Here is a 222,511-nt window from a genome sequence, read left to right on the forward strand (position 1 = left end):
CAGGTGGTGCGCCCAGCGCCCAATCCGTAGATCGGACGCTGGGCCTGGCAAACAGCTTAGACGTCCAGCGTGTTGTCGCGCTCCCACTGGGTGAAGTGCGAGGCGTAGGCGTTCCACTCCTGGGTCTTGAGCTTGATGTAGGCGGCGGAAAATTCCTCGCCCATAGCAGCCTTCAACTCGGCGTCATCGTCATAGGCGCGAAGCGCGTCGAGCAGATTGAGCGGCAGCTTGGCGCCGTGCGTGACGGTGTGTCCGTCCTTGTACATGTCGATGTCGCTGCGTTGGCCTGGATCAGCCTTGGTGCGGATGCCGCTGAGCCCGGCGGCGATGATAGCCGCCTGCATCAGGTAGGGATTGGCAGCACCGTCAGGAAGGCGCAGTTCGAAGCGGCCGGGTCCGGGCACGCGCACCATGTGGGTGCGGTTGTTGCCGGTCCACGTCACCGTGTTCGGCGCCCAGGTCGCGCCCGAAATGGTGCGCGGCGCGTTGATGCGCTTGTAGGAATTGACCGTCGGGTTGGTGATCGCGGCCAGCGCAGAGGCGTGCTTCATGATGCCGCCCAGGAAGTGTCTGCCCTTTTCCGACAGACCCAACTCCATGTCCTTGTCGGCGAAAGCATTGGTCTTGCCGCTGAGATCCCATACCGAGATATGGGCATGGCAACCACTACCCGTGAGGCCCTGGAAGGGCTTCGGCATGAAGGTCGCTCGCAAGCCGTGCTTTTCGGCAATCGACTTGACCATGAATTTGAAGAAGGAGTGCTTGTCGGCTGTGGCCAGCACATCGTCGAATTGCCAATTCATCTCGAACTGGCCGTTCGCATCCTCATGGTCGTTCTGATAAGGCTGCCAGCCAAGGTCGAGCATGGCGTCGCAGATTTCGGCGATAACGTCATAGCGACGCATCACCGCCTGCTGGTCGTAGCAGGATTTCGAGGCCGTATCGTACTCGTCGCTGATCTGCTTACCGTCGGGCGTGACAAGGAAGAATTCCGGCTCGACGCCAGTCTTCACGCGCATGCCTTCCTTGGCGGCCTCGGCAACGAGCCGCTTCAGGGTATTGCGCGGCGCCTGAGCGACGCCCTTGCCCTCCATCAGGCAGTCCGAAGCGAGCCAGGCGACTTCCGGCTTCCACGGCAACTGTATCACCGATGAGGCATCCGGCACCGCCAGCATGTCGGGGTGCGCTGGCGTCAGGTCAAGCCAGGTGGCGAAGCCGGCGAAGCCGGCGCCCTCCTTCTGCATGTCCCCGATGGCCTGCGCCGGCACCAGCTTCGCGCGCTGGCCGCCGAACAGATCCGTATACGAGACCATGAAATACTTGACGTTGCGAGCCCTTGCGAACTCTTGGAGATCAGCCCCCTCAGGCTGATCGATTTTGGCTTCAAAGGCCTTATTCATTGTCTACTGCTCCCATTCTTCTGGTTTTAGAAGCCACCCTGCCCTGGCACCCAATTCGTCCCCGCGAGCGGCACGCCGGCCATGGCCGCTGCTTCGATCGAAAGCGCGCAGAGATCCTCGGGCTCGAGATTGTGCAGGTGATTTTTGCCGCAGGCGCGGGCAATCGTCTGCGCCTCGAGCGTCATCACCTTCAGATAATTCGCCAGCCTCCGTCCGGCGACGATCGGGTCGACCCGCTTCATCAGCTCGGGGTCCTGCGTGGTGATGCCCGCCGGATCCTTGCCCTCATGCCAGTCGTCGTAGGCGCCGGCGGTCGTGCCAAGTTTTTGGTATTCGTCCTCCCAGTGTGGATCGTTGTCGCCGAGCGCGATCAACGCCGCGGTGCCAATCGAAACGGCATCGGCGCCAAGCGCGAGCGCCTTGGCGACATCGGCCCCGTTGCGGATGCCACCGGAGACGATGAGCTGGACCTTGCGATGCATGCCGAGGTCCTGCAGCGCCTTCACAGCGGGTCTGATGCAGGCGAGCGTCGGCTGGCCGACATGTTCGATGAACACTTCCTGGGTGGCGGCGGTGCCACCCTGCATGCCGTCGAGCACCACGACGTCGGCGCCGGCTTTTACGGCAAGTGCTGTGTCATAGTAAGGCCGGGCGCCGCCGACCTTGACGTAGATCGGCTTTTCCCAGTCGGTGATCTCGCGGATTTCGAGTATCTTGATCTCAAGGTCGTCAGGGCCGGTCCAGTCGGGATGACGGCAGGCTGAGCGCTGGTCAATGCCCTTGGGCAGGGTGCGCATTTCCGCGACGCGATCGGAGATCTTCTGGCCAAGCAGCATGCCGCCACCGCCGGGCTTGGCGCCCTGGCCAACGACGATCTCAATGGCGTCGGCGCGGCGCAGGTCACGCGGGTTCATACCGTAGCGCGACGGCAGGTATTGATAGACCAGTTGCCTGGAATGGCCGCGCTCTTCCTCGGTCATGCCGCCGTCGCCGGTGGTGGTCGAGGTGCCGGCGATGGTTGCGCCGCGGCCGAGCGCTTCCTTGGCCGGACCGGAAAGCGAGCCGAAGCTCATGCCGGCAATAGTGATCGGGATCTTCAGTTCGATCGGCTTCTTGGCGTGGCGCGAGCCCAGCACAACTGAGGTATCGCAGCGCTCGCGATAGCCTTCCAGCGGATAGCGCGAGATCGAGGCGCCGAGGAACAGCAGGTCGTCGAAATGCGGGACCTTGCGCTTGGCGCCGGAGCCACGGATGTCGTAGATGCCGGTTGCCGCGGCGCGGCGGATTTCCGACATCGCGTAATCGTCGAAGGTCGCTGACTTGCGCGGCGTCGTCGGAGGATTGTGGTAGGTCATGTTCGCCCTCAGTATGCGTCAGCGTTGTCGATATTGAAATTATAGAGCGTACGGGCCGAGCCGTAGCGAGTGAACTCTTCCGGCTTGGCGTCCTTGATGCCGGCACGGTCCAGCAAATCCTGAAGGAGCGCGATGTGCTCGGGACGCATCTCCTTTTTGATGCAATCCGCGCCCAGGCTCTTGACCTTGCCACGGACGAACAACCGTGCCTCATAGATCGAGTCGCCGAGCGCATCGCCGGCATCGCCGAGCACCACCAGGTTACCCGACTGGGCCATGAAGGCCGACATATGGCCGATGTTGCCGCGGACGACGATATCGATGCCCTTCATCGAGATGCCGCAGCGCGACGATGCGTTGCCTTCGATGACCAGCAGACCGCCGCGGCCGGTGGCGCCGGCATATTGGCTGGCATCGCCTTTGACCACGATCGAGCCCGACATCATGTTCTCGCCGACGCCCGGGCCGACGGACCCGTGCACGGTGATGGCGCCGCCGGCATTCATGCCGCCGCAATAGTAGCCGACGCTGCCGCGCACATCGATGGTGACAGGCTGGTCGACACCGACGGCGACGGAATGATTGCCTTTCGGATTGAGCACTTCCCAGGAGGTCTCGTTCGAGCCAGAGCCAAGATTGTGCAGCGCCTGATTGAGTTCGCGCAGTGAATTTTCGCCGAGGTCGAAGACACGCCGCGCGAAGTCCATTTCACGCGATGGCGCCGTGGCAACATTCGAAATATTCATGATCCTCAGTGCTCCCAGAAGTATACGGTGGACGGCTCCGGTTCCCAAACCCTCGCATTGTCAATGCCGGGCAAGTTGGCGAGCGCGCGGTATTCGGACCCGAAGGCGACATACTGGTCGGTCTCGGCCATCACGGCGGGCTTGCAGGAGATCGGATCGCGCACCACACCGAAGCCGTTCTTGGTGCCGACCACGAAGGTGAAGAAGCCGTCGAGGTCGTCGAGGCTGCTCTGCAGCGCCTCGCCGAGGTTCTGACCATGAGCGATTTTGGACGAGAGATAGGCGGCGGCGACTTCGGTGTCGTTCTCGGTCTCGAAGCGCATGCCGTCGCGGATCAGCTCACGGCGAAGATTGTTATGGTTCGAAAGCGAGCCGTTGTGCACCAGGCACTGGTCCGGGCCGGTCGAGAAGGGATGCGCGCCCAGTGTGGTCACGGCGGATTCGGTCGCCATGCGCGTGTGGCCGATGCCGTGGCTGCCGGCCATCTTCGTCAAGTCGAACCGCTTGACCACATCGGCCGGCAAGCCGACTTCCTTGTAGATTTCTATCGCCTCGCCGGCACCCATGACACGCACATTCGGGCGCAGTTCGGCGATCGCGGCGCGGGCTTCGTCGAGCTTGCCGGTGGGGATGTCGAGGACGGCGTGGGTCGACTTCACCGTCGACGAAACCGTGGTTCCGATCTTCTTGCCAAGCTCGGCTTCGAGACCCGGGAAATCCGCTGCGGGAGCCGCAGACTGGATGGTGATCTTGGCACGCCCCTTTCCTGCTGCGCCGTCATAAATGGCTATGCCGGCGCTGTCGGGACCGCGGTCGGTCAATGAGACCAGCATTTCCGACAAAAGGGCGCCCAGTCGCGGCTCAAGTGATTTGTCTTTCAGAAAGAGTCCAACAATCCCACACATTCCGGTCACCTCGATTGATTGCTACCTATCGCAATGCCTAGCAGGTTCCCTATTGCAATTCAACTGTCATGAATTTTTTTTTCCTCTAGAAAAACACAGCCTCGTTGAAGCCGGCCAAGATCCGAGACCCTCATGTTGAATGTCACCGGTCCGGCGGAGATGCGCGAAGTCTGCCGCAAGCGCGGTGAAGGCAGTGAGCGGTACCGAGGCGCGTAGTTTGACGCGGACACTGGACGCGCGACGGTGCCTGCGCGGCCCGCGCGTTCATAAATAGCCGGTATTGCAATCAATGGCCGATTGCGTCAGCCGTTTCCGCGCCCGTGGGGATAGGAGATGATTGACAAATATCGTATGGGCAAATGCGTCAATTCTTCAGGACCGTGCGGCGCGTCGGCATCGAAAAACAAACTGTCACCTGGCGTCATCCGGTAAAGATTGTTTCCATGGCGATACACGACCTCGCCTTCCAGCATGAAGAGGAACTCCATGCCGTCGTGCTGGAAGGTCGGGAAGACGTCGGAGTCTTCGGTCAGCGTTATGAGATAGGGTTCGACGACAACACCGCTCGAATCCGAACCGATATGACCTAGCAACGTATACTGGTGCCCGGCACGCGTGCCGCGCCGTTCGACGTCGACGCCCGATCCCGCCTTAACGAAGACGGCCTTCCGCTCTTCTTCAAAGCGGCGAAAAAATGCGGTCACCGGCACGCCTAGCGCGCGCGATAGCGCCTGCAGCGTGGTCAAGGATGGCGAGGTGATGCCATTCTCGATCTTGGACAGCATGCCGATCGAAAGGCCCGTGGTGCTTGCGATATCGGCAACGGTTATGCCTAGTTTCTTGCGAAAGGCGCGAACCTCGTGGCCAATCGCGACCTCGAGCACGTTCTCGCGGGTGTCGCGAACCGCATGGGGGTCCTGACTGAGAGGCTTGCCACGCGGCGGTGGCGGCGGGCTGACGATTGCCGGTCCCACCACTTTGACGGGGGTTAGCACGCTGCCGCCTTTTTTTTCCGCCTTTACCGCCTGCCTTTTACCCGCCCTAGCCGTTGCCATGTTCACTGCCGTTCGCTGATTCATTTTACCAACAGTAAATATTTTCTGCTGGAGATACAACGCAGGATAATTGGAGAGAAGCGACGCCTGAGCGCCTCGAGGCAGAGGCTACTGCATCAGCAGTATCTGCAGGTCAGCGACATTTGTTCCCGTAGCCCCCGTCAGGAGCAAATCGCCTGAAGTCGCCAATGCAGGGTAGGAATCGTTGTTGCCCAGATGGGCTTCCGGCTTGCAGCTACGCCTTGGGCGGAGCCTACACTTTCAGAAACGCCGACGCGCTATCGGATAGGTCAGGCCCTACCCGACCGCCCACGCTTCTCATCGAGCTGGAGGCGCGGCGCCGGCCCTGCGGGCGCGGCGCCAGTTCGCCGATCTTCGCCCGCGCAATCCAGCGGATCGCGCTCCTCGCCGCGGCTTGGTACGGGGCGGTGAGGGCCCTAAGGCAGGGGAGATCGGTTCCAGGCACCACGGTCATAGGCAAGGCATTGTGAAGTTCGCCCCGAGGCTCGATGTCGAAGGCGAACCACCCCTTGAGACTGCGGCAGGCTTGGCTATTCGCGAGACCCCAGCCAGGAAGGCATTCACGTCTGGTCGAGAGCAGCTTCCGGGATACAGATCCGAGGAGACTTCAATCAGCACGGGAGCGGGATTGAGCAGCAGGGACGTGGGGCCGTCGAACCCGTAGTTCCGAGATCGCTCGAGTTGGTCGGGCAAAAGGACAGAATTAGCGCTTGCAGCAATGTCCGCCTCGGTGAAAGCCGTGTCGTTGAGCAGAACGTAGTTACCAGCATCAACCCCACCCAGCGAGAGGCGGGAAATGGTCACGGTCTTGCTCCTACCAACTGTGGCGGTATCGAACGCGCCCTCGGCCGACGCGACCGTAAGCCGATCTCCAGCGATCATGCCAACAAAGCCCGCGCCGGACGTGTCGAGCACCGCGGCGGTCGATCCGTCGTAGATCTTGCTCTCGGCGGCGATCCCGATAACCCCGGTAATGACGGCCCGCCCGATGTCGGCGGTCGTTTTCGCCGTCGCGTCGGCCAGCGTGTAGTTTCGAGCGTCGGCGCTGCCGAGCGTCAGGCCGGTGACATTGACCGTTTTACCCGCCCCGGCGTTTTTGTCGGTGAAGGCGCCGATGGCGGTCGCGACCGTCAGGGTATCGCCGGAGACCATGCCGGTGAAGCCGGCGCCGGACGTGTCAAGCACGGCGGCAGTCGTGCTGTCATAGGTCTTGCTCGCGGCGGTGATACCGGTGACGGACGTGATGATCGCCCTGGCGATATCCACGCTGTACGTGCCGCCGGCAAGCGTATAGTTGGAAGCGAGGCCCGTGCCGTCCCCCAGCGTAAGCGTCCCCAGCGATACGATCTTGTCCGCCCCGGCATTCTTGTCCGACAGGCTGCCTGCGCCGTAAAGCGTCAGCACCTCGCCATTGGCGAGATTGTCGAGGGTGAATGTCGCTGCTGCGACATCCGTTGTTCCATCGTAGGTGCGTCCGCCGGAAAGCGAGATTACACGCTGCACGATCGTGAGCCCGCCGGTGCCGTAATCGACATAATAATCCCCCGCCGAACCCGTCGAATAGGCGAGCGAAATCATGTCGGTGCCCGACCAGCCGTAGGTTCCCACACCGGTCGCGGCGGTGATCGCGCCGCCCCAGTTCAGAGCAACGTTACCGACGCCGATGCCGTCCAGCGCAAGACCGCCAAGGTTTGGATCGGCATCGCCATAGGTGCGGGAAAGATCACCCGTCAGGCGGACATAGTAGTCGTAGAGCGACGTATCGGTGAGCCCGCGCAGGAGCGGAGCGCCGCCGCTGCGGGGGGTCCCCCAAATTTCCGAGAAATTCCAACCCGCGTCGATGAAGGTGAAGGGGTTGTTCATCCCGCCCGCGGTCAGGCCCACGCCCTTGCCTGCGTCGGATTGCCCAGTGCCCGACAGGCTATAGAAACTGGCGGTTACCGTGCCCGCGTTCCGGCCCACCAGACCGCCGGTGTTCGATGTTCCGTCGACGTTGCCTGCCGCATAGCTGGTCGCAATCGTGCCAGAGGACTGGTTGGTCCCCGCCAAGCCACCAATGTCATCGGCGCCGCTGACGCTGCCCGTGGCGAAGCTGTTGCGGACCGTGCCGGTGGTGATGGTCCCCACCAGACCACCTACGCTGGAGTCACCTTGAACACTGGTGCTGGCAAAGCTGTTTTCCAGGGTACCGGAGAGTGTGCCCACCAGCGCTCCCACATGGTGGTTGCCTTTGACGGAGCCGCCTTGAAGCCCCACGTTACGTACCACGCCGCCCTCACCGACCCAGCCGAACAGACCAATGTGATCGTCCGACGTCTGCGCACCCGGCCGGTCGATGACCAGACCGGCAATCGTGTGGCCATCCCCATCGAACGTTCCGACGAAGGTGGACAAGGCCCCGCCGATCGGCACGAAGCCTCTCACGGGAGTGCCGTTGGTCGCCCGCATGGTCGCCCACATGTCGGAGCGCGTGCCATCAGTGAACACCGTCCCGAAATCAATGTCGTTGGCCAGCACATAATCCGCGCCGAGATCCATGGCCATCAGCTGCAATTGATGGGTATTGGTGATGGTAGTGGAATATTCCCATCGCCCGAAGGGGCGAGTGTAGCCATCCACCATGAACCAGTCGGCTGAGAAATCGAAAGCGCCGTAACTGGCCTGTGTCAGCGCCTGCGTCGTGGTCAGGCCGGTGGCGCCGCACGTGTGGGTGCTGCCAGTGCCGCAAGCGCTGAATTGATACGTGGTATCGGTATCCCAGAAGCTGTTTTCGACTGTCGCGTAGTTGCGGCCTACCAATCCGCCCACAACATCCGCGACACTTGCAACAACATTGCCTGTGGCATAGCTGTTTCTGATCGTGCCGCCAAAAATGTTATCGCCCACAAGCCCGCCCACAACCGCGTGGCCTTGCACGTCACCTGTGGCATAGGAATTGGCAATAGTGCTGTTTTCATTCTGGCCAGCCAGTCCGCCGACCCAGTCGTTGCCCGATACTGTGCCTGTCGCGTATGCCTGCTCGATTGCTGCATAAGAATTGACACCTACCAGCCCGCCAACATAGGCACCCCCATTCCCTTCCACATTGCCTGTTGCATAGCTGTTGCGGATGGTGGTCTGAGCGCTGGATCCGACCAATCCGCCGGCAAAGCTGAAGTTGCCGTCCGTATCGGTCACGTTGCCGGAGGCATGGCTTGTCTCGATGGTGGCCTGACTGCTGCTTCCCACCAGGCCGCCCAGTCTTTGGACGCCCGTCACATCGCCCGCGGCATGACTGTTGCGAATGGTACCGCTGTGGCCGCCCACCAGTCCGCCGACATCGGATCTGCCGCTCACCTCGCTGTCGGCGTAGCTGTCCTCGATCAGGGCCGTATTGGAGCCCGCCAGTCCGCCGACACTGAAGGTTCCGCTTACATTGCCGTCAGCATGGCTGCCCTTGATCACGCCAATATTGCTGCCCACCAGTCCGCCGACACGGGGGCCGCCGTTCACATCGGCGGCGGCATAGCTGTTGCTGATCACGCCACCCCAGTTAAGGCCGACCAGGGCTCCGGTTCGCTCGCCCCCGGTGATGGAAGCGCCCGCAAGGCTCGCGTTGCGGATGGCAGCCGACTCTCCCATGACGCCGAACAGGCCGACATACTGAACACCCGGACGATTGATATAGAGGTTGGAGATGGTATGCCCCAGGCCATCGAAGGTACCGCTGAACAGATTGATGAGACCGGCGCCGATCGGCTCGAAGCCCGCGCCGCTGTGCCAGGTGCTGGTGCCGCTGGCGTCGATATCGGCGCCCAACACATAGTTGCCAGAGAGGTTGTTCTTGATGCCTTGCAGGCTGGTCGTGCCGGGTTCTCCTGCCGCGCCCAGGGAGGTGATGATCGTGTAATCGATTGTCGCCCCATCCGATCCCAGCTTGGTGGAGAAGCTGCCAGTGGAGGCGAGGTTGACGGGAGCTTTGACGCTGTAAGTAGCCGTGTTGCCGGAGGCCGCTGCGCCTTGGCCGTATTCGAGAGCGAGCCCGGCCATCCCGGAGGCACGCATGGCGGCGTTGATCTCGATTTTGCGGTCGGCGGAGAGCGTCAGCCTGTTGGCGGACCAGGTTACCGTGTCGTTGACAAAGATGTCGCCATTGGCCGACGTCGCGCCATTGGCGCTTTCTATGGTGATGTTGGTGCCGGCCAGCAGGCTGGAAAGCGCCGCGCCCGTGATGTCGCCGCCGGTCGCGGCAATGGTGTAGTCGTTGGGATCGATTAGCCAGGTGCCGGTGGCGCCGTCGACGGCGTTGGTGGTGATGACCGCCCCTTCCGTGACCGCAACCTTCTTCGCCGAAGTCTCGATGAATCCGCCATCACCGCCTTTCGGCGCCGACGCGTCGAGCTTGCCCGTGACCTTAACCTCGCCGTTCTTCATATCACCAAGCAGCAGGATGCGCCCGTTCTTCCTGGCAAGGGTCTTGGCTTGCACGGTACCGGAATTGTTGACGACGCCTTTCATGGCCTCGCTCGCCCCCTTTGCGGTGAGGAGCGCCGTTCCCCCGTCAGCCTTGATCAGCCCCTTGTTCTCGACCAGCGTCTTCACGGTCGAAGCCTTGACTTCGACGGAGAGAAGTCCGTCACCGTCGAAGTCAAGGAGCACGTCGGTGCCCGCCGCCAGGGCCGTGTCGCCGGTGATCGTGCCAGCATTGGTGACGGTGGGCGAAATCAGCGCGACGACATTGCCGGAGATGCTACCCTGATTGCTGATCGAGCCGCCGGAGCCCTTGAAATTGTAATTCCCCGCCAGAAAATCCGCATTGGAAATGCCTAGCGTCGAGGCGACGAATCCGCCTGTCCGCACCCGGCCCGTCGCACCGATGGCGATGCCATTCGGATTGACGAGGAAGACCTGCCCATTGGCGTTGAGGTTCCCGAGGATCCGGCTGGGGTTCTGGCCGACGACCCGGTTGAGCGCCACGGACGATGCGCCCGGCTGATTGAAGGTGACCGAATTGCCGGCTCCGATGGAGAAGCTCCCCCAATTGGCGATCATCCTCCCCGTGGACTGATTGACCGTCATGGTATTGCCGGACTGGCTGATGGTTCCCGAACCTGAAACGATCCGTCCGCCCGTCGGCAATTCCTGCGCCCAGGCCGACGTCGTCAGCATCGTGGTGGCCGCAAGTGCGGCGGCAAATCGGCGTTTACCGCTTTTCTTCCCCTGCGCACCGCGTGCGCATTCGGGCACGACGATGATGCAGCCAAGCGTCTTCGACCAGATATGCTTGTAGACCCTGTTCATTTCCGAATCCTCAGAAGCGAATTGCGCTGGTCAGCCAGAATTGATTGTTGTTGGAATGCCCGTCGGCATTGTCGCCGGTGGCAGCGTCGCGACCGGGATTGCTGCCGAGCGTGTGTGCCCAAGAGACGGCGAAGTTCAGGTTCTCGCGCGTCCAGCGGGCCGACAGTCCCGCGCCGGCAAGGCCATAGTCGTTGCAGCCGCAGGCGTTGAGCTGCGGGATGCCGTTCTGGTTCTTGTTGACCCAGACATGCCCCGCATCGAGGAAGCCGGCCAGTTGCAGGTTGCCGAATTCGGCGGGGACGGGTGCGTCATAACGCAGCTCAAACGTGCCTAGCAGGCCCAAATCGCCTTGCCCCTCGCTCACGGGATAACCACGCACGCCGTAGGGGCCCCCAAGCGCGAAGTCCTCGGACGAATCGAGGTTCCTGTCCGCCCACTGACCGTAAACCCGACCGAACAGCGAGAAATCACGCGGCAGGTCCTGAAGTCGTGCCAGGCTGACATTGAGACGATGGAAGTTGCCTTGCGTCTGGAGCCCCGCCTGATCGGCGGCCAAGGCCGACGGTTCACGCGACAGATCGAGGTCGCCATAGGTCCACCCCAGGGACCAACTTGTTAGACCTCCGCCGAAAACCACATCGCGCATATCACCGGAAAGCGTCAGGGTCCCCGAGAGCGACCGCTTGTCCTGCAGGTGCCCGGCCAGGCTGTCGTCGACGAGGGCCTTCCAGTTCAGGGCTACCCCGATGAGCACATTCGCGTCGCGCGAACGCATAAGACTATAGTCGAGCCCGCCACTGAGGAAATGAGCATAGCCATCCAGTTCCAGTGCCTTACCGACGTCGTCGATATTGCGATAGTGAAGGTAGCTGTAGGTGGCGTTGGCTGTCAGGCCGCACGCGCAAAGCGGCGCACTTGCAGAGAAGGAGCCGAATTGCTCCCCGTCGGAGAGGTTGCCGGAAAGGCTGGTGAGGTCGCCATAGCCGGTAACGTCTGTCATCGTGGCCTGGGCATTGGCTCGTGCCCGGCCTGTCGAAGAGCTGCCGAAATTGTCGCCCCAGACCGACGCCGAGAAAACCGGCTCCTGTTCAACTCCGACAATCAGGCTGGAGGTGTTCGGAGCTTGACCCGGCGCAAGCCGCGCCCTGGCCGAAACACCGGGAAGATCGTTCATGCGCAGCAGCGCTGCTTCCAGGTCCTGCTTGGTAACCGCATCGGCCCGGATGTGGCGCTGGCCTATGTCTCTCAAGAGTGTTTCCCGGACACGAACGCCATCGCGCCGCTCGAACTCCATCTTCTCGAGCGTTCCTTCCACGATCTTGATGGTGATGATGCCCTCAGTCACGTCCTGCGGTGGCAGGATCGCGCGGGCAAGCAAGCGGCCTTGCGCCTGCAACTGCGCCGTCACCTCATCCGCCAGCGCGTAGGGGCCCCTGATGCCTAGCCGCTTGCCTGTGGCCGATGCTGTCAGCCGTTCGCGTTCGCTTGCCGACAGCAGCTCCACCCTACCGACAAAGCGCAGGTCCTTGACGAGTATGACTTCCCCCCGTTCGGGGGGGTGTGTGGGGGGCTGACGTTGCTGATCCTCGCCCATATCCGGCGGGCGTTCAAGCCGCCGCAACTCCTGTTGCCGCTGCTGCTCGCGCAGCAATGAGCCCGCATCCTGCGCGAGTGCGGGCGGCATCAATACACCGCTCAACAAAACGCCCCAAAAGAGAGATTTGTCCCACGTCACCGTCTCACTCCGGGACCAAAGACCGGGCGACGTTCATGCATTGCCGTGCGATGCGGAACCGGCCGTCCTGCGTCGCATAATCCTCGCAGAAACTGAACGCTAGCCGCCTTACATAAACTCGCCGAATTGCATCCCTGTGGCGCAGATAGCCGGCGCAATTCTATTTTAGATTCTTGGAATATAGTAAAGTTAGAGCAAACCCCAGGCAGTGACTGCCAAATCGACATCACGTTTCTTCCCCGCATCAATACCGCAAATACAGCTACGCGGATTCGTGATGTCAAGAGGGGATTTTTTCGGAAATAGTAACGGCGTCCTTGGTCGAAAGGTTTTTATGTCGATATACGAGGTTATCGCTGAAATTATCCTTTCATCTTGAGTCTTTCGCCCTTAACCGCCTCCAAGCGATAACTTTAGACAATCGTTTTTTAGAAAGAATGCATATCTTGCAGGTGACTCGAATCAGGCAAGCTATCGCTCCGAAGGCACAGGAAACGCCCGCTTGGACTCCTGCCCTCCCAGGATAGGAAATTGGCTAGCGCTGACTAATATTTTCTTGGAGTGAAGATGTACGCATCGCGCTGTCCTAATATGCGAATTCCGTCCTGGGCCCGTCAGGCGGTCCGCCATTGCCAATCTGTGCGCATCGATAGTTGCCGATTGTCCATGAATGGATTTATTTTTGTTTTCAGTTGGTTGCGGCGTATGTTCGCGTAGTTTCGACGGCGTCCAGGTAGGACTGAATCACTCCCACTCAATTGTCTTTATCCCAGCTAGGTAATTGATCTAGCTTGGTTTTTCTTTCTTGCTGCGCCGAAAGCTGACCCCTGGCCCGTCAAAAACCTACGGTACTGATTTTAAAGGGAAATTTTTGGCGAAAAAATTTTTGAGATTTCGTGAACTATCGAGATCAATCGGCCTTTTGACCTTCCCACTGCACCGGAAAGTAGGCACACACTCCCCTCAAAAAGTACCGCCAGGGTGCCAAGCCGGCCACAACCTAACGCGATGCTTGAGCCCTCGCAAACTCGATCATTAGACGGCCGAAAAGGGGCCGGAAGCTGACGGGCTGCTTCGAGGCACGAATTAGCTACAGAGCAGACCTTCAGGCACCCTGCGTGCATCATCTTGAAGTAAGCCGTTGCTGTCGCTGGTTTTCCGGCGCGACGGCTTTTCGGAATAGCGGCAATGGACAGCGCACTGGCAAACGCCGGAATAGGACTCAGCCATCACGCCCCCTCATCGTCCATGAGGTGGTATCGTGATCGGGGTGCTGGTTGTTACTCTCCTTGATCGCCGCGGCCCAGTCGGCTCCGTTGTTTTCGGTCGCACCGGTATTTTCTATGCCCGTTATCGTATTGAACCATGCCACCATGTTCTCGGTGCAGGTATTGGCAAGCGGCGGGAAGGCGTTCGGATCGTCAAGCGAACCAATCATCAGGTTGGTGCGACCGTTTTCGAGGTGGTGGAAGAACAATGGCGTGCCGCAATTGGCGCAGAAGCCGCGCTCGACAAGCTCCGAGCTCTTCCAGACGCTCGGCTTGCCGCGTGTCCAGGTGAGCGCCTCATCGGGCGCGGCGACGAGCGCGGCAAAGATGTTGCCCGAGGCTTTCTGGCACATGCGGCAATGGCAGAGATGCGAGTTGGCGAGCATAGCGCTTGCGTGGTAGCGCACAGCACCGCACTGGCAGCCCCCGCTCATCTCCATCTCGATGCGTTTCATTTTTTCTTCTCCTTCAAGAGGCGGGTTTGGGCCCAATTTCTTTTAGGTATCCGTCTTTGATAGTCCAGCCTCCCAAGAGCGGATCTAATTCTGGTGTTAGTGGGTGTGGTTTGTCAGCCCAAAAGAATGGACCCGATCACGCCTTCCCGACCATCTGGCAATAACTTCCGCTTCAACCGCCGGTTAAGCGGTGGCCGAAGCTCGCAGAGACTGTTCAGTGGGTCCGCAGCCGCGAAGTTCCGGTGCGGGAGCTGGCGAAGTCGTAAACGCTGTGTCGGCACCACCTTCCGGGAATGCCGATGATCTGTGAGCCTGCCGATTCTGCGTCGGAATCGGAGATCGGCTTGTGTCTGGACTTGACCTTACGCTTGACCCTGAGCGGCAGCCTCGTCGCTTCGAGGTGATCAACGGCGCCGGTGGTCGGCGGCGTTGGTCAATTGACGAGAAAGCGCGGATCGTTGCAGAGACCCTGGAGCCGAACGTGGTCATCTCGGAGGTCGCCCGCCGCCACGGGCTGCGACCGCAGCAAGTCTTCACCTGGCGACGGGAGGCTCGCAAGTCCGACGTGCTCACCAGGATCGTCAACCCGCCACCCCAACAGCCAGATCGACGATCTCCTGCCCTGGGTCTACATTCCGCGGTAAGCGCTCACCTGATCGCCTTCTGCACGGCCTGAGCTGGGCGGTGGATCAACGGTCCGCCGATGGCTAGGCACATCGCCTTACTGTAAAGTGCACCCATACTCTGAAGTCTGACTCAAACTGGTCGTTAGCGGTCGAAACTTGACGCGTGCTTGCGAGCTGAAAGACGGCAAGCCGAGCTAACACCCATCCGAGCTTGCAGCGCCCGGCCGCATCAGATTTTGAGAAGAGGTTAGCATGAATCGCATTCTCATCACCGGCGCGGCCGGGAAAATCGGAAGCATCTTGCGTGAGGGCTTGCGCGGACGATACGCGGTGCTGCGCCTTTCCGACATCGCGCCACTCGATCCGGCAAGCGCCGGCGAAGAGATCGTGCGCGCCGATCTCGCCGATCTCGCCGAGGTAGAAGGCGCCATGCGCGACGTCGATTGTGTTGTCCACCTCGGCGCGATCGTGGGCGAGGAAACGTGGGATAAGGTCCTGCCCAACAACGTGGTCGGAACCTGGAATGTGTTCGAGGCGGCGCGGCGACAAGGCGTGCGTCGCGTCATCTATGCAAGCTCGCACCACGCGGTCGGGTTCTATCGACGCGCCCGCTTTATCGACCAGACGGTCGTTCCGCGGCCGGACGGCCTCTATGGGGTGAGCAAGGTGTTCGGCGAGGCCGTCGGACGCCTGTTTGCTGACAAACACGGCATCTCGGTCGCCTGCCTGCGCATCGGCGCCGTTCGCGACAAGCCCGCTGATCGGCGTCTGCTCCATGTCTGGCTTAGCCCGCGCGACGCAGTGCAGTTAGTCGGATGCTGCATCGATGCTCCCGACTATCACTTCATTGTCGTCTACGGCGTCTCCAACAACAGGCGCAACCGCTACCGCAATGCAGGCATCGAGTTCCTCAGCTATCGGCCGCAGGACGACTCGGAGGACCATGCGGCCGACATCTTGCGCACTCCGGACTCTGAGGATCCGATCTCGCGGCAATTCCACGGCGGCCCCTACACGCAGATGGGGTTCGACGGTGACCTTGCGCGGATTGAGTAGCGCGTTCTCGCGTCGCTCGAATTGATAAGAGCGACTGACCGCGCCACCGAGCTCAAGGCCGTGGCCTGAGAACACCGCTTACACGAAGTCCGCTTTTGGAAGTTGATCAACGTGGCTTTGACGTCCGATATTGGGCGCGTTGCTGACTGGCAGTTTCGGGGCCGAATGCTGGCGGTCGGCTTTCGGCATCCGAGCAGGGAAAGCGTCCCTTCCGGTTTACGACCAGTACAGCCAGCCTGCCCGCATCATCTAGTCAGGTTGGCGGCGCGCTGTGACGGCCACGCATCCTGACATGAATGTGCGAATCTTCGTGGTACGGTGCGGTGGTTTCTGCGACACCCGATTTGCCTGCCAGAAATTGAAGAGGAGAGTTCACACGTCCAGGATCAATCGCCGTGCGCTGCTCTTTCACTCCAGCAGCGGTGTTGTCGCCTCGACGGTTGCGGCAGCGGCTCTCGCCACAGAGCTGCCAAGCCGAGACCAAGAGCCATTCCGAACTGCGCGCACTGATTGAGGCGCACATGACAGCATACGCGGAGTTTGGCAAGGCCGTACACGAAAGGGGCGGAAGCATCCGCGACTACGACAGAGCCAGCCGAGCAGAGGAAAAGGCGCTGCTGGCCATCTGCGCGTACTCTGCCGTCAGGGAGGGCGATCGCTGGGCCAAGGCGCGATACCTATTGGAGATCGAGGCGCGCGGCGAACTCGACCTGGCAGAGCATATGCAGGCCCTTCTCCGCTCAACCATGTGGAAGGGATGAGACTGACCCCGGTGCAGCCGGTCAGCCTCATCAGATTACCCGAAGCTCGCCGGCTGCGTCCTTCCGGGAACGGGGTGGAAAGCTGACGTTTGTGAGCCCGACCGCCTTGCGCCAGCTGTCCTTGACCACATCAGGCGGAGCTCATTGAGACTCCGCAAGCTAATGTTTCGGTTTCTGCGGGTACTTGGTTAGCGCCAAGGGTAGCGCTGTAAACCTACTCTGCCGCTAGTTTGACACCTGACCGGTTAGCAAGCAGAACTGCAATTTCGTCAACAGCCTGCGTCGCCCGCATCAGGATCAGTTCGGACCGGAGAACGCCCTCGGTGAAGTCCTTGTCGGTCGCGTATACGGCAGTAGGCAGCGCGAAAGCCTCGAAGAAACCGAACAACGGCCTGAGCTGATGCTCGACATGGAGGACCTGCAGGATCAGCTCGGCAGTCTCAACGATCTCGTCACCGCCCCCGATATGTTGGCGGCGCGGAACTTTCGGACGTGGCTGGTGCGGGGGACCTCTACAGCGCCGAGGACAAGTCCAAACTTCTCAAGGACGCCGCGGAAGCACACGACGCCCTTGTCGACACGAGGCGCTTCTGGCGTTGAGGCATGCAGAAGGTGCGACGAAGCTCCAGCACCGCATGTCCTGCGATCAACGTCTCAGCCGCCATTCACCCTCGGCAAGCATCCTCACGAAAGCGCAGCCGCTCTTACCACCGGCTTTCGCTTCGGCGTCGGCAACGCAACAGGCGTCGACTTCTTTCGGCACCAGGCCGCCACAACAGCCTTTCGAGGCGGCCGAGATCGAAGAGATGGATCTCGTAGTTGTGCAGACCCGGTGGTCTCGGGCGGCGCCAGATGCACCGCATCGGCGGATGCCAGATCACCGGCAATTGCCGCAGCCACCGAGCGCACCTGTTCATAGCCGGTCAACAGCAGAAAGGTTGGCGCCCTGCCAAAGCTCTTGATACCGACGGTATAGAAGTCGGGCTCGGGGTGGCTGAGTTCACGGTGACCGTGCGGCGGAACATCGCCGCAAGAGTGCTCGTTTGGGTCGATAAGCGGCCCCAGCGCCTTGACGCCTTCGAGGCACGGATCAAGGTGAAGCCGAAGTTCTCTCGTAATCGACAGGTCCGGACGCTGACCGGTCGCGGCGACGATCCTGTCGACGGGACCAACCGTTCGCTTGCCATCCCCCGATAAGCCTTCCACCACCAGGCGACCGTCGACTTCGCGAATTGCCGTTGTTGCAAAGCCGGTGATTAGCTGGACGCGGCCGCCCTCAACGAGATCTCTGGCATCCGATCCGAGCTCGCCACGAGCCGGCAAGGCATCAAGGTCGCCGCCACCGTAGATGCGGACAAGGTCGGTGCCACGCGTCAGCCATATCGCCGAAGTCCATGGTTCTGTCTTGGCAAGCTCGGCCAACTCCAGAAGAGCGTTAGCGGCCGAGTGACCGGAACCCGCCACCAGCGTCATGCGGCCTGCATAGAGATGGCGGTCCTTACCCAGAACGTCCGGTATGCCATAGGCAATCCGGCTGCCGAGTTCCGCTTCGCCTTCGGCCGGTATGCCGCCCGCACCGAGGGGGTTTGGTGTTTGCCAGGTGCCTGACGCATCGATCACCGCACGGGCGCTGTTACGGCGTCTACCGTCAGCGGCGTCTACCAGAAGCATGAATGGCTTGTCTTCCCGGCCCTTGCTTAGGACCTTGTCGGCTCCCCATCGCGAGATCGCGACGACGCGCGTTGGTTTCGATAGACGGTGCCAGTTCGGGAAGACTGGCAAGCGGCGCTACATATCGGCCGACGATTTCAACGCCCGTTGGAAATGCCTCTGCTACTGGCATTCGCCATCCATGGCTCTCAAGAAGCTTTCGGGCGGCTGTGTCGACGCAATACCGCCAGGGGGTGAACACCCTGACGTGACCCCAATCGCGAAGGTTCGTCCCGACCTGGGCGCCAGCCTCGTAGAGCTTTACGGGGATTCCGCGGCTGACAAGGTGCGCCGCTGCGGCCAGGCCGACCGGCCCACCGCCTATTACGGCAACCGGAAGATTTCCAAGGTTCGTCATTTTCCACCTTCCATGCCTCCAGAATTATCGAAATAATGGACAGAAGGAGAAGCTAAGCTACACCCTCCGCCTCCGTCGAAGCGCAGACGGCATCCGCGCAGCACTCGTCCGCTAGGAAGCCGATCAGGCCATTGATCACGGGATAGTTGGCGCGACAGATAAGTGTCGTTGCCTGCCGTTCCTGGGTCACCAATCCGGTCAGCACCAGGCGATGCAAATGATGCGAGAGCGTCGAAGCGGCAATACCCAGCGTCTCTTGAAGACTTCCCACCGGCCTACCCGCCTCGCCGGTTCGGACGAGCAAGCGATAGAGCTTGAGCCTCGTCGGATTTCCAAGCGCTTCGAGTTGTTTTGCTGCTTGTTCGAGTTTCATGGAAATAGGCATAGGCATTTACCGGCCAAGCCGTCAAGGCAATTTCGAATATTGTGGAAATATGGGCAGCGAATTCGCCTACAGTCAACGTATGGCAGGTCGAACGTGATATAGATGCTCTGAAGATGGAGGCATGTCGCCGATCCCGGGCATGGGTTCTGGCGGCGAGTGAGCATGGCAAGCGAAGGCGAAACCATTGTCCTGGGCATTCCCATTCCGTCCAGCGATCCGGTGTTTCTCGCTGTCGTGGGCGTCCATGTCCTCTTCGGGCTTGCCGCCGTGATCACCGGGGCTGGCGCGATGCTCGCTCAAAAGGGACGCGGACGGCATTCCACGTTCGGAATCCTCTACTTCTGGTGCCTGTTGGGCGTGTTCGTCACCATGAGCGTCCTATCGCTCATGCGCTGGGCGGAAAGCTCCCACCTGTTCACGTTAGGGAGTATTTCCTTCGTATCCGCCTGTTTCGGACGCACCGCCGCCCGGCGACGCTGGCGTCAGTGGCCCAGGCTGCACCTCACCGGCATGGGTCTGTCCTACATCGTGATGCTCACCGCATTTTACGTCGACAAAGGCAAGAACCTGCCGCTTTGGAAGGAGCTTCCGGCCATTGCATTTTGGATTCTGCCCGCCGCGTTCGGAATGCCGATAATCCTCCGCGCCTTATTTCGACACCCGGTGGTCCTGGACCTCGATCGCTCGCGAGCGGCAACCGACAGATGGGCAAATCCAGATTGAGAGGCGAGCGCCTCCCGCAGGCTTCCAACTGCCTGCCCCCTCACCGGCCCTTACGAGCATACGCGAGAGGCCGAACGGCCGGAACAAGGGCAGCGCCCGCTGACTGCTGCAACAAATAGCCCCTCTGTCCAATCCTGCGTCAAGACCGCTTGCCAGTCCAGCACCGCCTGGGGGCTTGCGGTTGGCCAGCGCAAGGCTGAGGCCCCTGGGGCTGTTGCTGGCCACCGCGCGCTCGATGACGCACGCGACGAAGGCAGATATCACCTCATTCCCGGCTGGTTCCGTACTGTAGCACCTGGACCTTCTCCAGAGTCACCAGACCGCTCGGCATGATGCCCTCCAGTGCCGGCAGAAAGGCGTTGATCTTTTCCTCGCTGTCGACGATCTCGACGACGAGAGGCAAATCCAGCGACAGCCTGAGGATCTTGGCAGTGTGCAGCCGGCTGGAATGGCCGAACCCCAGTCCGCCGCGCAGCACCGTCGCGCCGGCAAGGTGCATCTCGCGAGCCTTGAGAACGATCGACTCATAGAGGGGATGGTCGGGACCTCGGTCGTCTTCACCGATGAAGATGCGGAGAAGCACGGCTTGTCGTGGTATATGCATGGTCATATTCCTCCCAAGCGGGTGTGGCACGCGGCGTCATCGCTTCGGCTTAGTCGTGGTTGACACCGCTGACTTCGTTGCGCGCCGTTCCTTCAAATATTCTATTGTACAGGTCCTGGCCGAAGCTCGTTTGCAGGGGTGCAGACTCTTTCAATTTGAAGGTTCTTTCCCCGTCCTCTCGCCTCTCGGCGCGCAGAAACATCGCGCTCCGCAGACTGCGTTCGTATAGGCCGTGGGCGAACTCGAAGAGATGGGTTACGAAGTATACCTTCATCCCGGTTTCGGTCATGGCCTCGACAATCTGTCTCGCGATCTCGGAGCCCTCGCGCTCGTTTGTTGCTGCAAATGACTCATTGAACAGCACCATGGAACCAGAGCCCAGGTGATCGACAATCTCGCTCATCCGGCCGAGTTCCTCGTCCAGCTTGCCGCTCTTCATCGTGGCGTCTTCCTCGCGCTTGAAGTGCGTGAATACGCCGTGAGCCACGTCCACAGGGAATCTGGCCGCCGCCACGAACATGCCGGCCTGCATCATCAACTGAGCCAGGCCGAGGGCGCGAAGGAAGATTGATTTGCCCCCCTTGTTGGCGCCGGTAATAACGACAAGGTTCTTGCCGTCGGCATGAAGATCGTTGCCGATCACCGGCTGCCCAACATTGAGGGCCAGGCAGACGTCATAGAGCTGCTCGGCAGACTGTCGCTCTCGGCCGATGCCGGACGGGATCGGAAAGCAGACGGGCTCGCTGATTCCGGCCAGGCGCTCATGGAGGTTGAGACATCCGATGTAGAATGCCAGCTCCGTGCGCATCTGGGTGAAGAAGCTCAAAATGTGGTCGTTCGACTGCGCGAGCGCATTGGCGACGAGATTCACACCCGGTCCTGCAGCTCCGACAGCGCCCTTGCGCCCTGCTCGTCACGCGGATGGAGATGATACGCGAGGACCGGCGGTCCCTTCACAAAAAGGCGCCTCCACCAACTCCGGTCGATGTCGAGAGGCTTGCGGAGCACGTAGTTGCCGCCCTTGTTCCCGGCCTGCAGCTCGGCGCTCATCAGCACGCCGTCGTTCAGCTTCAACTGCCGGAGATGATACTGGATTTCGACGAAGTGTCGGCGTCGAGTTCAGTGCAGATCATGGCAAAAAAGCCCTGGAACCCGGCGGATTTGAAGCCGGAAGCCTGCTTCTCGGCGATCGTCCTCAACTTGCGCAGGCGCGACACGAACATTGTCAGCACCTCGACCGAACGGCGCAGGACGGTATCGGGATATCCCATTAGGAGGCCCCAGTGGTTCTTCTTCTCGCTTTCGATCGTCTCCACGGCGAGAGCGTAGAGTTCGAGCGCCAGCTCCGAATGGCTCAGGCAATCCCGCAGGACTTCCTGCCGGAACAGGATCGCCTCCTCGTCCTCCAGGGAGGCTAGAATGACCTTTCGCGCGACATCGAGGAGGAATTCGTCCTGGCCTGCCATCGCCTTGAACAGAGTGTCGAGCTCGAGGTCCTGCACAAGCGGCCCTGCTTGCCAGGGCAGCGCCTCTTCCCGGGCGAAGTCTCTGTCCCTGAAAAGGAGAAAAGGCTTCATGACGCAAGCCTGTGTTTCAGTTCTTCATAGGTGAGGCGATGCTGGCGGGCGATCGCCATGGCGTGGGACAGCCCGTCGGCGGGTCGTCGCACGATCTTGAAGGTTCGCCGGGCTGGAACCTTCGGATCGACAGTGCTGACCATGCTCACCGTCTTCTCGTTGAGCTTGCTCAGTTCGTCGACGAACGTGACGCACACGGCCAGAAGGTCGAGCCCGGAAAGCTCTTCCATGACCTTCCGGCCGAGGAACAATGCATCATGCAGCGTCGTGGAGGTGAATATCTCGTTCATGATGACGATGCTGTCGGGCGTTGCCTGACCGAGTATGTCGTGGATGCGCAGAAGGTCGTCTTCGAGCTTGCCGTGCAGCGACCGGGTGTCCTCTTCCTTTTCGAAATGGCTGAACAGCCGATCGAACAACAAGAGACGGGCGCTTTTGCCAGGCACCGGGCATCCGAGGCTCGCCAGGTAGTGCATTTGGCCGAAGGCGCGAGCAAAGGTCGTCTTGCCACCCTGGTTCGGCCCTGTCACCACGATAATGCGCTCGGGGCCCTTCAGATGAAAATCGTTGGTGATCACGACCGCTTTCTCAGAATGCAGCTTCTGCGCAAGAGCGAGATCGAAGCCGCCGGCGCTGCTGATATCTTTGCCGCCGCTCAGCATCTCAGGATAACAAAAATCGAGCCCATCACGACGTAGCGGTGCGATGTATTCCAGAAAGGCGAGATAGAATTCCACCTGACGATCGAAGGCACTGATCTTCGGGTCGACAAAGGTCCCGCTTGCCTCGCAGAAGGCGTGAAGCGCCTGGAAGACTTCCGGAAAAAGCTGCGCCACCATGCCCAAGCACGGCCGCCTCGATATGGTTCATCTCGAAGAAATCGGAGAATTTGGCGAGATAGCTCTGTACGGCGCCGCGTTTGAATTTGTCGAAGGTCTTTTCGACCTCCGCGCTGTAATCCATTTCCATCTCCGGTTTGCGCACCCTGATGCGGCTGCCTTTGATGTGAAGGCAGTAGCGGATGTTGGAGAGCTCGTCCTTGATCCGCACCGCCTCCCGACGAAGCGACTGGAAATGGTTCGAGTTGGTGTGCTGGGCCACGAAATCCCGGAACGCGATCAACCCGCGTGACCGCAACCGCGTGCGGGAGAAATCGCCTCCGAGATCCGTCACGGCGTCGCAATAGGCCGTAACGGCATCGAGAACCACCCGCTCCTTTTGGTGGAGATAGTGGAGCTTGGCCGCCTTCGCGAGGGTCTCACGCATTTCGCGCATCCGCTGCGCAATCGCCTAACCGCCTGGTTCACGGCGTCGTCTTCAAGGTCGCGGAATACCTCATGCCGGTAGCAAACGGCGCCTACCATGCGCGCCGGAGCATGGAAGAACGGGATCAGATTGTATTCGCTCCGGCCGGCGGTAACGGCGGCGACGATCTGGTCGAGATTGAGATCGACGAAGCAGGCCGGTTCGGCGTCGATTTCCTCTGGCGTGCCGCCGAGGATGCTTTCCGTAAGCCCAGGTTCTGGATGCAGCGCCACCCTTTGCTCGTCCGGCTGCAAGGCGCTCTTCGGACTTGCGCCGTCGGCAGCCGCGTCTCGCTCATACGCTATCACGGAACCTTTGGGCATGGCTCCCTCATTTGACGACCAGCACATGGCAGGGTGCAAGCTCGACCAGGCGGTCCGTCGTGCTGCCGATCAGCCGATTGTAGAGGGCGGAATGGCCCATATAGCCGATCACGAGCAGGTCGAAGCCACCACGTTCGATGAAGTCGATGATGCAGGGAACGGCGTGACCGGCGACGACATGGGTCTCGAGCTTCACCTGCGCGGCCTTGGCCTGAAATTGCGCCTGTGCGATCACCTTCTGGTACCGCTGATCTTCATCGAGCCTGTCCTCGACGACTTCGTCGATCGTCGCCGGCATACGCGGCATCTCCTCTACCGAGATCATGGCAAGCTTGGCCTTGAGCCTGTGAGCCAGCTTCAGGGCGACGGCGAGTGCCTTGGCGGCTCCGTCGGAGCCGTCGTTGGCTATGAGGATGTTGCCGTACATGTCAGGCCTCCTCCTCTGCCGGCCTCGCCGAACGAGCGGCGTTTTCGACCGGCTTGAAGTCCGGCTGGAACCAGCGCTGGGCTATGATTGTCGGCACCAGCGCGCTGCCGATTACGGCCGTCACCAGGATCGTATATTGCTGCTGGTCGATGATGTGATTGGTGAGGCCAAAGAGCGCCGAGATCGTGCCGAAGGTCAGCCCGGTCGACATCAGCAGAGTGGTGTACATGCCTTCCCGCGCTTCGAAACGAAACGCCTTGGTAAGCGGCAGGATGCCGACGAATTTGGTGGCCATCTTGATCGCGAGGAAGACCGCGATCAGGCCGGCGGCCGAAAGAACGGCATGGAAATCGACCAGCGATCCGGCCTTCAGGAAATAGAAAGGCGTCAGGATCGTGAAGGCGATGATGCGCATCCGGTGGGGAAGCTCCGGGTCGGCGAGGAAGGCCGGTGCCAGCGCCATGCCGACGAGATAGGCCGGAAGCACGGCCTCGCTGCCGGCAACCGAAGCGAGGCCGCCGAGGCCGAGTAGGACCAGGGAAATGAACTTCGTTTCCGGTTCGCTGACGCGGTGACCCACCCTTGCAAAAAACCACGGCGCGAAGCGTGGCAGCATCCAGAGCGCCACCGCCGTCACGGCGCCGAACAGCGCCAGCCAATAGTCGAAATGCGCAAAGACGACGCCGAGGGCGAGCACGGTGCCGAGATCGTTTATGAAGCAGGCGGCAAGAATGATCTTGCCCATCTCCGTCTTGTTGAAGCCGGTCTCGACCATGACAGCGTAGACGACGGCAACAGAGGTTGTCGAAAGCGATATCCCGGCGATCTGGGCTTGCGGCCAGGGCCAGCCGATGGCGTAGTGGGCATAGAGCAAGACGCCGATATAGGGCGCCAGAAAACCGACGACGCCGATCGACATGCTCGATTTGAAGTGCTTGCGCACCACGGTGGGGTCGATTTCGGTGCCGGCCAGGAAAGTCAGCAGGATCGCCCCGAACCCGGCCAGAAAGTTCACCCATTCGGTGAGGTGCAGACCGATGGTGTTGCCGGCCACAGCCCCGACGATGATCTCCACAAGGGCGACCGACATCGCCACCCTGATCGAAATAACCGAAGCCAAAAGAGCAAGTCCTAACCAGACCGCAGAGACCAGCCAGACATTCTCCATCGCGCTCTCCTCTTCCAGCCCGGCGGGCCGGCAGCGTTGGTAGCATGGTGGTGACGGGCAACAAAAAAACCCGCCTCGCGGCGGGCCGATCTCCTGACTCGACTCCCACCGCGCGTTTCCACTCGGCAGGAGTCATTAGCCTTTCAAGGCGGTTTTGGGGGACTCCATCCCCTTCCAAACAACATAGGAAGTCGAGCCGGAACTCGGCAAGGGCGACTTCGCGGCTTTCGCATCGGGGCACCTTGCACAATTGAAATGTTACGGCCGTTACAATATGATGATTGACATGGTAACTCGCCCATGGCTACTGCTGACCTACAAGGTCCCGCCCGAGCCCGCCGCCAGGCGCATCGCGCTTTGGCGGCGCCTGAAGGGGATGGGGGCGGTCTATTTGCAGAATGGCGTTTGCCTGCTGCCCAAGAGCGATGACCATGTCCGTCGTCTGAAGATGCTGGAAAACGAGGTCGCCGGGATGGGCGGCGAATCCGTGATCCTGGAGACCGTCGCCCTCGATCGCGCGCAGGAGGAGAAGGTCATTGCCCGTTTCAAGGCCGACCGGGACGAGGCATACCGCGAGTTCATCGACAAATGCGCGGACTTCGAGGGCGAGATCGCAAAAGAGCGGGCGGCCAACCACTTCACCTACGCCGAGTTGGAAGAGAACGACGTCGACTTGAAGAAACTGCAGGGCTGGCTCGAGAAAATCCGCAAGCTGGACTTCTACAATGCGGCGCTGGCCGTGGAGGCCGAAGAGCGCCTTCACGCCTGTGAAGCGCTGCTGGACGCTTATGCCAAACAGGTGTTCGACGCTCATGACGAGAACCGCTGAAGATCAGGCGAAAGAGGCGGCAGCAGCCGGCAATGCCGAGGGGCTCCGTTCGCACTGGCGCGATGTGCCGACCGGCGTGTGGGCCTTGGGCTTTGTCTCGATGCTGATGGACATCTCGTCGGAAATGATTCACGCCCTGCTGCCGGTCTATATGGTGACGGTGCTTGGCACGTCCGCTCTGACCGTCGGCATGATCGAGGGCATCGCCGAGGCGACTGCGTCGGTGACGAAGGTTTTTTCGGGCGCATTGAGTGACTGGCTGGGCAAGCGGAAATGGCTGGCGGCGTTCGGCTATGGCCTTGCGGCATTCACCAAGCCGATCTTCCCGCTCGCGCCGACAGTCGGATGGCTGGTGGCGGCCCGTTTCATTGATCGGGTCGGCAAAGGCATTCGCGGAGCGCCCCGCGACGCCCTGGTTGCCGACATCAGTCCGCCCCACCTCCGTGGCGCCAGCTTTGGCCTGCGGCAGTCGCTAGACACGGTCGGCGCCTTCCTCGGCCCTCTCATCGCAATCGGCCTGATGTGGCTCACGGCCAATCATTTCCGGACGGTGTTCTGGATCGCAGTGCTTCCTGCCTTTCTGTCGTTCGCGCTCATCACCATAGCTGTGCACGAGCCGGAGCGGCCCTCGAATCTTCGGCGCGTGAAGCTGCCGCTGCACCGGAGCGAGCTTGGACGCCTCGGGGCGACATATTGGGGGATCGTGGTCGTCGCCACCGTGTTCACATTGGCCCGCTTCAGCGAAGCGTTCCTTGTGCTGAAAGCACAGGCAATCGGGCTGCCCCTCATGCTGGTGCCTGCCGTGATGGTCGTAATGAACGTCGCCTACGCGCTGTCGGCATACCCTGTCGGGGTACTTTCCGACAGGACTGATCGGGTAACAATCCTGATCGCGGGCTTGCTGCTGCTTGCTGCCGCCGACCTTGCCCTGGTCCTCGCGCCGGGTCTTTTGGGCCTCGGCATCGGGGTGGTGCTGTGGGGCTTACACATGGGTTTCACCCAGGGCTTGCTCGCTACCCTGATTGCTGATGCAGCGCCCGCGGAGCTACGCGGCACGGCCTTCGGAATGTTCAACCTGGCTACAGGTGTCGCACTGCTGGCAGCGAGCATGATCGCCGGAGGCCTGTGGGACGCGGTGGGTCCTGCCGGTACTTTCCTTGCCGGTGCCGGGTTCTCCGCGCTCACGCTGATTGGTCCGTTGGGATTGCGAACACGGCTGGCCTCTTCGGGGCGCTGAGCTGCGCGCAAAGGCGCGGAGCCGGCCGGCGTTAGATCCCTGTGATGTCGGCATCGGAGCAACAACGATCTCCCGTGCGTTCGCGTGCTGCCGACGGTGTCTGCTTTGGGCGACGGCAGAGTTGAACTCTGGGGACGGTACTGGCCCATTCTGGCCAATAGCGATCTGCTTAGTCGATGGCGGCTTTTGACCCTCTCGCGAAGTTTCCGCTGCGCAGCGGATGGCCGACTTGGGTCATCAGTTCCGGTTCCGGAAGGAAATTCTTGCGCCGCCACTTCCAGACATTTCTGGTCCTATTAAGTGGACCTTCAGGCTGAGGCCGAATCGACCCTCCTCGGACCCGTTTTCACGCGTCCATGATGGCTTTTGGTGTATTATTGTACTTTCATACAGGAGGGGGACGTGGACATCGCCACCTGGCTTCGCGGTATCGGCCTGGGACAATACGAGAAGGCCTTTCGCGACAACGATATTAGTGGAGAGGTTCTTGCCCACCTGAGGGCCGAGGATCTGACGGGACTCGGCGTGACCTCCGTCGGTCACCGGCGCAAGCTGCTCGATGCGATTGCCTCACTGGCCCTAGTTTCGAGGTCGGCGCCCATTGGCGCATCCGCATCGCTGAAGACGGCGCTGCCTTTATCTGCCCCTACAGAGGCGGAGCGGCGGCAGCTCACGGTGATGTTCGTCGACCTCGTCGGGTCGACCGAGCTAAGCCGACAGCTCGACCCCGAAGAACTGCGGGCGGTGATGCGGCGTTACCGAAGCGCGGTAACCGAAGAAGTGGACCGTTTCGGAGGGCACGTCGCCAAGTTCTTGGGCGATGGCATTCTTGCATATTTTGGCTGGCCGAAGGCACAGGAGGACGCGGCTGAACGGGCGGTCAAGGCTGCCCTTCGCATTGTGGCAGCAGCCGGTGGAATCAAGACGCAAGAGGTTCCTCACCTTCGTGCACGCATCGGTATTGCCACAGGGTTGGTGGTCATCGGAAGTCTAGGGGAAGGGGAGGCAGAGCGCCCGGACGAGATCGTCGGGGAGACGCCGAACCTCGCAGCACGGCTGCAGCAGGCGGCAGGACCGGACCAGGTTGTGATTTCCGAAACCACCCGGCACCTCGTCGGAGGGATTTTCGACCTGGAGGACCTGGGAAGGCTGCCGATCAAGGGGATAGGCCCCTCGGTAGCCCTCTGGCGGGTCCACGGCATCGGGCGCAGTGAAAGTCGGTTCGAGAGACTTCACGGCACGATGCTCACGCCGTTCGTCGGCCGAGGCCGCGAGATTGATCTGCTGCTCGAGCGCTGGGGGCGGGTCAGGCGAACGATGGGCCAGGTTGTCCTCGTAACCGGGGAACCCGGGATCGGAAAATCGAGACTGGTGCGCTTTTTCGGGGATCGACTGAGAGGGGACCGGCTCCAGGCAATCCATTTCGACGCCTCGCCGTACTACACGAACTCGGCGCTACGGCCCGTCATCTCGGAAATCCGGCGCTCTGCGGAGTTTGCAAACATTGACCCGGACAAAACACCGTTCAGGAAGCTCGAGCTTCTTCTGGGAAGGGCTTTGTCCGATACCACCGGCGCCATCCCTGTCATCGCCGATCTGCTCGGCGCTCGAACCGGCGAGCAGCATTCGTTACGTGATCTGACCCCTCAGCAGAGGAAGACCATAACGTTTGCAGCGCTGCTGAACTGGGTTGAGGAGCTCGCGACGCGGCATCCGCTGCTCATGGTCGTTGAGGACGCACAATGGCTCGACCCGACGACGCTGGAACTGGTCGATCGGATCAACGATCGGATCGCCCAATTGCCCGTGCTGCTGCTCGTCACTTTTCGGCCGGAGTTCAAGCCGACCTGGAGCGGCGCACACGTTGACTGGATCGTGCTCGAACGGCTCGATCCGATTGAGGCGGCCGCAGTAGCCGAGGCCGTTGCGGGCAAGCGTCTTCCGCAGGAAGTCTTGAACGAGATCGTCGCGCACACCGACGGCGTTCCGCTGTTCATCGAGGAATTGACCAAGGCGATGCGCGATCTCAACGTCCTTGTCGACGCAGGAGATCACTTCGACCTTTTGGGATCTCTGCCTGCAGTCACGGTTCCCGTGACACTTCAGGACGCGCTGATGGCTCGGCTCGACAGCCTGCCGCCCTCCGCAAGGCATGCCGCGCAAGTCGGTGCCGTGATTGGGCGGGAGTTCGATCGTGCGCTGCTGGCGAGCGTGAGCGACATGCCTGCCGGTGAATTGGAGACGGCGCTCTCGGAACTGATCGGAGCCGAGCTAATCTTGAGCGGCGGCACCACGGCCAGCCCGGCAAATATCTTCAAGCACGCTCTCATTCAGGACGCCGCCTACGAATCGCTCCTCAAAAGGCGCCGCCGGGAACTGCACGGCGCGATTGCCGACGCGCTGGTCAACAGATTCAAGGACACGGCCACAGCTCATCCCGAACTCGTCGCCGGCCACTACGGCAGGGCCGGGCTCGTCGAACAGGCAGTGCCATATTATCAGGCTGCGGCACGCACGGCGATCATGCGCTCGGCGACAAGAGAAGCGTTGGGCCAGCTCAATACCGGTCTCTCGCTTCTCGAAACGCTGCCGGAAGGCTTGGAGCGCAACCGACTTGAACTCGGGCTCCGCCTTGCGCTCGGCGATGCGCTCCGGGCGGCTAGAGGCACGGCGGCGGTCGAAACGGGCACCGCTTATGCTCGCGCCCGATTCTTGGCCGGGCAAACGGGAGCGGAGCACGAGAACCTCCGGGCCTGCTATGGCGAGTTTCTCTGTTACTACAATCGCGCGGAGCTCGATCGCGCGCGCGAAGTCGAAAACGAGCTGATGCGCGCGGCGGCGCGCGCATACGGCGAGGGTGGCCCAATCGGAGCGGACGCAGCCGGATTCGTTGCCCTTTGGATGGGCGATTTTGCCACCGCACGCTCTTTCCTGGAACAGCGGGTCTCGACGAAAGCACCTGTCCTGGACCCTCTGCTCGGTGCGGACATCGCCGACGCCGGACCGAACCTCTACCTTGCCCGGACGCTGCTCATTCTGGGCTACCCCGAGCAGGGGTACCGGCGGTGTCGGCAGGGTCTGGAAACTGCGGAGAAAACGCGCCAGCCCTTCGCGATCGCGTTGGCTCTCGCCAACACGTGCGTCTACTACCACTTGTGCAAAGACTGGCTCGCCCTTCGGCGCGACAGCGAGCGCCTGATTGCTCTCGCGTCCGAAAAGGCCATGCCTGCAATGTTGAACAAGGGACGGGGCTTTCGAGCTGCCGCACTCATCGCTGAAGGAAATGCAACCGACGGCCTCGAGACCCTCAAATCCTGCTACGAGCACGACGTGAACGCCGGTTACCTGGTGATGATGCCGTACTACGGGTCTATTCTGGCTGAGGCTTACCTTAGTAGTGGCAACGTTGAAGATGCGCGACGCGTGCTCGACGACGCGTTCGAGCGTGCGACTTCGACCGGCGAGCGTTGGTTTGATGCCGAGCTGTACCGACTGAAAGGGGAGTTTGCTTTGCGCGAGCCTGGTCGCGACGGCGACTTGGCTGTGGAATCTTTCGGCAAATCGGTAGAGACTGCCGGGGCGCAGGCCGCCAAATGGTGGGAGTTGCGAACTGCGACGCAACTCGCACGCCTGTGGGCAGAGCGAGGCGCCGGGGAGAAAGCCCACGATTTTCTGACAAACGTTCGCGACTGGTTCACCGAGGGTTTTGAAACTGCCGACGTCAGAGAGGCCGAGGCCCTGCTCAGCGAGCTGGAGCGTGCTACGCTATATGGCTCGCCCTCGGCTCGGCGTGAATAGCCTTGGCCGTTTGTTGGTGGAAGGGGCAGCGCGTTCAACGAACGCGGTGGCGCCAATTGCAGTCATTCCAGTCTTTCACGATCGAGAAAAAACGAATTGCCCAGATTCGCTTCTGCGTAAAGCGGTCGCTTGGTGCCGACCTTCTTTCCGACGTTCCAAGCTACGCGCTCGCGTCTAGCATCATCGAATTGAGAATGGCGCATGTGAGTTCTCCTCGGCCGGGATTAGCCGAAGTATAAAGGTGCAGGGCATTCGCCGCTTGGGGGCGGTAAGCGGACTGGCGGGTTTTGGCGTCGGAAGAACGATAGCGGACGCAACTGTCAGAAGGACTGATGCCTTGGCCTGACCCACCCCGGACGTTGAGTTGACCCAAGGCAACAGTTGGAAACTGGCGCCGGGAACGGTCCTTTGGTTGCCGCTATCTAATGAAGATTTCCGGAATGGGGACTTCAAATCAGCAGCGTCCGAGGATATCGACCTTGATGGGTTGGTCGAAGACGAACGAACCCTCACTATTACGGTGCGCCGCTGCAAGTACGTCTGCTATTAGGGCGGATTTGTCTTTCTCCACAATGTCGCGTCGCGATAGATCGACAGCTACGACGCGATCCAAAAAGTCTTCCACTGTTCGAAAGACTTCTCGACGAACATAGTTCAGCGTGGTCATCCGGATGAGCATTCCAGAGAGTATGGCTGTTTCGATTGCGCGTTGTGCCGCTTGCCGGACAACGGTCTCGTCTTCGATCAAGAGAAGGGCGGAGAAGAAGTTGCCGGTGGGCAACGGCTCGATGATGATCACAACGCCGTCTGGCCTAACAACACGGCCAGCTTCGCGAAGCGCTGCCTGCATCGCCATTTCGGGAACGTGGTGGAGCGCGTTGATCATCACGGCAATGTCGAATGTCGCCTCGTCAAAAGGAAGCGCCTCGGCAACACCTTTGAGGAAGCTGACCTGCGGAACAGCAGCGGTGGCAGCCCGTATAGCGTCCACTCCCGGATCGAGAGCGGTTACATATGCGCCCTCAGCAGCAAGTTGCCTCGCAAAACTGCCGGTGCCGCAGCCGATATCTAGAATCCTAAGCCCAACGATCGATGGCCGCACCGATCTGATCACTGCCAACGGACCGTCTATACGTTGCACTGCTCGTTCCCTTGACCGGCGACCGCGGCCAAGCTAGCGGCGCGTTCGTCTGCTTCCTCCTGAGGTCGACTCACCTTTGTTGCGATGTGGCTCACCAGATGGTCCGCCTCCTCTGCAACGGCCGGAATGGTGCCTGATTTCCGCGTCACCGCAAAATCGAGGCCGGCGAAATAGAGCCCGGGAATGGTGCCTATACCGTCCTCGTGCTTCGGCTGGCCGGCCTCATCGAGGGTCCCGGGAATCTTCACCCATGAAAAGTCGCCCGAGAATCCGGTGCACCAGATGATCGAGGAGATGCCGCTTGCGGCCAAGTCGATCGATCGGATTGGCGGGCTCGGCACGCTCGACGCAACCGTTTCGGCAGGATCATCCTCAGCCGGCGGCGCATCGATGCCGGCGCGCTCGATGTACTCGTCGATCAACCGCTTCGCGTAGGCCGAGGCTTCGTCTGCGAAGCGCATGTGGTCGTCGACGTCGTCACCGAAGGCCAGGCTGCCATTCACGATGCCATTGAAACGGCCGAGCAATACGACCCCTTGGGCGCTAAGCGACTGCAGGCTGATTGTGTGGGTCGCGCCGAGCAGCGGGCGCGGCGGCGGCCTGCCGCCGTTTTCCAGGATGAGCTGACGGAGCGGCACGTCGGCAAAGCCGGAGATGGTGAGCCAGTTGAACGAGTCGCCACCCCGGTAGCGGCGCATTAGGCGGCCAGTGCGGCTCGTCGCCAGAAATACCCGACGTCCGGCTTGCACCAGATCCTCGGCGATCTGGCCACCCGATTGACCACTCCCGACGACCAGCACGGCGCCCTCAACAAGCTCGGCCGGATTGCGGTAGGCTGAGGAATCGACCTGGCGAACAATGGTCGGCAGGTCTGACCACCAGGATGGCCGGACCTGGCGGCACTGGTTGCCCGTTGCAATCACGATCGAATGGGCCAGAAGCGTCTCGCAATCCGTCGTGACCCGGTAGGTGCCGTTCTCGGAATCCAGCCGCTCAACCGCCACCCTGGTGCGCACCGGCAAGTGGTACCGGTCAACATAGCCTTCCAGATAGGCGACGAATTCGTGGTGCGTTATCGCGCCCCAGGGGTCCGGCCCGTCGTAGGAGTCGCCGGGCAGCATGGTGCGTATGTTCGTCGAGTTCAGACGGAAGGAGTCCCAGCGCTGAGTTCGCCACGTCTCGCCTATGCAGCCTCGCTCGAGAACCTGGTGCGTGCAGCCACGTTGTTGCAGGAAATAGCTGACGCCAAGCCCGGCCGAGCCAGCGCCTATGACGACCGCATCAAGAATCCCTCTCATGTTCCCCCGCCAAAATCGTGCCGCCGACAACGACTGCATGTGAGGGCGAACGACACCAGGCTCACCCTGCAAATGCAGCAGCATACTGCAAAGTGCTGTTTCCGGAAATTCCAAAGGACGAAAGCCACCCCGAATCCAAGCGCCCCCTGCCAGTCTCTTCTAATTACGAATATCGTCTGCAAACGGGTGAAACCGGTCATTCACGGGTGCGGTGCCAATGACTGATCTTAAGGCGCAAAGCCGCCTTGTCGCTTTCGGGGCCGAGATCGGAACGTCCGCTTTCGGGATGATTGGGCTAGAAAGCCGACCTTTTCACCCAGCGTAGCGCCGACCGCTTTGCGGCCCAGCGGACGTTCGGATACTTGCAAGAACTACTCTCACTACGGAACTCGCCGTACATCGAATCGGGCGGTGCGAAGAAGCAGTTCATATACTCCTCACTTGGATGCAGGCAGATATGAAAATCGTGGTCACCGGACGGCAGCGCGTCTCTATATGGAATCTGAAACAAATGCTGTCGGGTCACCAGGTGGTGGTCGCCAGGAAGTAGTGTAACGGAAAAGCCGCTCGGTCCAGTCTTCACCGATGCGCCCGGGATGCGCTCGCAATCGCCTCCCAGGTCATCTCCCTTGCAGCAAGCTGGCGGATAAGGCCAGCCGCGCACCGCATCATGCGCGCCCGCGCTTCCGCCCGATATCAACTCGCAAGCTGCCGCCAGTACAGCCGTGGGTTTCGCCATCAAGGTTGGACCTGCTACCCCTCGTCGCCAGTCGGCATGATCGGCCAAGACAACCTTGGTGTAACGAAAGGAAACCGATCAAACGCCGATTTTCTCCCGATCTGGAGTTTGATATGCTCATGATCAAGGGGTTCGACGTTCTGCGCATGCAAAGAGATGCGGGATGAATCCGCGCTCATCCAAGACAATCGTGGTGAACGGCATCACTCTCGATTTTGCCGCCGGGATTTTGCGCGACAGCCAAGGCAAGGATGTGGTCTTGCGCTCGCAAGCCTTCGCGGTGCTTGAATACCTCAGCACGCACTGATCGCGTCGTCACAAAAGACGAGCTCATGCAAGCGATATGGCCTGGCATTGCAGTAACCGACGACAGCTTGGTGCAATGCATCGGTGATATCCGCCGGGCACTGCGCGATAAGAACCAGATGGCTCTCAAGGTAGTGCCAAAACGCGGGTACAGACTCGCAATTGACGCCGCGGAATGGCCGATCGAACCGACAGGCCGTAGCCGGTCGCCGGCCATCATAGCTCTTGCCATTGCCTTGTTTGCGGCAGGACTCCTCTGGGGCTTTAATCATCGCGCCGATGAGAGTGGCGCCGGGGCAGTTCTGCCCTCCGTTGCGGTGCTGCCATTTGGGATGATCGGTGGTGATGCGGACCAGCAGCGGCTGGCTGACGGCCTGACCGAGGACATCATCACTGACCTTGCCCGATTTCCAGAATTTCGGGTGATAGCTAGTAATACGACCGCAGCCTACAAGGAAAAGACGTCTAACACGAAAGAAGTGGGGGCGGCTCTCAACGCTGCCTTCATCGTCGAGGGCTCGATCCAGCGCCAGGCCGATCGCGTGCGCATCACGGCGCAACTTGTTGAATCTGCGACCGGCAAGCACATCTGGTCGGACCGGTGGGATCGGCCCGAAAACGACTTTTTCGCGATTCAGACCGATATCGCCGAGCAGGTCTCGAACCGGCTCGGCGGTGGCGCTGGCCTGATTCAAGAGGCGGGCCGCCGGGAGGCGCATCGCAAGCCGCCAGCGAACCTCAACGCCTACGAGCTCTACCTTCTCGGCACCGAGCGGCTCGAGCGGGTCAATCGCGACGATCTGGAAGAGGCGATCCGGCTTCTCACACGGTCGCTGGAGCTTGATCCCTCCCTCGCCCGGGCTTGGATCGAGCTTTCGCACGCCCACAAGGTCCTTGCCGGCTTCGGGGTGGAGCCCCTGCGGAACCAAAAGCTGGCTGCCGATGCTGCGATGCGCGCGGTCACGCTCGACCCGGGTGACGCAGAGGCCCATGTGGTCCGCGCGATTACCCTGGCCGAGAGCGCCGATCTGGCGAAGGCGAAGGCGGAGTTCGACACGGCCCTCAGCATGGCGCCGAACGAGTTCGAGATCCTGACCTTCTACGTTACTTGGTCGGCCATGTTCGGCGAGCCCGAACGCGGCGCCGAATTGGCCGACAGGGCGATCAGCCTGAACCCGAACTTCCCGATGTGGAGCACCCGTCCGCTCAACGTCGCCTACTTCTGGGCCGCCCGCTACGAGGACGCCCTGCGCATGACGGACCGGCTCGGCCCTGACAATTACGATCGCTGGGTGGGGACGTTTCGAGCTGCCGCGCTTGCAGCTCTGGGCCGGACGGATGAGGCGCGGACGCTTGTCGCGTTCACCCTCCAGAAGTATCCGGACTTGAGCATAGAGGGAATAATCGCCAACCTCCCCTTCACCGAGGTACAGCGGAACCGGCTGATCGAAACGATGAGCCTCGCCGGCTTTCCACGCTGTGCCAAGTCTGAGGACCTCGCCAAACTTGAGAAGCCGGTCCGGTTGCTCGGATGCAAGTCGCCGTAGACGGCAAGCGACAGTCTGCATGATCGAGGGGGCGCATTCTGTTCGCACGAAGGCACCGTAAGGAGGTATCGCCATGATTATCCGCATTTATCGCGGCACGGTCTTTGCTGGAAAGCAGCGTGTCTGGCAGGAGCGTGTTGAGTCGCTTTCTATTCCCTGGCTGAGGAAGCAGGCGGGCCTCATCGCCTTTTACCCCGGTAAGCCACCTGCGGAGAGTGCGGGCAGGACGTTCTGCATGGTGATGGTCTGGGATGGCCTGGAGTCGGTGAAGGCCGCTATCGGGCCAGACTGGAATAACGCGATTTATCATGGCGATGAAGCCGAGTTGATCGAGTCTGCTCAAGTCGAGCACTTCGAGCTCTTTCCGTAGGCTGCCGAGTGCAGGGCAACAATGGGGCCGAAAGCGGACAGGCAGGTTCCAGGCGTGAATTCCTTTTAACGCGGACGCTCAATGCGGCGCTTCAAGCACCCTAGAATCGAACCCAAAACTTGCTGCGCCTCCAGCGTCTCTTGCGCCACAATTCATGAATTATCCACACCAAATACAGGAGGCGACGCCTCAGATATTGCCCAGCGTAACCTGCATCGCGATAGTCCGTAGTGAAATTTTCGATACTTGCACGCGAGGGCGCCGCTTCAACCACGTGACCCTTACGCTGCAACTTCTTGACGGTGCTCACTCTTGAGTAATGCGAACCGCCGATGACCACAATTTTCATATCGGCTCTCCCCGTGAGCAATAAAGTCCTGAAGGCTAGCGGTCGGCTTCATTGTCCAGTCGGCACTTGTAAGAGCATGGCCTTTCCCGCGCTGGAAGCGAGTGCCTAGACGGAGGACGGCTACGACGCCGATGGGCAGGCATGCCTATGCCGAGGTATGAATAGAAGTGAACAACTGCTTGTTTGATTGTGGCGCGCATGACGCCCGCCATGAGGAAATGTCAGCTGGGACTATCCACCCCCTGTCACCATGCATGGCGTGCTCGCTATCCGGCCAGTCCTTCGCCCTGGAACATCAACTAGAGTATTGAACGCACATGCCCTTGGCGTGATGGCGCACATCCCGCCAAGGCCGGCATGGTTCGCTCCCTGGAAACTCGAATGTCGACGGTCGCAGCGTCACTTTGCTCGACTGCCGGCGCGATGGAACAGCCTTTCCAGCAACAGGAGTCCGCACCCATGACCGAACCTTCTGAAGTCAAACGCGATCCCGTCGAGCACGCATTGCTCGCCTCGGCCCCGATCGTCGTGCGCAACCGCACCGAAAAAGAGCGGAAGGACAGCGGGGCGCCCAATCTGGCCGACCTCAAGGACCCGATTGCCCGAAACGCCAATCTGCCGGCTGATGCGCTGGTGATCGATGCCAAAGGCACCACGCGGGAAGGAAGCACGGATTGTGGCTGGCTCTGTCCGTGCCACAGGTCGCAATACGACACCGTCAGCCGTGTCCGAAAAGGACCGTCACCTGAGAACATGCCGGTGCCGGTGTTCCAATTCATTTCCGGCACCAAGATCTGCATGGGCTAGGGCAGAGGGACATTAAGATGCGTGAGGGACCCTCAACCTACAAGCCAACGACCGGTATCGAACGCTGGTTCGACGCCCGCCTACCGCTGCCGCGGTTGGTGCATAGCTCCTTCATCGTCTATCCCGTCCCCCGCAACCTGAATTACGCTTATACGTTCGGCGGCATTCTCACGATCATGCTGGTATCGCAGATATTGACCGGCATCGTGCTGGCCATGCACTACGCGGCCGACACCACCCTCGCCTTCGATTCAGTCGAAAAGATCGTGCGCGATGTCAACTCGGGCTGGCTGCTGAGATCGCTGCATTCGAATGGCGCCTCGTTCTTCTTCATCGCAGTTTACATCCACATCTGCCGCGGGCTCTATTATGGTTCGTATAAATCACCGCGACAGCTTCTGTGGGTGCTCGGCTGTACCAACTTGCTGGTGATGATGGCGACGGCCTTCATTGGCTACGTGCTGCCCTGGGGCCAGATGAGTTACTGGGGCGCCACTGTCATCACTGGGTTCTTCAGCGCCATTCCCCTGGTCGGCGACTGGATCCAGCAATTGCTGCTCGGCGGCTATGCAGTCGGCAATCCAACGCTGAACCGCTTCTTTGCGCTGCATTACCTGCTACCGTTTTTGCTGGTCGGCGTGGTGACATTGCACATCTGGGCGCTTCACGTAGTCGGCCAGAACAATCCTACCGGCATTGAGGTGAAATCAAAGACAGACGTTGTGGACTTCACGCCGTACGCTACCGTAAAGGACGCGTTCGGTATTATCGTGTTCCTATTCTTTTTTGCCTATTTCGTCTTCTATCTTCCAAATTTTCTCGGCCATCCCGACAACTACGCGACCGCAAATCCGCTGAAGACACCTGCTCACATCGTGCCGGAATGGTACTTCCTGCCGTTCTACGCAATCCTGCGCGCCATAACCTTCAACGTCGGACCGATCAATTCCAAACTCGGCGGGGTGCTCGCGATGTTCAGCTCAATCGCTGTTCTATTCTTAGTGCCCTGGCTCGACACTTCAAAGGTGCGATCGGCGGTTTACAGGCCCTGGTACAGGTTCTTCTGCGCAAACTGCGCGGCGGCATTCTTGTCGACCAATCGGTGGCCGCCGGCGGACCGGGCGACCTGCGGCGGCAATGGGCAAACTGGACGCACGCCACGCAAGACGGCGGGACGCCGGCGCCCGTGAACCGCGACGGGAGCGCGATGGCCCTGATCGCCTATACGTCCGGCACGACCGGCGTGCCGAAGGGGTGTGTCCACACGCATGGCGGCATACAGTCGGCAATCTCCAGCGTGAGAGCGGCGGTCGGAATTGCGGCGGCCGATGTCGTGCTGGTGACGTTACCCCTCTATCACGTGACAGGCATGCAGACCTCGATGAACGTCCCGCTCGATGCCGGCGCGACATTGGTCCTAGCTGAGAAATGGAATGCGGCGGCCGCGGCGCAATTGATCGAAACACATCGAGTCACGCGATGGCGAAGCATCGCAACGATGATCAGGGACTTCGTCGAGCTTCCAAACATCGGGGCCTTCGATCTCTCGAGTCTGAACGCGATCGGCGGGGGCGGCGCCGCGGTACCGCTCGGATTACATGCGCGAATCCGCGAGATCACCAGCCTGGACTACCAAGAAGGATTTGGCATGACGGAAGCAATGGGCGCGACGCACATGAATCGCGCGGGGGCGCCACGGCCGGGCTCGATCGGCCGCCTGGTTGAGGGCGTCGATGCTTTTGTCATTTCGACAGAGACGGATTTGCCTTTGCCGGTTGGCGAAGAAGGCGAATTGGTCGTCGCCGGCGCGCAACTCTTTAGCGGCTATTTCGGCAGGGAGGATGAGACGAACCGGTCGCATCTTCAAATCGATGGGCGACGCTACTTCAGGACGGGCGACATCGGTCATGTCGACGAGGACGGATATTATTTCATCACCGACCGTCGCAAGCGGATGATCAATGTCTCCGGCCTCAAGGTGTGGCCGGCGGAAGTGGAGCAGGTGATCATGCTGCATCCGGATGTCGCGGAAGCTTGCGTAGTTGCCGCCGATGACTTGCGGCAAGGCGAGATGGTGCGTGCGATCATCGTCCTGAAGGCCGCCGTTAGTCGCGACGGGATGGCGGAAGAGCTGACCTGCTGGTGCCGCGAAAATCTTTCCGCCTACAAGATTCCCCGACTGATCGAATTCAGGGATGCGTTGCCGCGCACCGCTACGGGCAAGACTGACTGGAAGGCTCTTCAACAACAGGTTTCGGCAGAACCCCCGGCGTCGCGCTAGACGCGCATTTCGAGTGGCTACAGACGGCGATCCAGGTGGTGGGCACGCTCTATCTGATCTGGCTCGGCGTGAAGATGGTTTTGGGCGCCGGCGCACCAATCAAGGCGGCGCCACGGAAGTGAAGCGGCGGGACGCGATGCGCCGCGCCTTCATCGCCAGCTTCACCAAGCCGAAATCCTTCGCCTTCTCCGGCAGTATCCTACGATCGCTCCTTGCGATCAGCGCTCGGGCAATCCCGCCAGCTTCAAGCCTTCGGCCACCTGGTTTGCCCATGCCGGGGTGTTGTGGAAGACAGGCAGCGACCGGAATCGCTCTATCGTGAAGTCCGGCTGAACGGTGAGCAGCTTTTGCGCGGCCCAGCGGGCAGTCTCCAGATCGCCGTCCATCGCCGACCAGGCGGCCAGGTATCGATAGGGAATGACGATGTCAGGATGGGCCGCGATGATCTCGCGGGCGATCGTAACGGCCTGGGAAAGAGAGCCGGTCTTGGCCAAGGCGTAGCCCGTTCCCAATCTCACGGCGAATGCGAACGGATCCATCGGGCTCAGCGTCATCGCCCGATGGAACCGGTCCAGGGCCAAGGCGGCTTCGTTCTTGTAGATCGCGATCCAGCCACGGCGCGCCCATGCCCACGCATTGTTCGGATCGAGCGCGAGTGCCCTTTCGATGAAGGTGGCTGCGCGCTCCTGCTCGCCGCACATGCTCAATGCCCAACCGGCGGCGGCCAATGCGGTAGGATCGTCGCCGATCGAGCCGGCAGCCTCAACTGCGGCGAGCGCCTTTTCCAGCTCGCTTTCAGGGTGCTCGGCCCACAGAAACACGGCGTTCGAAGCGTAGCACCACGCCAGAAGCGCATGGGCGCGGCCATAGGCAGGATCGATGGCGATCGCTTTCCGGAGTAGCTCTATTGCCAGGTCGTTGGCGTCCTTGCGGCGCCCCCAAATGTTCGGGTAGGCGCGCATGACGAGGTCATAGGCCCTGAGGCTGGCCGGCGGCTTGCGTCTGGCCAGCTCGATCTCGGCACCGCGGATGGCTGGATGGATGGCGCCGGCCACCTGCGCTGCGATCCTGTCCTGGAACTCGAAAACGTCCTCGGTCGCGCCCTCGTAGCGCTCGGACCACAATTGTGTCCGCGTGTCGGCATCGACCAGCTGCACGGAAATGCGCAGACGGTCCCCGCCCCGCCGCACAGTGCCTTCGACGACGTAGTTGACGCCGAGCTCCCGCCCGACTTCGCGCACGTCGGCGAAGCGCCCCTTGTAGGTGAAGGCGGACTGGCGCGCGATGACGAAGAAGTTGCGGACGCGTGAAAGCGCGGCGGTGATCTCCTCGACGACGCCGTCGGCAAAATACTCGTCATCCGCTCCGCCGAGATTGTCGAAAGGCATCACCGCCACCGACGGCTGGTCATGCGGCCTCGCCGGCGTGGCGACAGGCTGGGCCGGCTGGGCGGTGTCGTGCGTCGACGCGATCGGGCGATTTCCGCTTCGCGTTTGCAGCGACGCCGCCAGTGCGTTGGTCTGCGCCTCCGGCTCCACGTCCAGATGCTTCCTCAGCAGTGCTCGGCAGGACTCGAACTGGCGCCGGGCCGCATTTCGTGACCCCGGGCGGCGTGGATTCGCATCAACGCCCGATGGGCCGCCTCCGCGGTCGGGTCCGAGGCGAGCAGTCTTTCCGCGAGCCGTTCGCAGGACGCTTCATCCATTGTTCCGGCATCGGGCAGCGCGAGGCTAAGGCGTTCCACCAGTTGCAGCGCCTTCTGCCGGTATCTGACCTGATGCGGGCTGAACCATTCATCCAGGCCATCGGGAATGACCTCGCCTGCAAGCACGTCGCCACGGTAGAGTTCGGCGGCGAGGGCGAGGTCCGCCGTTCCGCTTTCGGCGAGCTTGCGCTCGAAGAGCCAGATATCCGCTTCGTCCGGACCGGCCCTCAGCGCGACCGTTTCCTGATCCCCCTCGATGGAAATGGCCGCATCGCCGCCGGCGGGAAACCAGCGCCTGATGTCGGCAAGCGCCTGGCGGAGGCTGTTGCGTGACTGCGCATCGCCGCGTCCCGGCCAAAATCCTTCGGCAAGCCGTTCGCGATGGTGGCCCCGGCGGCCTGCCAGGACCAGGGCAGCAAAGAGAAGCGCGGATTTGCGCGTGGCGAAGCGGACGGGCTGGCCGTCTGCGGAAGTCACTTCGAGGCCGCCAAGCAACCGGATGCGCACGATGCCCTCCGAAGTTCGAACGCGCCGGCAGAATAGCATCTTCGCCAGTCGATTTAACACGGATTTAACGGCGGCCCTGCGGACTTGCCGCAATGGTTCACGCCCGGCTGAACAGCCGCAAATCGCGTGTGTGACAAGCTTCGACCGTAATCTGGAACGGGAGAGCAAAATGGCTCATACGGAAGCTCACGCGGAGACCCGCGCGTCGAAACACCAGCCGCTTGGGATGACATCAAGCAGCATGGCAGCGGCGGCCGCTGCCTTCATGGCATGGCGTCGCACTATTGCAGGACGCAGGGCATTAGCAGACCTGACGCCCGATCAGTTGAGGGATATTGGCTGTCCGGAGCCCTTTGCGCCGAAGTTCGTCGTCAGGGTCGGGGTCGGCCTCATGACAGACCTGATGTCCATGAGATGAGGTTCGCCACCTATCTCGCGTCGCTCGAAAACCCAATCATGGAAAGCAATCATGCATGTGAGGGCTGACACGCCGATTGCACCCACGACACTTTCGCGGGGGGAAGCGTTGAGCATCCTTTCGGCCGGCATTGCAGGGCCATCCTGCGGCGAGGCCAATGAGATGCTGGCCTGGCTCTATCTGCTGCCGCCCAGCGAGCCAGCACCCGGCGAGACAGGCGCCGAACCGCCGGTCAATCGCCCTCGGCTATGGCTTCGCCTGCGCAGTCTCTTTAGGACTTGACCTTGCCGACATTTGCCTTCCCATGGAGGGCGCGCGGTGAGATCCCTGACAAGCTCCGTCCGTAATCTGGAGCGCCGGTTTCGGCATCGGAGTCGGGATTGGGTTGCGAGGCTTGGGGGCCGCGGCATCGAACTCGAACGTGCCACGGCATCGACAAGCTGATACATTCCTCGATGCCATCTTATTCGGGCGGAGGATCACCATGTATGCGCGCTTGTATTCGCTCTTGCTGATATTCCTTTTGGCCGCACCCAGCGCCTTCTCGGAGACGCTGAAGCTTCCGGACAATCTGACGGGGTTCAGTTCCCCTGCCGGAGAGAGCTTTCTTGTCGAGAGCACGGCGAAGGAAGCCTATTTCCCTCTCGCGAGCAACTTTCTCACGCAAAAGACGCAGTCCTATTGCGGCGTGGCAAGCATCGTCATGGTGCTGAACGCGCTCAACGTTGCGGCGCCTGCTGTGCCCGAATACGAACCCTACAAAACGTTCACACAGGATAATGCCCTGAACGAGCGGACCGAGGCCATTCTTCCTCGCCAGGTCCTGGACAAGCAGGGAATGACGCTCGACCAGATCGGGGCCATTCTTTCCACGCAGCCGGTCAAGGCCGAGGTCCGCCATGCGTCGGACGCCAGTCCTGAGCAGTTTCGGACCCAGGCCAGTTCCTTCCTTTCCAAACCCGGACATTTTGTCATCGTCAACTATCTGCGCAAGGCAATGGGCCAGGAGAAGGGCGGGCATATATCCCCGCTGGCCGCTTATGACGAGAAGGCGGACAGGTTCCTGATCCTCGATGTCGCTCGTTACAAATACCCGCCGGTATGGGTGAAGACAGCCGACCTGTTCGCAGCGATGAACACGGTCGACAGCGACAATGAGAACAAAACCCGCGGATATGTGCTGATATCGTCGCCTTCGGGACAGTAGTTCAGCTGAACTGGCCGCTTCTGTTGAACAACTCTAGGCGATGAGAGGCGACGATCGGCGATCAATTGCTTGAGGTTCATTCCAGGCGCCTGTCTCGCCGGAGCAGGTCTTGGCCCGGTTTAGCTTGTTCATTGTCACCCTGATTGCCGGGCCAATCAGCGGCACCAGCGCGGAGGAAGTGGAGAGGGTGCGCGTCGCCACCTTCAACGCGTATCTGTTCTCGTTGATCTTCACTTCGCCTACTGCCCTGTGCGATTGCAGTTCCGGGGGAACGAGTCTCGCGTATCGACATCGCGATCGTAATCGGAGTGATCTTTGTCATAGATGCGGCGCTAGCCAAAGTGAACGTCCGCTTTTTCGGGGGCGGTGTTACTACTCCGAACGACCGTGATTGCCCGCAAAGCGGTTTGGTTTCCCGGGCTTCTAGCCGAAGGCGGCCCCTGAGCGCGGAGGCTGTCGCACTAGCACTTCATCTCGATCCGGATACCATGGACGAGTTTGCCGCTCTTGTTGAGCACTCGTCCGGCCGGCTGCGGGGCCATCGGATGGACAACCAGGCACCCCTTTCCATCCCATGCTTCGATCGCCCGGATCACGTCACGATTGTCTGGCAAGACGGCGCCGTCCGGCGAAATATCATGGATCGGCCCGCCAACGGAGTCGAAGACGAAGACAGAAGGCCAGCGGTGGTGGTGTACCGGTTCTTCCTCGTCAGCCTGCAGCGTAACCTCAAGCACGCGCAAATTGGCGTTCTCGAAGATGACCTTGTGATTTGCCGGCGCGGCCGCAACCGCATCGAGCGCTGGATCCCATTCAGCTGGATCGATCTGGTTGATGCTAGCGGTCGTGATTGCCATGTTTTCCTCCATCAGTGCCACCCATGTTTTGATGGGCCGATCCGTCTCGACCTTGTCGGTTTCGACCTGAACGGCGTGAGGTCACGCCGCCTTAACAGCGGTCAATCTCAAACCGCCGGCACAGGTTGAATCGCGCCCTGCGTGCAGAAAACCTGCCCGTTCGCCAGCCGAGCATAATTGTGAACGACCTGGTTCTCGTGATCCTGAACTTGCACGACGAAGTTACCGCTCTGCTCGGTCCAACTCATGATGAAGACACCCGGGCGGATATCCGTCAGATCGCTATGAACCACCTCGTCGATCTCAGTAGTGCCGATTGTTGGCCCGCACGCGCAATTCCGTCGGCGACAAAACCGCCAGCCGTGGCACGAAGGAACCAAATGCGCATTCGAAAGTCTCCCCGATGAGCGAGGTCGAAGCGCCTTTGGTCGCAGTCATACTCTCCTCCCAGGCAGCCGTCCCAATCATTGAAACCATTCCCGGCGACCCTTCCGCCGGGGCGGTCGTTTTCGATCGGGCTCCAGAGGCAACGGCAATCCTGACCATGTCCGACTGGCAGGCAATCACCGTTCTCGACGAAGCGGTTCGTCGCGGCATAAACATTCCCGAACACGTGTCGGTGGTGGGCTTCGATGGAACCGCAGAAGCGGCACGAACCACGCCGCCCCTCTCGACCGTAGCGCAGAATATTGTCCAGAAGGGACGGCTTGCTGCGGCCATGGTTTTCGCGAACGGCCCTCCCAAGCAAATCGTCATGCCTGTCGAGCTCGTGGTCCGCGCCTCGACCGCTCGACCCCGTGGCTAGGCGAACACTTACAACAATTTGTGGATCCACAACCTCCAGCGTGATCGCCGGCAAGGTCTGGTTTTAGGAAGCTGCGAAGCTGTCCTCTACGCCCGACATGCGGCGCAAACCTGCCGTCGCTTCGTAATCCAGCCGCTATGAGCCGTACGGCCGGCAGGACGTGTCATGGTGATAGCAATCCACTCATTTGGGGGCGTGAATCGACAAGCTGTGGAACTCTTCGAATTGGCCCGGGAAGTTGTAGGCCAGGTAGCGCACAACCTTGGAATTATCCATCAGCCGGTCAAAATAGCGGCCGGCTGCCAACAGTTCCAGGCTCACAGAGCCACGTCGCTCCACAGCGCTCAGAAACTCACTGCTTAGCCTGCCAAGTTCCGGCGTCATCGCGCCCAGTTGATCTTCAGACACGTTAGCAATCATCGCTGGATAGAAACCCTCGACCAGCAGCGCACGCGGCGTAAAAGCGACAAGGATCTTTGCGTATGTGAACGTGACCCGCTCCATCGCAACCATCAGTCGGGCAATTTCCAATTGCCTGGCGGGGAGCACATGCCGCAGCAAGCCGAAGATTTTCACCCTTACAGGGCAGTCTTGGAGGACGTCGAGGACGTCCGGGCAAATCCCGCTGACAGGTTGGCGGCCTGCGTTCCTACTAGGAAGGGGCTCGCTGGCTCGCGTTGCTGCTCCCGGTTCGAATGTCGTTTCTTGCAACCTCTGTGCAAAGGGTTTTGGCATCGTGGCAAGCCCCTCGGATGCCAGCAATGAGCGAAACCTTTTATCACTCATTACCAAGCGAAGCGCTTCGATCAGACGGCCCAAGCGCTGTTCTGCTTCCACTGTTTCATTTATAAAATCGCGCTTGCGTTTGCACTCCGCCTCATAGGCTGCCAAGAGCTTCGGCGCGAAGAGCTTCTCCTTTGACCCCGGTTGATCAGCAGCAATATTGCGGGCGTGTCTCTGGTCGCTGTCGTGCAAAACTTTGTAGGCGGCTTGGCGGGTCATCTGACGCTTCACGCCCACAATATGTTCTCCGCACTTGCTCGCTCTGCCAGCCTGGTAAGTGGCGTGAGCGTGGGAAAAAGATAGGTGTCCAATTGTGCTCCATTGTGAGCGCGCAATTCCGATTTTCCGATGATCTCAGACATAGGGGCAATCAGATAGTCTCGAATAACAAGGTCACCCGGGCTCATCCTGATCAATGTGAAAATGTCGGCCAGCGACTGGCGCTGGGTGTCAAGAGACCAGAAGGGATATCCGTAGTCGGAAGCGCAGCAACGCGCGATTTCGATCGCAACAGTGAACTCGTCGTTGATCCGGAACACGTCGCTTTCTCTGTCGTAAGCCGCCTTTCCGCCAGCCCTTCCGATCGCGGCCAGTAGGTCCTCTATCGCCTGTGTACGGACCGACGCCAGTCGCTTTTTCGAGGTAACAAACTGCCAGTTCCTGGGCGGCTGATATCCAATCAATTCATAGGACTTCAGGAGGCTTCCGAAGCGATGATGATACAGGCTGGCTGCGGGGCAATCTGGCGCAGCGTCAATGATGGAGGTAGACAAAGCGCCCCGGCGCGCCAGGACCTTTTTCAATGCAGCCAGCATCTCTTCGTTGGTCACGCTCATATGCGAATAGAGCGTTTTGTGGATGACTTGCGCCCGTTCAAACAGCTTGCGGTCAACAATGGGCTCAAATGCGCCTTCCGCTCGCACCCACTGTTCAGGAGGATTGTTCACTGCTTTTGCTTTGAGCTTGCGGGAGCGCTTGTTCCAAACATTGGTGCCAACGTATTTTTCATTGGTCAGAACTCCACGCACAGTTTCCCGCTTCCATGGTCGCCCAAGGTCCGTCAGCACGCCGCGCTTGTTCAGCAGCCTTGCCATCTCAAGCTCCCTCATGTGCGTTTTGACGAACTGACGGAAGATCCACCGAACCGTTGCAACCTCTTCGGGCGGCCCGGGCACCAAGATCGTTCTGTCGGTGTGCACGCTCTTTTGCTCGTGCTCGGAGAGAATAAGTTTGGGACGTCCCGAATGGTCCATAATCTGGCGTCTTAAGCCGAGCCCCGGCTTACCGCCCTGTCGGAACCCCAGCCGGATCAGCCTCGCCTGGCCTATGAACGTCTTTTGCGAGAGCATGCGGCTGTGCTCGGCCGCCATGCTGCGTTTGATGGCCTTGAGCACATCGGAGCCGACGCTGCCGTCGTTTGCGAATTGCTCGGCGCAAAATTCGATCCGCACGCCGGCCATCTGGCAACGGTATTCGTAGGCGGCGCTTTCATCGATGTTCTGGAAGCGTCCCCAGCGGCTGACATCATAAACCACGACCGTTTCGAACTCGGCTCGCCCACTCTCCACATCGGCCAGCATCTGCTGAAGGCCGGGGCGACCGCCCAGGTTTAGACCGCTGCGACCGGCATCCTCGTAGGTGGCGACGATGTCGTAGCCCATGATATCGGCATAGTTGCGGATGGCATCTTTTTGGTTGTCGATCGAGTAGGTCTGGTGCTCTTTCGACATACGCAGATACTGGGCCGCGCGCACAATGCGCCTGCCTGCGTTGCGGACGGTTGCAACCTTGTCCATCGCGTTGCGCCATCGTATCGATGCTTTAAGATTGCCATTGTCGACCTGCGAGTTGGTTAGCAATTCCAATCCAGTTTATGTCGAATCCCGTGCTTCAATACGTCGGGTTAATTCACAAAGAAACCGAAAGCGACTACGGCGTATCCTTTCCCGACTTTCCGGGCGTCATCACCGCCGGTGCAACCATAAGCGAAACGCGTGCGCTCGCTAAACAGGCACTTGCGTTACACGTCGCCGGTATCATGGAGGATGGCACACCATTCCGGGGGCCTTCCTCACTCGATCAGGTGCAGGCTAGCAGCGATCATAGCGCGCTCACGACTATCCTGGTTCCGCTGCAGCCCATTCGGTAACGCGGGAGCGGCGAGTTTGCGCTTTGGAAACCATGCCCTTCAACTGCCGGGAAACCGTGACTCAGTTCGTGAGAAGGCGCGCCGCCGTTCCGCCGCAATGCGGGCCCACTGCGGCCGGGTACGCCCCTGTTTCTTTTGGTCTTTGGGGCTTCGAAGGAGTTCTGGAGATGATGATCAAGAAGGTTTTCGTGGCGGTCCTGATGACAGCAGCACTTGCCGGATGCGAGACGCAGACCGAGGGCCAGCAGCGCGCCACCACAGGCGCGCTGATCGGCGGCGCCGGCGGCGCGCTGGTCGGCCAGGCGATCGGCGGCAACACCAAGAGCACGGTGATCGGCGCTGCGAGCGGCGCGCTGCTCGGCGCCGTCGTCGGCTCGGCCACCACGCCGCAGCGCCGCGGCGAGCAGCTCTGCCGCTACCAGGATCGATACGGCCGCATCTACACTGCGCCGTGCGACGATCGCTACTACAACGGCGATTATTGACCTCTGGGTCTTAAATGCGGGAGACGGCGTGTTCTGCGCCGTCTCCCACAGTCCGTCATCCTTTTGCACACTTCTCGATGTAGAACCATTTTTGCGGTGGGCTGCGGAGGAGGTCGATTTGACGACGACGAGCCTTGCCAGCACCCTAAAATCCCGAAGCAAGCAAGCGGTGAAGCGGTTGATCGGCTACGACAGCCGCAACTGGCTGCGCATCCGCCAGATCGAAGCCTTCACGACCTTCCTCGAAGTGGCCAACCGCAAGTCGCGCGACGTGATCGAGATCTCGCCGGGCTGGAACCGCTATTGGAAGGCTATGTGCCCCAACTACCGCTCACTCGACTTCCCCGACTTCGACATCTGCAAGGATCGCACCGAGGAGCAGTACTCGATCGTCATCGCCGACCAGGTGCTGGAGCATGTGCAGCGCCCGCTGGCGGCTGCCGCCAACATCCACGCGATGACCAGGCCCGGCGGCTGGGCAATGGTGGCGACGCCCTTTCTGTTTCGGGTGCATGCCCGCCCGCACGACTACAACCGCTGGACTCCCGCGGGCCTAAAGCAGGTGATGGTCGAGGGCGGCTTCGCCGAAGATGACGTGCAAGCCTACGGCTGGGGCAACAAGGCCTGCGCCAAGGCGCATATCGGCGGTCCGGTGCGGGCTTATGGGATTTGGCGGGACCTGAGCAACGACGAGGAATACCCGCTGATGGTGTGGGCGTTCGCTAAGAAGGCCTAAATTCGCGACCCCAAGTCATTGTTGACTTGGCCCTCCAGCCACGTCGCCACTTCCGCCGATAGCTTGAAAGGACCTGTCATCCTAGCGCCTCCGGTTCAGGTTCATGCGCCAGCGGATAGTTGGCAGCGCCACGGAGGAGCCGCGGCGAAAGAGCGCCGAGGCGAAGCCGCCGCATTCGAGCATGTCGAGGGAATGCTGTGGCCGTAGGGTCCGGTCGGCCCGAAGTGGGGTTCGATGGACAAGCACTATAAGGTGCTGGCGGCTTAGTGGGAGTGCATGATGGCCGCCTGTGCAGACAATTGCAGGGCGGCATTCGGTTCCGAACAATTTTATGAACAGGGTTTGTCAAATATATAATCGCCCTTGTTGGCGAGGCGAGGATTGTCATCTTCTGCCGCCCGATCCCAGAAAGGCTGCTGGTTTATAGCAATTGGAATAATAAGCCGCTGACTTGCGTTTACCAAAGAGCACGCAAATCCGAGCGGAGGACGTTCGATGCATGCCGGTTTCCCGCGAAACTTGATCATAGCCGTATTGGGAACCATCATAGTGAGCTGCGCTGGCGTTCCAGCTCAGAAAACGGTGGCAATAACCGGCTATGGCCCCAACCCCACCCTGCCGAAACCGACACCTACGCTGATCCCGACCGTCAACATCGCGGAGGCAACAGGCTGGCAGAAAGGCGGCATGCCCGTCCCTGCCAAGGGGTTGACGGTGAACGCCTTCGCCACCGGCCTCGACCATCCGCGCTGGCTGCATGTGCTGCCGAACGGCGACGTGCTTGTCGCCGAAACGAATGCCCCTGCCAAGCATGACGAAGGCTTTAGCCTCAGAAAGGTCTTCATGGGCCTCGCTATGAGGCGAGCGGGCGCCGCGACCAAAAGCGCCAATCGGATCACGCTCCTGCGCGACACCAATGGCGACGGCGTTGCGGATGTGCGCAGAATTTTCGTGGAAGGCCTCAATTCGCCCTTCGGCATGACGCTGTCCAAAGGCAAGCTCTATGTCGCCGACACCGACGCGCTCGTCGCTTTCCCCTACTCCAACGGCCAGACCCGAGTAACCGCGCCGCCGGAAAAGATCGTCGACTTGCCGGCCGGAGACATCAACCATCATTGGACCAAGGACGTGATCGCAAGTCCGGACGGACGCAAACTCTATGTCACGGTTGGCTCCAACAGCAACGCTGGAGAAAATGGCATCGCCGCGGAGAAAAACCGCGCCGCCGTCCTTGAGGTGGATCGGTCCAGCCGCAGCACCCGGGTTTTCGCGTCCGGGCTGCGCAACCCGAACGGGCTCTCCTGGAATCCTGAAACCGGCGAGCTTTGGGTCGCCGTAAACGAGCGTGACGAGATTGGCGACGATCTCGTACCTGATTACATCACCTCAGTTCGCAACGGCGCTTTCTATGGCTGGCCCTACAGCTATTATGGGCAGAACGTCGACGAACGCGTCAAGCCGCCGCGCCCTGATCTTGTGGCGGTGGCGGTCAAGCCCGACTATGCGCTGGGCTCCCATACCGCCTCACTGGGACTGGCTTTCTCCAGCCGCGCGTCGCTCGGCACGGCCTACGGCAACGGTGCCTTCGTTGGCCAACACGGCTCATGGAACAGAAGCGTGCACAGCGGTTATAAGGTGATCTTCGTGCCGTTCCGTGGTGGTAGACCGAGCGGCCCCCCGAAGGATGTGCTCACCGGCTTCCTCGGACCCGATGGCAAGGCGATGGGTCGTCCGGTCGGCGTTGCTGTCGATCGGGCTGGCGCGCTGCTCGTTGCCGACGATGTTGGTAATGTCATCTGGCGGGTCAGCCGAGCGAAGGGGCGTTAAGCGCCAGTGTCTTTCTGGCTCCCTTTGATGGTTCGAAATCGAATGGGGTGTGATATGTGTTGCTGACGGCACTTGCCCTTTCGCCTGACCTAGCGCGAACTGGGCGGACCGAGCCCCGGGGGGCTCATGCGACGCGGTTTTTGGACCTGTGGTCGGTTACGCGTCAGGTACTCGGCAGTACCGGACAACTGCATTGACAGGCAAGGAGTCCTCTGGACGCTCGAAGCGCCATCGTGCTCAGTCGACACGTCTTTCGCCGATATTGCGGTCGCTTGACGAAGCACTGACGTGTCCAGCCGTTTCGCATCAGCTCGGCGGGCGGAATTCCAGCTTCCCATCAAGTCCAGCTTGACAGGATCGTCTCCATTTCCACCGTTTCCACCTGCTGTGCAAACCGCTGGTGATAGACCGTCAGCAGCGCATCATGCGTGGCGTCAGACGAGCTGCATAGCGCGTCGGTCACCAACACCACACGGAAGCCGAAGTCGATGGCTCCCAACACGGTGGCTAGCACACATACGTCAGTCTCGCCGCCGGTGATCACCAAGGTGTCAATCTTCCGCTCCCTCAGAAGAGTCGTGAGCTTGCCCTCGAACCAAGGCGAGTAGATGTGTTTGTCGATAATGGCCGCCGGTGGACAGTGCCGGGCCAGCGAGGGCAAAAGATCGGCCATTTCGAAGCCAATCTCCCCCAGCGTCATCGACGCCCAACGTTGATAGTAGCGCTTCCAGGTGCCGATGCCCTGGTCTGGTTTGTGTGCCGGCAGGAAGCGGGTAAACACGGTCTGGGCGGCGCGTCGTTCGACAAGACTTTCGATCCGCGGCAGGACACGGGTGATCCAAGGCGTCGCCCAAGGCGATGGTTCGGCAAAGAGGCGCTGCATGTCGACGCAAAGATGCATGCACCGGTCACCCAACGGACCGTAAGCCAGTCCCCGCGCAGACATCAGAAGGCCCTCGCCCGCGCGACCAGAGCGGCGGCTGGTTGCCGGCGTTCAACTTTGACCATCGCGTTGCCCGTTAGGTGCCTACCTGCCGACAAACGCGACGCACCGACGTTCGTTCCTGCGAAGGCTATGGCAGATCGCCGACCCTGGAAGGATTGCTAGCCGCGCAGCGTAGGGAACCGGGGACACTCCCGGCTAGATGCAAGAGCAAATGCAGGATCGAAGCCGTGAGCGTGCTTATCGTGGGCTCATGCCGGCCCGACAGACAAGATCGGATAATCTATGTTGAAAGTTGGCGTCGGGTTGCCGACGCCGTCGAAGCGATTGACCAGAATGCTGTTGCCCACCTGAAGTATGGACCGAAATGGAATGGCTGTTCGCTTCGACCACGTCACTGGCGAGCGCTTCCGGCACGGAATCAAGCTCTTACAGTGGCGGCCGGGAAGGAGCCGCGCCAATGCACATTCGAACTAATCGACGAGACCGCGAACAAAGCGCCCTCGCCCATGAGGCGGTGATCGCGTCGGCCATCATCCCGGAATCACGCCTTGAACGCGAACAGTCCCGCATCCGTATCTTCTGCGCCCTTGATCGACGCCGAGACGATCTCAGAAGCGATCTGTGAAAAGAGAATGCCATTGCCGCCATAGCCCATCACCGCATGTATGCGAGGATGGTCGGGTAATGCACCGATGGTCGGCAGCCCTGTGCCTATCGCGCCAAACGATCCCGTCCAGGCGAACTCCACTCTGGTGTCCAGCAACGGGAAAATCCGCTCGAGCTTCTTTGAGAGCTGAACTGCCTTTTTGTCCGTTAGTGCGTTACGACGCTCTTCATCGGTGAAATCCTCGTCCTCGCCGCCGCAAATCACTCGCCCATCGGGCGTCGCGCGGACATAAAGATACGGGTCGGAGGCTTCCCAGATTATGGCAGCGCCCGGCCAGATCTTTGGAGGTTGTGGCCGGGTCGCGATCGCCCATGTCGAAACGACTTTGTGGCTGACGGCCGGCACGACATCGAGCAGCTCATAGCCCGTCGTCAGAACGAGATGGCGGGCTGTAATTGTGGGCCCCTCGCGCGTGACAACGGCTATCCCAAGGCGATTGTGCTCGATCACCATCGCCTCGGCCGGAGCGTAGAGGCGCGCCTTTCTGTTGAGCGCGGCCAACAACAGGCCTGCACCAAGTTTTCTCGGATCGAGCGCCAGATTATCATGGCTGAGAATGGCGCCGCCGCGATCTATGCCGAATTCATCCCGCAACGTCCCACGGGTTAGAAACGATGCGCCGATGCCCGTTCGCCGACGTGCCTCAGCTTCCTTTCGCAAGTCCGTTGGATCCAGCGTAGTGCCAGCTAGATACAGCGACCGAGTGCTCACCTGGCTGCAGCGGATGCCGAGTTCCGCTATCCGCCCTTGAAGATTGAACAGAGCAAGCCGCGAACGCCGCCATGCCTGCCCGGCAGCAACGCCGCCGATCATCTTCGACAGCTTCGTCAACGGTTGATCGATTTCGAACTGTACCAATGCAGTCGTTGCGGCCGTCGATCCTTGCAAAGGCCCACGCCTGTCGATGCAGATGACGGAAAGGCCGTCGCGCGTCAGCGCTTCGGCCATTGCAGCGCCGCCGATACCCATGCCGACGATCAGCACGTCGGCCTTCACGTCGCGCACTAGCCGGCCCCCGGGAACGGACGGCGATCGGTAGGCAGACCAGACAGGAGTGCCGCTTTTGAGATCAAGCTTACGCTGCATGAAACCCCGGCTTCCTTACCATAAGTCAGCCAAAGCCTTGCCGTTCCATCTACCGTGAGGAGCGAGCCAGGCAGAAAAGTTCGCCCCCTCATTTCAGCCGTCACCCAATAGACAAGCAAGGTGCCGCCAACACAGGCGATCGGGATCCAGCAAAGGACAGGGTGGCCGGCTATTGCTGCCGTTGATTATTTTCCATGCGGAAGCTTCCTCAACGCAGTCCCTGTCGCGGAACCTCGACAGGACGAATACGCGAAGGTTTCGCGTGGCCGGATCCAGAGGTTGCTCTTCACATGCACGGGAGCCACGCCGCCACGGTGCCAAGAAATGAAATGGCTTCTCTGAAACATATTTTTGTGGCGGTGGAACTTTCCGATGAAATGGAGGTTTCGAGCGCCATAGGGACGAAATGGGCTACTCCGACCTGTGGCGGCTTTGCAGCAGGCAGAGCGGCTGGCCAACAGGAGACGGCCAATGAAACACCAAACACGCGAAGAACTAAATGCGGTCGCGGAGGTCGATGCAGCCTGCCCGGCGATGACGCGGAGCCAGCGATTGGAACGCTGGGCCGCACTTCTCGAGCGCGATCCAGAACGGTGCCTCGGAGCGCTGCCCGGCACCGAGTACATGCGACTGGATGTACGAGACAAAGCGCAATGTCCCGAATCTCCGCTGAGCATCGCGTTCGCGGATCCAATCTTGCGCTCGCAGGGTCTGAAGAGCGACACCTATGGCGAGGCGAGACGCTTCTTCGAGCTATCGGATTGGCAGTTGCATGCCGTCGTTTGTCATTGTCATGTCGGCGCCACCATGAAAGCCGGTTGGGTTGCCGTGCAGGTCCGTGCCGCCGCCAACGAAGATGGAAAGCTTTTCAGCAAACTGCGGGAGACGATCGCCGGTTGGCCAGCAATTCGCTTTTTCAGGGGATAGCCGGAGCTGCGGTTGCGCCTGCTTTCGAGGTTTCCCGGACGCTCCGATCTCGGCATCCAACGCTGCATATCTCATTTTGAAATTTGCTTATCAAAATTGGAACCGAGAACGCTGCTGTGAATTGACCCACCAAGCGGTCGATTTCCTTCAGGATGTGGCCGCTTCAAGCAGCAAAAGCCCGTCGCCAACGTCCCCACAATAGGCGGCGGGCTTTCCTTGCTGGTCCGGTCGGATGCAGAATGTGAATGCGGGCCAAAACTCGCTGGATAGCCCGGTCTGCCAAATCCTGTGTCACTTGATTAGGCAATAGCCGGGCTATCCAGCCACGGCTTTATTGTAGAGACCGCACTTTGCCAGGCTTGGGTGCAGGCGCGTTCATCTTCTCGCAAGGTCTTCCAATCGCTAGAGCGTCTGACTATCCGCAGGCTACGCCCGACAAAATTTTCGCGTTCTTATAGATGTGGCCCCTGAAGCTGGCGGCTCATCCGTTGAAGCAATGGTCTATTTGAAGGCAATGGAGCCCGCGGTGGCACCGCAATCGACATGTCTCGACGACCGGTTCGTTCCACACTGGGGTAGCGATAGGTCATAGAAAAACCCGCGCCACACTGAAGGTCGTATAGCGCGGGCCAGTTGATGTTGCTTACGCAAGAGCCAAGCGGCGGCCCGTACACTCGTATGCAACCATTGGAAATGGCTAAAGTTCCAGCGAAGGAGAGTGACTATGCCGATTTCCGGCGAGCCTTGGGATGCTCCTTGATGCCTTCCTTGGCAAGGCTCTTGCGGAGCACCGATGCCAGATCGATAACGTTCTCCTTCGGCTTTGGCGCCGGCTTCGGAGGCTTCTTGCCCTTGCGCTTGGCATCAATCATCGCAATCAGCGCGTCTTCGTAAGTGTCCTCTAATTTCGAGGGATCGAATTTCGTCACCTTCTTGTCAAGCAGATCTTGTCGTATTTGGTGCTTTTCAGGTCTTTGAAGACGCTGCGTTCCGAGATCATCTCGTTGTGGGTGCGCAATTCGGTCAGCAGCATTCCTTGTCCGAAGGGCTGGATGACGACCTCGCGGCCGCGCTGGTAGAGCACCACGCAGGACCCGGCCGCAACCCGCTTTTTCGCAATTGCCTCACGCAAGACGGAAAAGGCTTCGACGGCGGCGCCATCGGTGGGAATGACGTAGTAGGGTTTCTCGAGATAGCGGGTGTTGATTTCGTCGAGAGCCACAAATTCCTCGACTTCCAGCGTATGGGCAGGGTCAGCTTCAGCTTCTTGATTTCGGCGGGCTCGATCTCGATGAAGTCACCTTTCTCAACCTCGTAGCCCTTGATCTGATCTTCCGAATCGACGACGTCCCCGGTCTCTTCGTCAACATAGGCGCTCTTCACCGGAGGGCCGTCTTCCCGGTTGAGAATCTTGAAGTGTATCTTTGAGGATTCGCTGGTTGCCCCGACCAGCTTCACGCCGCACGCGACCGATCCGACCTTCAGGAAGCCTTTCCAAACCGCTCGTGGCGCTGCCATGGCTATTCCTCGTGCTTGCAAACGAAGGCGTCGGCAGCCTTTGCCCCGACGCACGTCTCATCGGCCGACGGCTCGTCCGTCGATCTCTTCGGCTACAGCAGTCAGCGCTCGTGAGAGATTGAGCAGCTTTCGGTGTTCGAACGACCGCGCACGCCGTTGGAGGATCGCGACGTACCTGTTTCGTTCGGCGATGACTGCAGCGTCGCTGACGAGGGCTGGGTCTGCGGCGACGTCAGTGGGAAGCATGATCATCATCGATGCGCCCTTGTTCTCGCGGCCTTCTTTGCTGACGCCGAGCCTTCGGCGGCAGAGCGATTGGCTGAGGCAGCGCCACCCTTCCTTCCGCCCTTATGCGCGGCTGGATTTCCGGTATGCTTGCCGCGGCCGGAGCCGTCTTCCTTCTTGCCACCAGCATCGTCCTTGTTGACGGTCACCCAGGCGCGCCGCTCAGCTTCCTTCTCGGAGACGCCACGCCTCTCGCAATATGGTCGGCGTTGCGTTCCTGCTTGTCGGTGTATTTCGACTTGTCGCCGCGTGGCATGAAAGCCTCCTATTTGTTTCGTTTCGTTTTCAGCGCATCTCCGAGATCGCGTTTGTCGGGGTCCTTGAGGTTTTCGCCGGCGGCATCGCGATCTTCGTCCGGATCGTCTTTGGCAGGCAGATAGCCCGGAGGCCGGTTTTCCGGGGCGCCCTCCCAGCGCGGTTTTTGATCGATGGTGCCTGGGCACCGTGGCGCGGCGTAGTCATATTGACCTCCTAGTCGCGGTGTTCGGGCATGTCCTTGAGCTGACCCTTCGTCCAAGACGTCACGGCGTGCACGTCGCCATCTTCGTCGCGCATGAAGTCGAGCTGGTTTGCGGCAACGGCAACCGGTTTGGCGCCGATGCCGAGGAAGCCGCCGACATCGATGACGACCTGGCTGCCGTGGACATGATCGACAGAGCCGATCTTCTCGTCCTGAGGTCCGTAGATAGTTGCGCCTTCGAGGATTTCCGGGGTGAGCTCGGCGTTTGTTAGCCTTACGTGATTTGTGTGGTCCATGGCTCGTATCTCCGCTGGATGATTTGCCAGTCGCCCAGTTCGAAGAAGCGCTTGGCTTCTCCATAAGTGTCGTTCCTGAGACAGCACGCAGCAAAGGATCTTCGAATGCCACGGTAATGGGGGAACCATCCGCGCGTGCAAGCTCGAGAGCCTCCGCAGGCAAGTATTCGGTGCCGATGTCGTCCCCTCGCGCTACCTTCCAGCAGCGGAACGGAAGCTTTCTGCAACAGCGTCGCGACCATGTGATGGCGGTCCTAACCCCTGCGGCAACGAAGGAAGGGTGAGCCCGGAGCAAGCCCCCCGTTGGCGCCATTTCAAACTATCCATTGGAGCGCGAGGCCAACCACAGACAAGATCATCGTGCTGGTAGCGAGCCATCCGAGAGCCCGCAGCCCACCCGCTACAGGAAACTCGCCCATGACTTCGGAGCGCCCCGTCATTTGCATCATGACGACCATCAATGGAACTGCGCATATGCCGTTGATGACAGCGCTCCAATACAGCGCCTTGATTGGATCAATCGGTGTGAAGATGATAGCCATTCCGAGCATGGCCGCCGCAGCCAATGTCGTATAAAACGCCACCGCCTCCTTGGGCTGTCGCTCCAGCCCCACCGGCCAACGGCACGCTTCACCGACGGCGAATGCAGCCGAACCTGCGAGAACCGGCACCGCAAGGAGACCGGTGCCGATGATACCGGTCGCGAAGACCATAAGCGCGAACTTACCTGCAACCGGCTCCAGGGCTTTGGCGGCGTCAGTCGGGGAATTGATCTCAGTCACTCCCGCCTTGTGTAGTGTGGCGGCCGTCGTAACGATGATCGCTATCGCTATCAGGTTCGAAAATGCCATGCCGACTAAGGTGTCTGCGCGAATACGCCGAAAGGCGCCAGATGCTTGCCATGGCGCCCATTTCAACGGCTTGGCTTTCGGGTTCACCGCCTCCTCTTCCACCTCTTGCGACGACTGCCAGAAGAACAGATAGGGGGAAATCGTAGTGCCCAGAACGGCAAGAACCGTTGTGAAAAAAGACCGGTTCCATTCTACGTGCGGAATGAAAATGCCTTTGAGCGCTTCTCCCCAGGGGATATGCGTCATGAACGCAGCCATAACGTAGGCGAAGAGGCTGAGCGTCGTCCATTTCAGAACCGTGACATACCGGCTGTAGTCGACAAAGACGATCGCAGCAATAGACGCCAAGCCGAACCCAACCACGTAGAGCGAACTGGGGCCACCCACCAGCAATCGGAGCGCCTCAGCCATCGCGCTGAGGTCCGCGCCAATATTGATAACATTGGCGCCGAACAACAAGGAGACCACAAAATACATCAGTTCTGCAGGATAGTGCCGAGTGAGGTTTCCCGAGATACCTCGGCCTGTCGTCCGACCAATCCGCGCCGCAATCTCCTGGATCGCGGCCATGAGCGGAAAGGTGAATATCATTGTCCAGCCAATATTGAACCCGAGCTGAGCACCCGCTTGGCTGTAGGTGCCGATACCCGAAGGGTCGTCGTCTGCAGCGCCTGTAATAACGCCGGGCCCAATTGTGCGCAGAAATCGCTGAAATGGCCCTTTTGCCAGCCTAATTGTCTGTTTCTCGCGGACTTCGGCGCCGATGTCGCCCATCGCATTACTCCAAGAACTCAGTCCCGATGCAGTGACCGCGCATCAATCAAAACCCGACATGGTGCTGCTAGTTCCAGATCGATCCTGGTGGCGCTCTGCGATAGCTAAAGCGGATGGCCGGGGGGACGTCGCCATTGCCGGCGTCGAAGTCGACAAGGGTGCTCGGTTTGCGTGCTTGATCCTTCCGACAAGGCCTAGCAGTCTACCTACGGGGCCTGCATGTTTGGATCTGACTGAAACCACCCGAGGTGTTTTCTGATTGGCACTTCTATGCCTTTCGCGCGTTGAGGCATGTTCGACAAATGCGCCAAGGGATGATGAACGCTAATCAGGCGTCCCAATGTTCATAGAGTCGCGCCAGCTCATTGCGGGTTGCGGCAAAAATATCATGGCCGCCGCCGCGCTCAGCGTTGACCCCCGTAGCATTGGCGGCTGCAGGCCATGAGCTTCGATTCTCTCTTCTCGACTTCGCTCTGTTATGGCGCAGGCGGCCCAGATGCCGGCTGGACGTTCACGCTTCCCATTATCTTTCCATTGGCGGCAATCGCATCGCTCTATGTCGTAGGTGCCATCCGGCTTTGGCAACGGAGCGGGCGCGCGCGCCCTTTGCGTTTTCGGCAAGCCCTACTGTTCGCCGCCGGCTGGGTCGCATTGGTGGCAGCCTTGGTGAGCCCGCTTCATGCATTGGGCGAGCGGCTGTTCACCGCTCACATGATTGAACACGAATTGCTGATGGCGGTGGCGGCGCCCCTCGTAATTGCTTCATGTCCGGCGGCGCCAATGATATGGGCCCTACCCATGCGATTACGCCAGGCGCTCCGCGCAGCCGGGCATATACGCATGCTTGGGGCGACTTGGGTCTTCATGAGCCGACCCGTAATCGCCACCGTCCTGCATGGCGTCGCGATATGGGCGTGGCATGTCCCGGCGCTTTTCGAGGCCGCATTGCAACAAGGTCTTTGGCACTATGCACAGCACGCCAGCTTTTTCGGTACCGGTCTTTTGTTCTGGTTGGCACTGCTGCCTCGCCCGGGCGGAGTACACGCCTGCGGCAGCGCGGTGATGCATCTTTTTTTTACCTCGTTACATACCGGTCTGCTCGGGGCGTTGCTCGTGGTCTCGCCGCAGCTCTGGTATCCGGAAAACGCCATCGGCTCGAGCTTTTGGGGTCTCTCGCCGCTCGAAGACCAACAGCTTGCAGGGCTTGTGATGTGGATACCCGCCGGCCTAATCTATGGCGGAGCGGCGTTGATCCTGGCTAGTTTTTGGATTCGCACAAGTGGAGGGCAGACACCACTTCGCGTCATCGAGATCGGCGCCGGCGTTTCGACGGATGTTTCGCCTTGACCTCGGCGGATAACGCAAAACCCCATCCGGAAGCGTGCCTTCGATATGTCCAACGGGATTTGGCCCCGCTTGCTCGAAACCGTCCGAGCGCCCGGCGCGAAGCTGAAGCACATCTGACGCTGCCAACGCGGCGCGTGTCTTCAGCATTCGGACAAGCTCTGGGCGAAGGCCATCGCCCCTGCAAGCGGCCAGATCATGGAAGAAAGCAAAGGGATACATTGGCTGATCTTTCGATAGCGACGCCCCCCTCGATGGTCATTTCCTTGACAATTCAACGTGCCCGCCAAAGGCATGTTCCGTTTCATGCGGTCGGGTTTAAAATGGTTCGCACGAGATTGGAGTTTGGCTGCGAAGGAGAACAGTCCATGATGTAACACCGCGACGGCATTCACCGGGCACAAAACACCCATGCTCGGGCCGGGCCTGACAAGGCTCCCGGGTTCGATCTGCCGCTGCGCCTCAAATCACCGACGCGGAGGCGGGAGATGCGTCAATTCTTGCTGCAGATAAGTCTCCACAGGACGCGCCGCGATTTAAGAACGAGGCTAGCTTTGCCGATGTCATGCGATCGAAAGAGGACGAAGCCGAGGCCCGGCGGGCAGCAACTGGCCCTTGCTGGTGATTGCCGCGGTTGTCGTTGCCGCAGCGATCTTCGTTATGGCAAGTCTCGTGCGCTAGCCTTTTGCGCGTCTTTTGCGAGACTTCTTTTGACCTTGCGACTGTCCGAGATCCCCTTTCATGCGGGCAAGGTCCTCCATCGGACACAAAAGCCTTGGCTGCGTGGGGTTGGATATATCGATCTTGTCCCAAGGAATACGATAGAAGCCACCGTCACGGCGTAGCCGAAATGCATCGAGCACCGCTGCGCCTATCGCGGACGCGGAAAGGCGCTCGAATGCGGCGTAGATGCCGATATGGAATTCGGTAACGACAAGATCGTGCCCGTCCTTTTCGGCGCGAATCTCTTCGATATAGCCGATGCTTTTCCCGCGCGGCGATAGCACGCGGCGGCCAACCAGCCGCTCGAGATTGATGGTTGTGGCCATCAGCCCGCTCCCGGGATGCGGCCGACGACGTGGTCGCGCAGCCAATTTTGCCAATCGAAGATCGCCGTCTCGCGAACGTCGATGTCGAACTGGATATCGATCCCGACGTCGCGGACCTTGATCCAGGCGATCCGATGCGGCTCGCTATGGCGTTTGCCGCCCAACCTTGCCGACAGTGCCGCCATCCATAGTCCGGGCCGTGCACCTAGTCGGCGCGCCAGCGCAATCGATCCTAGTTCGATCGCAACGATCCTTGGTGGATTGCCTGTCCTCAGTTCCGCCACCAGGCCATCGACCTTGCCGATCTTGACTTGCTCGCGGTCGATCACTTGCTTGTCCAGAACGTCGCGGACCAAATCCATCACGTGCCTCCGAATACTTGCAACGGGATTGTCACCATCGCGAGCACGAAGCCAAGCGCGATAACAAAAATGACCGCGGCATTCGAGATCACCCCATTGCGATGCTTGCCGGCATAGCGTTTGTCGTTCATCAGGAACAGGAAGGGTATCACGCTGAGAGGCAGGCTGGCAGCCGTGAGCGCCATAGAGAAGATCGTGAGTTTCAGTGGGTCAAGGCCGGCAGCAATCGGTAGGGCGCTGAAAAACAACGCCAACGTGTAAACCGTGCTGAAGCCAGGATTGTCCCGCGGTTTCTGGTCCTCGCCCCAGGTCCAGCCGAAGCCTTGGGCCACAAGATAGGCCTGCTGCAGCCCAACCTCGAGCACAGCGCCGAAGCAAGCTATACCGAGCGAGGCAATGAACAGGACAAAGCCCCAGAAGCCGAATATCGGGATCAGGATCAGCGGCAACTGATGGTAGTCGTCCACCTGGTCTATGCCGTGCGGGGTAAGCACAAGCGCGGCGACAATCAGCACGCTGACCGAAATCGTGCCACCAAAGCTCATACCCATCGCCGCAATGGCGCGATTGGCCCCGAGATAGCTTTCATCCCACCGGTCCTCGATCGCCCCCGACGAGTAGAACATGAACAGGTAAGGCGAAATTGACGCCCCAAGAATGCTGACGGCCATGAACCAATAATTGGCCGCGTCATGGTCTGGCACAGTGGGAACAGCGCCCGCCACGACCTGCCCCCAATCGGGTTTAAGCATCACCGCGCCGGCCACAAAACACAATGTGACCAGCCCGAGCACCGAAACGCCTTTTTCGATAAAGCCGAACGTGCCTTTCCAGAGAAGCACCCAGGCCAGCAATGCCACCAGCAGCGCCCACCATTGGAAGCCGATACCGGTGGCAAGTTCGAATGCAATGGCAACGCCGCCGATCTCAGCCGACATGACCGTGAGATTGACCAGAAGAACCGCCAACAGCGGCCAAAGGAAGGCATTGAAGCCAAATCGTTCCCGAATCCCATCGGCAATGGTGTGATGGCTCACAGCAGCGAAGCGGCCGGCCATCTCGACGAGGAAGATAATGCAGATCGTTCCCAGAACGATCGCCCAGATCAGCTGGAAATGGAATGCCGCACCGGCCTGAACGGCTGTCGTCAGTGAACCTACTTCGAGAAAACCACCAACGCTGGTGACAACACCCAACGATATTTCGAGTACCTTCTTCATGGATGCGGGCTAAAGAACTTAGCATAGGCGGCAGCCAGGGCGGCAATTGCGTTTCGCAAATCTCGCTGCGCCCGCTGCACTTTCGCGGGAGTGTCATCTTGCAATCCCGCCTCCGCGTTTGCTACCGCCATCGCTAAGCGGTTGATGGCCGTGATCAGTCCGGCTCGGTCCGGGACCTTAGATGACTCGGCTGATTGGATTTGGGTTTCGGCATCGGTGAGCTTCCGACCGACCGATTGCAGCGTGAGTGACGTATAATTTAGGGGAGCCGCCCCCGCGACCCAGGCGTCAAGGGCCATTGCCGCCGTTTCCGCCGCGGAAGCCACAGTCCTCAATTCGCTGTCAATCTGATCTTCCGACGAAGAGCACGCGGATAACATAGTCGATATCACGACAAAGCACAGAAAATTAAGTCTAGATCGGGTCAACTTTGTAGTTGCACCTCGAATTGTCGAGTTTCTGACACCCTGATTGCTCTTACTGGCAGAGAATAATCCCATCTTCTTACCACGCGCTGGATGTCGCGACGCCGGCGCGCTTTGTCGAGTTAGACTGGATACGCGATCGACCTGGCCGAATTCTCCGGCTCGTGTTTCAATTGATGACCGAGGAAAATGTTCCGCAGCGCTGTATGTGGCGAAGGAGGATTCGGCCGTCCGGTTTGCTCAAAAGCGGCTCCGTGGCTTGGCGGACTGGACGGGAACAATCGGTCGCGGGCGGGGTTCTGTTTTTGTCTCTTGCAAGGGTGGCCCGCCATGAAACCTGCCGTGACCGATCATATAGAAATAAAGAAATACGAACACCCGACCGGCGGCTGGGGGTCGCTTCGTTCCCTGGCGCGTCACGCGCGTAGCGAAGGCCTCTTGCTGTCGGGAATATGGAGCACGCTGCTCAAGCAAAATAAGGCAGACGGCTACATGTGTGTTTCGTGCTCGTGGGCGAAGCCGGCTCAACCTCGGCCTTTCGAGTTCTGTGAAAACGGCGCCAAAGCCACAATGTGGGATCAGACGAAACTGCGCTGCGGGCCGGACTTCTTCGCACAGCACAAGGTCGCGGAGTTGCTCGATTGGCCGGACCGGGACTTGGAAAAGCAGGGCCGCTTGACGGATCCCATGCGCTACAACCCTGTCACCGACCAATATGAGCCGGTTGCCTGGGAAAGTGCATTCCGCGAGATCGCGGCCGAGCTCCAGCGGCTCAATCCGAAATCGGTTGTCTTCTACACCTCCGGCCGTGCCTCGCTGGAGGCCTCATTCATGTATCAGCTTTTCGCGCGCATCTACGGTTCATCCAACCTGCCGGATTCCTCGAACATGTGCCACGAATCGACCTCGGTCGGCCTGCCCGAGTCGATCGGCTCCCCGGTCGGAACCGTTCAACTCGAGGACTTCTCGAAAACTGACATGATGTTTTTCTTCGGACATAACACCGGCGTCACGGCGCCCCGGCTGCTGCATCCCTTGCAGGAGGCACGTCAACGACAGGTGCCAGTGTTCACTTTCAATCCTTTGCCCGAGCGAGGGCTGAAGCGGTTCAAGAATCCGCAAAACCCTGTCGACATGTTATCGCCGGGGCCTGGAACCAAGATGTCAAGCGACTTCTTCCAGGTTCGCTGCGGCGGCGACATCGCAGCCATGACGGGTATCGCCAAAGCGGTGCTTGCGCTCGACGATGCTGCTGGTGAGCACGCAAGTCAGCGTGTCCTGGACGTCGATTTCATCGCCGAGCACACCCACGGCTTTGCCGAATTCGAATCGTATCTGCGCGACGCCAGGTGGAATGATATTGTCAGACGCTCCGGTATCGCTCAGGCCGATCTGGAGCATGTCGCGGAAATCTATAGCCTTTCCAGTGCTGTAATCGGAAATTATGGCATGGGCCTGACGCAGCACCGGCATGGCACCGAGAATGTCCAAATGCTATGCAACCTGCTGCTGATGCGCGGCAATATGGGCAAACCCGGCGCCGGCATTTCGCCGCTGCGCGGCCATTCAAATGTTCAAGGTCAGCGCACTGTCGGCATAACTGAAAAACCCGAACTCGCTCCCTTGGACAAATTCGCCGAGTTCTATGCGTTCGATCCACCGCGCGAGAAAGGCCTCGACACGGTCGAGACCTGCGAAGGCGTTATCGAGGGACGGGTGAATGGCTTCATCGGACTGGGCGGCAATTTCGTTCGCGCAGTGCCCGAAACCGGCCCGGTCGAGAAGGCTTGGCGTGGATTGAGCATCCATGTCGAGATCGCAACCAAGCTCAACCGCAGCCATCTCATCCCGGGAGCCGTCACCTATCTTCTCCCCTGCCTGTCGCGGCTGGAAAGGGATCACCAGGCAAGCGGCGACCAGACCGTCTCAATAGAAGATTCGACCGCATGCATCCACGGCTCCTTTGGATCGCGGCCTCCCGCGTCGCCAAACCTGCTTTCCGAGCCTAAAATCGTCGCCGAACTTGCCAAGGCCACGGTGCCGAACAAAAGTTCCATCCCATGGGACCAATGGGTTGCTGATTATTCGCGTATCCGCACCGAGATCGAACGGTGCTATCCCCAACACTTCCGCGATTTCAACGCGCGGTTTCTCGATCCCGGCGGCTTTCATCGCGATATCAATGCATCGAAACGCGTTTGGGAAACACCGAACAAGAAAGCCAATTTCAAGCTGCCGTCGATGCTCGAGGCAAATCCCGATATCGATCTTTCAGGTGACAATGTGCTGACGCTGATCACAGTTCGCTCCAATGACCAGTTCAACACCACCGTCTACGGCTATGACGACAGGCTGCGCGGCATCTACGGAACCCGCATGGTGCTGCTCATGAATGAGGCGGACATCCAGCGTTTCGGATTGAGCGCGGGGCAGGAAATCGATCTCGAAACCCACGCCGATGACGGTGTGGAGCGGCGCGTGCGGGGTTTACGGGTCACACCCTATTCAATTCCCGAGGGCAACTGTGCCGGCTACTATCCGGAGCTCAACCCGTTGGTTCCGCTCTGGCACCGGGCAAAGAAGGCTCATGTTCCAGCCGGGAAATCGGTACCAGTCAGAGTTGTTCCCCGAGAGACTAGTGGCCTTTGAAGATATAGATCTCGTTCCGATCCTCTTAAGGCGGCTGAAATATTAGCCCCGCTGAGATTTGGGCTGCCGTAGCGGAAATCTCCCCCGACATGTGCCGTTGGTCGTGGCCCCTGCCCGCACTTAAACGGGCACAGGCCAACCCTACAGAGGGTTCGCTCAGTTCGGTTTTCAAGCATGCCCTCAGTGACATGTGTTGCCGCAGCACTTCGCACCTATTTCGAACCAAAACCAACGGTGCTGAGCATCCTTTTACAACCGGCCGCGTTATGGCCTTGGCACGATGGTAGATTCGTCATGGCAAGGTGCATGAGTTCGTTGATCTGCCGTCGTCCGAAGCCGAGACGATCCTCAATCCTGCCCGCCTTTGCACATCGAATTCAGATCTTACCCGGTAGTTTTGCCGCCCCCCCTTCAGGAAAAGCGGCAGGCCTGAGAGGGGCAGCTGTCGTGTCGAACACGTTTCTGACGGCGTGCGGCGACCGGCAATCGGCGCTCCATGCGCATGGTGCTAATGCCCAAAAGATATTTGACCTCATCTGGACCTTCAGTGCGGTTGCGGCAACCGTCTGGCTTCTTGTCGTACTGGTCCTGGCAACGGCGCTTTTGCGAGGTAACCTGGCGAAGGCGTCGCGATCACCGCTGCAGATCGATGCTGATCAGGAGCGTCGACTGACCCGTGCTGTCGGAAGCGCCACGGCTTTGACGGTGGTGGTTCTCATTGCGTTGACGATAGGAAGCTTTTTTGCAGGCAAGTCGATCGCTTCGCTGAGCGGAAGCGAGACGGTCACTGTCCGCGTCACAGGTCATCAATGGTGGTGGGAGATACGCTATCCCAAAACCGATTCGTCGCAGGCGATCCTCACGGCGAATGAGATCCATGTTCCGGTCGGGGAGTCCGTAAAGGTCAAGCTCGACTCGCTCGATGTCATTCACAGCTTCTGGGTACCAAGCCTTGCAGGCAAAAGAGACCTTATCCCGGGTCGGCCGAGCGAACTGACCCTCACCGCCGACAAGCCCGGCATCTATCGCGGTCAGTGCGCCGAATTCTGCGGTTACCAGCATGCCCATATGGCGATCATTGTTGTCGCCGAAAGCCGCGAAGCATTTGACGCCTGGCGATCTAGGCAAGACGCCAACGCTGTCACCCCCGCCAGCGATGAAGAACGTCGCGGCCAGGCGGCTTTTCTCGGGACCGGTTGCGCGCTCTGCCATGCGATTAGGGGCACGCCTGCCACCGGAACGGTCGGGCCTGACCTGACCCATGTCGCAGGCCGCCGCTCACTGGCTGCGGACGCGCTTGTCATGACGCCGGGCGCCCTTGCTGCGTGGATTGCAGATCCCCAATCGGTAAAGCCTGGCGCGAAGATGCCACGCATTGCCCTCAGCGCCGACGACCTCAATGCGGTTGTTACCTATCTTGGAAGCCTTGAATGAGTGGCATGCCGGGAAAGAAGGCCAAGCGAATAGAGGAACGGGGGCTGAAAGGCATTCGCGACACCGGCCTTGACGAGGCGAGGCTGCGCGCTTTTCTCGCGCATGCCTGGCATACACCAAAAGGACTGTATGGGTGGCTGGCCACGGTCGATCACAAGCTGATCGGCAAGCGCTATGTCGTGACCGCCTTTCTATTTCTCATTCTAGCAGGTCTGTCGGCACTCGCTATGCGGTTTCAGCTCGCCGCGCCCGAGGCTGGCCGTATAAGCCCAGACTTCTACAATCAGCTCTTCACCATGCATGGCACGACGATGATGTTTCTGTTCGCCGTGCCGGTAATGGAGGCGTTCACCGTCTACCTGGTGCCGCTGATGATTGGCACGCGCAACGTGGCCTTTCCTCGCCTCAATGCCTTTAGCTACTGGATCTACGTTTCAGGCGGGACGATGATTTGGATAGCATTCGCCTTCAATACAGGCGCTGATGCCGGCTGGTTTTCCTACGTTCCCCTCGCCGGACCGGACTATGGCATTGGCAAGCGCCCGGACTTCTGGGCGCAGATGGTGACCTACACGGAAGTATCGGCTCTGGCGGTTGCCGTCGAGATCATTGCGACGGTATTCAAACTGCGCGCCCCCGGCATGACGCTCGACCGCATCCCGCTCTATGTCTGGTCGGTGCTGGTCACAGCCTTTGTCATACTATTCGCCATGCCGGCCGTGATGGTTTCGAGCACAATGCTGATCCTCGACCGGCTTGTCGGCACCAAGTTCTTCGATCCAGCCGCGGGCGGCGATGCGCTGCTGTGGCAGCACCTGTTCTGGTTCTTCGGTCATCCCGAAGTCTATATCATATTCATCCCAGCGACCGGCTTTGTCTCGGCGATTCTGCCCACCTTTGTGCGACGTCCGGTCTTCGGCTATCTCGGGATTGTGCTGTCGCTGATTGCGATCGGCTTCCTGTCTTTTGGACTGTGGGTGCATCACATGTTCGCCACGGGTCTGCCGCAGCTTGGCGAAAGCTTCTTTACCGCCTCCTCGATGATGATCGCCATCCCGAGCGGCATTCAGATATTCTGCTGGATTGCGACGATCTGGGGTGGCAGGCCAATCTTTGCCACACCGCTGGTATTCGTGCTCGGCTTCATCTTCACTTTCGTCATTGGCGGCATGACGGGGGTCATGGTCGCCTCGGTGCCGCTCGACCTGCAGGTGCACGACACCTATTTCGTGGTCGCGCATTTCCATTACGTGCTTGTAGGCGGCGCTGTCTTCCCCTTGCTCGGTGCTGTCTACTACTGGTTTCCCAAGGTCACCGGTCGCATGCTTTCTGAGCGGCTCGGCCACTGGAATTTCTGGTTTGTGTTCCTTGGCTTCAACCTCACCTTCTTCCCGATGCACATCCTTGGGCTGCAGGGCATGCCGCGCCGCATCTACACTTATCCGCTGGAAAGCGGCTGGGGCAGCGCTAACCTCTTCATCAGTCTTTCATCACTGGTTCTGTTCGCCGGCTTCGCGCTCCTCTTTCTGAACATGCTGCTCAGCCTTCGGAACGGCCGCCCCGCCGGCGACAATCCGTGGGGTGCGAGCACGCTCGAATGGGCTACGACGTCCCCACCGCCGTCCTATAATTTTCCACACTTGCCGGTGGTCACTCATCGCGAGCCACTTTGGGCTCGGCCCGACACACTGCCAGTCATCGAGGGTCTGCGCGTCGATGCGCGCGAAGTGCTCGGCGGCACGGTTGCGGACGCTGTGCCGCAACTGCGCCTGCCATCGGCTGACAATTCGATCTGGCCGCTGCTTTCAGCGATCGCCGTAGGCGGTACATTTTTCGCCTCGATCTATACCCCATGGGCCGTGGTCTGGGGCGCGATTCCGATCTCAATCGGTTTCATCTGCTGGTTCTGGCCGAAGGGCGAACCGGAGGACGAGGAATGAAACAACGTCCGGTGGTCGATGTCAGCCATCTCCCCACATATGATTTCGGCGCAGCGAGCCCGATGTGGTGGGGAACACTGGCCTTCATCGCCCTTGAAGCGACCGGTTTCGCTCTGGCGATCGGCACCTATTTCTACCTGGCTGTCCTGGCGCGACACTGGCCAATTGCAGCGCCCGCACCCGATCTGGCGCCGGGCACGGCAGTACTGATGATTCTGCTCGCCAGCATTGTTCCTAATCATTTGGTCGACCGCTGGGCCAGACAGCAGGATCTGCATAAGGTCCGCGCCGGCATGGTGCTCATGACCATCGTCGGGATCCTTCCCCTGATCGTGCGTATCTGGGAATTTCCCGCGCTTCGCATCTCATGGGACCAGAACGCCTACGGTTCAATTGTTTGGTTTCTGCTCGCACTGCACACATCGCATCTTCTGACCGATATCGGAGACACGATCGTGCTCGCGGTTCTGATGTTCACGCAAAAGGGAAAGGCCGGCCGCCGGCTCAGCGACGTGTCGGACAATGCGTTCTACTGGGACTTCGTAGTCGCTTCGTGGGTTGTGCTTTATCTCGTCATCTATTGGGCGCCGAGAATGTGACATGCAGGCGATCCGCAATGGCGTTTCGTGGGCCGGCTTCGCTAGCGGGCCGACCGCTTGGGCAGTGTCGTTGCAACTCGACTATGCAATCTCCGACTGGCAGTGCCATGCCGGCTTTCGCCCGACGGCGCTGTTTTCGCTGCTGGCTGCCGCCGCTGTATTGGCAGGCATTGCCTTATCCTGGCGCGGCCTACGCAACGTTGGCTTCGGCATAAGCCCGCCGCTCCACGCGCGCACGCGGCGCTTTCTGGCCGGCACTTCGGTCGGCATCGGAGCGTTGTTTGCGCTGGCCATGCTGGCGCAAATCGCGGCTGGGCTCATCTTCAGCGGGTGCGAGCTATGAGTATGCCAGGTTTCCGGCGACCGGCGATCTGCTGCCAATGGCGGACGCATTGGCCTGTACGAGGGCGTCAGGCCTCGGGCTCCGGCCGAAACCACCGCACGCTCGTGCTGTGCGGTCGACCCCTTCGGCCCGGTCCTGCCATGCTTCAGGCCTTCGCGGCCATCATCGCGCGATCCATCGTGGCCGTCTTGGCGCTGGCGGCCATTTGCATCCAACTGCGAGCGAATGAAATCCAGAAGGGCGAATATCTTACCCGAGCCGCCGACTGCGTCGGGTGTCACACGTCCAACCCAAGTCGACGATTCGCCGGCGGCTATCGCGTGCCGACGCCCTTCGGCGATGTCTATTCCACCAACATCACACCGGACCAGGACACCGGCATCGGGCGCTATTCGGAGGATGAGTTCGTACGAGCCGTCCGGGAGGGCGTAAGGCGCGACGGGACCGATCTTTATCCGGCCATGCCGTACGACAGCTTCGCCAGGATGAGCCGCGAGGACGTGCTGGCGATCAGGACATATCTCCTTGCGCAAACGCCGATCATTCAGCCACGGCCGCAAAATACCCTACCGTTCCCATTCAATCAGCGCTGGGCACTTGGCCTGTGGAAACTCGCGAACTATCGTCCCGGCAGCTTCACGCCGGATCGAAGTCGATCCCAGGCCTGGAACCGGGGCGCCTATCTGGTGGATGTGCTCGGCCACTGCGGTGCCTGCCACACACCGAGGAATGTCACATTCGGCGAGGATGAGGATCGCAAGCTCGCCGGCGGTGCCGCGGGCATCTGGCAAGCCTTCAACATCACCGGCGACAAGACGACGGGAATAGGTGGCTGGAGCGACGACGAGCTGTTTCGCTTTCTCAAAACCGGCGCCGCTCCTGGAAAAGCCTATGCCAGCGGCCCAATGGCGGAAACGGTAATGAACAGCCTGCAACATCTTTCGGATGACGACATCCGCGCCATCGTCGCCTATGTCAGGGATGTCCCCCGCCAATCCGGAGACGAGCACCAGCCGCGTTTCTCGTGGAGCGGGACGACTACGGCCAGTGCTGCCAAACCGAGCAACGTGGCGCAAGGCAGCACCAGCACGGCTGGCGATCTCTACGGGTCTCTGTGTTCCGGCTGCCATGGATTGGATGGAAGCGGATCGCCCGACTCTTCCAATGCCTCACTGACCCACAACAGCACTCTAGGTGCGGCTACCCCTGAGAATGTCGTCATGACAGTTCTTACCGGCGTCAAGGCGGGGGACGTAGCAGGTCGCAAATCGATGGCTGCATTCGCAGATTGGCTGGATGATGGCCAGGTGGCGAGCCTTGCAAACTATGTGATAGCCCGTTTCGGAAATCCGGAAGTCAGCGTGACGGCAGCCGACGTGCGCCAGATGCGGGCAGGCTCGACAACAGAACAGGCGGTCATCCTGCTGGCCGGCCAGGCGCTGGTGACAACCGGTGCCGGTTTATCGCTCGGCTTGCTCCTTCTGCTGGCAAGGCGTTTTCGCCTTTCAGCCCGTCTTTCCGATTTCATGTTCGCGCATAGAGATAGGCAGTGATGTCGCGCGCCTCCTGGGGCGAAAGGTTGGTGTTCGGCATGGCCGTCTTCGGATCGACGTCCCGTGCCCTGCTGATCCAACGCATCATCGCATCGAACGAGTTCCGGCCGCCGCGCCCGCCAATATAGGCGCGTTCCGCAACACCGCGCAGAGACGGGCCAACGCTCCCATGGGCGCCGGGCACACCGGGAATTTCGTGGCATCCGCCGCAACCATTGCGGATCATTGCCGGAATGGCGCGCGCGGCATCGCCGCCGACTTGCTGGGAGACGGCGGCTTCATGCGAAGCGCTGCTGCGGATAATCCCCGTTGTGCCGGCGACGAGAATAGCAGCGACACTTGCCGTTACCCCGGCGGTCCACCAGAACGTTGACATATGTCGCCGCCGATCAGAAGTGGTCGGCCGTGTCCCTAGTTTCAGCCTCTTCGCCATTGTTTTCGCCTGTCATTCTGAGTAAGTGCGAATGCAAATTCGCCGAAGCCAGATCGGCGCGCCTGCGCTAAATGGCTTGGCGAAAACTGAAACTCGGCAGCATTGTTCCCGGCAACGGTTCGGCGACGGCAAAAAAGACGCTCGTCGTCAGCGTGCCTCCCAATTCGGCGCGTTGCGAAAAGGATGCATTCGCACCGTCAGTCGTCCATCCCAAACGCTGATTTACGACTAGGCGCCGATCGTGGCCCTGGCCTTTGGAACAGCCACCTTTGCCTCGCGTTGTTCTGGAGCTTTCGCCCAAATTGTCAGGAGCGCCTTCATGGGACTTTTCACGAAAGACATCAAGACGATGGACGATCTGTTCCTGCATGTGCTGCAGGACATTTACTACGCCGAGGAGCAGATCCTGAAAGCGCTGCCCGACATGATCGAGAAAGCGACAAACCGCGACTTGACCGCGGTTTTCAAGAGCCACCTCGAGGAGACCGAGAGACACGTTCAACGTCTCAAACAAGCTTTCGAGCTTATCGGGGAATCGCCGAAGGGAACGGCTTGCCCAGCGATCGACGGCATCATCAAGGAGGCCGACGAGATCGCGGGAGAAGTTGCCGAGAAGAAGGTGCTCGATGCCGCGCTCATCACGGCAGCACAAGCCGTCGAGCACTACGAGATCACCCGATATGGAACGCTCATTGCCTGGGCGGAACAGACCGGCAAAGATGCAGTGGCAAAGCTTTTTACCACAACTCTCACTGAGGAAAAAGCGGCCGACAAGAAGCTGACCACGATCGCCGAGCGGAAAGTCAATCAGAAAGCTGCTCGCTAAGCACCAGTGGACCGAAAGTTAGGCATGAACGCGCAGGGCGAACAAACCAGGTCTCTCTGGATGAAGGTGGAAGTCGATCCCGCCGCTCCGCGTTTCTCGGGAACGCACAGTTGCGACACGGTCATCATTGGATCCGGAATTGCAGGACTGTCCGTGGCCTACGAACTGACCGCCGTGGGCGAGACCGTTATCGTAATTGATCGCGGTCCCATTGCCGCTGGCATGACGTCGCGAACGACAGCGCATCTCGCGCCGATTTGCGACGATGGGTTGGGTGCACTGATCAATATTCGCGGTGAAGAGATGGCTCGACTGTTCCAGCAGAGCCAGGAAGCTGCGGTCGCCCGTCTTGAGGAGATCGTTGGCGAACTGCGCATCGATTGTAATTTCCGCCGGCTGGATGCCTTCCTGTTTCCGGCAATGGGTATTCGGCCGAAAGCCGCCCACAATCAGCGCCAGGAGGAGTTCGATGCCGCGAGAACGATCGGTGCGGCTGCCAAACTCGCGACCGGCGCGCCGCTCAAAGGGTTCGAAAAGGCGCCCGTCCTTCGTTATCCGAACCAGGCAACTTTCCACCCGCTGCGGTATCTTCGAGGACTTGCCGCGGCTATCCGCGAAAGGGGCGGTCTCATCTTTGCCAACAGCACCGTGACGGCGCTCGAGGAACTGGCGGAAGGCGGAGTGCGCGTCTCCACCGAGAACGGCGGATCGATCACGGCATCGCATGCCGTCGTTGCCACCAATTCGCCGATCAACAATCGTTTTCGATTGCACACCAAGATGTCGCCATACCGAACGTACGCGATGGCCTTCACTCTGCCGCATGGCGATCTTCCAGATGCGCTCTTCTGGGACACCGGCGACCCCTATCACTATGTGCGGATAGACCCAGGCCCGGGTTCCGTGGACTATCTGATTGTGGGTGGCGCCGACCACAAATCGGGCGAAGCTGACGACGGCGACATCCGGTTCGAAGCGATCGAGGCGTGGATACGCTCTCTAGTGCCAACTTTGGGCAAAGAGGTAACGCGGTGGTCTGGACAGGTTCTCGACACGATCGATTATTGCGCCTTCATCGGTCTCAACCCTGGCAGCACGTCGGTCTATGTCGTTACTGGCGACTCCGGACAAGGCATCACGCATGGCGCGCTTGCCGGGCTTCTTTTGAAGGATCTGATACTGGGCGAACCTAATCCCTGGGGCGAGGTCTATGAACCTTCGCGCAAAACGCCTTCCGGCGTGGTCAACTATGTTCGAGAAAACGCCTCGATGGTGGCAAATCTTGCCGGATATGTACTGCCCGGCGAGTTGAAGTCGCTCGATGAACTCTCCGACGGTCAAGGCGGTATTTTGCGAGATGGAATACGCAAAATCGCCGCCTGCCGCGACATGGCGGGTAACGTCCACCTGCATTCCGCCGGCTGTACGCACGCGGGGTGCGAAGTCGCCTGGAACTCGACAGAGCAGTGCTGGGACTGCTCTTGCCATGGATCACATTTCGGCGCGGATGGGGCTGTTTTGAATGGCCCCGCTGTGCTTCCGCTGCAGACGATCGACTTTCCGGTGCGGGAGTAGGCCCGGGCTTTCAAACTGACTACGACATCGTATTCCATCAGGAATTGAAGATGATCGCGGCCGACAAATGAGCCGGAAGCACCCCCAAAGATCGCATGCCGTCGGGCTGTGTCCAGACGACGCAACAGTCCTGCGCATGTGTATTTCGAGGCGAACCGTGAGCAACGAACAGACACGTCATTCCGAAACCCCGCGGGGCCGACTTGCCGCTTGAGCCGGCAAGGCCTGGCGGTCACTCAATCGGGCACAGAGCCGGCAAGTCAAAACCGCGCTCCCGACAAGAAAAAGGCGGACCATAAGTCCGCCTTCATCTTGCATGGCTTGGAGACCGAGTTAGGCGCCCATCTTCTTTGCCATGGCGCAGAAATCTGCGTGCGGCTTGTTAAGCGTGGTATCGCCGCAATCTTTCAACACCGCTGTTTGTTCATCGGGTTTCATTGCCTTCCATGCGGTTTTGAAATCTGCTTCCGACTTCAATGTTTTCATGCCGGCATCGGGGAAGAAGGGCGACATCTTGGCCGGATCGTCGAGTGCAGACGTGCCCGTGGTGGAACCAGCCAACGCAGCACCACTCATCATTGCGAGCGCGATGGCGCCCATACTGAGCATCTTGATGTTCATCGGAATACCTCCCTTAGTCGACGTAGCGACCGTACACAAAAACATGCACCTGCTGGGCTCGATTCCAGGTCGCATCAAGCGGCTGAAATGAAGGATTGCGCACCGCGTTCCAGCTGCTGCCAAGCGGTTCCGCAGACCCTCTTGACGGTCAAAATCGACAAACCCATATCGACTGCGGGCGCCGACCGCTGTCGGTCCCTGCCTATCCCGAAACTCAATTGTTCGTTCGCTTGGAGGAAACAATGAACGATCGGATCTTCGACAGCCCTGTTTTCGTGAAGAGCGGCAACAGCCTGGTCCAGGAAATCGCCTGCCTCGAAGACGCCCTGGAATTTCTCTACGAGTGGCCGAAGCATAAACGCGGTCCAATTTATCAAACTGCCCTTCGTGCATGCCAAAGAGCATTCGACAGCGACTATCCGCTGACGGCGGCGCGAGACGCTTTTTGCGGGTTTGCGAAATCAGCCAGAATCCTCGAGGAGGTGACCGCTCCATTGCCCTGGATGACCGGGAAGAGCGGTCATGGCGGTGGGCTGGCCGCCTGACGTCATCGCGGAGAAGGAGATTCGCGATGCTTTCCAAGCCCTTTGAGACGCCCATCCGCGTTTGGGTCGGATTGGGCTTCCCGCGCCAATTGAACACTGTTGTCGACGCCTACCAGTTTGCACTCGATTGGTGCGGCAACAGTCCCGAGCAAAGAGCCGCGATCCGCGCTTGCAAAGCCGCGTTGATCGGAGACATCGAGTCCGAAACGGCAAGAGGTGTTTTCGTGGCATTCGCGCGCAAGAAGGACATCCTGATCGAGGATGGAGCAATCCCTCTCGCCGTGGCAAAAGCTCGACCGACCCATGTTTGACGTCAAACGAGGCGGCGGCTACGCCGCCTCACCCGACCGCCTCAATTCCCAATTTTCACGAGCACCACTGATGGCAAAGGAACCGGCGCTTAGAGCACCTTCCGGCTAGGTCCACGCCTGCCGCTATGACAGCGATTATGAGTTCTGAACATTCCAAAACCGAAGCACTAAGCATGGAGCACACCTCGACGGTTACGGGCCGGTCATGTGCGGGGACATCCGCTATGAAATCATCGGGCCGATGTTCGACGTGGTGCATTGAGACTGCGAAAGTTGTCGGCGCCACGGCTAGTGCTTTTGCGACATTTTTCAGTATCGATAGGAACCACTTCCGCTATGCCCGAAGAACGCCGGTGATCCTACAAAGTCATCGCGCAGTGTCGAGCGCACGCTTTGCGGGCGATGCGGCTCGCCGATCTCCTACGAAAATGACCGGGAGTTCTCGATCCTTGCCTGCACGCTGGAAGATCTGATGCTGGTGAAGCCGCAGGCACATATCATGGTCGGCGAGATGCTCCCCTGGTTTGACTTCGCTGACAACCTACCCTGCTTCGAGAAGGGGCTTCATGGCAGTCCGGCCATCAGCCATGGTCCTTCCAATCTGCGGAAGGTCGGCGTCGGAACTGTTAGAGCCTACAGTGATGAAACCAATGCGGCCAGGGATGAATTTTCCAAGACGGGCGCAGCCTGATCCAAGCTCACCAGCAGGCCGCGCATGGGAAACGCACTTCGCACGCTCGATGGATAATCATCAACGATATCGATCCCCGCTGGCCGGCCAGGCAGCATAATGATTTGGCGAATAGGAACACGTTGGCTGCCGGAGTGGTTTATTGTCATGCCGTCGACCCTGATACGCAAAATAGAGTACGATCCGGACAGTCGAATACTCTCGGTGTGGTTCGTGGCCACCGACCAACTCTATGAGTTTGAGGACGTCCCGCCAGAGACCTTTGCCGCGTTGCGATCGGCCTTCGCCAAGGGCCGATACTTCAACAGTCACATCCGCAACCGATTCCGGTATCGTCGAAGCGATACCTAATGACGGCGGGTTTCAATTTCTAACCGATCGTGCACGGGCCTATCGTGCCATGTCGCTTGCCTGATCCCGCATATCGACCGCCTGCCCACAGATCGGACACGAGAAAAGTAGTCGGCTTCATTCTCGCGCGGGCCGCCATTGCGTCTGCCGGTGGTCAATGGGCCAAGGTCAGAAATCTTGTCGCCGTGCGCCCAGCGCCTTGGCTTCGCGCTCCAGCGTCTCTCGGTCGTTGCCATGCTTTTTGATGAGGTCCCGGACCTCGGGAATTGTGAGACCGAACTTACTGGCGAAATACCCTACCTCGTATTCCTCGTCACCTGCGACGCGGTCGCGGTCGCGAAAATCTCGCTTGGTCTTGTCGTCCGTCATGGTTGTTCTCCTGGTTAGAAGAAACAGCGACTTGGCTGGAATGTTCCCAGCCGCGCGGACCTACGTCGGCTGTTCCTCATCAGCGGCTTGTAGACTGTCACGAGCCGGAGCGTATCCGCATTCACCGTCAATGGGACGCCAAGGTTCACCGTCACCCTCTCACGGTCGATATGGGTGACGTCGCCGATGAGTTCGATCGGCTTGCCCTTCTTTACTTTTGATGTTCGGTCGAGGAGCGAATGCGGGAAGCCATAGCAGGGAGCGAGACGTTGACCCGGTCCTCGGTGACTCTTCGGCGCACGGTCGCGGTGATGGCAACCTCGTCGCCGATCTTGATGCCCTTCGCCATTCCCTGAGTCCGGGCAGCCGACGGCTTCGTCAAGCAGATGCTAATATTTACGAAGGGACATGGAACAGACGTTGGCGCTTCCTGGTTGTGGCAGGCAGCGGCCATGACCGCTTCTGGGTTCCAAAGCCGGTCGCCACCCACATGGAATGGACACAACATTCACGGCATGATGGTCGACCTTGATCAGCTACTTGAAGGGGTAGGCCAGACTGGGCAAATCTAGCCTTGCTGGGCGGTCCGGCCAGCAAATCCTATGTCACCTCGACACCAGCCGGGCCGCCCTGACGGGCTGCATCATTTTGCGAAGTCTTTGCGCTGAGCCGTCTCTTCGACCCCGAATTCGTGGACGCTGGCTTTTCGCTCGTCAACTACTCGAAACCAGTGCTGCTGACCAGCCCGCAGAGAAATTCGTCCGCCAATTACGCCTCTGAGGGCGCTCTTCGCATCGGCGGCACGTGTAGTGTGCCTGGCGATCACGACCTCACCAGACATTTCTTCAATGTGAAACTCTGGCATGCTTTCAAAACCCATTTCGGGCGCAACCGCGTCACCCCCCGAAAGTTCCGGTGGGAGTCACGGAAAGTGTGATTGAACGAACACGCCGCCGTTAGCGAAAAGCTCATTTGGACGACGGGCCTTCATTAGAAAATGTTAATGTGCCAGTCCCTGAAAGCCGGCGCATAGTGTACATCTGCCCCGCTCACACCGGGGTAGAGCCCGGTCTGTATGCCCAAGTCGCCCCGGACTCCCCCGACAGGCCGGGCATCGCTTCACGGCGCGGTCCTATCTGCCGGACGCCGCCACGTTGGGGCGCGTCTTCAAGAAATCGCTAATAGACCATTGGCCGTGTTGCGCGGGCTGCAAAGTGGCTGCAATCTAGCTGTGCCCTGAAGCCCGGCTTTCGGGACCCGGCCCGGCCCGCGAAATCCTGTGTCACCATGATAAGCGAGCCGGGCTGTGGGTGTTCCCACCAGCCCGCTTTTGCCATTCAGATTTCGCAAAATTGTTCGGAACCGAATACCGCTCTCGCGATTATCAGGATAGACGGCCGAACCCCCCTCCGAGGTCGTCAGCACCAAAGCAAAAGCCCGTCGTTCTCTCCCTGAGGCGGCGGGCTTTTAACGAGCGCTTTGCGTTATTGTCGTCGGTGCTTAGAGAGGGCGCGCAATAGCTCAGTTTCGTCGTGGGCGCCGTCGTCGAAAAGTTGGAACAGTTCCATGGCCAGGAACTCCCGCTGCTCACGGTCTTTCTTGGCTAGCCGGCGTTCGTCGCACAGCCGGTAAAAACCCGCTGGAGCATGTCCAGATCAGCGGGTTCGTACACTGTAGCGGGACAATGACATTCGTCCTCGCCCTCAACGCCGCTCCGAATTATCTCACACGGCAGGCCTGACGCGAAGAAAAATCAGGAGGACTGTCGGCGGCGAGTTAGTCCTTTGTGTCTTCTGGGGCCCAGGGTCCGCGAATGATCCCGTGGCTCAGCCGACGTCGAATTTTTTGCCTGACTGAACAGTCCGCCTTCTAGATCATCCTAGAGATTAGGAGGCCATATTTTCATGAGTGACGGTGACAACAGGTCAGGTTCGCAAAGTGGGGCGATGAAGGTTCTGGCCGATCGCTTGGTCAGATGAGACAGACATTACCGAAGAGCAAGCCCGCGAACTGATCACGTTGATCGGGACCGATTGGAATTCCCTGCTTCGAGAAGCTCATTTCCTGAAGGCGAAGTGGATCACCGACAACGTGATGCGCGGCGGCGTCAGCGCCGACATCATTTCTGTGGCGGAGCTGATGACCAAGCTGTTCGCCGATGCCAAGGCCGCAGGTATCTCGGAGGACGAGATCGAAGAGGAAATCGGCAGTGCCTATGAAGCGATACTTGCGGCGATAAATGGCCCGCCAGATTTCGAATCCGAGTGACTGCCGCGCAGGGCTTCACCCATTCTAAATTGGCATCCGTCCACAACGAAGGACACCTTGGCCCGCGCCGCGGAATTCGCTCTTCTACCTGTAGCTGGTCAAACTCGGATCGAGATTCTGCTACAGTCCCGAATGGCCGTCCGAATCGTGGTTGTCCTGGCGCTTCTTTCCGCCTTCGCTTTGGGATTCGCAAAACTCGTGGAACGCTATGGCGGCGTTGGCGATCGGTCCCGTCCATGTGAGCAATTGTCTGATTGCCCCGGCCCGAATACGCCGCCTCCGGAGCCCGAACCTAATACGGGCTAACTGAGCAGCATATATCGCGTCCCATTTTGAAGGCGACCTCCCTGGCGAGTTTGCCGAGGGGGGCAACTGAGCTATAAGTGTGTCCCGACGCGCATCATCGCCGGCGCCATTGCCAACTCGGTTTCAACTTTGGCGTTTTCCTTCTGCGTCATGGTGTCGGCGGCGATCAGACGGCGTAACACGCATTACCTCGCCGCGCTGCCAGCCGGCATCGAGCATGCAGTCGAGGATCGCTTGAAAGCCCGGCTCCATCGCCTGCTGGCAAATCGATCTCGCGATCAGCCTAGTCGCCTTCGTGCTTTGGCGCCATGATCATGCGTTACCTTCTACCGCGCTTTCCTGGTCCAGCGCATGCGGCACCGGAAGATAGGCGTTGGCCATCAGCCACTCGCCGACGATCCCCGCCACCAATTCCGGCTTGATTTTGCCCATCTCGGCGGCCAGACCGTTCAGCACCTCGTCGGTGTTCGGATCGAGGCTTAGCCCGCCCACGTTTCTCAGCAGCATGCACGAATTGATGACGGGACATCGGTGCGCTCCTACAGGAATTTCTCACCTTCGCCGCGGTGTTCGAAACCCAGTGCGGCGCCTGCTAGGGCTTGGCGACCCCCCCACCTGCATCCCTACTGCCGTCGTGCTCGCGGACAGGTTCTGGACACCAGGCGGCGTGACATATTCGGACTTAGGTAGTCTGATTTCGGCGCTTATGGGTAGCAGTGAACGAAATGAGAACAAAAGAGTCAAGCGGCCCCTTGCCGGACAGGAATATGTTCTCAATTCGAATGCAGCCCGAGCAACCGGAAAAGTGGCCGCGAGGCGCCGCCTGGACCCTGACGCATGCCCCATGACGCCGGGCAGGTGGCGGGTATCCGCCGCGCCCGCTGCAACTTTGGCCGTGACGCAATTGAATCTCTCCACGCAACCTGGACGCATGGCCACGGTGAAGCGACCGAGAAGGAAATGACGGTGATACATGCAGGCAGTTCCCACGATCTCGCCTGGTGCCTGGCCACATATACGGAGGGGCTGGAAGTAGGCAACGGGACATCTTTTGCCGTCTTCGAACGGCGGGCAGACGGGCCGTGGCTGATACGGATGTGCAGCCTCAACAGCACCGACAACCACTGAGCCTCTATTGTCTTATCGGTAGCATCAATGCCGCCACCACCAGCGCGGCCCCTAACCAGCGAGCTTGCCGTCATACCCGACCATATCCCACTCCCACCAGCGCCAGACCGCGCTGGCGGGCATCAGATGGAAGCGTCAGGTAGTCTGGCGGAATCAGAAATAGTCCGATTTTTTCGGCTGCCCGACTTGCCGACCTGCTCAAGTGACGGCACCACGCCTTCAGGCCCACCTTTTGTCGGGGTACAGGTCGTCCAGCGCCATGGTTGTCTGCGTACCAAGCTAGGGCTTCCGTCTACGGGCGACTGGGACCCTAGGCCCAGGCGCGGAACGTAAGGCGATGGCTCCCGTTGGTCGAAAGCGACGCCGGCAAAAGAACGGCGGTCCGTCAACCAGGCAACCACAACAAGGATACCTACGATGATCCGGAAAATATTGGTGACCGCGGCGACCGCCGCGCTGCTGTCGACTGCGCTCTACACCGCCGGCGCCTACGCTGAAGACAAGACCAAGCCCGCTTCCCAAGCCGCGGTCGTCGCACCGGTGACCGATGGCAGCCTCGTGTCCAAGATCATGGGCGCGGCGGTCTATGACAGCACGGCCGATGATGCGACCAAAATCGGCGACGTCAACGACATCGTCCTCGACAAGGGCGGCAAAGCCAAATTGATCGTCATCGGCGTCGGGGGATTCCTCGGCGTCGGCGAGAAGAATGTCGCCTACGATTTCGGGAAGATCGAATGGGTCGACAAGAAAGGCGAGCGCCGGATCGTCGCCAAGACGACGAAGGAAGAGCTTCAGGCTCAGCCCAACTTCGACACCAAGGCCTATGAGACGGCATCCAACAACACCCAGCCCGCCGCCAGCACGGCTAACCAAACGGCCCCTGCCAAGACGGACCAGACCGCGACCGCCTCTATCGACAAATCGGCGCTGACCGATGTGCCGTCCGGCAAGATCAGCGCGACAGAACTGATCGGCACCAGGGTCTATGGCGCGGACGATGCGAAGGTCGGCGAAATAGGCGACGTCATCCTGACCGGCGACAAGAAAGTTGATGCCATCATCGTGGATGTCGGGGGCTTTCTCGGCATCGGCGAAAAGAAGGTCGCCGTCGGCATGGAGAACCTCAAGTTCATGACCGACAAGAACGGCAACCGCTATCTCTACACGAATTTCACGAAGGGCCAGTTGGAGGCGCAAACGGCCTACGACAAAGGCACTTACGCCCAGAACCGCGACAAGCAGCGCATCGTCGTCAAGCAGTAAGGTCGAAATACCCCCGCGCCGGCTGCGGCTCGGGCGTTGCTAAACTTCAGGAGAGAGACCATGAACAATATCATCTGGCTCGTAGGAGCAGTGGTCATCATAATCGCCATATTGAGCTTCCTTGGCCTTCACTGATTTCTACAAGTGAGAAGCTGCTCGCCCGGAGCCGGCACTAGCAGTTTGGCTCCGATGGCTCGGATTAGTCAGGGCGCCGCAAGCTGCGAGCTCGCGCCCGCAACCAAAGCGAGCAGCAAGGGCTTCCACTCGAGGGAGCGCGAACGACGGATACACTGAGAATGGATTTTCTGACTTTGGAACTGGCTAGGGCAAGGCAACGTCTTAACCGAGCGGAGCTTACCCTCGAACGTTCCAACAAGATGTTGGATGAGGACTGTGGCGTCGGAATAAATCTCGCGCTTTGCAGCAGGATAAGGTCAGCGCAACAGCGTGTCGCCGAGGCCAAGGTCCGCCTCGCAAAGATCGATCCCGCCAGCATAGATAGAGCATCCACCGACTGACACTGACGGTAGGGTCGCGGTCGACCTCGGCGCTTGAGATGGATCGGCGTGCCGGCAATTCGACCGCGCGAGCGCGGCTGTCTGATCAGGGCGATATTTCTTGCGCCACGCGCATCAGACTTTGACCACCGCCGGCGCCGAAACCAAATGGTCAATAACAAATGATCGTTTTCGGCCTTCTCACGTTGGCTGAAATTCTTTCCGGAACAAGCCGTTTCGGATCGAGTTGACGGACCACGAGGCCGTCGATCGGCGGCGCGGCACGACCTCGGTGTTCTGCCCTGTGCCTTTTCGTACGAGATCGAAGGGCGCCGGCAAGACCGCACGAACGCCAAGGTCGGAGGATGAGCGGTTCGGTTTTTCGATCAAACCAAACCGCTCCGGGGCGGCAAGATTGCGAGTGGCCGTCAGCCGCGAACGAACAGTGCCTCGTCTTCATCTCGTTGCTTGCCGCCGAGCGCTGCGGCAACGCTGGCGATGAAAGCGCCAACGATCATCGACAGGGCGCCGACCAGCGCGAAAGTGGCGCTCGCCTTCCTGGCCGTGTCCGCGGCCGCCTTCGCCTTGTTCTTGGCGTCATCGACGGCTGCGAGAACGGTGTCGACGCGCTTGGCGGCGTCGGCTTCCGAAAGCCCGGTGCGGGAAGCGACCAGTTTCACAAGATAGGCCTTATCCTCGGCCGATACTTCGCCCTTGGCGGCGCTTGCCACCAGGATGCGTGTAGCCTGCGCCGTTACGGCGGCATCGTTCTGTCCGGTTGCCGCGACGGTGCCGGTCTCGGCCGGCCGGAATAGCGTATCGACGAAATAGCCCAGGCTGTTGTTGTCGGTTGTTCCAGCGGCCGCATTCGTGGCCGCAGACGAAGCGCCCGCTGCTGCGCCGGCCGCGACATTGGACGCAGCCTGCACACCTGCGCCAACCGTTGCGGACAATGCGGAACCAAGGACGCCGGCGACGAGCAACGTTGCCACTGCCCAGGCAAGGAAACCGTGCGCCGTATCGCGAAAGTAGACTTCGTCGTCATGGATACCGACCCATTTTGTCCGTAGCCGGCCGGTCAGATAACCACCCAGGCCGGCCGAGAGCCATTGCACGACGACCAGCCAAACCGCGGCCGAAACCGCGAAAGTGGTGGCCGATGCGCTTGCGCCGGTCCAAGGGGACACCATCGTCAGCCCAAGTCCAGAGCCGATCAGCATCAGGATCACCGTCAGTGTCGACGCAGCGAAAGCGCCCGCCACGATCGGGCCCCAGCTTACGGCAGGTGACGACGATTCCTTTTTGCCGGAGACTTCCACCTCAGTAACTGCGGGGTTCATGTGAAGCTCCTACCGTGCGAACAGCATGAGCAGGATGATGATCGGAATCGGAACTCCGAGCAGCCAAAGTAATATACCGCGTCCCATAGAAACCTCCTATATTTTCGAGACGAAATACCAATTCCGCGCACTGGCTTTCGTTCCAAAGGTTTAGCGAGCGAAATTGAAATAGGGTGCGCGATCTATTTGGCGATCTGCGCAGCCCGAAGGCCTTCGCTTCCCCGCCCCAGCTAGGAGCGTGGCCGATCCGTTATCCTGCGCCGGGTCAGGGCCGGTGCCGCTGCAAAGCAAACTTCGAAACTGTATATTAGTTCCCCCTAAAGTGGCATGGGCCAAATATCGCGGCTGAAACACCTAGGGCAGCTCAACGCCTCCTCCGCCAGACCTGCGAGATCAGCAGCATTGCCAGGCTGCTGAAAACGACCCAACCGCGAACCTCGCTGTCGGGAACCGCGGACAGCGGGCCGAATCCGGGCGGCCGGTCCGTAGTGTTAGTCGGAGTGGATTGGAAGAGCTCTTCAGAAAGAGTCCATGGACGTTCGAACCTGAGTACTATGCTGTCGCCCACATTGCGACGCCGCTCGCTACCATCCTCACCTCGCCCTCCGAGGCCGACCCGTGCCTCGCTGGCCATGCCTCCAGGGCCGCGACCGCCACATCATCCGGCACCGCCCGTCCGGCCAGGAAGCAACATGTAGCTCGCCTCCAACCGATCGGATGCAACCGGCCGGTCCCACCTTCGTTCTATGGCGATCCAGATCTGCGTGGTGGCAATATGCAATCCCTTCGGACGAACAATCCCCTTATCGTTCTGGCGGCAATAGTTCTGACCGCGGCGCCCTTCATCGGCCTCGCCTGGCGCACCCACGAATGGCTGGGGTGGTGAAGACGAATGAGCAGGTTTCTGCCTCTGACCATCCGGTTCGTGAACGGTGGCACGATGGTGGTCGCATCGATCCCCGACGTGAAAAAGGCGCTTGGCGGGGCATGGAAAAACAAGGACGCGCCGGCCTATCTCAGGGCGGTGCACCTCGTGAATGACGCGGCTAACGGAATCTGCCGCCCGGCGATCGCCTTCGCCGCGTTCAAGAAGGCGGCTGCGGAACAAGGCATGCTGAAACCGGCCGATCGAAGTGCGGCGCTTACCATGCTCGATGAGTTGTGGTCGAACAACAAATCTCGTCCCAAATGAGCGGCTGTCAGCCGCTCATCAGGGCTCGCGGTCCTTGATGAGATAGGTCAGGCCGAAATCCGCGCCTCGACGAGCCAGCCCAATCCAGAAACGTGTTGAGATGGTTTGTCCAGTTGATCACGTTCATGCGCCGCGGCGTGCCCGATAACCTTTTCATGTGGACCACTGAAAGGCCGAGCACATCGGCGAACTCGGACTACGACAGCGGCAGATGAAAGCTCATTTCCTGGGTCTTCTTCACTATAGCGGAGCCAGACTCTCGCGGCTGGCGGAAGGCAGGCCTGGTGTTACGTCGATAGCGGTGAGGCTCCTATTGGCTATCGAGCTTTCGGATGCGTCCCTTATCCAGACGAAACACCCCATCGGTCCCGCCTTGGCGTTCGAAGTCAGTCTGAAGCTCATCCCATGTGCCAAGATATTTGCCGCACTCGGCGCAGCTGATGGGAGTCGTAGGCTGCGCATCGGCCGGAATCTGCAGACGGATGGTGCCGCAAAAGGGGCACTCCAATTTGTGGTCCAGAAACTTGGCGGTCATGATGCGCAGCATGGTGCAACCGGCACGCATGCGCAAGCTCAGGTCCGGGGGTCGCTGCGTGGCTTCTCTCACCGGCAACGGAGACGGGACGGCTGTAAAGCCAGGCCGCTGGAAGTTCCGTACAGCACGAGCGCCGCCTAACCCAGCCACCGAGAAAACGTCGGGGCTGGTCCGGCGATCTCCGAACGCTCGAAGGACGCGAAAGCCAAAATCGGGTCGTTAGTCCGACCCCTATATCGAGGACTAAAGGAACCTGGCTTCCAGTCCTGGCGGCTGGGATGCGCGGCCGGAATTCACGAAATATTTCGTCAGGAACATCAGTCGCGCGGCGCGATTGTTCCTACTCAAGGAGGCCAACTTCCAAGGGACCCGGATCCCGTCGAACCTCGTTGATCCCAATTCCACAACCGAAGGAGCAAGTAATATGCCCAATCAAGACGGAGCCCACGAAAAGCACGTCAAAGGCCGGCCAGCAGAGCCACAAGAACCGCGATGACCAGCGTCAGCGTGACGAGCAGCAGCAGGCTGAAGACCGCAACATGGGTCAGGAGAGGGGTGGGAGTGGCAACTTCGCCGAAGGCCGTGAGCGTGCCTCTGAGGCCGGCCGCAAGGGCGGCCAGTCCTAAACCTTCGAAAGTGGCGCCTGTCATTGCAGGCGCCGTTTTTCTTGCCTGAACGACCACGTGATTTCGCGATCAAACGGAAGCAACGGAGCAAAGCGATGCCAAGGAGAAACTCGACCGGCACGGCAAACGGCCTCGAAAGCCTTTTCGTCGACGGCCTGAAGGACATCTATTACGCGGAGAAAAAGATACTCAAGACATTGCCGAAACTGGCAAAGGCGGCGCAATCCGAAGAGGTGAGCGCTGCCTTCGAGAAGCATCGTATGGAAACCGAGGGTCAGGTCGATCGACTCGAACAGGTGTTCGAGCTGCTCGGCAAGGCCGCCAGGGGCAAGACTTGCCCGGCGATCGACGGCATTCTCGAAGAGGGATCGGAGATCCTCGAGGAATATGAAGACCAGCCGGCACTCGATGCGGGGCTTGTCGGCGCCGCCCAGGCGGTCGAGCATTATGAGATCGCGCGCTACGGCACGCTAATCGCCTGGGCGGAGCAGTTAGGCCTGACGGATGCCGTGCCGCTGCTGCGCGAGACCCTTAAGGAAGAGTCCGCTACCGACGAGGCGCTTACCAGGCTCGGCGAAAGTGGTGCGAACGAGCGGGCCTTGCAGTCAGCCGCATAAGGCGCTTCCTAGCCTGGGTTCGTATCCTAAGGGCATGGCTGACTATGCGGCCTCGGTTCGTTTCAGCCGAGGCCGCGACTCCTTGATCTCATGTCGCAGATCTTCAGGAACGCGACCCCTATTCGGTCGTCGGGAGAGTCATCCGTCCTCATGGGGACGAAAAATAGCGGCCCTTGCCGAGCACCGGAATGCTTAGTCACCCCCACAGTTTCCTAGCCTCGCGCGCCAAAGTCTTGTGATCGTCGCCATGCTCGCCGATCAGTTCCCGAACCTGCTCGGGCGTGAGCGCTCGAAATTTGCCGCTTGCGCGGTCCCGGTCGTGATAATCCTGACGAGCTCGATCGGCCGGCCACGGCAACACCGCGCAAGTCACAAGTGCACTGCCGCAATAGCAATGGGTGGAGATAATCCTAGGTCTGCTTCCTCGCCAGAAGGCGCGCCTCGCGAAGGAGCGAGTTCGGATCAATGCCAATCATCTCGACAAGGTCGCGGGCTTGCGCTTCCGTGATGCCCGTTTCGCGCACCAGGAACCGCACACGAAATTGCTTCTCCGCCTGTACGCGTGCGGCGCGCTCTTGCTTGCTCTCTGCCATAGAATTTTCCCCAATGGTCGAGAACTTCCGTCGAACGAATAGGTTCCGCGCACCAGACGAAGTCGAACGCCGCGCTTGGGTAACATGATGCGAAGCCTGGTTCGCTCGCGCCGATCCGCAAGTTCGATCGCGATCTGCACGCTCGGTCCTGTTAGAACGCCTGTCACCGGATCGAGTTGGACAAGTGCGGCATTCGACATGTTGACCGCCGCTCTGATAACTCCCGTCGCTGCGATTTCAGTGAGGAGTTCATCACGTTCCGGCATCGCGGACCGCTCCTTGCGATGCAAATCGTGCCGCGAGTGCTTCCGATCCCCTCGCCAGTAAAGCGACATCGACACCAACGGCAGTAAATAGTGTTCCCAGTGCGATGCACCGTGCCGCGAACTTCTCATCCGGGGTAAGAATGCCCGCAGGCTTGCCCAACGCTTTCAGGCGTTCAATCGCGTCGACAATTGCATCGACCACCTCCGGGTGGCCCGGTTGGCCCCTGTGTCCGAAACTCGCTGCAAGGTCTGCCGGTCCTAGGAACACGCCATCCACCCCGTCTACCGAGGCAATCGACTCGAGGTTGCCAAGCGCTTCCCGCGTCTCAACTTGCAGCAACAGGCAAATTTCCCGTTCCGCATTTTGCGCATAGTGCGCAACTCGGCCGAAACGAGTGGCGCGTGTCAGGGCAGAAACACCACGAATTCCATCCGGAGGATATCGCACGGCCGCGACTGCGGCTTTCGCCTCTTCCGCGTTCTGAACGTAGGGAATGAGCAGTGTCTGGACGCCGATATCCAGGAAGCGCTTGATCAGAACGGGGTCGTTGATGGCCGGGCGGACGACTGGGGAAACGTCGTATGATGCGACCGCTTGCAATTGTGGCAGGACGGTCAGAACGTCACCCGGGGAATGTTCCGTGTCGAACAGGAGCCAATCGAAACCTGAAGGCGCGACGATTTCCGCGGCGTAGTTTCCGGCAGGCCACACCACAGGCCGATCTGACTTTGACCGGCAAGGAGCTTCTGCTTGAACCGATTGACGGGATGATCCAACTGGCACCTCACACGAACGACACGCCGATGGAGCCAACAGGGCCATAGTCGGCCTGGATGACATCACCTTTCGCGATATCGACAGGACGCGTGAAGGAGCCGGCCAGGACTATTTGTCCCTTCTTCAGGCCACCGCCCATAGCATGAAGTGGGGCATCGAGTTAACGCGTGGATCGCGGCGGCAGTCGCCTTCACGCTCCATGCCAGCGCCTTCCTGGGCGAGACCGCTTGCCGATGAGTGCGGCCGGCCGGACTGTTCAAGGTAAGGCTGACGGTCAGCGCCTGGATTATTCAGCATTCCGCTCGCGCACGGCTATGCCGTCGCTCACCCGGTCGCTCGGGTGCAGCACGACCCGATCGCCTTCCGACAGGCCGGACTCGACTTCAGCCATTTTGTTGTCCCGGTGGCCGATCTTGACCACGGTCGTACGCGCTCGTCCGGCCTTGGCGAGGTACACCGCCCAGTCATCGCCCGTTCGAAACAGCGCGGCCACCGGAACGGTAAGGACATTGTCGTCCCGCCAACTGGTCACGTGCACGATCACGCGATAGTCGTGCCCGAGCTGCGACCATTTTTCGGGAGGGTCTACGAAGTCGATCTCCGTATGGACACGCTGCTCCTCGATCCCGAGCGCTGAGATTTTGAGAAAGCCGGCGGGGTCGACACGCGTCACCTTGCCTTGAAGTGCAGTCCCTCCCCAGCCGTCGATCCGGACGGCGGCACCGGGCTTGATCTGGACTGCATCGGTCGACAGCAGGTCCGCCACCACTTGCAGATCGAGCGGGTCGCCGATCTCGACCAACGGCGCGCCCGGCTGGACCATGCCCTCGCTCTCCTGAACGATCTTCAGGATGCGGCCGCTGACTGGCGAACGAAGCTGGATGCAGCAGGCCGGATCGGATTGCGCGACATCGTCGACGGGCTGGCCGAGCCGCGCCTGGATCATCGCCTTCTCGTTGCGCCGGACTTCGACCTGCGCCTTCGCGCTCGCCAAGGCCGCCTCGTTGGTATCGCCTTCGAACCTCGACTTGTCGAGAGCCCCCTGCGATATCGCCCCGGTCTTGGCGAGCTTTTCCGCCCGATCGAGTTCTGTACGCGAATAGGCGAGTGCCGCTTCGAGCCGCTTTACTTCCGCTTCCGCGAACGTCACGGCCGCTTCGGCCGCGCCCAGTGCCGCGAGCAACTCCTCGTGTGTGCGAACATCATGAAAGCTGGGGGTGGTCGGCTGCATCACCGCCACCACGGTTTGGTCCTTGGTGACCTGATCCCCGACATGACGCGGCGGCGAGATCCTGAGAACCTTGCCGGCGATCGCCGCCGACACGGTATAGAGGTGCCGTACCTGGGTCTTGGCTTCATCGTCGACCGTGACCTCCATCGGGCCCTTGGCCACCGTCGCCAGGTCGACTGGGATCGGCTGCGGCCATGCGAACCAGACCGCCACCGCGGCGATCAGGCCAAAGGCAGCAATGCCGCCGATTCTCTTCATCCAGTTGGTCATCGATTTGCCACGCATGGTCTTCAATCCCGCGTCTTGAGAACGGCAACGAGGTCGAGCCGATTGACTCGCCTGCGGACGATCAGTGCTGAGAACACAGCCGCCGCAATGACGACCGCACTGGCGAAAACATAGGTTGCAGGCTCGACGACCAGCCGCACCCGCATCAGTTCCCCGGCAAGGTTCGTCTTCATGATCCAGGCAAGACCGTAGCCCATAGCCCAGCCCGGCGGCTGCGCGATCAGGGTCAACAGCGCGAGTTCAAGCAGAAGGATGCGCAGCACCTCGCCGTGCGTGAAGCCAAGCACCCTAAGGCTTGCCAGTTCCCTGGCTCGTTCGGATAGGGAGACACGAGCGTTGTTGTAAACCACGCCGAACGCGATGACGGCCGCGAGCCCCGTGTAAATGCTGGACATCGTGGTGACCAGAATTGCCACAGCGTCGCGGAAAGTGGCGAGGGACGCCGTCTGCAAAGCCAGGCTGCTCACGACCGGCAGGGCCTCGACCGCCGCGTAGAACTCATCCTGCCTGTTCTTGTCCAGGCTGACGCTGACGCCGTTCGCCTTCGGCGCTTCACGCAGCAGCCTGGCCAGCGCTTCCTGATCCATCATCCCGCGAATTCCGAGATAGTCCTCGACCAGCGCCGCCACAGGAAGCGTGATCGTCCGACGCTCCCCGTCGAGCAGATCGACCTCGACGGTGTCGCCAACCCGCACCTTCAGGATCTTGGCAAGCATGTCCGAGATGGCGAGGCCCGATTCCGGCAGCACTACAGGCTGCAGGTCGGCATCGATGATGCGGTTGAGCTCCGCCCCGCGTGACCTGGCGCGGATCATGATGCGGCGCTCGACATGGCCGTTCCGGATACGAACCTGGACTTCTCGATAGGGCTCCGCGTTCAGCACGCCGGGAAGCCTCGCAATCTGGAAGGCCACTTCCCGAGGACGCTTCTCGAAAAAGCTTACCGTCACGTCCTGTCGATCCGCGAGGAAGTAGGTGACGTCGATGAGCTGCTCCATCGTGCCCCCCGTGAAGAGCGACACGATCAGGATCGCCGTCGCCAGCGACATGCCGAACGCCGTAAAAAAGGACCGAATTGGATGACTCGCTATGTTGCGCAGCATCATTCTCGTCGGCTGCGAGACAGGGCCAGCCAGACTGAGGCTGAGCGGCAGCGTTCGATGGAAAACCGGTGGAGCCGGAGGCTGCATGGCGACGGCAGGGGCCAGATTGACGACTTCGCGCAAGGCGCGCAGCGCGCCGATTGCCGGGGCAAACACGCTCAATCCCGCCGCTGCGACGTAGAGATCGGGACTCTTGGTGAACAGGAGAAAGGGGAAGCGGAAGAAGTCCGCGAATATTCCGGTCACATAGCTGCCGAGCAAAGTGCCGACCACGCTGCCGATAACGATGCCGACCGCCGTGATGATGCCCACGAATTTCAGGTAGTGCAGGACGACGCTGGCGTTGCGGTAGCCGAGCGCCTTCATAAGGCCGATCTGTTCGCGCTCGAGGGAAACGAGGCGGCTGAGAGTAAGGTTCACCAGGAACGCCGAGACCAGCAGGAAGATCGGCGGCAGCGTGCGGCTCATATTGTTGAGCATGTCGAGCTCGTGATCGAGCCAGGCATGCGATGTCTGGTCCTTGCGCCCGTAGGCAGCGCGCCCGCCATAGCGGTCCAGCAGGTCGTCAAGACGCGTCATCGCCTCGCGCTCCGACGTTCCCGGCAGCAGCTTCAGCGACACGGACGAAAAGGCATCTTCCAGATCGTAGGCGCTGGCAAGGGTCCGTTCGGACATCCAGATGACACCGAAGCGGCGGCCGTCCGGCATAATGTCGCCAGGGCCGACCGCATAGATGTACTCTGGAGAAAGGGCGATGCCGACGATCCTCAGGTCGCGCTTGCGGCCGTTGAGGATTGCGCCGAAGTTCGAGCCCAAAGTGAACCGGTGCGCTTCGGCGAAGTTCTCGTTGACGACGACCTCATCTTCCCGGCTCGGATCGGGCGTGCGGCCGGCACGCATATAGAGGCGATTGAGCTTCGGCTCGCCGATCTCGGGCAGCGAGACGACCATTCCGGTAGCCGGTGCGGTCTGGCCTGGTATGTCGAGAAGCGCCAATTGCGCGATCCGCGCGTCGACGGCCGCCACGCCGGGAATCTCGGCAATCTGGTCGACCAGGGCCTTCGGTGCCCGCCGCACGGTGGCGAAGACATCGGCGAAGCGGTAACGCTCGTAGTAGGCAGTCCTCGTCTCGTCGAGAGAACGGTAGGAGCCGACGGCCAGCAGAAGCGTTGCCACCCCGCCGCCGACCACGAGCGCGATGGCGAGCGCCTGCGCCCAAAGGCGGACGAGGTCGCGAAAGAGCTTTATGTCCAGCGCGCGCATGCTTTCACCACTGCAACTCGGCCGCGGCGCGCCGGGCCTCGTTGGTGACGGCTTTCGATATCTGGCCGTCGCTGAAGAACAGAACCCGGTGCGCGACTTCCTGGATGATGGCGTTGTGGGTGATGATGACGGTGGTCGTGCCGAGCTCGGCGTTGACCTTCATCAGCGCGTCGATCACCCGAACGCCAGTCCTGGAGTCGAGCGCGCCTGTCGGCTCATCGCAGAGCAGCACCTCCGGACGCTTGGCGATCGCGCGGGCGATGGCGACGCGCTGCTGCTCGCCGCCGGACATCTGCGCCGGAAAATGATGCATGCGCGGCTCCAGCCCGACAATGGCGAGAGCTTCCTCGGGACGCATCGGATCGTCGGCAATCTCGGTGACCAGCGCGACGTTCTCGTAGGCCGTCAGGCTGGGGATCAGATTGTAGAACTGGAACACGAAACCGACGTAACGGCGGCGATAGGATGTCAGTCCGCGGTCGTCCAGATCGGTCAGCCGCAAACCCTTGAATGACAGCTCGCCGCTGGTCGCGTGATCGAGACCGCCCATGATGTTGAGCAAGGTCGATTTCCCGCTGCCCGACGGGCCGAGCAAGACGACCACTTCCCCTGCCGAAATCTCCAGGTTCACGCCGCGCAGGGCATGCACCTGCGTCTCGCCGGAGACGTAGGTCTTGGTGAGGTCCTTTGCGGTGAAGACAGCGTTGGACATGGGGCTACCTGATTCCCCCTGCGCGCATGGCGGCTTGCCTGATCTCGATCACGAACATGCAGACGCTCGCCGCCCAGAGGATCGCGACTGCCAGCAACACCCACCGGAAATCGGATCCTATGAGGAAGTTGACCACAACCATCCATCCGATAGAGGCGACGCCGGCGGCGAGCACGCCCGGAACGGCGATCCGCTCGTGCCGCCGGAACGACGTCGCGGCGATCGTGACGGTCAGAACGCCCGAGGCGATGGCATACCCGCCGAGCACCTGAAACACGCGCTCAAGCCACGATGCTCCGGCTTGGAGCTGTTCCAGCGACACGCCGATGAACCGCATGTCTTCCGGCAGTAGCGGCGGTCGCACGAACATGAAGAAGGCGCCAATGCAGACGAGCGCCACACCGAAGACGGCGAGCAGGATTGCCGAGAACGGCCAGGATCGGCGGCGCTGTGTCATGGCGCTAGGTCCGATCCGGCTTGGCGGAGCCGCCGACCGAACCGCCAGACAGCCGGTCCCACCTCGGAATGAATCCCGGAACCTGTGCCATGTATTTGCGATAGGCGTCGCCGAACTCGGCGATCGCTTCGCGCTCCTCGGCCCGCGCCAGCCTGACGTACATGACGACCAGCACCGGGAACATCGCAAGCGTCAGCAGCGTCGGCCACTGAAACAGGAAGCCGAGCATCACCAGGATGAAGCCGACATATTGCGGGTGGCGCACGTAGCTGTACGGTCCGCCGGTCGCGAGGGAGCGGTTCTGCTGCGCGTCGTAGAGAACCCGCCACGCGGCCGCGATCAGCCAGAACCCGCCGCCGATGAGGACGAAGCTCAGCAGGTGGAACGGTCCGAAATGCGGATTGACCCGCCAGCCGAACATCATTTCCAAGAGGTGCCCGGCGTCGTGCGAGAACCAGTCGATATCCGGATAGCGCGACTGCAGCCAGCCCGACAGCAAGTAGATGGTGAGCGGAAAGCCGTACATCTCCGCGAACAGCGCGACCAGGAAGGCGCTGAACGCGCCGAACGAGCGCCAGTCACGGGTCGTCGTCGGCTTGAAGAAGCTGTAGGCGAACAGGATGAAGACGGCGGAATTGACGATGACCAGGCTCCAGAGGCCATAGGCTTGCGTGTCGGCGCTCATGACGGGTTCCTTTCGTCGGGCTGGTTGCGGTGACCGCCGTGTCCGCCATGGCCATGTCCTCCATGCATGAAGAAGTGCATGAAGAGGCAACCGAATGGCAGCAGATAGAACAACGCGCCAAGGACATGGGCGCGGTGTTCTGTGAAGAGCAGGAACCCGCCGATCGCAAGGAAGCCGAGCAGGACCAGTCCTGCTCGTGACGTCAGAAAAGAACCTTGCGGGTGGTCGTGGTCTGGGTGGTCATGTGTCGACATTGCGGGTCTCCTATTCGACGACAAGGCGACCGCGGAACATGCCCATGGGACATGAGAATCCGAACTCGCCTGGTTGCTTGGGCATCAGCTCGACGGCGACGGTTTCACCCGTCGGCAGGTCGGCGCTCTTCTGGAAATCGGGAAAGATCACCTTGTCCGAGCAGGAGGCGGTCTCCTCTCGGCGGAAGTTCAGGCGCACCGGGCGGCCGGCGCGGACGACGATCGTGTCGGGCGTGTAGCCGCCCTTCACGAGGATCATCGCCTCCTGGTAGCCGCCGCTCGTTTCCGCGGCATGGATGCCCTTCGAACGCTTGAGCCAGAAGAACCAGATGATGAACGCGACCAGGCCCATTCCGGCGAAGGTCACTATCCAGCGGTCGGGTGTCATGTGCCTGTCCTCCTCGGCTGAAAGAAGCGCAAACGGTTGGCGTTGGTGACGACGGTCACCGAACTGAAGGCCATGGCGGCGGCGGCGATCAGGGGAGAGAGCAGAAGCCCGATGAACGGGTAGAGCACGCCCGTCGCGACCGGGATGCCAAGCGCGTTGTAGCCAAACGCGCCGACGAGGTTCTGCCGGACGTTGCGCATCGTCGCCCGGCTGATCTCGATCGCCGTGACCACGCCCATCAGGCTGCCCCTGATAAGCGTCACGTCGCTCGCCTCGATGGCGACGTCGGTTCCGGTGCCTATGGCGAAGCCAACGTCGGCCTGGGCGAGCGCCGGCGCGTCGTTGACGCCGTCGCCGACCATGCCGACCGACTTGCCTTCGAGCTGCAGCTTTTGCACCTCGTGCGCCTTGTCGTCCGGAAGAACCTCCGCCAGCGCGCGGTCGATGCCGACTTCGCGTGCGATCGCGCGACCGGTACGCTCGTTGTCGCCGGTCAGCATCACGACCTCGATGCCCAGTCCTTTCAGGATTTCGATCGCCGCCCTGGAGTCCGGCTTCACGGTGTCGGCGACCGCGATCAGCCCGGCCGCTTGCCCATCGACCGCAACGTACATCGGGGTCTTTCCTTCATTGGCGAGACGCTCCCATTGCGGCAACAGCACGTCTGCGGGAACACCACGGTCGCGCATGAGCTTGGCGTTGCCGAACAGCACGTCATGGCCGTCGATGCGACCACTGACGCCGTGGCCCGGGACGGCAGCGAAACCTTCAGCGTCGACCAGCTCGATCTTCCGCGCCCCGGCACCCTTCACGATGGCCGAGGCCAGCGGATGCTCGGAGCCCCGTTCCAGGGAAGCGGTGAGCCGCAGGACGACGGTCTCTTCGTGGCCTGGCGTGACGACGACGTCGGTAAGCGCCGGTTCACCCCTGGTGATCGTGCCCGTCTTGTCGAGGATGATCGCATCGAGTTTCTCGGCCGCCTGCAATGCGTCGCCGGAGCGGATCAGGATGCCGTTTTCCGCTCCCTTGCCGATGCCGACCGTGAGCGAGGTCGGCGTTGCGAGGCCAAGCGCGCAGGGACAGGCGATGATGAGCGTGGTGACCAGGATGACCGTGGCATAGATCAGCCGCGGCTCAGGCCCGAAATCATACCAGGCCACGGCCGCCAGGATTGCGACGATCATGACCGAGGGCACGAAATAGCCCGACACGGTATCGACGACGCGCTGGATCGGCGCCTTTGACCCCTGCGCGTCCTTCACCATGCGGATGATGCTTGCGAGTGCCGTGTCCTTGCCGACCTTCGTCGCGGTGAAGCGGAAGCTGCCGGTTTTGTTGAGCGTGCCGCCGATGACCTCGTCACCGGTCTGCTTCTCGACCGGCATGGATTCGCCCGTGATCATCGACTCGTCGACCGCGCTCGATCCGGCACTCACCTTGCCATCGACCGGGATCTTTTCGCCCGGACGGACAATGACCGTGTCGCTGACCAGCACTTCCTCCACGGGGAGGTCGATTTCCTTACCGTCGCGCACGACCCTCGCCGTCTTCGCCTGCAGCCCGATCAGCTTCTTGATCGCCTGCGACGTCCGGCCCTTGGCCTTGATCTCCAAGGCAAGACCCAACACGACGAGGGCAACGACGACGTCGGTCACGTCCCAGAAGACTTCGGCCAGCGCCATGTCGGGAAAGATCCCGGGCCATGCGACCGCCACGACCGAATAGAGGAACGCCGCCGTGATCCCGATCGAAATCAGGGTGTGCATGTTGGCCGCGCGGTGCTTCAGCGCGTCCCACATGCCGACGAAGAACTGCGATCCGGACCACAGCAGGACGGGCAGGCTCAGCACGCCGAGCAATGCCCAAACGACCCGGCGCGTGCCACTGCCCATGGGCATCCACTCGCGCAGTCCCGGAATGAGATCGGGATAGCTGAACGCCATCACCGGGAGGGAGATGACGGCGGCGAGCCAGAATCTCCGCATCAGGCTGCGGTAATCCTGCTCGTTCGCCGCCTCGGCAGGGTCCAGCGTCTCGTCCGTGGGTTTCACCTTCGGCTCGGCGACCCGGTAGCCGGAGGATTCGATCGAGGTCCGCAGCCGTTGGAAATCGGTCCGTTCCGGCTGATACTCGATGTCGACGGCGTTGGGCGCCATACTGGCGCGGGCGGCGACCACGCCCGGGGTCATCTTCAGCGCCAGCTCCACGCGCGTAGCGCATGAGGCGCAATGCATGTTCTTGATGGGAATGCGCATCGTCGCCGTACCGGCGGCGTAACCGACTGAGCGGATGGCACGCAGGATTTCCGGGACCTTCGCCTGGGCCGGATCATAGTCGACCTTCGCCGTCTGCGTGGCGAGATTGACCGAGGTGGCCTGCACCCCTTTGACCGCGCGAACGGCCTTCTCGATCGCTGGCGGGCAGTGGGCGCAAGTCATTCCGCCAATGCGGAGAGTGAGCGACTCGGGGCCCCCGCCCAGGCCACCAGGAGGGTAGTCAGGGATTGCGGCTTCTGTCCGCATGTTCATGGGCTTTCTCCTCGAAATTCGTTCGCGACCGGAGCCAGCGTTGGCCCAGCGCAAAGAGCGGTCCCGGTCGACAAGCGTGAGATTTGCTCGTCGAGCAGGTCGTCAGAGAACGGAACGAGGAGGCCGAAAGGCTTCGTCAGGCTTTGTCAGCGCGAAGCCAGATTGGTCGAGGAACGCCGGAGCGTAAGGCTCCGGTGCAATGCTGATATCCGATCCCGCCGCAAGAACTGCAGCCGAACAAGCGAAACAATGCCCACCCGCGCAGAGGCCGCAATTGGCGTGGGCTGCGCCGTGATGACAGCCTGAATCGTCCCCCGCAGATGCCGAAAGGACGGTCGCTGCCCACGTCGCCGGATCGGTTTGGCAGCCGGCAATTGATGGAACGACCCTGGCAGACAAAACACCTTGCGAGGCGCCGAACTCGTGCGCCCGCGCGTGGCCCGAAGGCATCAGCGACAGGAAAAGAGCAAGCCCGAACGCAAGAAGGATCGCACCGAAGGAACCACTTGCGGTCCGATGGTTTCGCTGCCAGATCTGACAAGATCGTCCAAGCACAGCAGGGCTTCCAAGCTCTTTACATTCCGCATGTTCGCTTGCTCAGCCCAAATGCGCTTTGACGTACGTCAATTCGATCGACCCCAGTTGAAGGAGCCGCAAGCAAGCCCGCGCAAGGCAAGCACTCCTTGGAAGTGTTCAGGTTGAATTTGCGTGGGAGCGCTTAGGCCCGGCGCCGCTTGGACATGGCACGCAACAGGTCGGCTTCCTCTGTGACCCCGTCGTCGAAAACGTGGATGACTTCCGCCGCCAGTTGGTTCCGCTGTTCCCTGTCCTTTTTGGCTAGACGGCGCTCATCGCACAACCGGTCAAATACCCGCTGGAGCAAGTCCAGCTCGGCTGGTCCGTAGATACCGCCGTAGCGTGACAATGGCATTGCCGCCGCCCTCAAGCGCCGCATTTGAATTATCTCACGTTGCGGGCCATAGGCGAAGGAAAAACCCCGTGGCGCTGGCGAACAATCCGGCCGTCGAGCGCTTATCCAGACGAGTGGTCGATTCCTCAGGGATGTAGCGCTCGAGTGGCAACCGCTCCCAATAGGCGGCGGGCTTTTCAGCGTCATGAAGCTAATGTTCTGTGAGCGCGTGTCCCGAAGCCTGCCAGGCGATCATCCCGCCCGATAGATGACTCACATGCAGATAACCGAGTTTCGACAGCTGGTCTGCGGCGATCTCGCTCATGCGGCCACTGCGGCAGTACAGCACGATCTTCGCATTCTTGTCCGCTGGGAGCTTGTCAAGATTCCGATCGATCTTGTCGTAGGGGATAAAGGCATCCGTTCCCTCGATCTGGCCCTATGGAATATGGACGTTTGCAAAGAAGAAGTCCTTGCGCGGCAGCATCTGACTTAACTGCTCGCTCGTGATGGTTTGAAACCCTGGACTACTTTGCTCTGCCGCGGCTGCCGCTGGGTACCTGAAACCGACAGTCCCATCCAAGATCGAAGGCCCAAGCACGATTGACCAAGGCTATGAAGCGGCTGGTTTGGACCGGTAGCGGAACGTCGGCTTCTGGGAACTCCGGGCTAAAAGCTGACTTGACGTGGTCGGCCTGGTCGAAACCAATTTCCAAGTCTGGCGATCGATGAAGTCGCATTGCTAGCTCAGGAGGCGCTGGGCTTTGTCCCGACTTGGGCAGCCGTCATGTTTCTTGCAATCCCGGCAAGCCGCAAGACGGCGCGATTTGGGTTGGATTCGAGCCAAACGCCGCAGATGGGAATGACGCTGCTTTGCCCTTCAACGGGTTTCCATGTCGCAGAATCGACGCCGACGTTTCTGGCATAGCTTTCCACCGCCAAAGCCACACCTTGCCCAAGCTGCACCTTGAAATTGATTGTCGCCTGATTTGCGCGACATATCTCGATGGTAGGGCCGCCCTTTTGCCCGATATTTTCGAGCAACAGCACGTCCAAAGGCGATCCCTCCAGTCCGATAGGTACAAGCAAGCGGTCGCCTGCAAGGTCGGGCCACGCGACAGCCTTTCTTCCCGCCAGTGGATGACCGGATGGCAGCAGAACAAAGAGCCGTTCGCGCCACAAGATCTCGCTTTTGCAGGACACGGCCGGACAAGGCCCGTGGGAAAAGCCGATGTCGAGGCGACGCTGGCGCACTGCAGCCAAGCACTGCCCCGCGGGAACATCCTCCAAGGTAAAGCGAACTCTGGGATGTAGGGCGCTGAACCGAGCGAGCAGTTGCCTCAGGAATTCGCCTCCCCTCACGGCGCATAATCCAATGCGGAGCGTCTTTGCATCCTCGTTGCGAGCACATTCAGTGACCGCGTCGAGTAAACGCTCATAGTGATCCCGCACCGCCTCGACCCAAGCCCGGCCCGCCTCGGTCAGACGAACGCCACGGACGTCGCGGTCGAACAATTGCATCTCCAGAAGTTGTTCGAGCTTGACGACGTTGCGACTTAAGCTGGACTCCCTTATTCGCAGTTCCCTTGCCGCCTGCCGCAGGCTGGCGTGATCCGCCGCTGCCAAGGCGTAGGACAGCAACCGCAGGGCGTTGCCGTTTCGCGTCATGAGCTGGCTTTGCGTGTATTAAGGGTCATGTCTGCATACGCGAGACGGGATCGAATTTCTTGCAAGGTTTCGGCCGCGGTCCGACACTCAATTGGACGACCGGGCCCACACATCATTTTTTCTGGCTAGAGCCGACGTATCGCTCAGTCTCATAAACATACTCATGAGGAATGGCGGGGTCCTCCATTTGCGAAAGGTAGAGATTGAGATTTTCCCTGCTGTTGCTCGCAGCGAGACTGCAGAAATTTCCGCTATTCCACGTCATGACGCAGTGTTTGAAATGCGCACCTACCGCATGAAACATCTCTTCCAGCGTCACCTCGTTGTTGAACATCGTCGTCAGGACGGCGGTCTTCTTCTTCTCGATTTCGTCCGGGGGGAAGTACCGCGCCTTGAAGCCAAAATCCTTCTGGTACTCACGGCGTATGTAGTCGTCGTTGTCACGGGCTCGAAATTTCTCGACGAAAACGAAAATACCACCCTGCTTCAGGTGTTGTGCCACAAACTCGACCTGTTGCACCCTGTTGGGCGAATACATCTGGAAGGTGGTATCCTCGAGAATCACGTCGAATCCTGAAGCGAATTTTGCGAACCGGGTGTCGGAACCGAGCACGTCCTTGGTCAATCGATGGAACGGCCCGATGAAGAACTCGGCGTCGGGCGGCTCGCCATATGCCATGAAGCATTTGTAGTTTTCCGCATTCGGGCTGCATGAGAGGCTGCGGATCTGTCCGCCAGACAGCTCGGACAGCGTTCTGGCCATCGTGCCCTCCGCTGTCCCAAGGCTATACAGCGATAGCGGGGTGCCGAATTGTCGTGCGTATTTCATCACGGCATAAGCCATCCGGCATTCCTCCTCCAAACGATAGGGAATGCTGCCGTGATAGTGCCGGTCGAAAAACCCTTGCCGCACGGCATGCAGTCCGACCAGATCACGAAGCAGATCATCGCTCGGAAGAAGTCGGGCATCGACCACAGGTCTTCGGACCGGCATGCCGCTCTCCCCGGCTGCCGTTGCCGCGAAGAAGTCGGTGAGTTGGTTAATTCGCGGGCCCCGGTCGCATTCGGCCAGAAAGTCGTCGAGTCCCCGCATCGCTGTGTGCCTCCCACAACCGTTGATCGGTGAGACGCCTAAGGCTCGGCAGAGAAACGAAGATTAGTTCCACTTAATATTGTCTTCCGCCGAGTATAAGCGGAGGCGACGGATAGACCGTGGCGGTACAGACAGCTTTCACGTGATTGCCGTTTTTTCGATCCAGCCACATCATCTACCAACCTAGAATTAATTGTGAATTGTCCGGCAACCCTAGGTTCGACACAAACCGATGGAGAAGGTATCTCTAAAGGAGACCATTTTCGCTTGGCAGAGACTTTTTGCGTCAATCCTGAAATGATCCGCCCTTCAAGGCACCAGACCCTTACGCATCAGAGCGGGACCTGGGGTAATATTAGAGTCGACTTGATAAGAAGGACTGGCCTTGAGCGTCAGGAAACGAGGATCGCTCAGACTAGACATACGTTTCTGATGAACCTGAAGGGAGCGGCGCGGCGCGGAGAAGACTTCATCGATGGGCGCCGGATCCCCTTCTCGGTGCGACGGCCCGGCTCAATCATCTATATCCCTGCCGATAGCGAGTGGGTCGGTTGGGACGAGGGCGATGCTAGCGCGTCATATCTTCTGGTTTCGATCGCGCAGGAATTCGCGGAGCAGGCTTTTGGGGCATCAACCTTCCACCACCCGGCGGGGCTGCCGCCCTGGATCGGAATTCGTGACGGGACCATGGAGATGGCGCTGCAGAAGATAGCGGCCGAACTCAGATATCCTGACCCGATCAGCATAACGATGGTGGAGAGCCAGGTCACCCAATTGTTCGTGCAGATGATCAGGTCGAAGCGAACCTGCGTCCAGCCGGCAAAAGGCGGTCTCTCGGCTTTTGATCTCAGGCGCGTGGTGGCAATGATCGAGTCATTGTCGGAGGACAGACCCACGCTGGCAAGAATGGCAAAAGAGCTTGGCATCAGCCGGTTCCATTTCAGCAGGGCCTTCAAGCAGTCGACAGGCATGACCCCGCATGCATTCATCGCAAAGCGCCGGCTGGAGCAGTCCGCGGACTTGTTGAGATCCACAAAATTGTCGGCGACACAAATTGCGCTGGAATGCGGCTTCGCGAGCTCAAGCCACTTTACGATCGCCTTCAAGCGGGCCTTCGGCACGAACCCGATCGAATTTCGACGCAAGTCAAGGATATAGACTGACTGCTCAGTTCATTTGAGCAAGGATTTGAAAAATCCGCGTCGACGGCAAAGCACCAACTTCGCGGGAGACTGTATGACGAGCGCGCCGCTTGTTGGATGTGCCGTCCTTGTCAGATACAGTTCGAATTCATTTCCACAGAAAGCCTAAACTTTGGTCCTTCGTGTTCGTTGGGTTCTTGGCCAGCACGTTGTCGGCATCTGTCGGACGAAACGGGTACTACATTGCCTGCGCCTGGATTCTTGTCGACGCCGGGCACGGAAGTGCGGGCGTGGCGACGATGCTTGCGGTCGTCAGTATTGTCGAGCTTGTTTCGAGCCCTGTGGCCGGCCTGGCGTCGGATCGGCTCGACCGAAGGTGGTTGAACATAGCGGCAGACCTCGGGCGCTTCGCTCTCATGTTCGCAACAGCTTGCGCAATGTTCCATCTGGACGCGTTCGTGACGATCTGCCTCTCGGCCGCGGTCTTCGCTTTCTGCGATCGGGTGGCGCTTACCGCCTCGCAATCGATGATACCGATCGTGGTGCGCGGCAGTGACCTCGCGACCTCAAATTCGACTGTCTTCTTCGCGATGCAATCCGGCTGTCTTGGGGCAGCTCTGCTTGCCAGTTCCTTGCTTGCCAGGCATTCCCCTCCCCTGACGTTCGCAGTCCTCGCCGTGTTCTTCTTCACCTCGGCTGCCAGCCTGTCGTTAACCCGGCTGAACTCTGGACCGGAGGGCCCCAGCGGAGCCAGGAGTCTTGCAGTCAATATCGACCGGCGTCTGGTCGGCCTCTTTGCCGTGTACGCGCTCCTTTATGCGAGTGCGGTGCTGGTCAGCGTGATGGGATCGAGCTTTGTCTTCGAGGAACAGCGAGGAACGGCTGCGGATTTCGGTTATCTCGAGGCGGCATGGTCGGCAGGCTCACTGATTGGCGCGATCGTTCTGGCCGGGGTGACACGAGTAACAAGCGCTCATACACTGCGTCTTGTGCTTTTAGGCTCAACTGCGTTCGCGCTGATGGCGCTGACCGTTGCGCGCTCACCGTGGACACTGATGATCTTCGCCGTTCTCGGCTTCCTTTACAATCTGGGCCGCGTGAGCGTCGAGGTCACATTGCAGTCGCGTGCGTCCGATAACGTTCTGGGCAGGGCGAAAGGTGCCATGCACAGCCTTGCTGTCGGGCTCGGATTGGTCATTTTCGGCGTCGCGGCGGCCTTGGGAGACAATATATTGCCGTCGACGATTTTCTTCGGCTTCGGTGTGCTGCTCATCATCGGCGTGTCCGCCTTGAGCATCGATATCGTACAACGAAAGAACGGAACGTGAGGTGGACGAGCTAGCTCCAAGCGGAGACGCGAAACAGGAAATCCTCGGATCACTGGCGATGCTTTACCCGTGGATGCGATCCTATTACTCACGGCCGATCCGCGACTATGCGTTTCGCCTTTTCGAGCCGCCGTCATCGAAAGATCCGCCGGAAGTTCGCGGGCACGCCATGATCAAGCTCCTCGACACGATCAGGAAGGCAGGTAAACGAAACGGACTCCGGGACAACGCGATCGCGCAGGCCTGCCAGGAACTTGAACAGCGGCGCGTATTGCAGACCGGACCTCATCTGCTTCTTCTCCTGGACCCGGAAGCTTACTACACGCATATTTTCAGCCTCCTTGGCCTCTCGGCGCATGGGTGCTCGACCTATGTCTCATATGCCGTCTCGACCGTCAGTCTTGCTGAAAGGGCGCGCAAGGGCCCAGGCTGGCTCACCATCGACGGGGAGCCGATCAACGTGTTCGGTCTCAGCCGAAGCCGCATGATCGGATACAGCCTTCTCACCGGGCCAGGATCCTATCGATTCGAGCTTGTGTCCGCAGAGCCAAGCCCTCAGGAAGATGGGCTTGCTACGCTTCGCGGCCTTCTGCCAAGCGGCGAATTCGAACGGCCGGCACATGCCATAAAGGCAGCCAATCTTAGCATTTGGCCGCACCTGTTCGGAAGCCGCTTTGCCTTTCTGCAGATTGACGACGAGGATATCGCCGACCTGGTGGCGGATCATCTGTCGGACAACGATTCATGGTTACGCACAAGGTTGCTGGAAGATCCAAAGCTCGCGTCGAACATTCTTGCCGAGATCGACAAGCTTGCGGACGGACCTTGGAGCGGGTGGCTTACGCGCAGTACCGACTTCTTCTGGTTCTATGAAAACGGCAGGCGCCTGCCGCTGCGCCTCGAGGCAGGTGAACTCATCAACCAGTCGACCGGAACGAAGGTGGGTCGCCTCGCGGCCCCTGATATCATTGAGCGGCTGGCGAATCGCACACTTGTTCCCAACCTACTCTTGATGTTTTTAGTTCTGTCGATCCTGCCCGGTGTGCGCACACTCGGAGGGAGCCATCAGCCGGTCTATTTTCCTCTGATGCGTTACGTTGTCCATCGAGCGCTCGAAGCCGCGAGCATTGATGCGGATCTTCGACGCGCGCTGGCCAGCGACGATGTGCCCGGAGCTTGGGGACATCGAGTGATACAGGGCGATGACGATCCTTTCGAGCTGTTGCGCGATGGCGGAACCGGCGAAACCGGCGATCTCATAAAGCGCTTCGGCGACCTCCCTCTCTCGGAAGCGGGCGGCAGCATGACGAGTTTTGTTTCAGACACGTCTTGGCAAGAGCTTCGCGGACGGCTGCGAGACGAGGCGATCAGCCGGACTGATGCGGAATGGGCTTTCTCCTGAGTAGAGATGCGTCAGGCTCCGCAGATGACGTTATTTCGAATGGTGCCAAATCTGTGGCCCCACTCCGCGAAAGGCAGCAAGGCTGGATTAAGGGCTTCGCTGCCTCGGCCTGATTGGAACCTGCGGAGATTGGCCCCATTTGCCTCGACAATGGCCAAAACCGATCCGCGGACAGTCGCCAGCCTCCAAAAGGAACACGCACGTCGCACGTCGCTGCGCGGAGACAATCCCTATCGCACCAAGGCTTACTTGCGCGCGGCCAGCGCCGAACGCGAGCGAGGCGCTCCGGCGCATCGCAGAACTCTATCGCGTCGAGGACGACATCCGCGGCCAGCCGGCAGACGCACGTCTTGCCGTGCGCCAGGAAAGGAGCTGGTCGATCCTGGCCGAGCTCAAACTGTGGCTGCACGAGAAGCTCGGCCTAATTAGCCAGAAGACCAAGCTCGCCGAGGCAATGCGCTATACGCTCTCCCGATGGGAAGGACTCTCGCGCTTCCTCGATGAGGGCCGCCTCGAGATCGACTCCAATACCGTCGAGCGGTCGATCCGCCCGATCGCGCTCAACCGCAAGAACGCCCTCTTTGCCGGCACTGACGGCGGCGCCGAGCATTGGGCCGTCGTCGCTCGCTGATCGAGACCTGCAAACTGAACGACGTCGAGCCACTACCTCGCCGAGGTGCTCACCAGGATCGTCAACGGCCACCCAAACAGCCAGATCGGCGATCTTCTGCCCTGGACCTACCAGGGCTTAAGGCCGTCGCCTGAGAACATCGTTACGTTCGAGCAGATTCTAAGGCTTTTCGGGGTCGCGTCGGCATCAGCTCGGTACGTTGCATTGATTGTTACAGTCGCCCGACGACCGGCCGCACAGCCGTCGCTGGCGTTGAGCGGGGCCGGCAATGAGCGGAGGACTCGGGGCTCCTCTAGGAGACGTCCATTATGCCGGCAGCCCTGCTTTCACCAGCCCCTCGCGTAGAAGCTCCCGGTCTTCGCGCCGTTCCAGCAGGACGACCTGATTCATGAACGTTTGAATCGAATAGTCCGGTTTCGCTTTCAGGATAGCCGCGACCTCCGCCCTGGCTTCCTCGACACGGCCGAGCTGCCCATAACAGGCCGCGAGCCGGGAAGACCACCTGCCCTCGCTCGGCATCCGGTTGATCGCCTGCGCTGCCTCCGCAAAGCGCTTCAGCGAATAAAGCGCTATGGCATGCGTTGCGTGGTACCAATGCGGGTGAAACGGATTGAGACGCATTGCCCTCTCGATCCATTGTAAACCCTCGGCCGGATGCCCGCGCATCGCGAGCATGTCACCCATCAGGATTATGCCGTCCGCGTCGTTCGGGTTGAGTTCTACGGCCCGCCTTCTGTGATATTCGGCGTCGTCGAGTTCGCGCGTGTACGCGAGTACGCGTCCCAACATCCGGTGGCAGCCTGCCTCCTGCGGGTCGAGATCGACGCCACGTTGGGCCATGGTCTTCGACGCCTGCTTGACCTCCGCCGGAGCCGCGCCGTAACCCTGCAGCGCGATGCGGGCAAACGCCAGGTACGAATGTGCCAAGGCATAATCCTGATCGCATTCAAGCGCCTTCTCGAAGAAGGCACAGGCCTGCTGGTTGTCGCCTTCGGCGAAGCCCCTGAAGTAGACGAGGCCTCGCAAGAAGAAGTCATAGGCCGCGAGGCTCACCGTCGGCTTGCGCAGCGATTGCCTGAGCTTTGCGTCCTCGATCCGTCCGACAAGCGTCGACACGATGGTGGTCGTCAGCTCGTCCTGAACTTCGAATATCTCGGTCAGGTTGCGGTCGTAACAGTCCGCCCACACGTGAGCGCCACTCGCCGCCTCGATGAGCTGTGCCGTGATGCGAATGCGGTCGCCTGCCCGCCGGACGCTTCCCTCGAGAAGGTAGGACACGCCGAGCTGCCTGCCGATTTCGTTCAGGCTGACAGTCTTGCCGCGAAACGAGAATGACGAATTCCGGGCAACGACAAAGAGGGACCGAAAGCGCGCGAGTCCGGTGATGATATCCTCGGTGATGCCGTCGCTGAAAATGGCATCCTCGGCTTGGCCGCTGAGATTGTCGAACGCCAGGACGGCGATCGACGGCCTGTCGGGGAGCGGCAGCGTGGGTCGTTCGGACACTCCCGCCACGGACCACCGCCAGACGCGAATGGGCCGGGCGATGTTCTTCAGCGGCTGTTCGCCCGCATCCTGCCAAGTCATGTCGACCTTGCCCGCGACATCCTCGTAAACTCGACCCGAGATGGCGATGCCTCCCGGTTCGGCCAGCGACTCCAACCGGGCAGCGACGTTGATCCCCTCGCCATAGACCTCGTCGCGATCGGCGACGATTTCGCCCTGGTTGACGCCGACGCGAAACTGGAGCCGTTGCGATGCAGGTACCTCGGCGTTGCGGTCCGCGATGAGCTGCTGGACAGCTGCAGCGCAGCGGACCGCTTCGACCACACTTGCAAACTCGACCAGCACGCTGTCGCCCGCAGTGTTGATGACGCGTCCGCCGTGCTCGCCGATGACCGGGAAGATCGCCGCCTGCAGCTCCTGCAGGGCCCGAACCGTCCGCTCCTCGTCCTCGCCCATCAACCGGCTGTAACCGGCGATATCGGCGGCAAGAATGGCAGCCAGACGTCTCTCCATCGCTCGGGCTTCCCTTGCCGTTGCTTCGGACGCGAGACTAGCTTCCCTTGACGGCCGCGTCAGCCGAATACTGCAATCAGGAGACGTGCTGCCCGGTTGCGGCGCCGCTAGGAAGCGATTTCCATGTGCTCGAACGTGTAGCTGGCCATACTCAAGGCGCGTCGCGCCGCTTCATGATCTCAGCGCCGGCAAATACGCCAGTGAGCGACTGCGCCGTCGCTGTCAGCTTGCCGCCTGCGTCCTTGAGCATGGAAGAGCCCTCGTCAAGGCCGTCCAGGCAGACCTTAGGCCGCCTGGCCTGCTCCTGGTCTCTTCAAAGTGGGTGCGAATTCGCTCGCTGAGTTCGAGTAGCTCTGGATCCGGCTTAACTGGCCGGAGAGCATCGTTTCTGCTTTCCTTACCCATTGGATGAGCCATTCGCGCGATTCAGACATTGCCTGCCTGCGTCAATTTGTAATCGCCCCGAACCGCGCATAACGCGGATTGTTCCTTGAAGGCGATTATGCGCCTCATTGATGTGAGACAGGAATCCTTCTGGAGGCGCTAGCTCCAAAAGACAGGGTGCAGCGCGGGTCCCGGAATGAGAGTTCCAGGGAAAGCCTGTCCATCGTTCTGTTAGCGTATGCTTGACGAAGCCATTGGCCGCGCCAGAGTCATGGCATGGCCAGGGGTATCAATATCGGCGATGAGGTTGCCCTCACTGCGACCGTGCGGCGACGGGTAAATGCGGATCGCGTCAGCGTGTCAATCCCGTCCTATGGCTTTCCGCACTCCCTCGTCGACCGAACGTCAAAGGTGAAGAAGGGTCAGCAGATGGAACTAGTCGGTGATGTGACGCATATCCAAGGCGAGTGGGTGACCGTGAACCTGGGCGTGCCCGTGACGGTGAACATGGACACCCTCAGGCTCGTAACGGCTTATAAATCGCCGACGAGAAAGACGTCGGGTCCGTAGATGGTTGCGCAAGGTGGATGATTGATCGCCGAGCTGAGGAAAGGCTGTCGCCTCAACCCTCGGTACTGCATTGCTCGATTTCTTCGCCTCGCGCATCCGCGATGGCCTCTATCGCATGGACTGGGGCCAGTTCGACATTTCCGATCTGGCGCACCCGCGGCTGCTCTGCCGGATGAAAAGCTTCCCGCTTTGAGAGCGCAGCCCAACAGTAAATAGCCACTTACACTTCCCGCTTTGAGAGCGCAGCCGAAAGGTAAATAGCCACTTACAAAAAAGCTATCGTCCAAGGGAACATCGCAGCCGGCGCGAAGTTGGTACAGGCAAGGAGGAGCCTGTGCCATGAACAATGTCATCTATCTCATCGGTCTCATCGTCGTCGTGCTCGCGGTGCTCTCGTTCCTCGGCTTTCACTAGGAGGATGACATGCAGCGCGAGAATGATCAGGGCCGCAGGCCCGCCGACTTCGCCAAGACGAAGAACGAAGTTTCCGACCGACTCCAGAGAGAAACCCAAAGCGCCACCGAGGCGTTCCAGGACGCAGGTGATGAGATTGCCCGAAGGGCAGTCGACTACGCGTCGGAAGCACAGGAGGCCCTATCCGAAAGGGCCGAGGAAACGCAGCGCGATATCGGATCGAGCCTGGCGGCGCTCGGCGGCGCCTTGCGCGCCGCAAGCGATCATCTGGCCAATAAGGAGCAAAGCGCGGCCTCGAAATTCATGCTGGATGCCGCCGGCGGACTGGAAAGCCTTTCGTCCTCATTGAGACAAAAACCGTTGGGGCAGGTGCTGGAGGACGTTCAGTCCTTCGGCCGCCAGAATCCCGGCGTGCTGATTGCCGGCTCGGTGCTGGCCGGCCTGGCGCTCGGACGGTTCATGAAGGCTTCCCCGCCCATGGGGTATGGATCGGTTGAGGCCGCGGCCGGGCCGGCCGGACAAACCGGTGTGAGAACAAGCGAGTCCCAGGACAACGCGGCGCCCAATTGGGGTGCCGACGGCGGCGTACCCGGACAGGCAGCGGAGTTGGAAAGATGAACACTCAGGACAATCCAAGTCTCGGCACGCTGGTCAGCGATCTAGCTCAGCAGGTGAGCACGCTTATTCAGACGGAAACCAGGCTGCTGCGGGCGGAGATATCGGAGAGCGTGACCAAGGCTGAAGCCGGTGCAGTCCAGGTGCTGGGCGGCGCGATATGCCTGCTCGCCGCCCTGATGGTTCTGTTGCAGGCACTGGTCATTGCCCTGGCGCGTCTGGGGCTGGGCGCCGGATGGTCGGCTTTGCTCGTCGGGGTGGTTGTGGCCGTGCTGGGCGTCGTCCTGTTACGGACCGGCATGGCAAGCATGGCGCCTTCGGAACTGGCGCCGGACCGAACGCAGGAGCAGTTGAAGCGCGACGCGAACGTGATCAAGGGACAAGCGAGATGACCAAAAAATCCGCAGCCGAACTCGAACGAGAGGCCGAAGCCACGCGCGCCAGGGTAGTGGCGACGGCCGAATCCATTCGAGACAAGATGACGCCCGGCCAACTGGTTGACGAGCTCGCCGGGCTTTTTAGCGGTGGTGCAGGCGCCGAGATGCTCGCCAACCTCAAGGCCCAAGTGCGCGACAACCCGTTGCCGCTGACCGTGATCGGTGCCGGGCTGGCATGGCTGATGCTGGGCAGCGGCGCTTCCGCCGCAGCCGCTGCTCCGGGCTATGCAACGCGCCGCAGTTCCGGCCAACGCGAGGGCGCGTCCGGCTCTGGTATGGCCATGACTTCGGACACCTCGGCCTCGGCTGGCGAGATGGCCGGCGGTGCGGCCGGAACTTTCTCTGGAATGGCCGGCAGCGCGGCCAATACCATGTCTGACATGGCGAGCGGCGCAGCCGGCACCGTATCCGACATCGCGAGCGGCACAGCGCAGACGCTGGCCAACTCCGCGGCCGCCACGGCTGACATGGCGACGCAGGCCGGCCGTTCCGCGCAGCAGTTGATGGAGGATCAGCCTCTTGCATTGGCTGCTGTCGGCCTCGCGATCGGAGCAGCGATCGGTGCGATGCTGCCTCACACGCAAGTCGAGGACGAGCGGCTCGGCGGCTATCGCGAACAGCTTCTGGACAAGGCCGAGGACGCGCTCGAGGAGGGCGTCGATCAGGCGAAGCAGGTAGCAGCCGAAGTCTATCAGACAGCCAGCGAGGAAGCCGGGCGGCAGGCCTCGACCAAAGGCACGCTGGCCGACAAGGTCAGCGACGTCGTCAGGTCCGCCGCCGACAAGACCGACGAGGCGGTGCGCCGGAAGCTTTCCAGTTCTGAGCAGGCCGAGGAGCGTGAGCCGTAGTCCTGTGTCGTGGCTCTCAGGCTGCTCGAGCCGAGCGGTTGCTCGCTCGCCGCGTGCAATTGCGCCCGTTAATCACGCCAGTACCACATCCAGTCCTCGCGCAGGCCGGGAATGATGGAGTCCACTTGCCGTTACCGACAGAAGTACAGGAAAAAGCGATGGCCGCACGCAGAACCCATGATCAGCAGATGCGCATCACCGAGGAGCGCGAGAACACGAAGAACGCACCCAAGGAATTCGACGCCGAGGCGGAGCTGAAGCGACCGCCTACCGAGCCCGAGGCGCGGCGGAAGGGTTCGGATCTGAAGACCGACACGCCCGACCTCTTCAACCCAGGCGACTGCAACATCCTTCGCGCCAATCAAGAAAGCGAGCACAACAAAAATCGGGGCGATTGAGCAGGATGGCACAAGGGTAACCCGGATAATGCCGGACTACGAGAAGCTGCCGACGATGAATGGCGACCAAATAAGGGTCGTCGTCGAAACGCCGCGCGGCGCTGCAGCGAAATTCTCCTACGATCCCAAAACCGGCGTGTTCGAATTCACTCGCCCGCTGCCTGTTGGAAACACCTATCCCTACGATTGGGGCTTCGTACCGTCGACGATCGGAGAGGATGGTGACCCGTTGGATGGATTAATTATCCATCAGGCGGCGTCCGCGCCCGGCATCGTCATCAATTGCGACCTGCTTGGAGCGCTTCGCGTCAAACAAAAGGATTCCGAAGGGTCAGAGTTCCGTAACGATCGTTTTGTCTTTCGCCCGCATAAACAGGACTCGCCCGACAAGCCGGCCACGGAGGAGAGCGTGCCCGAAGAACTGCGCCGCGAGATCGAACAGTTCTTCAAGTCATCGGTGCTGGGCACCGACAAGACGATCAGGCTGAAAGGCTGGCGCGACGCCACGGAAGCGTCCGCTCTTCTGAGAAAGGGAATGAATAGTTTCGCGAGGAAAAAGCGGAGAGCCCGCTGATTGCCGTCCGTTGGTCAAAAATGATCGCGGCCTCGGCCGGGAGGCCGGGGCCGCATCGCAAGGCATGGCCTTTGGCAACCGAGAGTTTTCGACCTCTTACGCGGCCGCCTGTAGGGCCCGCTCGTTGGCACCGCTTTCGCCGAGCTTGGTAAGTGCCTCGTCGGTGGCTGATTCTTCCTTCAGCGTTTCGCGCAGCAGGGGGAGGGCGTCTTTCAACCCCAGTTGCTCCGCCCAGGCGATCAGCGTGCCGTAGCGCGCTATCTCATAGTGCTCGACCGACTGGGCGGCCGCCACAAGACCCGCGTCGAGCGCCGGCTCATCCTTGTATTCTTCGAGGATTTCCGAACCCTCTTCGATGATGCCGTCGATCGCCGGGCATGTCTTGCCCCGCGCCGGCTGGCCCAGCATTTCGAAAACTTGCTCGAGCCGGTCGACCTGACCTTCCGTCTCGGTGCGATGCTTTTCGAATGCCGCGCTTACCTCTTCCGACTGCGCCGCCTTGGCCATCTTCGGCAGCGTTTTCAGAATTTTCTTTTCAGCGTAATAGATGTCTTTCAGGCCATCCACGAACAGACTTTCCAGGCCGTTTGCCGCGCCAGATGAACTTTTCTTTGCCATCAACGTCTCCTCCGGTTGGGTTTGCTGTTCCAAAAAGCCGCGACTGCCCCAATGGATGGCGTTCCAGTGCCTAAGCAAACAAAACCGACAGGAGCGACCGATGTTCCCCCCGAAATATTTTGTGACCCCTTTTCGACCAGTCCAGCCCGCGCCAGGTTAGCGCGGGGTGCATTCCTTCGGCGGGCGCTTGTCGTCGCCTGACCAGAGCTGGTAGCGAAAGTGATGACCGAGCAAGCCAATGAAGGAAGGGCGGAAAGCACAACGCGCAAAGGGATCGGGAGAGGCGTCGGTTTGCCTTTGAGCCTTCAGATTCGATTTCCTGGACCGCCTGATCCCAGTGCTCTGTTTGCCGTCCTTCTGGTCGCCCTTTCCGCTCCCAAATCTCGTGGAGGCGGCGTCTGATGCGTTCTTCCCCTGTCCATGGCTGCGCTCCTCGCGCCTGACCCGGCACTTACACCGCTAATGGGTGGCGCCACGTTGTTCCATCAGACATGAACGCGAGCGGACGCAGGATGGCCTGCGTTGGGGAACGTTCTTCCGATGATCTTGTTATCCATCAGATCCACCGATTAACCGGAGGAAGTCATGAGAAAGGGCGATAACCGCCGTGAGACAGGCGCCAGGAAATACCCGGCCAACGCCGCCCCGGATCCTTCGGACCAGTTCTCGCAGGCCGCCGCCAACAACGAGAAGCCTCACGATCGATTTGGGCTCACTCGCAAGCAGGGCGAGGTAGAGGACGAGACACATCAGTCCGAAGGCCAGAACCCTCCGCGTCGAGCCACACCCAGCCCGGCGACGGAGAAAAGCTCCGGGGCCGGGCCGTCGGTCGCCGAACATTCCAAGGACGCCAAGGCGCCCAAAGGCGGGCGTCAGCCCGGCGCCTATGTGAAGGATTGAGGCGGACGCAAGCAGGGCGAATCGGAGCCAGGCGGGACAGGTGCGAACGCCGTCGCCTCAGGTTCCTTGTTCGTCCGCACCTTTTGCCTTGGATTGATCCCGACGGCATCGGTGGTTCTCGGCATCGCCTTCGACCTTTTTTCGCCCTGATCCAGTTTGTCGCCTTACTTGAAGGTGCCCTTGGATGTCCCGACGCCAGGGCGTTGCCGATATCGGCGCCGCTGGGCTTTTTCGATTTGTGCTGGTTTCCGATCATGGCCATTTTCACTGCGCGTACGATTCACGACCGGGATGCGCCGAAGGTTCCCGTCAGTCTGATGTCGAATGGGCACCTCCAAACCGCTCCGGGGCGGCAAGATTGCGAGTGGCCGTCAGCCGCGAACGAACAGTGGCTCGTCTTCATCACGTTGCTTGCCGCCGAGCGCTGCGGCAACGCTGGCGATGAAAGCGCCAACGATCATCGACAGGGCGCCGACCAGCGCGAAAGTGGCACTCGCCTTCCTGGCCGTTCCGAGGCCGCCTTTGCCTAGTTCTTGGCGTCGTCAACACCTGCGATGATATCTTATCGTCGGCCGACATTTCACCCTTGGCGGCACTCGCCACCAGGATGCGTGTTGCCTGCGCCGTTGCGCCGGCTTCGTTCTGCCCGGCCGCCGCGACGGCACCCGTGTCGATAGCCCAGGCTGTTGTTGTCGGTTGTTCCCCCGGCGGCATTCGTGGCCGCCGATGTTCTGGGCGGCGGCTGCGATCAGGCATTGGCAAGCGACGTGGGGCGTGATGGTGCGCTCGGCCTTTGAGGTGCAGGACGCCAGCAGCGGACATTCGCGGCAGATGGCTGGATCACTTCTGTATTGGCGATAACCGCCGCGGTCGGTGGTGGCGTAGGTGAGCAACTGGCCCTGCGGACAACGATACCCGTCCGCATCCGGTTCATACACGAAGTCGCTCTTCCTCATCTTGCAGGGCTTTGGCGGGGTCGGGTTGCGATAGGCGATGACACCCCGGATGTTCCTGTCCTCCAGGCCCTTGGCAATGCCTGGCGTGGCATAGCCTGCATCCAGCCCGCCGCCGGCGCGAGCCCGGCAAGCCGGCCGCCGGCATCATGGCACGGGATGGCTGCTACGCCGGCGCAGCCGCAGTGACGCTACCGGCAAGTCTGCGCGAGCGGCTCTGGCAACGCGTGCAGCAGGCCAAGTCTGGCAAGCCAGCACGGCTGGTGCCGACGGCTGTCGCTGGCGCCGACGTCGAATGGGTCAAACCTGGCATCACGGGAAAGGTGAGATTTTTGCGTGGCGAGCATAAGCTTCGCCATGCTACTGCGCGAAGCATCGGATTGTGCGCAGGGGCGACCGCGAAGAGATAGCAATCAAGGTGATGTGCCTTTTCGAAAGGGGCATAATCGATCCAGACCGGCTCTCGCTAGAGCTTGAAGACGTAGGCCAAGGGAAACCCCAGGCCCTGCCGGATAGCCCGGTTCAGGCAACTCCTGTGTCAACATGGATAAAACAAGCCGGGCTATTCGGATTATCGCACCGGGAACTTCACAGATCCGGAAATGTTCCTGTTGATCGGAATGGCGACAGGACATAGCGATGGCGGCCCCCCGCGCAGTTTGGAAAGGTTTCCTGAAGGTCGGTTCGGTTTCTTGCGGCGTCAAGCTCGTCGGGGCGACCAGCGAGGCCGGGAAGGTCCATTTCAAGATTCTCAACCGGGAGGATGGTCTGCCCGTAAAGAGCGCGTACGTCGATGAAGAGACCGGCGATGTCGTTCCCTCGGAAGACCAGATCAAAGGTTACGAAGCGGACAAAGGCGATTTCATCGAGATCGAGCCCGACGAGATCAAAAAACTGAAGCTGACTTCACAGCATACGCTCGAGATAAGCGGTTTCATCGCTCTCGACGACATCGATACTCGCTACCTCGAAAAGCCCTATTATGTGATTCCGGCCGATGGCGCGGCGTTGGAAGCCTTCACCGTGCTGCGCGATGCGATGGCAAAACAGCGGGTCGCGGCAAGATCGTGCGTCGTCCTCTATCAGCGCGGCCGCGAGGTTGTAATCCAGCCATTCGGAAAAGGCATGCTGCTGACCGAGCTGCGCACCCACAACGAGATGGTCTCGGAGGGTAGCGTATTCGGTGATCTGAAGAGTCCGAAATATGACAAGGACCTCCTGGAGATCGCCGAATTGCTGATCGACAAGAAAGTGACGAAGTTCGATCCGTCGAAATTCGAGGACACCTACGAAGACGCCCTCATTGCCATGATCGACGCCAAGCGCAAAGGCAAGAAGCCGCCAAAACCCGTGGCAAAGCCAAAAGAGAACGTCGTCAATCTCGCTTCGATACTTCGCAAGAGCCTGGAGAAGGAGGGCATCAAGCAACTGCCCAAAGCAAAGGCCGCTCGCAAATCAGCGTAACTGCCGAAGCAGGAACAATCGCCGCGACGATTACATATTTGAGAAATCGGATGGCCGCTTAGAGAGGCCTCGCAATAGGTCAGCCTCGTCGGTGGTGCCATCATCAAAAACCTGGATGACTTCCGCCAGTTGATCCCGCTGTTCCCGGTCTTTCTTGGAAAGTCTTCTCTCATTGCGTAGCCGATCAAATACTCGCTGGAGCAAATCCAGATCAGCAGGTCCGTAGACACCACCGCAACGCCACAATGACATGGCCGCCGCCTTTTAACACCATAGCGGCCCGGCAGGCTGACGGGGTAGGCCAGCAAACGCCGGGCCTAACCGGCGCTGCTGTCGGGGGCGAGCGCGGCGCCGGCTTACGGTAAATATACGCCTTTGCTAATGTGTCAGTTACGCATCCATAAGGCGGGGAGCTGCCTCACTCTTTAGAGTGCCCTTCCCGCGCGCGCATAGCCCTCGCGATCGCCAGTTCAGCCTCGACTTTCAACGGTTGCAGCCAGGGCGCGTTAATTTTCTCTCAGTGGGAGGGAGGGGACGTGCCTAAGGATATGGATACCTATGAAACAAAATGGATTTGGTTGAGGCGCTTCCCCATTGAACGGGCTTATGGAATCCGCTCTCGATGCGGCCATCCGACCGTCTGACGAAACCGCCAAAGGCAAGCTGTTTCGTTGCCGATGGATTTGCTGTCTAGCTTTGCCCCGCATCTGTGGGGCCGCACGCGACCAGCATGGAACTCGCGCAACGAGTCGTCTCTCTTCCGCACGGCACCAAACGCGATCTGCTAGCCTGGTCAAGAAAATGGCGGACTTGGAGCGTGGGGGGTGCACCAAAGGGCAATGGGGGCAGCTAGTCCTGCCCCCATTCTCTTCCAGAGAACAGGCTAACCTCAAAGCGAGGACTTTCCAGGGGAGCAGGTCAGGGGCTCCCCGTTCCAAGACCGGCAGATGGGAACCGCCACCCCAGAACCTACGTTATCCGGAGTTCTCAAAGGGTGAGACAGAGAGAAAAAGGAACGAGCAGATGCCTGCTAAATCCAAGGCCCAGCAGATGGCCGCCGGCGCAGCCCTTGCAGCGAAGCGCGGAGAAAAAAAGAAAAGCGAACTTAAGGGCGCTTCCAAGAGCATGGAGAAGTCCATGAGCGAAAAAGAACTCGATAAGATGGCTTCGACAAAGCGAAAGGGAAAACCACAGAAAAAGTCTTGAGCCGCGAATGACATTCAAAGGGGCCGTGGACGCGGTGCTACGTTGGGTGGTTTGGTCGAGGACTTGGTCGAACATCAATAAAGCCGTCCGCGGGATAGAGCCATGCAGCACGGGGCCATGAGTGGTGCGGCCATGGGGCGAGGCCAGCGTGAGCCAGCCGACGGCGATATTGTCCGCGAGCAAGCCGTCCTCTTTCGCCTCACCGACCGACTTTACCGCGCCAACGGCCTTGGCGAGATCTACGATGCAGCGCTGGACGCCATATGCGACGCCCTCGGCTCCTCTCGCGCCTCGATCCTGAGATTTGACAAACACGGCGTCATGAGCTTCGTCGCGTGGCGCTCACTCTCTGAAGAATATCGCAAGGCTGTCAGCGGCCACACACCGTGGACCAGCAGTGAGCGCGACGCCAAGCCCATCTTTGTCGAGGATATTCGTCTCAGCGGTGAATCTCGGCAACTCATCGATACGGTCCTTGGCGAGGGGATCGAAGCGCTGGCCTTTATCCCGCTTGCCGGCTCCCGCGAGCTCATCGGCAAGTTCATGGTCTACTATCCAGCATCCCATCGCTTCGCCGATCGTGAACGCGAACTTGCGTTGACCATTGCCCGTCAGCTCGGGTTTGCGATCGAACGGGAGCGGGCGGAAACCATCGCGACGCGACTGAGCGCGCTCGTGGAATCCTCGGATGATGCAATCATCGCGACCGATATGGATGGCATCGTCACGGACTGGAACCGTGGCGCCGAGCGTCTCTACGGCTACGGCCGCGAGGAAATTATCGGACGTCCGCTCATGTTGCTGATACCACCCGATCGCCAGAACGAGGATCGGGAGATCCTGGCGCGCATTCGCAATGGAGAGCATGTCGAGCATTTCGAGACCGTTCGCCTGCGCAAGGATGGCAGAACCGTTCCCATCTCTTTGACCGTTTCCCCAATCGCGGACGCGTCTGGCGCAATTGTCGGTGTCTCCAAGATCGCCCGTGACATTTCCGAGCGGCTACGCGCGCAAGAGCAACGGGAGCTGCTGCTTCGCGAGATGGATCACCGCGTGAAGAATCTCTTTGCCATCGCAAAAACCATCGTCAATTTGAGCGCGCCAGCCGCTGATACGCCGGGCGCGCTCGCCTCCACCGTTTCTGACCGCCTCGGCGCCCTCGCGCGGGCGCATGCGATGACGATGCTCCGCGCGACTGGCCCGTCTGTTCAGGTCGCGACGAGCCTACATGCATTGATCGCCGCAATCCTCGAGCCATACCGCCAGGGAACTGACGAGCATCCCCGCTTCGCGATCAGTGGCATCGATATGCCCCTGCCTCCAGCGATGATCACGCCGCTTTCTCTCCTGCTACACGAATTCGCCACCAACGCTGCCAAGCATGGCAGCCTCTCGGCGGCCGCCGGCTCAATAGAGATCGCCTGCTCCAATAGGGACGGTAAGGTAGCTGTCCAGTGGAGAGAGGTAGGAGGACCATCTCCTGTCGCAACCGAAGACGAAGGTTTCGGGAGCCGCTTGATCCGCGCCGCAGCGAGTGAGCTTGGCGGAGTCGTGCGAGATTGGGATCCCGCCGGGGTTGTTGTTGAACTCACGATCGATATTGAAAGATTCTCGGCCTGACGCCCGAGCGGCTTGTCAGCGCAGCAGCCCATCGCTCTCAAAATCTTCCCAACCGCACAGTTTGGCCTTGGAGCTTTCGTCTGGGCGGCCATTCCTGGCTGAATTGGGAGCGTCAAGACCCCTCTTCCGCGCGCGCTTTAGGGCCGCCTTTGTGGCGGCACGCCGCCGGTTCTCTGCGGCCGTCGCTGCGTCCTCTTCGCGCCAAATGGTGACCAGGTCGCGGTCCAGCACATCTTCGATGTAGCGCGGATCGAAGACGTGAAAGGTGATCTTCCTGGCGCGGCCGCGAAGTTTGACCGTTCGCGTTCCGGCGCTCTGCAAACGACCGTCCTTCAGCCAGCGGCGCCTCTCACCCTGCTTGATCGTCAGGATGTCCTCGACCTCGCGCGGGATCACCGGCAAGTCTTCGATGTCGCGCATGGCCTCGGACACGATCGCTGCGGCCGCCTGCATATCGGCATCGGAGCCATCTGGCAGGCGCAGGGTCAGAACGCGTGATTCAATGTGGAGCAGCTTCCTCTGAGCCGCAGAAAAGCGAGCGCGGATCTCGAGGAAAATACCCCTCGCCCTTATCGACGATCCAAGCGTTGCCGCGGGGGACAGCGGCCACTCGGCAATCAGCTTGCCAGTTGGGGGATTTTTCCGGCGGATGGGCATGACCTTTAGATCGGTCTCCGATCCAGTGCGTTTCAATACGGCGGCCTGAAGCCTGGCCGGTGGCCCCAGAATATTCCGCCTAGTCGAAGCACCTTTGGTGAAAGCGAGCTATTTGGAGTCGGATTCGATGCCGACGGCATCGCCGTCGCCATGCACCGCGTCACGGTCCCAATCGTTTGTCTTGCCGGGGGTTTTGGCCGCCGCCTCCCGCCTTTCCTGAGCTTTGTCTTTGCGCGGCTTGCGCTCCTGTTTGTCTCTGTATCTCAATCTCTCATTGCCGGGCATGCAAACCTCCCTTGATGGGCCACCGAACTCAACCGGCAGGCGCGACAACAGTTCCAGGAAGTTGAACCCGGCGCCAGCGCCTTGCGTTGGTTCATGAAGCCACTCAGGGAGAGAAATGTGACCCGGATCGCGACATTCAACGTCAATGGTGTCAACGGCCGCCTGCCGGTGCTCCTGAAGTGGCTTGGCCAGACCAGCTACGACGTGATTTGCCTGCAGGAATTGAAAACCTCTGACGACAAATTTCCGATTGAGGCGATCCGGGACGCCGGATACGGCGCTATATGGCATGGCCAGAAATCCTACAACGGCGTGGCGATACTGGCGCGCGGGAGGGATCCGCTCGAGCGCCGCCGCGGCTTGCCTGGCGATCCGGACGACACGCACAGCCGCTATCTCGAAGCGGAGATCGATGACCTAGTCGTCGGCTGCATTTACCTGCCCAACGGCAATCCCGCGCCAGGCCCCAAGTTCGATTACAAGCTCCGCTGGTTCGAACGTCTCGTCACCTATAGCAAATCGCTGCTGGGTGATCGCACCGTGCTCTGTGGTGACTTTAACGTCGTCCCAACCGAGATCGACGCCGTAGTGCCGGCGCGCTGGCTGGGCGACGCCGTCTTCTTTCCGGAAAGCAGGAACGTCTACGCTCGCATGCTGAGCCTGGGCTGGGTGGATGCGATGCGACGGATCCACCCGGGCAAGGGCATCTATACCTATTGGAACTTCTCCTATCGCGGCGGCTACGATCGAAGCTCCGGCTTGCGGATGGATCATTTGCTTGTAAGCCTATCACTGGCGGAGACCATTCGAAATGCTGGCGTCGATGTCGAGACACGTGGCTGGGAAAGGCCGAGTGACCACGCACCCGCCTGGATCGACATAGGCTGATACGGCCGCCTGTCCTGGCACCGCCACCAGATATGAAACTCGTCAAATCGACCAGGGAAATTGCCTGCCGGATATCGCACCACCTGGAATTATCCATCAGCCGATCGAAATAGCGGCGGGCGGCGACGAGTTCCAGGCTCGCTCGGCCGCGCCGGTCGATCGCATGGCTTGGCCCACGCTTTGTTGCCCCAGCCGAAGACCTGCACGTCCTCCTCCGCAAAGCCGCCTTCGACCATGACCTGTTCTAGCCCTGCCGGACATATCGGCGGCTCTGTGCGAGGCAATGGGCTATGGCGCGATCTCAGCAACGATGAGGAGTATCCGCTGATGGTGTCGGCGTTCGCGAAGAAACGGGCTCGCCTTTGGCCCGGGGAAGCCGATATAGGTCGGGAACGGACCGACCGTTTTCCAGGGTTGAAAGCCGGCAGATGCATTCCGGCATGGCACCAACCGCTCTGGCAGCGCGCCCAAGCGGCCAGCGGGCGGGCAGTAGTGGGCGTCCAGACACTCATGGGAGCGCGGCGGTCCGAGATGGTCCGAACCATGAGCGAAGGTATTTCCGCCGACCGGATAGCCCCTGTCGAGATCATTGCCCGATGGCGGTGATACCTGCGTGTAGTTCTGGCATGAAGCGTTGCCCCTTCGGGTCAGGAAAAATGATTTGCCCTTCTCATGCAAATTCGCTTTGGATGAGCAGCAGCGCAACGACCATCCGCTACGGTGCATCCCCCCTCGTTGTTGAACTTCAACCGGTTCCCACACTTGCTATTTATGCGACGTTCGAAGCACAAAGGGCGAACGTTGAGAGGGCATTGTGCGTTTTTGACATCAATAGGCCTGCCCATTCCGTCAGTTCCGGTGATCAATAGCAATGGCTGGAACGGGGCCGTGAGATGACAGTCTGCTTCCGGAGGAATACCTAAGATAGCGGTCATTCGCATCTCCGCTGCCGCTACCAAAATAGAAACTTGCTGCGGTGTGCGAACTAATTGCAAAATGGTTCGATGGAGCTGAGCTGTGAGGCCAACCCCCCTCCAAACATCGCTCGAGTCCGCAGAATACCTCATAACCAATGTGCCTAAGGCGAGCTGGCACGAGAGATTTCAGCCTAGTTTAGCGATCAGGGCAAAGCTTGATCGACGGCTTCGCCGAGACGCTCGACGATCGCGTCGATGGCGGCAACGTCGCAGATGAAGGGCGGCGCCAGGAGCACATGGTCGCCGTTGGCGCCATCGATCGTGCCGCCCATCGGGTAGACGAGAAGACCGTTTGCCATGGCCGCCTTCTTGATGCGCGCATGCAGCTTGCGCTTCGGATCGAAAGGCTGCTTGGTCGAAGGGTCCTCGACAAGCTCGACGCCCATGAACAGGCCGCGCCCGCGAATATCGCCGATATGGGGATGGTTGCCGAAGCGCTCGCCGAGCCTGCGCGCCAGATGCGCGCCCATCGCCTTCACATTGTCGAGCAGCCTGTCGCGGGCGATGACGTCCTGAACGGCGAGTGCCGCGGCGCAGGCCATCGGATGGCAGATATAGGTGTGGCCATGCTGGAAGAGGCCCGAACCATTCGCGAAGGCGTCGAAGATCTTTCGGCTGAGCAGCACTGCACCGATCGGCTGATAGCCGCCGCCCAGCCCCTTGGCGACTGTCATCAGGTCGGGAGCGACGCCATCCTGCTCGCAGGCGTGCAACGTGCCGGTGCGGCCCATGCCGCACATCACTTCGTCGAGGATCAGGAGCACGCCATGGCGATCGCAAATCTTGCGGACGCGGCGCAAATAGTCTGCCACCGGCGGCACCGCGCCGGCCGTCGCGCCCACCACCGTTTCGGCAACGAAGGCCATGACCGTCTCCGGTCCGAGCGCGATGATCTTGTCTTCCAGCGCCTGCGCCGCGCGCGCGGCATAGTCTTCATCCGTCTCCCCGGCTTCCTGGAAACGATAGGCGAAGCATGGGTCGATGTGATGGGTTTCGATGAGCAGCGGCCGGAACTGGGCGCGCCGCCATTCATTGCCGCCGGTCGCGAGAGCGCCGAGCGTGTTGCCATGATAGCTCTGCTTGCGTGCGATGATGTTGCGGCGCTGCGGCTGGCCGATCTCGACAAAATATTGCCGCGCCATCTTGAGCGCCGCCTCGACCGCCTCCGAGCCACCGGAGACGAAATAGGCATGGCTGATGCCGGCCGGCGCGTCGGCGACCAGCCGGTCGGCGAGTGCTTCGGCAACGTCGCTGGTGAAGAAGCTGGTGTGGGCATAGGCCAGCGTGTCGGCCTGCCGATGCATGGCGGCGATGACATCGGGATGGCCGTGGCCGAGACAGGAAACAGCAGCGCCACCAGACGCGTCGATATAGGCGCGCCCGTTGCTGTCGAAGAGCTCGATGCCCTTGCCGCCACTCGCGACGGGGAGCGTGGCGTTGATCTGGCGATGCAGGATATGGGTCATGATTTCCTCCGGCCGCGCGGCGGCAAGATGTGGATGTCGAGTTGCGAGAGCTGGTCCTCGGTGCGGCGGATGGCGGCGAGCGCCTTGTCCCCGCCCTTGCCGGCGATCAGCGCCGCCAGGATCTCACCGACGACGAAGGCCGGCGCCATGGCATGGAAGAAGGACGGGCTTTCCGTCGGCACCAGCACCGACAGCGCGGCGAGGCCAACGAGCGGCGACACGGCGCTGTCGGTCAGCGCGATCACCGGCACGCCGCCCGCAGCGGCGCGACGGGCAAGATCGACGGTCAGCCTGGTGTAGGGAGCGACGCTGACCACGAACAGGACGTCTTCCGAAGTCGCAAGGCGAATGGCGTCGGTGCCGGCTCCCGATGCGCCGTCCAGCATTACCGCCTTCTCGCCGAGGAAGGACATGACATAGGAAAAATGCGCGACGACCGGATGGCTGGAGCGCAGCCCTAGGCAGAATATCCGGCATGCTGCGTAGAGCCGCTCGGCCGCCGCAGCAAGCGTGTCGAGCTGTTCGGGTTCGCCAAGCCATGCGATCTGCTCCGAGAGCGACCTCACCATTTCGCCGGCCAAGGCCCGATCGCCGACCTCGCTTTGCCGCGCCAGTTGCACGCCGGCCTTGCCGGCAAAGCCGAGCTCGCCCTGTCGCATGGCATTGGCGTAGAGCGAGCGCAGCGGCTCGTAGCCGTCGAAACCCAGCCGCTTGGCCAGGCGCACCATCGTCCAGGGCTGTAGGCCAGCGCGGCGCGCCTGCTCGCGCATGGACAGCAGAGCGACGTCCTCGGGATTTTCCAAGAGATAGCGGGCGGCGTCCTGCAACTGCGAGGGCAGGCTGTCGAAGGCCTCGACAATGGCGTCGGTAAGTGGCGCGCGGGTCATGCCACGACCATAGACGCGAATGCGGGATCGTGCAATATATGTTGCACAACTTGTCTACAAGCAACAAATGGAGCAATCCATGCCGAACCAAAATCGAGTGGCGATCGCCGTGGCGCCAAATGGCGGCCGGCGCACCAAAGCCGATCACCCGGCCCTGCCGATCACCCCAGATGAGTTGGCTGATGTGGCCGCCGCCTCCCTCGATGCCGGCGCCGCCATGATCCATGTCCATGTCCGCGACCGCGACGGACACCATTTGCTCGACGCCGAGGTCTACCGGGCTGCGACCGCAGCGATCAGGGCCAGCGTCGGCGACAGGCTCGTTCTCCAGATCACCAGCGAGGCGCTGGGCCTCTATCGGCCCGAAGAGCAGATGCGGGTGGTGCTGGAAACGCAGCCAGAGGCGGTTTCGCTTGCCTTGCGCGAACTCGTGCCCGACCCGATGCACGAAGCAGGTTTCGCAGCGTTCCTCGAAACGCTGCGGGTGGAAAAAGTCACGCCGCAGATCATCCTCTATACGCCCGAGGAGGCGATCTATCTCGCGGCGCTCGCGGGTCGCGGCCTGATCCCGTTCGACAATCTGCCGGTTCTCTACGTGCTCGGCCGCTACACGGTCGGGCAGACATCGCGCCCCGCCGACCTGCTGCCGTTCCTGGCGCCTGGCATCCCCGCCGCGAGGCACTGGATGGTGTGTGCCTTCGGCAGCCAGGAGGCGGCATGCGTGACGACCGCGGCGTTGCTTGGGGGGCATGCACGCGTTGGTTTCGAGAACAATCTTCTTCTCCCCGATGGGACGCTGGCTTCCGGAAACCAGGACCTCGTCGTGGCCACAAGGCGGGCAGTCGAAGCCTGCGGGCTGACGCTCGCCGATGCGGACGCGTTGCGAAGCCAGTGGTCGGATGCCTAATGCATCGGCATTCTGCAAATTTGCAATGCATTTTATAATATAATGCATTTTTAATTTGCGCTGCCAGACCGACAGTGCTACGCTTCCCGGGCAATCCAACAAAAAGGGGAACCCGAAAATGAAGTCCGCACTCGCAAGCCTCACCGCCGCCGCGGCCGTCGCGGCAACGCTCGCATTCGGCCAGCCGGCCTTCGCCGACGACCTGATCGTGGCGACCGACACCGCCTTCGTTCCGTTCGAGTTCAAGGAAGGCGACAAATATGTCGGCTTCGACATCGACCTGTGGGCGGCAATCGCCAAGGATATCGGCGTGACCTACACGCTGCAGCCGATGGACTTCAACGGCATCATCCCGGCGCTGCAGACCAAGCAGGTCGATGTCGGACTGGCCGGCATAACCATCAAGGACGAGCGCAAGAAGGTCATCGATTTCTCAGACGGCTATTACGACAGCGGCTTCCTTTTGATGGTGCCGGTCGACAGCACGATCAAAGGTCCCGACGATCTCGTCGGCAAGACGCTTGCCGTGAAGACCGGCACGTCGGCGACCGACTATGCCAAGGAACATTTCAAGGGCACGGAGTTGCGCCTGTTCCCGAACAGCGACAACGCCTATCTCGAGGTCGCGACCGGACGCGCCGACGCCGCCATGCATGACACGCCGAACGTGCTCTACTACATCAAGACCAACGGCCAGGGGAAAGTGAAGACCGTCGGCCCGCAGATGATGGCGCAGCAATATGGCATCGCCTTCCCGGAGGGCAGCCCGCTCGTCGCCAAGGTCAATGCTTCCATTGCCAAACTGAAGACCAACGGCACTTACGCCGACATCTACAAGAAGTGGTTCGGCACCGAGCCGCCGAAGAGCTGATCACCGGGGTTCTCCCTGGATCTTCCCCCGGATCTTGGGGCGCGCCGGCATGGCCGGCGCGTCTCCCCTGAAGGATGGCTCTCATGGATTTCGACTGGTCCGTCATCTGGCAGGCACTGCCCGAGCTGCTGAAGGGTGCCCGCCTCACCGTCTTGATCGCGCTCGCCGGGCTTGCCGGCGGCCTTGTCATCGGCTTCGCCGCCGGGCTGGCGCGCGCCTATGGCAACGTCGTGCTCAACGCCATCGCCATGCTCTATGTCGAGATCATTCGCGGCACCCCTATCATCGTGCAGGTGATGTTCATCTATTTCGCGCTGCCGATCCTGGCGGATGTCCGCATCAATCCGCTGGCGGCCGCGATCATGGCGATCATCATCAATGCCGGCGCCTATATCGCCGAGATCGTGCGCGGCGCCTTTCTTTCCGTCCATCGCGGCTTGCGCGAGGCCGGCCTGGCCCTCGGCCTGCCGTTCTGGAAGGTGCTTTTCTACATCATCGGCCCGCTCGCCTTCCGTCGCATGATCCCAGCGCTGGGCAACCAGTTCATCGTCAGCCTGAAGGATACTTCGCTGTTCATCGTCATCGGCGTCGGCGAGCTCACCCGGCAAGGCCAGGAAATCATGGCGGCCAACTTCCGCGCCGTCGAGATCTGGTCGGCCGTGGCGATGTTCTACCTGATCATGACCGGCACGCTTACGCTCATCCTGCGGCTGACCGAAAAGAGGATGCGCATCCTGTGAGCATCGTGGCGTTCAACAAGGTCACCAAGCGCTTCGGCCAGGTCACCATCCTCGATCAGGTCGATCTGTCGATCGAGCCCGGCGAGAAGGTGGTGCTGATCGGCCCCTCCGGCTCCGGCAAGTCGACGCTGCTTCGCTGCATCAACGCGCTGGAGGAGATCAATGGCGGCGACCTCGTCGTTGACGGCATCAGCGTCAAATCCGGCGGCCGCAAGGTCCGCCTGATCCGCCAGGAAGCCGGCATGGTCTTCCAGCAGTTCAACCTGTTTCCGCAGATGACGGCGCTGGAAAACGTCGCCTTCGGTCCGCGCCGCGTGCGTGGCGAGACGCGACAGGAGGCACGCAAGCAGGCCCTGGAGATGCTGGCCAAGGTCGGTCTTGCCGAACGGGCGCATCACTATCCGAGCGAGCTTTCGGGCGGCCAGCTGCAACGCGTCGCCATTGCGCGCGCGCTTGCCGTCAAGCCGAAGCTGATGCTGTTCGACGAGCCGACCTCGGCGCTCGATCCTGAACTAAGGCACGAGGTGCTGCGCGTGATGCAGGCGCTGGCCGAGGAAGGCATGACGATGATCGTCGTCACCCATGAGATGGCCTTTGCCCGCAAGGTCGGGACCAGGCTGATCTTCATGGAAGGCGGCAAGATCGCTGTTGACGGAGAACCGCGGGAGCTGCTTGCAAACCCGCAAAATCCTCGCTTGAAAGAGTTTCTGCAGCATGTCGCATGACGCCGGCCGCCGGCTTTCCTTCATCGATGTCTCGGGGTCGCCCTACGACGTCGGGGCCGCTCTCGGGCGCTTCGGCAGAGCGGCGCTCAATGACCATTTCCAGACGTCCGCCGCATGGCGCGAGCTCAACGCTCGGCGCGCCGATCCGCGCATTGGCATGATGGCGACGATCGTGCGGGAGCGGTTCCCCCGATACTGGGCCGAACTGCAGGGCCTCGCCGCCGGGCTTGAATTGGCTTTCGACGACGTCTTCCTGTGGAACTGCCGCGGCGACATCTGGGCAATGGCGCCCGATGGCTGCACGACGGTGCAATTGCCCGGCTCGCCGCATGTCATCGGTCACAATGAGGACGGCGACCCGGATTTCGCCGGCCATTGCGGGCTGGCGCATATCGCTTCCGAAGGCGGCAATCAATTCACCGCCTTCGTCTATCCCGGCTCGCTGCCCGGCCACACATTCGCTGCCACGTCGGCGAAGCTGGTGCAGACGGTCAACAACACCAGGCCGCTGGCTGGCGGCGCCGGGGCGCCGCGCATGGTGCTGGCGCGCGCCGTCCTCGACGCGCCGGACCTCGACGCGGCGCTGGCGCTGCTCAAATCGGTGCCGCGCGCCGGCGCCTTTCACCTGACCCTGGCGCAGGCCGGCGATGAGCGGCTGCTCAGCGTCGAGTTCACCGCGCAAGCGCTGTCGGTCGATCGCGTCGAGGCGGCGCGTGTCCATTCGAACCACCTGATCCATGCCGACACCGGGCGCATGTCGCAGATCGTCACCGGTTCGTCCGGCGTACGCCAACGACGAGGCGAAGCGCTGCTGGACCAGACGCCTCAGTCCGAGCCGCAACGCCGCGCGCTCGGCATCTTGTGGGACGCGGCCGACCCGGAGCTGCCGATCTACCGCACGGACCCGGCCGACAGTGATGTCGAGAACACGCTTGCCAGCGTCGTCTTCCGCGTCGGGGCTGACAAGGTCGAGTGGGCTGTCTACGATGCTGCACACGAAGCAGCGCGCTTCGACATGCAGGATGGGCTGGTCCCTGTCGCGGGGTGAACGGGAACGATGCCAGAGGAAGCCGTTGCGGAGCCGCCGCGCACCATCGAGGAGCTGAGGACGTTGGCGCTCTCGGTCGGCCGCGACCAAGCGGGCTTTTCCCTCGGCTCCAAGGCGCATGACGTTTTCGCCAAGCTGGTCGAGGCGCCCGAACAGTCCGCCGTCCGCACGATATCGGAACTCGCCGATCAGTTCGGCATCAATCCGTCGACGCTGACCAGGCTGGCGAAGCGTCTCGGCTTCGAAGGTTTCAGCGATTTCCAAGCCGTCTTCCGCAAGGCGATCGCCGACGACCAGCAATATTTCTACAGCCGCCAGGCCGGAAGGCTGATGACGACGCCGTCGCCAGGCGGCGCCGAGGTTGAGGTCTTCGAACGGCTGGCACGCGAAACGGCGACGAATGTCGACGGCTTCCTCGGCCAGTTGGACGCCGCGTCGCTGAAGGGCGCGACCGCGCTGCTGACCGGCGCACGCCGCGTGCGGGTGCACGGCGTCCGCCAGTTCCACTCGCTTGCGAGCTTCCTCACCTATTGCCTGGGCATGGTACGCTCGGACGTGGCGCTGCTCGATGCGCCTCGGCTCGGCGTCGCCGAGGCGCTATCGCAGCTCGAGCCGGGTGACGTCGTCATCACGGCCAGTTGCGCGCCCTATACGCGCAGCGTCGCCGAGGTTGGCCGCATCGCTGCGGCAAACGGCCAGAAGGTGATCGCGATCACCGACTCGCGATCCTCGCCACTTGTTCCCCCAGCCCAGCATGCGTTTTTCATCCCGCATGCTAGCAGCTTCTATTCGAACAGCATGGGCGCCTATGTCGTGTTTTGCGAAGCGCTGCTCAACCTCGTCGCCCGCGAGCTTGGCGACAAGGCGCTGAACTCACTGGCCGGACGCGAGCGGCTGATTGCTGAGATGAACATCGAGATCGGCTGACAGCGCGGCGTTGGTCAGATGCGGCGCATATCGCAATGCGGGTCAGCCCGCTCGTCGCTCCCCTGCACTCATTGGCAGATATGAGGGCGGCTTGTAGCGGTGCGCAAACTGAGATTGAAAGGCAAGAGATGGGCGCAAAACTGCCGGTGCCGCAGCCGACGATGGGCGGCCCTAGGTCCAAAAGCTTCGTCACCCGTGCAACTTCCTGGCCTCGCGTTCCAAAGTCTTGCGGTCATTGCCGTGCTCGCCGATTAGTTCCCGAACTTGCTGGGGCGTAATCCTGTGGCCGATATGGGGGCGACCCTCCTCGCGAACAGGATCACTTCTACGAATGCAGGAATGCGGCCAGCCGGTCGACCGGCGCGATCTCCGGCAAGTCATTTGGCATGAACGGCCAGACCATGAGCCGCTTGAGCTGGACAGTTAATCGCGGATTCTTTCAGGGGCCGGGGAACAAATTTCGCTCGTCAAAGTTAGGGAGCGCTGCTTACGGGGACCCACGCGATGCTCCTTGCCCTAGACGATGCGATCTCGACGGCTGTTTTGGCCGGCAGAGGCGCAGATGCGGAAATCTTCGGAGTGATCGATCTCACCAGCAAGATTGAAACCCGGATTGGCGCAATCAGCTTAGGGCGCGCAATCCAGTTCGTCGCCAATGCGTCGGTGCTTGGATACGACGTTCGCGGTGCAATGGTCCTCTATGGGGAACCAGGAACCCCGAGCTTGAGGACATGGGACTGCGAACACCTTTGGGCGCAATATGGAGGCGCACTTCTCCAACCATAATGCAAGACGCCCGGGCGAACTGGCCATAGCTCTCCAAGTGCATTTGCAGTGCAGCGCAATATAGCGCCGCTTGAGCGCCTGCTGGACTTCAATCCTATTTAAGGGCATCCTCCCGGGTGGGGGAAAGGGCTTGGATAGGTTTCGTCACAGCATCCGTTCTAACCAGTGGCGCGAGCGCACCGGCGCCAACCGCTCGCGCACCCGACGATGGGCAGGCGTGCCGCGACGGCTGATCTTCGTGACTGTCGCCGCAGCCGGCGCGCTGGTCGGACAAACGGCGATGAAGCACAGCGACGACCCGCTGGATATCAGCATCTCGAATTTGCTCGGCCCAAAACCGCGGCCGATCGTCGGCGTCGCATCCGTCATCGACGGAGACACGATCGAGATCCATGGGCAGCGCATCCGTTTCAACGCCATCGACGCGCCGGAGAGCCGGCAATATTGCGACGACGCCAAAGGCTTCGAATATCCCTGCGGCCGCCAATCGACCGAAGCGCTGGACGCTTTCCTGGCTTCCTCGAGACCGGTGCAATGCACGTTCGTGACCTGGGATCGCTATCACCGCTTCGTCGGCGATTGCCGGCGCGCCGACGGTGCAAGCGCGGCAGCATGGATGGTCGAGCACGGCCAAGCGGTCGATTGGCCGCGCTACAGCCACGGCGCCTATGCGCCGCAGCAGGCCAAGGCGGAAGCGGCCAAGGTCGGTCTGTGGGTCGGCAACTTTCAAGCGCCCTGGGAATGGCGAGCGTCGCACGCCGAGGGCGCGGCGCCGCGGAGCCAGCCGCTCGGCATCGTCAGCCGCCGGTTGGTCGCGCAAAGCGGCTACTCATGCGTGCTGCCGCGGTACTGCTCGCAAATCAGCTCGTGCGACGAAGCCCAGTGGTATCTGCACAACTGCTCCTGGGGCCGGAAGCTGGATCGGGATGGCGACGGCGTAGCGTGCGAAACGCTTTGCTAGCATCTTGGAAAAGGCAACTGCTTCGTGACCGCAAAGCGAGAGCGGGAGGAACGTCTACCACACTGAACGATGCCAACGAGAAACTAAGACCTAACGTAACCCTCGGGATTGATCGTCGAGGGGCGGCGGTGCTCCCACCCAATGATCCGTGGATCGAACTGATCTTGCTAGGGTCACTATCTGGGCAATTCTAATGCCTCTGCCCGGCTTCAGCCATTCGAGCTGCCTCGTCAGCACCGCCGGCGGGCGTCGAACGGCTTTTCGGCTACAGCTCTGAGGAAGCTCTCGACAATCACATCACGATGCTGTTCCCGCCGGAACACGTTGATGAAGAGCCAATGATCATCGAGCGCATCCGCCGAGGTGAACGGGTCGAGAGTTTTGAAACCGTCCGCCGCCGCAAGGACGGCACAGACATTCCGGTCTCGCTCACCATATCGCCCGTGCGGGATAGCATCGGTCGCATCGTCGGAGCCTCCAAGATCGCGCGCGACATCACAGCCGCGAAGGAGAGCGAGCAGCGTATCCGCATGCTGATGCGCGAAGTCAATCACCGAGTGAAGAACGAGTACGCCGTGATACTGTCAATGATCAGGGAAACCAACAACCGCTCGGAGAGCCCTGACATTTTCGAGAAGCGGGTCCGCGAACGCATCATGGCGCTCTCGCGTTCTCACGATCTCCTGGTTTCGGCCACCGTGGCCGACCTTATCCTGGACCAAGCCAAACTATTCGGGCGGGAGGACGCAATCGCCCTGCATGGCCCACCCCTCGTGCTGACCCCTAACGCGGTTCAGTATCTTGGGATCGCTTTCCATGAACTCTGTACCAATTCCGCCAAATACGGAGTGCTGTCGGGCCACAGGGGCTCGATTTCGCGGTCCAATATGACCAAGCGCCAAGCTCGCGGAGCACCACCGGTCGCGGAGATCATGCAGGTCAGCGGTCACTTCGGATGCGGGTTCTTGAGTGACGATCCGATCGGTCTTAGTCGGCCGGCCCTACGCTCGCTCACGGCTTCGGCCAACGCTCGCGCGGCGTTGCGCACCTCTTCCTGCACGTCCTCGTTGGCATCCAGCTCATCATGGTTGGTCGCGTACGGCTTCCAATATCCGATGTAGCGATCGAGTTCAGCATGCGCGCCCGCCGGCGTCAGCTTCATGAAGCGAAGCCAGTCGGCGAGCGACCGGCGCACATTCTCCGCGCCTTCGACATCGCCGTGGACGACCACCGAGAAGAGCCGGCCAGCGAGATGGCGAGGATAGTCCCATCCGTTGAGCTCGACTTGCTTGGCCAGGGCCGCATCCTTGCCGTGGGTAAGCGACGGGTCGGGGTTGCCCCCGTCGGCGCAAACGAGCCGGTCCATCATCAACTTCACCGGCGATGAGACCTGATACCAATTGACTGGCGTGATGATCATCACGCCGTGAGCTGCGACCCAGAGCGGATAGATTTCGCTCATCCAGTCCTGCACCTGGCCCAGTGAGTAATTGGGATAGCAGGAGCACGGCCAATGGCAGAGCGGGGCAGCCGTCGAGAAACACGCCTTGCACGGATGTATGTTGCGTCCGTATTCCGATGCTAGACGAGCTAGATCGAGGATTTTGGTACCAAGTTCCGTCTCGCCCGCGATTGTCGCTTGCGCGATCTCGGCCAAGCGATAGCTCTTCGACATCTCGCCAGGACAGGTGTGCTCGCTGCGCGACGATCCGTTTATTATGAGGATGGTCGGCAGCAGCGTCTCGTCCTCGTAGCTTTTCTGGGCCTCCAGCACCGCGTCGCGCGCGGCCAGCCAATCGACAGAAAGATCGTAGTCGGAATCCGCGAATTCCGATCCGGCCTTGCGTGTGATCGGGCTCTTGCGGGAATCCAAATAAGCTTGCCATGCAACCTCTGCTATTTCGTTGATTGCGGCGTCATACGGTCGAAAGGCCGGATCGAAGAACCGCTCCCGATATCGCTTCTTGAATTCGGCCTCGTCCAACCTCGGGCTTGGCATGCCCTTGCGCGGCGCGGGCGCGTTTGTCGGCTCTCTATCCATCGGACTTCCCTCTCGGCACGCTAATGAGTGTCACCAACGCGTGAAACGTTCGGACGTTGCGAGCCACGCGAGGTCATCAAACCTGGGCAGGTGTTTTCCATCAGTTATGCTGGCAAACCACGATTGTTTTTGTCCGCGACCATGCCGCAGGCGCGACACGCCCGGTATTAGGCGATCCCGTCGGAAGGGGTCCAGATCAGCGTGGAGCGGAGTGGGGGCTGCCAGCACTTCCGGCGCGTCCGTTCGCCATAACCAACGACGATCTCTTCCTTCATGGGACCGGTTCGGCGGACCTGCCCTGCAGAATGCGGAAGCATCTCACGCGCGTGAGGTGAGCCAGACCCCCACCAGCGTTACCCCCATGCCGATGAACATCGCCGAGGTAAGCGGTTCCGAGAACAGCATCCAGGCCCAAAGCATAGTGATAGGCGGGCTGAGGTAGATGGCGGTGCTCACCTGAGCAACCGGGTAGATCCGCAGCATCGAATAATAAACAGCATAGGCGAGAAATGTGGCGATCAGCACGAGCCAGGCCATGCCAATCGCGAACTCGCGCGTCAGGGGCGGATCTAGGGTTCCCTGGAACAGTCCGCAGATGCCGAAGAGGACGGCGCCGGTGAACGAGTGAATGCACAGACTCTGATGGACGGGCATGTCCAGAGATCGCTCGCCTCTGCGGAGGACGGAAGCGACGGCGAACGCCAGCATGGAGCCGATGGTGAGTGCGTAGGCCCATAGTGGCGCGGCCCCGAAGCTGAGACTGTCGAAGGAGACGATCAGCACTCCTGTCACAGCGATGGCTGTGCCTATCCACTGTCTTACTCCAAGCCGTTCGCCCAGAAGCGGTTGCGAAAGCGCTGCGACCGCCAACGGCACAAGATCGGAGATTAGCGCGACCAGTCCTGTCGGCACCCGCTGCTCAATCGCAAGCGCGAAGCCGCCGAGATAGATGAAGACGGCCATCACGCCGAATGCCATCTGCGGCAGCACCGCTTTAAGGCGCATGCGCGGGCCAAAGGCTAGCGCGAACGGAAGGAGGATGATCCCCGACAAGGCTGTTCGCCAGAACAACAGGACAACCACGCTGGCTTCTTGGCTTGCGTAGCGAATGCCAACGAACCCGGAACTCCAGCCGATGATCAGCAATGTCGCGAGCAGCGGCAGAAGCAGACGGGAACGCGTCGTCGGGGCGGCACCGATAGAAAGGAGGGTCATGGTAGTCCCGAAAGGATTTCGGTCGACGGATAGCTACTTGGCGAGTGAAGCACACATGACAAATTTCGATCAGGACATGACTAACCGTGCACTTCCGTGATGACCGATTGCCTGCGCGCGTCGCATAAGGCATAGATCGGCTGACAAAATGATTTCGTGGACTGGGCCCATGGTCGAAACCAAGAACAGGCGACTGGACATCGACGCACTTCGCGCTCTTCGGGCGATAAAGCTGCATGGCGGGGTGACGAGGGCCGCCGAGGCGCTGGGTCTGACGCAGTCCGCCGTGAGCCACAAGATCAAGCGAATGGAGGCCAGCCTGGGCTGCGAACTGCTAGACCGGCGTCCAGGCGGAGGCATGTTCACGACAGACGGCGAAGGGCTTCTGCACTATGCGGCGAAGATCCTCGGCCTTCACGACGAGGCTGTCGTCAGCTTCGCGAAATCTAACCTGGCAGGCCGCATTCTGCTCGGGTTCACTGAAGATACGACCTGCTCGGACCTGTCCCGCATCCTCGGTCGCTTCCGGCGCCTGCACCCCCAGGTGGCAATCCGAACGAAAGTGCGCATGAGCCTGATGCTCCGGTCCATGCTGGAACATGGCGAACTGGACGTCGCGATTGTCCAGCTCTTCGCGCATGAAGTCCGGCCGACAGATGTCGTGTTGTTCCGCGAAAACCTGCATTGGGTTAAGTCCCGCGAGCTGGCGCTGGAGGACGGGGCTCCCCTGCCTTTCCTGTCTTTTGATGACGACTGCTTCTACCGACGTTGGGCCATCGACATCGGTCAGGACGAAGGCGCGGAGCTGGAAACGGTGTTTGAGTGTTCCAGTGCCGCGGGCATCATCGCAGGCGTGCAGGCGGGTCTCGGGGTCGCGCTCCTGAGCGATCGTCACCTCCGCCCCGAGATGGAGATCATCAGCGAGCGCCTGCCTGCTCCGCCGTCGCTCGTCTACGTCGTGCGCCGCGCGAAGAAGGCGAGGAACCCCGCGTTGGAAAGCCTTGTCTTGGAGATCGACAGCGAGATCAACCGATACGGCAAGCTGGCGCTGGCAAGTTGACGAGACACAAAGCGCGGCGGGTGCCGCCATGCAGATTGCGAAAGCTCACGCCGCCTCGGAGAAACGGCGTAACTAAAAAAGCAGTCCTGCGTTGGATGCGATTAAGCCATTCCTCCTGAGCAAGGAACGGTGAGTGATCAAGCGAAAGTCAGTGGATGCGTCGAGCGCTCGTCGGGACCAAGCCGTTGTTTGACCGCTTTGAGGCCTGACCGCTTGCGGGATAAAATATCCCCATGATTTTCAGACTGACCTTTCTTGGCACCTCGGCCAGCGTACCCTCTGCCGAGCGAAATCACCCTGCCCTGCTTGTCGAGGCCGGAGGCCAGCGAATTCTGATCGACTGCGGGGAAGGCACGCAGCGCCAGCTGCTGCGGAGCGGCGCCGGCTTCAGGCGGCTTCATCGCCTACTGCTCACTCATGCGCATTTCGACCATATCCTTGGAATCCCCGGCCTGTTCTCGGCGCTCCGGTTGCGACAAAGCGACGATCTCCTGACCGTCCATGGAGGCCCCGAGACCCTTGAGGTCGTCGTTCGCATGCTCGCTGGTCTGTGGGGTGAAGGACGAGCGCCGATCCCACTAACGCTTGAGCCGCTGACGCCCGGCCGGTTTTTCGACGCGGACGAATTCATGATCGACTGCTTTCAGGTTCGGCACCGCGACACGGACAGCTATGGCTTCGTGGTCGAGACACGACCGCGTCGTCACCTTCGCGCCGAGCACCTGGCGTCTCTGGGCGTGCCAGACGGTCCAAATCAGGAAGGAACTGGTAGAAGGCCGGTCTATCACCCTCGCGGATGGCCGAACAGTTGCTTCCGAAGACGTATTAGGACCGCTGGAAGCAGGCAAGAAGCTGGTCATCATCGGCGATACGGAGTCGACCGATGGGCTCGCGGAACATGTCCGCGGCGCGGACCTTCTGGTGATCGAGGCTACCTTCCTGGAACGAGATGCGGCCATGGCGCGCGACTACGGTCATCTCACGGCTGCGCAGGCGGCATCTCTGGCAGCGATGAGCAACGTGAAGCAGCTCGTTCTGACGCATATCTCCGGTCGCTATGCCGACGAAGAAATCCTCGCGGAAGCCGTGCGGGCATTTCCGAACAGCCGGATTGCGGCTGATCTCGATGTGCTCACCATATAACGGCCGACAATGACATTCAGGATAGGCATCATCTCTGACACGCACGGCCTGCTGAGACCTGAGGCGGAACTGCGCCTGGCCGAGGTAAACCACATCATCCATGCCGGAGACATTGGCAGTCCTGACGTTATTGCCGCGCTTCAGCAGATCGCACCGGTTACCGCGATCAGAGGCAACGTGGATACGGCCGGGTGGGCTTCGACCTACGCCGACACGGTGTTGGTACGGCTGGCAGGCCGAAAATTCTACGTCCTCCATGATCTGAAAACACTGCAGGTCTCACCAGTGGCACTCGGTATCGACATGGTCGTGTCGGGCCACTCCCATGTGCCGAAACTCAAAACCGTTGACGGTGTGCTCTACCTTAATCCGGGGAGCGCCGGTCACCGTCGTTTCAAGCTGCCGATCACGCTTGCGACGGTTGATATCACGCCTGACGGTCTACAGCCGGCCATTCACGATCTAAGTAGTGGCTAAGGCGCGGGCTCAAGGCGATCGCATGCCAGGCGGGACGCATCCGGCTGAATGAACGCGTCCGCGCGCGACCAATCACCTCAAGTTGACTTCTCGAAACGCGTGGAATGGAGAATTCGACAATGCTTTCTATGCGACTTTCGGAGCGCAAACGGCAGACGTCGAGGGCACGTCATATGCTGCTTGACGGCAAATAGATCTGCCCTTTCTGCGGTTCAGGTCATCGGAGAACTGCACCCACCCCCCGAGCGTCGAAACTAAAGAAGCAGTCCTGCGTTGGACGCGATTAAGCCATTCCTATTGAGTATGAGGCGGTGAAAATGACCAAGCGAAAGGCAGTCAATGGGTTGCGCGCTCGTCAAACGAAGCCGCCTCAAGACCAAGCCACTTTTGGACCGCCCAGTTTTCGGCCCGTCCAGCTCGCAAAGCTGGTGGACACCGTCCCCGCCGGCGATCGCTGGATCCACGAAATGAAATATGACGGCTACCGCATTCTCGTCGCCGTGGGCGACGAGGAAGCGCGCGCCTATACGCGCTCCGGCCTGGACTGGTCCGGCCGCTTCCCCTCCATTCTGTCGGAAGCACGCAAACTCAAGGTTGGGTCCGCGCTCATAGATGGAGAGGCTGTTGTCATCGACGCCGAGGGGCGATCGAGTTTCCAGGCGCTCCAGAACGCCTTGAAGGGCGACCCCGCGAGCATCGATTTTTATGCCTTCGACCTGCTCGAGCTCGACGGCGAGGACCTGACGAGGCTTCCGCTGCTGGAGCGAAAGGAGAAACTGGAGGAAATCCTGCCGCCGAAGAGCCCCATCCTTCGATACTCCGACCACATCCAGGGCCGGGGGGAAGAATTGCTGAACCGCTTCTGCGACGCCGGCCTCGAGGGAGTTGTCTCGAAGTTGGCGGATTCGGACTATGTCGGCGCCCGCGATGGAAGCTGGCTGAAGATCAAGTGCATCAAACGTCAGGAATTCGTGCTCGTCGGCTGGACGCCGTCGGACAAAGATCGCGCGTTTCGATCGCTTATCCTTGGGGTCCATGACGGCGGAAAGCTACGCTTTGCCGGCAAGGTCGGGACCGGTTTCGATACCGCCGAGATGGCGCGGCTGATGAAGATTATGGCGCCGCTCGAGCAGAAGGCCGCCACGGTCGAAGGACCGCGCGCAGAAGTTCGCGGCGCGCACTGGCTGCGTCCGAACCTTGTCGCCGAGATCGCCTACACCGAGATGACCAATGAAGGGACGCTGCGCCATCCAAGCTATCTCGGCCTGCGCGAAGACAAGAAGCCGGAAGCCGTTGCGCTTGAGAGGGAACATCACACTGCGACGCTGCCGCCTCCCGCGACAAGCACGATCGCGATCAGCAATCGCGGCCGCGTGATCTACCCCGAATCCAACATCACCAAGGGTCAGCTTGCCGATTATTACGCCGACGTCGCCGCGATCATGCTGCCCTGGGCCGGCAGCAGGCCGATCAGCCTTGTCCGCTGTCCGCAAGGCCGGGCGAAGAAGTGCTTCTTCCAGAAGCATGACGCCGGCAGCTTCGGCGACAAGGTCCATCACGTCGGAATCACTGAAAAGGACGGCCATGAGGAACCCTACCTTTATGTCGACGATGCCGAGGGGCTGATGACCTGTGTCCAGATGGGAACGATCGAGTTCCATGGCTGGGGAGCGCGCATCGAAGACGTCGAGAAGGCCGACCGCCTAGTGTTAGACTTCGACCCCGACGAGGGGCTGGATTTCGAAGCTGTGCGCGCCGCCGCATTCCAGTTTCGGGAAATCCTGAAATCGCTGGGTTTGACGACATTTCCGATGCTGACCGGCGGCAAGGGTGTGCATGTGATCGCGCCGCTCACGCCCCGGGCCGAATGGCCCGAGGTGAAGGCTTTCGCCTCCAGATTGGCGCAGGCCGTCGCGCAGAGTGATCCCAGCCACTTCACCGCCGTGTTGTCGAAGGCGAAACGGAAGGGACGAATCTTTGTCGACTACCTGCGCAACCAGCGGGGCGCCACGGCAATCATGCCCTACAGTGCTAGGTCCCGACCGGGCGCTCCCGTCGCTGCGCCCATCACCTGGGCGGAAATGAAGACGATTGATGCGCCCTCGCATTTCCACGTCGGCGATGCTGCTGAATTGAAGAAACGCGCAGCCAGTAAATCTCTGGCGGGATGGGGTCGAGCCGACCAACTTTTGCCAAATCTGTAGCCCCGCTCCGCGATTGGTAGCAAGACTGGACTAGGGCTCGCTACCTTGGCCTGAATGGAACCTGCCAAGATTGGCCCCGTTTGCCTCGACCATGGCAAAAACCGATGCGCGGACAGTCGCCAGCCTCCTAAGGGAATACGCACATCGCACGTCGCTGCGCGGAGACAATCCCTATCGCACCAAGGCTTACTTGCGCGCGGCCGATAGTTTGGCAGTGTTGTCACAGCCGCTCGATCGGATCATCGCCGAGGGCGCCCTCACCAGAATCCCGGGGATCGGTGACGCGATCGCAGACATTGTGCGCAAGCTCTATGAAACGGGCACGCATCCACGCCTGGAGAAGTTGCGCGAGGAGGTGCCGGCCGGTGTGATGGAGGTTTTTGCTGTGCCAGGGCTTCGGCCCGACAAGATCCTGAAGCTTCATCAGGCGCTCGGCGTGAACTCGTTGGCTGACCTCGAAGCCGCAGCAAAGGCAGATCGCATCCGGCCACTCAAAGGCCTCGGTGCTTCGCTTCAGACAAAGATCCTGCAGAACTTGGCCATCGCTCGAAGCGGCGAGACACAGCTTCACCTGCACAAGGCCGCGGCGCTCCTTGAGCATGCGGTCATATCTTTGAAGCAAGAGCATCCCGAGTTTTCGCGGGTGGAAATCGCCGGTGATTTCCGACGCGGTTGCGAACTTGTTGCCGACCTCGCGCTGGTCGCGCTTGGGAAGAAGCGGACCGAGACCGAGCAGTCCACTCTCAGGCTTGTCGTCACGGACAAGAAGCACTTTGGCGCGAGCCTCCTCGAGGCCACCGGTTCGGCGGCCCACCTTGAGCAATTGAGGATGTCCGCAGCCGCGAGGGGGTTCGCGCTCAAATCCGATGGACTCTACCGCGGCAGAAGGCTGATTGCGTCAGCGACAGAGGTGGAAATCTACGAAGCGTTGGACCTGCAGTTCATCGAGCCCGAACTGCGCGAAGGCAGAGATGAGATTAAGCGGGCAGCAAGCCAGCAGCTACCTCCGCTCGTTCGGGACGAAGATCTCCATGGGATGCTGCATTCTCACACGACCGCATCCGACGGCACCGAGACGCTTGAGGCAATGGCTGAAGCGACACGTAAGCGCGGGTTCGAGTATTACGGTGTCGCCGACCATTCACAGTCTGCCCACTACGCGGGTGGACTCTCGTTGCAGGAGATTGCTGAACAGCACCGCGAAGCCGATCGGCTGAACAAAAAGTACGGTGGAGAATTTCGCATCCTCAAGGGCATTGAGGCAGACATCCTGGCCGACGGCTCGCTAGACTATCCGGATCACATCTTGAAGCGGTTCGATTTCGTTGTCGCGAGCGTGCACAGCCGCTTCAGGTTGCCTGAGAAAGAGCAGACGGAACGTATCATTGCGGCAATCGCGAACCCCCTCTCGACAATCATCGGCCACATGACCGGTCGCCAATTGTTGCGTCGTCCCGGCTACGATCTCGATATCGACAAAGTCCTCCGAGCATGCGCGAAATATGGCGTCGCTGTCGAAATCAACGCGCATCCGTGGCGGCTCGATCTCGACTGGCGGTGGCATCAGAAGGCACTCGACTACGGCTGCATCTTCAGCATCAATCCGGACGCGCATTCAATCCGCGAACTCGACCACATGCATTGGGGTGTCGAGATGGCGCGCAAGGGAGGCGTCCCTAGAGACCGAGTTCTCAACGCGATGAGTCTGGCGGCCCTGCTTGCGCATCTTTCAACGCGCAAGTTTACGTCAAAGACCGGCGGCAAGCGCCGCTCGCCAGCGCGGAAAGCTGTCGCATGAGGCTTGAGTTCCTGTCGGTACAATAGGCAACCGGTCTCGGGCGAGCCGCTGCCCGGTATGGTTGCTGGCGCCGTCAACGCTGGCGGCTGCAGCGGTCGCGATTGTTTTCATGGCCACCTGCCTCTTGGAGCCTCACGACTGGGGAATATTCCAATACGGCCGTCCCGGAGGCGGATTTCTCCCTTCTAAGGAAAAGCCCGCGTCGCCGCAGGCTTACTGATAGCTGATATCGGCAATCAGGCTTTCTCGACGAGGTTCTTCACCGCGTCTTTGACCTGACCCTTGGCAACCTGCGCCTTGCCCTTGGTTTAGCTGTTCCGCCTAGGCGATTAATGTGCCGTAGTGCGCAATCTCGTAAATGCTCGCCCCGCTGCACGGCGCGTGCGTACGAGGAAGCCGACCTTCGCGTCGGCGCAAAGGCGGGCGCGGCGAGCCCTCAAACGTTGGATTTGCAGCGCTCCCGCCGGCGGCGTGAAGTGCGCGGGACGGCGGCAGGCACCGTATCCGTCATAGACGCAGCCAAGCTACGGGAGGCTGCGCGGATCAAAGTCGGCAAGGCTCCCGTGCAGGTCGGCTTCACGCCGGACGGCAGCCGCGACTATGTCTCGCTCAGGGACGAGAACAAGGTGGCGGGGATCGATACTTCTACCCGCAAGGTGATCGCACGCATAAAAGTCGGACGGGCGCCCATTCAGGTGTACGCTATGCGGGACGCAAGCAGGCGCCGGTAACATCCGTGCCAGTGGCGTCGACAATTTTAGTATTTTCCCCTTCCGAAACCCGCTACACCATCACGCAACCTGAGGCTAATAGCAAGCTCCCGACTCTGCTCTACATCGCCTTGTCCACCAGCGGAGCCTTACGCTTCGGCGGCACATAGGACGTCACCACCTTGAGCGTGTCGATATTCACCGTTACAGGAACACCCAGGTTCACCGTCACAAGATCCCCGTCGATGTGTGTGACGTCGCCTGTCAACTCGATGTGCTGGCCTTTCTTCACCGTCGACGTCTTGTCGACGATCGAGTGCGGGAAGCCGTAGGAGGGGATCGAGACGCTGACGCGGTCTTCTGTCACGCGCCGGCGCACGGTCGCCGTGATCGCGACTTCATCGCCGACCTTGATCCTGCCCTTGCCCATACAAGGAGTCTGGGGCGGTCGGCCGCTTAGTCAAGCAGTTGCTAATATTTACGAACGGAGACGGAACCTACATTCGCCTTCTAGCTTATAGATGGCAGCGGTCATGTCCGCTTCTGGGTCCCAGAAAAGCCCGTCGCCAAGTCCTCCCAGCGACGGGCTTGTACTTGCATATCAAGCGAATCGGGACTGTTCCAAACCCTTGGCTCGAAACAAAAGCTAGCTTCAGCGGTTCCTCTTCATTGGAGGAACCCATGTGCCCGGCAATCGACGATGGGGAAGAGAGCAAAGCCCAGCTAAAACTGTTGGCGGAGCGACTGAGGAGGGAGACTGGCATCAGGGAGGAAGAGGCCAGGCGACTGATCGAGTCGATTGGAACCGATTGGAATTCGCTGCTTCGCGAGGCTAGGTTCCTGAAGGGGCGGCATTGAGATGAGCACGCGCGCCGTCAACTTTCTCCACAAATGGATTTCCAACAACATCCCGGAGACGGTCGGCGCCGACATCATCTCCGTGGCTGAATTGACCCAACAGCTTTTTGCTGACGCCAAGGCAATCGGGATCGACAGCACGGAGATCGAGGAAGAAATTGGGAGCGTCTATGAGGTGATCTTTGACGCGACGGTTCATCGCGAGGCCGGCGTGGCGGATTGAGCGATGGGATGCAAGGCTATGGTGTGATTGGCATCACCAGCCGAGTGAAGTTCCTTTGAGGCAAGCACATCGCCAAGCCTCGATCCAGGATTTTCGAGAGGAGTAGCCGGCTGGCATCGGCCAATCCATATGCTAAAATCTCACCCATGGACCAGAGAACCATCGATAAGGCGCTCGACTTGCTCAAGCAGTATCGCGACACCCTTGTGATGAGCCACGCGCCAATAGGGCCTGATGGCGTTCCTGAGATACGCACGCCAGCACAGGCCGCTGACCCGCTCGAAATAGCCGCACTGGAAGATATCGCCTCGCTCGATGCGGTCATCAAAGAGATGTCCATCTAAGGTCTCCGACGGTAGGAACCGACCATTGGCCGTGTTGCGCGGGCTCCAAAATGGCTGCAATCTAGCCGTGCCCTGAGCCCGGCTTCGGGACACGGCCCGGCCCGCGAAATCCTGTGTCACCTCGAGATAGCGGGCCGGGCTGTGGGTGTTCCCGCCGGCCCTCTTTTGCCATTCAGATTTCGCGAATTGTTCGGAACCGAATACCGCTCTCGCGATTATCAGGATAGACGGCCGAACCACCCTTCGAGGTCGTCAGCACTAGCACAAAGCCCGCCGCTCCCTGAGACGGCGGGCTTCTCTATGCGCCCCTGGCAGTGCGCTGCTTTGAAAGCGTCCGCCACAAAGCGTCTTCCTCCGTCATGCCGTCCAGAAAAAGGCGGATTACTTCCCGCGCCAGGGCCTCTCTTTGCGCTCTGTCCTTGAGGGCTAGCCGACGCTCGGCGCACAGCCTGTCAAATACCCGCTGGAGCAAGTCCAGATCAGCGGGATAAACCACACCGCCATCGTCTCAGAGGGGCATGACCCCGCCCTCGATAATCTGCCGACATTTTGCCACCAGGAGCGCGGTCCGAAAACTGTAAATTTGTATGGAACCGTGGCGCAAAAGATGGACATGTCCCTGACACGAGGGCGGCCCGGCATCTTGGCGGGGTAGGCCAGAGCGACGCCGGGCCTAGCCGGTGGGGGTCGGGGGACGGGCACCGGTTGTTTGCCAGTATATGCGCCATGGCTAATAGATGCAGCCTGTCCGAACGAAGGAGCCGGCTGGCGGCGTATGCGGGTCGAGGCCGCACATGTGCATGCAAGGAGTCTGGCGCTGGCTTCCGCCTCGTCAAGAGGACTGGCTAAATCCGACAACCCGCCGCTCGGTGTGCCCCCACACCCAGCGGCGGGCTAAGGTGACCGGCGCCTTCTCGTTGGGGAGAATTGCCTGGGCCCCGGCGCCGGTCTGGCGAACCATGGTCCGCCGCATATGCAAGATAGCTAATATCTACCTCAAAAGGATATGGTGCGATCGCGTAACCTCTTGGCATCGCCCCGGCGATCAGGAATATAATCCTCCTCGGTGCGGCGACCCCCTTTCGCGAGGATCGCAATGACGATGAAGTTTCCATTCACCGAAGATACATTGGGCAAGAAGCTGGAGGCCGGCACAGGCCTGTCGGTCGACTGCCTGACCTGCAAGCGGAAGGCGACGCTCGACGTCGCGGAACTGGTGAAGCGGTTCGGGCCGGATCAGCCCTGCTTGCACTGGGATCTTCTCAAAATCATCTATTGCCACGAATGCCGTGCCGCCGGCCGAGAGGACCGGAACCTGCAGTTCACCAACCACGCGGTGACGCCGGAGCAGAGAGGCTAGCAAGCTTCTGTCAGGATGACTTAACGCACTTGCCGGCAACGCGCACCTTATGGCCGCGGCAATTGCGGGGAAGCTGACTGCCTAGCAGCCGGTATCTGGGTTCCCTTGGACGCAAATACCTGGCGGGTCAACGTAGCAACCGCAGACGCCGTCCGGCGAGCAAACGAGCTGTATATGTTGGCCGCCTGGATACCCATAGAGGGCGCCGCTGGGCCTCGGCTCGAACTTGAAGATAGTGCCGGTATCGACAGGCATACCGAGAGTACGAGCTACAATCATGCCCATCTCCTTCAGCCGTCCACTGACCTCTTCCGACAATCTTTGCATGCGAAATAGATCATCAGGATGAAGCGCCACCTGCTTGCGACCGTTACTATCAGTCATAGCCCTCTCCATGTAATTGCCTTGGGCAAGATAACATAGCGTAGGGACATCCGCCAATTGATGGAGGCATTCCTGGGGTCTTGCCCGGACAGCCAATCCGCTGCGTGCGTGGTTTCAGCACTCGCCCCCAGACCGCTCCCATTCATCGCAGATAAATACAATGCCGGCGCCGCGGCAGTGGAGACACTCGTCAGCCATTGCGGCGCCTCTTACGGCTGAGCGCCATGAGGTTGGCCTGCAGCCGATAGTCGAACGGCGCGTTGGTCGTGGCTGAGCGCGGTACCGATGGCCGCCAGGTACAACCGCGGCACGATCGAGCAAACCAGCCGCGTTGCGCAATTGCGGTTGACGAAACGCAACGAGAACAACGAATAGGGGACGCGCAAGGGACGTTTGAGGGACGTCTCTTGCAACCATTTGTAATTGCAATAGAAATTGGAGGAGGGAAACACACCCGCATACTGTTCGCTAGCCACTCGCCCCAGTTGGTCCAACGCCTCATGTACGATCGCGACGCCGCTGTCGTGTGGATGAGCGAAGGCGCCAAGGTTCCGGTTGACGATGCTCAGCGTCCCGCAATTCCGATCCTCATGACGCTCGGCGCGCTGTCGGCTGGTGCCGACGCCTTCGATCCTGCACGACCAGTGATCCTCATGACCGAGGACAAACTACCGCAACCGGCAACTGTGCTGGCCAAGGCGAACGGCGCACCCGAAAACCTCGCTGCCCTCTCCTACAACGGATGCGGAAACCTTCCAGCGGCGAGACTTCTTGCGAACATGATCACTGACATGCGGCCCGATGCACGGATCATCCTCCATCGGGATCGCGACTTTCGGACCGACCCGGAGGTGCAATTCGAGCTTTCTACCGCCGCTGCCGAGCGCCAGCCCAATGGCGTGACTCGCGTTACCGAGGTTTTCACCCCCCTCAACGACGTCGAATATTCATTTGCCCAAGCCGCCCATCTCAAAGAGGTCTTCAACGATCTCGCCCCGGAACTGGTCGACGCTGCTATCGCGGACGTAGCTGCGTAGGCGCGACGATCTAGTGAATGCTGCGCGCGTTGCTCGTGAGCAGATTCGCTCATCGCTCTACGACAGCCCTCGGAAGCGCGGGAAGCCAGAATGGGCTGCGTCAGGTATGCTCGACAATTCACCACCGATCGGCGGGTTCGTTCCCGCTAACGGTCTAACCCCGGTCTCCTTCGAACATACTCACGGCAAGATGCTTATGGATGGTCTTCGTCCGAAGATTCACCACCATGTTGGAGGAGCTTCGCAGGCGTCGAACAACCGGATCTACACCGTGACCAATCATCTTCAGACGCCAAGCTGGATGGCGGCATCCAGCCCGCCGGCGAATGAACAAGATGGTCGTTGGTCGTTGTAATCCCTTGGCAGCTAGTCAAGCGAATGGCGGCTCTCGCAACCATTTCAATGAGGTCGAACGCACACAACGGCGCCCTTCCCCTTGCTGGGTCTCGGCGACCAGAAGGGGGGTCGGTATAAAATGTCCCAGTTTCGTGGCGCGTTGTCCAGATAGCTGGCTTCGGTAATTCGTAATAAACACAAAGGGCCATATTGAACGCTATTTTCACAGCAGTCGGCCTAAGAATTGCCCTCCGGCTCCAGCGCCACGGCTTCCCGTCCACCGCGTGTGCGCACGTACTCGACGAGGCTCGATTCACGCGGATGGGCCGGGAATACTGCGAAAGGATTCATTCATACAGGTCATTCACTGTCTTGGGCCCGTCCCCAAAAAATTCCAGACTGCCTTTTATGCGACTTTCGGAGCACAAATCATGAACATGGAAACCATCCAAGGCTGATGTCGAATTTCTTACTTGCGTTTAAAATCGCGCTAGAGGGGGAGTTTGCTGGGTCGATCTCGAATGTCGCGTTTTGGCCGCTTTCAGACCGAGTCGCCGCAAGCGCACTGGCGTTGATGGCGATTCCAGACGAAGTTGATGATATCTGAACTGCATCAATCGCCGACGAAGGGCCAGACCAAATTGATGCTCCAGAATACCTGATCCTTACTGTCCGCCACACACAGCTCCGGTCTGAATAACTTGGCTTCTCTCCGTGCCGGGTCATGCCATCGCCGATGAGTGGTGCGCCGGCGCGCATCACTCCGGCTGCCGCGACGCGGCCGCTCGCCGATAAGAGAAAGGCGTCATGATCGTCGGGCCGACGTGAAAGTGCATCTGACACCGAAATGCGAAAAGGACTTGCTAGTCTCGCGATGTGCGGCGCACCGGAAACCCAGAACATTCAAGGCCTATTCCAACGGCATGAGTTTCTCACCGAGCCGCACTAGGCAACGGTAGCGGTGGAAAGGACCTCGGCCTAGAAGCCTAGCAGAAACGAACTAGAGGGCGGCACGCCGATCATGGACAGACAATCGTTCAAGCAGGAAGTCTATTTCTGCGACCGCCTTAGAACTGAGTGAGGGTCCGGGCGAGCGCAAAGCGCTGTGCGCGATCGCACCCCGTCTCGAGAGAACGTGCTTTCTCACGGCCAGGCCGACTCCTGGCTGCTGTTCATAGCGCAGCAGCGGCAGATGCGCATCGTAGATATCCTGCGCAGCCACGCGGTTACCGACCGTATGATATGCAACCACATCGATCAGCATTTCGGGGAACGCGTATCCGGTCATCGCCCCATCGGCCCCGCGCGCCATCTCGCAGTCAAGGAAGAGACCGCCGTTCCCGCATAGAATGGCCAACTCACGCATTTCTCCAATGTTTTGCCAATGCCGAAGCAGGCTAATCTTCTCGAGACCGGGCCAGTCTTCATGTTTCAGCATAACGCAGGAAGGGGTCTCTTGGACGATGCGCCGGATCAACTGGGAAGACATGACGACACCAGTTACGGTGGGGTGATCCTGCAAAACAAATGGGACATCTGAGCCGATGGCTTCGACAGCTTGGCGCACATAGGTGGAGATTTGCTCGTCGGTACGCATCGCCGAAGGCGGCGTGAACATGACTCCGGCTGCACCCCCATCCATGGCTTCACGTGCCAACTCGCGCATCGACTGCAGCCCTGGCGATGACACACCCACGATCACGGGGCGGCCGCTGAAACCAGCAATGGTGGCTTTAACTACGGTAACTGCCTCCTCGGGAAGAAGCTTGTTTGCCTCCCCCATGATCCCCAGAACAGTTAGACCGTCGACGCCGGTGGCAGCGTAAAATTCTGCCATCCGTGAGATCGAGACCTCATCGATCACGCCGTCCGGCAAGAAGGGCGTCGGAGCGATCGCATAAACCCCCCTGGCTTGGCATGTAAGCAACATCGAGCATCCTTGTCTGCGATGATATGGGGGACGCTGTGCGTCCCTTAGAAAGTAACGGCCGACAGGTGTCGAGGCTATGTTCTCACGCGATCGCCCGCGAGCCGACTTTTTTCATGGAAAGCAGTCCTCCTAGGCACCATGATGTCAGCATTTGCTGTGATCCCACGGGCTCAACCCACCGGTAAGCATTTGGACCAGCCACGGGCGAGTGGCGGCTCGACAGAAGCCTCGTCCAAGCGGGTGAGGCCAAGGGGTCGTTGGTGCTGTAGTCTTAGTGGGGCTTGTCCTTTTTCAAAACCAGCTCGTCATATTCGCGGCTAGAGACCACCGCCTCGACGACAACAGGACCGCCGGCCGCAAAGGCCTTCTTCAGCGCAAGCCTGAAGCCATCCCTCTCGCTTGCAGTCAGGACCGGCACACCGAAGATGTTGTTGCCGCCAATAGTGCCCGTGGCGCGGACCGGCGTCCCGTAAATCGGATTCTGCTTCTTCTCCTGCTTGATGCGGATCAACGCCAGGTCGTTGTCGGTGATGACTATGATCACAATGGGAAGGCCGAGCCGCGCGGCAGTGGCCAGTTCTCCGGCAGACATCAGGAAACCGCCATCGCCTACCACGGCGCATACATCGACATCCGGCCGACAGAGCTTGGCAGCGATGGCTGCCGGAATGCCGAAGCCCATAGTCGACCAACCATTGGTCATGATCTGCCGTCCGGGAGCAGGCGTCGGCCACTTCTGGCCGATCAGATGGGTGTGGGCGCCCACGTCGCAGGTCATGATCCCGTCTTCGGGCAGGACTTCGCGCAAAATGTCGAGCACGGCACAGGGACCAAATTCATCTACACCCTTGAGGCGCTCGAACATGGCCTGGCGCCGCGCTTTGAGCGCCTCCACGTCCCAGTCCTTTTCGGCCATTTCCGTGGCACACAAGGCAGCAACGCTGGAGAGTATAGAACCGGTGACCTCGATTACATCGGGGTAGGCGCTCCGGTCGACGTCGAGGGGCTGATCGTCGATATTGATGACACTTACGTTCGGCGCCCAGGATTCGACGTTGAACTCGACGGGATCATAGCCAACCAAGATCACCAGGTCGCTCTGCTGATGGGTTTTCCCAACTTCGTCGGAAAGCGCATGAAAAAGCACACCGGCATAGCAGGGATGATCCTCCGCGATCATGCCTTTGGCCATGGGCGTAATTACTACCGGTATAAGATGCTCTTCCGCAAACCGGCTGATCTCATCACCCACACCCGCCCGGACTGCCCCTAGGCCCAAGGCGAGCACCGGTCTGCGCGCAGCCTGTAGAGTGGCCTGCATCTGTTTGATAGCGGCGACAGGTGAGTCGCTGACGTCACTGGGTTGCGGCAGAGGAAGATCGTTGTGCGGCGAACTGTATTCGGCGCTCATGCCAACCGGCAGACCAACGTGAACCGAACCCGGGCGTCCACTGAGAGCGACGGCTGCCGCGTCGAAAAGAATCTCGCGAACCTTGTCTGGTTCGAGACGTGTGGTCTTTTTGGTTATCGGCGCAAACAGCGCCTGATGGTCTATGCCCATCTGTGTAACGCGACCGCGCATCGCTGCCTGCATTTCATCAGTAAGTGCGATCAGAGGAGAGCGATCGAGAAGCGCCCCGCCAACACCAGTGGACAGGTTCGTCGCGCCTGGTCCGAAAGTTCCGAAACATACCCCCGGCGCGCCGTTTAACCGGCCACACACGTCGGCCATGATGGCGGCAGTGCCTTCATGTGTCGTCAACACGAAGTCGATCCCATCGGTGACGCGCATTGCTTCCATGTAGTCGACCCAGCCGCCGCTGGGCACGCCGAAGACATGACGTACGCCCATGTCGCGCATTGCCTCCACGACTTGTCTCGCGACCTTGATCTTCTCCGGCGCGGATCGAGGGCTTGTTCTCGTTTCATTAATAGGCTGCGCAGACATACTTCAACTCCATAAAGTCATGCATTCCATAGGGACCGCCTTCGCGTCCGAGGCCCGACTGCTTGACGCCGCCGAAGGGAATGGGAGCGCCGGTCATTCTTGATGTGTTTATTCCGATCATCCCGTATTCAAGTCGGCGCGACATGCGCTCTGACCGGCTGAGATCGTGCGTATGGACGTAGGCTGCCAAGCCGTATTCGGTGGCGTTGGCCCGGCGGATTGCCTCGTCTTCCTCCGAGAATCGCCCAATGCCGGCAACGGGGCCGAACGTCTCCTCGTGCATGATCAGCATGTCGTCGGTAACGTCGGAAAGCACGGTCGGCTCATAGAAATTAGGGCCGGCATTGTGTACGCCGCCGCCTAGATGCAGGCGTGCACCGTGTTGCTTGGCATCGAGAACTTGCTCTTCGACCTTCCGCAGTGCCTTGTCGTCGATCATCGGCCCTATGGTCACACCGGGGTCGAAGCCATTCCCAACCTTGAGCATCGCGGCGCGTGAGGTAAACCCCTCGACAAAATGGTCATAGAGATCGTCGTGTACAAGTATCCTGTTGGCGGCAAGGCAATCCTGACCCGTCGTCTGGAATTTGGCGTTCATGGCATCCTCGATCGCAAGATCGAGAGTCGCGTCCTCGAATACCAGGAAAGGCGCGTGGCCTCCGAGTTCGAGACTCACGTGCTTAATCGTCTGAGCGCAGAGGCCCGCGATCAGCCTGCCGACCTCCGTCGATCCGGTGAATGACACCGCGCGAATGCGCGTATCCCGGCAAAGCAATGGCACGATCCGGCGGGTACTGCCCGTGATCACGGAAAAGACACCCGGAGGACAGCCTGCCTCCTCGGCCAACCGCGCCTGTGCCAGGGCAGAAAAGGGCGTTTTCGAGGACGGCAGGCCGATAACGGAGCAGCCAGCCGCCAGCGCCGCGGCTGCCTTGCGCGCCAGCATTGCAGAGGGAAAATTCCATGGGGTTATAGCCGCGACGATGCCGATCGGTGCCCGATTGACGTGCAGCCTTTTGCCTGGGAGGTGACTGCGCAGGATCTCGCCGCCGTCGCGCTTGGTCTCTTCCGCATACCATCGAATGAAACTCGCAGCGTAGTCGATCTCGCCGAGGGATTCCGCCAAAGGCTTGCCCTGCTCCAAGGTAATCAGGGCAGCAAGCCCCTCGCGGCGGGCCAGCATCAGATCGCACCAGGCATTGAGGACGCGGCTGCGTTCCAGTGGCAGCATGCCGGCCCAGAGCTGCAATCCGGTGTCGGCCGTGTCGATAGCCGCGCCGACCTGGCTATCAGACAGGTTGGGAGCCGTGCCGATTTCCAGGCCGGTTGCAGGGTCGAACACTCCATAGGCCTCGCCGGTCTCGGAAGACTGCCAGCGCCCGCCGAAGTAGGCATCCTTCTCCATTAGTGCCTTTGCACGTTCGAAACTGCTCACCGTCTGCTCCTTTAACCCTAGGCTTGCCGATTGCATCTGCGCGACATTGATCCTTTTGTCCCTGCCAAACAAACGAGTAGCGCGGCGCTCATGAATGAGAATTTCTGATCCGTAGAATGTGCCGACGGAAGCGTATGGCCTGGTCGGTACAGTTTGATTGCGCCGGTAGAGCATCCGCCGTCGCCGGATCACAGGAACCCTTTTGGGGCCCTACGACCGCTCGGCGCGGGCTTGGGAGGCTGCCGCAACACAAGTGGCGAGGCGGATGCTCAAACGATTTGCTTCGATCAAACGTGCCCGTATCGGTCTAGTGCCTCAGCGAGACTCAAGCCTTTCTTGAGTTCCTCGCGAATGGCAACTTCCTTCGCCGTGAGCTTTTCAGCCGCAATCAGAACCTCAATCACTTTTGCAGCTGGAATTGCGATCGCGCCGTCTTCATCGGCGAGAATGAAATCGCCAGGCTCCACCGTGACCCGCTCGATTGTTGCACCACGCAGGAACACCGGCACACGCCAAGCATTGACCTTCCAGCGCATGATCGACTGCACCGGAGCGCGATACCGAGCGAAGACTGGAAACCCCAGCTCGCCGATCCACTTCAGATCACGCACACCTCCATCGACCAAGGCCCCTGCCGCGCCGCGCTCCTTCATGCCGATCGCAATGAGCTCGCCGAAGTAGCAAACGCCCTCGCCGTCGCCGCTCCAAACAGCGATGTCTTCACTTGAAAGGTCGGCGCAGGCCTTCATCTTTTCTGGATCTCCGCCCGGGGCAAACGGCGTCATTTGCCCTCGGATCGTGAAGGCAAAGCCGGCGAGCTTGCCTGCCCCGGCCGGCATCGGCGCGAAATCGGGTGAAAGGCCTTGATCCGGCAGACCGAGATCATCGAGCACATCGGCCACGTTGGAGGTATCGACCTTGAGGTAGCGTTTGCGAATTTCACCACGGCTTGGGTTTGCGGGCATGAGTTTGTCTCCTGATTGGTCAGATGCTTTGAATGAGCCCGCCATCCACGCGGATGACCGATCCGGTGATGTAGGAGGCTCGGGCACTGGCAAGGAATGCAACCGCGTCGGCATATTCCTGGGGTTCGCCATAGCGACACATCGGGATCGAGCCCGTGCTTTCGGCGCGTACCTCTTCAATGGACCGGCTTTCGCGCTTAGCCTTAGCCTCATCGAGCGCTCGGATACGGCTAGTCGCAATGCGACCAGGGAGGATGATGTTGGCAGTGATGCCGTCGGGGGCAACTTCCCGGGCGAGCGTTTTGGACCAGCCAACCAGAGACAGGCGCAAGGCGTTTGATATGCCGAGATTGGCGATTGGCGCCACCACGCCGGACGACGTGCTGGTGATTATGCGCCCCCAACCGCGGGCGCGCATACCAGGCAGGACACGATCCGTCAGCGAGATCAGCGACGAAACCATCGTCGAAAAGTATCTTTCCCATTCCGACCGTGCCACGCCATGGGCTTGGGTCGGCGGCGGCCCGCCCGAGTTATTGATGAGAATGTCGATCTCGCCAGCTTGATCGAGCAAGGCCTCAACAGCGGGTCCATCGGCGATGTCGCAGACGAACGGGCGCACCGCCACGCCAGAGTTTCGCGCAACTGCTTCCACCGCGTCCTTAGCGATGTCGACCGCCACCACCCGAGCCCCCTCGCGAGCCAGCGTTTCGGCGATTGCACTGCCGAGCCCCCCGCCCGCGCCCAGCACAAGCGCGTTCTTTCCCTCAAGTCCGAGATCCATGAAAATTACCTTCAGTGCTCTGGCGCTGGAAACAGGCCAGCATAGTGGTCGGCAATCGCGCCCGTGGTTGTGAGCCAAATATCTTTTCGGTGCGCCGTGACGTGACTAATTGCTTGCCGGAAAGCTCGAAGCCGAAACGGTTGCCCGATGAGAAATGTGTGGATCGAAATGCCGAATACGAGCGATTGCTTTCGGCTCTGCTCAAGCATTTCGTCGAAGTTGTCGACGATGGCCCGAGCGAACGCATCCGGTTGGCCATGATGCAATGCAACGAATGGGATGTCGTTGATCTCGTGCGGGTAAGGCACGCTTAAGAGATGTCCGCCACGCGTTTTCATCCATACCGGTTGATCATCGACCGGCCAGTCGAGAATGTAGCCGTAGCCGGCTTCCTGCAGCAGATCGGGTGTCACATCACTTGGGTTGACGCCGGGGCTGAGCCAACCCTTAGGCGCCCTGCCCTCATGTTTGGTCATCGCGTCGGTTGCCTCCGCAATGAGGCGACGCTCTTCATCCTCGGAGAAATCGTTCTGGTGCTCGGAGTTCGATCGTCCGTGGCCAACAATCTCGTATCCGCGAATGCGGAATGCGTCCGTCACCTGCGGGCAATGTTCGTAGACCGCCGAGTTTAACAGCACCGACACGGGAAGTTCAAAATCATCGAACAGTTCGATGAGCCGCCAGACGCCGACCCGGTTCCCATACTCGCGCCAACCCCAATTGTAGCTGTTTGGGTGGGGGATACCCGGCGAATAAGAAATACCAAGCCCCTCATTGTAAGCAAAATGCTCCATGTTGAGGCATAGATGCACTGCGAGTCGCTTCCCGTCGGGCCAGGTGAAGTCGGGACGCTGAGTGATCGGCGAATACGCCAATCGATCATTTCTCCTCAGCATCTCGACCTCCCTCTCAGCGCGCCAGTCCAAGCGTTCATGTTGGGAGATTACGCCGCCAGCTCGGCCGGCTACAACTGATGTTTACAAATCACATGAATGAGGTAGGCTCATTCATCGCCATCAACTGATATCGAGGGATCCTTGGCCAGACGGCTGCCATCGTTATATGCGTTGCGTGCCTTCGAGGCTGCGGCGCGGCATCTCAGCTTCACCATAGCGGCGGAGGAGCTATGCGTTACCCAAGGCGCGATCTCGCGTCAGATCAAGCTCCTCGAAGACACGATGGGCCTGCCGCTGTTCAAACGGCTCACGCGCAAGCTGGAGCTCACCGAATCCGGCCAAATTCTCTTCCCAACTGTGCGACACGCACTGGATGACATGGAGCGGGCCGTCCTGCGCGTTGGAAGCCGCGGCGCCTCGGGCATCCTCACCGTCAGCGCCCTTCCGACGTTTGCGATGAATTGGCTGATGCCCCGACTGCCAGATTTTTCGGAGAAACATCCTTCGATCGAAGTGCAGCTTATCACGACGATCCGGGCGGTCGACTTCGTTCGTGACAACATCGATGTCGCAATCCGGGTCGGACGTCCTCGGGGCAAAGACACTCTGCAAAGCGCTCCGCGGATCGACCTCATGATGGCCGACGACTGGGCGGGCATCCGATCGGATCGGCTTTTGCCAGATCAAATGGTGCCTGTTGCCGCTCCAGAGTTTGTCACCAGACACGGGCTCAGCACTATCAGCCAGATATCAAGAGTGCCGCTCATCCATGTTGGAACGCGCGCCAACGCCTGGCCCGACTGGCTCAAGAATGCCGACCTAGCGGTGCCGGACCAGCAAGGGCTCGTCTTCGGCCATTTTTTCCAGGCCCTGACAGCCGCGCGGGCAGGCCAGGGCGTGGCGCTTGCGCCAAAGGTGCTGGTCGGCAACGATCTGGAGGCAGGATTATTGGTGATACCGTTCGAGCCCCCGATCGCAACGTCGGGCTACTATTACTTGCTATACCGCGCGCACCATTGGAATCTCCCCAAGGTGAAGGCCTTTCGGGATTGGTTGTCATCCACCTGCGGCTTGGCCGAGGCTGAGGACGAGCTTCAGGACGGAGACCAATAAATCTGGATCAGCCACCCTTGGCTGTTCACCCGTCCATAAGCCCTGAATATCAGGCACCGATCACCAATGGAGCCGTCAGCCGCTTCAACGTCGCGATAATCGACAGCGGCGTGATCTTGCCAGTCTTCGGGTTGTCCTCACTCGGAATGTTCTCGATCGTCATCGTCAGATCGGCGCTGTCAGACTTGACCCGGATCGTATGTGTATTGCGGACGACCCCCGGATCCGCCCAGATTTCCAGATGTGTACGGTCCGGTCCGATCCCGGCAAGACCGAGCGCAACGGCAACATTGAGATTGGCAGGGAAGCCAGTGATCGCCTCGCTCGCTGAGCCGTCGAAAAGCTTGACCGGTTCGCTGATGCCGGCCACGTCAATGCCCCGACCAGCGAGATAGGGTGCCCCGTTGAGTCCATGCGGCGGCTTGCGGGTCACCATGTCCACGCTGTGGATTGCCCCGACAGCAGCTGATTGGACCGCATCGAGCCCGAGAAGCGCCCCGGATGGCACAAGTATGCGGCCGCCGTGTTCTTCAGCCAGCGCCGTCAGCTGAGGATTGGCAAGCAATGCCCCGACACTGATCACTATCATCGTCTTGCCGTGTGCCAGGACGGGCGCCGCAACCTTGGCTAGGTATTCCGCAGGGCAGCACTCGACCACCACGTCGGCGACCTCGGCGAGTTCACCCAGCGGCAGAATGGGATAAGTCCGGGCGAAGTTTGCTCCCATGTAGGCCGCTGCCTTTACACGGTCCTGCGCGGAAACCGCCGTCAGCTCGAGGTTGGCTAGCCCATCATCCAACGCCTTGGCGACGCGCTTACCAATCGCGCCGAACCCGCCGATCGCAACCCTGATATTGTTTGCGGAACGCTTCATTTCTACACCTGTTTCTCATGTCTTGTTGATCAAAGCTGAGCGAGGCGAGTCAGGCTTACAGCCAAGGTCGCGACGCGGCATACGTTCGTATTTCTCACTCGTCCGAGAGAATGGGTGGTTCGAAAGCCCTGGTTTTGTCTTCGATCAGCCGCGCAATTCTCGCGACCGACAGATCCGAATAGAGTGGCCCGATTATCTGGATTCCGATCGGCAGTCCCTCTTCGTCGCGGCCGATCGGGACGACCGCTGACGGCAGACCAGGAACGCTAGCCAGGCCAGCCCAAAAAAGCTGAGCGTTGTAGTCCTGCGGGGTACCGTTGACGTTAATCAGCCGCTCCTCGCGCGGCCGCTCTAGGTCATGCAGGAAGGCCGGCGTGGATGCGACCGGGCATAACAGGCAATCGAAGTCTTCGAAGAAACGTGCCCATGCCGCCGCCACAGCGTGACGCGAGGAGCCAAGTTTCAGCCAGTCGCGATGGCTGCGAGCAACACCCCGGTCGCTGAGTGCCCTGTAACCTGCATCATCCGCCGGGTAGTCGCATGCGCGGATCACAGCTGCCTCGAACGCCTGATCCGAGAGCCCGACGCTGGTCGCGCCGCGCAAGAGAGCCAGATACAGCGCGTGCGCTTCATTGAAGTCGATTGCCGGAGCTGCCCCGGTCGCCACGAAGGCGCCATAACGCTGCAACGTGCCGCCGAGGCGGGCAATCGCTGCGTCGATCGCCTCGTCGACCAAAGGCCCGACATGGCGTGGCAGAATGGCAGCCCGCATACCGTCGAGTGATGACAGCCGCGCTGACGGCAGGCTGAGCTGCCAAGCCATCCGCTCGCCTGCGGTCGGCCCGGCGATAATCCCCAGCAGCAATTCCAAATCTTCGGCGTGCCGGGAAAGCGGGCCTAGCACGTTCAAATCCTGTGGAGGATACGATGGAACAGTGCCATGCCCGTCCTGCGGCACGATCCCGTAGCTCGGCTTCATGCCACAAATCCCACAATAGTGGGCGGGGTTTCGGATCGAGCCGCCAATGTCTGAGCCGATCTCGAAGGCCGCAAGTCCGGCGGCGACTGCCGCAGCTGCCCCGCCGGAAGAACCGCCAGGGGAGCGGTCGAGGGCATACGGGTTGTTACAGCGTCCGAAAATCGGATTGTCCGTTTGCCAGTCGGCAAGTCCCGTCGGCACATTAGTCTTGCCAAAAACGATAGCACCTGCGGCACGAACACGTCGCACGACTTCGGCGTCTTGCCTGGCAGCGGTTCCAGCGCGGTCAGGCAGCCCCCATGTCGAGGGCATGCCGGCAACGTCGATGGCGTCCTTGACGGTGACGGGCAAGCCGTGCAGAAGGCCCCGGTATCTGCCTTCGCGGGTTTCCTGATCGGCACGGTCGCACGCAATTCTGGCTCGATCGGCGTCGATGTGGACTACGGCATTTATTGCTGGATTCCATCGCTCGACCCTCTCCAGATAGAGTTCGAGAAGGTCCCGGCTTCCAAGCTTCCGCTGCCTGATCCTGCGAGCAAGCCGGCGTGCGGAGGCGAAAGCGAGGGCGTCATTGATCTTTGGCATGACGGATCGGTCACGGCCGCCAGCCAGCGGGCTGGCGAATTTCGGACAGATCGAGGGTCGCCAACGTTGAACGTTGTACAGGAATCGGATCTATCACCCGCACCTCGCCATTCGGGGAAGTTCCTTTCACAAGCCCGTCGGCGAGTTCTACTGCCTGGCCGCCAATCGCCACCGGCTTTTGTGCCACGACATAGTCAACGCAGCCGTCCTGCATCAGGCTCTGTGCCTCTTCGCCGAGGACAGCGAACAGTACCTTGGTCTTGCCGCAACGGCTTGCCTGCTGGACCGCTCGCGCCGCACCTACCCCGTAAGTGTCGTCTGCACCGTAGAGCAGATCAACATCGGGAAAGCGCTGGAGAATATCTTCAGCCGTGGTGAGCGCTGTGGCGACATCCTGTTCGGTTGCCTGGTTCGCCACGATTGTCAGATCCGTTCCGGCAATAGCCTCCTTGAAGCATCGCAACCGTTCCTCCGCCCAGAATGCACCACCTGGGCCGGCCAGCACTCCGATGCTGCCGCCGCGGGGCAGCAGCGCTTTCGCACCTGCAGCCATCATCCTTCCGAGGCCGCAATGGCTTGACGACACTGCACCGTCCGGTGGCACGTCGCTTGCAACAATCGGGCTCGACACGCCGATCAATGGCACGCCGGCCACCTTTGCTTCGCGAGCGACACCATTGAAGGCGGACGGGTTGGCGGGATCGATCAGGACCGCATTTACATGCTGGGTGATAAGGGTCGAGACTTGACTGATCTGCCGGTCGACGTTGGCATAACCACCGGCATCGAGGACCACCAGTTCGTAGCCGAGTTCCTTCGCCTTAGTCTCGATGCCATAAAGGACGGCCGTGTACCATGGACCAGAAAGGACCGGCATCGAGACGCCAAGTTTACCAGCCGCCTGTGCGGATCCAGAAATGAGGGTGACCGCGATCGCGGTGCAAAGCATCGCTTTGAACTTCATTTTCCGTCTCCCATTTTATTTTGTTGAACTTTGGCCGCTATCACTTCGATTTCGACCAGCCATGCAGCACTCATCAGCTGGCGAACCTCGACACGCGTACGCGCAGGAAGCGGTCCGGTTGCGCTGAAGAATTCTCGATAGGCAGCCCCAAAACCATCGAGATCCAGAACACCTCCCTTTGCGGGATCAGCGCAGAGGTAGGCCGTCATTTTCACGATGTCGCCCATTGCGTAGCCCTTGTCGGCGAGAAGCCGTCCGATCAGTGTCAGCACCGCGCGAGTCTGGTCCTCGGTGGCGCCATACGAAGCCGGATCGTCGGGGTCCGCCTCCTCATGCAACGGCGGTGGAACCTGGCCGCTCAAGAAGAGGAAAGTGGCGCCTGGCGGGACCTCGACGGCTTCTGCCCAAGGTGCGTGCGCCTGGAACGTCTTTAAAGATGGGTCGCCGTTGACGAAGCGTTTGATCACTCCAGGCATTTTCGTATCCTTCAAGGTTTCCAATCGGCGGGCTGACGGATGTCGCCCAGCGGAACCTCACCGACATGGTCGGGAGTAATCGACAGGAAAGGCACTTCGACCAACCGACTGGCAGGTGTTTCGCCTCGCGCGAGTTTGTCGGCGAGCTCACTTGCCGTACGGCCGATCAGAACCGTGCGTTGTGCCACCACAAACTGGGCGCAGCCACCACGCATCGTGTCCTCCGCAGCTTTGCCGAATCCGGCCATGAGCACCTGAACAGCGCCGCACTTGCCTGCCTGTTGGATCGCGCGGCCGGCGCCCACGCCATAGGTGTCATCCGCTGCATAGAAGAGCGAAACCTTCGGAAAGCGCTGGAGCAAATCGTTGGCAATAGACAGCGCGGTTGCCGGGTCTTCTTCGCTATTTCGCTCTGCTACAATGTCGATCTTCGCGCCTGCGATGCTCTTGACGAAGCATGCGTATCGTTCTGTCGCCCAATAAGCTCCTGGAGGACCCGCAAGCGCGGCGATCGTGCCTCCGTTGGGAAGAAGACGCTTCGCGCCGTCGGCCATCAGTTCGCCAAGCTGGCACTGACTTGATGTAGCTGCTGCATCAGGCTGGATGTTGGCCGAAATCACCGGTGTGCCAAGCCCGATTACGGGAATGCCGGCCTGGTGAGCTGTTCGAACAGCCCCGTCAAGCGTCGCAGGATCGATCGGATCGGTGAGAATCGCCTTGACTTGCTGGACGATCAGATTGGAGATTTGATCCACCTGTTTTTCGGGGTGACCGAAACCGCCAGCGTCGAGCACCACGACCTCATAGCCGAGCTTTTCGGCTTCGGTTACCGCCCCGTACAGGACAGCCGAATACCAGTCACCTTCAACAGTTGGCATGGCGATGCCGATCTTTGGTTTCCCATCGCCATATGCAGTCGACATCGCTGCAAAAAGGCCAAGAACGCAAAAGATCAATGTACGATGTATTAGTGATTTCGTCGTCATGTCGTTGTCCTCCTTTTGATTGTCTATTTTTTATGAGTTAGCGCCTGATCGGCTGCGACGGCGGCAATGAGTGCGGCTCCGACAATCATCATCTGCGTGTAGGAGGACACATTCAGAAGGTTGAGGCCGTTGGATAGAATGCTGACGAACGCCACGCCGATCGCGACTCCGGCGATCGATCCACGTCCACCGAATAGCGAGACACCTCCGAGCACGACCGCGGCTACGGATTCGAGCGACATCGAAGCGCCCAGCGTTGGCTGACCTGTCCCGACCCGCGCAGTAAGGATCAGTGAGGCGATTGCCGCGCAAAGCCCGGAGACCACATAGGCAGCGATTTTGGTTTTCGATACTGAAATACCCGACAGGCGTGCAGCCTCGGTATTTCCGCCTACCGCGTAGATGTTCCGGCCCAGGCGGGTGAAGCGGAGGGTTAGGAAACCGAGAACAACGAGCGCTGCCGCGATTAGGAATGGCAGCGGCACGCCGAACACGTTTGCGAAGGCCAGGTCCGCGAACGAACCTGGAATCCCGGTTATAGGGACACCCCTTGAGATTCTGAGCGCAAGCCCCTGGGCGATCGACAACATCGCTAACGTGGCTATGAACGCCATAACCCGCAATCGGGTAACAACCAGACCGTTTACAAGGCCAATGGCCGCCCCGGTCAGCAGACCTGCCGCGATACCAACCGGCGCACCAGCCGCCGCCATTGCCATAGCTGAGATGACGCTGATGAGGGCAACAGCCGAACCGACGGAAAGATCCAGATCGGCGTTGAGGATGACGAAGCACTGCCCAACGGCAACTGCCGCCAACGCCGCCGCCTGCAGCGCCACATTTCGAAAATTCTGACCGGTGAGAAACACGTCAGAGGCGAGCGAGAAGTAGACGACTATTACGATCAGCGCGATCGGCATACCGAACTGCCGCAGTCGATTAAGTGACACCTCCGCGGGAAAGCCCTTTGTCTTGGGGTGCGCGACAGATTGCGTGTCCACGGACATCTTATGGTTCTCCATCTCTTTTAGGCAGCCAGGCTTTCAGGAGCCTTGTCATTTGCGCCGGCGTGGCCGGCGAAGGCTGCGGCGAGCAGTGTCTTCTCGTCGAATTCCGATCTCGCGAACGAACCGGTGATGCGCCCTGCCGACATAACCAGGATTCGGTGGGCGATATTCATCAGTTCCGGGAGTTCCGAGGAGACCACGACGACGGCCGCTCCCGCTTCCGCTGCTTCGTGAAGGAGCTGATAGATCTCGGCTTTGGCGCCGATATCCACGCCACGCGTCGGCTCGTCGAAGATGAGCAGATCAGCACCGGAGAGGATGCATTTGCCGATAGCGATCTTCTGCTGATTGCCGCCAGAATAGGTTGATGTCATCGACCCTAGTTGGCCGCGGAACCGCATGCGTTGGGCGATTTCCGAGGCGACTGCGCGGACTCGCGTCCAGTTGACGTAGCCTGAGCGAAACATCCGCGGCATGGCCGACAGCACGATGTTTTCGTAGCCTGATAGGGAAAGGACGAGGCCGGCTCTTTTGCGATCCTCCGAAAGGTAGGCAATCCCGGTTTCTATCGCATGGCGGGGGTCGCGAACTCGGAAGTGCACACCGTGTTTGACGATGCGGCCGGCGTCGAGCGGATCTGCACCAATGATGGATCGCATAACCTCGGTGCGGCCCGCGCCGACTAGGCCGCTGAAACCAAGGATTTCGCCGGAGCGTATCGTAAAGCTGATGTCTTCAAATTTGCCACGGCGGGCTAGCCCCTCTGCCGAAAACAATACACCGCCTATATTGGTGTTTGGCGTGGGGAAAAGTCGCTCCAGCCGCCCCCCGACCATCATTTGAATGAGGTCGCTCGTATCGGCTACCTCGTGCCGCTCACGCGTCTCGACCCGCTCGCCATTCCGCAACACGGTGATGCGGTCGGCGACCTTGAGAGCTTCGCCAAGCCTATGAGACACGAAGATCAGGCTTTTTCCGGCATTGCGAAGCTTGACCATGATATCGAGTAGCCTTGCCGCTTCCGAATCCGACAGTGAAGCCGTCGGCTCATCGAGGATGAGCACCGGCGCATCGATGAGCAGAGCGCGGGCGATCTCGACCAGCTGCATCTCGCCGGTGGACAGCGTTTCGGCACTGCAATCGGGATCGATTGAGACGCCTAGTGTCTCGAAGATGGACAGGGTTCGGTCACGAGCCAGGCGGCGGGAGTAGAATCTGCCGAAGCGGTCAGTTGCGGCCTGATTGCCGAGGACGACATTCTCTGCGACGGTCAGTGCCGGGACAATCGATAACTCCTGAAAGACCGTCACGATCCCGGAACGACGTGCATCCTGCGGAGAACCGAAATGCTCGAGTTTTCCTTTGACGCGCAAGGTGCCGGCGCTAGGACGACTGTCGCCCGACAATATACGTATCAGAGACGATTTGCCGGCTCCATTTTCACCGATCAATGCATGAATTTCGCCACGGCGGAGGTCGAAGTCCACATTCGACAGGGCCGTGACGCCCGGGTACAGCTTCGACAATTCCCTGACTTGGACAACGACATCGTCCGGTGATGCCGGCTCTTCGGTCATAGCGATGTTCCCCAATTCTTATTGGTGGGATTGTGAACAGGCGAGACGCCTGCCGACAACGCAGATTTGTTGGCCCTGTGGATGAGCAGAAGTCATGTGTGCACGTAGCGCGTTTCGCCCAGGCAAGCGTCACGTAGTTGGCCACGCGTTTGCGATGCGCCCCCCTGCCCCGATCATCTGTCGCGTGAGAATGTACGGCTCGATATCGAAGACATTACCTGCAGCATTGCGGTGGCCCGGTGGGAAGGGCGTATATGCGGCCCCAGGACTGTCCCAGTGCCACCGACGTTGGAAGACGGGGGGTGGCGTATCTTCGGCCTAGAGAGTTGGATTACGCCTCTTCGAGCCGATATTGCGTCCGCACTCGTCGATAGACACGATGTGCTCGGATGGATCGTTGATCGGCTTGCACCGGTCACGGCTGTGGAAGAGTTAGGTCCTGCCATCGAATCTACGCCACTCGACCGGGCCCGCGACGCCCTCGTCCAGGTCGATGCTGTCGAAAGCGTTGACGCGGTATCTGTCGCGCTCGCGGCGCTAGGGAAGTTGAGCTCAGACGAACTTTCGCGCCTGCGCCAAGCCGAACCGTTCCGCTCAGCGCTGAAAGTTACCGACGACGTCGCGGAAACCGGTCTACCGGCCTCTTGGATTGAATGGCTTGCGAGGGCGGCAGAACCGTCCTTTGCCCTTGCCCTTGATGTTGCCCGCCGAGGCAAGGACGAATGGCCAATTGAGCTCGGAGCTGGCGATCCCATCGCTGTTCAGGGGTTGGTTGCAGCACTCGACCAGGCACAAGGCAATGAGATAGCCGCCGAGCGAACCGCACAGGCGCTGCCGTTTATCGTTGCCTGGCTCCAACGCGATCCGGCCTTTCCGAGGTCGGCAATGATCCCGATCTATGCGAGCCTCTTAACGCTGTTTGCCCTCGGTCCGGCACGCGGCGTTAGCACCTATGAGTCCAGTCAAATCCTGGTCAGCGCGCTACTGACCACCGGCCTAAGTCCCAAAGCGTATCAAGCGGTGATTGCGGACGTAGTGGAGCTGGCTGGCCAAGGTTTCGGCGTCGACATGGTCTACTGGGTACTCGAGATCACTGAGGAGTTTATGCGGGCAAGCACGCCAGACGCTGATGCGCGAGCTTCGTTTCTGCATAGCGTTCTCGCCCGTGTTGCACCGATTTATGGTCGGCTTACCAGCTTGCAGCGCGCGGCCGTTGCGCGCCTCGCGCAGGAGCTCGGCTGGACGCTCCAATCGTTCGGGATCAGCACCAATGTCGCCAAGGCCGACGAAATCTCTACTCGATTGGACGGTCTGCGCATTGCGATTTACTCGTTGACCGAGTCGTCCAGCCGTCAGGCCAAAGCCGCAATCGAGGAGATCGCGCCAACAGCCTTCGTCGATTGCAATGCCGATCACGGCGGAACGGCCCGCCTGAGAGCGCTCGCGGAGAATGCAGATATCTTCGTCGTGGCATGGCTCTCTGCCAAACACGCTGCGACCGAGTTTATTCGCGAGCATCGCGCGCATCGCCCCTTGCTCTATGCGCAAGGACGCGGCTTTTCGAGTATTCTGCGCGCAATCGAGGATTACCTTGCCCACGATAGGAGAGGATCACTCTTGTCATGAACCGTGCGGAATACTCTTCAACGCTTTCTGCTTTACTGGCATCAGAACACCGCGCTCGATGGATACGCCGGCTCTTAGTACGACAAGCGCACGTGGCCTTCGCTAGCGGTCCATCGCTCCATCATCGTCAAAATTGCCTTCCCCATCTGCCAACTTAGACGGAATCTCCCCGGCGAGCAGCTTTTCCTTCGACAGCAGCCCGGCGTCCTCCAGCGCTTCGAAATCCGGCAACTGGCGCAGCGTGTCGAGCCCGAACTGCGACAGGAAGGTCTTGGTCGTCACATAGGTGTAGGGCGCGCCCGGCTGCGGGCTGCGCGGCCCCGAGGCGATGAGGTCCTGCGCGCGCAGCACACCGATCAGATCGCGCGACACCTCCTTGCCGAAGAAGGAAGACAGCTCGCCGCGCGTGATCGGCTGGAAATAGGCGATGCACATCAGCACAAGAGCCTCCGACTGCGACAGTTCTTTTGCACCCTCCCCCGCGGGCGTGCCGAAGGCGGCGTGGATGACGTCGCCAAAGGCTTTCTTCGTCCGGTGCTGCCAGCCGCCGGCGACCGCGACCAGTTCGTAGGGGCGACCGGCGAGCTCGGCGCGAATGTCGTCGATGACCAGGTCGATGTTGCAGTTTCTTCCCACCACCCGCGCGAGGACACTACGTGTCACCGGTTCGCTGACCGCAAAGATCACCGCTTCCACCCGGCCCATCCATTCGCGCCAGCGCAGTTCCGGCGGCAGGTGCTCAAGCTCGGTATCCAGCAGTGCCGGCTGATCGTTCGGCTTGCGGCGGACGGAGGCTTGGCTCATCGCTACAGCCCAAACAGCCGGAAACTGGTGCGGCCCGACAGCTCGCGCACGACATCCAGTTCCTGCAGCCGCTCGAACAGCCGTCGCGCCGCAAAGCGCGACAGGTTTTTGGTCGTCAGCGATCCGGCGACGGCATCTTCATTGAGCAGCAAAAAAATCACGTCGCCGGCGCCTTTCGCGCGCAGCTTTGGCGCCGCCGCCAGGAGTTTTTCGGCGCGGCGCGACAGTTCGCTGGCCAGCCGGCAGGTCTCGGCCGCCGCTTGAACCAGCGCCAGGCAGACCGCGCGCTCGAAATTTCTGTCCCCGGGTCGGATGCGCTTGCCGCTGGCCTCGCCGCGAAAAGCCGGGCCAAAGGCTTGCGCCATCAGCAGCGGCAGCGGCAGCGGCCAGCGCAGGCTTTGCGCCAGCACCAGGTCGGCGAGCCACCAGCCAAAAAGCTCGGCATCGGGCCGCATGGCGACGACGTGGGCGGCGATTGCCGCAGCGGCGAACGGCGCCGGCCGCCGCGACCCGGCCACGTCTTCGATCTGCGTGCACAGGTCGGCGAGCGCCCCGTCGTCCCAGGCGAGCCCGAGCATCTCGGTCCCTTTTGCCAGCCGATCGGCGCTGACGACGGGAGGCTGGAGCGCCAGTTGCCGCCAGGCCCCAAACACGGTCCCGGCGGGCACCGGCCGGGCAAAGCTGCCAGGCGTCGCGCAAGGCGGCTTCGTCCTCGGCGCGACCGGCAAGCCGCATGCTGGCGGCGGCGCATTTCAGCGCCAGCCGCTGACGCCACGCGCCGGCCCAGGCCGGCTGCGCACGGGCGAGGCTGTCGAGTGAAGCCAGGGCGGCGCCGGCCGGAAAGCGGCGTCTGCGTCATGCAGAGCACCACCGGTCGCGAGCGCCCAGGCCGGGACGGCTGGCGGCGAGGCAGGAGCTGCAGTCGCGGGATCGAGGCGAATCATGCTTTTGGAGGGTAGATCGGACGTGCGCTTTTGGCGATGATTTTCGGCGCAAAACGCACAGCTTGTCGAAGCGACAAAACGAATGATAATGTTGCCTTATCAGTCCCTTAGCCATGAGTCGCAATGAGAACCTGGCAGTTCTGCGCCTAACGCGTGTGGCGATCAGCTAACGCCAGTTTGACGGCCGCGTGACTGTCCTTCTTCATATCGAGAGATAGCTAGTTCTTCCCCTATTGCGGCGATCAAAGCAGACACGCGAGCACGGACTCGTGGAGGGAGTTGAACAAGACGCTCGATCAGGTGCCGTCCCTCAGCGCTGGCAATGAAGTCAATTCGCTCATCGACCGGCAGAACTGAAGCCTCCCGGGTACTCTCACGATTTTCCGGAAGGCCGTTGAAAAAGCGGCTCACGGGCACGCCCAGCGACCTGCCAATCTCGTAGATCATGGACGCGCTTACTCGGTTCCTCGCATTCTCGTATTTTTGGAGCTGCTGAATACTGATGCCAATCGATCGGGCAAGCTGAGCTTGGGATACATCTGATTGCACCCGAACCATTGCGATCTGCCTGCCGACGTGAACATCGGCGGTGTGAGGATGATGCCCGACCTTTGATTTTGGCGCTGCCCGGAAAGGCTTCGGCTTCGGCAATGCTTACAACACTCCTCAGATGGAAAATCCGACACCGTGGAGTCGGTCCTCAGCCGAATTTGCGCGCTGACGGCATAATTATGCTGCCGGAGTATCCCGTTATTTCAATGCCGGTGCCGAAGCCACGCGAGCGGCTCGCGAAACCTTCAAGGATGTCTCGAGCCACGTGTCCAGCGGCGGGGATGGGAACCAGCTTGCCACCTGTTTCAGATCCCGCGCGCTCGCTTACCTCGCCGATCACGACGGGCAGCAGGTCTATGCTTTGGAGATTTCTGTTCGCATCGTAGCGGCAGGCGGCGACGATGCTCTGCCAGACTTCCGGAGGATCCCATTCGCCCTCATCGGGATGCACGTGGAAGAGGAAGTTTCCCAAACCGTAGAAAATTGGGGAGCCTTTGTAGACCTCCACCGCCTGAAGAACGGGCGCGCCATGGCTGACGAAAAGGTCAGCGCCGGCATCGACGCAAGCGTGGGCGAAGGCCTGCACCCAACGGGGCACGTCCTGCCAACCCGGTTCCCAATGGTGATGATGCAGATATGCAATGACGAAGTCGCCTTGAGAGGCCGCCTGCCGGATAGCAGATAAATGAACGCTCGCACTCTGCGGGTCGATCTCGATCAGGCGGCCAAAGTCTGCCGCCTGCATGAATACAGTGCCATAGAAGTTGATCTCGCTGCCGTTTTTTAGCGCCGGCGGATCCTCCGGTTGGGCATAGTTGGTCAGTTCGAGATGCGAGCTCTGCAGGTGACTGCCAAGCCTTGCCAGTCTCCTGAAATGCCTATCAGGCACCCCAATCTTGCGGACCGTGGTCAGCCGGTTGACGCCTGGCCGAGCCGGCCGCGAGGCGGTGCGGTTTTCAGCATACATGTTGGCCGGGCCTGGGCCTGCATCGACCGCAAGCAACGACACCTGCCTATAGCTCAGCTGGCGCCGACCGGGCTTCGCGGCATCTGTTTCGTCGATACCGATCCCCGCATGCAAGAAGCCCCGCGCCCCTACCTCTTCCAGAGTGGACCGGATCCCGCCAGGGCCGAGGTCGAATGCGTGGTTGTTTGCCAAGGCCAAGGCGTTGAAGCCGATGTCTTGCAAAGCGTCCAGTACCTCGGGCCTCGAATAGCCGAAGTATTTGCCCTTGGTCGGCCAACCGCCGTGTTGTCCGAGGATCGTCGACTCAAAATTCGTAAAGACGACGTCACCTTGTTGCAGAAAACGCTCAACATCGGAGAACTGCTCGGCTTGGACATGGCGGATGTCATGCGTGATCAACGATTGGCCGGTTACGACCGCGCAAAAAGGATGTTTCATCGAACTCGCCCTGTGGTGTAAAGTGTGGCGCCGGCGCCCGTCCAGCGACCGATGGAGGTCAATCCGGTTGCTCGGCTATTTCGGCACCGCAGGCGCGATGTCCGCCTTGAACCACTTCAGGCTCAGCGCCTTGATCGTTCCATCCTTGGTGGCGGCATCGATGGCCGCGTCGAACTTGTTGACCAAATCGGCATCATCCTTGCGCATGCCGGCGCCCACCCCTGGTCCCCAGAGGCCACCATTCAGTTCCGGGCCGAAGAAGACAGCACTGGAGCCATCAGGGCTCTGCAGGAAGTCGCGCCATGTGAAATAGTCGGCGAGACCGCCATCCACGCGCCCAGCAGCGAGGTCGAGCTTCAGGTTGTCGAGACTGTCATAACTGCGAATGGTCACAACATCGCCGAGGAGTTGCTTCACAACCGCCTCCGAGTTTGACGAACGAAGGACGCCGATGGCTTTGCCGCTGAGGGCAGACCTCACGCGCTCGATGCTGGCCCTCTCTTTGTCTCCGACGGTCGAGAGGTTGACTTTCTCCTTGGTGTCGCCGACGTCGAGCCCGAGTTCCTTTCGCACGACGAATTGGTTGAAGCCACTGGCGTACGGACTGGAAAACGCGATCTGTTGCTTGCGTTTCTCCGTGATCGCCATGCCCGACATGATGACATCGTACTTGCCGACAAGAAGCGCGGGAATGATCCCGTCCCAATCCTGCGCGACGAAGTTGCATTTGACCTTCATGCGACCGCACAGTTCGAGACCGACATCGACGTCGAAACCGTAGAGCTGGCCGTTTGCGTCAGTCCCATCCCAGGGTGGTGACGCGCCTTCGGTGGCGATCGATATTGTTCGCTCATCGTCAGCCAATACGGGGAAAGCTGCAATCAAGGATGCGATAGAAACGGCAATAGCCAAGGGTATGCGCATAAGGCACCTCTTTCGTTGGTTTCAGCTGGAAGCGATGAGACCGTGCGTCAGGGCACGGCTGTCATGAAGGTCCGGCGAAACCGCACCTTGCGTCGTTGCTTTGGAGTGCCATCGGTCGAAAGGCGCCGCTCCAGGAACTGCGTCGCTTTTACCGCCAGCGTCGTTAGCGCGAGATAGATCGCTCCAGCGACGATGAATATCTCGTAGGGCGCGAACGTTACCGACACCAACTGTCTCGCCATGCCGGTTATCTCAAGTAGCGTTACCGTGCTCGCCAAGGACGAGCCCTTGATCATTCCAACGACCTCGTTGCCGTAGGCCGGAAGCGAAATCCTGAAGGCGATCGGAAAGGTCACAAGGCGAGCGATATGAAAGCGCTTTAGGCCAAGAGCTGCGGCAGCCTCAATGACACCCTTGGGAACGGCCTGCAGGCCGCGGCAAAGGATTTCGGTCGTGTGCGCAGCGCTGTTAAGCGAAAAAGTAAATAGCGCACACCAGAAAGGATCTCGAAGGACCACCCAAAAGACGCTGGCTCTCACGGCCTCGATCTGACCCAAGCCATAGTAGACCAGGAAGAGCTGTACGAGCATCGGCGTTCCGCGAATGACATAGGTGTAGGATAACACCGCAAGCGACAGGCTTGGGTGGCCAAACGCCCGAACGAAGGCCAAGGGCACGGACAACAGAAATCCCGCCATCAGCGCCAGGACGGTCAAGGTCAAGGTTAGGCCGATGCCTGACGGCAGGACCCTCACGGCGTCGAACATCAGGTCAAGGTTCATCGCGCGCGCCTCTAGCGACTGAGGGCGGGATAGCGTCGTTCCGCCAACCGGATCGACACCAGCGTGATTGTCGTCAACGACAGGTAGAGCGCGGACGCGGCAAGATAGAAGGTCAGCGGGGCGCGCAATGATCCGGCGCCGACAAACGCAACGCGCATGATGTCGGTCAAGCCGACGATCGATACCAGCGCGGTGTCCTTGAAGAGCGATATCCAGAGATTGCCATAGGCCGGCAATGCCAGCCTCAGCATCTGGGGACCGACGACAAAGGCCCACTGCTGCCAGGCATTCAATCCAAGCGACTTTGCCGCCTCAGTTTGGCCCGCCGGAACTGCCCCGATCGCCCCACGGAAGACCTCGGTGGCATAGCCACTGAAGACAACCGTGAGTGCGATCACCCCAGCGGCAAAAGCATTCACTTCCACGTATCGCCCGGCGATCTTGCTGGCGAAGATGGTACCCCCGAAGTAGATGAGCAGGATGATGAGGAGTTCTGGAACTCCACGAACGACCGTCGTGTAAGCGGTCGCCGCTGCTTTGAAACGGGAAGCGGGAGAGCTCTTCAACATGGCCAACAAAAGCCCGAATACGGTGCCGAGGAATCCGCTGACAAGACCAAGGCCCACGGTGATTACGAAGGCGGCAGCAAACTGAGCGCTAAAACCATGCATTGAATCGTTTATCCGCGCGTGGATTTGTAATGCATCGCGCTTTTTCAGGCGCAACACATGCAGCTTATCGTCAACTACTGCGAAGATAACCTAGTCCGCTCACTAACGATTTCGCTGAACTTCTTAAACCTATCGGCTGTCGATTTTTTCTCAATCTATAATTTTCAAAAATTTCTCGATAACTATTGGTTATCGCTTTCGCTTTCTTCTCAGTAGAAATGCGCGATGCACTCGCCTTGCTCTAACCCGTTCAGGCCGCGTCGCGCTTCGCCAGCTTCCTGCGGCGTGTCCAGCGGGATATATTCTTAAGGAAAAATCAGAGCCGATCGTTTGTGCGACCGGATTGCAATAGCGCTGTTTGAGTCTGCTCAGATAACGACCCGCACCGGTAGCACCCTTTCACCGGTTATTTGGTTCAGATTTCGATCTCCTCAGACCTGCTTTGGGTCGTTTCAGTAATTCTGTTGCATCCACACCCAGCACTTCAGCCAGCCGATCAACGACATCGATGCTCGCATTGTAAACATTTCGCTCCAAAGCACTGATGTAGGTCCGATCGAGCCCCGCCTGGTGTGCAAGTTCCTCCTGTGACAGGCCCTTGGCCTGCCGCAAGGTTCTTAGGTTTCGCGCAAACACCTCTCGGATTTCCATGTATCCGAGAGCACCGCCTTGAAGAGTATTCCACCACGGAGTATTCTCTACAAACGCTCGTCCGAGGCTACAGGGCTTGAGAAAAAGCAGGGATGGCAATCAAAGAAATGGAGTTGCTGCACAGCGGCCTGAAACTCCGACAATTGCAGGTTTTTCGCGAGGTTCTGCGAGCTGGCTCCACAAGGCGAGCAGCAACAGCGCTTGGAATAAGCCAACCGGCGATCAGCCAGCAGGTGAAGCAACTGGAGGCCACGCTTGGCTTCAGCCTGTTCAAAAGATCGGCGAACCGAATCCTGCCGCTTCAGGAGGCCTGGGAATTTCTGCGGAACGTGGAATTGACGCTGACGTCGCTGGACCGGCTGGAAGCATCCGTCACTGCGATGAAGAACGAGGAGAAACAACGTATCTCCATCGCCGCGCCTGCGGTCTTCGGTTTCGTGACATTGCCGAAGGTCGTCGCGACAATCCACTCTAAGACTGGTTCGAGTGTCCGATCAATCTCTGGAAACTATCACCAGGTGGGCGAGCATATCCTTTCCGGTCGAGCCGACCTTGGCATCGCTAGGCTGCCTTTGGATCCCCGCCTGTTTGAATGGGTGCCAATCGGTTCGGCGCACAACGTATGCATCTTTCATCCAAAGCATCGCTTCTCGCGACTATCATGCATCGAGGCGCATGACCTCGCAGGCGAAACGATCGTCGATATCGACCCCGAATTCGCTTCCCACCAGATGAACTTCAACGCCTTGCGCTTCGCCGGCGTCGAGCCGGACATACTGGTGGAATATGACTCCAATGGTTACGAGGTTGGATTTGTTTCGGCCGGCCTCGGCGTATCCATCACCAATGAGATCATTGCGCGCGAGTATTCAGCGTTCGAGCTGGAAGCAAGACCGGTCGACCCATCTGCGCTCTATCACTACGTGGCCATCTGGCAGAGAGGCAGGGCGTTTTCCAGCACCATGGAGGTGTCTCTCGACGCAATCCGATCAGCCTTCGCAAACTGTCACCCGGCAAACGATACTGCACGCGACGTGGTTCAGCCTGCCTTAGCGGTCCGACGCTAAGCTTTTCGGTCATGCCTAGCCTTTGCAAAGCCACGATCCGTGGCCATAAAGCGCTCGAGCATCGGCACGATCAGGCGCACGGGATCGGCAGGCGGCTGCCCGGACTCGCGTCCAAGAATCTCGGCGTATCTTGTCAGGTCGCGATGCAGCCGTGCAGGCAATTCCACAGAGACTTTGACAGGCTTGTCATCGGCAATCGGCGCGAGCTTCAGCTTTGCCATTTTATCCTCCGTAGGGTTCGAGCACAAGATCGCGCGTGACCAGGACACGCACCGGAAAACCCGGGCGTATTGTCAGCGTCGGCGCAATGTTGAGCTGGCGCTCGACGATCTGCTGCCCGACCTGGCTGACGCTGTCGGAAGCGCCGCTACGCAGGGCGCGCACGATGTCGCTTTCCTGACCGGACGAGCCAGCCTCGGCCCCAACACTCAGTATGGTGGAAAGCGCGGCCGCCTTGAACAACTCACCCCAGTGATAGTCGACACCGTCCTCGAGGCCGGCGTACCCTTGCGCGTCGGCGCCAGGCTGACGCTCGAGGACAATGGAGCGGCCATCGGGAAAGATCAGCCGGCTCCACACCAGAAGCACACGGCGCTGCCCGAAACCTACCCCGTTATCGTACTGGCCAATGACGCGGGTGCCTTGCGGGATCAGCAGCGAACGACCAGTAGGACTGTCGTAGACATTCTCGGTCACCTGTGCGGTGACCTGACCTGGAAGATCGGAACGGATACCGGTTATGAGCGCGGCGGGAATGACCGCGCCCGCTTGAAGGACGTGGGGCGATGCCGGAGGCGCAAGCCGATCCGGAGCCACGATGCGCCGGTCAACGGCGGCATTCAGGAATGCGGTCTGGCGATCCTGCGCCGGCTGGCCGGTGGTATCCGGACCGGAAACCGGTGTCGCCATACTGCCTGACGGTTCGCTCGCAGTTCCAGTGCCAGCCCCCATGTGGAAGAAGACACGGGACGTTCGGGCGGCCTCCTCCTCGGCCCGCCGGCGCTGTTCGGCCTCGTCGACAGTCGGTGTCGCGATCGACGGCGACACGACGGGCTGCCCTTTGTTCTGGGCGTCGAGCATGGGTCGGCCGAGGTCTCCAGGCAGCGGCGGTCCAAGGACTGGGCCGGTATAATCGCGTGGAAGGCTCGCCAGTCCATCCGCGGGCTGCCGGTTGGAGGTCGAGTAAAGCTCTTGGCCACGGGTATCTATGTCGCGTGTCTGAAGCGCATAGATCAGCGCCCCGCCGACACCGAGCGACGCGACGAAGCCGATGCCGGCAAGGACTTTACGCGACAGGCGGGTCACTCGCGGCGGCGCGGCGCGAAGCCGCATAGAGACAGCAGCGGTTTCGGTCTCGTTCTGGCTCATGACCCCTGCCCTCCTCTTTGCCTTGGCGTGTTCGTGGATTTCGGCGCGACGCTCAAGCCTGGCAACCACGACAACCGGCCCGTCCTCGTCCCTTCGGTGCGGGCGATCCTGACTGTCTGTTGTCGTTTACCGCTCCCCAGACGCAGTTCAGCCGCCCCGAAGAGCCGGTCGACGATCAGGATGTTTTGATCGACCCGGCCATTGACGATCTCAGCCTCGCCGTCTGGACCAATGACGAAGATCGGCGGCATCTCGCCCTGCACGATGCCGCGCGGAAACTCGACGTAGACGTGTCGGCCATCATCATAAACGGCGACGGGCTTCCAGGGCGGTGAATCACCCGTGAGGCCATAGCGGTAGTTGCGCGCGGTGAAATCCGGGATGATCGGCGTCACGGGAACGGCTTGTCGCCGCCCGCCGGGCTGGGCCGGATACGCCCAGGCGACGGCCGGCATATAGGGCTTCTCACCCGCCCGTAGCTCGATCATGTAGCTGCGGCGATCGGTGGCGATGACGAGATTGGTGGTGATGTCAGCCCGCGAGGGCTTGACCAGCACGTGAACACGCCGGGTGAGACCCGAACCACTCTCGGTGTCGCCGATGATCCAGCGCGCGGTATCGCCCGCCGCGATCGGCCCCTCGCCAGTCAGGCTCTCGCCCGGCTCGAGCGCGATGTCGGTTATCTGCCCGGGCGCCGCATAGACCTGATAGAGAGCACCTTCGCTCCAGGGATATATCTGGATGGCGTTGTAGTAGCCCTCCCGCCGCGGCTGGATACGGGCAGCCGCATTGGCATTTTCGACACGGGCCGTCGGTGTGTCGCCGGCAACACCACCCACCGCAGGGATCCAGCCTGGCGGAACATGCAGCGGCTTGGGCTTCTCATTACGTGTGTCTGCGGGGACGGCTGGCAAAGGCGGCACGTTCGCGTCGTAGGCGATCTGCGGCGGCTTCCGGAGCGTGGCACAGCCTGGGAGCATGGCATTCGAAAGCAAAAGTGCGGCCAGCACGGATCCCCTGAAGGTCTCAATGGCGACGACATGCGATGCCTGGTTCATTGGCCCATCTCCCGCGACCAGTTGATGGCGTTGACGTAGATTCCGAGTGGATTGGCCCGCAGCCTTTCGGCGTCGCGCGGCGGCTGCACGACCATCGTCAGGATGGCTGTCCAGTGCTCGGTGATGGAGAGCTTGCCGTTTTCGTAGGCACGCTCGGCCCAGGCGACGCGGAAGGAATCCGGTGAAGCGCGGATGACCGAGGAGACCTCGACCGCGACCTGCTGCTTGCCGACTTTGGAGAAGGGTTCATTGGCGCGGGCATAGTCGTTGAGCGCCGCAGCACCCTGGTCGGTGGTCCATTCATAGGCGCGCAGCCAGTTCTGTCGAACGATGATCGGGTCGGCGGGGATGGATCGGACCTGCTCGATGAAGCGGGCCAGATGCCAAGCGATCTGAGGATCGGTTGGCTTATAGTCCGTTGTCGCAGGCGCGACCGTCTGCGCCTGTCCGGAGGGATCGACCTGAACCACCCACGGCACGACGCTACCCCTGGCCGATTGCCAGGCAAGAGAACCCGCCAGCCCGGCTGACAGGACCAGCGATCCGAAGGCCATCAGGCGCCAGTTCCTTGCCTGCACGCGCGCGGAGCCGATGCGCTCGTCCCATATTTGTGCTGCCTTCTGGTAAGGCGTTTCCGGCTGAGGCGTCTTGCCGTAATGGACGGCGGGTCTTCGAAAGATGTTCATGGTCATTTGCCTTCGGAGAGTGAGATGGAGGTTCCGCCGCCGTGAGCCTCACCGGCGCGAACGGCGTGGGCGGTGGTCTGGACGCCGTGAGACAAGCGCTGGGATCGCTGCATGCGTTTGGCCCAGTCGGGCGGGCTTTGCGCCGTGACGCCGCCTTGGCCAGCGCGGTCGAACGATGGATCGTTGGCTGAGTTGGCGGCGCCTGCGACCGTTCCCATGGTCGACGAACCGCCGGTGACCTCAACGGCGGACTGTGTGCCGGACGCAAAGCTCGATTTCATCGATTGGCTGGCCCGCGCGACGGCGCGCTTGAGCGGCGAGGCCGCCGCCGACAAACCGGCGCTTGTAGCGCCGCCCATCCCGGAGGCGACGCCCGCTCCGCCGGTCTGGCCGGCGGAGCCGAGGGCATAGGCAGTCGACGCGCCGCCGGCGAGGAAAGAGCCGCCCCGCGCGGCGGAAGCTGCTCCTGAAAGAGCAGCCGCTCCACCTCGCGCCGCAAGACCGGCGGCGCCGCCGGCAACCAGCGCCATGCCGCCCGCGGCGAGCCCCGTCCCAACGGCGGCGCCCGCGCCAAGCTGCGGTCCGCCTGAGACGAGGCCATTGGCGATGCCCGGGCCGAAGATGCCGAGACCGAGCAAGGACAGCGCAGCGAGCACGATCGCCATGGCCTGGTCGATGGTGGGGCTCTCGCCGCCGAAGCCTTGGGTGAATTCGCCGAAGAGCGTCGAGCCGATGCCTATGACCACGGCAAGCACCAGCACCTTGATGCCGGACGAGATGACGTTGCCGAGCACGCGTTCGGCCATGAAGGCTGTCTTGCCGAACAGGCCGAACGGGATCAGCACGAAGCCGGCCAGCGTCGAGAGCTTGAATTCGATCAGCGTGACGAAGAGTTGCACCGCCAGGATGAAGAAGGCGAGCAGGACGAGCGCCCAGGCAAAGAGCAGGCAAGCGATCTGAATGAAATTTTCAAAGAAGGACACGTAGCCCATCAAGCCCGAGATCGCCTCGAGCAATGGCCGTCCCGCGTCGAGGCCGGTCTGCGCGACCTTGCCGGGGCGCAGCAGATCCTGGACCGAGAAGCCGGTGCCACTGGCCTTGAGGCCAAGCCCTGAAAAACTTTCGAAGACGATCCGGGCGAGACCGTTCCAGTTGGAAATCAGGTAGGCGAAGACGCCGACGAAAAGCGTCTTCTTGACGAGCCGCGCGAGGATGTCGTCATCGGCGCCCCAGCTCCAGAACAGCGCTGCGAGCGTCACGTCGATGACGATCAGCGTGGTGGCGACGAAGGCGACCTCGCCGCCGAGCAGCCCAAAACCACTGTCGATATAGCGGGTGAAGGTCGCCAGGAACTGGTCGATGACGCCGGTATTGCCCATGCTATCGGGCCTCCTGAGCGGCCGCGTTCGGAGACCGCGGGATGGCCGGCTCACCGGGCGCATTGGCGAAGGGCTGCCGCAACCCAAGGAAACGGTCGCGCTGCTCGGCCCACAACCGCGCACACCCGTCGTCGCTAAGAGCAGCATCGCCAAGAGCCTGGCAGCGGCGCAGCCCCTCGCGAAGCGGATCCGGCGTCGTGGACGCCGGCGCGACAGGCATCGCAACCGCCGACTTGTTCTCCTTCCGGCTCATCTCGAGCGCGGTCGCCGTGACGGCGACCGCGACGAAGATAACGGCTGCGATACGAGCGAGTGACTTGCCGTCCATCGCCATGACCCTCAACGATTGAACATCTGGACGTTGCCGGCCTGATAGCCGGAGCCGGGCGCCAGGAAGCGGCGGCGCTGCTCGCGGCCTTGGTCGGCGGCGGCGGCACGTTCGGCCTCGGTTAGCGCCTGGGCGCGGCCGTTGGCGGCGACGACGGCAGTCAGGTCCGCGAGCTGTTGGCCCTGCAGCGCAAGCAACTGGTTGCCGGCTTGCGTCGCCTGCAGCGCTCCGGTCGCCGACTGGCTGGCGCCGACCAGTGCCGACATCTGCGCCCGACTGGTGTCGATGTTTCCGACGACGCCGGCCTGGACGCGCATGGCATCCTGGAGCCCGCCGACCGTGTTTTGCCATCGCGAGCGCGCATCCGCGACCAACTGCTGGTCGGAAGTCGTGAGCGAGACGTTGCCGTATTGCTGCTGAAAGGCCTTGTCGACCTGCTGGACGTCGAAGGCGATGTTCTGCGCCTCACCGAGAAGCTGCTGCGTGCGCTGCACCGACTGCTGCAATTGCTGGAGCGAGGACAGGGGCAGGCTCGCAAGATTGCGGGCCTGATTGATCAGCATCTGGGCCTGGTTCTGCAGCGAGGTGATCTGATTGGTGATCTGCTGCAGCGATCGCGCGGCCGTCAGCACATTCTGCGAATAGTTCGATGGGTCAAAGACGATAAACGCATGCGCCGGCGCGGTTGCCAGCGGCGAGATTGAGACCGGCGCGGCGAGCATTGCCGCAACCAGCAGAAGCGCGCGCGAGCGGTATTGATGGACAATCATGGCTGAGGTTCCTTTTGTGCTTCGGGGATGGAGAGGTCGGGAATGAGATCGGCGGCCCAGCCGACGTTGCGGGCGCGCAGCCAGGCGGCAAGGAAGCCATCGCGGCCGTGCTCGGCAACGATGCTGGCTATCAGGGTCTGGTCAGTCTTCGACGACGCGGCGCAGAACGCGAGCCCGACCTCGGACAAGCCAAGCTCGAAGAGGCGGTTGCCGCGCCGGGACTGGCAGTAGTAGTCACGCTTGGGCGTCGCGCGCGCCAGGATCTCTATCTGGCGATCGTTGAGGCCGAACCGGCGATAGATCGCCGTGATCTGCGGCTCGATCGCGCGTTCGTTCGGCAAGAGCAGACGGGTCGGACAGCTTTCGATGATGGCCGGCGCGATGCCCGAATTGTCGATGTCGGATAGCGACTGGGTGGCGAAGACCACACTGGCGTTCTTCTTGCGCAGCGTCTTCAGCCACTCGCGCAGTTGCGCGGCGAAACCTTCGTCGTCAAGGGCGAGCCAACCCTCGTCGATGATAAGCAATGTCGGCCGGCCATCGAGCCGGTCGCCGATGCGGTGGAAAAGGTAGGACAGGGTGGCGGGTGCTGCTCCGGTGCCAACCAGGCCCTCTATCTCAAACGCTTGCACGGCCGCCGCACCGAGGTGCTCGGCCTCGGAATCGAGCAAGCGACCATACGGGCCCCCTATGCAGTAGGAGCGCAGGGCCTGTTTCAGGTTGTTGGCCTGCAGCAACACGCTCAGGCCGGTGATGGTGCGCTCGCCGGCCGGCGCGGAGGCGAGCGAGCTCAGCGCCGTCCAGATATGTTCCTTGGCTTCCGGATTGATGGCAACGCCTTCGCGCCCGAGGATCGCGACGATCCAGTCGGCCGTCCAGGCGCGTTCGTAGGTATTGTCGATCCTCGCGAGGGGCTGCAGCGAGACGGAGGCTTCCATGCCCTCCGTAAGCCCGCCTCCGAGATCGTGCCAGTCGCCCCCCATGGCGAGCGTTGCGGCACGGATCGAGCCGCCGAAGTCGAAGGCGAAGACCTGCGCCCGCGCATAGCGACGGAACTGCAAGACCATGAGCGCCAGCAGCACGGATTTGCCCGCGCCGGTCGGGCCGACGACCAGGGTGTGGCCGACGTCGCCGACATGCAAGGACAACCGGAACGGGGTCGAGCCTTCGGTCTTGCCGTAAAGCAAGGGAGGACGACCGAAATGCTCGTCCCGTTCCGGCCCCGCCCACACGGCAGAGAGGGGGATCATGTGGGCGAGATTGAGCGTCGAGATGGGCGGCTGGCGGACGTTGGCATAGGCATGTCCAGGCAGTGAACCGAGCCAGGCGTCGACGGCATTGACGGTTTCGACCATGGCCGTGAAGTCGCGACCTTGAATGACCTTCTCGACAAGGCGAAGTTTCTCATCGGCGAGGCGCGGATCGGCGTCCAAGACCGTGATGGTCGCAGTGACATAGGCCATGCCCGCGATCTCGGCGCCAAGCTCCTGCAAGGCCATGTCGGCGTCGACTGACTTGTTGGCGGCGTCGGTGTCGACCAGCACGGACGCCTCGTTGGTCATGACCTCCTTCAGGATCGCCGCAACCGACTTGCGTTTTGCAAACCATTGCCGGCGGATCTTCGTCACGAGCTTTGTGGCATCGGTCTTGTCGAGCAGGATCGCGCGAGTCGACCAGCGATAGGGAAAGGCCAGCCGGTTCAAATCATCGAGCAAGCCTGGCGTCGTGGCGGCGGGAAAGCCGACAATGGTGAGCACGCGAAGATGCTGATCGCCGAGGCGAGGCTCGAGCCCTCCGGTCAGGGATTGGTCGGCAAGCAGCGCATCGAGATAGACCGGGGTCTCCGGGACGCGCACCCGATGATGCCTGGTCGATATGGTGGCGTGCAGATAGGTCAGTGTCTCGCCGTCGTCGAGCCACCGGCATTCCGGCATGAAGCCGTCGAGCAAAGCGAGCACGCGATCGGTACGGTCGATGAAGGCACGTAGGATCTCATGAGGATCGACGCCAGATTGTTCGCGTCCCTCGTAAAGCCATTTCTCGGCGCGCGCGGCTTCTTCCGGCGGCGACAGATGGAGGAATGTGAGGAAGTAGCTCGATTCGAAATGCACCCCCTCCTCCTCGAAGTCGGCTTTGCGCTCGGCGTCGACAAGGGCGGACGCAGCATCGGGAAACTGGCTGTCGGGATAGGTCGCCGCCTCGCGCCGCTGCGCCTCGACGAAGATGCTCCAGCCGGACCCGAGGCGACGAAAGGCGTTGTTGATGCGCGCGGCCACAGCGACCAATTCAGCCGGGACGGCGGAATCCAGGTCCGGCCCGCGAAACATCGCGGTGCGCTGGAAGCTGCCGTCCTTGTTAAGCACCACGCCTGGCGCCGCTAGCGCTACCCATGGCAGGTAATCGGCAAGGCGACTGCCGGAACGGCGATATTCGGCAAGGTTCATCATGATGGCGCCCTCTCAAACCGACAGGTGACCGGGAATGCGCAAATGCCGGCGGCCGACTTCCACGAAGAGTGGATCGCGCCTGGCGGCCCACACCGCGGTGAAGTGCCCGAGCGCCCAGATGATGAGACCAACCAGCCACAGACGCAGGCCGAGGCCCACCGCGCCGGCGAGCGTGCCATTCAGGATCGCGATGGAACGCGGCGCGCCGCCGAGCAGAATGTGTTCGGTCAGCGCCCTGTGGACGGGGATGACAAATCCCGGCACCGCGTCGAGCTGTTCGAAAGCGGTTGCCATCAGATCAGAGCCCCGCCGCCGAATGAGAAGAACGACAGGAAAAAGCTTGACGCAGCGAAGGCGATGGAGAGGCCGAAGACGATCTGGATCAGACGCCGGAAGCCGCCCGAAGTATCGCCAAACGCCAGCGTCAGACCAGTCACGATGATGATGATGACCGCGATGATCTTGGAGACCGGACCCTCCACCGACTGAAGTATCTTCTCGAGCGGCTGTTCCCACGGCATCGACGAGCCGGCGGCGTGCCCTGCCGGCGCGAGCATGAGATTGATTGCCAGGGTCGCGGAGGCGATGGCCAGGCAACGGTAGCCGCGAGACAGAATGCGGATCATGAAGGATCTCCTGTGTTGTTGTGGATGGCTCGGGATGTGCGGTAATCGCCGTCGGAGCCAAGCCCGTCGACGCGAGCGAGCTCAGTCAGCCGCCGCGCCGAGCCGCGTCCGGACAGGACAGCGACGAGATCGATGGTTTCGGCGATCAGCGCGCGCGGGACAGTGACGACGGCTTCCTGGATCAATTGCTCGAGGCGGCGCAGCGCGCCGATGGCGGAGCCGGCATGAATGGTGCCGATGCCGCCGGGATGCCCGGTGCCCCATGCCTTGAGCAGATCGAGGGCTTCCGAGCCGCGCACCTCGCCGATGGGGATGCGGTCGGGCCGCAGGCGTAGCGACGAGCGGACCAGGTCGGAGAGCGTGGCGACACCATCCTTGGTGCGCATGGCGACAAGGTTGGGCGCGGCGCATTGCAGCTCGCGCGTGTCCTCGATGATGACGACGCGATCGGTCCCTCTTGCCACTTCGGCAAGCAGCGCGTTGGTCAATGTCGTCTTGCCGGTGGAGGTACCGCCGGCAACCAGAATGTTGGCGCGCGCAACGACCGCGGCACACAGCGCCGCGGCCTGTGCCGCGGTCATGATGCCCGCGGCCACATAGTCGTCGAGCGTGAAGACCGCGACGGCGGGTTTGCGTATGGCGAAGGCAGGCGCGGCGACGACAGGCGGCAGAAGGCCTTCGAAGCGCTCGCCGGTGTCGGGCAGTTCGGCCGAGACACGCGGCGAGCGCGAGTGCACCTCGGCGCCGACATGGTGGGCGACCAGACGTACGATGCGCTCGCCGTCGGCGGCTGACAGCACCTCACCAGTATCGGCCAGACCTTCGGAGAGTTGATCAACCCAGATGCGGCCATCCGGGTTGAGCATCACCTCGACAATCGTGGGATCGTCAAGGAGGCGGTTGATTGCCGAGCCCAGCGCGGTTCGCAACATTCGCGAACTGCGCTCGCGCCCCTGCCTTTCATTGTGCGAGTTATTCGAAACCGTCATCTGGTCCCCGATCTTTGGGCGGGAACAACTTTGACCGTCCCCGGGTGGGGATGATTAAAAGAGCCGGATTGCGGGCCGCTTCAACAAGTAAGTCGATGGCGTAGTAGTGCGGCGTGCAAATACAGGCGCACGGCGGAGGGACCGACGAGGCGCGATCTCGTCGCGGCCAGCCGGGCACTCGCCGACGGGATTTAGCTGAGGCTTTCGACACGTTCCGCAACGATGCGGCGTATCTCGGCGGCGACTTCGACGGCGGCGTGGTCGGCGGCGAAAGACGCCGGTACCGAGAGTTCGCCGGCGGCGGCGCCGACGGCGGCGACGAGGGCGTCAATGGCCTGGTCGGCCTCGCCAGCCTTGATTCCCGCCGTGGCGGCGAGAGCCTTGAAGTCGGCGCGGCGCAGCCGGTCGTCTTTGCCGTTTAGCTTGAGCGCGATGCGGTCACGCTCAAGGCGGGGAAAGACCCGCGTGGTCACCGCGTCGTAGAGCGGCGCCATGCGCACGCTGGCAAAGCGATTGCTGCCGGGCTCGGCGATCTTGAGCAGCGCGAGGTTCTTGAGGTGCATGTCGCCGTCGGCGATCAGCCAGGCGAAGACGGCGCGCTTCAGCACGACGATCAAGTCTTCTTCGGACGACGTCGACAGCGGGCGTAGCGCACGGGCGACGCGCTCGATCGTGCCGTCATACTTGGCCTCTGTCGGCACGGCGAGGACGGATGTGAAATCCTCGAGCGCCAGCATGCGGGTATCGTTACCGCTGCGACGAATGTCGAAGCGCTCGACAATGAGTGCCGGAGGCATACCGTCCGGCATGGGTACAAGCGCCATTGAAGGTGCCTCGAAGCCGGCCGAGGCGCCAAGCGTGAGCGACAAATATTCGACCACCGGCAGAATCTCGAAACCGCCCGTGCCGCCGGGCTTCAGGATATGCGTGAAGGGTTGGCCGGTGCTTGGCGACAAGACACCGTCATGGGCAAGAAACATTGGCGCCTTGATCTGGATACCAGACAGCCGCGGGGTATCGCTGCGGGCGAAGATCGCGGCGAGATTGCGCTCGAAGCTGTCTTTGAGCGCCCCGCTACCTGGCCCCTCGTAGCGTCCGGTGAAGACACCGTCGGTCGTGAAGCGCGCCAGTGGCGTGGTCAGCACGTCGGCCGGGAGCGTGGCAAGCTCGCGCGCATCATCGACAATGGTGATGTTCGACATATAGCGCTTACCCGACCTCAACAGCGCGCGTTCATCGCGATCCTTCAGCACGGACTCCAGCCATCCCTCTGGCAACAAGGCGGTGATGAAGGGCGGCAGGCGGCCAGGCGTGGTCTGGCGGATCAGCGGCGGGCCGTGCCATTCATGGGCGCGCCAGCGCCACTCGAATCCATCGTGGGCCAGATGGCCCATCGGCTCGCCGTGCCAAGCGACAACAAGATCGAGCGCCGCCTCATTGGTGGCCGCAGCGGCCACGGGGCCGCGGAGCAGGTAGCGCTCCGCCTGCTCGCCCTCATGGTACCACTGGTTTTCGCGAGCCAGTGTCCAGAGCGCGTCAGCGGCGGCTTGGGGCGTGCCGAACTCTTCGACGAGACGCTCGGCAATTTGCGTGCGCGTGGCATCGTCGATCGAGTTGGCGTGCTCGCTACGCAGCCGGAAGGCTTCGAGAAAGCGCTGACGGATGGACGAGACATTGACGCGAAACTCTCCCATTCCGTCATCGACGACGGCCGGGGCCACTGCCGGGTGGTCGGGGGCAATGTTCTGAATGATCTCGAGGCCGCGTATTCGTGTTCGCTGGCTGCGGCGTCCACTCATGAACAGGCGGCCGTCCCGGGTGGGGGCCAGCAGCACCGCGGTCGCAGCCGACAGATATGCCTGCGGATAGAGATAGTGAGCAATGCGGATCGCGTGGCGATGGACCATGGTGTCGATGTCGTCACTGTGGTCCACATAGATACCCCGCATCAGCTGCACCAGGCGCCCCTGCTGCGCGAGATAGTAAGTGCGTGCCTTGTCTATGGTTTCCCCGACGAGATGAAGCGCCATGGATTCTAACTTTCGCGTATTTCAGATACGGGAAAGTTAGAATTTTATCTCTGGTGTGTCAAATGTATTCGCACTTTCGCGTATCTGAAATACGCGAAAGTTAGAATCGGCACCGCGGTCAATACCCGTCCGCATGGACCCGACAGCGCAGGCCAGCGGTCGCCCAGGCCGAGCTTACCACCGGCAGGAACGGACGAAGCTGGACTCCCAGATATGTCCGATGTTGCCGCCGCCGGTCTATCCCACCGCAGCGTTCCAGCAGACCGGCATCATGCCGATGGCATGTCGCCACAGACCTCGCAACAAAAGTACGTACCCGGCTTCAGCGCGACTAGAGCTGCGTTGTCAGTCATGTGCCGGATCGACATCCTCGGAAATCTCCTGCCGCAGTTTCGGTCCCTTCGCCAGGCGCCTGCCCAAGGCCGCGACAAAGGCTTCGTAGCGTTCGGCCGCTTTGGCACGCGCTGCCTGGGCTGCGGGCTCGGGCAAGGCCGGCGTGGTCGCCAGCCAGAAGCGGACGAACACCGCCAGGGTCTCGATTGCGATGCCGACATCGCGTTCCTGCCGGGCCAGGCGGCGATCAACCTGATCGAGGCGTTTGGCGATCGCCGCCTCGCTACGCTCATCGGCATCCGGCGACAGGAACGAAGCGATCGCGGCCTCAGCGATCATGGACTGGGATTGATCCCGCCGCGCCGCATAGTCGGCGAGCATCATCATGATGGTCGGGTCGAGATAGACGGAGATCTGAACTTTCTTTTTTCGACCGGCCATGGCGCCTACAACTCCATGCCATCGTTGGGGTCGAGGGAGACCTGCCGCGCCACACCCCGCATGAGGCGAGCCAGGCGACGATTGCGGACGGCATCATCGTCATCCGCATCGTCGGCCGGGTCGATCTCGAACTCATTCTCGATCGGAGCCGCTTTCTCGACGGGCCGCACAAGGTTGAGTTCGTGTTGTTGGCGCCGTTCGGACTCAGTCGGATCTTCACCGTCCTGCCGGCGCGCGCCGCAAGCTTCGGCGACATCAGGGCAAGCCTGAATCGGCAGGCCGCTCCAGTCGTCAGGACGTGCGTTTTCGGATCGGGTCAGTTCGGGCGGCGAAAGGACGCGATCCCGAAAACGAACATCCTCATAGTATCGCGCCTTCTTCGCCCGGATTGGGGGCGCGCCCGCCACCATGACGATCTCATCGGTCGGCGGAAGCTGCATGATCTCGCCAGGGGTCAGTAGCTGGCGGGCGGTCTCTTGTCGCGACACCATGAGATGTCCGAGCCAGGGCGAGAGCCGGTGGCCGGCATAGTTCTTCATTGCCCGCATTTCGGTCGCCGTGCCGAGCGCGTCGGAGACACGTTTGGCAGTCCTTTCGTCGTTCGTGGCGAAGCTCACGCGCACATGACAGTTGTCGAGGATCGAGTTGTTCGGGCCGTATGCCTTCTCGATCTGGTTCAGCGACTGCGCAATCAGGAAGCTCTTCAGCCCGTAACCCGCCATGAAGGCCAGCGCGCTTTCGAAGAAGTCTAGGCGGCCGAGGGCCGGAAACTCATCCAGCATGAGCAGCAATCGGTGGCGGCTCGTCCTTGTCTGCAGCTCTTCCGTCAGTCGACGTCCGATCTGGTTGAGGATGAGGCGGATGAGCGGCTTGGTCCGATTGATGTCCGAGGGTGGCACGACGAGATAGAGTGTCGCGGGCTGCTTTCCGTCGACGATGTCGCTGATCCGCCAGTCGCAGCGCCTGGTTACCTCGGCGACGACGGGGTCGCGATAGAGGCCGAGGAAGGACATCGCGGTGGAGAGCACACCGGACCGCTCGTTGTCGGATTTGTTGAGCAGTTCGCGCGCAGCACTGGCGATGACGGGGTGTGCGCCGGTCTCGCCCAGATGCGCGGTCCTCATCATCGCCGCCAGCGTCGACTCGATTGGGCGTTTCGGATCGGAGAGGAAGGCGGCGACGCCGGCGAGCGTCTTGTCCTTCTCGGCATAGAGGACGTGTAGGATCGCGCCGACCAGCAGAGCATGGCTGGTCTTTTCCCAGTGGTTCCGCTTCTCGAGACTTCCTTCCGGGTCGACAAGAATGTCAGCAATGTTCTGAACATCGCGGACCTCCCATTCGCCGCGGCGGACCTCCAGGAGGGGATTGTAGGCAGACGATTTCGAATTGGTCGGATCGAAGAGCAGCACCCGGCCATGCTGAGCCCGAAAGCCTGCGGTGAGCTGCCAGTTCTCGCCCTTGATGTCGTGGACGAGCGCCGAGCCCGGCCAGGTCAGCAGCGACGGCACCACAAGGCCGACGCCCTTGCCGGATCGAGTTGGGGCGAAGCACAGCACGTGCTCAGGCCCGTCGTGACGGAGGTAGTGACGATCATAGCGCCCAAGCACCACACCATCGGCGCCGAGAAGACCAGCAGCTTCCACCTCTCGCCTGTCGGACCACCGGGCCGAGCCATATGTGTAAACGTTCCTGACTTCACGAGCGCGCCACACCGACATGCCGATCGCGACGACGATCGAGAGGAAGCCGCCGGAAACGGCGATCAGTCCGCCTTCGACGAAGAGGTTCTGGGCGTAGGCGTCGTAGAAGTACCACCACCAGAACAGAGCGGGCGGATAGTAGACGGGCCAGCCGGCGAGCTGGAACCAGGGCGGGCCAAGCTGGGGCTGGAAGCCCAGCCTCCATGCGGTCCATTGCGTCGCCGCCCAGCTTGTCAACAACACGATCAGGAAGACAGTGAGTATCTGTCCCCAGAGGATTTTCGTGGCGGACATGGCATAGTCCTCTTTTCCTGTTCTTCTTCCTGTTGTCAGAGACCGAGCCCGCGCTTGCGGCCAAAGCTCCAGTCGATTCCGCTGTCACCGCGAGCCACACCGGAGACGTGCTGGCCGAGATGCTTTTCAAGCGAGGGAGTCCAGGGAACCAGTTGGAAGCCAAGACCGTCGTCGATCATTGCGAAACGGCCGGACGCGAGGGACAACCGCTGGCGATAGGCGCCAGCGATAAAGTCGCCTGAGCGAGCTCGGTTGAACGGCTGCCCGGTCTCGGCTGCGAGTTTCCCACCAACAAGCTTGAGTTCTCTGCGGCGCAGCGTCTCGATCAGGTCGCGGCTGAAAACAACGCGTGCGCCTTGACGCTTCGCGAGGCCTTCGCCGACCAGGTAGTCGGCCCGCAGTTCCATCGCGCGATGAACCTCAGCGCCGAAGCCACCTGCGCTCAAGGCGGCAGGCTCGCGAGCGATGGCCTGGCGATCTAGCCAAGTTGCTCCGGCTGCGGTGACCTGCGCATGCAAGTCAAGATCGGAGCGGACGGCGAGCGCAACCCGCTGTCGGCCCCGCGCGTCATCGAACTTCCGCAGCTCGACGATCGAGCCCAGCGGGCTGTCGCCAGCTGCCTCCAGATCGGTAAGTCTGATGTGGTGGGTGCGTCCGTCGACGCCGTCGACCACGGCATAAGCCGTCCCGCTCAGTTCATCATCGAGCCCGCGGTCGACCAGCCGGCCGACAATGGGTGTATCGAGACTTTCGGCTGCCAACACGTAGTTGGCTGAGCCGCGCTCGATTCCTCGCCCAGTCAACGCGCGATTCATGCGCTTTATGATGTCGCCACGCTCGCCGAGTTCGCGCAACGTTGCTTCAGCGCGGTCGTCGAGGACCCATTGGCCCGGGCCGACCTGATCGGCGAGACCAAACGCTTCGAGCTTGCGCAGACGCCCGATTTTCAGCGCGTGATATTCGTCCGGCTGCGTATGAGGGCGTGGGGCCAGATCGATGACACCAGTGTCGCGGCTGTCGCGAAGCAACTGGCGATCGAGCTGCGTCCAGCGTTCGGACTGAATCTGGCTCTCGAGCGCGCGGCGGATGTCGAGATCGGTTCGCGGCCCCAGTTCCTGAGTGATAAGGTCGCGAGCCCGGTCTCGCATCCCTTCCTTGATGTAGTCGCGCGAGATGACCAGATCCTCGCCATCGTCGCGCAAACCGCGCACGATCAGATGAACATGGGGATGTTCGGTGTTCCAGTGATCGACGGCGGCCCAGTCGAGTCGCGTGCCGAGGTCCTTCTCCATCTGCCCGACCAGATCGCGGGTAAAGGATTTGAGGTCCGCCATCTCGTGGGCATCGTCGGGAGAGACGATGAAACGGAAATGGTGCCGATCTTCCGCGACGCGCGCCGCGAAGGCCTCGCCGTCGGCGTCACCCTGTGCCGGACCGAACAACCTCGCCTTCTCTCCGTCCCGGGTGACTCCCTCGCGACGCAGATAGTCGAGATGGGTAGCGAGTGGCGTCGCCCGGAAGGAATGACGGAGGACGCGGGCTTTGACGACGGCGCCGCGCGATCGTGAGGTGATCAACCGATTTGCCTGGATGCTGGCGCGCTGACCGTGACCAAACCGGGAGCGGTTACCGGAAACCACACGGCCCGAGCGAGAGACGCCTCCGCCAGCCTTTTTCGCCGCCGCCAGCGCCTGGGCGATGAAGGGCCGCCCAGCTTGAGCGCGGGTCGAGCGGATGCGGCCTGGCCGAATGCGAAATGTGCGCTCATCGACCATGGCGTTGTCCCGCAATGTGGGAAAATGGACCGGAACACAAGACTTCTGGCGTTTGGCGCACATTGCCCGGAGGGGCCGCAATGTGCGCCGCAGGCGCGAAAACCTGGCAAACCCTCTCCGCCGACCGACGTGCAATGTGCGCGCTTTTATCCTGCCATCGCTCGGTCGTATCGCCCGCGCCTGCCCAACCCGCTCGCCATGGCACGATGGAGCACGAATTGACACGAAGGACGCTGAAGCGGCTCATGGCGCAGACCCGTCGAGTACTTCGTGCATCAACAAGCCGCTAGCTTGGGGTGCCTTGGCTTGCGCAAATCCCGCCAAAGGGGCATCCCCACGCGAGCGACGGGGCTGCATCAAACCGCCGGTCAGCCTGCCATTCGCTGGCAAAGCGAACAGCGGTGCCCGTCTCCAGTCAGGTGAGACGGAGGCGGCTGGGCTGAGAGCTTTCCTTGCACCATGGTTGTCGATTGCGGATGCAACGACAGCGACATAGGCAAGGGTTTCGAGAGGCAGCCGTCTGCCTTGCAACGACGCTTCGTAGCGTCCAGGGCCAGCATTATAGGCGGCAATCCAGCCGCGTGATCCGAAGCGGTCAACCAACTCGCGGATATAGGCCGAGCCAGCGATGATGTTGTCGTGCGGGTCGTAGGGATCGCTGCCGAGCTGATACCGGGCGCGCAGATCGGACCAGGTGTCGGGCACGATCTGCATCAGCCCCATGGCACCCTTGCGCGATGTCGCGCGTTGATCGCCTGCGCTTTCGGCGCCAAGGACGGCGCGGATCCAGGTCGGCGGTAGGCGGAAGCGCTTCGCCGCTTCCGCGATATGGGTCTCGTAACGACCGCGCGTCGTCGGTATGACGGCCGGCGAGCTCTGCGCCGGCGCAGTAGCTGGAATAATGCAACTGACGAGGAGCCTGCCAAGCAAAATGAGAACCGGGCGCCAGATTGCGCGAGGCAATACGTGCGTTCTCACTTTGCTCGTCGGCCGAAGGCGCGCCGACATCGCTTAGTCCTTCTCGGCGCGGTCGCGTTGGCGCGTCCATTGCAGAGACCAGGACTTCCTGTCGTCGCCGTTCTGAAACAGGTATGCGCGGATCGGCTGCGGGAATGTCGGGTCATCTATCTGCAGCGATACGAACTCGCCGGCTTTCTCGCTGGAGTGTTTCCAACCGGCGCCGATTGTGCTGCCGTCTTCGCCGCCGGCGTGCACGCGAAAGTCGGGCGCATTGTCCGCATCGCTCGCTTCGGCCGCGACGATCACGACTTCGAGGTCAAGATTTAGCGTGCGAATTCTCCCCGAATACCCGGTCTGGTGGCGAATAAATTCTCCGATCTGCGGCATATGCTTTCTCCTATCTTTGTTGTGGGCGGTGACAATTGACGGCCCGAAAGGGTGCCGCCGATGGCGCGCTCACGCGCCGATGGAAGCGGCCGTCGCCCTGCTCGTCGGTCCACAGCGGGACCGCTCGGCCGATGATGTGATCGGTCGAAACGAGGCCGAAGTAGCGGCCATCGAGGCTGTCGCGGACCTGGCGGTTCATGAAGAAAAGGGCGCCGACCGGGATGCGTAGGCAGCCTTGCCAGGTCGGCAGACCGCGGCCGAGGTGATCGCGCTCGAGCGCAACGCCCACGTCAGAGCCATCGACCGCGATCGTGAACCTGTTGCGGCACACGGTCTGACCGGAGATTGCAAGGATATGCTTCAGCAGCAGCACGCCCTTCGGCAGATAGCCGCGCTCGGCAAGGAATGTTGCAAGCGGCTCGGGCGGTCCCACCGCAACGAGATCGCCGACCGAAAAAGAACCTGCGCTGTCGATGCGGTAAAGGCCGATCGGTGCGCTGGCCGACGCATTCCAGACAAACTTCGGCGGGAATGGCTTGAGAACGGGGCAGAGCGTACCCATCGTCGCAACTGCCGTCACGAGGACAATCGGTGACCGCATCATTGCTGGACCCGCCGACGAAGGAGGTAGGCCCTGTGGAGATCCAGCGTATAAGTACGAGGCTCCTGCCCGACCGTCATGCGGTTGTGGACGTGCCGCCAGTGATCGGGTGAGACCGCTCCCGGCGCGATGCCGAGTTGCTCGATGCCATCGATCGTCTGCAGCACGCGCTCGACCTTCGGCCAGCCTTGAGCCGTGAGCAGAAGGTCACCGCCAGGCCGCACGAATGGCAGCGTCTGATGGGCTTCGCCCTCCGCGACCGCGCGCACGATATCGAGGCGCGAGATGATCGTGCCATAGTCGTTCGCCGCCCATCGGACGAAAGCGAAGATGCCACCGGGACGAAAGGAGACGATGCGCCGACGTCGATCGAGAACCTTCTCCCGAGCGACCGAACCGAAGCGGATCCAGTACTCGATCTTCTTCTCGACCCAGGTCAGCTCGACATGAGTTAAGCATTCGCCGGTGATAGCACCTGGCGCCGATCGGCCCGAATGGAAGTAAACGACGGTGCCCAATGGCCTGTCTCCTGATCTTGTGGAAAGCAGCCGCGATGCGTGATTGGAGATGCGCCACGGCGAGCATCAGCGGTGCGTTTGCATAACTTGAGTGCAACTAGCGCCCATAGCGTCCGCCCGGCGCGAAAGCCGCCGGCGGATGGCGCTTGGCAGGCAGCACGGAACCGCGTGGGTCGGAGGTCGAAGTGACCGCGCCGCGCTGAGCCCATGCCTGAAGGTCGTCAACGGCATAGACGACGCGGCCGCCAAGTTTGCGGTAGGCGGGACCTGTGCCGTAGGTGCGGTGCTTTTCGAGCGTGCGGGAAGACAGGCTGAGGAACTCGGCGGCTTCCTTGGTGCGCAGAAAGCGCGGCGGCAAAGCGGCTAGATCCGGGCGCATTTGTCGGGCCTCCGTGGGTTTTCGGTGAGCCGCCGGCGTTCGGCGGCGGATGGCGATCACGGTGGCGTAAAGGTGGCTTCGCGAGGGATGGGGAAGATTTGGGGACCTGAAATTGCCACCCCGAGGCGCTAGGCGCGCAGACGGTGGCGCAGCAGTTGCAGATAGCCGCCGGCAATCAAGTTTCCGCCGCCTTTGACCAGCCCGATCACGGTGTCGCGAAGCGACGATGTTTTCCACGGATTGGAGGCGACACGCCCTGCCCCATAGAAGGCGGTCGCGATTTCACGGTAGCTGGCGCCGTTCGTGCGACCGTCGGCCGCCTGCATCATCAGGCGCAGGCGGCGCCTCTGCTGAACCGTCATGCGTGTATCAGGCGCCACCGGCCGGCCGTGACAGGAGCGCCAGAAACGAACCAGAGCCTCGACCCGCCCGAGCGTTTGGGAATCAAGCGGGATCAAAGCCGTGAGGGACCGGCTCGCCGCGCTGCCGGGAAGGAGGAGAAGCTGTGTCGCGATCCCACCATTCCGGATGGCATGAAATCCCTGCGGACTCTCGCGCGGCGTGCCGAACTCAACGGGCGTTGTGGGGGATACGCATGACAGGAAATCCGGCGATGGCATGAGGGTTACCACCGCGGGATCTGCAAGCGGTGACCACAGAACCTCTTGCATCAATGCGGACAGGTCCGGCCGGGCCGCGAAATCGCAACCCCCAGCGTGCCTGTGCTTCGGTTGAGAGGGGATCCTGCTCGGTTCCCTCATGCACCAGTGCCAGATAGTGCTGCTGATAAGCGTCTGAGCGGCGCAGACATTCCCAAGCCATGCCTTCGATGGGCAGGTCGTCGAAGAAGTCGTAACTTTTATTGTTTCGCCAATGCGACGTGTCGGGCTTCATCGGGCACTCCTCGCTAAAACTGCAGGTTGTGCGCGAATCGATTCCCGGCTCTGGTGAATGGCGGAAGACCCCGAAGACGCATCGGGTGATGCTCCTTCAGCATCACCCTGCAAATTTTCACTAGATGTCAGTTTGGCGCAGAAGGTGACGGTACCCAGTGCGCGTCATCCAGCGCGCCCGCGCCAGGTGGCTATCGTAGACATTTCGAGCGCGCTGCGGCTCCTTTGCCGGGTCGATGCCGAAGAGAACCTTGACCACCTCGCGCCAATCGGCGCCGTCGGCGTCAGCATCGAACAGGCGCATGTAGAGCTTAACGTGGCTACGATCATAGTCTGTGAGTTCGTCGCCCGTGGGAGCGGTATCGTCGAACGGCTCGATCATGATTTTGCACTTCCCCAACATCCCATGCGTAAAACACAAATCTTACAGATGTCACGTCGGCGCCGGAGGAGGCTCAAGGAGCATCACGCGATGCTGTCCTGGCATCGCTCGCGCTTGCGCGGTTCAGTTCCAGTGGGGACTTGAGGTTCCGCCCGGTTGGCCCGGGCGGAACCTGTTTGCCGCCTATTCCGCGTTGCGGCGGCTCGGGCGGGACCAGATCAGGCTGTAGCCCTCGCCGTCTTCGTCGTCGAAGAGGTTTGCGAAGATCGGGGCGGTGAAGCTCGGATCGTCGAGCTTGAGGCCTAGATAGTTGCGGCCCTCGTTGGACTGCTTGGCCCAGGCCGCGCCGATCTCTGCTCGGCCGACGAAGACACGGTGGCTGGGGGCGTTCTCGCCGTTGGCGCGGGTTTCGGGGACGATGCGGACGCCGCGGGCCTGGACGCTGAGCGTGACGATTTCGCCGGTGAACTCGTTGCCGGACTTCTTGAAGGTGCCGATGGTAGCCATGATGGTTCTCCTTGATCCTGTCTGTTTTCGAGCCGCACCATTGCGGTCTCGATGGTGGTCGGTAGGTCGAAGGCGATCGTCGGCGCACCCAAAGGGCCGAAGCGGAGCGGAGGATGGCGTGGGAATGACTTTGTTGTTTCGCGAGGAATGACGGCGCAGCCGTCAGGGGAAGAAAGTCGTGAGCTGCCATTGCGACACCGACGATCGAGGCAAACGCCGGCCTTCAGACCAGAAACACCAATCGATGAGACCGCTTCGGTGTGCTCGCGACGCTGGATCCAGGAAGCTTTGGCTGCCGTAACCGACCGTCTCGGCAAGTGGCACTCTCACGATCAGTACGCTCGCTCAGCCCCGGGGCACGCATGCTCGCCTCCCCGATGAGTGCCTTGCGCGTGGCGCCGGTAGCGAGTTACTTCGGCTCGCACCGCAGAATTCGCTGTCGGTCGCGACCCATCGGGCGTGCCAGTCAGCGCCTAACGAAACGCATCCGAGACCGCCAAACCCATAGCCAGCTTGAGGATACGGGCCGGTGAACCGTTGGTCGTGGTGTGTTCGAAGTGCCGTGCCTGGGCCCCAGGGAACGCCGGTTTGCCACTCGTGCCATCTGGGCTCGAACGTCGTGGTGATCTGAGGTCACGATGGCGCATCGGATGCGACGCGCCCGAAGCGGTGTCCAAGGGCACTATCGCTTCGAACGCCTCCAGCCGGCTGCCACTGCTTCCGCTTCTGAGCAGAACCACCTTTCGCCCTTGGCTTGGCTGATGACGGTGACGCTGTAATATTTCTGTCCGGGCACATGATAGATGCGTTCCCCGTCTGCCGAAATGTTGCCCTTGATGTTGCAGCCGGCGTTGCCGAAGGCGAAACAGGCGTTGACGGTACCTGCACATCATCGCTGTGCTGCACTCGCCAATCCCAGGGCGTCTGGAAGTTGCCAACCCATAATCCCAGCTTCGCTGCTTGCGCTTTGCCCTGTTGCGCAGCATAGCCGCCGTTGCTGTATTTCGGCCAGTCCAGAGCTTGCCCCTGCTCGACCATCCAGGCGGCCACGTCGGTTCCATCCGCCCGCGTGCAGGTGCCGACAATGCGCCCGTAGCGGTCCCATGTCACGAATGCGCATTGCACCGGCCTGGAGGCTGCCAGGAATTTGTCCAGCGCTTCGGGAACGACGGCCGCAGGGATATTCGAAGCCTTTCGCGTCGTCGCAATATTGACGGCTCTCCGGCGCGTCGATGCCGTTGAAGCGCACGCGCTGGCCGTGGATCTCGATCGTGTCGCCGTCGATCACCGAGGCGACGCCGGCGATCGATACCGGCCTCGGTTTGATGATTTTCTGCAGGTTGATTTCCGGCAGCGGCCCGCTGTTGTGCAGAACGAATTGCGTGACCAGGGCGGAGACCGCGGCGACCGTTACAAGCACGAGCCGAAGCGGCGCGCCTGCCAATCGCGCGCCCCGACAGCGCTTTGCACCAGCGGGCCTCATTTGGGGGTGAACAACTTTTTGAGAAGGCCCCAGAAGCTAGCCCTTTCCGTTTGATACCAGCCGCTTGCCTGTAAAATCGGGCAAAAGTGGCTCGAAGCATATAGGTTAGGTCGCGTCTGTAAAACGGTCGAAGCGGATCGCGCGACGTCTCTCGGCCGCGAACGTGCCCACAAATGATTGAAGGTCCTCGGCAGATTCCTATACGCCGATCGCGCAACGCTGCAATGCCGGCGGCGATTGACACCGCGCCGGGACTTTCGGCACGCAGTTGCTCGAGCGCGGCAACATTGTCAGACACAGCCGGCTCCAATGTTCGCATAGATCGCGCCGCAGATGTTCTTGACGTCGAACGGCTTGGCGTCGACGCGCTGGCACCCATGTCGCCAGGCGATCTCGTCGAGCAGCAAGTCAAGGCGCGATCGCCGCCAGCAGCCAGCATCTTAGCTTTATCTTATTTGGCGCGCATGCCGCGCTTCTCGCGGTTGACGATGCCGCTCCCGCCTCGGTCAGGAAAGCAACAGCCCGGCCAACAGAACAGTCAGGGCAAGCGAAGCGGGTACGGCGAGAAGCCATCGAGCTTCCAGGACACTGTTCCGAGGGTCTTGCATATCCTTCGCTCCTACCAGGCCGCTCCAGCGCATACCTCTCATCAAGCGCTGGAGCCTCCGCTTGCGCTCAACCGCCGTTAGCGGGAGCTGCCAGCATCCGGTCAACGGAGCTCTATTTATTCGTTCCGGTTACGGGCACGCAGTCGACCGCCAGCTGCGACCGAAGTCCCGTCACCGCGCGCATAGGTCCATATCGTGAAACATATAGCCCACTATCCTCATTGCCTTCCGGACTGGCGATTTATGAGTCCCTTTATCGCCGGTCACAGTTGCCAGTCACCCGCTGCCTCCTGCGATGCAGCGGGTGACTGGCGATCATTTTTTATGACTTGGCGCCTTGGATGAACGGGGGACCAATGAACAAGCAACCATGGAAGTGGTCGGTTGAGATCGAGGAACTCGCAAATAGGCATTATGTGCGCGTCATCGAGGACGGCGCGGTAAGCATCAAGGGCTTCCGTTCTCAAGCAGATGCAAAAGCCTTCGCCAACAGCGAACGCGCGAGGCTCGGGCTTGATACGCCTCTTAAAAAATAAGCCCGGCCATCAACGCCCGGCGAGGAACAACCTCTCTCCCTTCGGCGTGGCGGTAAGTCTGGTGATAGCAGGGCGATGTGCCTACGCGCTCACGATTTCCCAACCTGCGCCGTCTCTGGTGCAGACGCCGGTTGCTCGTTGTGAGTCCTTCCTTTTGATGTTGAAGTCCCACGAGCGCGCATCGGCATACAAAGCCATCGGCGCGATCGAACAGGTCGATCCTACGAAGGTGACGATTGAGTTCGAGATGCGGAACAAGGCCCACGCTCCTGGCCGATCGATCGGGTCCTGCGAATTCGATCGAGATCGGCGCCATATCACCTTCTTTACCTTGGACGGGCGGCGCAGCCAGATCGACTAAAACCTTGCGGCGCTTGCGTGCCTATGGGCAAGGCGTCCACCCCTTCCTCCTTTCCGGCGTCACCGCATGGCTTGTGAACTGCAGATTCCGGTCATCGCGGCCGGCGGCGCGGCACTCGTGGCAGAAGATCACCTTGATCAGATCCCAGTGCATCGCTCCATGATCCGGCCCGACCCGCCGCACCAGTTCGGCAACATCCAGGGTGGCCTTGCGCTTGCAGGTGAGGCAATCAACGGAAAGGCCGGTGCCGGCTTCGAGCTTCTTGCCGAGCGTGTCTTCTGAGAAGGGGAATTTCATCGCCATGGCGATCCTCGTGAATGGGGGTCGCCGCACCGGCGAGGATTATATTCCTGATTGCCGGCAGATTGCCAATAGGCTTTTGGGGACTGGCCAACTAGTTCGCTTCATCGGCGCTTCGGATTCCAACCAGGCGTCGGGAAGTGGATTTCGTGCGCCTGCTCTGTGGTTTTCGCTAACCGGGGATCGGTCCATGAAACACGGCCCTCTGCCTCACGGTGGCGGGCCTTAGCTTTGCCGGAACTATCTTCTGAGGTCGGCCGTTGAGCGACCGACGTAAGGAGGAAGCCAATGCCGGATGCAAGCGACGAATCAACGCCGAGCATGAATCAGCGCGAAGCTCAGGAGGCGCTAGAGAAGCAAGTTGCGCAGTTGAAACGCGAGATCAACAAGATCAAACGGACGCTGGCCGAGCGCGCCGAAGAAGTTGGAGAAGAGGCAGCAGGCTGGTATGAAAGCGCTGCCGATGGCGCCGGCCGGACTGCTCGGGCGCTCCGGACCGGGGTTCAGTCGGTTTCGGGAGCCGTCCAAAATAATCCTGGAACGGTTTCAACGGCCTTCTTTCTCGGCGCCGCGTTGGGATTGCTGCTGGGGCTTACCCTCAGTGATCCTAATGGAACTGGCCGAGATCATTGGTTCTATAACCGAGCGAACGGTTAAAAGCCCGGCTGCTTCGGTGGCCGGGCTTTTTCGTAACCATCTTTGTGACTGGACGGAGCGCTGGAAGCTCGGTCACGTTATAGGCCTATGGAAAACACACCTCCAGCAGGCCCTCGTCGAGAACATCGCCCGCGCGTACTGAAGGGCGGTTCCATCATCACTAGTTTCCAAAACTCGGAAATCAGCTGCTCTCTACGCAATCAGCATTCCAAAGGAGCCGAACTGAAGGTCGCTCCAGACATTCAGATTCCAGAACGCTTTCTGCTCTACGTCCCTGTCGACGGGATTGCTTACAGGACTGTTGTTCGATGGCGCAAGAATGATCGCGTAGGTGTTGAATTCGAGGGCACCGAGCCAAAGCCGAAGTTCCATTATGGTTGAATGCCGAGGGGCAGCACGTGCGCGCGCTGCCCGGCTGCTTAGATGGCTGGGCCTTCTTCAATTCTTGGGATGTAAAGGGCATCGCCTGAGGGGATCTTCGCTGTAAACTGAAGCGAGAACAAGAGACGGTTTTCACCGTCCGTCACGTGCATCATCCAGGGCTCTGCGTGTTGCCAGAAAGATTGCTTGTTATCGTTTATCATTTGGCCGGCGGCTCGAACGGCCTCTACCCGAGCGGCATTCAAATCCGGGAGCTCAACTCCGTCTGCATCGGGATTGAACTCCCCGTTATCAACATGAAAGCGATAGATGGGCATGCGCCTTGGTGGACTCTTGAAAATACTCCCAAGGAAACGCCCTCGGCCAGAATTTGTTTCGAAAGCACCCTTAGCCCTCGCGAAGAACCGCTCCGCGTCCATCAACTGGCGGGCTGCCGCTAAGTTTTGCCAGGCTGCGAAAGTGCTCGCCGTAGCTCGGCTTCGTCCTTAATTTCGTTTTGGAAGGCGCGGATGACTTCCTCAGCGAGAGCTTCCCTCTGATGCCGGTCCTTTTGGGTCAGACGGCGCTCATCACAGAGTCGATCGAACACCTGCTGGAGCAGGTCTAGGTCACAAGGCTCGAATATTCCGTCGTAACGCGACAGGGGCATTAGGCAACCCTCAATTGGCTAAAACCCTGCCTGTTATTTTGTCACCGACTGTGCCGATTTCAAGCCGGGTTAGACCTCGTCGAGACTGTCCTACCGGGATCGGCCTAGCGTGCCCGCTTCTTCAGAAAATAGGCCTCGCGAAGCAGCGAATTCCAGTCGATCCCGATCAACCTGATCAGCTCGCGAGCCTGCTCTTTTGTAACCCCTGCCTCCCGGACCAGGCGGTCGGCCAGCACGTCAATGGCACCCTCATGGAGTCCTGGGTTGTCGTGTTCTCCGTGCATGCAAATAAATGATCGAAAGGCTTGCATGTTCAACTTTTTGCGCCGCGGTTCCATACAAATTTACAGTTTTCGGACGGCGCTGCTGATGGCAAAATGTCGGCGGGTTATCGAGGGAGGCTATCATGCCCCTCTCAGACAATGGCGGCGTGGTTTATCCCGCTGATCTGGACTTGCTCCAGCGGGTATTTGACAGGCTGTGCGCCGAGCGTCGGCTGGCGCTTAAGGACAGAGAGCAAAGAGAGGCCCTGGCACGGGAAGTGGTCCGCCTTTTTCTGGACGGCATGACGGAAGAAGACGCTTTGTGGCGGACGCTTTCAAAGCAGCGCACGGCCAGAGGCGCATAGAGAAGCCCGCCGTCTCAGGGAGTGGCGGGCTTGTGCTTTGGTACAAGTGCTGACGGCCTCGGAGGGGGTTCGGCCGTCATCCTGATAATCGCGAGAGCGGTATTCGGTTCCGAACAATTTTCCGAAAACTGAATGGCAAAAGCGCGCTGGTGGGAACACCCCAGCCCGGCTCGCTTATCATGGTGACACAGGCTTTCGCGGGCCGGGCCGGTCCCGGAAGCTGGGTTCCAGGGCGCGGCTAGACTGCAGCCATTTTGCAGCCCGCGCCGGCCAATGGTCCATTAGCGATTTCTTGACTAAGCTGCACTCGCCCACACCAAGGGCAGGCATCGGCGTTTGGCGACGAGGTCCCGGCGTATGACGCCGTCTGTGGTAGCAGCCGGAACATTTTAGAGACATTGAATGTTCCACACCTATGGCCAGCCGAGACCAACTCTCAGCAGAACAATTAAGAGCAGCACGAGCTCTCTTGAACTGGTCGCGAGTGCGACTCGCTGCCAAGGCCAATCTTAGCGAATCGACGATCTGCGAATTCGAGAACGGCTCTAGCAGACCGAAACCCAGTAATGTCGCCGCAATGCGGCGAGCTTTGGAAGAGGCGGGAATTGTCTTTTCCGAAGGGAGCCCGTCGCTAGCCCGCTCTGAAGGTCAGAACGGTGGTCGCCAAACCGACAATAGAAGGTGGCGCCGCCGGCAGACAAAAGGCGCGCCGACATAAAGGAGGAAGCAGCCGCACAAAATAGCTATGGTGAAAGCGTTTAGGGCTTCCGCGATCACTTCTGGTCTGGCTTTGAGATCGTCGCCCAGCTGCCATCTGGCTGGCACTCATTGCCTTCATGGATGGCGCCAGTGTTGAAGAATTTTTGTTCGAAGACACAACCGGACGCTGCCGCCTTGCTGGTCTCCCATACAAACGAGGGAGTGCACAACATGACACCCTCTCCTGCGCGAACCGTTGCTCCAGGGGAATAGCTCGTCGATCCCAGCCAGCATCGTGGCTGCTGCTCTGGAGCAACTTGCTCTTGGGCGAATGCCGCATTTGAAACCATCGGAAACGCTGCTGTCACGAGCATCATGCGCATGGATCACTCCTCTCGAAATGGCGAAGCGTTCCGCCGCGAAGGAACCTTACACGGCTAGACTTTCGGGATCCTCCCGTAGCCCGGCTCGCTTATCGAGGTGACACAGGATTTGCGGGCCGGGCTAGCGTCGACAGCTCCGGAGGGAGAATGGTTTACGTCGACACCACGATAGATTGTCCAGTCACCAATAAGTCTGCAACCGCGACCGAGGTCCTAAACTCCGGAGCATTGGTCCGACTTCGCTTCTTCGGGAATAAGGGGACGGGGCGCTGCGTTGAAGACATGAAGGGACGGCCGTCCCTGCCGGGCAACTTAAGGTCGCGCATCGGACGGGACGTTGAACTCCAAACAAGAAATTGGAGACCGATGATGCGAACACTTATCATCATTGCAGCATTTTCGCTGCTCGCCGGCCCCGCGTCGGCAGCCGATCACCTTTTTACCGCCACGGAGGCAGGCGGTTTGACGACCGACAGCCAGCCGTTCCAGAACGGCATAAACAACACGGCTCCGACAGCCGAGGACGTGCCTGGTGGGGGAAGTCCGCTGTCGGGTGAAGACCATACCGTCCCGGCCACCGACACCCAGACGGGTGCCGCGACCAGGGACATGCCGGCGGCCACGCAGGACAAGACGGCGCCATCAGCCAAGGCCCGCTGACAATCGCGTCGCTTCGTGACAGGCCGTTGGCGCGGCAGTTCTCGCGCCCGTCTGGCTGATGTCAAATTTTGATGCTAGACGGGCACGCGGTCCATCAGAATCGATGGAGCGCAAATCGGACGGCCACCAGCGGTCGCGGGTGCTATGGCCTCGGCGGGAAATTGAGCGCGCTGGTTTGCCAGTAGAACTTCCATTCACCCGTTCGGAGCTTCGTATAGATTTTGCAGACTCGACCCTTCCACTGAAAATCAGCGCCTGTCGCTCTGTTTCGCCAAAGGGTGTCGATGTCGACCACGGCGAAAGCCGCGTCCTCTGTCGGAGCCACTTCGATCTTCGCGGTCTTGCGGTGATTGTGGATCAGGTCATGAGCGGCAAAGAGTTCGTTGTAGCCTTGACGCCATCCCTCTTCATCGAAACGCCCCAACACGAACACCCAGTCGATTGGATCGTGCGCGTCTGCGTTCGGCGCAAATGGCCACGCCATGTCAGGATGGATCATGGCCAGGAAGGGCTCGATGTCCTTTTCATCCCAACTCTTCGTTTCCACGTCCACCAACCTTTGAATGATTTCACGCACCTCATCTGACATGACGCTACTTCTCCTCTCGGAAATCCTTTAGCGACGCGTGGCGCAGCTTCTCCTCACCCTTCAGGAATTTCACGCGGCCGATCAAGCCGGGCTTCAACCATTCCGCCTTTTCCTTCGCCAAGCCCTTCGGCGGAGGAGCGCCGGACTTTTCCTGAGCCAAGTCCCAAAGCGCTTGCCGCTTGTCGGCTTTGAAGGTCACGAACGCGCCGCCCATGTATCGCCCCCTGTCCGCCATCAGCACCATCGCAGGTTTCCCGCTCTCGCGCTTCACGCCGATGATGTCCATTTCCTTCTCGACGTAGCACTTGATCTTGCGCCAGTTCATCGTCGAGCCGCTGCGGTAGGGGCTGTCCAGCCGCTTCGACACGATGCCCTCCAGGCCAGCGTCGCAAGCAAGGTGGTAGACGGCGTCACCAGCACCTGGCAGCGCCTCGCTGAACTGGATATGTCCGCCGGCCGGGATGAGCGCCTGCAAGACTTCGCGGCGGTCCTTCAGTGCCATGTCGCGTAAATCGTGGCCGTTGAGGTGGAGCAGATCGAACGCGACCAGGTAGAGCTCTTGGGGGCGCCTGGTGATGGCCGAGCGGAGCGCATGGAAGTCTGACAGTCCGGCTTCGTTGGTCACGATCATCTCACCTTCGATGATGAAGCGTTCCGCCTCGAGCGCTTCGGCTTCCTCCGCAAGCGGCCGATATTTGGCCGTCCAGTCGAAACTGTTCTTGGTGAAGAAGCGGATGCCGCCAACGTCCTTGATAACTTGTGTCCGGTAGCCGTCGAACTTGATCTCATGGGACCAGCCGTCGCCGGCAGGCGGGTGCTCGACGAGTTCGGGCTCCATTGGCTTGATGAACGTCAGCCGCTCACGAACGCTACGCATGCTCATATCCCGACTGCGGAACATTTTAGCAAAATTGCATGTTTAATTGATTATGGCGACGATCGACATTGCCGAGTGCCGGGCAGCGCTGACCTTGATCAGGCGCACGATCGAGGAATATTGCCCGCCTGGGGTTTTGCCGAGTGAAGACGCCGTCAACGCCCTCCATGGTCCCGACCCGATGCATGACGCTGAAGCACTGGCTACGGCTATTGTGGCGACCGTCGATAAATTGACCCTGCTCTCGCGCCAGATGCCACCCGCAAGCAGCATCACATAGAGCTTGGCTGTCTCACTTCGGGACCAGAATGCTGGCAACGGTCTTGCACTGAACAAATTGCCGGTTCCTCCACCGGCACCTGATGGGGATCAGGATGGGTGCGCCGGGCTTGAGGACTTGGGGTTCCTCGCGCGGCGATCTTTCTTTCAGAAGCCGGGTCCAATCTTGCGTGGATGGTCGGATACGGCAGTGTGAGAGCGACGAGTGTTTGATCCCAGGCTTTGATGGGGCATCCTTATCCTCCAATCGAAGGACACTATGGGCCAGGTTCTGCATGGGAGCGCCACGACGAGCTCATTTGCAAGGCGTGGGCCATCCAACCCGAACGCTTCAGGCTAAATCCGCTCCAGCAAATGCCGGGACTAAACATCTAGTGGTCGTTGCGGCTGTTCGGCCCTCGCAGCCCAAGCATTGCCTTGGCTATTCGGCGTAGGGATCGATTTCGCCGACGATCTCCGTCGGGTCCCCGTCGTATTCGTCTGCGGGAGTGACGGCGAGCGTGCCATCGCCGGCCCGGAAAATGACGATGCTGACCATCAGAGTGGTGGCAAGGCTGAAGGCGAAGGCGTTTGCTTCTGCGAGAGACATCGATCCGGCTCCTGTTTGGAAGCGGGGATCCGTCCCCGCGTGACAGGCGCCCGATGTGTCCGTCCGAGGGCCGCAATCACCGTGAAGGCAAAGCCGAAACGGCGGCACGCTTTGCGTAGTCCGACCCTTTACGGGTTGATGGCATCAGGCCCTCGGGTGGACCAAGGAATTGCGCCTATGAGCGCGGTGCTCGGTTCGCAGTTTCGGCTCCAGGAGCCGGTGAGGACGAGACGTCAGAGGCTCGCCGGCTCACGTTCATCGCAGCCGGACCAGTTGTCATACCCGAGGTTAAGTCACGGACCGGCATAAATGTCGACGAAGATGCCGTTGTCTCGCGCAGGTCGAGGGGCGCTCATCAAGCGGCGCCGAATTTCATGACCGGGATACCAAGCTGGCGGGCCTTGTCGGCAAGGTTGTCCTGTATGCCTGTGCCGGGAAAATGGAGGACGCCGATTGGCAACACGTCGAGCATGGCATCGTTTCGTTTGAAGGGAGCGGCCTTGGCGTGCCTTGTCCAGTCCGGCTTGAAGGCGATCTGTGGGACCTTGCGGTTGTGAGCCCATTTGGCCGCAATCAACTCCGCGCCCCTGAGTGATCCGCCGTGCAGCAACACCATGTCCGGATGTTTGGCACGGACCTGATCGAGTTTGGCCCAGATCAGGCGATGGTCATTGAAGTCGAGCCCGCCGGTGAAAGCGATCTTGGGTCCCGGGGGCAAAAGGGACTGACTGTCTGCACGCTTCTTCGCTGCGAGGAAATCGCGGCTGTCGATCATTGCTGCTGTGAGATTGCGATGGCTGACTTTGGAGCCTGCACGCGGACGCCAGATCGAGTGCGTGTGACGCTCGAAGTGTTCGGCAGCCTCATCGCGCATCAACTCGAAGGCATCGCGGCGTTCAAGGAGTGTCTGCCCTTCGACCGTTAGCCGTTCAAGTTCGACCGACTTGACCTCGGATCCATCCTGTTCGCGCTGGAGGCGTTTCTGCGAGAGCTCATTGTCATCGAGTTCGCGTTCGATCCGATTGGTCGCGCGATGGAACAGATTGACCGTCCCCCAGAGCAATTCTTCGAGGTCGGGCTCGAGGCGCGTGTCGCAGAGTGCCGCCACGAGGGCGTCGAAGATGTCGGCTATGCTGGCTGCGACCAGGCCGGCCTCCGGAAGCGGGCGCGGATCGGGCTCGTCTTCGAGGCGCCGGCAACCATAGAGTTGGAGTTCCTGAAGGACATGATCCATTGGGGATGACGCGTGCGGTGGCTCGAAGGCGAGGTGATCGTGATCGCTCATGAAAGCTTCCTTGTGCTGGACCGGCCGCGCCCATCGCGGCCTTCATGGCGACGAAAGCGACGGTCGGTTCGGTCTTGCACCCGCGGCGGCAGCCAAGGGCCGGAACGCCAGTGGAGGATGACGAAGGCCGGCTATTTTGTCTCGCGATGGAAAGGCCCGCAGGGCCGACGGAAAATAGCCGGGCGTAGCCATTGCCGGACCGGACCGAGCGGCGCACCGATCGCCCTCTGGAAGGCCACGGCGCGGCTCTCTCCGGCAGGGAAACTCGACCCGCAGCGAACACGTCAGCGATTTGCCAGCGCTCGCTACCTCGGGGTCAGGCCGGCTGGGCGATGAAGCGGACAACGTCTTCCGGCTCGATCTGAACCCGTAGGGAAGCCTTGAGCGCATCGAGACCGAGCAGACGCAGGTCTTCATTGAAATCGCCAAGTTGCGGCGTGAGGACGATCGTCTCGATGCCCGCCGAATTGCCGCGTTCGACGAGGGTCGCCAGCGCTCCATCACCCGCAAGATCATTGTCGCGCGCGATGTAGAGACGCCGCAGTGTTTCGGGGAACAGGATGGCGGAGAGATGCGCCGCGGATAGGGCGGCGATAGCCGGCATGGCCGGCAGCGCCGAGCGTTGCGACAGCATGGTCTCGATTCCCTCGCCCGCAGCCATCACGTCATTGCAAACCCCGAAATGGACCGCATGCCCACGCAGGTCGCCCATGGCCCGTCGGGGTGTATTGATCGGAGCACGGCCGAGATGAACCTCGCTGAACCCAGCCGGATCGAGCCAGGTGCGATGCGCGCCGGTAAGCTTGCCATCGAGGTCGGTCACTGACGCGATCATAGCGGGCCAGGTCTCGGTGGGTGCGTCCTCGCCGGGACGGTAGTAGCAGCGCGGATGAAACCGCAGGCTACCGGTTTCGTGCAACGCGGTTATCCCGCGTCCACGCAAATACGTCTCCACAAGCGTTCCTAAGATCGGCTGCGACATCGAGATCAGCCGCCTCGCCGCCTCGGCAGAACCTGCTGGAGTGGGAGGTGCTCGCATTCCACGTTCGGCTGGATCAGGCGACGGCCGGGGCATCGACAAAAAGCTGCGCGCCTCGTCGGCCACATCCTTGAAGTCGAGCAGGCCGAGCGATTGCTGAATGACGTCGAGCAGATCGCCATGCTCGCCAGTGGCGGCGTCGGTCCATTTGCCGGCCGAGCCCTTGGGAGAGTCGTTCAGTCGCACGTACATCGATCTTCCTGGCATGTTTCGGGCGTCGCCAACCTGCCAATAGTTGCCCTGGCGTCGGCCGTTTGAGAGATAGTTGCGACAGACCGCCTCCGCCTGGCGGGCAGGGCTATCGCATATGGGTGATGGCCTGGATGAGATAGCCGTCATTCCAAGCGCATTTCTTGATGCGGTGACTGATGGGGACTTTATCGACATCTGCGGCCTGAAGGAGATTTCTGGCGATGCGGTTGAGGAGGGCGGTGTTGGCGGGGGCGTTGTCCTTGCGGGCACGGGATTGATCCTCGTCCAGATGAACATCCAGCATCCAGTGCAGGCCGTTCTCGATCTGCCAATGGGCTCTGGTGAGCTCGAGGGCTTGCTGGGGTGACAGCAAGGTGGAAGCCATGAACAGGCGCGTCAGCGGCTTGGCCTGGTCGCGCCGGCTGGTGATGCGGATGAAGGCTTTGTGGCCGGCCATCAGCGGTTCAGCCGATACCACGACCTCGGCTTGGCGCCATTCGCTGCGGCCATGGCTGGTTTCGGTCCGCTCCGCGACTGCGGGGGCGGTCTCGGCCAGATGGCGATTGGCGTGGCCGACCCAATGGCGACGATTGCCTTTGAGCGCGAGCAGGTAGTCGCCGCCCCGTTCGGTGATGGCCTTTGCCATGCGCGTGTGACAGTGGAGCGCATCGGCTGTGACCAATCGTCCAGTAAGATCAATAAGTTCGATGACTTTGAGGGCGGCCTCGACCTCATTCTCTTCCTCGCCGGGCGAGACCGCCGCCAAACATAGCCGCGTCTCGGCGGCAAAAGCCGACACCGTCAGGGGAGGACTGGCTGCAAGGCCTTTCTCGTAGGCTCGCCGCAGCGCCTTGCCGTCGAGCGAGACCACTTCCTCACACGCCCGCGCGAAGCCCGCGGCAAAGGCGGCAAAGGCACGGCTGAACGCCTCCGGATCGAGCAGCCGCAGCAGCCGCGAGAAGGTATCGTGGCTGGGCGCCACCTCATACGCGATCAACCGCGACAGCGCCTGCTTGCGCTCTTGCGCGAACAACGAGAACTCCGTCGCATTGCTCGCCCCGCACAGGCTCGCCGCGATCATCATCACGATCAAATCGCCAAGCCGATGCGTGGCATTGCCGGCGCGCGGATCGGGTAGCGCGCCGAAATAGCTCTCAAGGCTGGAAATGGCAGTCTCTCCCTCGTTCGACTGCCTGCCCAAAGAATCCCTTCTCAGGCCAACTTCAAGTCCCAAAAAGCCATATGCGATTCCCCTGGCCTGGCGGCCAAGACGACGTGCAAGGTCATGGGCGTTTACCTTCACAGCAGGCCTCCAAAGGAAAGGCCCACCGTTGCCGGCGGGCCAGGTAAAGACTTGGCAGAGCTCATTCAGCCGCGATCGAGCTATGGGCTGTCTGGGCTCCATCAGTTTCGGCGAAGGCGTCGGGTTTGGCCATGGCCGTTTCGCCGTCGTTCTCCGCCGTCACTTCGACGACCGTTTCCGACGCTCGCGCTTCCTCGACCTGTGCCTCGCGCACCGGTGTACGCAGCGGTTCGGGCAGCCAGCCGCTATCGGCGATCAGCATCTCCGCCTCGCTCGCCATGTCACCTTTCTTGAGGTGCGCTATCCGGTCAGCAGCCGGCTGACCTTTCGCTTCGGTGACCGCCTGGAGGATCCGGGCCTTGGTCACGCGGCCGAGGAAGTTGTCCACGGTCGGTCGCCAGCCGGCCACGGTCATGTCAAGGTCGACAGCCCGGGCCAGCCGGTCGGCATGGGCGAGCGCACGCGGCCGCCGGTTCCACGCTTCATGAACAGCGTTGACCGACAGGCTCACGACATGAGCAAAGAGCGCGGCTTGACGATCGCCATCCCACTCCTGAAGCACGCCCCACAGATCGGCGGACTCCTTTGGCAGCGCCTTGGCCCAGTCTTCGTGGCGGGCGCGGATCGCCTGAACGCAGGTACTGTCGTTCAATCCCGGAGCTTGGGCGCCGAAGCTAACGCACTTCATTTCCAGCTCCAGGCAGCTATCCGAGGCATATTGGTAAAAAGCCTTCAGGGCGAGCGCCTGCAATGCGGCGAGGAAGGCAACTTGTGGCCGTTCGCCGAGCGCCTGGCGCAAGCCAAGCGTGCGATGCGCCGTCAGTTCCGTCATGAGCCGGTCGGAAATTGGCGACAGGCCTTCGTCTTCCTCTGGATCGGACAGCGATTTGTCGTCCGCCGTGTCGCTGCCACCATCACAGTTTGCGGCCGCCGCGCCACCCTCATCCTCCTCTTCGGCCGACCCGGCATCCGGCTCAACCGGAAGTTCGTCCTCCGGGCGGACAAGGCCGCGCTCGATACGCACGGAGCCGTCAGGTGTAATGCTGACAAAAGCACCTGCGCGAGCGACTTCGGCGGGCTCGAAGGCGAGCGGCCTGTCGTCGAAAGACTCGAGCGCCGCCTCTAATTCGGCGAGGCGGCTATCAATTACCTCCGGGAGGTCCTCGACGCTGTCGTGTTCCTCGGAGAGCCGAGTGTACTCGGCCCGCATGACCTCGCGCGTCGTCTCCTCCTCGGCGGTAAGCGGCACCGGCTCGCCGCGAAGCTGCCGCAACCCGAATGTGTGGCCATAGGCAAAGTCCGGCGCGACCTCGATCCACTTCCAGCCCTCTGCGCAAATCGTCTCGGCCTCACGCTCCAGCTTTTCAGCAACGAGGCGATCGACCAGCGCGACATCCTGCAGCCAGCCTCCGTCATCGCCCTGGAACAAGTCGCGCATGATCGTCCCGCCGGCCTCAATATACGCGTCCAGGCCGATGAACTGCGCCCGCTTGTCGGATGCGCGAACGGCACCTTCGGTCAACATGCGCCGGATGGCATAGGGCTGCTTCTCGTAGGAGGTTTTCAGACACTCGAACACCTGCTCCTGGCGTTCATGGTCGCCCGAGACGGTGAATGCCATGAGTTGGTCGAGCGTCAGACCGTCCTCGGCATAGATATCAAGCAGCGTCGGCGACACCGAAGCCAGCTTGAGGCGCTGCTTGACGACATTGACCGAGACGAAGAAAGTAGCGGCGATCTCTTCCTCCGACTGGCCCTTCTCGCGCAGCGCCAGGAACGCGCGGAACTGGTCGAGCGGATGCAGCGGCGCGCGCTGGACATTCTCGGCCAGGGAGTCCTCCTCGGCGATACCCTCCTCACGCACGATGCAGGGCACAGGAGCGGTCTTGGCGAGCCGCTTCTGCTTGACCAGCAGTTCTAAGGCCCGATAGCGCCGGCCGCCGGCGGGAATCTCGAACATGCCGGTCTCGACACCGGTTTCGGTCACGACCGGCCGGACGCTGAGGCCCTGCAGCAGGCCGCGCCGGACGATGTCCTCGGCCAGTTCTTCGATCGACACGCCGGCCTTGATGCGCCGGACGTTCGACTGGCTGAGAACGAGCTTGTTGAAGGGGATGTCGCGCGAGGGCGACAAGGTGATTTTCTTAGCAGCAGTAGCCATGGCGATGTACTCCGCGACGGGCGGCCGAAAGCCTCTCTCTCGGCCTCCAACCCGTCACGAGCGGAGCGCCGCCCTCTGACTCTAGAGGACGGCGCCGCAGAACCGGCGGAGAAGAAAGGACGCAGCCAGCATCTCGGGCTTCCTGGAAGTCAGGTTGCCCGGTCGAGCAGCTTCTTCGCCCGCGCCTCCAGATCGAGCCGAGCATCCTGATGCATCTTGTCGCGAGCGACAGCGGTGATGCCTTGCACGAAATCGAACACGCTCTCGGGTTTGCGGCCTTCCTCGGTCAGCACCGTCTCGATGATCTTCCCGGTCTCAGCCTTGGAGAAGCCGCGCTTGCGAAGGAACTCGTTGCGATCTTCGTCTGTGCGGGCAACAATCCGCTCCCGTGCCGCCTTGATGCCGTTAACGAAATGCATCGGCGAAGAGTTCGCGAAACGGGTCAACGCAGGTGCTGCCTCGTGCGCAAAGCGCGGGGCCGCGTATTTCGAATGGCGGATGGTGATCTCCTCGAAATCCTCCACGCCCCAAAGATTGCGGTTCTGGCAGACAGCGCGGAGGTAGAAGCTCGCGATGCCGAGCGTCTTGGCACCGACCTCCGAGTTCCAACAGTAGAAGCCGCGGAAATAGAGGTCGGGTGAGCCGTCCGGCAACCGGCCGGCCTCGATCGGATTGAGGTCGTCGACTAGGAAAAGGAAGACGTCGCGGTCGGAGGCATAAAGCGTCGTGGTGTCCTTCGTGATATCGACGCGCGGATTGTAGACGCCGCTCGACCAGTCGAGCACGCCCGGCACTTTCCACCGGGTGTCGCCGGTGCCGTTGCCGGCGATACGTTGCACGGCAGCTACCAGTTCATGGTCGAAGATGCGGCCGTAATCCGGGCCGGTGACGGCGCGCAACTCGATGCGGCCGTTCTCGATCTCGAGCGTCTTCACCTGCTCGGCGCGGTGGGACGTAAGGCCGTATTGAAGATTGATCCCGGCCAGCGGCGCTGGAAGCTGGCGCAGGTAAGCGGCCGGAGCGCCAACGAGGCTGGCGAGTTGACCGAAGCTCCAATGGGTCGGGGTGACCGGAATCTCGGAGCCCGGCAGCACCATCGTCAACCGCTCGGCGTCCTCGCGGCTCGCCTCTATCCGGATAGCCGCGCTCTCCACGGTTCTAGTCCGGCTCCGCTCGGTGCGCAGTTGCACCGCCTCGAATAGCTCCGACAAGGACAGGTATCGCTCATCGGCCGGGCGCGAGAACCATTCGGAGGAAACACGGCCAATGCGCTCGCCGCGGCTGAAATCCACCTTATAGCCGCCGGAACGATCGCGGGTGGCGTCCAAAACTTGTGTCATGGGTTATCTCCATGACGGGCGCCGGGAGACCTCTCCCAGCCCTTACCCCGTCACGGAGCCTGATCCGAACTCTCACTCTGGCAGCGTCGCAGCGCGGAAAGCGGCTTGCGCACGGCAAGCAAGCAGGAACAAGACTGTTCAGCGAACTGCCGTTCGGAAGAGGCGACCGGCATCTCCCCTAGGCTCGCTTCGACCTATTTGCGCGATACGACGCGCCGGGCTACGAGTCTCCGATTTTTATCTTTCTATCGTTGGCATGAGCGATTTCAATCTCCTGAAGCCAAGTGACGAGGAGAAGGGCTGTGATTGGCATCAACGAAACTGCAGTCAGGCGAACAATACGCCGCAAGCAACTGCGCGAAATTATCCCGCTGGCCGACTCCACTATTTATGAAATGGAGCAGCGGGGTGAGTTCCCACGGCGCTTCGCTTTGACACCTCGCTGTGTCGTCTGGGATTTGGCCGAGGTTGAAATGTGGCTGAAGCTTCGCCGGACGATTTCCATCCGTCGTTCGCCCCACCCAGATGTAACCTTGAGAAAGACCTCTCCGGTTAAAGTGCGGGATCAGGATCAAAGACCGTCATCGTCGGGGGCATGAGCACGACGGGCCGTTTTCTCCCCTCAACCCATGCTTCGACTATGTCCGACCACTCCTGCATCATGTGGCGGCGCTGGATCTCGTATTCCGCCTTGTTGTAGACACCGCGGGAAGATCGGCCGTCCTCATGAGCCAAGCATTTTTCGATCCAGTCGCTGTTAAACCCTAGTTCGTTCAAAAGAGTGGAGCCCGTGCGCCGAAGGTCGTGCACGGTGAACGGCTCAAGCGGCAGGCCTTCCTTCTTCGCCTGTTCGGCGACCGAATAGGTGACGCGGTTGAAGGTTGCTCGCGACATTGGCGCATCTGCATCGTAGCGCGACGGCAGCACGAAACGTGAGTTCCCCGAGCAGGTCTTGAGTGCAATGAAGATGTCGAGTGATTGGCGTGACAAATAGACATTGTGAGCCTTCGATCGCTTCATCCGTTCCTTGGGGATGGTCCAGACCGCACTTTCGAAGTCAACCTCGTCCCAGGTTGCGTCCTGAAGTTCGCTCTTTCGCACCATCGTGAGCAGGATAAGTCGAAGGCCAAGGCGAATAGTGGGAAGAGTGGCGACCTTCTCCAGCATCTTGAGCATGACGCGGATTTCGGTTGCAGATAGCGAGCGATCTCTCGGAACGAAGTTGGCGATCGATGCCGGACCAACGTCGTCGGCTGGATTCGATACTTTCTCGCCATGGAGAATTGCGAAGCCGTAGATCTGTTTGAGAATGTCGCGGAGGTGGATCGCGGTTGCCGGCGCTCCTCGCTCGACGATCTTGGCACACTGGGCGCGAAGATCGTCCGGCGTAATTTCGGTCAGCAGCCGATTGCGCCAAACCGGCAGAAGCTCGCGCTCGTAAATAGACCGGCGCATTGATCGAGTGCTGTCCGCCATGGGTGCCAGAGTCAGCCACTTGTCGCCAAACTGGCCAAAGCTCTTTGCTTCTTTCAGTCGCCGCTTATCCCGTTGCTTCTCGATGGCAGGAGAGCGGCCCTCCCTGACAGCTCGACGGGCATCGAGGCATTTCTCGCGCGCCTGTAGGAGAGAGATTCCGTCGCGGCCGTATTTGCCAAGATAGACGGTCTCGCGACGACCGTTAAGTCTATAGTCCAAGCGAAAAGAGATAGCGCCACTCGGCATCACGCGGACATACATCCCGTCGCGGTCGGCCACCTTGTAGATTTTCTCCTTTGGTTTCAATGCCTTGAGGGCGGCATCCGTCAGCATCCCGACTGCCTTTCCAAAAGTACCGTCATCAGGTTTTGAGGGTCAAGTGGCGGAAATTACCTTTGATTTTCAGACGTTTAGCCTGACGAAAGTACCGTCATGAGCCCGCTATGACGTGACGGTACTGGCAAAAAATCATCGTGGCAATACGGTGGAGGTCCGGCAACCGGTACGGCAGTACCGAACGATGCGCACCGATAGCCAGCGAAAGCTGCCGGCAGAAATTATTTTTAATTTCAGGGAGTTAGGTCGAACTCTGGCGTAAATTCGGCGACGTTCGGCTAGGCCTGAATCATTCCCACTCAATTGTTCCAGGCGGCTTGGACGTCACGTCGTAGACGACGCGGTTGATGCCTTTCACTTCGTTGATGATACGGGTGGCGGCAGCGCCGAGGAACGCCATGTCGTAGTGGTAGAAATCGGCCGTCATGCCGTCGACGGAGGTCACGGCGCGCAGCGCGCAGACGAATTCGTAGGTGCGACCGTCGCCCATCACGCCGACGGTCTGCACCGGCAGAAGCACGGCGAAGGCCTGCCAGATGGCGTCGTAGAGGCCGGCCTTGCGGATCTCGTCGAGATAGATGGCGTCAGCCTCGCGCAGGATCTCCAGCTTCTCGCGGGTGATGCCGCCCGGGCAGCGGATGGCAAGGCCGGGACCCGGGAACGGATGGCGGCCGATGAAGCTCTCGGGCAGGCCGAGCTCCTTGCCCAGCGCCCTCACCTCGTCCTTGAACAGTTCGCGCAGCGGCTCGACCAGCTTCATGTTCATGCGCTCGGGCAGGCCGCCGACATTGTGGTGCGACTTGATCGTCACCGAAGGCCCGCCGGAGAAGGAGACGCTCTCGATGACGTCGGGATAGAGCGTGCCCTGCGCCAGGAAATCGGCGCCGCCGAGTTTCTTCGCCTCTTCCTCGAACACCTCGATGAACAGCCGGCCGATGGTCTTGCGCTTCTTCTCCGGATCGCTTTCGCCTTCGAGCGCCGTGATGAAGCGATCGGAGGCGTCGACCAGGATCAGCGGCAGGTTGTAGTGCTGGCGGAACATCTCCACCACACCTTTCGCCTCGTCCTTGCGCATCAGGCCGTGGTCGACCAGGATGCAGGTCAGCTGGTCGCCGACCGCCTCATGGATGAGGAGCGCCGCGACCGAGGAATCGACGCCCCCCGACAGCGCGCAAATCACCTTGCCCGTGCCGACCTGCTTGCGGATCGCCTCGACCGCCTGCTCGCGATAGGCTGCCATGGTCCAGCCCGTGGCGAGACCGGCGATATGGTGGACGAAGTTGCTCAGCAGCTTCGCGCCATCCGGGGTATGGACGACCTCGGGGTGGAACTGAACCGCGTAGAACTTGCGCGCCTCGTCGGCAATGGCGGCGAAGGGCGCGCCGGTGGAGGTGCCGACGATCTTGAACCCGGCGGGAATGGCGGTGACGCGGTCGCCATGGCTCATCCAGACCTGGTGCCGCGTTCCCCTGGCCCAGACGCCGTCGAACAGCGCGCAATCGTCCTCGATCTCCAGGAAGGCCCGGCCGAACTCGCGGTGATGGCCGGCCTCGACCTTGCCGCCGAGCTGGGCGCACATCGTCTGCTCGCCATAGCAGATGCCGAGCACCGGAATACCGGCGGAAAAGACTTCGTCGGGCGCGCGCGGCGAACCGATGTCGACAGTCGAGTGCGGGCTGCCCGAAAGGATGACGGCCTTCGGCCGGATGCGGCGGAAGCCCTCGGCTGCGGACTGGAACGGAACGATCTCGCAATAGACCCCGGCTTCGCGCACGCGCCGCGCAATCAGCTGCGTGACCTGGCTGCCGAAGTCGATGATGAGAACGGTGTCGGGATGTGTCGTCATGGCGAGCCTTTAAAGAAAGAACCGATTCGGCGCAATGGTGGCGCGCTGCGGCTTTCGGTCCATTCAAGGCCTTTAAAGCATGTCTGCCGAAAGTGGCTCCGGTTTCGGAACAAAGACATGCTTGAAATCAAAGGCATGAAGCAGGTCGCGCGTATCTTTTTCACGCAGCCTGTTTTAGGTAAGGCGGATCGCGCCGGACGCAATCGCCTGCTCCAGCAGCCCTATTGCCGCGGCCAGCTTCTCGTCGATGACGTGAAGATATTCGGTCCAGTCGCCGACATGCCTCAGATCGGCGGCGCCGTCGGAAATGCCGCGCAGGCCGATCAGCGGCACACCGAACAGCTGGCAGGCGCGCAGGCAGGCAAAGGTCTCCATGTCGACCATGTCGGCATCGATCGCGTCATAGCCGGCACCGGTGACGATCGCGCCGCCGGTCGACAGCGCAGCGCTCCTGATGCCGGGGATGACGAAGGGCAGCGGCTGCGTCGCCGGCAGGTCGAGGAACGGCGTGGCGCCTTTCTCGAAACCCAGCGGCGAGGCGTCGATGTCGCGATAGCTCACCGACGCGGCCTGGTAGATTTCGGTCTGCTCGAGCGTGCGGCTTCCCGCGGAGCCCAGCGAGACGACGAGATCCGGCAGCGCGCCCTCGGCTTTCAGCGTCGCGAGCTCCGCGCCCAGCCGCACGGCGGCCTCGACCGGACCGACGCCGGTCATCAGCGGCGTGAAGAGTTTCTTCAGATGCGGTCCGTATTCGGCCTCGGCCGCCATGACGAAGAGAACGGATTTTTCTGCTATCCGCGCAACGGTTGCCATGGATCACCCCTCGATGCCGTCGCGGCCGACAACCGTCATCATGGTGCCGGTCATGGTGGCGATCAGCTTGGCCTCGCCGTCGGCGGCGAAGGCGTAGGCCTGGCCGTCGGCAACAATGATGGTGCGCCCGGGCTTGGTCACCGAACCGCGGAACAGGAAACGCTCGCCCCTGCCCGGCGCGAGCAGGTTGACCTTGAATTCGATGGTCAGAACGCTGGAATTCTGCGGCAGCAGCGAGAACGCGGCATAGCCGCAGGCGGAGTCCAGCGCGGTCGAGATGACGCCGGCATGCAGGAAGCCGTGCTGCTGGGTGAGTGACGGCGCGTAAGGCATCTCGATCTCGATGATGCCGGGGGTGACCAGCGTCAGCTCCGCGCCGATGGTGGCCATCGCCTTCTGGCGGGCAAAGGAAGTCCTGACGCGATCCTCATAGTCGGGAGCGGGTACGATCTTGGCTGCCATGGCCTTCGCCTCACGTTTTGCTGGCGAAGCTTATTGCAGAGGCGGGCAGGACAGGCAATCTCTTATGTTGCAGCGCAGCAAAACGCCGGCTGCCCTCAGGCCACCTTGCGCAAGGCGTGGAAGTAGAATCCATCGGTGCCGCTGAGCGCCGGCGACAGCGAGATGCCGCCGGCGTCGGCGATGCGGGCTTGGCCTTCATGGCCGGGGAAATGGCTGTCCCAGAGCCGGCGATGGTCGACCGGCTCAAAGTTGCCATGGCGCTCGCGGAAAGCCGCGACCTGCTCGCCGTTTTCGCCATCGAACACCGAGCAGGTTATGTAGACGAGCAGTCCGCCCGGCTTCACGAACGCCTGCGCCGTGTCGAGGATCGCCTGCTGCTCGCCCTTGCGGGCATCGAGCTGTCTGTCGGTCAGCCGCCATTTGGCGTCGGGCCGCCGCCGCCAGGTGCCGCTGCCGGTGCAGGGCGCGTCGATCAGCACGATGTCCATATGCGCGGTGAGCGGCGCGAGCTCGGCGGGCTTGCTGACGACCTGGATGTTGCGGCCGTGCGCGCGGCGGATGCGCTCGAAGATCGGCGCCAGCCGCACCTTCTCCGCGTCATGAGCGAAGACCTGGCCGCGATTGTCCATCTCGGCCGAGAGCGCCAGCGTCTTGCCGCCGGCGCCGGCGCAATAGTCGAGCACCTGCATGCCAGGCTCGGCGCCGGCAAGCGCTGCGGCAAGCTGCGAGCCCTCGTCCTGAACCTCGAACCAGCCTTTCTGGAAGGCGGGCTCGGCCTGTACGTTCGGATGCCTGCCGTCGCCGTCGATCGGCGGGATGCGGACGCCGTGCGGCGCGATTGCCGCAGGTGCCGCACCCGTGCCCTGGAGTTCGGCCAGCACCTTGCCGCGGTCGGACAGCAAGGCATTGACCCTGAGGTCCAGCGGCGGACGCATCGCAAGAGCCGCCCCCTCCTCGACCCAGGCCTCGCCATAGGCCCGATCGAAGAGCGGCGCGCACCAGTCCGGAACATCGGCCCGCACGGCATCCGGCGCATCGGCAAGCCTGCGGCCGGCTGCCGCCTTTAGTTCGGCGGCGCTGAGCAGCGGCGGCGCGAACTTGTCGCCGTCGAGCGCATCGTTCAGCGACTGCGCCGTCTGGCCCCATTCGAGCAGCAGCGCGCCGAAGCCGATGGCGCGCGGCGTGTCCTCGTCGAAGAGCCATCCGGCCGAGCGCTTGCGGCGCAACGCGTCGTAGACGATGTTGCCGATCGCCGCGCGGTCGCCGCCGCCGGCAAAGCGGTGCGACAGGCCCCAGTCGCGCAGGGCGTCGGCCACGGGCCGGTGGCGCCTGCCGATATCTTCCAGAACTTCGATGGCCGCCGCCAGCCTTCCGCCCAGTCGCATTCTCGCTTCCGTCAACCGTTGCTTCGAGCCCTGCTCTTAGAGCCTTTCCTGCTCCGATTGAAACATTTCTGTTGCGGCGGGGCCAAAAGCGACCCGTCCATGGCCATCCCCTGGACAACAGACGGAACGCTTTTCGAAACAGTCGACCGCCAGCGGAACCAAGAACAAATCGACCGGAACATGAAAGTTCTCTAATGTTTTGACTGGAGCCTACAAGCAAGCGGTGTGGCTTAACCACTCAGCTTTGCAAGTTTTCCGCGTGGGAATACTCTCTCGCCTGTGATTCGCGGCGCGGAAAACGCGGTTTGACGGATCCCTATGAGGAGAGGGCAATGAAGACTTATCTGGCAGAAGTTCTAGGCACGTTTTTGTTGGTGTTCATCGGCACGGCCTCCGTGGTCACGGGTGGCTTCGGCGGCGCGCTGCCGCTCGGCCAGGAGGGCATCGGCCTGGCGTTCGGCATCGGCCTGATCGCGGCGGCCTATGCGATCGGCCCGATCTCGGGCGCACATCTCAATCCGGCGGTGACGCTCGGCGTGTTCCTTGCGGGACGGATGCCGGCCAAGGATGTCGTCCCTTACTGGATCGCGCAGATCATCGGCGCCATCATCGCTTCGCTGGCGCTGTGGATCATCGTCACCGGCCAGGCCGGCGGCCACACCGGCGGCTTCGGCGCCAATGGCTGGGACGAGGCGAAATGGGGCATGAGCTCCGCCTTCCTGTGGGAGCTGATCGGCACCTTCACCTTCGTCACCGTCATCCTCGGCGTCACAAACGCCAAGCATACGACGGCCTTTGCCGGCCTGGTCATCGGCCTGACGCTGGCAGGGATCCACTTCGCCATGATCCCGGTCACCGGCACCTCGGTCAACCCGGCGCGCTCGATCGGCCCGGCACTGTTTTCGGGCGGCGCGGCGCTCGGCCAGCTTTGGCTTTTCATTGTCGCGCCGCTGATCGGCGGAGCGATCGCCGGCGTCGTCGCCAAGGCAGGCATCTTCGAAAAAGACTGATCCTCGAAGCTCTGAATCAAAAAGGCGCGGGCATGAACCCGCGCCTTTTTACTTGGGAGGATGAGCCCTTGCTTCGAGCGGTTCACCGTTTCGCGGAAATGGCGAACCGCGCTCTTTGTTTTAACGCAATTCCGGACGGAAAACCGCTTCACACTTTTCCTGGAATTGCTTTGTTTTAACGCAATTCCGGACGGAAAACCGCTTCACACTTTTCCTGGAATTGCTTTGTTTTTAACGCAATTCCGGACGGAAAACCGCTTCACACTTTTCCAGGAATTGCTTTGGCGGCGATCTCGAAGCGATCGAGGTTCATCACCTTGGTCCAGGCCTTGACGAAGTCCTTGACGAACTTCGCCTTGGCGTCGGCCGAGCCGTAGACCTCGGCCAGCGCGCGCAGCTGCGAGTGCGAGCCGAAGATCAGATCGGCGCGCGTGCCGGTCCACTTGACCTGCCTGGTCTTGCGGTCGCGCGCCTCGTAGACCTCTTCCGAGCCCGGCTCGGAGCCTGCAGCCGGATCCCAGACGGTCGCCATCGAGAGCAGGTTGACGAAGAAGTCGTTGGTCAGCGTGCCAGGCTTGTCGGTCAACACGCCGTGCCTGGAGCCGGCGGCGTTGGCGCCGAGCACGCGCAGGCCGCCGACCAGCGCCGTCAGTTCCGGCGCCGTCAGCGTCAGGAGCTGCGCCCGATCGACCAGCATCGCTTCGACCGACATCGGCTGCTTGCCCCTGCTGTAGTTGCGGAAGCCGTCGGCCCTTGGCTCGAGCGCCGCGAAGGATTCGACATCGGTCTGCTCCTGCGAAGCGTCCATGCGGCCGGGCGTGAACGGCACCTTCACCTCATTGCCGCCGTCCCTGGCTGCCTTCTCGACCGCGGCGACGCCGCCGAGCACGATCAGGTCGGCCAGCGAGACCTTCTTGTCGCCCGTCTGCGCCGCGTTGAACTCCTTCTGGATGGCCTCAAGCTTCGCCAGCACCTTGGCGAGCTGTGCCGGCTGGTTGACGTCCCAGTCCTTTTGCGGGGCAAGGCGGATGCGGCCGCCATTGGCGCCGCCGCGCTTGTCCGAGCCGCGGAAGGTCGAGGCCGAGGCCCAGGCGGTCGAGACCAGCTCGGAGACCGAAAGGCCGGTGGCCAGGATCTTCGCCTTCAGCGCCGCGATGTCGGCTTCGCTCACCAGCTCGTGGTCGATCGCCGGGATCGGATCCTGCCAGATCAGCTCTTCCTTCGGCACGAGCGGGCCGAGGTAGCGGACGACCGGACCCATGTCGCGATGGGTGAGCTTGAACCAGGCGCGGGCGAAGGCGTCGGCGAACTGGTCCGGGTGCTGGTGGAAGCGGCGAGCAATCTTCTCATAGGCCGGGTCGAAGCGCAGCGAGAGATCGGTGGTGAGCATGGCCGGCGCATGGCGCTTCGAGGCATTGTGCGCGTCCGGCACCGTGCCGGCGCCGGCGCCGCCCTTCGGCGTCCACTGATTGGCGCCGGCCGGGCTCTTCGTCAGCTCCCATTCGTAGTTGAACAGGTTGTCGAAGAAATTGTTGCTCCATTTGGTCGGCGTCGTGGTCCAGGTGACCTCGAGGCCGGAGGTGATGGCGTCGCCGGCAATGCCGGTGGCGTATTTGCTCGACCAGCCGAGGCCCTGCGCCTCGATGCCGGCGCCTTCCGGCTCCGCGCCGACAAGCGCTGCATCGCCGGCGCCGTGCGTCTTGCCGAAGGTGTGGCCGCCGGCAATCAGCGCCACGGTTTCCTCGTCGTTCATGGCCATGCGGCGGAAGGTCTCGCGGATGTCGCGCGCCGCGGCGATCGGATCCGGCTTGCCGTTCGGGCCCTCCGGGTTGACGTAGATCAGGCCCATCTGCACGGCGCCGAGATGGCCCTGCAGCTCACGGTCGCCCGAATAGCGCTCGTCGTCCAGCCACTTGGCCTCGGACCCCCAGTTGACGTCCTGCTCCGGCTCCCACACGTCGGCGCGGCCGCCGGCGAAGCCGAAGGTCTTGAAGCCCATCGATTCCAGCGCGACGTTGCCGGCCAGGATCATCAGGTCGGCCCAGGAGATCTGCCGGCCGTATTTCTGCTTGACCGGCCAGAGCAGCCGGCGGGCCTTGTCGAGATTGGCGTTGTCCGGCCAGCTGTTGAGCGGCGCGAAACGCTGCTGACCGGCGCCAGCGCCGCCGCGGCCGTCGCCGATGCGGTACGTGCCGGCGCTGTGCCAGGCCATGCGGATGAAGAGCGGCCCGTAATGGCCGAAGTCGGCCGGCCACCAGTCCTGCGAATCCGTCATCACCTTGTGCAGGTCCTTGACCACCGCGTCGAGGTCGAGACTCGCAAATTCCTTGGCGTAGTCGAAATCCTCGCCCATCGGGTCGGAGAGGTTCGACTGCTGGTGAAGAACGCCGAGATCGAGCAGGTTCGGCCACCAGTCACGGTTGGTCCTGCCGGCCGATCCATGCGCCACGGGGCATTTGCCAGCGCTGTTGTCGTCGGTTTTCGCGTCCATCTCACTCTCCGATTTTTGCCGAGTTTTGAATTGGGTTTCCGGGGCGGCCAGCGGCCGCGCCAATCTGGAACGATTCCAGACTAGGGCCGCTTGGCGATAAAGACAAATTGCCTTTCCTGTTTTTTCCGATAGGATTTCCTTATGATCGGCCTCACCGTCCGGCAGATGCTTTATTTCGACGCGCTGGCGCAGACGCTGCATTTCGGCCGCGCCGCGAAGCTTGCCGGCGTCAGCCAGCCGGCGCTCTCCGCCCAGATCGCGGAAATGGAAGAACGACTGAACTGCCTCCTGTTCGAACGCGGCGGCAAGGCCGTGCGGATGACCGACGAGGCGCAGGCGCTGCAGCCGCGCATCGAGCGCATCCTCGCCGACATACGTGACGTCGAGACGACTGCCCGTCGCGGCCGCCCTGCGATGGAAGGCCGCTTCCGGCTGGGCATCATCCCGACGGTTGCGCCCTATCTGCTGCCGCGTGTCCTGCCGGAACTGAAAAAGCATTTCCCTGCCCTGCAGCTCGAGCTGCGCGAAGCGGTGACCGCATCGCTGGTCGAGGACAATGTCTCGGGCCGGCTCGACGCTTTCATCGCCGCGCTGCCGCTCGACCATCCTGGGCTCGCCACCGAGGAGCTTTTCCCGGATCGCTTCTTCCTTGCCGTCCCCGCCGGCGATCCGGCCTTCGCCTCACCGCCCGTGCCGCCGGAAAGCCCGGCGCTGGAGCGGCTGATGCTGCTCGAGGAAGGCCATTGCCTGCGCGAGCAGGCATTGGCCGTCTGCGGCAATGTGCGACCGGTGGCGATGGCAAGCTACGGCGCCACAAGCCTCACGACGTTGCTGCAAATGGTGGCGCATGGGCTGGGGGTGACGCTGGTGCCGGAAATGGCGGCAAGCGCCGCCGGCATCATGCCTGACTTGAGGATCGTGCCATTCCAGGAGCCGATGCCGCAGCGCATGATCTGCCTCGCCTGGCGGCGCAACAAGGTGCGCCAGGACGAATGCGTGGAACTGGCGAAGATCATACGAGGGCTGGATCAGGCCGTGCTCGCAGGTTGAAACGTCCTTCTACGCCTCTCCATCCCCGCGTGATGCCGGCCTGCGACGATGTTTCAGGGCACGAATATCAAAAATACATACGTAAAAAACACCACAACATGGACCATCCCCGTCAGGAACGTCGTTCTTTCGGTGCTGAAGCTGACGCTGCATATGAATAGCGCCAGGACCAAAAGCACCGCGTCAGCCGCCGGAAGCCCTAAGGTCAATCCCCTGCCCGTCAGCAGGCTGGCGGCCGCGACCGCCGGTATTGTCAAACCGATCGTGGCGCAAGCCGAACCCATCGCAACGTTCAAGCTGCGCTGCAGCTCGTTGTTGAGCGAAGCGCGAACCGCCGAAAGGGCCTCCGGCATCAAAACCAGCCCCGCGATCAACGCTCCGACAATGCTGTCGGCCTGGGCCACCTGGTAGGCGACGAGTGTGTCCTCGACACTTGCGGCGACCTGCTCGGCGAGCATGACAATTCCGATCAGCCCGGCTGCCAGCAGAAGAGCGCTGACGGAAATGCTTGCGTGAGGGGCCGAGTGCATCGAAACGTCGTGTGCCTCTCCTTGCACGAAGTCCTCCCGGTGCCGGACGGTCTGGGCGAACACGAAACTTGCATAGAGCAGCACCGAAAGGACGCTTACAAAACCAAGCTGGGCTGCCGAAAACGTGCCGGGATCCGTGGTTTGTGTGTAGGTCGGCAGAATAAGCGTCATGACGGTCAACGCGATCAGGACAGCCAGATACGCGCTGGTCCCTTGTCGAAGAATTGCCTGCTTGCGATGGAGCCAGCCGCCAAGCGTGAGACAGATGCCGACAACGCCGGTGGAGGTAATCATCACCGTCGAGAAAACGGACTCACGCGCCAATGTCGGGTTGTTCTCTCCATGCAGCATCATGGAGACGATGATCGAGACTTCGATCGCCGTCACGGCAAAGGTCAGCACCAATGTCCCGTACGGCTCCCCGACGCGCCGGGCCACCGCCTCGGCGTGATCGAGCACCACGAAAATGGTGGTGAACATAATCGCGCTCGACAGCGCTCCAACGAGGATCTTGGCGTTCAGCGAACCTTCGTCCACCGAAAAGCCGCTGGCCCTGACCGCGACAGCCATCGCCAGCGCGGCCACTGGCATCGTGTAGGAAATCGCCGACCGT

218 protein-coding genes, 15 pseudogenes and 1 riboswitch (1 of these 234 cut by a window edge) are annotated in these 222,511 nt (G+C 61.0%); of the genes and pseudogenes, 94 read left to right on the forward strand and 139 right to left on the reverse strand.

Features of this window, described 5'->3' with window-relative positions; translation table 11 throughout:
- Positions 1-56: 56 nt before the first annotated feature.
- The 8 genes from glnT to EJ067_RS08405 all read right to left on the reverse strand — a co-directional run bounded on the left by glnT (position 57) and on the right by EJ067_RS08405 (position 14,220).
- Positions 57-1,400 (reverse strand): type III glutamate--ammonia ligase, encoded by a 1,344-nt coding sequence (glnT, locus tag EJ067_RS08360; protein WP_126085534.1) that lies wholly within the window; start codon positions 1,398-1,400, stop codon positions 57-59.
- Positions 1,401-1,426: 26 nt separating this feature from the next.
- A complete protein-coding gene (locus tag EJ067_RS08365; protein ID WP_126085535.1) occupies positions 1,427-2,755 on the reverse strand; it encodes an FMN-binding glutamate synthase family protein in 1,329 nt (442 codons plus the stop codon).
- Between the two features lie 8 nt (positions 2,756-2,763).
- The gene (locus EJ067_RS08370) at positions 2,764-3,462 is read right to left on the reverse strand and encodes a GXGXG domain-containing protein (RefSeq protein WP_126089542.1); all 699 of its coding nucleotides are present in this window, start codon (positions 3,460-3,462) and stop codon (positions 2,764-2,766) included.
- Positions 3,463-3,506: 44 nt separating this feature from the next.
- Entirely contained in the window at positions 3,507-4,406 is a 900-nt protein-coding gene (locus EJ067_RS08375) for a glutamine amidotransferase family protein (RefSeq protein WP_126085536.1), read from the reverse strand.
- 302 nt (positions 4,407-4,708) lie between these two features.
- Positions 4,709-5,461, reverse strand: coding sequence for an XRE family transcriptional regulator (locus EJ067_RS08380; protein WP_126085537.1), 753 nt, complete (start codon positions 5,459-5,461; stop codon positions 4,709-4,711).
- 471 nt (positions 5,462-5,932) lie between these two features.
- Entirely contained in the window at positions 5,933-10,762 is a 4,830-nt protein-coding gene (locus tag EJ067_RS08395; RefSeq protein WP_126085539.1) for a YDG domain-containing protein, read from the reverse strand.
- Positions 10,763-10,772: 10 nt separating this feature from the next.
- The gene (locus EJ067_RS08400) at positions 10,773-12,497 is read right to left on the reverse strand and encodes a ShlB/FhaC/HecB family hemolysin secretion/activation protein (RefSeq protein ID WP_245468215.1); all 1,725 of its coding nucleotides are present in this window, start codon (positions 12,495-12,497) and stop codon (positions 10,773-10,775) included.
- 1,222 nt (positions 12,498-13,719) lie between these two features.
- On the reverse strand, positions 13,720-14,220 hold the full coding sequence (locus EJ067_RS08405; RefSeq protein WP_126085540.1) for a GFA family protein: 501 nt from the start codon (positions 14,218-14,220) through the stop codon (positions 13,720-13,722).
- Positions 14,221-15,098: 878 nt separating this feature from the next.
- On the opposite strand from EJ067_RS08405, the gene EJ067_RS08415 reads away from it, so the two are divergent.
- On the forward strand, positions 15,099-15,902 hold the full coding sequence (locus EJ067_RS08415) for an NAD(P)-dependent oxidoreductase (protein ID WP_126085541.1): 804 nt from the start codon (positions 15,099-15,101) through the stop codon (positions 15,900-15,902).
- Positions 15,903-16,423: 521 nt separating this feature from the next.
- Positions 16,424-16,663 (forward strand): hypothetical protein, encoded by a 240-nt coding sequence (locus tag EJ067_RS35170; protein ID WP_245468216.1) that lies wholly within the window; start codon positions 16,424-16,426, stop codon positions 16,661-16,663.
- 214 nt (positions 16,664-16,877) lie between these two features.
- On the opposite strand, the pseudogene EJ067_RS35175 reads toward EJ067_RS35170, so the two are convergent.
- From EJ067_RS35175 to EJ067_RS08440, 3 genes and pseudogenes are all read right to left on the reverse strand, one after another.
- Positions 16,878-17,078 (reverse strand): annotated as a pseudogene (locus EJ067_RS35175) (FMN reductase); the annotation flags it as partial.
- Positions 17,079-17,309: 231 nt separating this feature from the next.
- Positions 17,310-18,731 (reverse strand): annotated as a pseudogene (locus EJ067_RS08435) (NAD(P)-binding protein).
- A 52-nt stretch (positions 18,732-18,783) separates the two neighbouring features.
- Positions 18,784-19,104 (reverse strand): metalloregulator ArsR/SmtB family transcription factor, encoded by a 321-nt coding sequence (locus EJ067_RS08440; protein ID WP_126089545.1) that lies wholly within the window; start codon positions 19,102-19,104, stop codon positions 18,784-18,786.
- A 174-nt stretch (positions 19,105-19,278) separates the two neighbouring features.
- Here EJ067_RS08440 and EJ067_RS08445 point away from each other — a divergent pair, with 174 nt between their 5' ends.
- Positions 19,279-19,839, forward strand: coding sequence for a DUF2306 domain-containing protein (locus EJ067_RS08445; protein WP_189510482.1), 561 nt, complete (start codon positions 19,279-19,281; stop codon positions 19,837-19,839).
- A gap of 265 nt (positions 19,840-20,104) precedes the next feature.
- On the opposite strand, the gene EJ067_RS08450 is transcribed toward EJ067_RS08445, so the two are convergent.
- From EJ067_RS08450 to EJ067_RS34905, 5 genes are read right to left on the reverse strand one after another with little or no spacing between them, the layout of a single operon-like run.
- Entirely contained in the window at positions 20,105-20,443 is a 339-nt protein-coding gene (locus tag EJ067_RS08450) for a DUF190 domain-containing protein (RefSeq protein WP_126085542.1), read from the reverse strand.
- Between the two features lie 49 nt (positions 20,444-20,492).
- Complete coding sequence (locus EJ067_RS34890) at positions 20,493-21,314, reverse strand: hypothetical protein (protein WP_210211688.1); 822 nt, start codon at positions 21,312-21,314, stop codon at positions 20,493-20,495.
- Complete coding sequence (locus tag EJ067_RS34895) at positions 21,311-21,517, reverse strand: hypothetical protein (protein ID WP_210211689.1); 207 nt, start codon at positions 21,515-21,517, stop codon at positions 21,311-21,313. Before EJ067_RS34895 ends, EJ067_RS34890 begins: the two co-directional genes overlap by 4 nt.
- On the reverse strand, positions 21,514-22,020 hold the full coding sequence (locus tag EJ067_RS34900; RefSeq protein WP_210211690.1) for a hypothetical protein: 507 nt from the start codon (positions 22,018-22,020) through the stop codon (positions 21,514-21,516). The genes EJ067_RS34895 and EJ067_RS34900 overlap by 4 nt, the downstream gene beginning before the upstream one ends.
- The gene (locus EJ067_RS34905; protein WP_210211691.1) at positions 22,017-22,859 is read right to left on the reverse strand and encodes a hypothetical protein; all 843 of its coding nucleotides are present in this window, start codon (positions 22,857-22,859) and stop codon (positions 22,017-22,019) included. The genes EJ067_RS34900 and EJ067_RS34905 overlap by 4 nt, the downstream gene beginning before the upstream one ends.
- Between EJ067_RS34905 and EJ067_RS34910 the strand changes: the two genes are divergently transcribed.
- Together EJ067_RS34910 and EJ067_RS34915 are read left to right on the forward strand one after the other, a co-directional pair.
- Positions 22,858-23,151, forward strand: coding sequence for a hypothetical protein (locus EJ067_RS34910; RefSeq protein WP_210211692.1), 294 nt, complete (start codon positions 22,858-22,860; stop codon positions 23,149-23,151). The genes EJ067_RS34905 and EJ067_RS34910 overlap by 2 nt on opposite strands.
- A 206-nt stretch (positions 23,152-23,357) precedes the next feature.
- Positions 23,358-23,663 (forward strand): hypothetical protein, encoded by a 306-nt coding sequence (locus EJ067_RS34915; protein WP_210211693.1) that lies wholly within the window; start codon positions 23,358-23,360, stop codon positions 23,661-23,663.
- Here EJ067_RS34915 and EJ067_RS08465 read toward each other — a convergent pair.
- Together EJ067_RS08465 and EJ067_RS08470 are read right to left on the reverse strand one after the other, a co-directional pair.
- Complete coding sequence (locus EJ067_RS08465) at positions 23,656-24,075, reverse strand: universal stress protein (RefSeq protein ID WP_126085543.1); 420 nt, start codon at positions 24,073-24,075, stop codon at positions 23,656-23,658. The two genes, EJ067_RS34915 and EJ067_RS08465, sit on opposite strands and share 8 nt — an antisense overlap.
- A 1-nt stretch (position 24,076) precedes the next feature.
- Entirely contained in the window at positions 24,077-25,243 is a 1,167-nt protein-coding gene (locus EJ067_RS08470; RefSeq protein WP_126085544.1) for a cation:proton antiporter, read from the reverse strand.
- 119 nt (positions 25,244-25,362) lie between these two features.
- A riboswitch (Fluoride riboswitch) is annotated at positions 25,363-25,424 on the reverse strand.
- 105 nt (positions 25,425-25,529) lie between these two features.
- On the opposite strand from EJ067_RS08470, the gene EJ067_RS08475 reads away from it, so the two are divergent.
- The 3 genes from EJ067_RS08475 to EJ067_RS08485 all read left to right on the forward strand — a co-directional run bounded on the left by EJ067_RS08475 (position 25,530) and on the right by EJ067_RS08485 (position 31,107).
- Positions 25,530-26,072 carry a Chromate resistance protein ChrB gene (locus tag EJ067_RS08475; protein WP_126089546.1) on the forward strand — a complete coding sequence of 181 codons (543 nt, stop codon included), beginning with the start codon at positions 25,530-25,532 and terminating at the stop codon, positions 26,070-26,072.
- Positions 26,056-27,309, forward strand: coding sequence for an MFS transporter (locus EJ067_RS08480; protein WP_126085545.1), 1,254 nt, complete (start codon positions 26,056-26,058; stop codon positions 27,307-27,309). Before EJ067_RS08475 ends, EJ067_RS08480 begins: the two co-directional genes overlap by 17 nt.
- 402 nt (positions 27,310-27,711) lie before the next feature.
- The gene (locus tag EJ067_RS08485; RefSeq protein ID WP_189510485.1) at positions 27,712-31,107 is read left to right on the forward strand and encodes an adenylate/guanylate cyclase domain-containing protein; all 3,396 of its coding nucleotides are present in this window, start codon (positions 27,712-27,714) and stop codon (positions 31,105-31,107) included.
- Between the two features lie 62 nt (positions 31,108-31,169).
- On the opposite strand, the gene EJ067_RS34490 is transcribed toward EJ067_RS08485, so the two are convergent.
- The 4 genes and pseudogenes from EJ067_RS34490 to EJ067_RS35180 form a co-directional block, all read right to left on the reverse strand.
- Complete coding sequence (locus EJ067_RS34490; RefSeq protein ID WP_189510488.1) at positions 31,170-31,310, reverse strand: hypothetical protein; 141 nt, start codon at positions 31,308-31,310, stop codon at positions 31,170-31,172.
- Between the two features lie 251 nt (positions 31,311-31,561).
- Positions 31,562-32,248 (reverse strand): class I SAM-dependent methyltransferase, encoded by a 687-nt coding sequence (locus EJ067_RS08490; protein ID WP_126085547.1) that lies wholly within the window; start codon positions 32,246-32,248, stop codon positions 31,562-31,564.
- On the reverse strand, positions 32,236-33,630 hold the full coding sequence (locus tag EJ067_RS08495) for an NAD(P)/FAD-dependent oxidoreductase (RefSeq protein ID WP_348639518.1): 1,395 nt from the start codon (positions 33,628-33,630) through the stop codon (positions 32,236-32,238). The genes EJ067_RS08490 and EJ067_RS08495 overlap by 13 nt, the downstream gene beginning before the upstream one ends.
- A 325-nt stretch (positions 33,631-33,955) precedes the next feature.
- Positions 33,956-34,285, reverse strand: a pseudogene (locus tag EJ067_RS35180) (hypothetical protein); the annotation flags it as partial.
- A gap of 163 nt (positions 34,286-34,448) precedes the next feature.
- On the opposite strand from EJ067_RS35180, the gene EJ067_RS34495 reads away from it, so the two are divergent.
- The 6 genes and pseudogenes from EJ067_RS34495 to EJ067_RS08525 all read left to right on the forward strand — a co-directional run bounded on the left by EJ067_RS34495 (position 34,449) and on the right by EJ067_RS08525 (position 39,945).
- Positions 34,449-34,592 (forward strand): hypothetical protein, encoded by a 144-nt coding sequence (locus EJ067_RS34495; RefSeq protein ID WP_189510491.1) that lies wholly within the window; start codon positions 34,449-34,451, stop codon positions 34,590-34,592.
- 25 nt (positions 34,593-34,617) lie between these two features.
- Complete coding sequence (locus EJ067_RS08505) at positions 34,618-36,138, forward strand: adenylate/guanylate cyclase domain-containing protein (RefSeq protein ID WP_189510494.1); 1,521 nt, start codon at positions 34,618-34,620, stop codon at positions 36,136-36,138.
- 73 nt (positions 36,139-36,211) lie between these two features.
- On the forward strand, positions 36,212-36,508 hold the full coding sequence (locus tag EJ067_RS08510; protein ID WP_126085549.1) for a hypothetical protein: 297 nt from the start codon (positions 36,212-36,214) through the stop codon (positions 36,506-36,508).
- Positions 36,509-37,238: 730 nt separating this feature from the next.
- Entirely contained in the window at positions 37,239-37,664 is a 426-nt protein-coding gene (locus EJ067_RS08515) for a hypothetical protein (protein WP_245468217.1), read from the forward strand.
- 17 nt (positions 37,665-37,681) lie between these two features.
- Positions 37,682-38,728: pseudogene (locus EJ067_RS08520) on the forward strand (cytochrome b N-terminal domain-containing protein); the annotation flags it as partial.
- 143 nt (positions 38,729-38,871) lie between these two features.
- Positions 38,872-39,945 carry an AMP-binding protein gene (locus tag EJ067_RS08525; protein ID WP_126085551.1) on the forward strand — a complete coding sequence of 358 codons (1,074 nt, stop codon included), beginning with the start codon at positions 38,872-38,874 and terminating at the stop codon, positions 39,943-39,945.
- 218 nt (positions 39,946-40,163) lie between these two features.
- On the opposite strand, the pseudogene EJ067_RS08530 reads toward EJ067_RS08525, so the two are convergent.
- A pseudogene (locus tag EJ067_RS08530) lies at positions 40,164-42,157 on the reverse strand (BTAD domain-containing putative transcriptional regulator).
- 169 nt (positions 42,158-42,326) lie between these two features.
- On the opposite strand from EJ067_RS08530, the gene EJ067_RS08540 reads away from it, so the two are divergent.
- Both EJ067_RS08540 and EJ067_RS08545 read left to right on the forward strand, forming a co-directional pair.
- Entirely contained in the window at positions 42,327-42,575 is a 249-nt protein-coding gene (locus tag EJ067_RS08540; protein WP_126085554.1) for a DUF1127 domain-containing protein, read from the forward strand.
- A 484-nt stretch (positions 42,576-43,059) separates the two neighbouring features.
- Positions 43,060-43,782 (forward strand): phytochelatin synthase family protein, encoded by a 723-nt coding sequence (locus EJ067_RS08545; RefSeq protein WP_126085555.1) that lies wholly within the window; start codon positions 43,060-43,062, stop codon positions 43,780-43,782.
- A gap of 33 nt (positions 43,783-43,815) precedes the next feature.
- On the opposite strand, the gene EJ067_RS08550 is transcribed toward EJ067_RS08545, so the two are convergent.
- Together EJ067_RS08550 and EJ067_RS08555 are read right to left on the reverse strand one after the other, a co-directional pair.
- Positions 43,816-44,016: a hypothetical protein gene (locus EJ067_RS08550; RefSeq protein ID WP_126085556.1), complete on the reverse strand. Its 201-nt coding sequence runs from the start codon at positions 44,014-44,016 to the stop codon at positions 43,816-43,818.
- 227 nt (positions 44,017-44,243) lie between these two features.
- Complete coding sequence (locus tag EJ067_RS08555) at positions 44,244-44,639, reverse strand: hypothetical protein (protein ID WP_245468218.1); 396 nt, start codon at positions 44,637-44,639, stop codon at positions 44,244-44,246.
- Positions 44,640-45,042: 403 nt separating this feature from the next.
- Between EJ067_RS08555 and EJ067_RS08560 the strand changes: the two genes are divergently transcribed.
- Positions 45,043-45,444 carry a substrate-binding domain-containing protein gene (locus EJ067_RS08560; protein ID WP_126085557.1) on the forward strand — a complete coding sequence of 134 codons (402 nt, stop codon included), beginning with the start codon at positions 45,043-45,045 and terminating at the stop codon, positions 45,442-45,444.
- A 183-nt stretch (positions 45,445-45,627) separates the two neighbouring features.
- Here EJ067_RS08560 and EJ067_RS08565 read toward each other — a convergent pair whose 3' ends face one another.
- Together EJ067_RS08565 and EJ067_RS08570 are read right to left on the reverse strand one after the other, a co-directional pair.
- Complete coding sequence (locus EJ067_RS08565) at positions 45,628-46,464, reverse strand: plasmid partitioning protein RepB C-terminal domain-containing protein (protein ID WP_245468219.1); 837 nt, start codon at positions 46,462-46,464, stop codon at positions 45,628-45,630.
- On the reverse strand, positions 46,455-48,023 hold the full coding sequence (locus EJ067_RS08570) for a recombinase family protein (RefSeq protein ID WP_126085558.1): 1,569 nt from the start codon (positions 48,021-48,023) through the stop codon (positions 46,455-46,457). The genes EJ067_RS08565 and EJ067_RS08570 overlap by 10 nt, the downstream gene beginning before the upstream one ends.
- Before the next feature lie 77 nt (positions 48,024-48,100).
- Between EJ067_RS08570 and EJ067_RS08575 the strand changes: the two genes are divergently transcribed.
- The 4 genes from EJ067_RS08575 (at position 48,101) to EJ067_RS08590 (ending at position 51,424) form a co-directional block, all read left to right on the forward strand.
- Positions 48,101-48,376, forward strand: coding sequence for a type II toxin-antitoxin system HicB family antitoxin (locus tag EJ067_RS08575; RefSeq protein ID WP_245468220.1), 276 nt, complete (start codon positions 48,101-48,103; stop codon positions 48,374-48,376).
- 167 nt (positions 48,377-48,543) lie between these two features.
- Entirely contained in the window at positions 48,544-48,861 is a 318-nt protein-coding gene (locus tag EJ067_RS08580; RefSeq protein WP_067327946.1) for a YMGG-like glycine zipper-containing protein, read from the forward strand.
- Between the two features lie 118 nt (positions 48,862-48,979).
- On the forward strand, positions 48,980-49,597 hold the full coding sequence (locus tag EJ067_RS08585) for a methyltransferase domain-containing protein (RefSeq protein ID WP_126085559.1): 618 nt from the start codon (positions 48,980-48,982) through the stop codon (positions 49,595-49,597).
- Between the two features lie 495 nt (positions 49,598-50,092).
- On the forward strand, positions 50,093-51,424 hold the full coding sequence (locus EJ067_RS08590) for a sorbosone dehydrogenase family protein (RefSeq protein ID WP_126085560.1): 1,332 nt from the start codon (positions 50,093-50,095) through the stop codon (positions 51,422-51,424).
- A gap of 337 nt (positions 51,425-51,761) precedes the next feature.
- On the opposite strand, the gene EJ067_RS08595 is transcribed toward EJ067_RS08590, so the two are convergent.
- Positions 51,762-52,370 (reverse strand): cysteine hydrolase, encoded by a 609-nt coding sequence (locus EJ067_RS08595; protein ID WP_126085561.1) that lies wholly within the window; start codon positions 52,368-52,370, stop codon positions 51,762-51,764.
- Positions 52,371-52,911: 541 nt separating this feature from the next.
- Positions 52,912-54,123: an FAD-binding oxidoreductase gene (locus EJ067_RS08600; RefSeq protein ID WP_126085562.1), complete on the reverse strand. Its 1,212-nt coding sequence runs from the start codon at positions 54,121-54,123 to the stop codon at positions 52,912-52,914.
- A 471-nt stretch (positions 54,124-54,594) separates the two neighbouring features.
- On the opposite strand from EJ067_RS08600, the gene EJ067_RS08605 reads away from it, so the two are divergent.
- Positions 54,595-55,050 carry a hypothetical protein gene (locus EJ067_RS08605; RefSeq protein WP_126085563.1) on the forward strand — a complete coding sequence of 152 codons (456 nt, stop codon included), beginning with the start codon at positions 54,595-54,597 and terminating at the stop codon, positions 55,048-55,050.
- Positions 55,051-55,772: 722 nt separating this feature from the next.
- Here EJ067_RS08605 and EJ067_RS35760 read toward each other — a convergent pair.
- From EJ067_RS35760 to EJ067_RS08635, 7 genes and pseudogenes are all read right to left on the reverse strand, one after another.
- Entirely contained in the window at positions 55,773-55,979 is a 207-nt protein-coding gene (locus EJ067_RS35760) for a hypothetical protein (RefSeq protein WP_348639519.1), read from the reverse strand.
- Positions 55,976-56,272 (reverse strand): Ku protein, encoded by a 297-nt coding sequence (locus tag EJ067_RS35765; protein ID WP_348639520.1) that lies wholly within the window; start codon positions 56,270-56,272, stop codon positions 55,976-55,978. Before EJ067_RS35765 ends, EJ067_RS35760 begins: the two co-directional genes overlap by 4 nt.
- A gap of 92 nt (positions 56,273-56,364) precedes the next feature.
- Positions 56,365-56,568 (reverse strand): annotated as a pseudogene (locus tag EJ067_RS35770) (Ku protein); the annotation flags it as partial.
- A gap of 57 nt (positions 56,569-56,625) precedes the next feature.
- Positions 56,626-56,823, reverse strand: a complete 198-nt coding sequence (locus EJ067_RS08615; protein ID WP_126085564.1) for a hypothetical protein — start codon at positions 56,821-56,823, stop codon at positions 56,626-56,628.
- Positions 56,820-57,109: pseudogene (locus tag EJ067_RS08620) on the reverse strand (plasmid stabilization protein). The gene EJ067_RS08615 and the pseudogene EJ067_RS08620 overlap by 4 nt, the downstream one beginning before the upstream one ends.
- A 215-nt stretch (positions 57,110-57,324) precedes the next feature.
- The gene (locus EJ067_RS08630) at positions 57,325-57,609 is read right to left on the reverse strand and encodes a PRC-barrel domain containing protein (RefSeq protein ID WP_126085566.1); all 285 of its coding nucleotides are present in this window, start codon (positions 57,607-57,609) and stop codon (positions 57,325-57,327) included.
- 314 nt (positions 57,610-57,923) lie between these two features.
- The gene (locus EJ067_RS08635) at positions 57,924-59,234 is read right to left on the reverse strand and encodes a divalent metal cation transporter (protein ID WP_126085567.1); all 1,311 of its coding nucleotides are present in this window, start codon (positions 59,232-59,234) and stop codon (positions 57,924-57,926) included.
- A 441-nt stretch (positions 59,235-59,675) separates the two neighbouring features.
- On the opposite strand from EJ067_RS08635, the gene EJ067_RS08640 reads away from it, so the two are divergent.
- Entirely contained in the window at positions 59,676-60,581 is a 906-nt protein-coding gene (locus tag EJ067_RS08640) for a cytochrome c oxidase assembly protein (protein ID WP_126085568.1), read from the forward strand.
- A gap of 674 nt (positions 60,582-61,255) precedes the next feature.
- Here EJ067_RS08640 and EJ067_RS08645 read toward each other — a convergent pair.
- From EJ067_RS08645 to EJ067_RS08660, 4 genes are read right to left on the reverse strand one after another with little or no spacing between them, the layout of a single operon-like run.
- The gene (locus tag EJ067_RS08645) at positions 61,256-61,627 is read right to left on the reverse strand and encodes a hypothetical protein (protein ID WP_126085569.1); all 372 of its coding nucleotides are present in this window, start codon (positions 61,625-61,627) and stop codon (positions 61,256-61,258) included.
- The gene (locus tag EJ067_RS08650) at positions 61,627-61,989 is read right to left on the reverse strand and encodes a hypothetical protein (protein WP_126085570.1); all 363 of its coding nucleotides are present in this window, start codon (positions 61,987-61,989) and stop codon (positions 61,627-61,629) included. The genes EJ067_RS08645 and EJ067_RS08650 overlap by 1 nt, the downstream gene beginning before the upstream one ends.
- On the reverse strand, positions 61,989-63,209 hold the full coding sequence (locus EJ067_RS08655) for a divalent metal cation transporter (protein WP_126085571.1): 1,221 nt from the start codon (positions 63,207-63,209) through the stop codon (positions 61,989-61,991). The genes EJ067_RS08650 and EJ067_RS08655 overlap by 1 nt, the downstream gene beginning before the upstream one ends.
- Positions 63,206-63,508, reverse strand: coding sequence for a hypothetical protein (locus EJ067_RS08660; RefSeq protein WP_126085572.1), 303 nt, complete (start codon positions 63,506-63,508; stop codon positions 63,206-63,208). The genes EJ067_RS08655 and EJ067_RS08660 overlap by 4 nt, the downstream gene beginning before the upstream one ends.
- A gap of 456 nt (positions 63,509-63,964) precedes the next feature.
- Here EJ067_RS08660 and EJ067_RS08665 point away from each other — a divergent pair, with 456 nt between their 5' ends.
- The 6 genes from EJ067_RS08665 (at position 63,965) to EJ067_RS08690 (ending at position 72,152) form a co-directional block, all read left to right on the forward strand.
- Positions 63,965-66,283 (forward strand): FdhF/YdeP family oxidoreductase, encoded by a 2,319-nt coding sequence (locus EJ067_RS08665; RefSeq protein WP_126085573.1) that lies wholly within the window; start codon positions 63,965-63,967, stop codon positions 66,281-66,283.
- A 447-nt stretch (positions 66,284-66,730) separates the two neighbouring features.
- Positions 66,731-67,717: a cytochrome c oxidase subunit II gene (coxB, locus tag EJ067_RS08670; RefSeq protein ID WP_245468221.1), complete on the forward strand. Its 987-nt coding sequence runs from the start codon at positions 66,731-66,733 to the stop codon at positions 67,715-67,717.
- Positions 67,714-69,657, forward strand: coding sequence for a cytochrome c oxidase subunit I (ctaD, locus tag EJ067_RS08675; protein ID WP_126085575.1), 1,944 nt, complete (start codon positions 67,714-67,716; stop codon positions 69,655-69,657). Before coxB ends, ctaD begins: the two co-directional genes overlap by 4 nt.
- Positions 69,654-70,256 carry a cytochrome C oxidase subunit III gene (locus tag EJ067_RS08680; RefSeq protein WP_126085576.1) on the forward strand — a complete coding sequence of 201 codons (603 nt, stop codon included), beginning with the start codon at positions 69,654-69,656 and terminating at the stop codon, positions 70,254-70,256. The genes ctaD and EJ067_RS08680 overlap by 4 nt, the downstream gene beginning before the upstream one ends.
- 1 nt (position 70,257) lies before the next feature.
- Entirely contained in the window at positions 70,258-70,599 is a 342-nt protein-coding gene (locus EJ067_RS08685; protein ID WP_126085577.1) for a hypothetical protein, read from the forward strand.
- Between the two features lie 140 nt (positions 70,600-70,739).
- On the forward strand, positions 70,740-72,152 hold the full coding sequence (locus tag EJ067_RS08690; protein ID WP_189510500.1) for a cytochrome c: 1,413 nt from the start codon (positions 70,740-70,742) through the stop codon (positions 72,150-72,152).
- Here the strand turns inward: EJ067_RS08690 and EJ067_RS08695 are convergent.
- A complete protein-coding gene (locus EJ067_RS08695; RefSeq protein ID WP_126085578.1) occupies positions 72,124-72,528 on the reverse strand; it encodes a c-type cytochrome in 405 nt (134 codons plus the stop codon). The two genes, EJ067_RS08690 and EJ067_RS08695, sit on opposite strands and share 29 nt — an antisense overlap.
- A gap of 376 nt (positions 72,529-72,904) precedes the next feature.
- On the opposite strand from EJ067_RS08695, the gene EJ067_RS08700 reads away from it, so the two are divergent.
- Together EJ067_RS08700 and EJ067_RS08705 are read left to right on the forward strand one after the other, a co-directional pair.
- Positions 72,905-73,411, forward strand: a complete 507-nt coding sequence (locus tag EJ067_RS08700; RefSeq protein WP_126089552.1) for a ferritin-like domain-containing protein — start codon at positions 72,905-72,907, stop codon at positions 73,409-73,411.
- A gap of 24 nt (positions 73,412-73,435) precedes the next feature.
- Entirely contained in the window at positions 73,436-74,986 is a 1,551-nt protein-coding gene (locus EJ067_RS08705) for an FAD-dependent oxidoreductase (protein WP_126085579.1), read from the forward strand.
- Positions 74,987-75,319: 333 nt separating this feature from the next.
- Here EJ067_RS08705 and EJ067_RS08710 read toward each other — a convergent pair whose 3' ends face one another.
- A complete protein-coding gene (locus EJ067_RS08710) occupies positions 75,320-75,607 on the reverse strand; it encodes a hypothetical protein (RefSeq protein ID WP_126085580.1) in 288 nt (95 codons plus the stop codon).
- A gap of 242 nt (positions 75,608-75,849) precedes the next feature.
- Here EJ067_RS08710 and EJ067_RS08715 point away from each other — a divergent pair, with 242 nt between their 5' ends.
- From EJ067_RS08715 to EJ067_RS08730, 4 genes are all read left to right on the forward strand, one after another.
- Complete coding sequence (locus EJ067_RS08715) at positions 75,850-76,152, forward strand: DUF982 domain-containing protein (protein WP_126085581.1); 303 nt, start codon at positions 75,850-75,852, stop codon at positions 76,150-76,152.
- A gap of 26 nt (positions 76,153-76,178) precedes the next feature.
- A complete protein-coding gene (locus EJ067_RS08720) occupies positions 76,179-76,463 on the forward strand; it encodes a DUF982 domain-containing protein (protein ID WP_126085582.1) in 285 nt (94 codons plus the stop codon).
- A 472-nt stretch (positions 76,464-76,935) separates the two neighbouring features.
- Positions 76,936-77,154: a hypothetical protein gene (locus EJ067_RS08725; RefSeq protein ID WP_126085583.1), complete on the forward strand. Its 219-nt coding sequence runs from the start codon at positions 76,936-76,938 to the stop codon at positions 77,152-77,154.
- Positions 77,155-77,301: 147 nt separating this feature from the next.
- Entirely contained in the window at positions 77,302-77,505 is a 204-nt protein-coding gene (locus tag EJ067_RS08730; RefSeq protein WP_126085584.1) for a KTSC domain-containing protein, read from the forward strand.
- Between the two features lie 168 nt (positions 77,506-77,673).
- Here EJ067_RS08730 and EJ067_RS08740 read toward each other — a convergent pair whose 3' ends face one another.
- From EJ067_RS08740 to EJ067_RS08750, 3 genes are all read right to left on the reverse strand, one after another.
- Complete coding sequence (locus EJ067_RS08740) at positions 77,674-77,874, reverse strand: DUF3606 domain-containing protein (protein ID WP_126085585.1); 201 nt, start codon at positions 77,872-77,874, stop codon at positions 77,674-77,676.
- 211 nt (positions 77,875-78,085) lie between these two features.
- Positions 78,086-78,223 carry a hypothetical protein gene (locus tag EJ067_RS35775; protein WP_348639521.1) on the reverse strand — a complete coding sequence of 46 codons (138 nt, stop codon included), beginning with the start codon at positions 78,221-78,223 and terminating at the stop codon, positions 78,086-78,088.
- Between the two features lie 294 nt (positions 78,224-78,517).
- Entirely contained in the window at positions 78,518-78,754 is a 237-nt protein-coding gene (locus EJ067_RS08750; protein ID WP_126085586.1) for a hypothetical protein, read from the reverse strand.
- 1,214 nt (positions 78,755-79,968) lie between these two features.
- Between EJ067_RS08750 and EJ067_RS08760 the strand changes: the two genes are divergently transcribed.
- Positions 79,969-80,142: a DUF768 domain-containing protein gene (locus EJ067_RS08760; protein ID WP_126085587.1), complete on the forward strand. Its 174-nt coding sequence runs from the start codon at positions 79,969-79,971 to the stop codon at positions 80,140-80,142.
- Between the two features lie 618 nt (positions 80,143-80,760).
- Here the strand turns inward: EJ067_RS08760 and EJ067_RS08770 are convergent.
- A complete protein-coding gene (locus EJ067_RS08770) occupies positions 80,761-80,955 on the reverse strand; it encodes a hypothetical protein (RefSeq protein ID WP_126085588.1) in 195 nt (64 codons plus the stop codon).
- Positions 80,956-81,285: 330 nt separating this feature from the next.
- On the opposite strand from EJ067_RS08770, the gene EJ067_RS08775 reads away from it, so the two are divergent.
- Both EJ067_RS08775 and EJ067_RS08780 read left to right on the forward strand, forming a co-directional pair.
- Positions 81,286-81,576 carry a hypothetical protein gene (locus tag EJ067_RS08775; RefSeq protein ID WP_126085589.1) on the forward strand — a complete coding sequence of 97 codons (291 nt, stop codon included), beginning with the start codon at positions 81,286-81,288 and terminating at the stop codon, positions 81,574-81,576.
- Positions 81,577-81,993: 417 nt separating this feature from the next.
- Complete coding sequence (locus EJ067_RS08780; RefSeq protein ID WP_126085590.1) at positions 81,994-82,842, forward strand: PRC-barrel domain-containing protein; 849 nt, start codon at positions 81,994-81,996, stop codon at positions 82,840-82,842.
- 925 nt (positions 82,843-83,767) lie between these two features.
- Here EJ067_RS08780 and EJ067_RS08790 read toward each other — a convergent pair.
- Entirely contained in the window at positions 83,768-84,679 is a 912-nt protein-coding gene (locus EJ067_RS08790; RefSeq protein ID WP_126085592.1) for a hypothetical protein, read from the reverse strand.
- Positions 84,680-85,571: 892 nt separating this feature from the next.
- Between EJ067_RS08790 and EJ067_RS08795 the strand changes: the two genes are divergently transcribed.
- Positions 85,572-85,871 carry a DUF982 domain-containing protein gene (locus EJ067_RS08795; RefSeq protein WP_126085593.1) on the forward strand — a complete coding sequence of 100 codons (300 nt, stop codon included), beginning with the start codon at positions 85,572-85,574 and terminating at the stop codon, positions 85,869-85,871.
- Positions 85,872-86,181: 310 nt separating this feature from the next.
- On the opposite strand, the gene EJ067_RS08800 is transcribed toward EJ067_RS08795, so the two are convergent.
- Positions 86,182-86,418, reverse strand: a complete 237-nt coding sequence (locus EJ067_RS08800) for a hypothetical protein (RefSeq protein WP_245468222.1) — start codon at positions 86,416-86,418, stop codon at positions 86,182-86,184.
- 527 nt (positions 86,419-86,945) lie between these two features.
- Here EJ067_RS08800 and EJ067_RS08805 point away from each other — a divergent pair.
- Complete coding sequence (locus EJ067_RS08805; protein WP_126089554.1) at positions 86,946-87,032, forward strand: KGG domain-containing protein; 87 nt, start codon at positions 86,946-86,948, stop codon at positions 87,030-87,032.
- A 95-nt stretch (positions 87,033-87,127) separates the two neighbouring features.
- Entirely contained in the window at positions 87,128-87,649 is a 522-nt protein-coding gene (locus EJ067_RS08810; protein WP_126089555.1) for a ferritin-like domain-containing protein, read from the forward strand.
- A 410-nt stretch (positions 87,650-88,059) separates the two neighbouring features.
- On the opposite strand, the gene EJ067_RS34500 is transcribed toward EJ067_RS08810, so the two are convergent.
- From EJ067_RS34500 to EJ067_RS08880, 12 genes and pseudogenes are all read right to left on the reverse strand, one after another.
- Positions 88,060-88,242 (reverse strand): hypothetical protein, encoded by a 183-nt coding sequence (locus EJ067_RS34500; RefSeq protein WP_189510876.1) that lies wholly within the window; start codon positions 88,240-88,242, stop codon positions 88,060-88,062.
- Positions 88,243-88,494: 252 nt separating this feature from the next.
- Positions 88,495-89,285: pseudogene (gene hpaI / locus EJ067_RS08825) on the reverse strand (4-hydroxy-2-oxoheptanedioate aldolase).
- 8 nt (positions 89,286-89,293) lie between these two features.
- Positions 89,294-89,434, reverse strand: a pseudogene (locus EJ067_RS35185) (2-oxo-hepta-3-ene-1,7-dioate hydratase); the annotation flags it as partial.
- 138 nt (positions 89,435-89,572) lie between these two features.
- Positions 89,573-90,802, reverse strand: coding sequence for an HlyD family efflux transporter periplasmic adaptor subunit (locus tag EJ067_RS08840; protein WP_245468223.1), 1,230 nt, complete (start codon positions 90,800-90,802; stop codon positions 89,573-89,575).
- A 5-nt stretch (positions 90,803-90,807) separates the two neighbouring features.
- Positions 90,808-93,171: an ABC transporter permease gene (locus EJ067_RS08845; RefSeq protein ID WP_126085594.1), complete on the reverse strand. Its 2,364-nt coding sequence runs from the start codon at positions 93,169-93,171 to the stop codon at positions 90,808-90,810.
- A 4-nt stretch (positions 93,172-93,175) separates the two neighbouring features.
- The gene (locus EJ067_RS08850) at positions 93,176-93,883 is read right to left on the reverse strand and encodes an ABC transporter ATP-binding protein (RefSeq protein ID WP_126085595.1); all 708 of its coding nucleotides are present in this window, start codon (positions 93,881-93,883) and stop codon (positions 93,176-93,178) included.
- Between the two features lie 4 nt (positions 93,884-93,887).
- Complete coding sequence (locus EJ067_RS08855) at positions 93,888-94,340, reverse strand: hypothetical protein (protein WP_126085596.1); 453 nt, start codon at positions 94,338-94,340, stop codon at positions 93,888-93,890.
- A 4-nt stretch (positions 94,341-94,344) separates the two neighbouring features.
- Complete coding sequence (locus EJ067_RS08860) at positions 94,345-95,025, reverse strand: isoprenylcysteine carboxylmethyltransferase family protein (protein WP_126085597.1); 681 nt, start codon at positions 95,023-95,025, stop codon at positions 94,345-94,347.
- Entirely contained in the window at positions 95,022-95,279 is a 258-nt protein-coding gene (locus EJ067_RS08865) for a DUF2933 domain-containing protein (RefSeq protein WP_126085598.1), read from the reverse strand. The genes EJ067_RS08860 and EJ067_RS08865 overlap by 4 nt, the downstream gene beginning before the upstream one ends.
- 10 nt (positions 95,280-95,289) lie before the next feature.
- Positions 95,290-95,667, reverse strand: a complete 378-nt coding sequence (locus EJ067_RS08870) for a cupredoxin domain-containing protein (RefSeq protein WP_126085599.1) — start codon at positions 95,665-95,667, stop codon at positions 95,290-95,292.
- On the reverse strand, positions 95,664-98,195 hold the full coding sequence (locus EJ067_RS08875; protein ID WP_126085600.1) for a copper-translocating P-type ATPase: 2,532 nt from the start codon (positions 98,193-98,195) through the stop codon (positions 95,664-95,666). Before EJ067_RS08875 ends, EJ067_RS08870 begins: the two co-directional genes overlap by 4 nt.
- Before the next feature lie 718 nt (positions 98,196-98,913).
- A complete protein-coding gene (locus EJ067_RS08880; protein ID WP_189510503.1) occupies positions 98,914-99,126 on the reverse strand; it encodes a hypothetical protein in 213 nt (70 codons plus the stop codon).
- A 256-nt stretch (positions 99,127-99,382) separates the two neighbouring features.
- Here EJ067_RS08880 and EJ067_RS35190 point away from each other — a divergent pair, with 256 nt between their 5' ends.
- Positions 99,383-99,601 (forward strand): hypothetical protein, encoded by a 219-nt coding sequence (locus EJ067_RS35190; RefSeq protein ID WP_245468224.1) that lies wholly within the window; start codon positions 99,383-99,385, stop codon positions 99,599-99,601.
- Between the two features lie 251 nt (positions 99,602-99,852).
- On the opposite strand, the gene EJ067_RS08890 is transcribed toward EJ067_RS35190, so the two are convergent.
- The gene (locus EJ067_RS08890; protein ID WP_126085601.1) at positions 99,853-100,773 is read right to left on the reverse strand and encodes a LysR family transcriptional regulator; all 921 of its coding nucleotides are present in this window, start codon (positions 100,771-100,773) and stop codon (positions 99,853-99,855) included.
- Positions 100,774-100,885: 112 nt separating this feature from the next.
- Positions 100,886-101,866: a class I SAM-dependent methyltransferase gene (locus EJ067_RS08895; protein ID WP_126085602.1), complete on the reverse strand. Its 981-nt coding sequence runs from the start codon at positions 101,864-101,866 to the stop codon at positions 100,886-100,888.
- 432 nt (positions 101,867-102,298) lie between these two features.
- Here EJ067_RS08895 and EJ067_RS08900 point away from each other — a divergent pair, with 432 nt between their 5' ends.
- From EJ067_RS08900 to EJ067_RS08915, 4 genes and pseudogenes are all read left to right on the forward strand, one after another.
- A complete protein-coding gene (locus EJ067_RS08900) occupies positions 102,299-103,024 on the forward strand; it encodes an AraC family transcriptional regulator (protein WP_245468225.1) in 726 nt (241 codons plus the stop codon).
- A gap of 166 nt (positions 103,025-103,190) precedes the next feature.
- Entirely contained in the window at positions 103,191-104,336 is a 1,146-nt protein-coding gene (locus EJ067_RS08905; protein ID WP_245468291.1) for an MFS transporter, read from the forward strand.
- Between the two features lies 1 nt (position 104,337).
- Complete coding sequence (locus EJ067_RS08910; RefSeq protein ID WP_126085604.1) at positions 104,338-105,738, forward strand: hypothetical protein; 1,401 nt, start codon at positions 104,338-104,340, stop codon at positions 105,736-105,738.
- 253 nt (positions 105,739-105,991) lie between these two features.
- Positions 105,992-106,480 (forward strand): annotated as a pseudogene (locus EJ067_RS08915) (transposase); the annotation flags it as partial.
- A 195-nt stretch (positions 106,481-106,675) separates the two neighbouring features.
- On the opposite strand, the gene EJ067_RS08920 reads toward EJ067_RS08915, so the two are convergent.
- Positions 106,676-108,388 (reverse strand): adenylate/guanylate cyclase domain-containing protein, encoded by a 1,713-nt coding sequence (locus tag EJ067_RS08920; protein ID WP_126085605.1) that lies wholly within the window; start codon positions 108,386-108,388, stop codon positions 106,676-106,678.
- Between the two features lie 660 nt (positions 108,389-109,048).
- Here EJ067_RS08920 and EJ067_RS08930 point away from each other — a divergent pair.
- The 7 genes from EJ067_RS08930 (at position 109,049) to EJ067_RS08955 (ending at position 112,628) form a co-directional block, all read left to right on the forward strand.
- Complete coding sequence (locus EJ067_RS08930) at positions 109,049-109,342, forward strand: hypothetical protein (RefSeq protein WP_126085606.1); 294 nt, start codon at positions 109,049-109,051, stop codon at positions 109,340-109,342.
- Between the two features lie 70 nt (positions 109,343-109,412).
- On the forward strand, positions 109,413-109,535 hold the full coding sequence (locus EJ067_RS35645; RefSeq protein ID WP_281058979.1) for a hypothetical protein: 123 nt from the start codon (positions 109,413-109,415) through the stop codon (positions 109,533-109,535).
- A gap of 230 nt (positions 109,536-109,765) precedes the next feature.
- A complete protein-coding gene (locus EJ067_RS08935; protein WP_126085607.1) occupies positions 109,766-110,374 on the forward strand; it encodes a hypothetical protein in 609 nt (202 codons plus the stop codon).
- Positions 110,371-110,763 carry a phage holin family protein gene (locus tag EJ067_RS08940; RefSeq protein WP_126085608.1) on the forward strand — a complete coding sequence of 131 codons (393 nt, stop codon included), beginning with the start codon at positions 110,371-110,373 and terminating at the stop codon, positions 110,761-110,763. Before EJ067_RS08935 ends, EJ067_RS08940 begins: the two co-directional genes overlap by 4 nt.
- A complete protein-coding gene (locus EJ067_RS08945; RefSeq protein WP_126085609.1) occupies positions 110,760-111,656 on the forward strand; it encodes a DUF3618 domain-containing protein in 897 nt (298 codons plus the stop codon). The genes EJ067_RS08940 and EJ067_RS08945 overlap by 4 nt, the downstream gene beginning before the upstream one ends.
- A gap of 125 nt (positions 111,657-111,781) precedes the next feature.
- A complete protein-coding gene (locus EJ067_RS08950) occupies positions 111,782-112,054 on the forward strand; it encodes a hypothetical protein (RefSeq protein ID WP_348639522.1) in 273 nt (90 codons plus the stop codon).
- A gap of 28 nt (positions 112,055-112,082) precedes the next feature.
- Positions 112,083-112,628, forward strand: coding sequence for an inorganic diphosphatase (locus tag EJ067_RS08955; protein WP_126085610.1), 546 nt, complete (start codon positions 112,083-112,085; stop codon positions 112,626-112,628).
- Positions 112,629-112,724: 96 nt separating this feature from the next.
- Here EJ067_RS08955 and EJ067_RS08960 read toward each other — a convergent pair whose 3' ends face one another.
- Positions 112,725-113,246, reverse strand: coding sequence for a ferritin-like domain-containing protein (locus EJ067_RS08960; protein WP_126085611.1), 522 nt, complete (start codon positions 113,244-113,246; stop codon positions 112,725-112,727).
- A gap of 70 nt (positions 113,247-113,316) precedes the next feature.
- Positions 113,317-113,697: a DUF2934 domain-containing protein gene (locus EJ067_RS08965; protein WP_126085612.1), complete on the reverse strand. Its 381-nt coding sequence runs from the start codon at positions 113,695-113,697 to the stop codon at positions 113,317-113,319.
- Positions 113,698-113,831: 134 nt separating this feature from the next.
- Here EJ067_RS08965 and EJ067_RS08970 point away from each other — a divergent pair, with 134 nt between their 5' ends.
- Entirely contained in the window at positions 113,832-114,146 is a 315-nt protein-coding gene (locus tag EJ067_RS08970) for a hypothetical protein (protein ID WP_126085613.1), read from the forward strand.
- Between the two features lie 254 nt (positions 114,147-114,400).
- Positions 114,401-114,676 carry a hypothetical protein gene (locus EJ067_RS08975; RefSeq protein WP_126085614.1) on the forward strand — a complete coding sequence of 92 codons (276 nt, stop codon included), beginning with the start codon at positions 114,401-114,403 and terminating at the stop codon, positions 114,674-114,676.
- 12 nt (positions 114,677-114,688) lie between these two features.
- On the opposite strand, the pseudogene EJ067_RS35195 reads toward EJ067_RS08975, so the two are convergent.
- Positions 114,689-115,210 (reverse strand): annotated as a pseudogene (locus tag EJ067_RS35195) (hypothetical protein); the annotation flags it as partial.
- Positions 115,211-115,738: 528 nt separating this feature from the next.
- Here EJ067_RS35195 and EJ067_RS08985 point away from each other — a divergent pair.
- The 3 genes from EJ067_RS08985 to EJ067_RS09000 all read left to right on the forward strand — a co-directional run bounded on the left by EJ067_RS08985 (position 115,739) and on the right by EJ067_RS09000 (position 119,389).
- Entirely contained in the window at positions 115,739-116,563 is an 825-nt protein-coding gene (locus tag EJ067_RS08985; RefSeq protein WP_126085615.1) for a Ku protein, read from the forward strand.
- Between the two features lie 1,023 nt (positions 116,564-117,586).
- Positions 117,587-117,769 (forward strand): DUF3008 family protein, encoded by a 183-nt coding sequence (locus tag EJ067_RS08995; RefSeq protein WP_126085616.1) that lies wholly within the window; start codon positions 117,587-117,589, stop codon positions 117,767-117,769.
- 102 nt (positions 117,770-117,871) lie between these two features.
- Entirely contained in the window at positions 117,872-119,389 is a 1,518-nt protein-coding gene (locus EJ067_RS09000) for a PAS domain S-box protein (RefSeq protein ID WP_126085617.1), read from the forward strand.
- A gap of 15 nt (positions 119,390-119,404) precedes the next feature.
- On the opposite strand, the gene EJ067_RS09005 is transcribed toward EJ067_RS09000, so the two are convergent.
- The gene (locus EJ067_RS09005) at positions 119,405-120,046 is read right to left on the reverse strand and encodes a hypothetical protein (protein ID WP_126089561.1); all 642 of its coding nucleotides are present in this window, start codon (positions 120,044-120,046) and stop codon (positions 119,405-119,407) included.
- 108 nt (positions 120,047-120,154) lie between these two features.
- The gene (locus EJ067_RS34510) at positions 120,155-120,331 is read right to left on the reverse strand and encodes a hypothetical protein (RefSeq protein WP_189510512.1); all 177 of its coding nucleotides are present in this window, start codon (positions 120,329-120,331) and stop codon (positions 120,155-120,157) included.
- Positions 120,332-120,448: 117 nt separating this feature from the next.
- Here EJ067_RS34510 and xth point away from each other — a divergent pair, with 117 nt between their 5' ends.
- Together xth and EJ067_RS35200 are read left to right on the forward strand one after the other, a co-directional pair.
- Positions 120,449-121,219 carry an exodeoxyribonuclease III gene (gene xth / locus EJ067_RS09010; RefSeq protein WP_245468226.1) on the forward strand — a complete coding sequence of 257 codons (771 nt, stop codon included), beginning with the start codon at positions 120,449-120,451 and terminating at the stop codon, positions 121,217-121,219.
- A 258-nt stretch (positions 121,220-121,477) separates the two neighbouring features.
- Positions 121,478-121,570, forward strand: a pseudogene (locus EJ067_RS35200) (SAM-dependent methyltransferase); the annotation flags it as partial.
- 769 nt (positions 121,571-122,339) lie between these two features.
- Here the strand turns inward: EJ067_RS35200 and EJ067_RS09025 are convergent.
- Entirely contained in the window at positions 122,340-123,662 is a 1,323-nt protein-coding gene (locus EJ067_RS09025; protein WP_126085619.1) for an aspartate aminotransferase family protein, read from the reverse strand.
- On the reverse strand, positions 123,659-124,549 hold the full coding sequence (locus EJ067_RS09030) for a MurR/RpiR family transcriptional regulator (protein ID WP_126085620.1): 891 nt from the start codon (positions 124,547-124,549) through the stop codon (positions 123,659-123,661). Before EJ067_RS09030 ends, EJ067_RS09025 begins: the two co-directional genes overlap by 4 nt.
- Positions 124,550-124,628: 79 nt before the next feature.
- On the opposite strand from EJ067_RS09030, the gene EJ067_RS09035 reads away from it, so the two are divergent.
- The 8 genes and pseudogenes from EJ067_RS09035 to EJ067_RS09080 all read left to right on the forward strand — a co-directional run.
- The gene (locus EJ067_RS09035) at positions 124,629-125,456 is read left to right on the forward strand and encodes a 3-keto-5-aminohexanoate cleavage protein (RefSeq protein ID WP_126089562.1); all 828 of its coding nucleotides are present in this window, start codon (positions 124,629-124,631) and stop codon (positions 125,454-125,456) included.
- Between the two features lie 118 nt (positions 125,457-125,574).
- Positions 125,575-126,327 carry a glutamine ABC transporter substrate-binding protein GlnH gene (gene glnH, locus EJ067_RS09040; protein WP_126085621.1) on the forward strand — a complete coding sequence of 251 codons (753 nt, stop codon included), beginning with the start codon at positions 125,575-125,577 and terminating at the stop codon, positions 126,325-126,327.
- Between the two features lie 83 nt (positions 126,328-126,410).
- Positions 126,411-127,067 (forward strand): glutamine ABC transporter permease GlnP, encoded by a 657-nt coding sequence (gene glnP, locus EJ067_RS09045; protein ID WP_126085622.1) that lies wholly within the window; start codon positions 126,411-126,413, stop codon positions 127,065-127,067.
- The gene (gene glnQ / locus EJ067_RS09050; protein WP_126085623.1) at positions 127,064-127,792 is read left to right on the forward strand and encodes a glutamine ABC transporter ATP-binding protein GlnQ; all 729 of its coding nucleotides are present in this window, start codon (positions 127,064-127,066) and stop codon (positions 127,790-127,792) included. The genes glnP and glnQ overlap by 4 nt, the downstream gene beginning before the upstream one ends.
- On the forward strand, positions 127,782-128,840 hold the full coding sequence (locus tag EJ067_RS09055) for a C45 family peptidase (RefSeq protein ID WP_126085624.1): 1,059 nt from the start codon (positions 127,782-127,784) through the stop codon (positions 128,838-128,840). The genes glnQ and EJ067_RS09055 overlap by 11 nt, the downstream gene beginning before the upstream one ends.
- Positions 128,841-128,849: 9 nt before the next feature.
- Positions 128,850-129,767: a MurR/RpiR family transcriptional regulator gene (locus tag EJ067_RS09060; RefSeq protein WP_126085625.1), complete on the forward strand. Its 918-nt coding sequence runs from the start codon at positions 128,850-128,852 to the stop codon at positions 129,765-129,767.
- A 916-nt stretch (positions 129,768-130,683) separates the two neighbouring features.
- Positions 130,684-131,514: a thermonuclease family protein gene (locus EJ067_RS09075; RefSeq protein ID WP_245468227.1), complete on the forward strand. Its 831-nt coding sequence runs from the start codon at positions 130,684-130,686 to the stop codon at positions 131,512-131,514.
- A gap of 245 nt (positions 131,515-131,759) precedes the next feature.
- Positions 131,760-132,389, forward strand: a pseudogene (locus EJ067_RS09080) (PAS domain S-box protein); the annotation flags it as partial.
- A gap of 71 nt (positions 132,390-132,460) precedes the next feature.
- On the opposite strand, the gene EJ067_RS09085 reads toward EJ067_RS09080, so the two are convergent.
- Both EJ067_RS09085 and EJ067_RS09090 read right to left on the reverse strand, forming a co-directional pair.
- Positions 132,461-133,555: a flavodoxin family protein gene (locus EJ067_RS09085; RefSeq protein WP_245468228.1), complete on the reverse strand. Its 1,095-nt coding sequence runs from the start codon at positions 133,553-133,555 to the stop codon at positions 132,461-132,463.
- Between the two features lie 318 nt (positions 133,556-133,873).
- Entirely contained in the window at positions 133,874-134,770 is an 897-nt protein-coding gene (locus EJ067_RS09090; RefSeq protein WP_126085627.1) for a DMT family transporter, read from the reverse strand.
- Between the two features lie 169 nt (positions 134,771-134,939).
- On the opposite strand from EJ067_RS09090, the gene EJ067_RS09095 reads away from it, so the two are divergent.
- The 6 genes and pseudogenes from EJ067_RS09095 (at position 134,940) to EJ067_RS09125 (ending at position 142,183) form a co-directional block, all read left to right on the forward strand.
- Positions 134,940-135,830, forward strand: a complete 891-nt coding sequence (locus tag EJ067_RS09095) for a LysR family transcriptional regulator (protein ID WP_126085628.1) — start codon at positions 134,940-134,942, stop codon at positions 135,828-135,830.
- Positions 135,831-136,066: 236 nt separating this feature from the next.
- Positions 136,067-136,973 (forward strand): annotated as a pseudogene (gene rnz / locus EJ067_RS09100) (ribonuclease Z).
- A 9-nt stretch (positions 136,974-136,982) separates the two neighbouring features.
- Positions 136,983-137,450: a metallophosphoesterase family protein gene (locus tag EJ067_RS09105; RefSeq protein ID WP_126085629.1), complete on the forward strand. Its 468-nt coding sequence runs from the start codon at positions 136,983-136,985 to the stop codon at positions 137,448-137,450.
- A 467-nt stretch (positions 137,451-137,917) separates the two neighbouring features.
- Entirely contained in the window at positions 137,918-139,654 is a 1,737-nt protein-coding gene (gene ligD / locus EJ067_RS09110; protein ID WP_245468229.1) for a DNA ligase D, read from the forward strand.
- 91 nt (positions 139,655-139,745) lie between these two features.
- Positions 139,746-141,452, forward strand: a complete 1,707-nt coding sequence (locus EJ067_RS09115) for a DNA polymerase/3'-5' exonuclease PolX (protein WP_126089565.1) — start codon at positions 139,746-139,748, stop codon at positions 141,450-141,452.
- A gap of 443 nt (positions 141,453-141,895) precedes the next feature.
- Positions 141,896-142,183 (forward strand): hypothetical protein, encoded by a 288-nt coding sequence (locus tag EJ067_RS09125; RefSeq protein ID WP_245468230.1) that lies wholly within the window; start codon positions 141,896-141,898, stop codon positions 142,181-142,183.
- 100 nt (positions 142,184-142,283) lie between these two features.
- On the opposite strand, the gene EJ067_RS09130 is transcribed toward EJ067_RS09125, so the two are convergent.
- On the reverse strand, positions 142,284-142,592 hold the full coding sequence (locus EJ067_RS09130) for a hypothetical protein (protein WP_126085632.1): 309 nt from the start codon (positions 142,590-142,592) through the stop codon (positions 142,284-142,286).
- A 429-nt stretch (positions 142,593-143,021) separates the two neighbouring features.
- Here EJ067_RS09130 and EJ067_RS09135 point away from each other — a divergent pair, with 429 nt between their 5' ends.
- From EJ067_RS09135 to EJ067_RS09160, 5 genes are all read left to right on the forward strand, one after another.
- Positions 143,022-143,243 carry a DUF768 domain-containing protein gene (locus tag EJ067_RS09135; protein WP_126085633.1) on the forward strand — a complete coding sequence of 74 codons (222 nt, stop codon included), beginning with the start codon at positions 143,022-143,024 and terminating at the stop codon, positions 143,241-143,243.
- Positions 143,244-143,389: 146 nt separating this feature from the next.
- Positions 143,390-143,587, forward strand: coding sequence for a hypothetical protein (locus EJ067_RS09140; RefSeq protein WP_126085634.1), 198 nt, complete (start codon positions 143,390-143,392; stop codon positions 143,585-143,587).
- A 1,096-nt stretch (positions 143,588-144,683) separates the two neighbouring features.
- The gene (locus tag EJ067_RS09150; RefSeq protein WP_126085635.1) at positions 144,684-144,947 is read left to right on the forward strand and encodes a hypothetical protein; all 264 of its coding nucleotides are present in this window, start codon (positions 144,684-144,686) and stop codon (positions 144,945-144,947) included.
- An 884-nt stretch (positions 144,948-145,831) separates the two neighbouring features.
- Positions 145,832-146,368: a hypothetical protein gene (locus EJ067_RS09155; protein ID WP_126085636.1), complete on the forward strand. Its 537-nt coding sequence runs from the start codon at positions 145,832-145,834 to the stop codon at positions 146,366-146,368.
- A gap of 106 nt (positions 146,369-146,474) precedes the next feature.
- On the forward strand, positions 146,475-146,723 hold the full coding sequence (locus EJ067_RS09160; RefSeq protein WP_126085637.1) for a hypothetical protein: 249 nt from the start codon (positions 146,475-146,477) through the stop codon (positions 146,721-146,723).
- Between the two features lie 981 nt (positions 146,724-147,704).
- Here the strand turns inward: EJ067_RS09160 and EJ067_RS09165 are convergent.
- The 6 genes from EJ067_RS09165 to EJ067_RS09190 all read right to left on the reverse strand — a co-directional run bounded on the left by EJ067_RS09165 (position 147,705) and on the right by EJ067_RS09190 (position 154,662).
- Positions 147,705-148,634 carry a dihydrodipicolinate synthase family protein gene (locus EJ067_RS09165; RefSeq protein ID WP_126085638.1) on the reverse strand — a complete coding sequence of 310 codons (930 nt, stop codon included), beginning with the start codon at positions 148,632-148,634 and terminating at the stop codon, positions 147,705-147,707.
- Positions 148,635-148,905: 271 nt separating this feature from the next.
- Complete coding sequence (locus tag EJ067_RS09170) at positions 148,906-150,495, reverse strand: thiamine pyrophosphate-binding protein (RefSeq protein ID WP_245468231.1); 1,590 nt, start codon at positions 150,493-150,495, stop codon at positions 148,906-148,908.
- A gap of 67 nt (positions 150,496-150,562) precedes the next feature.
- Positions 150,563-152,053 (reverse strand): NAD-dependent succinate-semialdehyde dehydrogenase, encoded by a 1,491-nt coding sequence (locus EJ067_RS09175; RefSeq protein WP_126089567.1) that lies wholly within the window; start codon positions 152,051-152,053, stop codon positions 150,563-150,565.
- A gap of 251 nt (positions 152,054-152,304) precedes the next feature.
- Positions 152,305-152,982 carry an RraA family protein gene (locus EJ067_RS09180; RefSeq protein ID WP_126085639.1) on the reverse strand — a complete coding sequence of 226 codons (678 nt, stop codon included), beginning with the start codon at positions 152,980-152,982 and terminating at the stop codon, positions 152,305-152,307.
- 19 nt (positions 152,983-153,001) lie between these two features.
- Positions 153,002-153,766: an SDR family oxidoreductase gene (locus EJ067_RS09185; RefSeq protein WP_126085640.1), complete on the reverse strand. Its 765-nt coding sequence runs from the start codon at positions 153,764-153,766 to the stop codon at positions 153,002-153,004.
- 11 nt (positions 153,767-153,777) lie between these two features.
- Complete coding sequence (locus tag EJ067_RS09190; protein WP_126085641.1) at positions 153,778-154,662, reverse strand: polysaccharide deacetylase family protein; 885 nt, start codon at positions 154,660-154,662, stop codon at positions 153,778-153,780.
- A gap of 141 nt (positions 154,663-154,803) precedes the next feature.
- On the opposite strand from EJ067_RS09190, the gene gcvA reads away from it, so the two are divergent.
- On the forward strand, positions 154,804-155,775 hold the full coding sequence (gcvA, locus tag EJ067_RS09195) for a transcriptional regulator GcvA (protein WP_189510518.1): 972 nt from the start codon (positions 154,804-154,806) through the stop codon (positions 155,773-155,775).
- A gap of 49 nt (positions 155,776-155,824) precedes the next feature.
- On the opposite strand, the gene EJ067_RS09200 is transcribed toward gcvA, so the two are convergent.
- From EJ067_RS09200 to EJ067_RS09230, 7 genes are all read right to left on the reverse strand, one after another.
- A complete protein-coding gene (locus tag EJ067_RS09200; protein WP_126085643.1) occupies positions 155,825-156,649 on the reverse strand; it encodes an aspartate dehydrogenase in 825 nt (274 codons plus the stop codon).
- A 94-nt stretch (positions 156,650-156,743) separates the two neighbouring features.
- Positions 156,744-158,213, reverse strand: a complete 1,470-nt coding sequence (locus EJ067_RS09205) for an amidase (RefSeq protein WP_126085644.1) — start codon at positions 158,211-158,213, stop codon at positions 156,744-156,746.
- A gap of 10 nt (positions 158,214-158,223) precedes the next feature.
- Positions 158,224-159,177 (reverse strand): sugar ABC transporter substrate-binding protein, encoded by a 954-nt coding sequence (locus tag EJ067_RS09210; protein ID WP_126085645.1) that lies wholly within the window; start codon positions 159,175-159,177, stop codon positions 158,224-158,226.
- Positions 159,174-159,653 carry a Rid family hydrolase gene (locus tag EJ067_RS09215; protein WP_126085646.1) on the reverse strand — a complete coding sequence of 160 codons (480 nt, stop codon included), beginning with the start codon at positions 159,651-159,653 and terminating at the stop codon, positions 159,174-159,176. Before EJ067_RS09215 ends, EJ067_RS09210 begins: the two co-directional genes overlap by 4 nt.
- 11 nt (positions 159,654-159,664) lie before the next feature.
- A complete protein-coding gene (locus EJ067_RS09220; protein WP_126085647.1) occupies positions 159,665-160,639 on the reverse strand; it encodes a sugar ABC transporter substrate-binding protein in 975 nt (324 codons plus the stop codon).
- Between the two features lie 23 nt (positions 160,640-160,662).
- Positions 160,663-161,646 (reverse strand): ABC transporter permease, encoded by a 984-nt coding sequence (locus EJ067_RS09225; RefSeq protein WP_189510521.1) that lies wholly within the window; start codon positions 161,644-161,646, stop codon positions 160,663-160,665.
- Between the two features lie 20 nt (positions 161,647-161,666).
- The gene (locus tag EJ067_RS09230) at positions 161,667-163,223 is read right to left on the reverse strand and encodes a sugar ABC transporter ATP-binding protein (protein WP_126085649.1); all 1,557 of its coding nucleotides are present in this window, start codon (positions 163,221-163,223) and stop codon (positions 161,667-161,669) included.
- Between the two features lie 381 nt (positions 163,224-163,604).
- On the opposite strand from EJ067_RS09230, the gene dpdD reads away from it, so the two are divergent.
- Positions 163,605-164,849 carry a protein DpdD gene (gene dpdD / locus EJ067_RS09235; RefSeq protein WP_145965173.1) on the forward strand — a complete coding sequence of 415 codons (1,245 nt, stop codon included), beginning with the start codon at positions 163,605-163,607 and terminating at the stop codon, positions 164,847-164,849.
- 102 nt (positions 164,850-164,951) lie between these two features.
- On the opposite strand, the gene EJ067_RS09240 is transcribed toward dpdD, so the two are convergent.
- The 9 genes and pseudogenes from EJ067_RS09240 to EJ067_RS09275 all read right to left on the reverse strand — a co-directional run bounded on the left by EJ067_RS09240 (position 164,952) and on the right by EJ067_RS09275 (position 171,582).
- Positions 164,952-165,653 carry an SMC-Scp complex subunit ScpB gene (locus tag EJ067_RS09240; protein WP_126085651.1) on the reverse strand — a complete coding sequence of 234 codons (702 nt, stop codon included), beginning with the start codon at positions 165,651-165,653 and terminating at the stop codon, positions 164,952-164,954.
- A gap of 2 nt (positions 165,654-165,655) precedes the next feature.
- Positions 165,656-166,321, reverse strand: a complete 666-nt coding sequence (locus EJ067_RS09245; protein WP_348639544.1) for a DUF1403 family protein — start codon at positions 166,319-166,321, stop codon at positions 165,656-165,658.
- A 49-nt stretch (positions 166,322-166,370) separates the two neighbouring features.
- Positions 166,371-166,478: pseudogene (locus tag EJ067_RS35780) on the reverse strand (DUF1403 family protein); the annotation flags it as partial.
- Between the two features lie 281 nt (positions 166,479-166,759).
- Positions 166,760-167,248 (reverse strand): helix-turn-helix transcriptional regulator, encoded by a 489-nt coding sequence (locus tag EJ067_RS09250; protein ID WP_126085652.1) that lies wholly within the window; start codon positions 167,246-167,248, stop codon positions 166,760-166,762.
- 49 nt (positions 167,249-167,297) lie between these two features.
- Positions 167,298-168,554: a CapA family protein gene (locus EJ067_RS09255; RefSeq protein WP_126085653.1), complete on the reverse strand. Its 1,257-nt coding sequence runs from the start codon at positions 168,552-168,554 to the stop codon at positions 167,298-167,300.
- 75 nt (positions 168,555-168,629) lie between these two features.
- Entirely contained in the window at positions 168,630-169,478 is an 849-nt protein-coding gene (locus tag EJ067_RS09260) for a transporter substrate-binding domain-containing protein (RefSeq protein WP_126085654.1), read from the reverse strand.
- A gap of 47 nt (positions 169,479-169,525) precedes the next feature.
- Positions 169,526-170,260: an ABC transporter permease subunit gene (locus EJ067_RS09265; protein ID WP_126085655.1), complete on the reverse strand. Its 735-nt coding sequence runs from the start codon at positions 170,258-170,260 to the stop codon at positions 169,526-169,528.
- Between the two features lie 11 nt (positions 170,261-170,271).
- A complete protein-coding gene (locus EJ067_RS09270) occupies positions 170,272-170,931 on the reverse strand; it encodes an ABC transporter permease subunit (RefSeq protein WP_126089568.1) in 660 nt (219 codons plus the stop codon).
- Positions 170,932-171,330: 399 nt separating this feature from the next.
- Positions 171,331-171,582 carry a helix-turn-helix transcriptional regulator gene (locus EJ067_RS09275; protein ID WP_126085656.1) on the reverse strand — a complete coding sequence of 84 codons (252 nt, stop codon included), beginning with the start codon at positions 171,580-171,582 and terminating at the stop codon, positions 171,331-171,333.
- A 92-nt stretch (positions 171,583-171,674) separates the two neighbouring features.
- Between EJ067_RS09275 and EJ067_RS09280 the strand changes: the two genes are divergently transcribed.
- A complete protein-coding gene (locus tag EJ067_RS09280) occupies positions 171,675-172,649 on the forward strand; it encodes a LysR family transcriptional regulator (protein ID WP_245468233.1) in 975 nt (324 codons plus the stop codon).
- Here EJ067_RS09280 and EJ067_RS09285 read toward each other — a convergent pair.
- From EJ067_RS09285 to EJ067_RS35210, 25 genes are all read right to left on the reverse strand, one after another.
- Entirely contained in the window at positions 172,646-172,870 is a 225-nt protein-coding gene (locus tag EJ067_RS09285) for a DUF2274 domain-containing protein (protein WP_126085657.1), read from the reverse strand. The genes EJ067_RS09280 and EJ067_RS09285 overlap by 4 nt on opposite strands.
- 1 nt (position 172,871) lies before the next feature.
- A complete protein-coding gene (locus tag EJ067_RS09290) occupies positions 172,872-174,017 on the reverse strand; it encodes a TrbI/VirB10 family protein (RefSeq protein WP_126085658.1) in 1,146 nt (381 codons plus the stop codon).
- Positions 174,014-175,075 carry a P-type conjugative transfer protein TrbG gene (gene trbG / locus EJ067_RS09295; RefSeq protein WP_126085659.1) on the reverse strand — a complete coding sequence of 354 codons (1,062 nt, stop codon included), beginning with the start codon at positions 175,073-175,075 and terminating at the stop codon, positions 174,014-174,016. The genes EJ067_RS09290 and trbG overlap by 4 nt, the downstream gene beginning before the upstream one ends.
- Positions 175,072-175,761 (reverse strand): conjugal transfer protein TrbF, encoded by a 690-nt coding sequence (trbF, locus tag EJ067_RS09300; protein WP_126085660.1) that lies wholly within the window; start codon positions 175,759-175,761, stop codon positions 175,072-175,074. The genes trbG and trbF overlap by 4 nt, the downstream gene beginning before the upstream one ends.
- A 2-nt stretch (positions 175,762-175,763) precedes the next feature.
- The gene (trbL, locus tag EJ067_RS09305; protein WP_126085661.1) at positions 175,764-177,140 is read right to left on the reverse strand and encodes a P-type conjugative transfer protein TrbL; all 1,377 of its coding nucleotides are present in this window, start codon (positions 177,138-177,140) and stop codon (positions 175,764-175,766) included.
- Between the two features lies 1 nt (position 177,141).
- On the reverse strand, positions 177,142-177,468 hold the full coding sequence (gene trbK-alt, locus EJ067_RS09310) for a putative entry exclusion protein TrbK-alt (protein WP_126085662.1): 327 nt from the start codon (positions 177,466-177,468) through the stop codon (positions 177,142-177,144).
- Between the two features lie 11 nt (positions 177,469-177,479).
- The gene (gene trbJ / locus EJ067_RS09315; RefSeq protein ID WP_126085663.1) at positions 177,480-178,238 is read right to left on the reverse strand and encodes a P-type conjugative transfer protein TrbJ; all 759 of its coding nucleotides are present in this window, start codon (positions 178,236-178,238) and stop codon (positions 177,480-177,482) included.
- Positions 178,235-180,685 carry a conjugal transfer protein TrbE gene (trbE, locus tag EJ067_RS09320; RefSeq protein ID WP_126085664.1) on the reverse strand — a complete coding sequence of 817 codons (2,451 nt, stop codon included), beginning with the start codon at positions 180,683-180,685 and terminating at the stop codon, positions 178,235-178,237. Before trbE ends, trbJ begins: the two co-directional genes overlap by 4 nt.
- A gap of 12 nt (positions 180,686-180,697) precedes the next feature.
- Positions 180,698-180,979: a VirB3 family type IV secretion system protein gene (locus EJ067_RS09325; RefSeq protein WP_126085665.1), complete on the reverse strand. Its 282-nt coding sequence runs from the start codon at positions 180,977-180,979 to the stop codon at positions 180,698-180,700.
- Complete coding sequence (locus EJ067_RS09330) at positions 180,979-181,311, reverse strand: TrbC/VirB2 family protein (RefSeq protein ID WP_126085666.1); 333 nt, start codon at positions 181,309-181,311, stop codon at positions 180,979-180,981. The genes EJ067_RS09325 and EJ067_RS09330 overlap by 1 nt, the downstream gene beginning before the upstream one ends.
- Entirely contained in the window at positions 181,308-182,300 is a 993-nt protein-coding gene (gene trbB / locus EJ067_RS09335; protein ID WP_126085667.1) for a P-type conjugative transfer ATPase TrbB, read from the reverse strand. The genes EJ067_RS09330 and trbB overlap by 4 nt, the downstream gene beginning before the upstream one ends.
- 191 nt (positions 182,301-182,491) lie before the next feature.
- Positions 182,492-184,330: a type II toxin-antitoxin system HipA family toxin gene (locus EJ067_RS09340; RefSeq protein WP_126085668.1), complete on the reverse strand. Its 1,839-nt coding sequence runs from the start codon at positions 184,328-184,330 to the stop codon at positions 182,492-182,494.
- Between the two features lie 345 nt (positions 184,331-184,675).
- Positions 184,676-185,104, reverse strand: a complete 429-nt coding sequence (locus tag EJ067_RS09345; RefSeq protein ID WP_126085669.1) for a CopG family transcriptional regulator — start codon at positions 185,102-185,104, stop codon at positions 184,676-184,678.
- 5 nt (positions 185,105-185,109) lie between these two features.
- Positions 185,110-187,098 (reverse strand): conjugal transfer protein TraG, encoded by a 1,989-nt coding sequence (locus tag EJ067_RS09350; protein WP_126085670.1) that lies wholly within the window; start codon positions 187,096-187,098, stop codon positions 185,110-185,112.
- 35 nt (positions 187,099-187,133) lie between these two features.
- On the reverse strand, positions 187,134-188,873 hold the full coding sequence (locus EJ067_RS09355; protein WP_126085671.1) for a VirD2 family relaxase/mobilization nuclease: 1,740 nt from the start codon (positions 188,871-188,873) through the stop codon (positions 187,134-187,136).
- Positions 188,874-189,116: 243 nt separating this feature from the next.
- Positions 189,117-189,881 (reverse strand): lytic transglycosylase domain-containing protein, encoded by a 765-nt coding sequence (locus tag EJ067_RS09360; protein ID WP_126085672.1) that lies wholly within the window; start codon positions 189,879-189,881, stop codon positions 189,117-189,119.
- A 3-nt stretch (positions 189,882-189,884) separates the two neighbouring features.
- The gene (locus EJ067_RS09365) at positions 189,885-190,220 is read right to left on the reverse strand and encodes a DUF736 domain-containing protein (protein ID WP_126085673.1); all 336 of its coding nucleotides are present in this window, start codon (positions 190,218-190,220) and stop codon (positions 189,885-189,887) included.
- Between the two features lie 10 nt (positions 190,221-190,230).
- Positions 190,231-190,824, reverse strand: coding sequence for a S26 family signal peptidase (locus EJ067_RS09370; RefSeq protein ID WP_126085674.1), 594 nt, complete (start codon positions 190,822-190,824; stop codon positions 190,231-190,233).
- Positions 190,821-191,291, reverse strand: coding sequence for a DUF2840 domain-containing protein (locus EJ067_RS09375; protein WP_245468293.1), 471 nt, complete (start codon positions 191,289-191,291; stop codon positions 190,821-190,823). The genes EJ067_RS09370 and EJ067_RS09375 overlap by 4 nt, the downstream gene beginning before the upstream one ends.
- A gap of 145 nt (positions 191,292-191,436) precedes the next feature.
- Positions 191,437-191,718: a helix-turn-helix domain-containing protein gene (locus EJ067_RS09380; RefSeq protein ID WP_126085676.1), complete on the reverse strand. Its 282-nt coding sequence runs from the start codon at positions 191,716-191,718 to the stop codon at positions 191,437-191,439.
- A 128-nt stretch (positions 191,719-191,846) separates the two neighbouring features.
- Positions 191,847-192,389, reverse strand: a complete 543-nt coding sequence (locus EJ067_RS09385) for a DUF2285 domain-containing protein (protein WP_348639523.1) — start codon at positions 192,387-192,389, stop codon at positions 191,847-191,849.
- Positions 192,289-192,612, reverse strand: coding sequence for a DUF6499 domain-containing protein (locus EJ067_RS35205; RefSeq protein ID WP_245468235.1), 324 nt, complete (start codon positions 192,610-192,612; stop codon positions 192,289-192,291). The genes EJ067_RS09385 and EJ067_RS35205 overlap by 101 nt, the downstream gene beginning before the upstream one ends.
- Positions 192,613-192,732: 120 nt before the next feature.
- Positions 192,733-192,993: a DUF2285 domain-containing protein gene (locus tag EJ067_RS09395; protein WP_126085678.1), complete on the reverse strand. Its 261-nt coding sequence runs from the start codon at positions 192,991-192,993 to the stop codon at positions 192,733-192,735.
- Positions 192,994-193,176: 183 nt separating this feature from the next.
- Complete coding sequence (locus tag EJ067_RS09400; RefSeq protein ID WP_126085679.1) at positions 193,177-193,500, reverse strand: DUF736 domain-containing protein; 324 nt, start codon at positions 193,498-193,500, stop codon at positions 193,177-193,179.
- Positions 193,501-194,133: 633 nt separating this feature from the next.
- On the reverse strand, positions 194,134-194,625 hold the full coding sequence (locus EJ067_RS35210) for a thermonuclease family protein (protein ID WP_348639524.1): 492 nt from the start codon (positions 194,623-194,625) through the stop codon (positions 194,134-194,136).
- A gap of 22 nt (positions 194,626-194,647) precedes the next feature.
- Here EJ067_RS35210 and EJ067_RS35215 point away from each other — a divergent pair, with 22 nt between their 5' ends.
- The 3 genes from EJ067_RS35215 to EJ067_RS09415 all read left to right on the forward strand — a co-directional run bounded on the left by EJ067_RS35215 (position 194,648) and on the right by EJ067_RS09415 (position 196,488).
- Complete coding sequence (locus tag EJ067_RS35215) at positions 194,648-195,037, forward strand: hypothetical protein (RefSeq protein ID WP_245468237.1); 390 nt, start codon at positions 194,648-194,650, stop codon at positions 195,035-195,037.
- 910 nt (positions 195,038-195,947) lie between these two features.
- Positions 195,948-196,127: a hypothetical protein gene (locus tag EJ067_RS09410; protein ID WP_126085680.1), complete on the forward strand. Its 180-nt coding sequence runs from the start codon at positions 195,948-195,950 to the stop codon at positions 196,125-196,127.
- A complete protein-coding gene (locus EJ067_RS09415; protein WP_126085681.1) occupies positions 196,105-196,488 on the forward strand; it encodes a hypothetical protein in 384 nt (127 codons plus the stop codon). The genes EJ067_RS09410 and EJ067_RS09415 overlap by 23 nt, the downstream gene beginning before the upstream one ends.
- 21 nt (positions 196,489-196,509) lie before the next feature.
- On the opposite strand, the gene EJ067_RS09420 is transcribed toward EJ067_RS09415, so the two are convergent.
- Positions 196,510-196,791 carry a hypothetical protein gene (locus EJ067_RS09420; protein WP_126085682.1) on the reverse strand — a complete coding sequence of 94 codons (282 nt, stop codon included), beginning with the start codon at positions 196,789-196,791 and terminating at the stop codon, positions 196,510-196,512.
- Positions 196,792-197,076: 285 nt separating this feature from the next.
- Between EJ067_RS09420 and EJ067_RS09425 the strand changes: the two genes are divergently transcribed.
- Entirely contained in the window at positions 197,077-197,445 is a 369-nt protein-coding gene (locus EJ067_RS09425; RefSeq protein ID WP_126085683.1) for a hypothetical protein, read from the forward strand.
- 87 nt (positions 197,446-197,532) lie between these two features.
- Positions 197,533-197,826 (forward strand): PilZ domain-containing protein, encoded by a 294-nt coding sequence (locus EJ067_RS09430; RefSeq protein WP_126085684.1) that lies wholly within the window; start codon positions 197,533-197,535, stop codon positions 197,824-197,826.
- Between the two features lie 38 nt (positions 197,827-197,864).
- Here the strand turns inward: EJ067_RS09430 and EJ067_RS09435 are convergent, their stop codons facing one another.
- Both EJ067_RS09435 and EJ067_RS09445 read right to left on the reverse strand, forming a co-directional pair.
- A complete protein-coding gene (locus EJ067_RS09435) occupies positions 197,865-198,143 on the reverse strand; it encodes a hypothetical protein (RefSeq protein ID WP_126085685.1) in 279 nt (92 codons plus the stop codon).
- A gap of 436 nt (positions 198,144-198,579) precedes the next feature.
- Positions 198,580-198,786 (reverse strand): hypothetical protein, encoded by a 207-nt coding sequence (locus tag EJ067_RS09445; protein ID WP_245468294.1) that lies wholly within the window; start codon positions 198,784-198,786, stop codon positions 198,580-198,582.
- Positions 198,787-198,881: 95 nt separating this feature from the next.
- On the opposite strand from EJ067_RS09445, the gene EJ067_RS34515 reads away from it, so the two are divergent.
- Entirely contained in the window at positions 198,882-199,103 is a 222-nt protein-coding gene (locus tag EJ067_RS34515) for an RNA-binding protein (RefSeq protein WP_189510524.1), read from the forward strand.
- Positions 199,104-199,518: 415 nt separating this feature from the next.
- Positions 199,519-199,821, forward strand: coding sequence for a helix-turn-helix transcriptional regulator (locus tag EJ067_RS09455; protein WP_126085686.1), 303 nt, complete (start codon positions 199,519-199,521; stop codon positions 199,819-199,821).
- Positions 199,822-199,876: 55 nt separating this feature from the next.
- Here EJ067_RS09455 and EJ067_RS09460 read toward each other — a convergent pair whose 3' ends face one another.
- A complete protein-coding gene (locus tag EJ067_RS09460; RefSeq protein ID WP_126085687.1) occupies positions 199,877-200,185 on the reverse strand; it encodes a hypothetical protein in 309 nt (102 codons plus the stop codon).
- A gap of 366 nt (positions 200,186-200,551) precedes the next feature.
- Between EJ067_RS09460 and EJ067_RS09465 the strand changes: the two genes are divergently transcribed.
- Complete coding sequence (locus EJ067_RS09465) at positions 200,552-200,845, forward strand: hypothetical protein (protein ID WP_126085688.1); 294 nt, start codon at positions 200,552-200,554, stop codon at positions 200,843-200,845.
- Positions 200,846-200,987: 142 nt separating this feature from the next.
- Here EJ067_RS09465 and EJ067_RS09470 read toward each other — a convergent pair whose 3' ends face one another.
- Both EJ067_RS09470 and EJ067_RS09475 read right to left on the reverse strand, forming a co-directional pair.
- Entirely contained in the window at positions 200,988-201,434 is a 447-nt protein-coding gene (locus EJ067_RS09470; RefSeq protein WP_126085689.1) for a hypothetical protein, read from the reverse strand.
- Positions 201,435-201,438: 4 nt separating this feature from the next.
- The gene (locus EJ067_RS09475) at positions 201,439-202,311 is read right to left on the reverse strand and encodes an RNA ligase family protein (RefSeq protein WP_126085690.1); all 873 of its coding nucleotides are present in this window, start codon (positions 202,309-202,311) and stop codon (positions 201,439-201,441) included.
- Between the two features lie 52 nt (positions 202,312-202,363).
- Here EJ067_RS09475 and EJ067_RS09480 point away from each other — a divergent pair, with 52 nt between their 5' ends.
- Complete coding sequence (locus tag EJ067_RS09480) at positions 202,364-202,591, forward strand: hypothetical protein (protein ID WP_126085691.1); 228 nt, start codon at positions 202,364-202,366, stop codon at positions 202,589-202,591.
- A gap of 420 nt (positions 202,592-203,011) precedes the next feature.
- On the opposite strand, the gene EJ067_RS34520 is transcribed toward EJ067_RS09480, so the two are convergent.
- The 6 genes from EJ067_RS34520 to EJ067_RS09505 form a co-directional block, all read right to left on the reverse strand.
- A complete protein-coding gene (locus EJ067_RS34520; protein WP_189510527.1) occupies positions 203,012-203,179 on the reverse strand; it encodes a hypothetical protein in 168 nt (55 codons plus the stop codon).
- A gap of 355 nt (positions 203,180-203,534) precedes the next feature.
- Positions 203,535-204,464, reverse strand: a complete 930-nt coding sequence (locus EJ067_RS09485) for a DUF2493 domain-containing protein (protein WP_126085692.1) — start codon at positions 204,462-204,464, stop codon at positions 203,535-203,537.
- A gap of 316 nt (positions 204,465-204,780) precedes the next feature.
- A complete protein-coding gene (locus EJ067_RS09490; RefSeq protein ID WP_126085693.1) occupies positions 204,781-205,842 on the reverse strand; it encodes a toprim domain-containing protein in 1,062 nt (353 codons plus the stop codon).
- Complete coding sequence (locus EJ067_RS09495; protein WP_245468096.1) at positions 205,802-206,896, reverse strand: ISAs1 family transposase; 1,095 nt, start codon at positions 206,894-206,896, stop codon at positions 205,802-205,804. The genes EJ067_RS09490 and EJ067_RS09495 overlap by 41 nt, the downstream gene beginning before the upstream one ends.
- Before the next feature lie 163 nt (positions 206,897-207,059).
- The gene (locus tag EJ067_RS09500) at positions 207,060-209,159 is read right to left on the reverse strand and encodes a ParB/RepB/Spo0J family partition protein (protein WP_126085694.1); all 2,100 of its coding nucleotides are present in this window, start codon (positions 209,157-209,159) and stop codon (positions 207,060-207,062) included.
- Between the two features lie 149 nt (positions 209,160-209,308).
- Complete coding sequence (locus EJ067_RS09505) at positions 209,309-210,499, reverse strand: DUF932 domain-containing protein (protein WP_126085695.1); 1,191 nt, start codon at positions 210,497-210,499, stop codon at positions 209,309-209,311.
- Between the two features lie 302 nt (positions 210,500-210,801).
- On the opposite strand from EJ067_RS09505, the gene EJ067_RS09510 reads away from it, so the two are divergent.
- Complete coding sequence (locus tag EJ067_RS09510; protein ID WP_126085696.1) at positions 210,802-211,098, forward strand: AlpA family phage regulatory protein; 297 nt, start codon at positions 210,802-210,804, stop codon at positions 211,096-211,098.
- On the opposite strand, the gene EJ067_RS09515 is transcribed toward EJ067_RS09510, so the two are convergent.
- The 5 genes from EJ067_RS09515 to EJ067_RS09535 all read right to left on the reverse strand — a co-directional run bounded on the left by EJ067_RS09515 (position 211,052) and on the right by EJ067_RS09535 (position 216,817).
- The gene (locus tag EJ067_RS09515; RefSeq protein ID WP_126085697.1) at positions 211,052-212,308 is read right to left on the reverse strand and encodes a site-specific integrase; all 1,257 of its coding nucleotides are present in this window, start codon (positions 212,306-212,308) and stop codon (positions 211,052-211,054) included. The genes EJ067_RS09510 and EJ067_RS09515 overlap by 47 nt on opposite strands.
- Positions 212,309-212,600: 292 nt before the next feature.
- Entirely contained in the window at positions 212,601-214,157 is a 1,557-nt protein-coding gene (gene guaA, locus EJ067_RS09520) for a glutamine-hydrolyzing GMP synthase (RefSeq protein ID WP_126085698.1), read from the reverse strand.
- A 174-nt stretch (positions 214,158-214,331) separates the two neighbouring features.
- On the reverse strand, positions 214,332-214,970 hold the full coding sequence (locus EJ067_RS09525) for a 5'-methylthioadenosine/S-adenosylhomocysteine nucleosidase (protein WP_126085699.1): 639 nt from the start codon (positions 214,968-214,970) through the stop codon (positions 214,332-214,334).
- A 3-nt stretch (positions 214,971-214,973) separates the two neighbouring features.
- Positions 214,974-215,432 carry a PaaI family thioesterase gene (locus EJ067_RS09530; protein ID WP_126085700.1) on the reverse strand — a complete coding sequence of 153 codons (459 nt, stop codon included), beginning with the start codon at positions 215,430-215,432 and terminating at the stop codon, positions 214,974-214,976.
- A 95-nt stretch (positions 215,433-215,527) separates the two neighbouring features.
- On the reverse strand, positions 215,528-216,817 hold the full coding sequence (locus EJ067_RS09535) for an RsmB/NOP family class I SAM-dependent RNA methyltransferase (protein ID WP_126085701.1): 1,290 nt from the start codon (positions 216,815-216,817) through the stop codon (positions 215,528-215,530).
- Between the two features lie 332 nt (positions 216,818-217,149).
- Between EJ067_RS09535 and EJ067_RS09540 the strand changes: the two genes are divergently transcribed.
- A complete protein-coding gene (locus EJ067_RS09540; RefSeq protein ID WP_126085702.1) occupies positions 217,150-217,827 on the forward strand; it encodes an MIP family channel protein in 678 nt (225 codons plus the stop codon).
- Positions 217,828-218,086: 259 nt separating this feature from the next.
- Here the strand turns inward: EJ067_RS09540 and katG are convergent, their stop codons facing one another.
- Positions 218,087-220,318, reverse strand: a complete 2,232-nt coding sequence (gene katG, locus EJ067_RS09545) for a catalase/peroxidase HPI (protein WP_126085703.1) — start codon at positions 220,316-220,318, stop codon at positions 218,087-218,089.
- Positions 220,319-220,459: 141 nt separating this feature from the next.
- On the opposite strand from katG, the gene EJ067_RS09550 reads away from it, so the two are divergent.
- Complete coding sequence (locus EJ067_RS09550; protein WP_126085704.1) at positions 220,460-221,368, forward strand: hydrogen peroxide-inducible genes activator; 909 nt, start codon at positions 220,460-220,462, stop codon at positions 221,366-221,368.
- Between the two features lie 53 nt (positions 221,369-221,421).
- On the opposite strand, the gene EJ067_RS09555 is transcribed toward EJ067_RS09550, so the two are convergent.
- Positions 221,422-222,511, reverse strand: the 3' portion of a protein-coding gene (locus EJ067_RS09555) for a calcium:proton antiporter (RefSeq protein WP_126085705.1). Its footprint extends 14 nt past the window's final position; the window shows 1,090 of its 1,104 coding nt (coding positions 15-1,104); the start codon falls outside the window, past its right edge; its stop codon occupies positions 221,422-221,424.

The organism is Mesorhizobium sp. M1D.F.Ca.ET.043.01.1.1 (genome assembly GCF_003952385.1).
In the GTDB taxonomy this organism is placed as follows: Bacteria; Pseudomonadota; Alphaproteobacteria; order Rhizobiales; family Rhizobiaceae; genus Mesorhizobium.

What these genes read in the sequence shown, in the direction of transcription:
- EJ067_RS08415 (WP_126085541.1), top strand. Translation starts at nt 15,099, where the DNA reads ATGAATCGCATTCTCATCACCGGCGCGGCCGGGAAAATCGGAAGCATC.
- EJ067_RS08375 (WP_126085536.1), bottom strand. Translation starts at nt 4,406, where the DNA reads ATGTGTGGGATTGTTGGACTCTTTCTGAAAGACAAATCACTTGAGCCG.
- EJ067_RS08750 (WP_126085586.1), bottom strand. Translation starts at nt 78,754, where the DNA reads ATGGGTTTTGAAAGCATGCCAGAGTTTCACATTGAAGAAATGTCTGGT.
- EJ067_RS08695 (WP_126085578.1), bottom strand. Translation starts at nt 72,528, where the DNA reads ATGTCAACGTTCTGGTGGACCGCCGGGGTAACGGCAAGTGTCGCTGCT.
- EJ067_RS34915 (WP_210211693.1), top strand. Translation starts at nt 23,358, where the DNA reads ATGCCGGTAGCAAACGGCGCCTACCATGCGCGCCGGAGCATGGAAGAA.
- EJ067_RS09350 (WP_126085670.1), bottom strand. Translation starts at nt 187,098, where the DNA reads ATGTCCGCCACGAAAATCCTCTGGGGACAGATACTCACTGTCTTCCTG.
- EJ067_RS08985 (WP_126085615.1), top strand. Translation starts at nt 115,739, where the DNA reads ATGGCGGCCCCCCGCGCAGTTTGGAAAGGTTTCCTGAAGGTCGGTTCG.
- EJ067_RS09270 (WP_126089568.1), bottom strand. Translation starts at nt 170,931, where the DNA reads ATGCATGGTTTTAGCGCTCAGTTTGCTGCCGCCTTCGTAATCACCGTG.
- EJ067_RS08680 (WP_126085576.1), top strand. Translation starts at nt 69,654, where the DNA reads ATGAAACAACGTCCGGTGGTCGATGTCAGCCATCTCCCCACATATGAT.
- EJ067_RS08525 (WP_126085551.1), top strand. Translation starts at nt 38,872, where the DNA reads ATGGCCCTGATCGCCTATACGTCCGGCACGACCGGCGTGCCGAAGGGG.
- EJ067_RS09360 (WP_126085672.1), bottom strand. Translation starts at nt 189,881, where the DNA reads ATGTCGGCGCGCCTTCGGCCGACGAGCAAAGTGAGAACGCACGTATTG.
- EJ067_RS09535 (WP_126085701.1), bottom strand. Translation starts at nt 216,817, where the DNA reads ATGCGACTGGGCGGAAGGCTGGCGGCGGCCATCGAAGTTCTGGAAGAT.
- EJ067_RS09095 (WP_126085628.1), top strand. Translation starts at nt 134,940, where the DNA reads ATGGTCGAAACCAAGAACAGGCGACTGGACATCGACGCACTTCGCGCT.
- EJ067_RS08605 (WP_126085563.1), top strand. Translation starts at nt 54,595, where the DNA reads ATGAAACACCAAACACGCGAAGAACTAAATGCGGTCGCGGAGGTCGAT.
- EJ067_RS08855 (WP_126085596.1), bottom strand. Translation starts at nt 94,340, where the DNA reads ATGACACAGCGCCGCCGATCCTGGCCGTTCTCGGCAATCCTGCTCGCC.
- EJ067_RS09485 (WP_126085692.1), bottom strand. Translation starts at nt 204,464, where the DNA reads ATGAGCGATCACGATCACCTCGCCTTCGAGCCACCGCACGCGTCATCC.
- EJ067_RS08935 (WP_126085607.1), top strand. Translation starts at nt 109,766, where the DNA reads ATGCAGCGCGAGAATGATCAGGGCCGCAGGCCCGCCGACTTCGCCAAG.
- EJ067_RS08730 (WP_126085584.1), top strand. Translation starts at nt 77,302, where the DNA reads ATGCCGTCGACCCTGATACGCAAAATAGAGTACGATCCGGACAGTCGA.
- EJ067_RS09105 (WP_126085629.1), top strand. Translation starts at nt 136,983, where the DNA reads ATGACATTCAGGATAGGCATCATCTCTGACACGCACGGCCTGCTGAGA.
- EJ067_RS08595 (WP_126085561.1), bottom strand. Translation starts at nt 52,370, where the DNA reads ATGTCTGCGCGGGGACTGGCTTACGGTCCGTTGGGTGACCGGTGCATG.
- EJ067_RS08645 (WP_126085569.1), bottom strand. Translation starts at nt 61,627, where the DNA reads ATGGCCACAACCATCAATCTCGAGCGGCTGGTTGGCCGCCGCGTGCTA.
- EJ067_RS08900 (WP_245468225.1), top strand. Translation starts at nt 102,299, where the DNA reads ATGAACCTGAAGGGAGCGGCGCGGCGCGGAGAAGACTTCATCGATGGG.
- EJ067_RS08505 (WP_189510494.1), top strand. Translation starts at nt 34,618, where the DNA reads ATGCAAGCGATATGGCCTGGCATTGCAGTAACCGACGACAGCTTGGTG.
- ctaD (WP_126085575.1), top strand. Translation starts at nt 67,714, where the DNA reads ATGAGTGGCATGCCGGGAAAGAAGGCCAAGCGAATAGAGGAACGGGGG.
- EJ067_RS09230 (WP_126085649.1), bottom strand. Translation starts at nt 163,223, where the DNA reads ATGACCGAAGAGCCGGCATCACCGGACGATGTCGTTGTCCAAGTCAGG.
- EJ067_RS08575 (WP_245468220.1), top strand. Translation starts at nt 48,101, where the DNA reads ATGTCGAATCCCGTGCTTCAATACGTCGGGTTAATTCACAAAGAAACC.
- EJ067_RS09385 (WP_348639523.1), bottom strand. Translation starts at nt 192,389, where the DNA reads ATGCAAGAGGTTCTGTGGTCACCGCTTGCAGATCCCGCGGTGGTAACC.
- EJ067_RS08960 (WP_126085611.1), bottom strand. Translation starts at nt 113,246, where the DNA reads ATGGCAAAGAAAAGTTCATCTGGCGCGGCAAACGGCCTGGAAAGTCTG.
- EJ067_RS08380 (WP_126085537.1), bottom strand. Translation starts at nt 5,461, where the DNA reads ATGGCAACGGCTAGGGCGGGTAAAAGGCAGGCGGTAAAGGCGGAAAAA.
- EJ067_RS34495 (WP_189510491.1), top strand. Translation starts at nt 34,449, where the DNA reads ATGAATCCGCGCTCATCCAAGACAATCGTGGTGAACGGCATCACTCTC.
- EJ067_RS08955 (WP_126085610.1), top strand. Translation starts at nt 112,083, where the DNA reads ATGCCGGACTACGAGAAGCTGCCGACGATGAATGGCGACCAAATAAGG.
- EJ067_RS09435 (WP_126085685.1), bottom strand. Translation starts at nt 198,143, where the DNA reads ATGCCCATCTATCGCTTTCATGTTGATAACGGGGAGTTCAATCCCGAT.
- EJ067_RS09280 (WP_245468233.1), top strand. Translation starts at nt 171,675, where the DNA reads ATGGCAATCAAAGAAATGGAGTTGCTGCACAGCGGCCTGAAACTCCGA.
- EJ067_RS34490 (WP_189510488.1), bottom strand. Translation starts at nt 31,310, where the DNA reads ATGCGCCATTCTCAATTCGATGATGCTAGACGCGAGCGCGTAGCTTGG.
- EJ067_RS09085 (WP_245468228.1), bottom strand. Translation starts at nt 133,555, where the DNA reads ATGGATAGAGAGCCGACAAACGCGCCCGCGCCGCGCAAGGGCATGCCA.
- glnH (WP_126085621.1), top strand. Translation starts at nt 125,575, where the DNA reads ATGAAGTCCGCACTCGCAAGCCTCACCGCCGCCGCGGCCGTCGCGGCA.
- EJ067_RS34520 (WP_189510527.1), bottom strand. Translation starts at nt 203,179, where the DNA reads ATGTCTCTCGCAGAAGCAAACGCCTTCGCCTTCAGCCTTGCCACCACT.
- EJ067_RS08975 (WP_126085614.1), top strand. Translation starts at nt 114,401, where the DNA reads ATGGCCATTTTCACTGCGCGTACGATTCACGACCGGGATGCGCCGAAG.
- EJ067_RS09210 (WP_126085645.1), bottom strand. Translation starts at nt 159,177, where the DNA reads ATGAAGTTCAAAGCGATGCTTTGCACCGCGATCGCGGTCACCCTCATT.
- EJ067_RS09370 (WP_126085674.1), bottom strand. Translation starts at nt 190,824, where the DNA reads ATGATGCGGTCACCGATTGTCCTCGTGACGGCAGTTGCGACGATGGGT.
- EJ067_RS08690 (WP_189510500.1), top strand. Translation starts at nt 70,740, where the DNA reads ATGCTTCAGGCCTTCGCGGCCATCATCGCGCGATCCATCGTGGCCGTC.
- EJ067_RS09260 (WP_126085654.1), bottom strand. Translation starts at nt 169,478, where the DNA reads ATGCGCATACCCTTGGCTATTGCCGTTTCTATCGCATCCTTGATTGCA.
- EJ067_RS08630 (WP_126085566.1), bottom strand. Translation starts at nt 57,609, where the DNA reads ATGGACCACACAAATCACGTAAGGCTAACAAACGCCGAGCTCACCCCG.
- EJ067_RS09475 (WP_126085690.1), bottom strand. Translation starts at nt 202,311, where the DNA reads ATGCGTAGCGTTCGTGAGCGGCTGACGTTCATCAAGCCAATGGAGCCC.
- trbK-alt (WP_126085662.1), bottom strand. Translation starts at nt 177,468, where the DNA reads ATGGACGGCAAGTCACTCGCTCGTATCGCAGCCGTTATCTTCGTCGCG.
- EJ067_RS08790 (WP_126085592.1), bottom strand. Translation starts at nt 84,679, where the DNA reads ATGAACCCCGCAGTTACTGAGGTGGAAGTCTCCGGCAAAAAGGAATCG.
- EJ067_RS08600 (WP_126085562.1), bottom strand. Translation starts at nt 54,123, where the DNA reads ATGCAGCGTAAGCTTGATCTCAAAAGCGGCACTCCTGTCTGGTCTGCC.
- EJ067_RS34515 (WP_189510524.1), top strand. Translation starts at nt 198,882, where the DNA reads ATGCCCCTCTCAGACAATGGCGGCGTGGTTTATCCCGCTGATCTGGAC.
- EJ067_RS35170 (WP_245468216.1), top strand. Translation starts at nt 16,424, where the DNA reads ATGACAGCATACGCGGAGTTTGGCAAGGCCGTACACGAAAGGGGCGGA.
- EJ067_RS08740 (WP_126085585.1), bottom strand. Translation starts at nt 77,874, where the DNA reads ATGACGGACGACAAGACCAAGCGAGATTTTCGCGACCGCGACCGCGTC.
- EJ067_RS09215 (WP_126085646.1), bottom strand. Translation starts at nt 159,653, where the DNA reads ATGCCTGGAGTGATCAAACGCTTCGTCAACGGCGACCCATCTTTAAAG.
- EJ067_RS09505 (WP_126085695.1), bottom strand. Translation starts at nt 210,499, where the DNA reads ATGACACAAGTTTTGGACGCCACCCGCGATCGTTCCGGCGGCTATAAG.
- EJ067_RS09465 (WP_126085688.1), top strand. Translation starts at nt 200,552, where the DNA reads ATGATGCGAACACTTATCATCATTGCAGCATTTTCGCTGCTCGCCGGC.
- EJ067_RS08725 (WP_126085583.1), top strand. Translation starts at nt 76,936, where the DNA reads ATGCTGGTGAAGCCGCAGGCACATATCATGGTCGGCGAGATGCTCCCC.
- EJ067_RS09285 (WP_126085657.1), bottom strand. Translation starts at nt 172,870, where the DNA reads ATGGCAAAGCTGAAGCTCGCGCCGATTGCCGATGACAAGCCTGTCAAA.
- EJ067_RS09265 (WP_126085655.1), bottom strand. Translation starts at nt 170,260, where the DNA reads ATGAACCTTGACCTGATGTTCGACGCCGTGAGGGTCCTGCCGTCAGGC.
- EJ067_RS08890 (WP_126085601.1), bottom strand. Translation starts at nt 100,773, where the DNA reads ATGACGCGAAACGGCAACGCCCTGCGGTTGCTGTCCTACGCCTTGGCA.
- EJ067_RS08710 (WP_126085580.1), bottom strand. Translation starts at nt 75,607, where the DNA reads ATGAACATCAAGATGCTCAGTATGGGCGCCATCGCGCTCGCAATGATG.
- EJ067_RS08685 (WP_126085577.1), top strand. Translation starts at nt 70,258, where the DNA reads ATGCAGGCGATCCGCAATGGCGTTTCGTGGGCCGGCTTCGCTAGCGGG.
- EJ067_RS09395 (WP_126085678.1), bottom strand. Translation starts at nt 192,993, where the DNA reads ATGATCGAGCCGTTCGACGATACCGCTCCCACGGGCGACGAACTCACA.
- EJ067_RS09205 (WP_126085644.1), bottom strand. Translation starts at nt 158,213, where the DNA reads ATGCCAAAGATCAATGACGCCCTCGCTTTCGCCTCCGCACGCCGGCTT.
- EJ067_RS08660 (WP_126085572.1), bottom strand. Translation starts at nt 63,508, where the DNA reads ATGGCCCTTGACGCCTGGGTCGCGGGGGCGGCTCCCCTAAATTATACG.
- EJ067_RS09365 (WP_126085673.1), bottom strand. Translation starts at nt 190,220, where the DNA reads ATGCCGCAGATCGGAGAATTTATTCGCCACCAGACCGGGTATTCGGGG.
- EJ067_RS08570 (WP_126085558.1), bottom strand. Translation starts at nt 48,023, where the DNA reads ATGGACAAGGTTGCAACCGTCCGCAACGCAGGCAGGCGCATTGTGCGC.
- EJ067_RS09425 (WP_126085683.1), top strand. Translation starts at nt 197,077, where the DNA reads ATGCCGGATGCAAGCGACGAATCAACGCCGAGCATGAATCAGCGCGAA.
- EJ067_RS09330 (WP_126085666.1), bottom strand. Translation starts at nt 181,311, where the DNA reads ATGATCCGCATTCTGTCTCGCGGCTACCGTTGCCTGGCCATCGCCTCC.
- EJ067_RS09380 (WP_126085676.1), bottom strand. Translation starts at nt 191,718, where the DNA reads ATGCGCCCGGATCTAGCCGCTTTGCCGCCGCGCTTTCTGCGCACCAAG.
- EJ067_RS09420 (WP_126085682.1), bottom strand. Translation starts at nt 196,791, where the DNA reads ATGGCGATGAAATTCCCCTTCTCAGAAGACACGCTCGGCAAGAAGCTC.
- EJ067_RS09165 (WP_126085638.1), bottom strand. Translation starts at nt 148,634, where the DNA reads ATGTTGCTTACATGCCAAGCCAGGGGGGTTTATGCGATCGCTCCGACG.
- katG (WP_126085703.1), bottom strand. Translation starts at nt 220,318, where the DNA reads ATGGACGCGAAAACCGACGACAACAGCGCTGGCAAATGCCCCGTGGCG.
- EJ067_RS08655 (WP_126085571.1), bottom strand. Translation starts at nt 63,209, where the DNA reads ATGAAGAAGGTACTCGAAATATCGTTGGGTGTTGTCACCAGCGTTGGT.
- EJ067_RS35190 (WP_245468224.1), top strand. Translation starts at nt 99,383, where the DNA reads ATGCAGATAACCGAGTTTCGACAGCTGGTCTGCGGCGATCTCGCTCAT.
- EJ067_RS08445 (WP_189510482.1), top strand. Translation starts at nt 19,279, where the DNA reads ATGGCAAGCGAAGGCGAAACCATTGTCCTGGGCATTCCCATTCCGTCC.
- EJ067_RS08480 (WP_126085545.1), top strand. Translation starts at nt 26,056, where the DNA reads ATGACGAGAACCGCTGAAGATCAGGCGAAAGAGGCGGCAGCAGCCGGC.
- EJ067_RS08870 (WP_126085599.1), bottom strand. Translation starts at nt 95,667, where the DNA reads ATGACACCCGACCGCTGGATAGTGACCTTCGCCGGAATGGGCCTGGTC.
- EJ067_RS09220 (WP_126085647.1), bottom strand. Translation starts at nt 160,639, where the DNA reads ATGACGACGAAATCACTAATACATCGTACATTGATCTTTTGCGTTCTT.
- EJ067_RS09060 (WP_126085625.1), top strand. Translation starts at nt 128,850, where the DNA reads ATGCCAGAGGAAGCCGTTGCGGAGCCGCCGCGCACCATCGAGGAGCTG.
- EJ067_RS08770 (WP_126085588.1), bottom strand. Translation starts at nt 80,955, where the DNA reads ATGCTGCTGAGAAACGTGGGCGGGCTAAGCCTCGATCCGAACACCGAC.
- EJ067_RS09180 (WP_126085639.1), bottom strand. Translation starts at nt 152,982, where the DNA reads ATGCCCGCAAACCCAAGCCGTGGTGAAATTCGCAAACGCTACCTCAAG.
- EJ067_RS08440 (WP_126089545.1), bottom strand. Translation starts at nt 19,104, where the DNA reads ATGAAACTCGAACAAGCAGCAAAACAACTCGAAGCGCTTGGAAATCCG.
- EJ067_RS09055 (WP_126085624.1), top strand. Translation starts at nt 127,782, where the DNA reads ATGTCGCATGACGCCGGCCGCCGGCTTTCCTTCATCGATGTCTCGGGG.
- EJ067_RS09410 (WP_126085680.1), top strand. Translation starts at nt 195,948, where the DNA reads ATGAACAAGCAACCATGGAAGTGGTCGGTTGAGATCGAGGAACTCGCA.
- EJ067_RS08810 (WP_126089555.1), top strand. Translation starts at nt 87,128, where the DNA reads ATGCCAAGGAGAAACTCGACCGGCACGGCAAACGGCCTCGAAAGCCTT.
- EJ067_RS08555 (WP_245468218.1), bottom strand. Translation starts at nt 44,639, where the DNA reads ATGGCAATCACGACCGCTAGCATCAACCAGATCGATCCAGCTGAATGG.
- EJ067_RS09160 (WP_126085637.1), top strand. Translation starts at nt 146,475, where the DNA reads ATGCTCGACAATTCACCACCGATCGGCGGGTTCGTTCCCGCTAACGGT.
- EJ067_RS08845 (WP_126085594.1), bottom strand. Translation starts at nt 93,171, where the DNA reads ATGCGCGCGCTGGACATAAAGCTCTTTCGCGACCTCGTCCGCCTTTGG.
- EJ067_RS08920 (WP_126085605.1), bottom strand. Translation starts at nt 108,388, where the DNA reads ATGGAGAGACGTCTGGCTGCCATTCTTGCCGCCGATATCGCCGGTTAC.
- EJ067_RS09155 (WP_126085636.1), top strand. Translation starts at nt 145,832, where the DNA reads ATGTACGATCGCGACGCCGCTGTCGTGTGGATGAGCGAAGGCGCCAAG.
- EJ067_RS34900 (WP_210211690.1), bottom strand. Translation starts at nt 22,020, where the DNA reads ATGAAGCCTTTTCTCCTTTTCAGGGACAGAGACTTCGCCCGGGAAGAG.
- EJ067_RS08405 (WP_126085540.1), bottom strand. Translation starts at nt 14,220, where the DNA reads ATGAAACGCATCGAGATGGAGATGAGCGGGGGCTGCCAGTGCGGTGCT.
- EJ067_RS09500 (WP_126085694.1), bottom strand. Translation starts at nt 209,159, where the DNA reads ATGGCTACTGCTGCTAAGAAAATCACCTTGTCGCCCTCGCGCGACATC.
- EJ067_RS08495 (WP_348639518.1), bottom strand. Translation starts at nt 33,630, where the DNA reads ATGCTGCTGCATTTGCAGGGTGAGCCTGGTGTCGTTCGCCCTCACATG.
- EJ067_RS09530 (WP_126085700.1), bottom strand. Translation starts at nt 215,432, where the DNA reads ATGGCAGCCAAGATCGTACCCGCTCCCGACTATGAGGATCGCGTCAGG.
- EJ067_RS09140 (WP_126085634.1), top strand. Translation starts at nt 143,390, where the DNA reads ATGGACCAGAGAACCATCGATAAGGCGCTCGACTTGCTCAAGCAGTAT.
- EJ067_RS08545 (WP_126085555.1), top strand. Translation starts at nt 43,060, where the DNA reads ATGTATGCGCGCTTGTATTCGCTCTTGCTGATATTCCTTTTGGCCGCA.
- EJ067_RS35775 (WP_348639521.1), bottom strand. Translation starts at nt 78,223, where the DNA reads ATGGCGAAGGGCATCAAGATCGGCGACGAGGTTGCCATCACCGCGACC.
- EJ067_RS09200 (WP_126085643.1), bottom strand. Translation starts at nt 156,649, where the DNA reads ATGAAGCGTTCCGCAAACAATATCAGGGTTGCGATCGGCGGGTTCGGC.
- EJ067_RS09540 (WP_126085702.1), top strand. Translation starts at nt 217,150, where the DNA reads ATGAAGACTTATCTGGCAGAAGTTCTAGGCACGTTTTTGTTGGTGTTC.
- trbE (WP_126085664.1), bottom strand. Translation starts at nt 180,685, where the DNA reads ATGATGAACCTTGCCGAATATCGCCGTTCCGGCAGTCGCCTTGCCGAT.
- EJ067_RS08720 (WP_126085582.1), top strand. Translation starts at nt 76,179, where the DNA reads ATGCTTTCCAAGCCCTTTGAGACGCCCATCCGCGTTTGGGTCGGATTG.
- EJ067_RS08615 (WP_126085564.1), bottom strand. Translation starts at nt 56,823, where the DNA reads ATGATGATCATGCTTCCCACTGACGTCGCCGCAGACCCAGCCCTCGTC.
- EJ067_RS08650 (WP_126085570.1), bottom strand. Translation starts at nt 61,989, where the DNA reads ATGGATTTGGTCCGCGACGTTCTGGACAAGCAAGTGATCGACCGCGAG.
- EJ067_RS09470 (WP_126085689.1), bottom strand. Translation starts at nt 201,434, where the DNA reads ATGTCAGATGAGGTGCGTGAAATCATTCAAAGGTTGGTGGACGTGGAA.
- EJ067_RS09460 (WP_126085687.1), bottom strand. Translation starts at nt 200,185, where the DNA reads ATGCGCATGATGCTCGTGACAGCAGCGTTTCCGATGGTTTCAAATGCG.
- EJ067_RS08580 (WP_067327946.1), top strand. Translation starts at nt 48,544, where the DNA reads ATGATGATCAAGAAGGTTTTCGTGGCGGTCCTGATGACAGCAGCACTT.
- EJ067_RS34500 (WP_189510876.1), bottom strand. Translation starts at nt 88,242, where the DNA reads ATGGCAGAGAGCAAGCAAGAGCGCGCCGCACGCGTACAGGCGGAGAAG.
- EJ067_RS08640 (WP_126085568.1), top strand. Translation starts at nt 59,676, where the DNA reads ATGAGCTTCGATTCTCTCTTCTCGACTTCGCTCTGTTATGGCGCAGGC.
- EJ067_RS34910 (WP_210211692.1), top strand. Translation starts at nt 22,858, where the DNA reads ATGCCCAAGCACGGCCGCCTCGATATGGTTCATCTCGAAGAAATCGGA.
- EJ067_RS08590 (WP_126085560.1), top strand. Translation starts at nt 50,093, where the DNA reads ATGCATGCCGGTTTCCCGCGAAACTTGATCATAGCCGTATTGGGAACC.
- EJ067_RS08700 (WP_126089552.1), top strand. Translation starts at nt 72,905, where the DNA reads ATGGGACTTTTCACGAAAGACATCAAGACGATGGACGATCTGTTCCTG.
- EJ067_RS09325 (WP_126085665.1), bottom strand. Translation starts at nt 180,979, where the DNA reads ATGGCAACCGCTTTCGAACAGCTCGACGCGGTGCCGGGATTTGTCATC.
- glnP (WP_126085622.1), top strand. Translation starts at nt 126,411, where the DNA reads ATGGATTTCGACTGGTCCGTCATCTGGCAGGCACTGCCCGAGCTGCTG.
- EJ067_RS34905 (WP_210211691.1), bottom strand. Translation starts at nt 22,859, where the DNA reads ATGGTGGCGCAGCTTTTTCCGGAAGTCTTCCAGGCGCTTCACGCCTTC.
- trbB (WP_126085667.1), bottom strand. Translation starts at nt 182,300, where the DNA reads ATGACGGTTTCGAATAACTCGCACAATGAAAGGCAGGGGCGCGAGCGC.
- EJ067_RS08800 (WP_245468222.1), bottom strand. Translation starts at nt 86,418, where the DNA reads ATGCTGCGCATCATGACCGCCAAGTTTCTGGACCACAAATTGGAGTGC.
- EJ067_RS08945 (WP_126085609.1), top strand. Translation starts at nt 110,760, where the DNA reads ATGACCAAAAAATCCGCAGCCGAACTCGAACGAGAGGCCGAAGCCACG.
- EJ067_RS08995 (WP_126085616.1), top strand. Translation starts at nt 117,587, where the DNA reads ATGCCTGCTAAATCCAAGGCCCAGCAGATGGCCGCCGGCGCAGCCCTT.
- EJ067_RS09115 (WP_126089565.1), top strand. Translation starts at nt 139,746, where the DNA reads ATGGCAAAAACCGATGCGCGGACAGTCGCCAGCCTCCTAAGGGAATAC.
- EJ067_RS09170 (WP_245468231.1), bottom strand. Translation starts at nt 150,495, where the DNA reads ATGCGCGACATGGGCGTACGTCATGTCTTCGGCGTGCCCAGCGGCGGC.
- EJ067_RS08450 (WP_126085542.1), bottom strand. Translation starts at nt 20,443, where the DNA reads ATGCATATACCACGACAAGCCGTGCTTCTCCGCATCTTCATCGGTGAA.
- EJ067_RS08370 (WP_126089542.1), bottom strand. Translation starts at nt 3,462, where the DNA reads ATGGACTTCGCGCGGCGTGTCTTCGACCTCGGCGAAAATTCACTGCGC.
- EJ067_RS08780 (WP_126085590.1), top strand. Translation starts at nt 81,994, where the DNA reads ATGATCCGGAAAATATTGGTGACCGCGGCGACCGCCGCGCTGCTGTCG.
- EJ067_RS09130 (WP_126085632.1), bottom strand. Translation starts at nt 142,592, where the DNA reads ATGGGCAAGGGCAGGATCAAGGTCGGCGATGAAGTCGCGATCACGGCG.
- EJ067_RS08515 (WP_245468217.1), top strand. Translation starts at nt 37,239, where the DNA reads ATGTCGACGGTCGCAGCGTCACTTTGCTCGACTGCCGGCGCGATGGAA.
- EJ067_RS09135 (WP_126085633.1), top strand. Translation starts at nt 143,022, where the DNA reads ATGAGCACGCGCGCCGTCAACTTTCTCCACAAATGGATTTCCAACAAC.
- EJ067_RS09030 (WP_126085620.1), bottom strand. Translation starts at nt 124,549, where the DNA reads ATGACCCGCGCGCCACTTACCGACGCCATTGTCGAGGCCTTCGACAGC.
- EJ067_RS08560 (WP_126085557.1), top strand. Translation starts at nt 45,043, where the DNA reads ATGAGCGAGGTCGAAGCGCCTTTGGTCGCAGTCATACTCTCCTCCCAG.
- EJ067_RS08880 (WP_189510503.1), bottom strand. Translation starts at nt 99,126, where the DNA reads ATGCCATTGTCACGCTACGGCGGTATCTACGGACCAGCCGAGCTGGAC.
- EJ067_RS09190 (WP_126085641.1), bottom strand. Translation starts at nt 154,662, where the DNA reads ATGCTGAGGAGAAATGATCGATTGGCGTATTCGCCGATCACTCAGCGT.
- EJ067_RS08970 (WP_126085613.1), top strand. Translation starts at nt 113,832, where the DNA reads ATGAGAAAGGGCGATAACCGCCGTGAGACAGGCGCCAGGAAATACCCG.
- EJ067_RS09340 (WP_126085668.1), bottom strand. Translation starts at nt 184,330, where the DNA reads ATGGCGCTTCATCTCGTCGGGGAAACCATAGACAAGGCACGCACTTAC.
- EJ067_RS08510 (WP_126085549.1), top strand. Translation starts at nt 36,212, where the DNA reads ATGATTATCCGCATTTATCGCGGCACGGTCTTTGCTGGAAAGCAGCGT.
- trbJ (WP_126085663.1), bottom strand. Translation starts at nt 178,238, where the DNA reads ATGATTGTCCATCAATACCGCTCGCGCGCGCTTCTGCTGGTTGCGGCA.
- EJ067_RS09455 (WP_126085686.1), top strand. Translation starts at nt 199,519, where the DNA reads ATGGCCAGCCGAGACCAACTCTCAGCAGAACAATTAAGAGCAGCACGA.
- EJ067_RS08665 (WP_126085573.1), top strand. Translation starts at nt 63,965, where the DNA reads ATGAAACCTGCCGTGACCGATCATATAGAAATAAAGAAATACGAACAC.
- EJ067_RS09185 (WP_126085640.1), bottom strand. Translation starts at nt 153,766, where the DNA reads ATGGATCTCGGACTTGAGGGAAAGAACGCGCTTGTGCTGGGCGCGGGC.
- EJ067_RS09400 (WP_126085679.1), bottom strand. Translation starts at nt 193,500, where the DNA reads ATGGCTACCATCGGCACCTTCAAGAAGTCCGGCAACGAGTTCACCGGC.
- EJ067_RS08395 (WP_126085539.1), bottom strand. Translation starts at nt 10,762, where the DNA reads ATGAACAGGGTCTACAAGCATATCTGGTCGAAGACGCTTGGCTGCATC.
- guaA (WP_126085698.1), bottom strand. Translation starts at nt 214,157, where the DNA reads ATGACGACACATCCCGACACCGTTCTCATCATCGACTTCGGCAGCCAG.
- EJ067_RS08865 (WP_126085598.1), bottom strand. Translation starts at nt 95,279, where the DNA reads ATGTCGACACATGACCACCCAGACCACGACCACCCGCAAGGTTCTTTT.
- EJ067_RS09550 (WP_126085704.1), top strand. Translation starts at nt 220,460, where the DNA reads ATGATCGGCCTCACCGTCCGGCAGATGCTTTATTTCGACGCGCTGGCG.
- EJ067_RS08850 (WP_126085595.1), bottom strand. Translation starts at nt 93,883, where the DNA reads ATGTCCAACGCTGTCTTCACCGCAAAGGACCTCACCAAGACCTACGTC.
- trbL (WP_126085661.1), bottom strand. Translation starts at nt 177,140, where the DNA reads ATGGGCAATACCGGCGTCATCGACCAGTTCCTGGCGACCTTCACCCGC.
- EJ067_RS08795 (WP_126085593.1), top strand. Translation starts at nt 85,572, where the DNA reads ATGAGCAGGTTTCTGCCTCTGACCATCCGGTTCGTGAACGGTGGCACG.
- EJ067_RS35205 (WP_245468235.1), bottom strand. Translation starts at nt 192,612, where the DNA reads ATGAAGCCCGACACGTCGCATTGGCGAAACAATAAAAGTTACGACTTC.
- EJ067_RS09345 (WP_126085669.1), bottom strand. Translation starts at nt 185,104, where the DNA reads ATGGCCGGTCGAAAAAAGAAAGTTCAGATCTCCGTCTATCTCGACCCG.
- EJ067_RS08775 (WP_126085589.1), top strand. Translation starts at nt 81,286, where the DNA reads ATGCCCCATGACGCCGGGCAGGTGGCGGGTATCCGCCGCGCCCGCTGC.
- EJ067_RS08365 (WP_126085535.1), bottom strand. Translation starts at nt 2,755, where the DNA reads ATGACCTACCACAATCCTCCGACGACGCCGCGCAAGTCAGCGACCTTC.
- trbG (WP_126085659.1), bottom strand. Translation starts at nt 175,075, where the DNA reads ATGAACCAGGCATCGCATGTCGTCGCCATTGAGACCTTCAGGGGATCC.
- EJ067_RS09005 (WP_126089561.1), bottom strand. Translation starts at nt 120,046, where the DNA reads ATGCCCATCCGCCGGAAAAATCCCCCAACTGGCAAGCTGATTGCCGAG.
- EJ067_RS09525 (WP_126085699.1), bottom strand. Translation starts at nt 214,970, where the DNA reads ATGGCAACCGTTGCGCGGATAGCAGAAAAATCCGTTCTCTTCGTCATG.
- EJ067_RS08470 (WP_126085544.1), bottom strand. Translation starts at nt 25,243, where the DNA reads ATGGAGAATGTCTGGCTGGTCTCTGCGGTCTGGTTAGGACTTGCTCTT.
- EJ067_RS08715 (WP_126085581.1), top strand. Translation starts at nt 75,850, where the DNA reads ATGAACGATCGGATCTTCGACAGCCCTGTTTTCGTGAAGAGCGGCAAC.
- EJ067_RS09150 (WP_126085635.1), top strand. Translation starts at nt 144,684, where the DNA reads ATGACGATGAAGTTTCCATTCACCGAAGATACATTGGGCAAGAAGCTG.
- EJ067_RS09355 (WP_126085671.1), bottom strand. Translation starts at nt 188,873, where the DNA reads ATGGTCGATGAGCGCACATTTCGCATTCGGCCAGGCCGCATCCGCTCG.
- EJ067_RS09175 (WP_126089567.1), bottom strand. Translation starts at nt 152,053, where the DNA reads ATGCAATCGGCAAGCCTAGGGTTAAAGGAGCAGACGGTGAGCAGTTTC.
- EJ067_RS09240 (WP_126085651.1), bottom strand. Translation starts at nt 165,653, where the DNA reads ATGAGCCAAGCCTCCGTCCGCCGCAAGCCGAACGATCAGCCGGCACTG.
- EJ067_RS08805 (WP_126089554.1), top strand. Translation starts at nt 86,946, where the DNA reads ATGGGTCAGGAGAGGGGTGGGAGTGGCAACTTCGCCGAAGGCCGTGAG.
- EJ067_RS09490 (WP_126085693.1), bottom strand. Translation starts at nt 205,842, where the DNA reads ATGACGGCTATCTCATCCAGGCCATCACCCATATGCGATAGCCCTGCC.
- EJ067_RS09225 (WP_189510521.1), bottom strand. Translation starts at nt 161,646, where the DNA reads ATGTCCGTGGACACGCAATCTGTCGCGCACCCCAAGACAAAGGGCTTT.
- glnT (WP_126085534.1), bottom strand. Translation starts at nt 1,400, where the DNA reads ATGAATAAGGCCTTTGAAGCCAAAATCGATCAGCCTGAGGGGGCTGAT.
- EJ067_RS08930 (WP_126085606.1), top strand. Translation starts at nt 109,049, where the DNA reads ATGGCCAGGGGTATCAATATCGGCGATGAGGTTGCCCTCACTGCGACC.
- EJ067_RS08860 (WP_126085597.1), bottom strand. Translation starts at nt 95,025, where the DNA reads ATGAGCGCCGACACGCAAGCCTATGGCCTCTGGAGCCTGGTCATCGTC.
- EJ067_RS08705 (WP_126085579.1), top strand. Translation starts at nt 73,436, where the DNA reads ATGAACGCGCAGGGCGAACAAACCAGGTCTCTCTGGATGAAGGTGGAA.
- ligD (WP_245468229.1), top strand. Translation starts at nt 137,918, where the DNA reads ATGAAATATGACGGCTACCGCATTCTCGTCGCCGTGGGCGACGAGGAA.
- EJ067_RS08940 (WP_126085608.1), top strand. Translation starts at nt 110,371, where the DNA reads ATGAACACTCAGGACAATCCAAGTCTCGGCACGCTGGTCAGCGATCTA.
- EJ067_RS08840 (WP_245468223.1), bottom strand. Translation starts at nt 90,802, where the DNA reads ATGCGTGGCAAATCGATGACCAACTGGATGAAGAGAATCGGCGGCATT.
- EJ067_RS09000 (WP_126085617.1), top strand. Translation starts at nt 117,872, where the DNA reads ATGCAGCACGGGGCCATGAGTGGTGCGGCCATGGGGCGAGGCCAGCGT.
- EJ067_RS08760 (WP_126085587.1), top strand. Translation starts at nt 79,969, where the DNA reads ATGCGCGGCGGCGTCAGCGCCGACATCATTTCTGTGGCGGAGCTGATG.
- EJ067_RS08875 (WP_126085600.1), bottom strand. Translation starts at nt 98,195, where the DNA reads ATGAACATGCGGACAGAAGCCGCAATCCCTGACTACCCTCCTGGTGGC.
- EJ067_RS09090 (WP_126085627.1), bottom strand. Translation starts at nt 134,770, where the DNA reads ATGACCCTCCTTTCTATCGGTGCCGCCCCGACGACGCGTTCCCGTCTG.
- EJ067_RS08465 (WP_126085543.1), bottom strand. Translation starts at nt 24,075, where the DNA reads ATGTACGGCAACATCCTCATAGCCAACGACGGCTCCGACGGAGCCGCC.
- EJ067_RS08635 (WP_126085567.1), bottom strand. Translation starts at nt 59,234, where the DNA reads ATGGGCGACATCGGCGCCGAAGTCCGCGAGAAACAGACAATTAGGCTG.
- EJ067_RS09035 (WP_126089562.1), top strand. Translation starts at nt 124,629, where the DNA reads ATGCCGAACCAAAATCGAGTGGCGATCGCCGTGGCGCCAAATGGCGGC.
- EJ067_RS09275 (WP_126085656.1), bottom strand. Translation starts at nt 171,582, where the DNA reads ATGGAAATCCGAGAGGTGTTTGCGCGAAACCTAAGAACCTTGCGGCAG.
- EJ067_RS09025 (WP_126085619.1), bottom strand. Translation starts at nt 123,662, where the DNA reads ATGACCCATATCCTGCATCGCCAGATCAACGCCACGCTCCCCGTCGCG.
- EJ067_RS09515 (WP_126085697.1), bottom strand. Translation starts at nt 212,308, where the DNA reads ATGCTGACGGATGCCGCCCTCAAGGCATTGAAACCAAAGGAGAAAATC.
- EJ067_RS09290 (WP_126085658.1), bottom strand. Translation starts at nt 174,017, where the DNA reads ATGAGCCAGAACGAGACCGAAACCGCTGCTGTCTCTATGCGGCTTCGC.
- EJ067_RS09480 (WP_126085691.1), top strand. Translation starts at nt 202,364, where the DNA reads ATGGCGACGATCGACATTGCCGAGTGCCGGGCAGCGCTGACCTTGATC.
- EJ067_RS34510 (WP_189510512.1), bottom strand. Translation starts at nt 120,331, where the DNA reads ATGCCCGGCAATGAGAGATTGAGATACAGAGACAAACAGGAGCGCAAG.
- EJ067_RS08475 (WP_126089546.1), top strand. Translation starts at nt 25,530, where the DNA reads ATGGTAACTCGCCCATGGCTACTGCTGACCTACAAGGTCCCGCCCGAG.
- EJ067_RS09255 (WP_126085653.1), bottom strand. Translation starts at nt 168,554, where the DNA reads ATGAAACATCCTTTTTGCGCGGTCGTAACCGGCCAATCGTTGATCACG.
- EJ067_RS08540 (WP_126085554.1), top strand. Translation starts at nt 42,327, where the DNA reads ATGGCTCATACGGAAGCTCACGCGGAGACCCGCGCGTCGAAACACCAG.
- EJ067_RS09445 (WP_245468294.1), bottom strand. Translation starts at nt 198,786, where the DNA reads ATGCAAGCCTTTCGATCATTTATTTGCATGCACGGAGAACACGACAAC.
- EJ067_RS08895 (WP_126085602.1), bottom strand. Translation starts at nt 101,866, where the DNA reads ATGCGGGGACTCGACGACTTTCTGGCCGAATGCGACCGGGGCCCGCGA.
- EJ067_RS09430 (WP_126085684.1), top strand. Translation starts at nt 197,533, where the DNA reads ATGGAAAACACACCTCCAGCAGGCCCTCGTCGAGAACATCGCCCGCGC.
- trbF (WP_126085660.1), bottom strand. Translation starts at nt 175,761, where the DNA reads ATGAACATCTTTCGAAGACCCGCCGTCCATTACGGCAAGACGCCTCAG.